A 187,441-nucleotide genomic window follows, 5' to 3' on the forward strand; every position below is an offset into this window, starting at 1 on the left:
TGAAAAAGGGCGTGCTCCATGGCAATGCCATCGAGCAACGCTGGTTACTCAAACCGGGAATGGCGGTCTGGATTCCGCCACAGACCTTGCACTCTGGTGAGGCTTACACACAGGTAGACCTCACGGTCTTGTACCTTGGCCCTGAACTGTGCGAACGCCTCTCTCCGAGCATCAAGCTGATCGATGCCTCCCTGCTGATCATCGCCCTGTGCGACCGATTGGCCGAGGAAAGCACTCGGCCGCTTTCCAAACAACGGCGCGGCAGCATGTTGCAATTGTTGTTCGAGGACATCGAAGAACTGGCGCCCAGCAATATGGTCCTGCCTTTACCGCGTGACGCACGGCTCAAGCGTGTCACCGAGCAACTGATTGCCAAGCCTGGGATGCGTAGGAACCTGACCGAATGGGGTCGCGAGGTAGGCGCCACCGAGCGGACTCTGGCGCGCCTGTTTCGCAAGGATACCGGTTTACGTTACACGGACTGGCACAACCGTCTGCTGCTCGTGGAGGCATACCGTGGCCTGGCGGTCGAGAACACCAACGAGACCCTGGCGCAGCACCTGGGATTTGCCTCGGGCGATTCGTTTGGTCACTGGTTTCGGCGCGTCACCGGTAGTAGCCCAGGCCAGGTGCGCAGTACCTTGCAGGCCGTGAGCACGGGCTCCGAGCAATGACTGCCGGCTGCTCAGCAGATCCATCCGGGGGTTGTAGGTCAGGCGACATGCACGTCACTGATCTTGCTGGTGATGCTGCAAAGCCATTTTGACCTGGATCTGTTAACCCTGAAAATCTTCTGATGCGCCACTTGGCATACTACCGAAAAATAACGCACGGCCGTCCACAGCATCATTGCCCTTGGCTAACACTTCCCTTTTGTCGGGTGTAGAAGACGTCCACCTCCAAGTCACCAGCGTCGCCACCACAGCCAAGCTGGTTGCGTTTGCGCGCAACGCGCCATGCATGCCTTACGCACCATAAAAAAAGGCCGCCCGAAGGCAGCCTTTAAAAACTAGAGAGGTTTTTGCTTACACGGCCGCAACGGGACGCATGTAAGAGATCGGTGCAGTACTGGCGTCTTCAAACGTCACGACTTCCCAAGCATCTTTCTGCTCAATCAATTTGCGCAGAAGCTGGTTGTTCAGTGCGTGGCCCGACTTGAAGCCTTTGAACTCACCAATCAGGCTATTGCCCAGCAGGTAGAGGTCACCAATTGCATCGAGGATCTTGTGCTTCACGAATTCGTCTTCGTAGCGAAGGCCGTCTTCGTTCAGTACACCATCCGCGTCGACCACGATGGCGTTTTCAACACTACCGCCGAGTGCGAGGTTGTGCTTGCGCAGGTACTCGATATCACTCATGAAACCAAAGGTCCGGGCGCGGCTGACTTCTTTTACGAACGAAGTGCTGGAAAAATCCACGCTGGCACTTTGAGTGCGGTCACGAAACACCGGGTGATCGAAATCGATCTCGAAGCTCACTTTGAAGCCTTCGAAAGGGACGAAAGTGGCGCGCTTGTCGCCATCTTCCACTGTCACTTCACGCAGGATCCGGATGAACTTCTTGGCTGCGTCCTGTTCTTCCAGGCCAGCCGATTGAATCAGGAATACGAAGGGTCCAGCGCTACCATCCATGATCGGGACTTCGGACGCGGAGAGCTCGACGTAGGCGTTATCGATGCCCAGGCCAGCCATGGCCGAGAGCAAATGCTCCACCGTGTCCACTTTGACGTCACCGTTGACCAGTGTCGTCGACATAGTGGTTTCACCAACGTTTTCCGCGCGAGCAGGAATCTGCACCACAGGGTCCAGGTCGGCACGACAAAACACGATGCCGGTGTCTACAGGTGCTGGCTTGAGGGTCAGGTATACCTTCTCCCCGGAGTGCAGGCCTACACCTGTGGCACGGATAATATTTTTCAGGGTGCGTTGTTTAATCATGGCTTGGGCCGCTTCAGCGCAAATTGCGAACTGGTATCAACAAAGGCTGGCGATAATAGCAGACCAGACCTTTGCTGAACACCAATCACCTTCATAGCCCTGATACATTCCATCAATCGGCCTGACGACGCAGGAATGCCGGGATGTCCAGGTAGTCCAGATCGTCTTGCGGATTCATCTTCGCGGCAGTCGCAGCACCGGCTTGAGCCTGGTTGCGCATGACGGTCGGACGGTCCAGGTCACGGTAGTTTACCGCTGGCTGTTCCTGGCGTGCAGGGGATTGTTGTTGTGGCTGCGAAGCCATGGAGGTGTGAACGGTGTTGTCGATGACCTTGACAGGCTTCTCGATTTTCGCGCCCAGACCGGTGGCAACCACGGTAACGTGCAGCTCGTCGCGCATGTCCGGATCGATAACGGTACCGACCTTGACCATGGCGTGTTCGGAAGCGAAGGCTTCGATGATGCTACCCACGTCGGAGTACTCACCCAGAGACAGGTCAGGACCGGCGGTGATATTCACCAGGATACCGCGTGCACCTTGCAGGTTCACGTCTTCGAGCAGCGGGTTACGGATAGCCGCTTCGGTCGCTTCACGCGCACGGTTAGGACCGCTGGCGCAGCCAGTGCCCATCATCGCCATGCCCATTTCGCTCATCACGGTACGGACGTCGGCGAAGTCGACGTTGATCATGCCCGGACGCTTGATGATGTCGGAGATACCGCGAACGGCACCGGCCAGTACATCGTCGGCCTTGGCGAAAGCCGACAAGAGGCTTGCGTCTTTACCGAGGATGGTCAGCAGCTTCTCGTTGGGAATGGTGATCAGCGAGTCGACGCTTTCAGACAGCAGGCGGATGCCTTCGTCTGCGATCTGCATGCGCTTGCGACCTTCGAACGGGAACGGACGAGTCACTACCGCAACGGTGAGGATCCCCATTTCCTTGGCCACTTCGGCAATGATCGGCGCAGCACCGGTACCGGTACCGCCGCCCATGCCGGTGGTGATGAACACCATGTTTGTGCCTTGCAGCACTTCGGCGATGCGCTCGCGGTCTTCCAGAGCGGCCTGACGACCGACCTCAGGGTTCGCGCCAGCACCCAGACCTTTGGTCACGCCGGTGCCCAATTGCAGGATGGTCCGCGCGCCGATGCTTTTCAGCGCTTGGGCATCAGTGTTGGCGCAGATGAACTCAACGCCTTCAATGTTGCTCTTGACCATGTGATTCACAGCGTTGCCGCCGCCACCGCCAACACCGATAACTTTAATAACCGGGCTTGCGGGGATGTTGTCTACGAGTTCGAACATTTTCCCTCTCCTTACATTCTCTAGTTTTTTTCGCCTACTGCGCCTACTGCGTACAACGGTGCTGCGGTGTCACGGTGTTACGGTGTTACGGTAAATCTTCAGAAATTGCCCTGGACCCAGCTTTTGATGCGATCGATCAACGGGCTCTTGGCCTCTTCGTTGTTGTAGCTATCGCGACTGCTGCTGATCCCCGAGAAGGAAATGCCATCGGACTGCTTTTGCAGGCCATACATCAGCAAACCAACGCCGGTGGAATAAATCGGGTTGCGCACTACGTCGTCCAGGCCTCTGACGCCATGCGGTACGCCCAGGCGTACCGGCATGTGGAAAATCTCTTCGGCCAGTTCGACCGCGCCTTCCATCTTCGAAGTACCGCCGGTCAGCACGATGCCGGCCGGGATCAGGTCTTCGTAGCCGCTACGACGCAGCTCGGCCTGGATCAGCGTGAACAGCTCGTCGTAACGCGGCTCGACCACTTCGGCCAGGGCCTGACGGGACAGCTCGCGCGGCGGACGATCACCGACACTTGGGACCTTGATGGTTTCACCGGCGCCGGCCAGTTTGGCCAGGGCGCAGGCGTAGCGGATCTTGATTTCTTCGGCGTACTGGGTCGGAGTGCGCAACGCCATGGCGATGTCGTTGGTCACCTGGTCACCGGCAATCGGGATCACCGCGGTGTGACGAATCGCGCCTTCGGTGAAGATCGCGATATCGGTGGTACCGCCACCGATGTCCACCAGGCACACGCCCAGCTCTTTCTCGTCATCGGTCAGTACCGAGTACGCCGACGCCAGTTGTTCGAGAATGATGTCGTCGATTTCCAGGCCGCAACGACGCACGCATTTCTCAATGTTCTGTGCAGCGTTCACCGCGCAGGTGACCACGTGGACCTTGGCTTCCAGACGTACGCCGGACATGCCCAAAGGCTCACGCACGCCTTCCTGGTTATCGATCACGTAATCCTGCGGCAGCGTGTGCAGTACGCGCTGATCCGCCGGAATGGCCACGGCCTGGGCCGCATCGAGCACGCGCTCAAGGTCGGCCGAGCTGACTTCGCGATCACGAATCGCCACGATGCCGTGGGAGTTCAGGCTGCGAATGTGATTGCCCGCCACACCGACGAACGCCGAGTGAATCCGGCAGCCAGCCATCAGTTGCGCTTCTTCGATCGCACGCTGAATGGACTGCACGGTGGATTCGATATTCACCACCACGCCCTTCTTCAGGCCGCGGGAGGGGTGAGTACCGATCCCGACGATTTCCAGTTGGCCATCGGCCGCGACCTCGCCTACCAGCGCCACCACCTTGGAGGTGCCGATATCCAGACCGACGATCATTTTGCCGCTTTGCACGTTTGCCATGGTCCTGCCTCTTCTCAATTCTTCGCGACAGCGCGTTGGGCCGTCGTGGGCGCTACAGGTTCCCGCCAGCCAACGGCCAGGCCGTTGGCATAACGCAGGTCGATGCGCGCAATGTTCGTAATCTGTTCTTTAAGCGTCTTGTCGTAGATGGCAATGAAACGGCGCATCTTTTCCACCAGGTGATCGCGTCCCAGCAACAACTCGATCCCAGGGCCCGCGCTACCCGCACCAGTGGTCAGAAACCAGCTGCCGCGTTCACGCAATTCCAGCCGGGCAATCGAGAAGCCCAATGGCCGTAACATCTGGCTCAACACCTGATACTGCTGCATCACTTGCTGCTGGGCCCGTTGTGGGCCGAACAGCTGTGGCAAATGTTCGTAGTTGGCCAATTCACGCGGCGTAAACGCCTGCCCCTGGTTGTTCAGCAACGCTTCGTCACCCCAACGGGCCACGGGCAGTTGCTCCTCCAGGCGAATCACCACCTGGTCAGGCCAGACGCGACGCACTTCGGCGTGGGCAATCCATGGCATCTGTTCCAGCTCGGTACGCATGCTCGCCAGGTCAATGGTGAAGAAGCTCGCCGCCACGTACGGGGCGATCCGCTGCTGCACTGCTTGCTGGCTGATGTAACTCAAATCGCCCTGCACGTTGATCTTGGTGATCGGCCGATCGGCGTACGGCAACAAGCGCTGTGCACCTTCGTAAGTACCGAACCCCAACGCGACCAACAGCACGGGCCAGAACAAGGCTTTGAGAAAACCAAAATTGGCTTTCGGCAGGCGCACCGACATCGGCTCTTTGGCCACCATTCGGCTGGCACCCCGCGGCACCGGCTTGCGGCCGGGTGCGGATGGCTGATGACGTAGCTGGGCGCCTTGCATGGTCTTAACCTCGCGGCTCTACGTGACTGCCAACACTGGCCGCCAGGATCGCCAGCACCAACTGCTGGAAATCCAGACCGGCGGCGCGTGCGGCCATCGGGACCAGACTGTGATCGGTCATGCCCGGTGCGGTATTGACTTCCAGGAACCAGAACTGCCCATCGGCGTCCTGCATCACGTCAGCCCTTCCCCAACCGGCGATACCCAGCGCCTCACAGGCTTTTGCCGTGAGGTCCATGAGTTCTTGTTCTTTAGTGCTATCGAGGCCACACGGGATCCGGTACTGGGTATCGGAAGCCAGGTACTTGGCGTCGTAGTCGTAGAAAGTGTGAGGCGTGCCCAGAGCGATCGGTGGCAACACCTGATCACGCAGGGTCGCAATGGTGAACTCCGGACCTTGAATCCATTGCTCGACCAACACTTGCGAATCGTAGGTACTGGCCGCTTTCCAGGCTTCGATCAATTCTGCTGCCGAAGTCACTTTGGCCATACCGATACTTGAACCTTCATGCGCCGGTTTGACGATCAAAGGGAAGCCCAGTTCCGTCGCCGCCAAAATACAGTCGGCTTCGCTGGTCAGTACCGCGTGACGTGGCGTCGGAATGCCGAGGCTGTGCCAGACCTGTTTGGTCCGCAGCTTGTCCATGGCCAGTGCAGAGGCAAGGATGCCGCTGCCGGTGTACGGAATACCCAGGCATTCGAGCAAACCCTGCATGCTGCCGTCTTCACCGCCACGACCGTGGAGAATGATGAAGGCGCGGTCGATTTTTTCGTTCAGCAGGCGTTGCAGGAAATCGTCGCCGACGTCGATGCCGAACGCATCCACGCCAGCGGACTGCAGCGCTTCAAGCACCGCGTTACCGGATTTCAGCGAAACCTCACGCTCGGCGCTTTTGCCACCGAACAGCACGGCCACGCGGCCGAAGTCTTTCGGAGCGATTGTCGAGAACAGGTTGGCGTAGGCTGCAGTCATTTCAACTTTCCTTCGTTAGGAGCGACAACCGCACCCGCGAACAACGGACTATTCAACAGTTTCGGTGCAAGACCACCGATATCACCGGCGCCCTGGCACAACAGGATGTCGCCGGCACGCAGCAGCGGCTTGACCACAGGCGCGAGGTCGACACCGCGCTCGATGTAGATCGGGTCGAGCTGACCGCGCTGGCGGATGCTGTTGCACAGTTTGCGGCTGTCAGCCCCCGGAATCGGCTCTTCGCCGGCCGGGTAGACTTCCATCAGCAGCAGCACGTTGGCGTCGGCCAGGACATTGACGAAATCGTCGTACAGGTCGCGGGTGCGGCTGTAGCGGTGCGGCTGGTAAACCATCACCAGGCGGCGCTCTGGCCAGCCACCGCGCACGGCTTTGATCACCGCTGCAACTTCGGTCGGGTGGTGACCGTAGTCGTCCACCAGCATCACGTTGCCGCCTTCGACCGGTAGTTCGCCGTAGACCTGGAAGCGTCGGCCAACACCCTGGAAGCCCGACAGCCCCTGAACGATGGCTTCATCGCTGACGCCCTCGTCGGTCGCAATGCAGATGGTCGCCAGCGAGTTCAGTACGTTGTGATTGCCCGGCATGTTCACCGAGACATCCAATGGTTCGCGATCAGGGCGCAGCACGGTGAAGAAGGTCTGCATGCCTTGCTGGCGAACATTGATGGCGCGTACGTCGGCATCTTCGCTGAAGCCGTAGGTCATGGTCGGACGTTTGACCAGCGGCAGGATTTCACGCACCACCGGGTCGTCCAGGCACATCACCGCCAAACCGTAGAACGGCAGGTTGTGGAGGAACTCGACGAAGGTTTTCTTCAGTTTGTTGAAGTCACCGTCGTAGGTCGCCATGTGGTCGGCGTCGATGTTGGTGACCACGGCCACCAGCGGCTGCAGGTGCAGGAAACTGGCGTCGCTTTCGTCGGCTTCGGCGATCAGGTAACGGCTGGTGCCCAGTTGGGCATTGGTGCCTGCTGCATTCAGGCGGCCACCGATCACGAAGGTCGGGTCCAGGCCACCGGCGGCGAACACCGAAGCGATCAGGCTGGTGGTGGTGGTTTTGCCGTGAGTACCGGCGACGGCGATGCCGTGGCGGTAGCGCATCAGCTCGGCGAGCATTTCTGCACGCGGCACCACGGGGATACGACGTTCAAGGGCCGTCGCGACTTCCGGGTTGGAAGGGTTCACGGCACTCGACACCACCAGTACATCGGCGGTCGCGGCATTTTCGGCGCGGTGGCCGATGAAAATCTGGGCGCCGAACGATTCGAGACGCTCGGTCACCGGCGACGCCTTCAGGTCGGAACCGGACACTTGATAGCCCAGGTTCAGCAACACTTCGGCAATGCCGCACATGCCCACACCGCCGATTCCGACGAAGTGGATGCGACGGATGCGGCGCATTTCCGGTTGCGGCATGGCTTTCTGATTTTCAACCATGAACCACCTCCAGGCAGATATCGACCACGTTGCGGGTTGCATCAGGTTTGGCCAGGCGACGAGCGGCGCCAGCCATGTCGTTGAGTCGTTGCGGTTGCATCAAGACCTCTGTCAGGCGTGCAGCGAGATCCGCTGCGCCAGTCGTTCTTTGCGGCATCAGGAAGGCAGCGCCTTCACGAGCCAAATATTCGGCATTGCGGGTCTGGTGATCGTCGATCGCGTGGGGCAAAGGCACCAGCATCGAGGGCAGACCGGCAGCAGCCAACTCACTGACAGTCAGCGCGCCAGCGCGACAGACCACCAGGTCGGCCCAGCCATAGGCTTGGGCCATGTCTTTGATGAAAGGCTGCACTTGCGCCTCGACACCGGCCGTGCGATAGCGCTCGGCAGTCACTTCATCGTGGTTTTTACCGGCCTGATGAAACACTTCCGGACGCAGTTCAACAGGCACCTGCGACAGGGCTTCAGGCAGCAATTTGTTCAACGGTTCTGCCCCAAGGCTTCCGCCCAGGATCAGCAAACGCGCTTTGCGTCCGGCCAGGGCTGGACGCGCTGTATCGAGGAACAACTCGGTGCGCACCGGGTTACCGGTAGTGCGCCGGCTGCCACTGGCAGCAAAGGTGTCCGGGAAAGCTTCGCAGACTCGCGCGGCCAACGGCACCAGCAACCGATTGGCGGTACCGGCGACGGCGTTCTGTTCATGAACGATCACGGGCACGCCAGCCAGTTTGGCGGCTACGCCACCAGGACCGGTGACATATCCGCCAAAGCCCAGGACGCAGACCGGCTTCAGCTGGCGAATGACGGCACGGGCCTGCCAGATCGCCTTGAGCAATACAAAAGGTGCCTTGAGCAGCGACAGCTTGCTCTTGCCACGCAGGCCGCTGACGTTGATCAGGTGCAACGGCAGGCCGGCATTCGGGACCAGTTCGTTTTCGATTCCGCGAGGCGTCCCGAGCCAGTGCACGGTATAGCCGCGCGCCTGAAATTCGCGAGCGCAGGCCAGCGCCGGGAACACGTGGCCACCGGTGCCGCCCGCCATGATCAGCACGTTAGCGCCCATGGGTCGGCTCCTCGGCGAAGTCACTCTCGCTGAATTCCATCTCTTCGCTGCCCAAGTGGGTTCGACTCTCCCATTCGATGCGCAACAACAAGCCAAGACAGGCGCAGCAGATCACCAACGAACTGCCGCCGTAACTGAGGAACGGCAAGGTCAGGCCCTTGGTCGGCAGCAGGCCGACGTTCACCCCGATGTTGATCAGGAACTGACCAATCCACAGGAACGACAAGCCGTAGGCGACATAGGCGGCAAAGAATTGCTTGGCCTTTTCTGCCCACAACCCGATGTACATGCCGCGTATGCACACAAAGACGAACAGCGCGACGGTGGCCAGGGAGCCGACCACGCCCAGTTCTTCGGCCAGAACCGAGAACACGAAGTCGGTGTGCGCTTCCGGCAGGTAGAACTGTTTCTGCACGCTGTTGCCCAGGCCAACGCCCAGCCACTCACCGCGACCGAAGGCGATCAGTGCCTGGGTCAACTGGTAGCCGGAACCGAACTGGTCGGCCCAAGGATCGGTGAAGGTGGTCAGACGCGCCATTCGATAAGGCTGCATCTTGATCAGCAGCACCACCGCCACCACCGCCAGTATCACCATCAAGGTGAAGCGGAACAGCCCGACGCCGCCCAAAAACAGCATCGCCGCCGCGGCCCCCATCATCACGACGGTGGCACCGAAGTCGGGCTCCATCAGCAGCAGGCCGGCCATTGGCAGCAGCACGATGAACGGCTTGAAGAAGCCCATCCAGCTTTCGCGCACTTCTTTCTGCCGACGCACCAGATAACCAGCGAGGTAGATCACCACAAAGACCTTGGCAATCTCGGAAGGCTGGACGTTGAAGAAGCTGAAACCGATCCAGCGCATCGAACCGTTCACCTCACGGCCGATCCCCGGGACGATTACCATCACCAGCAAACCGAATGCACCGATCAGCATCAGCCAGCCCAGGCGTTGCCAGGTGGCAATCGGGATCATCATGGTGACGATGCAGGCACCGAAGCCGAGCACGATGTAGACAAGGTGGCGAATCATGTAATACAGGGCGCTGCCCGACTGTACCGCCGCCACTTCGGTCGAGGCAGAGGCGATCATGACCAGCCCCAGGCCGATCAACGCCAGGCAACCGGCGAGCATCGGGAAGTCGAGGTCGATACCGCGCCCGGTGATGATCGGCGACGGGTACGGCTTGATGATATTTCTCAAGCTCATGCCAAGTCCTCCACGGCCCGGGCGAACAGGTGCCCACGCTCTTCGTAGTTCTTGAACATGTCGAAACTGGCGCACGCCGGCGATAGCAGCACCGCATCGCCTGGCTGGGCGATGGCGCGGCATTGCTCGACCGCTTCGATCAGCGAGTTGACGCGAATCAGTGGCACGGCATCGCCGATGGCCTGGCCAATCAACTCGGCGTCACGCCCCATCAACACCACGGCGCGGCAGTTGGCCGCGACCGGATCACGCAGATCCTTGAACTCGGCACCTTTGCCGTCGCCACCGGCGATCAGCACCAGCTTGCCTTGTATATCTGCGCCCAGGCCTTCGATAGCGGCCAAAGCGGCGCCAACGTTGGTGGCTTTGGAATCGTTGTAGTAGCTCACGCCATTCAGGTCGCGGACCCACTGGCAGCGATGCTCAAGCCCGGCGAAAGTCCGCAGGCTCGAGAGCATGGCATCGAACGGCAGGCCCACGGCGTGCCCCAGGGCCAAGGCCGCGAGGGCGTTGGACTGGTTATGCGCGCCACGAATTTTCAACTCGCGTGCCGGCATCAGGTTCTGGAATTCAAAGGCCAGATACTTCTCGCCATTTTCCTCGCGCAGACCAAAGGCCTTGAAATCCGGCTTGTTCAGACCGAAGGTCCAGCACGGCAGGCCCTCGCCCATCAACGGACGGCTCAGCGCATCCTGACGATTGACCACCACTTGCTTCGCGCCACGGAAGATCCGGTGCTTGGCCAGGTGATAGGCCGGCAGACCGCTGTAACGGTCCATATGGTCTTCGCTGATGTTCAGCACGGTGGCCACTTCGGCGCCCAGCTGATCGGTGGTCTCCAGCTGGAAGCTCGAGAGTTCCATCACGTACAGCTCGACGTCGTCGCTCAGCAGATCGAGTGCCGGAGTACCGAGGTTACCGCCCACCGCCACGCGCTTGCCGGCCGCTGCCGCCATTTCGCCGACCAGCGTGGTCACGGTGCTTTTTGCGTTGGAACCGGTAATGGCAACAATCGGCGCCTTCGCATTACGTGCGAACAATTCGATATCACCCGACAGCTTCACGCCACGGGCAGCCGCCGCCTGCAGGGCCGGAGTCGCCAAGGCCAGGCCCGGGCTCACGTAGAGCTCGTCGGCACGGCAGAGGAATTCGACATCCAGCTCGCCACAACGCACTTCCACCTGCGGGTAGTCACGACGCAGCGTGGCCAGCTCCGGTGGATTTTCCCGCGTATCGGCGACAGCGAACGACACTCCCCGGTTCGCCAGGAAGCGAACCAGGGACATGCCGCTCTTGCCGAGGCCGACAACGATGCGGAAGTGGTCAGAAGCGATCAGAGACACTTGTTCTACCTCAGCTTCAGGGTGGCAAGGCCGACCAGTACGAGAATCACGGTGATGATCCAGAAACGGACGATCACGCGTGGCTCGGGCCAGCCCTTGAGTTCAAAGTGGTGGTGAATCGGTGCCATGCGGAACACGCGGCGACCGGTCAGCTTGAAAGAGGCAACCTGAATGACCACCGACAGGGTTTCCATCACGAACACGCCGCCCATGATGAACAGGACGATTTCCTGGCGGACAATCACTGCGATGGTGCCCAACGCTGCGCCCAGCGCCAGTGCGCCGACGTCGCCCATGAAGACTTGAGCCGGGTAGGTGTTGAACCAGAGGAAACCCAGGCCGGCGCCGATCAGCGCACCGCAGAACACGATCAGCTCACCTGCGCCCGGTACATAAGGGATCAGCAGGTATTCGGCGAATTTCACGTTACCCGACAAGTAGCAGAAGATCCCCAGCGCGCCGCCGACCATCACGGTTGGCATGATCGCCAGGCCATCGAGGCCGTCAGTCAGGTTGACCGCGTTGCTGGAGCCAACGATCACGAAGTAGGTCAGGACCACGAAGCCAATGCCGAGCGCGATGCTGGCGTCTTTGAACATCGGCACGATCAAGGTCGTTTCAACCGCGCTGGGTGCAGTCATATAAAGGAAGATCGCCGCGCCCAGGCCGAACACCGACTGCCAGAAGTATTTCCAGCGGCTCGGCAAGCCACGAGAGTTCTTCTCGATGACTTTGCGGTAATCGTCGACCCAGCCCACGGCACCAAACAGCAGCGTGACCAGCAACACGACCCACACATAGCGGTTGTGCAGGTCGGCCCAAAGCAAGGTGCTGACGCCGATGGCGGTCAGAATCAGTGCGCCGCCCATGGTCGGAGTGCCCGACTTGGACAAGTGCGATTGCGGGCCGTCATTACGGACAGACTGGCCGATCTGGCGGTTCTGCAACGTGCGGATCATCCATGGACCCAGGCACAGCGACAACGACAACGCGGTCAGCACACCGAGAATCCCGCGCAGGGTCAGGTACTGAAAGACCGCGAAGCCTTTGTAGAACTGTTGCAGATACTCCGCTAACAACAGCAGCATTAATGGTTCTCCCCGCTCGAACCGCACAAAGCCGCAACGACGTTTTCCATCGCAGCGCTTCGCGAGCCCTTGATCAAAATAGTGGTGTTTGTATCGTGTTCGGCGCCCAGCGCCGCGATCAGATCAGCCTGATTGGCAAAGTGACGAGCCTGTTCACCGAAGGCTGCGACGGCATGCGCCATCATCGGGCCAACGGCATAAAGCGCGGAAACCTTGCCGCTGGCGTACGCGCCAACGTCACGGTGCCCCTGCTCCGCCCACTCGCCCAACTCGCCAATATCTCCGAGCACCAGAATGGTGCGGCCGGAAAAGCCGGCGAGTATATCAACGGCGGCGCACATTGAGGTGGGGTTCGCGTTGTAAGAGTCATCAATTACGCGCATGCCATTGGTCGCCAGTTGCGCCACGGCACGGCCCTTGACCGGTTGCACCGCATTCAACCCCGTGGCGATACCGAACAGCGACACACCCAGGGCATGCGCGGCAGCCGCGGCGGCCAAGGCATTGGCAACGTTGTGGGTGCCAAGCAGGTTCAGTTGAACCTGTTCGACGCCTTGCGGACTGTGCAGCGTGAAGGACGGGCAACCGCGGGCGTCTCGAGCCAGATCAGTAGCATGGAAATCGGCACGGCTGTCGTTCAGGGCAAAGCTCAGCACCTGACGACCCGCGGCACGCTTCTTCCAGATATCAAACGCCTTGTCGTCGAGGTTCAGAACGGCGACGCCATCGGCGTCCAGCCCTTCGAGAATCTCGCCCTTGGCTTCAACGATTTTTTCCGGGCCGCCGAATTCGCCGACGTGGGCGGTCCCGGCGTTGTTGATCACGGCTACATGCGGCTTGGTCATGCCGACGGTGTAGGCAATCTCGCCGATCCGCGAAGCACCTAGTTCGATAACGGCTGCGGTGTGTTCCGCAGTCAGTTCGAGCAAGGTCAGCGGAACGCCGAGGTCATTGTTCAGGTTGCCACGGGTCGCCAGTACCGGACCGCGCGTGCGCAGGATGCTCGCGAGCATTTCCTTGACCGTGGTCTTGCCGCTGGAGCCGGTAATCGCCGCGACCGGATTCGAATACGCCGCACGATTCAGCGCGCCGAGTTCGCCAAGGGCCTGACGAGTATCCGTGACCAGCAGCTGAGGCAACGTGGAGTTCGTCACTTCACGCTCGACCAGGGCCGCGACCGCGCCTTTGGCAGCCACGTCATTCAGGTAGTCATGTCCATCGAAACGCGGCCCGGTCAGGGCAACAAACAACTGGCCCGGCTTGATCGCCCGGCTGTCGATGCTGACGCCATCGAAGCTGCTGTCGGCAGTCAGCAGACGGCCGGCCAATGGCCCCGCCACTTCGCTCAATTTCAAGGCTTTAAGCATGAGCCACCTCCCACGCGGTCAAGGCACGGTCGGCCTCCACCAGATCGGAGAAGTCATGGCGCACGCCGTTGATTTCCTGATAGTCCTCGTGACCTTTACCGGCCAGCACAATCACGTCATCGGCGCTGGCGCTGGCGATCAACTGGGCAATCGCCTGGCCACGACCGGCGACGAATCGAACGTTATCCACCGCCGTGAAACCGGCGCGGATGTCGTCGAAAATCTGTGCAGGGTCTTCGCTGCGCGGGTTGTCATCGGTGACCAGCACGCCGTCAGCCAGACGCTCGACCACTTCGGCCATCAGCGGACGCTTGCCGCGGTCGCGGTCACCGCCGCAACCGAACAGGCAGAGCAATTTGCCCTTGGCGTGTGGACGCAGGGCCATCAGGACTTTTTCCAGCGCATCCGGGGTATGGGCGTAGTCGACCACCACCAGCGGCTGAGTACCGCCGCCCAGACGCTGCATGCGACCGGCCGGACCTTCGAGTTGTGGCAGTACGTGGAGGATTTCATCCAGCGCGTAATCCAGACCGAGCAAGGCACCGACAGCGGCCAGTACGTTGCTCAGGTTGAAACGGCCGAGCAAGGCACTGCGTAAATGGTGTTCGCCCTGCGGCGTTACCAGTGTGGCGCGCACGCCTTCATCGTCGAACTGCGCTTCACGGCAATAGAGGTAGGCGCTGGCGTCTTCGAGACTGTAAGTGATCAGTCGCGACTCACCCTTTTCAGCCGCGAGTTGCCGACCGAACGCGTCGTCCAGGTTGATCACCCGGCACTTCAGATCGTTCCAGGCAAACAGCTTGGCCTTGGCCTCGCCATAGGCTTGCATGGTCCCGTGATAATCCAGGTGATCGCGCGACAGGTTGGTCATCACCGCCACATCGAACGCCAATGCCGTCACGCGCCCTTGATCCAGGCCGTGGGAGGACACTTCCATGGCCACGGCTTTGGCGCCGGCCTTTTTCAGGTCGGCCAGGGTTGCCTGTACTGCAATCGGGTTCGGCGTGGTGTGCAGGCCGCTTTCCAGTGCGCCGTAGAAACCGGTGCCCAGAGTGCCAACAATGCCGCAGTGCTGCCCCAACAGGTCCAGCGCTTGCGCGACCAGTTGGGTCACGCTGGTCTTGCCGTTGGTGCCGGTCACGCCAACCAGGTTCAGGTTACGGCTCGGGTCGCCATAAAAACGCCCGGCAATATCCGACAATTGCGCGGCCAGGCCCTTGACCGGAATCAGCGGCACATCGGTAATCGGCAGAACAGTCGCACCTTCGACTTCGTAGGCGACTGCGGCGGCACCACGTTGCAAGGCATCGGCAATGTGCGCACGACCGTCGAATTTAGCGCCTGGGACGGCCAGGAACAGGTCGCCCGCTCGGACATTACGGCTGTCCAGGGTTAGTTCGCGAATCAATAGATCACGGTCAGCGTGGGCGAAAATCTTGTTCAGGCTAAGCGACATCAGCCACGCCCTCCATTGGCTTTAACAGGGGTAACCGGGGCCGCGTTGGCTTGCTGGGTGGGCGGCAGGTTGTCCGGTGTGATATTCATCAGACGCAGGGTCCCGGACATCACCTTGCTGAACACCGGAGCCGAAACCAGACCACCGAAGTAACCGGCCTTGCTCGGTTCATCAATGACCACGACGATCGCGTAGCGCGGGTCGCTCATGGGACCAAAACCTGCGAACAGCGAGCGGTAGGAGTTCTCGGCGTAGCCTTTGGTGCCCACCGATGTCTTACGTGCAGTACCGGACTTGCCAGCGACGTGATAGGCCGGCACTTGCGCACGGAATACGCCGCGCGGCGCCTCGATCACCTGCTGCAACATGCCCTGCATGGTTTTCGCCACGGCTTCAGGAATCACTTGAGTAGTTTGCGCGGCCTTGTCAGTCTTGATCAGGGTCAGCGGTGCGATACGGCCGTTGTTGGCCAGCGCCGAGAAGGCGTGGACCAGCTGAATGGCGGTCACCGAAATGCCGTAGCCGTACGACAGCGTGGCCGTCTCGGCCTTGCGCCATTCGCGATAGTTCGGCAGGTTGCCGACGCGCTCGCCTGGGAAACCCAGGCCGGTGTCCTGGCCGAGGCCGACTTTCTGCGCAAGACGGAAAATCGTTTCGCCGCCGATATCGAAGGCGACCTTACTCATGCCGACGTTACTGGAGTTGATCAGAATGCCGGTCAGGTCAAGCACCGGGCCTTCGGTCTTGGATACGTCCTTGATGGTGTATTTACCAATCTGCAAGCTGCCCGGGTACACCTCGACGGTGTCGCTCGGTTTCCAGCGGCCGGTTTCGATCGCGGCACTCATGGAGATCGCTTTCATGGTCGAACCCGGTTCGAACACATCGATCATCGCGCGGTTACGCATCATCGCCGGTTGCAGGTTGCGACGGTTGTTCGGGTTGTAGGTCGGCTGGTTGACCATGGCGAGAATCTCGCCGGTCTTGACGTCCATGATCACCAGGCTGCCAGCCTTGGCGCCGTTCTCGATGATCGCGTTGCGCAGCTCGCGGTTCGCCAGGTATTGCAGACGCAGGTCAATCGACAACGCCAAGGGCTTGCCGGCCTTGGCGTTTTTGGTCACTTGAACGTCTTTGATCAGTCTGCCGCGCCGGTCCTTGATGACCTGACGCTTGCCAGCGACACCAGCCAGCCATTCGTCGTACGCCAACTCCACGCCTTCACGCCCGTGGTCATCGATGTCGGTAAAGCCGACCATGTGCGCAGTGACTTCGCCGGCCGGGTAGAAACGCCGGAACTCTTCGATGCCGTAAACGCCCGGCACTTTCAGATCGAGCGCGACCTGGCCCTGCTCGGGGGTCAGCCCGCGCACCAGATAGATGAATTCTTTATTCGCCTGGGCTTCAAGTCGCTCGGCCAGGACTTTAGGGTCTTGGCCCAGCACCATCGCCAGTGCCGGCCACTTTTCCTTGGCCAGCTGCATTTCCTTGGGGTTGGCCCACAGGGTGGTGACCGGCGTGCTCACGGCCAACGGCTCGCCGTTACGGTCGGTGATCAAACCACGGTGAGCCGGGATCGGGATGTGTCGAACACTGCGCGCATCGCCCTGACCAATCAGGAAGTCACGGTCGATCACCTGCAGGTCGACAATGCGCCACGCGATTGCAACCACCATGACACCCAGCAAGCCAAGCACCACGCGAAACCGCCACGGAAAGAGTGCCCCTTCGAGTTTCATCATGGCGCCACCATCCGTACTTCAGCGGCGCCGGGAATGCGCATCTTCAGTTGTTCAGTGGCCAATACTTCGATACGGCTGTGAGCGGTCCAGGTGCTCTGCTCAAGAATCAACCGGCCCCACTCTGCCTGCGCCTTGTCGCGCACACTCAACTCGTTGTACAGCGAATTCAGCAGTTGACGGTTCCAGTGAGCGCTATAGGAAACTCCGATCGCGGAGACCAATACGGCAATAAATAGCAGCAGCATGAAAAAGCTTCCGCCTGGAAGTGGCTTGGCGAAGAGCTTGCTCACCGAAGTTTCTCCGCGACACGCATGACGGCGCTACGGGAACGAGGGTTGGCTTTGAGTTCGGCTTCGCCAGCGAACTGCGGTTTGCCATGAATCTTGATTTTCGGCACAAAGGCTTCGAAACGTACCGGCAGGTTGCGCGGCAGGTTGTCGGTTTCGCCCTTGACCAGTTTGCGCATGAACTGTTTGACGATGCGGTCTTCCAGCGAGTGGAAGCTGATCACCACCAGGCGACCACCGACTTCGAGAGCGTCAAGCGCGGCTTCGAGGCCGGTCTCAAGATCGCCCAACTCGTTGTTGACGTGAATTCGCAGGCCCTGGAACGCGCGGGTAGCCGGGTTCTTGCCCTTCTCCCAGGCAGGGTTGGCGACTTTCAGGACTTCAGCCAGATCGCCAGTGCGCTCGAAGGGCTTGATATCGCGGCGCTCGGCCACGGCACGGGCCATACGACCGGAGAAGCGCTCTTCGCCGTATTCCTTGAACACGCGGGCAATTTCTTCGACGGGTGCGGTGTTGACGAACTCTGCCGCACTGATCCCGCGAGACGGGTCCATGCGCATGTCCAGCGGGCCGTCATTGAGGAAGCTGAAGCCACGTTCCGGGTCGTCGAGCTGTGGCGAAGACACGCCCAGGTCGAGCAGAACGCCGCTGACCTTGCCGGCCAGACCGCGTTCGGCAACTTCCGAACCGAGCTCGGCAAAGCTGCGCTGCACAACGACAAAGCGGCCGTCTTCGGCCGCTAGCGTTTGCCCGGTGGCAATCGCCTGAGGATCTTTGTCGAACCCCAGCAACCTACCATCGGGTCCAAGCTGGCTGAGAATCAGGCGGCTATGCCCGCCGCGCCCGAACGTGCCATCCAGATAGCAGCCATCAGGGCGTACGGCGAGAGCCTCAACGGCTTCGTCAAGCAGTACGGTGATGTGGTTAAAGCCGCTATCAATAGTCACAGGATCAAATCACGCAGTTCATCAGGCATAGCGCCCGGTTGTTGAATAGCAGCCAGGTCAGCAGCAGAAACCGCATCCCAGGCATCCTCGTCCCACAATTGGAACTTGTTCAGTTGGCCTACCAGCATCGCGCGCTTATCCAATTTGGCGTATTCGCGCAGACGCGGTGGAACCAGAAAACGACCACTGCCATCGAGCTCGAGGTCGACGGCATTACCAATCAGCAAACGTTGCAAACGACGGTTCTCTTCGCGAAGCGAAGGCAGTGCGCGCAGTTTGGTTTCAATCAGCTCCCACTCATCGAGCGGGTAAACACATAAACAAGGATCAACGGCATCAATTGTGACAATTAACTGCCCGGAACTTCGCGAAACGAGCTCGTCACGATACCGGCTCGGCATGGCGAGACGGCCTTTTGCATCGAGACTGATAGCGTTAGCTCCGCGAAACACGTCAGCGTTTCTCCAAATTTTAGCGTTTTACGCTTAAAAAACCCACTTCATGCCACTTTCCGCCACTTGCGCACACTATAGGAATGCGCCCACCACACCGTCAAGGCACGGATTGAAGGAAAACCCTTACAGATCGGAGATTTAGCGCTGTAAAAGAAGGGGTTACGAGTATTTGGCGGATGATTTTGCTCAATAACTTGAAGCAGCACTGAAGGCTACGTTCAGAAGTTAAAGTGATTTGTTAAGAGTAAGATTTTTTCGGTATTACAAAAGCGCTTCTGCTATTGATTCAAGCAGGGAGGGTAATCGCCACTACATCAATGCCTCTGCTTGGGGCTCAGCAGATGGCCAACCAGTATTACCACGTCCTTCCGCCAAAGATTCAAGCCGAAGGAACAAAAAGGTGGAGAGTCGATCTATAAGCCGGGTTCTGTCTTGAACAGTCATTCGTCTACGATGGCCATCACTGGACATCTTTAGCAACCTACCCGGTCCCAGCGCGGGCCACGCCTTGGGACCCTATTTGGTCTTGCTCCAAGTGGGGTTTACCTAGCCACGAACTGTTGCCAGTCGTGCGGTGCGCTCTTACCGCACCTTTTCACCCTTACCGGCACCGAAGTGCTTAGGCGGTTATTTTCTGTGGCACTTTCCGTAGGCTCACGCCTCCCAGGCATTACCTGGCACTTCGCCCTATGGAGCCCGGACTTTCCTCCCCCCCCTAATTTTCATAGAGGGCAGCGACTGTCCAATCGACTCTCCGCCGCAAAGGTTAACGGCAGAGAGCCCGAAGAACAAGCGATAAAAGCCTTTTGCCGCTCTACAACCCGCGTTTTTACTCGCCTTTCTGTTTATCCAGGGCCACCTGGTAGAGAACGTTCTTGCGCTCACCGGTAATTTGCGCCGCCAACGCCGCAGCACGCTTGAGCGGCATTTCCTCGAGCAGCAGATTGAGAATACGCATCGCCTCGCTACTCACCGCCTCCTCACTCTCAGGCGCCGACCAACCGGACACCAACACCACGCACTCGCCGCGCTGCTGATTGCTATCGTTCTCGACAAATGCACGCAACTCGGCCAACGGCAGCCCCTTGAGGGTTTCGAAGGTTTTGGTCAGCTCGCGAGCGAGCAGCGCCGGACGCTCAGGACCGAATACCAGCTCCATGTCCTGCAAGCATTCGAGAATCCGGTGTGGCGCTTCGTAAAAGATCAGCGTACGCGGCTCTTCCTTTATGGACTCCAGGCGCGCACGTCGCCCCACCGCCTTGGCCGGCAAAAAGCCTTCGAAGATGAACCGGTCGGATGGCAACCCCGCCGCAGACAACGCCGCAATCAGCGCGCAGGCACCGGGAACCGGCACTACATTGATACCTGCCGCCCGCGCCTGACGCACCAGGTGATAACCCGGATCAGAGATCAGCGGCGTTCCCGCATCGGAGATCAGCGCGACATTGTCACCAGCCAGCAAACGCGTGATGAAGCGACTGCCTTCATCGCGCTCATTGTGCTCATGACACGCCGCCAGCGGCGTGGCGATCCCGAAATGTTGCAGCAACCGCAAGGAGTGACGAGTGTCTTCAGCCGCGATCAACGCCACGTCACGCAAGATTTTCAGCGCCCGCGCACTGATGTCATCCAGGTTGCCGATGGGCGTCGCCACCACATAAAGCGAGCCAGCAACGGAATTCAAAGCACCTGGAGCAGTCAAAGCGCACACCTCATGATCGGTAAAACCGGCATTGTAGCGCGTAGAAGTGCCTTGAATACGCGCAGCGATCATCTTGCTCCACGCCCTTTTGTTGATCGCCGTAACATTTACACGACCTAAATTGAAGGTTTCACGCCAGTAACATCGCGCCCCGGCCAGCGCTTGGGTACAATTCCACGCTAATTTGATCGAGTATCAGGAACATTACATGATCGCTTGCCTGCGGCTGTTCTCTGCCCTCTGCCTCGCTGCTCTGTTGGCGGCTTGCGCCAGCTCGCCCTCCTCCAGCCTTGGCGAACTTCCACGGACTGCGGATGCCAGTATCGAGCAATTGCTCGAACAGGCCGCCACCAGCAAAACGCCGGAGAAGGCCGCCTTGTTACGCCTGAGCGCGGCAGACCTGGCCTACCGCCAGGGTAATGCCGGCCAGTCGGCACAAATCCTTCAACAGGTCCCAATGGACCAGTTGAAACCCGGCCAACAGGTATACGCCAGCACCCTGGCCGCCGAACTGGCGATGACTCGCAACCAGCCCAAGGCAGCACTGACCGCCTTGAGCCATCCGAGCCAGCAACACCTGAGCGAGATGCCGGTCGAGCAGCAAGTACGCACTGGCACCGTCCATGCGCGCGCCCTTGAAGCCGACGGTCAGACCCTGGCCGCCGCCCGCGAACGCATTTTTATCGCCCCACTGCTCAAGGATGACGCGGCCAGCAAAAACCACGAGGCCATCTGGGCACTCATTGCGTCCTTGCCGACCGATCAACTGCAACCCATCACCACCGACGACCTCGGCGGCTGGATGAGCCTGGCCGTGGCGGTGAAAAACGCCGCTACGCTGGAACAGCAGCAGGCCGCCATCGACAACTGGCGCGCCCAGCACCCTAAACACCCTGCTGCACTTGTGCTGCCACTGCCTTTGACCAAACTCAAGGAACTGGCCAGCCAACCGATCAGCAAGATCGGCCTGCTGCTGCCGCAGGACGGTCCGCTGGCGTCGGTCGCCAAGGCACTGCGCGAAGGTTTCATGGCCGCTCACTACCAGGCTCAACAAGCCGGGCAGAAGCCGCCTGCCATCGAGTTCTATGACAGCTCGCACCTGACCTCGCTGGACGACTTCTATCGCAAGGCACAAGCCGACGGTGTGCAACTGGTCATCGGCCCGCTGGAAAAACCGCTGGTCAAACAACTCAGCGCTCGCCCGCAACTGCCGATCACCACGCTGGCGCTGAACTACAGCGAAGGCGAGCAAGGACCAGCCCAACTGTTCCAGTTCGGCCTGGCTGCCGAAGACGAAGCCCGCGAAGTTTCCCGCCGGGCACGCGCCGATGGCCTGCACCGCGCCGCCGCACTGGTGCCGAAAGGCGAATGGGGCGATCGCGTGCTCAAAGCCTTCCGCCAGGACTGGGAAGCCAACGGCGGTACCGTCGTGGGCATTGAACGCGTTGATCAGCCGGTAGCCCTGGCTCAGCAAATCGCCGACCTGTTCCAGCTGCGTCAGAGCGAAGGTCGCGCCAAGAGTCTGCAAAGCACCGTAGGCTCGCAGGTCGCTGCACAGCCTTCGCGCCGCCAGGACATCGAGTTCATTTTCCTCGCCTCGACACCACAGCAAGCCCAGCAGATCAAGCCAACGCTGAACTTCCAATACGCAGGTGACGTACCGGTTTACGCCACGTCCCACGTATTCAGCGCCAGCGGCGACCAGAACCAGTACAACGACATGAACGGCGTTCGCTTCTGCGAAACCCCATGGCTGCTGGACGCCAACGACCCGCTGCGCAGACAAGTGACCGCTCAATGGCCGCAAGCTGCGGGCAGCCTGGGCCGTCTTTACGCAATGGGCGTCGACGCCTATCGCCTGGCGCCGCGCCTGGGCCAACTCAAGGCACTGCCAGACAGCACCATCGAAGGTCAGTCGGGCACTCTGAGCATGACCTCGTCGCAACGCGTTCAGCGTCAACTGCCATGGGCACAGTTCATCAATGGCCAGGTTCAACGCCTGCCTGATACGCCGCGCTGATGCCCGACAGGTCACGCCAACAAAGTGGTCGAGATGCCGAAAGCCAGGCGCTCAAGCATCTCCAGCAACAAGGTCTGCGCCTCTTGGCGCAGAACTGGTTGTGTAAACGCGGCGAGCTTGATCTGGTCATGCTTGACGGCGATACAGTAGTATTCGTCGAAGTCCGCTACAGACAAAACACCCAATGGGGTGGCGCGCTCGGCAGCATCGATGCGCGCAAGCGTCAGAAATTGATACTCGCCGCGCAGTATTTTCTGCAGCGCGAGTCGCGCTGGGCCAACTCCCCCTGCCGTTTCGACGTGGTTGCCATAGACGGCAGCGCGGCTCATTTGAACTGGCTAAGGAACGCCTTTGACAGCTGACTGCTCAAAGGCAAGGCCGATCTTCACTCAACACTTTTGCTCTTTGCTTTGCGGGCCGCACATTGCTGTGCCACCAAGCCGCGCTACTTAAGGTCACACAGATGGACATGCAATCGCGAATTCGCCAGCTTTTTCAGGCCAGTATCGATACCAAGCAACAGGCGATGGACGTACTTGCACCGCACATCGAGCAAGCCAGCCAGGTGATGGTCAACGCCCTGCTCAACGAAGGCAAAATGCTCTCGTGCGGCAACGGCGGTTCAGCCGGTGACGCACAACACTTCTCCTCCGAACTGCTCAACCGCTTCGAGCGCGAACGCCCGAGCTTGCCGGCGATTGCACTGACGACCGACAGTTCGACGATCACCTCGATCGCCAACGACTACAGTTACAACGAAATCTTCTCCAAACAGATCCGCGCGCTCGGCCAACCCGGCGACGTGCTGCTGGCGATTTCCACCAGCGGCAACTCGGCAAACATTATTCAAGCGATCCAGGCAGCACATGATCGCGAAATGATTGTCGTAGCATTGACCGGACGCGATGGCGGCGGCATGGCATCGCTGTTATTGCCCGAAGACGTCGAAATACGCGTGCCGGCCAATGTCACTGCACGTATTCAGGAAGTCCACCTACTGGCGATCCACTGTCTTTGCGACTTGATCGACAGCCAACTGTTCGGGAGTGAAGAATGACCCTTAATCGCCTTGGCCTTCTGGCCTTGACTCTAAGCCTGGGCATCAGCGGTTGCAGCTCGGTACTCACCGCGACCCGCGAAACCCCCATTGAAGACGATCGCGGCACTCGCACCTTCGGCAGCAAGATCGACGATTCCCTGATCGAAACCAAGGTCGACGTGAACGTGGCCAAGGCCAGCCCGGGCCTGGCCCAGGGCTCGCGCATCATCGTCACCAGCTTCAACGGTGTGGTGCTGCTCGCCGGGCAAACACCAAGCCCCGACCTCAAGGAACTGGCCGGTCAAGCCGCCGCTGCGGTTCAGCGGGTAAAAACCGTGCACAACGAACTGCAAATAATGCAGCCTTCGTCGATACTGGCCCGCAATAACGATGCCTGGCTGACCACCAAGATCAAAACCCAGATGCTCGCCGACGCCAGCATCCCGGGCTCGCGCATCAAGGTCGTGACCGAGAACGGTATCGTCTACTTGCTGGGGCTGCTGACCAAACAGGAAGCCGAACAGGCCACCAACCTGGTGCAGGGCGTTTCTGGCGTACAGAAGATTGTGAAGCTGTTCGAGTACATCGACTGATACCTGCCGCGCCCCTGCCGGAGCACGGCTGCCGGCGATGGCGTCCTTGAGGCCGCCATCGCGAGCAAGCTTTGCTCCTACAGACCTACAGAAGAGCAGGCACAAAAAAGGCGACCGTTGCAGGTCGCCTTTTTTATTACTTCACTACCTTCAGGCTTGGCCTGCCGCTTGGACGCGGTGGCTCGCTGTCGGGTGGTGGAAGATCATCATCCGGCTCGATCTCTTCCTCGTCCTCCATAGGCGATTCCAGATCGAACACCATGCCCTGACCGTTCTCCCGGGCGTAAATGCCGAGGATCGCAGCGATAGGCACGTACAGCGTATGCGGCACGCCACCGAAGCGCCCTTCAAAGCTGACCGCATCATTATCCATGTGCAGATGGCGCACCGCCGCAGGCGATACGTTCAGGACAATTTGCCCGTCGCTGGCAAAGCCTTGCGGCACCTGCACCGACGGATACTCGGAATTGACCAGCAGGTGCGGGGTGCAATCGTTGTCCACAATCCACTCATAGAGCGCGCGGACCAAATAAGGTCGACTGGAGTTCATAGCGGCTCCTTAAGCCTCAGCGCATATCGCGTTCGACACCAGACAGACTCGCCTGGAAAGCCTCACGCGCAAACTGGCGCTCCATGTAATCAAGCAGCGGCTTGGCAGGCCGCGGCAGTTCAATACCCAGAATCGGTAAGCGCCAGAGTATTGGCAGTAGGCAACAATCCACCAGACTTTGTTCCTCACTCAAGAAAAACGGCTTGTCGGCGAACAGCGGCGAAACGCCAGTCAGGCTCTCACGCAATTCCTTGCGAGCCTGCACACGTGCCGGCTCCTTGGTCCGCGAATCCAGAATCAGATCCACCAGAACACACCAGTCACGTTGAATACGGTGAATCAGCAGACGACTGTTGGCACGCGCCACCGGATAAACCGGCAGCAACGGTGGATGCGGGTAACGCTCATCCAGATATTCCATCACCACGGTCGACTCCCACAACGCCAGGTCACGATCGACCAGGGTGGGCAAGCTGCCGTAAGGGTTCACTTCGATCAGTTTTGGCGGATGACGACCCGCCTCCACACTGATGATCTCGGCGCTGACACCCTTCTCTGCCAGTACGATACGCACTCGGTGGGAATAGTGGTCGGCGGGGTCGGAGTAACAGGCCAACCGATTGGTCACGCCCATGGCGGTCCTCCTCGCTTGTAGAAATTATCGGGAGCGGAAAAACGCGCGCGCCCAAAGGGCGCCTCCCGTAACGTCTGGATGACCAGACTCGTTACACGTTCAGAGACACCCTTGGGCGCGCGCGATTAACAGCAATTACTTAAAGCTTTATCAATGCACGTCTTTCCAGTATTCACGCTTGAGCAGGTAAGCGAATACGAAGAAGAACGCCAGGTACAGCAACACATAGGTACCGATGCGCTGATGCTGCAGCTTCACCGGGTTGGCCGAATAGGCCAGGAAGGTCACCAGATTCTTGACCTTCTCGTCGAACTGCTGCTCGTTCAGAGCACCGGTTTTTGGCACGATGGTCAGCTGATCGCACGCTTCATGAGTCAGCGGCGTGCCGGTCAGAGGATCATACTGCTTCTTGCCGCCTTCGACGATTTGAACTTGTTTGCAGCCTACCACCTGACGACCCTGCAGGCCGACCAGAACGTTAGGCATACCGACGTTCGGGAACACCTTGTTGTTCACACCCCAAGGACGAGTCGGGTCTTCATAGAACGACCGCAGGTAGCCGTAGAGCCAGTCAGTACCACGAACGCGAGCCACCAGCGTCAGGTCGGGCGGCGCAGCGCCGAACCAGGACTTGGCGTCTGCCGGCTGCATGCCGATGCTCATGTGGTCACCGATCTTGGCGCCCGTGAACACCAGGTTCTTCAGCATCAGATCGTGAGGAATCCCCAGATCGTCGGCAACGCGCTCATAGCGCTGGAACTTGGCACTGTGGCAACCCATGCAGTAGTTGGCGAACGTACGCGCGCCATCTTGCATTGCCGCTTTATCGGAGACGTCGATATCGACTTTTTCGAGCTCTGGACCGCCGTGCTCGGCCGCGAAGGACAAGACAGGCAACGCAGCAAGAATCAGTACAGCAAATAGCTTTTTCATCAGCCAGTCACCCTTTCCGGAACCGGTTTGGTCTTCTCGAGCCTGGTGTAGAACGGCATCAGAATGAAGTAGGCGAAGTACAGGAAGGTACAGACCTGCGACAGCAACGTGCGTTCCGGGGTAGGCGCCATGACGCCCAGCCAGCCAAGAATCACGAAGGAGATGCAGAACACCCAGAGCCAGATCCTGCTCAGCCAGCCCTTGTAGCGCATGGACTTGACCGGGCTACGGTCGAGCCAGGGCAGGACGAACAGCAAGGCAATCGAAGCACCCATGGCCACAACACCCAGGAGCTTGTCCGGAACCGCACGCAGAATCGCGTAGAACGGGGTGAAGTACCAGACCGGGGCAATGTGTTCCGGAGTCTTGAAGGCGTTCGCCACTTCGAAGTTCGGCTTCTCGAGGAAGTAACCGCCCATTTCCGGGAAGAAGAACACGATCGCGCAGAAGATGAACAGGAACACCACCACGCCGACGATATCTTTCACGGTGTAGTACGGGTGGAAGGCAATGCCGTCCAGCGGTACGCCGTTTTCGTCCTTGTGTTTCTTGATGTCCACGCCGTCCGGGTTGTTCGAGCCGACTTCGTGCAGCGCCAGAACGTGCAGCACCACCAGACCGAGAATCACGATCGGCAAGGCGACAACGTGCAGGGCGAAGAAGCGGTTCAGGGTGATGCCCGAAATCAGGTAGTCACCACGGATCCACTGGGTCAGGTCATTACCGATGACCGGGATCGCACCGAACAGCGAGATGATCACCTGGGCGCCCCAGTAGGACATCTGGCCCCACGGCAGCAGGTAGCCCATGAAGGCTTCAGCCATCAGCGCCAGGTAGATCAGCATGCCGAAGACCCACACCAGCTCACGCGGCTTCTGGTACGAACCGTAGAGCAGGCCACGGAACATATGCAGGTAAACCACGATGAAGAACGCCGAAGCGCCGGTGGAGTGCAGCAGACGCAGGATCGAGCCGTACTCGACGTCGCGCATGATGTATTCGACGGAGGCGAATGCCTCTTCCGCCGACGGGGTGTAGCTCATGGTCAGCCAGACACCGGTTACGATCTGGTTAACCAGAACCAACAGTGCCAGGGAGCCAAAGAAATAGAAGAAGTTGAAGTTCTTCGGGGCGTAGTACTTGCTGAGATGGTCTTCCCACATTTTAGTGGCAGGAAAGCGCGCATCAACCCAATCCATGAACTTGCTCATCACGCTTTCTCCGTATCGACGCCGATGACAATGATGTCGTTCGACTCATAGGAATGCGGGGGAACTGGCAGATTCAAAGGCGCGGGTTGCGACTTGAAGACGCGGCCAGCCAGATCGTAGTGGGAACCGTGGCAAGGGCAGAAATAACCACCTACCCATTTCGGGCCGAGATCGGCGGGCGCTACTTCTGGGCGGAAGGTCGGAGAGCAACCCAAGTGCGTGCAAATACCGATCAGCAGCAGAACTTCCGGCTTGATCGAGCGCGTCTTGGGGTCCACGTAAGTTGGCTGTACCGAATTCTTGGAGTCTGGATCAGAGAGGTCACCCTCGATCTTTGCAAGATTCCCCAAAATCTCCTGCGTACGGCGGACGATGAATACCGGCTGACCGCGCCATTCAGCAATCATCTGCTGACCTGGTTCGATTTTGCTGACATTCACTTTCACCGGTGCACCTGCGGCTTTCGCCTTGGCACTGGGAAACCATGACCCCACGAACGGGACCGCAGCCCCCACCGCTCCTGCAGCACCCACCACGGATGTGGCTGCTACCAAGAAGCGACGCCGGCCTGCATTCACGCCGTCATTGCTCATTCAGTCCTCTCCCATCAGCTTTGTGGCCTGTTAAATCAGGCATCTACTAAGTAAAAATCTGAACTTATAAAAATTTTGCAGAATGGTAATGAAAAGCCCCAGTTCTGACAAGGTAATTACCATCCAGGGTCAGCGCCAAGCCTTGTAGTATAGGGGCTCTACGGATGTGGCAAGTTGTCACATCATAAATCTTTAAGCAAAAAAAACGCCCAGCTCCGCGAGGAGACTGGGCGCTTTGAACGCGAAAGCGAATTAACGCTTCGAGTACTGCGGACGCTTACGCGCTTTACGCAGACCAACTTTCTTACGTTCAACTTCACGTGCGTCACGAGTAACGAAGCCGGCTTTGCGCAGAGCACCGCGCAGAGTTTCGTCGTACTGCATCAGAGCGCGAGTGATACCGTGGCGGATTGCGCCAGCTTGACCACTTACACCACCACCGATCACGGTGACGTAGATGTCGAACTTCTCGACAGTCTCAGTCAATTCCAGCGGCTGACGAACTACCATGCGGGCAGTTTCGCGACCGAAGAAATTATCCAGGGAACGGTTGTTGATGGAGATGTTACCAGTGCCCGGACGCAGGAAAACGCGTGCGGTTGCGGTCTTGCGACGGCCAGTGCCGTAATTTTGAGTCGCCGACATAATGAACTATTCCGTTAAAACTTCAGTTCTTGGGGCTGCTGAGCAGTATGAGGGTGAGCAGCGCCCGCATAGACTTTCAGCTTACGATACATGTCGCGACCCAGCGGGTTCTTAGGCAGCATGCCTTTGACCGCGGTCTCGATCACGCGCTCAGGGGCTTTAGCGATCAGCTTTTCGAAGTTGATCGACTTGATGCCGCCCGGGAAACCGGAGTGGGAGTAGTAGATTTTGTCGGTGGTTTTAGCACCGGTCACACGAATCTGCTCGGCATTGATAACGACGATGTAGTCGCCGGTGTCAACGTGAGGAGTGTACTCAGGCTTGTGCTTGCCACGCAGACGGCTCGCGATCTCGGTGGCCAGACGACCCAGGGTCTGACCAGCAGCGTCGACGACAAACCAGTCGCGCTTTACTGTTTCCGGTTTAGCAGTAAAAGTTTTCATTCTTTATAGCCTCAGGGGCCGCCCTGTAAATTTAGACGGCGGATCTTACTGAATAGTGCGTACTTTGACAAGTCAAAGGCAGCCGGGTACAGACGCTATCGGGGGCTCGGGTCGGCGCGTCCGTTCAACGGCAAGATTCTTCGGCAGGCGGCGCATCACTTCCACTGCAGAAAGAGGTGCGCAATTATGCAGATTGCGAAAAAAAATTCAACCTGCTTTTATGATTGTTTTCCGCCAAGGACTACCCGATGGACTATCGACAGCTGGGCCGTACCGATCTGAACGTGAGTGCAATCTGCCTCGGGACCATGACCTGGGGCGAGCAAAACAGCGAGGCAGAGGCTTTCGCACAGATTGAACGAGCCAAGAGCGCCGGGATCAATTTCATCGACACCGCCGAGATGTACCCGGTGCCGCCCAAAGCCGAAACCTACGCCACCACCGAACGCTTCATCGGCAATTACTTCAAGAGTCGTGGCGATCGCGCCGACTGGATTCTGGCGAGCAAGATCGCCGGCCCCGGCAACACCATCGACTACATTCGCGGCGGCCACCTCAAACACAACCGCGAACACATCGTCCAGGCCCTGGACGCCAGCCTCAAGCGCTTGCAGACCGACTATATCGACCTCTACCAACTGCACTGGCCGGAGCGCAGCACCAATTTCTTCGGTCAGCTGGGCTACACGCACAAGAGCGAAGTCAACCTGACCCCGTTGGAAGACACCCTCGAAGCACTCGACGAACAGGTCAAGGCCGGCAAGATCCGCCACATTGGCCTGTCCAACGAAACGCCGTGGGGCACCATGAAGTTCCTCGCGCTGGCCGAAGCCCGCGGCTGGTCGCGTGCGGTGTCGATCCAGAACCCCTACAACCTGCTCAACCGCAGCTTTGAAATCGGCCTGTCGGAAATCGCCATCCGCGAACAATGCGGGCTGCTCGCCTATTCGCCGCTGGCGTTTGGTTTTCTGTCCGGCAAGTACGAAGGCGGGGCGCGTCCGGCAAAAGCTCGCCTGAGCCTTTACAGCCGCTTCAGCCGCTACTTCAACCCGCAGTCGGAAGCCGCGTGCAGCCGTTACGTGGCACTGGCCCGTGAACACGGCCTGGACCCGGCACAAATGGCCCTGGCGTTCGTGACCCGGCAATCGTTCGTCACCAGCAACATCATTGGCGCGACCACGCTGGAACAACTGGACAGCAACATTGCCAGTTTCGACCTGAAACTATCGGATGAAGTGCTGGCGGGGATCGAGGCGATTCACAAGGATCACCCGAACCCGGCACCGTAACCTGCACTGATCGTTCCCACGCTCCGCGCCCGCTTCTGAATGTGACGCAGAGCGTCACGGGATGCATTCCCACGCAGAGCGTGGGAACGATCACGCGGCATTACAGCGACCGCGCGATGATCTCCTTCATGATTTCATTGGTCCCGGCATAAATCCGCTGCACCCGCGCATCCGCCCAGGCCCGGGCGATCGGGTATTCCCACATGAAGCCGTAACCGCCATGCAGCTGCACGCACTCGTCGAGCACCTTGCATTGCAGGTCGGTGCCCCAGTATTTGGCCATCGCCGCCGTCGGCACATCGAGCTTGCCTTGCAAGTGCAGCTCCAGACAGCGGTCGACGAAGACCCGACCAATCTGAATCTCCGTGGCCATCTCCGCCAGTTTGAAACGGGTGTTCTGAAAGTCCGCAATCGCCTTGCCGAACGCCTTGCGCTCGCGGGTGTAATCCAGGGTCCACTGCAACGCCGCCTCGGCTGAGGCCAAACCGCCGATGGCGACCGTCAGACGTTCCTGCGGCAATTCCTGCATCAGATAGGCGAACCCCATCCCGGCCTGCCCCAAGAGGTTTTCCTTGGGCACACGGACGTCCTGAAAAAACAGCTCCGAGGTGTCCTGCGCCTTCATCCCGACCTTTTCCAGGCGCTTGCCCTTTTCGAAGCCCGGGGTGTTCGCCTCCACCAGAAACAGACTGGTGCCCTTGGCCCCGGCCTTGGGATCAGTCTTGGCCACGACAATCACCAGGTCCGCGAGAAAGCCGTTGGTGATGAAGGTTTTCGAACCGTTGATCACGTACTCGTCGCCGTCCAGCAGCGCTGTGGTTTTCACCCCTTGCAGGTCGGATCCGGCGCCCGGCTCGGTCATGGCAATCGCAGTAACCATTTCACCCGAAACCAGTTTCGGCAGGTATTTGTGCTTCAGCACTTCACTGCCGTAATGCAGGATGTACGGCGCCACGATGTCCGAATGCAGAGAGAAACCGATACCGGTCAACCCCAGTCGACCAACCTCTTCGATCACCACCGCGCTGTAGAGGAAGTCCGCATCGAACCCACCGTACGCTTCCGGCAGATGGGAGCAGAGCATCCCCGCCTCCCCCGCCTTGTTCCACAGCGTGCGATCGATGTAGCCCTGTTTTTCCCACTGCGCATGAAACGGCACGGCTTCTTTTTCGAGGAAGGTTCGTACGCTGTCGCGAAACAGCTCGTGCTCGGAACTGAACAAGGTTCTGGGGATCATCGGGGCACCTGTGGTTATTGTGGGTCGCTATTGAATCCCTGAGCCTAAGCCTCCAGTTGATAACAGGACACTGGACACATCAGACAAAAAATAAGACGATCCAGCCGCTTGGTGACCACTTTCCCCTATAAGAATAAATTGAATATGTCTATCCAACTCTCCACGCCCCTGCGGCGCGTCAGCATCCTGGCAATCGATCGGGTTTTTGCTTCTACCCTCATGCAAGCCAAGGATTTCTTCCATCTGGCCAGCCTGCGTTACGGCAAACAACTGGGCCACGGCCTGACCCCGGCGTTCGAAACCCGCCTGGTCAGCCCCGACGGCAAACCGGTCAACAGCTTCAGCGATGTGATCATGCCGGTGGATGGCGGCCTGGAAAACGCCGACATCATCATCCTCCCGGCGTTCTGGGACGATTTCGATACGCTCTGCAAGCGTTATCCACAGGTGCTGCCGTGGCTGCGCGAGCAACACGCACGCGGCGCGGTGCTCTGCGGTGAAGCCACCGGAGTGTTCTGGCTCGCCGAGGCGGGCTTGCTCGATGGCAAGGAAGCGACCACTTACTGGCGTTTCTTCAACGCCTTCGAAGAGCGCTTCCCCAACGTTCAGCTCAATCAGGACAAGCACCTGACCGACGCCGACAACCTGTACTGCGCCGGCGGCACCACCTCGGCCTGCGACCTCTACATTTATTTGATCGAGCGCTTCTGCGGGGCCAACGTGGCCCAGGCCGTGGCCCGCGACATTCTGTATGAAGTGCAGCGCAGTTATTCGCCAGGGCGCATCGGCTTCGGCGGACAGAAGCTGCACCAGGATGTGATCATCCTGCAGATCCAGCACTGGCTCGAAGAGCATTTTGCCGACAAGTTTCGCTTCGAAGACGTCGCCCGCGAACATGGCATGAGCATCCGCAACTTCATGCGGCGCTTCCAGACCGCCACTGGCGACAAGCCGCTGCACTACCTGCAACGGTTGCGCATCGAAACCGCCAAGGGCTTGCTGTCCGCCAGCCGTAAAAGCATCAAGACCATCAGCTATGAAGTCGGCTACGACGACGCGAGCTTCTTCGCCCGGCTGTTCCGCCAGCACACCGAGTTGTCGCCGAACCAGTATCGGCAGCAGTTTCAGCAAGCGGCGTAATCACACAGCCGATCGTTCCCATGCTCTGCGTGGGACGATCGTGCGCAAGGCGAACCCGACTTTTCAATACCGCCCGAACTGCTGCCGGTACTCCAGCGGAGTCAACGCTGTCAGTTCCTTGAACATGCGCCGCAGGTTGGAGTCGCTGCTGAAACCCAATTCAGCACTGATCGTGTTGACCGCTGCGGACGTGAGGATCAGGCGCTCGCTGACCTGATTCAGCTTGATGCAGCGAGCATAGGTCGCAACGGCGACACCGGTTTCGCTGCTCACCTTACGCGACAGGGTGCGTTCGGACATGCCGAGCTGCTCCGCCAACCGCTGCACGGTTATCTGTTCGGCCGGCAACTGCTCAACCAGTGCATGCAACTGGCGTAACAGCTTGCTCGACTGCTCAATCAAACTCATGGCCGCAAAGGCGCTATGCGCCTGGGCCGGGCGCGCAAGCACCATCAGCTTGGTGAGATCGCGAAACACTTCCGCGCTGACATACCGCTCGATCAAGGCCTGAGCGATGGGCAAGTAACCGTTCACACCCGACGCGGTAGCCGTCCGTTCGTTAATGATGCTGTGACGTTCGCTTTGCCACTTCACGGCTTTATGCCGCTGCACCATAACGTCTGCCAGCCACCACGTCACCGTTGCTGGCTGACCGTCCAGCCTCCCGCTTGCAGCCAACAAACAGACACCCGTGCAATAACTCCACAACTGCTGTTTCTTCGAGCGTGCCGACAAAGCCGCGACCAAAGAGGCATTGGCGGCCAACGTATCACCAACCTGCTGTGCCGACTCGGCCCAAAAACCGGGGATCAATAGCGCGTCAATGTCAGCCTCCGCCAACGCGCTGCCCACCTGTAATGACAAGCCTTGAGCGCATTCAACCGTACCGGCCTGCATTGCAACGAAGCGTGTTTCAAAGAACACCCGCGAAGCACGACGATTGGCGGCGTGCAGCAAATCGGCAAATGCCAACAAGCCCGCTGGCATGCAACGAGGGAAAAGCAGCAAGCCGATTCGAAGAGGTGGCGTCATGGCTGAAATCGAATCAATTATGTCCGGGCCTGCCATTCTGTGATGCAACGCGACTGGACACAATGGCGCTTCTTCCCAGAGGAATCGCCATGAAGATTCATCAGCTACGCAACGCGACAATTATTGTCGAGCTCGGCCCTCATCGCATCTTGGTCGACCCGATGCTGGCGCGAAAACACGCACTTCCACCCTTGCGCATTTTCAGCGCACGAGACCGCAACCCTCTGGTCGAGCTACCCGACTCGGCCATGGCCGCACTGGAGTCCGTCACTCATTGCCTGATCACCCATTGCCAGAAAGGACACTTCGACCATCTGGATCGCGCCGCGAAAAAGTGGCTGCGCGAGACTCAAACTCCGGTCATCTGCACACCGCACGACGCCGCCCATCTGGCCGAGCATGAGTTGAATGTGCAGCCCTTACCGGCCGATCACGAGCAACCGAGCGCGTTCCTCGGCGGCCAGATCCGCACGATTCGCTGCACCCATGGACGGGGACTGGTAGGCAAGATGATGGAGCATGGCGTGGGCTATTTGATTGAAATGCCTGGCGAGCCCAGCCTCTACCTGACGGGCGATACGCTGCTCACGCCTGCCGTTCAGGCATTCGTTGCACGGCATCGGCCAGACGTTTCGGTGGTACCGGCAGGCGGTGCGCGATTCGATTTGGGTGGGGACATCATCATGGGGATTGATGAGGTGCTGGCATTCACTCGGCAGTCTTCAGGCACAGTGGTCGCCAATCACCTTGAAGCGCTCAGCCACTGCCCCGTGACGCGCCAGTCACTGGCCAGCGCCGCCCGACAGGCCGGCATCGAGTCGCGCCTGCTGATCCCGAACGACGGGGACCTGCTGGAATTCCCGGCCCCGGCGGTGCAATGAAGGCGCGGTTGACCCAAGGAAAGGGTCAACCATGCCTTATGTGGACCGTTACGGCTTGTGCGCCCGCGCCAGGAACTCGTGGGACTGCATTTCCAGCAGACGGCTGAGGAGCGGCGCCTGCTTCAGAAGCTTTATGTAACTAACAATTCAAACTCGACATTGCGATCTAAACGCAACACCTCGCTTCGCGAGCCTTTATCCTACGAGTAAATCGGAAACCAGAGTGATGGATAACTCAGATTTACACTTGTTAGCCGACTGTTCAAGACTTCAACATACATCCCTGCAAACAAAATATGCACACATCAGGGAAGATCAACAATGACCATCGGCTCTAGTTACAACTACCCCTCACATATTGCTAAAGATATTACTCGAACAAAGCGCTCATCGAACAACAAGTGGAGCGCTCGCTTTCCGAACCCGCCAGACTTATGTTTTGACTATCGAGCATTGGTAGAACAAAAAAACGGCATCGCAAACGCGCCCAACCCACATCATAAAATATGCATCATTGGTGCAGGTGTGACTGGGCTCACTGCCGCCAGGGAGCTTTATCGTTGCGGCTTTACCAATATAACGCTTATAGAACAATCCAAACGCATAGGCGGCAGACACCTTACAATCCCCGGAAGCCGAAACTCCGTAAAAAGTCATACTCCCTTTGAAATGGGGGCGATGCGCATGCCTTTCTTCAACACAGCAGACGAACCGCCTAAAGAAGGTAAGTCTCTGATGGCTTACTACGCCAAGGAGTTTGACTTGGCTATTTCAGACTTCCCAAATCCCGGAAGCCAGTGGGTAACGTCGACTGGCATCTATCTTCGAGAAGGAAGCATGGGAGGCAGCGCTACTCCACAGATGTTGATATGGACAAATGAAGACGGCATGACACCACCTCCTGGCGAGGAGCTTCAACGGGTTTACGCCAAGTGGAAAGCATTTGCTGACCGCATGACCCGCCACGTAGCAGAGGTTTATGCCAGCCAACGGTGGGAAGCCATGTGGGCTGGTATCGTCAAGAAATACGAGGGCATTTCTTTTCGTGACCTGGTCAGCATGCCAATAGTAGACGCTTGGCATGAAAGCTCGCCAGGAGACTTCGGCGGGATGGGAATGTCCCCGGACGAGTCCGCCATTTTCTATTCGATAGGCATCGGTGACGGTAGCTGGGGCGCCTTCTACGATGTCTGCTCGCTTTATCCCCTGCGTACGGCAATTTTTGGATTCAGCAGCCAACTGCAACTGATTCATGGCCGAGTGGACGCGACCGGTGAACCGATAGCCTCACCACACCTGCACAGCGAAGCCGTTTTTGACTCCAAGGGGCTGGTTTTCGACAGACCTCGCTATATCGGGCTCGCCTCTTTGGATGAATGCCTGTTATTCATGAAAACAGACGAAACCGGAAAATCCTTCTACGAACACTGCCTTGAGCGCAGTAATGGTTTCCTCACGGACTCGTCCGTCACAAAACTGAAAAAACTGGACAATCAAAAAATACGCGTCTACTACAACTGGAAATCGAGCCACCCCGGGCAAACTCAGGAATTATTCGACGACTTTGATTCAATCATCATGACCCTTCCCTCATGGCTGATCGAAACTCGAATCAAGCTCGAGGACTTCAATCAAGAAATGCTTCCATTCGAAACGATCAATGCCTATAAAACCGCTCACTGGGAAACCAGTTGCAAAGTCTATGCACCATTAAAAAAATCATTCTTATCAAAAAACACCAAAATCCCACAAGCCATAGTCACAGACAGTTTCATTCACGACATTTATACCTATCGCTATAACGACAACTATAATTATGACTGCATCCTTCTGAGTTACACATGGGAGGATGACGCAACCAAACTCGCGTCCTTCACTGACAAAGAGCTGGTTACGAAATGCGCAAAAGAGCTTGATCGAATCCTTATGAACTCCGCCAATATCCAGGAAAAAATTTCTCCCTATATTGGCATTGATCAAGCAGTCGTCCAACGCTGGATGACCGATAAAAATGCTTTGGGGTGTGCAAAGTTGTACAGGCCCGGAACCTACTACGACGCAGTGGGCTTGATGAAGTACAACAGAGATTTTTCACATATTTCTGGCCTCTATTTTTCTGGCGAGTCTTTTTCAGTCGATGCCGGCTGGACAGAGCCTTGCTTTCGAGGTGCCGTCGATGCAGTCATTCATATCTGCAATAAAACCGAAGCTACATTCAATGGCGGATTTACCATGAGTGACTATCCAGAATACAAACTCAGGACCTGACCTAGACTTTCCCCGCTAAAAGAGTCGATGCACGCTGTGTATTGGCTCAACCTTGTTCATCTTGGGAAAAGGACTACACGCTTAACGGAAGCCGCTGACTTTCGCTCACTCACCGGTTCAACTCTTATAAACGCACAACTACACAGGTTGAAAAACAATAATAAGAGGTCAGCGTAAATGAGTGAATCAACGAGTCCTGTTCGTGTCGCAGTCGTGCAATTCGACCCACAAGTCGGCATAGAGAATCGTGAAGGGAATTTGCATCACAGCCTGGAACTGGCGCTACAAGCGGTCAATGGAGGGGCAAATCTCATCGTTATGCCCGAGCTTACAAATACCGGCTATTTCTTCAGCAATCGGCAGGATGCTTTCGACCATTCCGAGGCGGTTCCCGGCGGACCGAGTACGCAGAGCTGGGTAGATTTCGCCTGCAAACACAAGGTTTACCTCGTGGCCGGCCTGACCGAACGCGACGGCATGCGGCTCTTCAACACCGGCATTCTTGTCGGACCTGACGGTTTTATCGGGAAATATCGGAAAGCCCATTTGTGGAACCTGGAAAAACTCTGGTTCACTCCAGGCGACCTGGGCTTCCCGGTTTTTGATACACCAATAGGCCGTATCGGATTGTTGATCTGCTGGGATATCTGGTTCCCGGAAGTGCCGCGCATCCTGAGTCAGCAAGGCGCGGACATCATTTGCAGTTTGAACAACTGGGTCTGGACGCCTCCGCCGCTGTTCGATGACGCCGGCAAATGCATGGCTTCGTATCTGACGATGACGGCAGCTCACGTCAACAACGTGTTTATTGCCGCCGCCAGCCGGATCGGCGAAGAACGAGGCGCCCGATACCTGGGCTGCTCACTGATTGCCGGCACCAATGGCTGGCCGATTGGCGCAGTAGCTTCAGCGGACAAGCAGGAAATCCTGTTTGCCGACATCGACCTGACCAGCTCCCGTAGCGCACCCATCTGGAACAACTTGAACGATCTGCATCGCGATCGTCGAGCCGATCTCTACGATCAAATGCTTGGTTACACCCAACACCCTTGTCTCCCGCGCTGATAAGGGGGTCATCACTCATGGACACCACAACCGAAAAACATCGGTTAAATCGGCTTGTCGGCAGATCGCCGTTTGATACTGCGATCATCCTCCTCATGATCGGCACGACACTGCTGATTTTCTGGCTTTCACTCACCAACCGCTCTTCCTGGTCAGCCCATTGGCCAGACTACAGTCACATGGTGACGAGCCTCCCCGAGCCGAGTGCCTGGTTGCGCTGGGTACTGGGAGACATCAGCGAGGTTGCATTCTACAAACACGAGTTCGCCTCTATTGGACTCTTGGCGGGAGCCTATCTGGCTTACTGGGCCAATCGAACGGGGAAATCCTGGCAAGGCTTTGCAATCTCCTATGGCAGCGGGCTATGGCCGTGGCTGATCACCAGTTCGCTGCTTGGACTGCTGTTGAGTAACCTGCTGTGGGGCTGGACGGTCACGGCTACCCATTGGCAACCGACGTTCGCAGCCTTTGTTTCACTGCCAGCGGCGATGGTGCTGATGTTTGGCGGTGGCTGGAAAGTGACGATCAACGGAGCCATCATGGGTGCCATTCTTGTCACCCCGATGTGTTTACTAATCGTTAACTACGTCTGCAATCCACTGGGCCTGCCAGCCGTGATCGGCAATGTCACGGGCATGGCCGCCGCCAGCGTCTTTGCCTTTCTACTCTGTCGTTACGTGCCGAGCCTGGTGAAGTCCGAGCAATCCGCCCCATCTGAGGAGTCATCCGATTCTGCGGCCACACCTGCCCGATCAAAGACGCCCGACTACGGAATCTTCTGGAGCCTGCGCCGGGTGTTGGCAGACTTTTCGGAAGCGCCCTTCTTTGGCAATGAACTGGCCAGCCTCGGATTGTTACTGGGTGCATTGCTGGCATACACCTTGAACCCCATGAGTCCGGTATACGGCTCAGGTTTGCTGCCACAACTGATCGGAGCGCAGGCTTTAACCTCAGCTTTAGGCGTGGTGATCTGGCGTCGACAATGGATATTGCGCGGCTGGTATCCCACCTACATTCCGCTGGTGTCCGTAGTGCCGGCGGCGGTTCTGACCTATGGCGGCAGTTGGCAGGTAATAGGATCAAGTGCGCTGCTAGGGGCACTCATCGCGCCACCTTTGGCGTGTGTGATTGCCAAGAGGTTACCGGCTGATATGCACCCCTACATAGGGAATGTCCTGTCCATGGCCATCAGCACCTTGCTGATCGTTCCGCTAATCGGGTTCCTCATAACCCAATAAATTTCATGCCGCACTTCTCCCATTCAGCTGTACCGAAGTCCTGTCGCTCAAGACCGGGTACAGCCACCTTTTTAATCACACCCAATCGAACGAGGTATGACATGAACCTCCCCAAACTGGCTATTGCGGCGCTCGGCGGTACCGTGAGCATGCAAGCCAGGCATGCTGGTGAAGGTGTTATCCCGACCGTCAACGGTGAAACCCTGCTGGCCTCAGTACCGGAACTGAAGGAACTGGCCCGGGTGACCGTTGAAACACTCGGCCTATTCCCAAGTGCCTCACTGGATTTCGAGTTCTTGCTGAGCGTCCTTTCCTGGGCGAGATACCAGATTGAGCAAGGCGCTATTGGCGTTGTCATCACTCAGGGCACGGACACCCTCGAAGAAACCGCAACATTTTTCGACTACTTATGGGACCACGACGAACCACTGGTTCTGACCGGCGCCATGCGTTCGGCAGCCCAGGCAGGGGCCGATGGTCCGGCGAATCTGCTGGATGCTTGCCGAGTCGCACGGGCTGAAAACAGCCGTCAGCGAGGCGTTCTAGTGGTAATGAACGGCCAGGTTCACCAAGCGAGCGTCGTCCGCAAAACCGATTCATTGGCGTTGCAGGCGTTTTCCTCCCCAGTCACGGGTCCCGCAGGGATGCTCCTGGAGGGAGCCGTCCGCTATCTACGCCAGCCGTCCCGCCGGAAGCCTTTACCCTTGCCACAACAGACAACACAGACGATTGCCATGCTGGAAGCATCTCTGTCTGCCGACACCTTGATGTTGGAAAACATCCTTGAACTGGGTTACGACGGGCTGGTGATTGCCGGTTTCGGCGCAGGACACGTCTCAGAGCGCTGGGCTGACGCCGTCGAAGCAATCGCAAAAGAAATCCCGGTCATCATTGCGACCCGGACCGGATCAGGCCCCACCGCTCAATCCTCCTACGGCTTCATCGGCAGCGAGATGGATCTGATCCGTAGAGGCGCAGCGATGGCTGGATTTCTTTGTCCGCGCAAAGCCAGAATCCTGCTTTGGCTGCTCGTTGGCTGCCAGCGACTAGATGAGCTGACCCGCTATCTCAACGACGACATCCGGTTTCAAAACTGACGCATAAAAAAGGGCCTGCTATGCAGGCCCTTTTTTATTTTCCGAAACGTCCTACGGCTTGTGCGCCCGCGCCAGGAACTCGTGGGACTGCATTTCCAGCAGACGGCTGAGGGTGCGCTGGAACTCGAAGTTCAGGCGACCGCCGGTGTAGAGGTCTTTGAGCTCGACTTCAGCGGAAATGATCAGCTTGACGTTACGGTCGTAGAATTCGTCGACCATGTTGATAAAACGTCGGGCGATGTCGTCGGTGGTGACGCTCATCTGCTCTACGCCGCTGAGCAACACGGCGTGGAAGATCTTGCCGAGTTCGATGTAGTCGTTCTGGCTACGCGGGCCGTCGCACAGTTCGCGGAAGTCGAACCAGGCCACGTCGTCGCACGTACGCACGGCACGGATCTCACGGTTCTCGATGATCAGCACATCGTTCTCGATGGCCTGAGTGCATTCCGGCGTGAGTGCGCGGAAACTTTTGCGCAGGCTCTCATGGGACGCTTCGTCGAGCGGGGAGTGAAACAGCTCGGCTTGCTCAAGGTGACGCAGACGGTAGTCGACGCCGCTATCGACGTTGACGATGTCGGTGTTCTGCTTGATCAGCGCGATGGCTGGCAGGAAGCGCGCACGTTGCAGACCGTCCTTGTACAGACCGTCCGGTACGATGTTCGAAGTCGCGACCAGGGTCACGCCGTTCTTGAACAGCTCTTCCATCAAAGTGCCGAGGATCATCGCGTCGGTGATGTCGGACACGAAGAACTCATCGAAACAGATCACCCGCGCTTCGTCGGAGAAACGCTTGGCGATGATGGTCAGCGGGTTTTTCTCGCCGCCGAGAGTCTTCATCTCTTCGTGCACGCGCTTCATGAAGCGGTGGAAGTGAGTGCGGACCTTTTCCTTGAACGGCAGCGCTTCAAAGAAGGTGTCGACCAGGTAAGTCTTGCCGCGACCTACGCCGCCCCAGAAGTACAGGCCCTTGACCGGCGCCTGGTCTTTCTTGCCAAACAGTTTGCCGAGCAGGCCGGGTTTGTTCTGCGAGGCCGCGACCAGATCGTCGTACAGGCGCTGCAAATGACGCACGGCAGTTTCCTGGGCGGCGTCATGGAAGAATTCCGGGCGTTTCAGATCAGCTTGATATCGTTCTAGGGGCGTCATAATTCGTTAGCAAGGCAACAAAAACGGGCCGACACTGTAGCGACGACCCTTGAGAATGGCAATCAGCCCTTGGTCGGGCCGAGCCGTTGATTATTCCTGAACAGGCGTCAACGCAACCCGCAAGGCGTCGATGGCGACATCCCGCGCAGTGCTGTCAGCAAACGCCGGGCTGTCGGCAACGCACTCGCCTTCGAGCCAGACGCTGAAGCTCAGGTCTTCACTGCGAACGTCCAGCGCCTGGCCGGATTGCAGTTGCTTGGTCACCTGGCCTGCGGTTTTGCCGTCAGCGAAGTTGCGCGACAACAGCAGTTGCTCGCCATCGGCCGCCAGCAGGCGGAAGCGGAAGCTGCCGTCGTCTTCACGGAAGCTGACAAAACGTGCGGCTTTCGCGGCTTTCTTCTTGGTGGTGGCCGCTACTTGCGTCTGCTTGACGAAAGAACGCAGGCCGACCGCTTCACGCAGCTCGTTGAGGAACGGCGTGGCCACGGCGCGAGCCTTGGCGGCACCGTGCTGCAGAATGTCTTCGAGGTCTGCCGGGCGATCGATCAGTTGGTAGTAACGCTCGCGGGACTCGCCCAGCTCGTTGTCGAGCAATTGGAACAGACGATTCTTTGCCTCGCCCCAACCCAGGCCCTGCAACAGTTCGCTGCGGAACTCGTCGGCCTGCGCCGGAGTGGCGAAAGCCTGGAACAGCGTGAACAGGTGCGAGTTGTCCGGATCCTTGGCTTCGCCCGGCGCACGGGAGTCGGTGACGATCCGCGAAATCGCGTCCTTCATCTCTTTGGCGCTGGAGAACAACGGAATGGTGTTGTCGTAGCTTTTCGACATCTTCCGGCCATCGAGGCCCGGCAGCGTGGCGACGCTTTCTTCAATCAGCGCCTCCGGCATGGTGAAGAATTCCTTGCCCTGGCCAAACAGGTGGTTGAAGCGCTGGCCGATGTCGCGGGCCATTTCCACGTGCTGGATCTGATCGCGACCGACCGGAACCTTGTGCGCGTTGAACATCAGAATGTCCGCCGCCATCAGCACCGGGTAGCTGTACAAGCCCATGGTGATGCCGGCATCCGGGTCTTCACCGGCTTCGACGTTCTTGTCCACCGAGGCCTTGTAGGCGTGCGCACGGTTGAGCAGGCCCTTGGCGGCGACGCAGGTCAGCAGCCAGGTCAGCTCAGGGATTTCCGGGATGTCGGACTGGCGATAAAACGTTACCCGATCCACATCCAGGCCACCGGCCAGCCAGGTCGCGGCGATTTCCAGACGCGAGCGCTGGATGCGCAGCGGGTCATCGCACTTGATCAGGGCGTGGTAGTCCGCCAGGAAGTAGAACGAATCGGCATTGCTGTCGCGGCTGGCGAGGATCGCCGGACGGATCGCGCCGGCGTAATTGCCCAGGTGCGGGGTGCCGGTGGTGGTGATGCCGGTGAGGATACGCGTACGAGTAGTCATGGGTAATCGCTTATCAGACTGCAATCAATTCGAAAGGCGCGGCAGGATCAGATCCTTGAGATCGGTCAGCTTGCCGTGAAAAAAGTGTCCGCATTCTGCCACTTTCAGCAGCTCATGGGGGCGATCGAGGGCGTCAGACCAATCGTAAACCAGTTGCGGATCGATGACTTCGTCGGATTCTGGCTGGATCAGCGTCAGTTCGCCGTGCTGCGGCAGCTGATCCTGATCGCCCAGACGCATCACCGCCGGCGCGACCATGAACACGTGCTTGAGCTGCTCGCCCTTGGCTTCCAGGCGTCCGCCGAGGCTCGCCGCAACGAAACCACCGAACGAGAAACCGAACAGGGTCATCGGCAAACCAGGGTGTTTGGCGCGAAACCATTCGGCCACGGCTTGAGCGTCATCGACTTCGCCGGTGCCCATGTCATGCGTGCCGGCGCTCGCACCGACGCCACGGTAATTAAATCTTAATGTGATCAAACCGGCGTCGCGGGCAGTGCGCTGCAAGGTCGAAACGACTTTATTGAGCATGGTGCCGCCCTGCACCGGATTGGGGTGACAGATCAGCGCCAGGCCACGTGGCTCGGGGGAGTCCAGGTACAAGGCTTCCAGTTGGCCCACCGGGCCATCAATCAATACAGGGGTTTCACGCATAAGCAAGGAAGGAACTCCGTGACCTCTCGAAGGGTCGACTCGTCTAGCTAAAAGTCTGTGCCTGGCATGATTGCGATCTCGTCGCGGTATACAGCGCAGGTCCGAGCCGTTAACGTAAAGCAAAGCCGTTTATAGAGGAAGGACTCGTGGAACACTCGCTCTTAGTTTGGTTGTTGCCGACTCTTGCCCTGGTTGCCGGTGTCGCCATTGGTTTCCTGATCGCCCGCCTTCTGCCGAATGCCGCGCCTAGCAGCACGCAACGTCAGCTGGATGACATTCAGGAACGTTTTGACAACTATCAGAATGAAGTGGTCACCCACTTCAACAGCACCGCAACGCTGGTCAAGAAGCTCACTCAGAGCTATCAGGAAGTGCAAGACCACCTCGCCGAGGGTGCCAACCGCCTGGCCCTGGACGAACAGACTCGCCAACGCCTGCTGGCCGCCCTGCACTCCGAGGCCGCCGTGCAAGCGCCACGGGAACGTCTGACGCCGCCACGCAATCAGGAGCCGCCACGCGATTACGCGCCGAAAATGCCGAACTCCCCTGGCATGCTCGACGAGCATTACGGCTTGAAGAAATAACCCGGTTTCACGCGACATAAAAAAAGCCCTCGGACAGGTGATGTCCGAGGGCTTTTTTGTTGCTGTGTTTCCCGGTAATCCGTGAAGAACCAAAAAAAAAGCCCACCCGATCTGCTGAGAATCGGGCGGGCTTTTTACACCTGGGGTTCAGTCAGGTTTTTTGTTACTGGTACTGCTGACCTTGCTGCTGGGCAGGTTGGCCATACTGCTGACCCGGAATCGCCTTGAGGTTAACCTCTACACGACGGTTCTGCGCCCGACCATTGACATCGCCATTGCTGGCAATCGGGTTATCCGGACCGGCACCACGTGCCGACAGGTTGGCACCGCTGACACCTTGCGACGTCAGGTAAGTTGCCACGCTTTGAGCACGACGCTGGGACAGGTCCATGTTGTGCTGGCGGCTGCCGGTGCTGTCAGTGTAGCCGACGATTTCAATCTGGTTCTGATTGAACTCTTTAAGCGAACCGGCCAGGTTGTTCAGCGGCTGGTAGAAGCTTGGAGCGATGTTTGCCGAGTCGGTACCGAACGTAATGTTGCCCGGCATGATCAGCTTGATCTGATCGCCTTGACGCTGCACTTCAACCCCGGTGTTGGCCATGCTGGCGCGCAGTTTCTTTTCCTGCTGGTCAGCGTAGTAACCGTAACCGGCGGCGGAAGCACCGACAACAGCGGCGCCAATCAGCGCGCCCTTGCCACGGTTGTTGTGGTCGATGGCTGCACCGGCCAAAGCACCGGCCAGCGCACCCAAGCCGCCGTACTTGGCGGTTTTGCTCATGCCCGTGGAGCCGCTGTCGGCCTGCCCCTGATTGTCATACGGGTTCTGGTTGGCACAGCCAGCCAGCATGGCCACGGCAGTAGCGACAATAATCAAACGACTCGAGGTGAACATGGAGAGCTCCTACTTTTACATTCTGTGGTGCAACGGACGTTGGCAATAGACCCCTGCGGGCGTTGGAACACGACCTAAGGCAAAAATTCCATCAGGCCATTACGCAGCCCGGAAAATCAGGCCCGCACAAAAGGATTTTCACGCATTTCATCGCCCAGACGAGTATCGGGACCGTGTCCGGTGATGACTGTCGCCTCTTCATCAAGGGTGTACAAACGCTGCTTGATCGAACGCACGATGGTCGCCTGATCACCGCCCCACAAGTCCGTACGCCCTACCCCGCGACGAAACAGCGTGTCGCCGGTAATCAGCAGCTTAGCCTCAGAAAACCAAAAGCTCATGGAACCCGGTGTATGACCCGGCGTGTGCAATGCCACGCCACAACCGCAGGCAAGCTCTTCATCATCGGCCAACCAACGATCCGGCGATGGCACCGGCGTGTATGGCACCCTGAACATCTGGCACTGCATCTCCAGATTGTCCCAAAGGAACTGATCCTCTTTATGCAGGTGCAACGTCGCGCCGGTTTTCTCTTTCAACTGGCCCGACGCAAGGAAGTGATCCAGATGCGCGTGTGTATGAATGATGCTCACCACCTTCAACCCCAACGCCTCGAGCCGCGCCAGAATCAACTCATGATTGCCACCCGGATCGACAACGATGGCCTTCTTGGTGATCGGATCACCGATGATCGTGCAGTTGCACTGCAACGGCCCAACGGGAAAGGTCTCGCGGATCAGAGCGGGTTTGACAGCGTCCATGGGCGTTCCTGAAAGGTTAATGGCACATTTTTGGCACAGTGCGAAAAGCGATGGCGAGGTTTAGAAAGAAAGGCCCCCACCAATGGCACGCCCAAATCAGACGTAAAGGTTGACCCCAACAGACACACACATTCAATACCCAGCTCGAAGCAAAACCCCGGGCGACCATGATAGAGCGGGAAATGGATGCCGGCGCGTTCGTCAGCCGCAGCGAAGCTGAAGCGACCCTGCTTGTGCATAGACTTCCTCTATCAGTCTGCGCGCAATCCCCTTAAGGTCTGAGTTTTAAGAGGGGGTAGCTCGGACGCTTGCCGAGCATTCCGAGTCAAGCAGTATTAATGTCAGCGTTTCACTCCAAAGCAGTGCGAGAGTTCAGGAAAGCAGCCATTGCGGACATCCGATGCGTACTGCCCCACTGCATCGCGGATAACAGCATGGGCATCGACATAACGTTTAGCGAAACGCGGTACGAACTCACCACCAAGACCCAGGATATCTTCGATCACCAGCACCTGGCCATCGCACGCGGGCGAGGCCCCGATTCCGATCGTCGGCACGCGCAGTACCTCGGTCAACTCTCGGGCCAGCGGCTCTGCCACCCCCTCCAGCACGATGCAAAAGGCCCCTGCTGATTCCATCGCCATGGCTGCCTCACAGATAGAGTCTGCCGATTGCTCATCCATACCTTGGGCTTTGAACCCACCCATGGTGTTGACGAACTGGGGCATCAACCCGATATGCGCCATCACTGGAATGCCCCGCTCCACCAGAAACTGCACGGTGGGCGCCATGGCCGCATTACCTTCCACTTTTACCGCTGCGACATTCGCTTCCTTCATCAACCGCGCTGCACTGCGGAAAGCCTGAGCCGGCGACTCCTGATAGGAGGCGAACGGCAGATCAGCCACCACACACGCGCGACGTGTAGCACGCACTACCGCGCGACTGTGTTGGATCGTCTGATCCAAAGTGAAATCCAGTGTGTTGGGCTGCCCGTAGGCAACCATCGCGGTCGAATCCCCCATCAGGATAACGTCGACAAATTCGTCAACGATTTCAGCGAGCGATCGATTGTGCGCGGTCAACGACACGATCTTGCGGTTGCCCTTGCAAGCCCTGATGTCGGGTACGGTTAGACGGCGGGTTTCACTGATTGCGGTACTCATGAAGTTAGCTCCTCGCGAAAATAGCGTTGAAGGAAGGACCTCTTAAATCGACGCGGACGCCAATTCGGCTCTGGGCGATACGCCCGTCATCTGGTCAAAGAATTCGACTATCAGATCAAGTGTGTGGGCGGTCTGATCAAGATGCGGCGAGTGTCCGCAATCGATCAGGCAATGCTGGGTGACCACTGCGGGTATCTTGCGTTGAATCGCGCTCAGCTGCGCCAGCGTTCCGTACTCGTCCCGATCTCCCTGCAACAACAAGACAGGGCAACGGATATCGGCCAGGCACTGCTCAATATTCCAGTCAAGAAAATGATCGGACCTCCAGACACTGCTCCACCCCTCGAAGACTGCTTTGGGATCGGGATGAAACAGAGCGAGTTGTCGTTCCAGGTTCCCGGCCAGGAACGAATTTCGCGCGGCGTCGATGCCACTCAAGGTGATGGATTCGACGAAAACATGTGGAGCAAACAGCACCAGCCCCGCAACAGGGAATTTGCTCGCATGGAGCAGCGCGATAGACGCGCCATCGCTATGCCCCACCAGCACTGGATTGCGAAGCTGCAGTTTTTCCAGCAGTTCAGGCAATACCTGCTGCGCCTCCACGTGCATATAGTCAGAACGACGTGGCAAATCCGCTCGAGACGAGTGACCGTAACCATAGCGGCTATAAGTGAGCACTCGGCGTCCGGTCATTGCTGCCAGTCGATAAGGGAAACGTCGCCACATCGCAATGCAACCGAGTCCCTCATGCAGCAGTACAAGCGGAGGAAGATCTGACTCACCGTCGATCAGCAAATAATCAATTTCTCCGCCATTCAGCGAGATCGTCGCCATCATTCACCCCCTACTGCGATAGGCAAACCGGGTGCGGGGCCAAGCCCCAAAACCGCACGGCTGCTGAAAATCACCAATATCGTCACCAGTGCGCCGAACAGGCCAATGGTTGAAGACATATCCCATACGGACAAAAGCAAACCCACCCCGACCACGGGCACAATCAACCCCAAATAGGCCGCGACGAAAAAGCCTGAACTGACCTCCGCAATACGATCGGCAGGAGACAACATCGTCACCAGTCCCAGACCTGCGCGCAGCACCATGCCCGCCCCCATCCCTCCCAAGACCGCTCCCCCCAGGAACAAGAACAAGGATGCAAAATGAAAGGCCAGCCAGACACAGGCCAAAGCCAAGGGCAGCAGCCAGACACCAACGGGAACGACTCGACGGGGCGACAATCGCAACACCAGCAACTGGCCGATTGCAGCACTGCAGAAAGTCAAAAAGACAATGCCTCCGCTCAACAGAAGGCCACTGTGATGCAATCCAACTGCGAGGAAACGACCAGCCAGTGCGGCGAACAAGCCAAGAAAGCTAAAGCCGCACAACACCGACATTGCCACGGCCATAAAGGCTTGCCGCATCTCACTCGGTATCCTCAATCGCTGCAATCGCAACGGTGGGCGAGTACCTCCGTGGATCACTGTTTCGGGTAGCCATGGCAACAGCAAACCCGGCAACAGCATGAACAGCAGCGCGATATAACTGGCATGGAGCGGCTGCGCGGCACTCTCTGCCACCCAGCCAGACAGTAACGCCCCAAGCCCCAGACCGCTCATGTTGCTCAAGCTGGAGATCAGCGCCGCGAGTGACCGATTACTCAGCAACTCGCTCAGATAGGCAGTCGTGGCCCCCACCATCAACCCTACTGCCATCCCGGACAATATTCGCCCAACGAACAAACCGGCTAACGTGGGCCAGAGTAAAAAACTCAACAGACTGGCAAATGTCAGCCCGAGCCCGAGCCCCAGCACTGCTCGTCTGCCCAACAAATCAGACAATCGACCAAACACCATCAATTTGAACAGGATGGCGAGTGCGTAGGACGCGAATACCAACGTCACCACAAATGGAGACAAGCCTAATTGCGTGGCATAGAGCGGATACAACGGCGTCGGCAACGTGCCCACCATCATTACCACCAACAACAGATAAGTGCTGAGCCACGCGGCGCGTCTGAATTGGGTTGGGACTCGCATGAGTCACTACCAGTTAATCTGTCGTGCATCGAACAGATTAACCCCCAGTTGGGCCTTGCCTAAGTACTCCAGACAGTCCATTGGCTTGGCCGGCATAACACTGCAAAAGAACGATTCGCGCAGGAATCGTTCCAGCGGTCGGCTACGATTCAATGTGCTCGCACCACAAATCTTGACCGCCGCCATTGCCATCTTCGGCGCAAGCTCACCGATGAAGTACTTGGCAGCATGCACAGCGGCATTCGCCTCTATCGTTCCGCGCCGTTGCACGATGAGTGTGCCGGCCTCATTCAGCAACGCTCGACCCGCTTGCAACTCAGCCGATAGCCGGCCTACTTCCTGATGGATCGCGCTGGATTCGAGTTGGGAAGGCGTGGAACGCACGGCCTCGGTGATGTGTTGCAGCAACGCGGTAGCAATCCCAAGATAAACACCGGTATAACCGGAAATCATCCAATGAGGCTCACGTACCAGCTTGAATAAAGACATCCCTTCGACTGCCAGAAACAAACGCTGGCGGGTCAAAAGTACATTTTCAAAAGTCATGCTGGCGGTCTGGGTACCATTCATGGCAAACCCGTCCCAAACTTGGCCGTAACGCACACCTTCGTCATTGCGACCGACCACGAAGTGGCTGATTTCGCTGTCGCTGTCGTTACCCTCAGGTTTTGCCGTTACTACGATATAGTCTGCAGCGCCTGCCAACGACACGAAAGACTTGTTGCCATTGAGCAGGAAACCGCCTTCATGCGGGCGGTAATGTGTCTGGATACCTCGCAACCGCGCACCACTACCCAGCTCTGACGTCGCAGATGCAAACATCTTGTTGTGCGATATCACCTCACCAAATACCCAGGAGCGAAAGGCATCCGCAGCCGCTGACAGCGATTTCCCCGCCGACTCACATAACGAGCCAAGCGCCACATTGTGCATATTGAATCCCAGCGCAGTTGCCGCGTCATACTGGGCAAGTCGCGCCAGAACCTGGCTATATTCCAGATAATTCAGACCCGCCCCCCCAGCCTCCCGAGGGATCAGCAAGCCCAACAGACCAGACTCCTTGATCAGTTGATAGCTCTCGCTACTATCCGATTGTTGGTTATCTACCAACGGAGCCAAGTCGACCAGCCGTGTACCGATGCGATCCACCAACGTGAGAATTTCATCGATTTGATGTGGCAAAGCCATATGCGTTGACCTTATGTATATGATTCAAAAACTCTAGCGAGCGCTCAGTTCTCGACTGGCAAACCAGCCTGGCGCGCCACGCTGATACGTAGCAGATCGTTCGCCCCCGCATAGGTCATTGACGCCAATGGGCTGATGAGATCGATCGCCCGACCGGAATCGGCGATGTAAGAACGCACACCACCTAACTGGGCTGCCAACTGCGACAGCCGCGTAAAGTCTTCAGAAACCGAAATCTTTACCATCGCGGCTTCACCGCTCAATTGACGAATCGTCACCCCGGCATCGATGCGCCGCGCAATGCCGTAGAGCAGTTTTCGCGAACGGTAAAGGTACATGCTCATGTCGGCCACATGCCCCGCCACCAGGTGACTGGAGCTCATGGATCTACCGAAGTGAATTCGCTCCCGGCTCCACTCCACCGTCTGATCCAGCATCCTGTGCATGGGGCCTAGTGCATACCCCATCAGCAGCGCTCGTTCCCAGGTCGTGGTCGCGGTCATTACAGAGAAACCCGCCCCCTCGCCTCCCAACAGGCTGTGCTCTTCCAACCGCACACCGTCAAAGGTCAACACCCCCATCGGTACGCCGGGCAACGCGGTCTTGTCCAGCGGCTCACTGCGCACTACGCCCGCATCCGACAGGTCAACCAGTGCGACTGATAAATCGAATGGTGATCGGCCCTTGCCGGTACGAACGAACACCAAAGCGTGATCGGCTACCGGGGCGGCGGTAATGAAGCGCTTCTCGCCCGTCAACCGATAACTACCGTCCGCCTGACGTTCAGCCACGGTTTCCATCGACTTCGGATCACTACCGCCCTGCACTTCAGTCAGCGCGTGACACAACAGCGTCTCTCCGGTTTCCAGGCCTGCCAGTTGTTTGCGCTGTTCGGCATTCAGCCAGGGCTGCATAGGCAATTGCATACCGAACAACTGTGAAGCCAGCGCATAGCAAAGGGCAGGACTCAGACCGCTCATGCCCAATCCTTCCACCATCGCGAGCTTGTTTGTCACGGTGCTATTGGAGGTGCGCAGCAGCCCTGTCGCCGCTGCCAGCAACCATTGCTCGCGGAACGTTTTGCCTTCCAGCTCAGGCAACAAAGCCTGACCCTGGATGCAACTCTCCTGCACCGCTTGTTCAACTAACTTGTCTTCTTCTGCGAACAGCATCACTCGCCCTCTCTGTTATCGGCACAGACTCAAGCGAGCTCGACCAGGGCGGCCTCAATGACGGCCCATAGTGCGGCCGGCGTGCGAAATGAAGCCGCGACAACTTTGTTTTCGGGGAACGCTATTTCGAACTTTTTCTCAACGTCGGCGACAATGGATATGATCGTGAGAGAGTCCAGCCAGCCTTCCTCCAATAGCGCCGTATCCGGTACCACATTAAGGTCTGCACCTTGATATTGAGTCAGCAGATTCGAATGAATCAGCGCGCACAGCGTTTCAATGTTCTTCATGACTTATCTCTTCCATGTTTAAACTCAACAGGCTCAAAGCATGTCGATCTATTTTGCCGTTGGCAGTCGTTGGCAGCCTTCGCGCCATATGAACTCCATCCGGTTGCATCCTCTTCGGTAATGTTCCGCTCAAGCCGCGAACAATCTCATCCCGCCCTGTACTTGCACTCACCACGTGTACCCAGATCTCACAGTCAGGCGCTGTGCCATGGCGAGCTACAACGGCGGCAGTTTCAACACCCGGCAAGGCCAATACCGCACTTTCTATGTCCAGAAGATCAATGCGGTGGCCGCGACGCTTCACCTGATGGTCTCGTCGACCTTGCAGATGAAAGCGACCATCCGCCGCCTGATACCCGATATCCCCCGTGCCATAGGCCAACCTTTCCACTCCATCGCGGAAGTACACTGCACGGCGGGCATCGCGACAGATGCCATCAACCAGATAACCAGCGAATACCGTCGGCCCTGCAACGAAAATCTCACCCTCCGACGCTGCGCGACCGTCGTCACCGATGATGTCGACTTCCACTCCATCAATCGCCCAACCGATCGACGGCAAAACCGTCTCGATACTCGGCAGGCTCACCTGTTCTGCGGTGCACACATTGGTTTCCGTAGGCCCATACAGGTTGTAGAACGGCAAGTCGGGGAATGCAGTCAGATAGCGCTTAAGCAGTTGTGGCGGGAACGGTTCACCCGCGTACAACGCGGCGCGTAGTGCAGACGGCCTCGCTTGCTCAATCCCGCCCTGCTGTAGCAGCATCTGGTACAAGGTGGGTACTGCGTAGAACACTGAGATACACTGCTCACCCAGCCAGCGCGTCACATCGCGAGGAAAAGTCTTGAGGTAGTCTGGCAACAGGCAAAGACAGGCTCCGGCCAGTGCGGTCGAGAACAGATCGAAGGTCGTCAGATCGAAGGTGAGTGCCGCTTGTGATCCAACACGGTCTTCACAGTCCAGAGCAATTGCGCGTGCCGCCCAGGCAGCAAAATGCAGGACGTTGGCATGCGATAGGCATACACCCTTGGGCACGCCGGTACTGCCTGATGTAAACAAAACATAGCCACCCTCGCACCCGGCATGTCGACGTGGTTGTCCTCGCAAGGGGAACAGCCATAGATCGCCCACTGCGCGAGCGTCGCCAGACTGACCATGAATGGAAACCACCCTGGAGGCTGCTGCCTGGCTTGCAGGGGTAGCCAATAAAAAATCCAGGTCGGCGTTGGCCAACATCCGTGCACCCCGTTCCGCGGGGTCCTTGACATCCATCGGAGCGACTAATGCCCCCAGCCTTAATGCGGCATAAATAGCCACAACAGCGGCTGCGCTCTTCGCAATATAGATGCCTACTCGATCACCGGCCTGCACGCCTTCCGCACGCATCAACTCGCATAACTTATTAACCGTTTCGTTCAGTTGTTGATAGCTGAATGACGCATCTTCCGCTTGTAGCGCGGGCCTCTGTGGATAGCGCTGTGCAGATTCAACCAGCGTCTGATCAAGCCGAATACAATCACTGAACAAGGTTGGCCTCTACTACTGATTTGATGTTCCCCGTCTTGGCATCCGGACGTTTTTGGCGGGGCGATAGTAGAAGCATTTCTCCAACCGGAGTGAGTGAACAATTTTTATAAACTCTATGCGGAAATGGAATACAAGATGGACCTGAAGAACTTGCGCTATTTCGTGGAAGTGACTGAGCATGGAAGCTTCTCGAGGGCATCCCACACTATTCACGTCACCCAATCGGCACTTAGCAAAGCCGTTCAATTACTCGAAGAAGAACTGGGTACGACGCTATTGGTTCGCAGCCGTCCAGGCGTGCCGTCACGCTTGACCCCGTCGGGTGAAGTGGTATTCCGCCATGCCAAAGGATTACTGAACCGCAGCAAGCAAATGCTGACCGACGTAAACCTGCTCAATAGCCTCGTCACCGGCGTCCTTCGGCTGGGGTTACCCCCTTTAGGCAGTACCGATCATATAGCGGTCGTGTTGACCGAGTTTCGGCGACGCTTTCCCCAAGTGGAACTCCAATTGTGTGAACAAGGAGGCCAAGCCCTGGAAGAGGCCGTTCGCAAGGGCGAGATAGAGCTGGCTATCAGTCTGCGACCAGAGGGCGACGACCTGGCTTGGCTGCCGATTTGTGAGGAGCCACTCGTTGTCGTCCTGCCGCCTCGCCACCCACTCGCCAGCCGCCATCGACTGACTCTGCCAGATTTGGCGCATCACCCATGGGTACAGCTGCAGGGCGCCTCTATCCTCAATCACCGCATCAAGCTCTGTTGCCCTGCTCTGGACGTCAGTCGCCTACAGGCAGCCAAGAGCGACAACCTGGCCTTTTGCCTGTCATTAGTGGCCGCGAATGCAGGCCTGATGGTATTACCCAGGCTATTGGCTCAACACCATATCCCACCCGGTGTGGAAATCGTCCCGCTCGAATGCGCCGAACTGCAGTGGCAACTCGTCGTAATCTGGCGCAAAAACGCACAGCTGTCGGTAGCGGCACAGCAATGGCTTGAACTGTTGGCAACCGACGCTGGCCAATAACCTGGCAAATCCTCGACGTCGCTCCCGGCGCCAAAAAACAAAGGTCTGAACAGAAATGCCCCACCGCTTTTGCTGAACAGGTGTTGGCCGATGCACGGCGGGGTGTATATAGTCGCCCCCATTGCAACCCGCCGGCCCATTCCAAGGAAGAGAATGATGAGTGACCTGCACACCCTTACGGCCGCCGAACTGCTGGCCCGATTCGCCAGCCGGCAACTCACTCCCATCGACTATTACGACCAGCTCCTGACCCACATCGACCGCTGGGAGCCGCAGATCAATGCGCTCTACGCCTTCGACCCGCAACAAGTGCGTCAGCAGGCCCAGGCCTCCACCGAACGCTGGAACAAAGGCCAACCCAACGGCGCCCTCGACGGTGTGCCGGTGACCCTCAAGGAACTGATCGCCACCGAGGGCCAGCCCATCCCGCTGGGTAGCGCCGCCACCCGCCTGACGCCGGCGCTGAAGGATGCACCGCCCGCCGCGCGCTTGCGTGAAGCCGGGGCAATCATCCTGGCCAAGACCACCGTTCCGGATTTCGGCATGCTCTCTTCGGGCCTTTCCAGCTTCCACGGCATCACCCGCAACCCCTGGAACACAGCCAACAACCCGGGTGGATCGAGTGCCGGGGCCGCCGCTGCTGCAGCTGCCGGTTACGGGCCTCTGCACGTCGGCACTGACATCGGCGGATCGGTGCGGCTGCCTGCGGGCTGGTGCGGGCTGGTCGGCTTCAAGCCGACACTGGGGCGCATCCCCATCGACCCGTATTACACCGGCCGCACGGCCGGCCCCATGACCCGCACGGTCGATGATTGCGTGTTGTTGATGCAACACCTGGCCCGCCCCGATTCGCGCGACGCTACCAGCCTGCCACCGCTCACCACGCAATGGAGCAATCAGCCGCTGTCGGTAAAGGGCCTGCGTGTCGGCCTGATGCTCGAACCCGGCACCGGCCTCGCACCTGAAGATTTCGTCTGTAACGCCGTGGAGCAAGCAGCGCGGCTGTTCGAAGCCCACGGTGCCAAGGTCACAGTGATTGCACCGATCATGGACCGCGCCCAGCTCGACGGCCTCGACCAGTTCTGGCGCGCTCGCCAATGGGCTGAGCTGTCGGCCTTGAGCAGCGAGCAATTCGACAAAGTCTTGCCGTATATCCGCGACTGGGCCGCCCCAGGCGCCGATATCACCGGCGTGGAAGCCGTACGGGGCTTCAACCAGACCTTCGAAATGCGCCGCCGCGCCGCGCAGTTGTTCGACACATTCGACCTGGTGCTCTCTCCCACCAACCAGATCAACGCCTTTGCGGCCGACTGGCCGTCACCGAGCAATGACCCGCAGCAACCGTTCGAACACATCGTGTTCACGGTGCCCTGGAACATGGGCGAACAACCGGCGCTGTCGATCAATTGCGGTTTCGCCGACGACGGCATGCCCATCGGGCTGCAGATGATCGCCCCGCGCTTTGCCGATCAGTGGCTGCTGCAAATCGCCAAAACCTACGAAAACTGGCGTGGCGCAATCCACTGCTGGCCGAATCCTGCCTGAATTCGGCCCCTCAAGAACGCCCCTCCCACCTTGTTGTTCCAGGCCTTCCCGGCCGGAGCGCTATCGACCTGAAAGGCAACGGAATGCCCGTACAACCATTGACTCGCCCCGATCCTGCACGCGATACACCCACGCCGGGCGCCGGCAAAAAAAGCATCTTCGCTGTCGTCCTGGGTAACGCCGTGGAGTTTTTCGACTTCGGTGTATACGCAACGTTTGCGGTGATGATCGGCCACACGTTTTTCCCGTCCGACAGTGCCTTCGTCAGCCTGATGCTATCGGTCATCGCGTTCGGCACCGGCTTTATCGTCCGGCCCCTGGGTGCGGTGCTGATCGGCGCCTACGCCGACCGCGTCGGGCGCAAACCGGCGATGCTTTTGACCCTGGTGATGATGGCTGTGGGCACCGGCAGCATCGCGATATTGCCCGGCTACGAGACCATCGGCATCGCCGCGCCGATCCTGCTGGTGGTCACCCGCATGATCCAGGGCCTGGCCTGGGGCGGTGAAGCCGGCCCCGCCACTACCTACATCCTTGAAGCGGCGCCCCCCCACAAACGCGGCACCTACGCCTGCTGGCAAGTGGTTGCCCAAGGCGTCGCCGCGATGGTAGCCGGGCTGGTGGGGTTCACCCTGACAAAAGTCCTGTCCCCGGAAGACCTCAATAGTTGGGGCTGGCGTGTACCGTTCGTGTTCGGTCTGCTGGTGTTGCCGATCGGTATCTACATCCGTCGCAATCTTGCTGAAACCTTCCACGGCCACACCGAACAAACCCGCACCGGCGATCTGGTACGGGAAATAGTCGGCAAACACCGGCGCGCTCTGGTGTTGGGGCTGCTGATTCTTTCCGGCAGCACCATCACCCAGTATTTCCTGAACTACATGACCACCTTCGCCCTCACCGAATTGAAGCTGCCCACCAGCATTGCCATGCTCTCGACCCTGGTGGCCGGCGCCGCCATGGCTGTGTGCGCGGTGGCCGGGGGCATGCTCTGCGACCGCTTTGGGCGTCGGGTGATCCTGATGACGCCCCGAGTGGTGTTGCTGTTGATCCTGTTCCCGGCCCTGCAACTGATGACCGAGCACCCCAGCTCGGCGACCTTCCTGCTGACCCTGGCGGTACTCTCGGGCCTGCATGGCATGAGCGGCGCAGCGTTGATCGTGCTGCTGGTGGAGAGCTTCCCGAAATCGGTGCGCGCCACCGGTTTCTCCATCGTCTACGCCTTCGGTGTCGCAGCGTTTGGTGGTACGGCGCAGATCATCATTACCTGGCTGATCGGCACCACCGGTGACCCGATGTCGCCCGTCTGGTACCTGCTGATCGCTAACCTTGTGTGCCTGACCGCCGCCTGGTTCGCCAAGGAAACGCGTCCGTCGCTGCCCGAACGCCCCGCCCGCGAAACCCTGCTTGCAGAAGCCCAGGTCCGCTGATAAATGCGCCCCGGGGCCTTCCCGGGACGGTTGCCTTACATCTGATTTGTATGGGATTTACCATGTATCCACGTCTTTTGCTGGCCGTCACTTTGGCATCCGGCACCCAGGCTTTCGCTCAGCCATTCCCCCAAGAGCAGGCCCAGGTTAACGCGCCAGGTTTTCTGGAAGGCAGCACCCTGGACCTGAACCTGCGTCACTACTATTCCAACCAGCACACCAAACGCACCACTCACCTGAGCATCAAGAAACCCGGCGGCATCGAGCCCACCCGTATTCGCGAAACCTGGGTGCAGGCGAGCATGCTCAAGTACAGCTCCGGCTATACCCAGGGCCTGATCGGCGTCGGCATGGATGCAGGGATCTTCAGTGCCGTAAACCTGGAGCGCGGCCACGGAAAGGTGGCCAACGGCGGCGACCGGGTGCTGGTAGACGGCGATGGCGATGCGATTCCCACCTGGAGTCGCCTAGGTATAGGTGATGTGCGTGTTCGCCTGTCCAACACCGAGCTCAAGGCCGGCCGGCTAATGACCGACAATCCGATCCTGCGCTACAAGGACAACCGCGCCCTGCCCTCCAGCTTCCAGGGCGTGGGCCTGCTCAGCAACGAACTCGACTGGCTGTCGATACAGGGCGGCAGCTTCGAACGGGCGATTCCGCGCACCGGCACCGGCGCCGAAAAGCTGACCACCACCTTCGGCAACCGCGCCTACAGTGGCGCGCGCATCAGCTACCTGGGGGCCACGGTCAAACCGGGTTATGGACTGGAAGCCAGCGTCTACGCCTCGCGTTTCGAAGACATGTGGGACCAGACCTACGTCGGCGTTACGCACCGCATGGGCGACCAGGATAATCTGGCCCTCAAGACTGCCTTCAACTACTACCACACCAGTGATTCAGGCAAGAAGAACCTCGGCTACATCGACAACAACGCCGCCAGCCTGGCCTTCACCACCACTCACCAGGCCCATAGCCTGACGCTTGCCTGGCAGCAAATATTCGGCAACGAGTACTTTGACTATGTGTGGGAATCCACTGGCAACTACATGGCCAACTCGTTATACGCGGACTACAACGGCCCCAACGAAAAGTCCTGGCAACTGCGCTACGACCTGGACTTCACGACCTACGGAGTCCCTGGTCTCACCGCCAGCCTGTGGCACGCCAAAGGCTGGGACATCGACGGTACCCACTACGACGGCGACCGCTACGGCCGCAATACCGGCTACAACGTGCGCGGCCTGGACGACGCAAAACACAACGAAAACGGTTTGATGCTGGGCTATATCATCCAGTCCGGAAAACTCAAAAACTCGGTGCTGCGCGCCATCGTCTACAACCACCTCGCCAGCGGCGGGCAGATTGACGGCAGTTACGACGAGTTCCGCATCGTCGCCAACGTGCCGATCAACCTATTCTGAGGCGCAGTTCAGCGATATGTTCTGACCACCGACTGCGGCCCCCACAACAACATCTCGCCCATCAAAATGCCAACTGCAAGGTCTCCTTCCCCTCCAGACTCAACAAAAACTGCTTCGCCCCCAACCCACCCGCAAACCCGGTCAAACTCCCTGAAGCCCCAATCACCCGATGGCACGGCGCAACAATCGAAATCGGATTTTTCCCATTCTTTGTGTTTCCCCCGGCCATAAGAAAAGTGATCTACACAACGAACGCCATCGAGAGTATCAACGCTCAGTTGCGCAAGATCATCAAGACCCGAGGTCACTTCCCAACTGACGATGCTGCGACGAAGTTGATCTGGCTGGGCTTACGCAACATCACCGCGAACTGGGGCAAGCCGGCCCATGACTGGAAGAGTGCGATGAATCAATTTGCGATCCTGTACGGAGATCGATTTATCAGGCCGACCTGGTAAAACTAAGGCCTGCCTGACGGCAGGCCGCTACCAGCCCGCACACAAAAAATCTGACACTCTCCCCACCAATGGCCAATAAATCGTCCCCTTTTTCCACCTTTTTCCATAAAAGCGATTTCAGGCTCGGCACACTCCCCCGCAGCTGCCGAGCCTGCGAGGCTGCGTTCGGCCGCGCAGCGGTCGTAAAATCAAACACCACGTTTTTTCAGGTCAACCGTGGAGGCAGAACTCACGACCGCTTCGCAGCCGAACGCAGGCTTCGCCAGCTGCTACAAATCGTGTAACGGCTTAACTAACCGGTATCCGGACAACGCGCTGCTACGGCGCCTCCGGCTGATCAAAATTATCCAACGCCCGATTCACCAACAACTCCCCCAACGAAATCATCTGCTGAATCGCCAACGCCACATGCCGACGTGTGCCCTCCAGCTCAAACGCCAAATCACTGGCCATCACATTCAGCGACGCCAACGTTTCCGAGGCATGCGCCAACAGCGTCTCGTTATCCAGATCAGGAATCACCGTAAAAATATTGGAAGGACGCTTATCGGACAGCGGCGCCTCAACAAACGGCGGCTTGAGGTAATGATCCAGCGCCCGCGCGGCGGCGGCGTGGAGTTTTTTGGAATCGGTGGAGGCGTAAGGGGAAGTGCCTGGGGTTTCTACGGAATCGGGAGTGACCTTGTGCATGGTGAAGCTCCTAAACAAAGTTTTTGGGGGCTGTATCACCTATACCTGTTCAGGTCGCTAAACCCGGCCGCTGAATTGGCAGCGACACCTGGAGGTTATCCACATGCCTTCCCACCTGGCAACCTTGAAAAACTGTCGGAAGATTCTCCCAAAGTAGAATTTTTGTAGCCGCCTCCTAGGACTGAATCGGGTGTATTGGGGAACAGCAGAAAATAGTTCTGCTCCCAATAGCTTTGAGCGATGGCAATTGGCCTCGACAAAAAGTACGATTACAAACGACCAAATAACCTTGAGCAGCATTACCGCAGGCTCAGAGAGCTAAAGAGTTGCAACCGCAATTTTTCCGCGTTCGACCGATCCGTCAGAGGGAAATGCTGCAGAATGCTCATGATTCGATATGCGCTTTTGGCAACCATGATCTTAGTTGCTGGCTGCACTACAAATAGACTTCATTTTGCTTCGTACAGCACAGAGCAAGGATTATCCGAAATCCGGAACGCCACCACAGATGTTGAAGTTACTGGCGTATCGGGGATAGAACGCTGTAGCGACTGTACTGAACAGAGCAAAATCGTTTGGCACGCCGCTAATTACAATGGCTCGCTGTATGAAGGCTACGCCATGGTCCCAGTGAGGGACTTGGAAAATTTCATCATGTCTGCGCTTGAGTCGCGTCCCGATGGCAAAACCAAGGCAAAAATCGGAATCAAACAAATCTTCCTAAAAACCTGGAACAAGCCCGAGTACTCGGCATGTCAGGTTGAAATGTCGGTTGATATCAACGGTGCGATATATATCGGAACAGGCGTCGTCAAGATTGACAGGCCAGGGCAATCATTATTGGGGCGGAATCTCGCTCAGCTTGACCCTGATGCGCTGGACACCCTGCGTCTCGCGCTGAAGTCGGCCTATCTGAATGCGTTAAATCAGAAGAGCTAGTCGCTAGCGGAAATGTGAAAAGACAGAGAGGGATAGATTTATTAAGCGGCCAGATCACCTTAGCAATAAATAAATTCGTCCGCCTTTTTTAAATATCATCTGATTAGAGTTGGGTCATGGTTTCTATCGCTGTTCAGGAAGAAGTTCGAGGCCGCCTTCGCCGTGCCGAGAACGAGCACGACGTGAAGGTGCTTTTAGCCGTTGAATCAGGCAGTCGCGCCTGGGGATTTGCCTCTCCGAATAGCGACTACGACGCACGCTTCATCTACGTCAATAAACCTGAGTGGTATTTGTCTGTCGGCCTTGAGGAACAACGCGACGTCATCGAGTATCCGATCGTTGACGACATGGACATCAATGGCTGGGATCTGCGCAAGGCGTTGAGGCTATTCTGGAAGTCCAATCCAGGTTTTGTGGAGTGGCTGCAGTCCACCATCGTTTACGAACACTCAGGATCCTTTCACGAGCGGGCCAAGGAGTTGCTGCCGCTGGTGTACTCGGTCGAAAGTGGCATCTACCATTATCGCAGCATGGCCAAAACCAACTACAGGGGGTATTTGCAGACCCCTCAAGTACCGCTGAAAAAGTATTTTTACGTACTGCGCCCCTTGTTATCGGTGCGGTGGCTGGAACAGTTTCATAAGCCCGCCCCCATCGAGTTTGACAAGCTGCGCGGAGTCATCGAAGACGAGCCCGGACTCCAGCAGGCCATCGATGACTTGCTTGCAATAAAACGCACGTCTCCCGAGATGGGGCTATCGCCCCAGATCATGCCCATCCAGCAATTCATTGAGCGTGAACTGCATCGACTCGAGGCCATCAAGCCGAACCGTAGCGAACGCAAAGAGGTTGAGCCATTACTTTCCGAACTGTTTCGCTCTGTACTGAAAGAAACGTGGGGATGACGCAAAAATACAGGGACCGACCACGAACATGAGATTGAGTAAAATGTGGTCTGTCCCATTGATAGAACTGGTTATGCGACTTCTGTTCTCCATAATCACTCACTGGCCATATTTAGAGTGCTCGTTATGCCAGCTTCCTCTGATCAAAAAACCGCTGTCGTTTTATGCGCAGCTTCAAATAGTGACTTGGAGGATCTGGTAGCCATTCGGATTGAGGCTATGCGCGAAAGCCTTGAGCGGCTCGGGCGATTTGATCCTAATCGTGCGCGTGAACGATTTCTTAGTGGGTTCGACGTTAACAGCACACGCCGCATAGTGGTATCAGGTGATCTGGTCGGTTTTGTCGTCATAAAAAACCATCTGAGCGAGCTGCTACTTGACCACTTGTATGTCATACCCGGCGCTCAAGGATTAGGAATAGGCTCTGAAGTTCTCACTCGGATTTTCAGAGAGGCTGATGAAATCGGGCTTCCTATTAAGGTTGGCGCACTCAAGGAAAGCGCTTCAAATCGTTTCTACACTCGACATGGCTTCGTATTTGTCGAGAGCGGCGAGTTTGATAATTACTATGTCCGCGCCAACAGTAATGCCGTTAGCCCGTAATACGCAAAAAATAGGGGACAGGGGATAGGGGATAGGGGACAGATTTATTTTTTTGGCCAAAGGTTAGCCCAATGCCCCCCCACCAATGGCAAATAAATCCGTCCCCTTTTTCCCTTATGGACAGCGGCGCCTCAACAAACGGCGGCTTGAGGTAATGATCCAGCGCCCGCTCGGCGGCGGCGTGGAGTTTTTTGGAATCGGTGGAGGCGTAAGGGGAAGTGCCTGGGGTTTCTACGGAATCGGGAGTGACCTTGTGCATGGTGAAGCTCCTAAACAAAGTTTTTGGGGGCTGTATCACCTATACCTGTTCAGGTCGCTAAACCCGGTCGCTGAATTGGCAGCGACACCCGGAGGTTATCCACATGTCTTCCCACCCGGCAACCTTGAAAAGCTGTCGGAAAATTCTTCCGAAATCGAATTTTCTGTAGTCACCTCCTAGAACAGAACCAGATATTCCGGGAAAGCAGAAAGTAGATCGACTTCTAAGGGCCGGTTAGATTTTTTGGAATATAAAAAACATTACTTACTCAAAATTGGCACAGCAACCTGTTATTTCTGACAGTATCTATTCTACCTCTACCTCCCCAGTATGTTTATACGTCACCGACCCACCTCGTGACATTTAGTTGCAATAACTCCCGTTCAGTCTGGGGAGTACTATTCAAGACTTGGCAAACCATATAAGCATATCTAGGTACCTACTATGAATTACAGTGAAGCGATTTCTTTTTCGGCTGACGATTCCTCATCAACGAATGATGAGCGGCGCATCGTAGGTCGCGACGATGGTGCCGCAACATATATGCCGTCCGGCGAGCAACTGAGCAGTCGGGAGGTAATATTTCTTAGGACTACAAACTCTCCGTTTGAAGGTCATAAAGCGGAATTTACTTCACCTCACTTCTGGCTCCCTGACTTGAATGATCCAACCACTCTCATCAGTATGGATTTTAATCTTGCCGGATGGGGAAACACCGGCAACGTGGAACGCAGAACATTCAGATTAAATCTTGAATGGACACTATCGCCGAATGATGAAAAGTCATGGGTCATCTATGAACTCATGGGAGTAATAATAGATAGCGCTGTATCGATCACTAACTACTTGCATGTTCGAAAACGCGAGCCTGCGCGCTACTGGCGTGTTAAAGCTCTGTTTCCAGATGAAAGCTATGCAAATTGTGGTAGTCGGATTAGCTGGGCTGTCTACAACCTCCCAACCGGTTCGAAAGTGCATCACAACTGAATGGACAAACCTTCTTAATACGGGAACAGACCACGATTATGGATTCTAGCAAAACGTGGTCTATCCCCGCCCCCTTTAAACTCAGTTGCTAGCGTCACTCGTCGCACATCAACTCTATACTGCTTATCCATTCATCCGTGGCGTTGTGCCTTGCGTAATAAGCAAGCCTTTCTGTTTCGCTTAAACTTGTGAAAAACGGGAAGAAGTAGTTGTCATTGTAGTAACCCTGAGCGCCTTGCATATTTCCACCCCACCATAATGAGTTATACCCCTCAAAGGCTACCCAGGGTGGAGGTACGGCAAGCGTCTCACGATGAATAGCCTTCAGAAAATCAGTGCTGTTCGTAACCAACCGTATAGTGACGGAGTTGAATTCTCTAGTGGATACAGAAAAAATCAAGCTCTCACTTTTTTGAGCTTTCTCATACCGTTTAACAGGGAGACCGTCGAACACTTCCTCGTTTTTAAACTTGAAGTTGGATTCCACGAGCACCCAAAACGCATGAACGTCGCATCCATCGATCAAGAGCGAAGCGTAATAAGCTGGAACACCCACATCCTCCAAAGACACCGCCCTCAGCTGGCCAGACTGAGTGTGGATCGTGTGCAACAAAGGCTCAGTAAAAACCGACTTGAGCTCTGCTATGGAATACCCGACAACTTGTTCCTTGGGGTCTCGCCTTACAAAGGTCTTGATACGACTGAAAAAATTCATAACCCTCCTCATTCCTTGAGATATTCAGTTAGCCACGTCGCCCCGCGATAATCGGCCGCAGCCCCACAACACGTCAAAACACCAACTGCAACGTCTCCTTCCCCTCCAACGTAAGCAAAAACTGCTTCACCCCCAACCCACCCGCAAACCCGGTCAAACTCCCCGAAGCCCCAATCACCCGATGGCACGGCGCAACAATCGAAATCGGATTTTTCCCGTTAGCCGCCCCCACCGCCCGAACCGCTTTCGGGTTACCAATCTGCACCGCAATCTGGCTATAACTGCGCGTCTCCCCAAACGGTATCGTCAGCAGCGCCTGCCAAACCTTCTGCTGAAAATCGGTGCCAGCAAAATCAAGCTCCAGCTCAAAGCAATCCCGCTCACCCGCAAAGTACTGATTGAGCTGGTGCTCAGCTTCCAGCAACACCGGGCTGTGGATATCTTCGTGCAACGGGCCAAGGCGAACGCGGTCGGGTTTGTCGTTCTCCCAGAGGATTGCGCAGAGCTTGCTGCCTTTGGCGACCAGGGTGAGGGTGCCGACGGGGGATTTCATCAGTTTGAATACGTACGACATGGTTGACTCCTTGATCCGACAGTAGCTTCAGACGTCGCCGGACGCTGAAGGCGATCGTTCATCTGTGTCAGAGGACGTATTCAGAGTAATTGTGGGTTCAAACGCAAGAACTACGTTTCTTGCGATTGAATTTCACGGGCTGATACCACCGGCATTTGGCGCTATTGATCTTCAGCGTCCTCAGTCTCTTCAACAAAGTAGCAATCACGGCGTTTGCCGTTGGGGTCGATGATGAAAACGCCCTGCCCTCTGCCGCACTCAAACGAGTGGGGGGTTGAATAGGCTCTTCTCTTGTCGATCCAGGCATTCAGTTGGGAGATGTAGATGGCCATGCCAATGGCGATGCTCAGCACCAGCAGCAAGCATAAAACAAACTGTGCGGTGTAGTGGTCGCTTTCCTTTTCCGAGCCTGCGGGTTGCATGTCGAGGTCCTGTTGTTGAAACACGCCGCCACAATAGGGACCAGCGGGTTAACGTCAGGTGAACATTGTCGCGAAGAATCGCAACTCCGCTATCCTCTGACCCACCAGTAAAAAACCGTGGGTCTGTGCGTGCATATTCATCTGTTGTTGGTCGAAGACAACATCGACCTGGCGAACACTGTCATCGAATACCTGGAAATCACCGGGATCGTCTGCGACCACGCCAGTGATGGGCAAATGGGTTTGAACCTGGCACTTGCTCAGCACTATGACGTGATCTTGCTGGACATCATGCTGCCGCGCCTGGACGGTCAACAGCTGTGTAAAAAGCTGCGCGAACAGGGCAATCAGACGCCGATCCTGATGCTCACCTCGCTGGATGCCCTGGCCGACAAACTCGCCAGTTTCTCGGTCGGGGCCGACGACTATCTGGTCAAGCCGTTCGAACTGCCGGAACTGGTTGCGCGGATCCGCGCCCTGAGCCTGCGCCGCAGTGGCCAGGCCAGCCGGCTGCAAGTTGCGGACCTGATCATGGACCTTTCAACGCGCAAGGTCAGTCGCAACGGTCAGGAGCTGCACCTGTCACCGACCGGCTGGACGTTGCTCGAATGCCTGATGCGCGCCAGCCCCGTGCCGGTCAACCGCGAACGCCTGGAAGCAGCGATCTGGGGCGACGAACTGCCGGACAGCAACACGCTCAAGGTGCACATGCACCGTCTGCGCAAGGCGGTCGACAAAGACTTCGATGTGGCGTTGATCCAGACGTTGCCCGGTATCGGCGTTCAGTTGGGGGCGACATGCGCAAAGGCCTGAGCCTGAAGTGGGTGATCAGTGGCAGTCTGCTGTTGATCATTGCCGTGGTGCTGATCATCTATAACCAGCTGCTGCCGGTGTACACCATGCGCGGGTTCCTGTTTACCGCCAGCGCGATGATGGAAGAGGAAGCGCAATACTTTGCCCGGCATTACCAGCAGGACCCGACGACCCCGCCACCCGATAACTACTTCGTCAAGAGTGCTATCGGCAAGGAGGCCTTGCCGAAGAACATCCGCGACCTGCTCGACACCACGCCGACATTGGTCTTCGGCGCCGTGCAGTTCTTCAGTGACATGGAATCCGACGACGAGGATGACGGTACGGCCATCCTGATCCACCCGTTGTACGACGGTAAAACGCTGTATATGTACGGCACCGACCACGACCATGAAGCAGGTGGCGTGGTTGAGACGCCGTTGTCCGATGCCTACCTGGAACACGAGTTGGCGATGATCAGCATGATCGGTCTGGCAGTGTTTATTCCCGCGCTGGTCATCATCGCCCTGCTGGTGTGGTGGGTGGTCCGGCCGCTCGGCCGGCTGACGCAGTGGTCGACCCGCCTGGAATGCGTCGGCGCGGCGCCGAATGGCCGGCCGCATTTCATCTTTCGCGAGTTCAACGTGCTGGCCGATTCACTGGCCCACAGCGTGCAACAGGTTAAAGCCGCGAGCCTGCGTGAAGAGCGTCTGCTGCGCTACACCAGCCATGAACTGCGTACACCGCTGGCGGTGCTCAAGGCCAATGTCGAATTGCTCGCCGTGCAGTCCGGCGGCGAACTGCCCCCGCCCTTGCAGCGGATCGAGCGCTCGGTGCTGAACATGCAGCGGATTGCCGAGACGTTGTTGTGGATGAGCCGCGAGAGCCCGGAAGCGCTTCGCGAAGAACCGCTCGACATGCGCCAGTTGCTCAATGAACTGATCAAGGAACATCGCTACCTGATCGGCAAACGCGATATCGAATTGATCCTGCGCATCAGCGACGAGCCTTGCCGTCTGCCCCTGACCGCGTGCCGCATCGTGGTGGGTAACTTCCTGCGCAACGCCTTGCAATATGCCGACGATGGCAGCGTCGAAATCACCTTCGAACAGCTGCAACTGCGCATCGTCAACCGGATACGCGACACCCCGCTGCATCAGGAATCTACCGATTTCGGTTACGGCCTCGGGCTCGAACTGATGCACCAGCTCTGCGCAAAACTGGGCTGGCACATCGAGGTCGCGCCCGAAAAGAACCGCTTCACGGTTACCCTGAACTTCTCAGCTCAGGCACCGGAGCCGCTCCCGGAGACAACGGACGCCTGAGTCCTTGTCAACACGCCTCCTCCAACTCGTCATGCAGCAAGCCAAAGATTTCGCGCTTCATCTCGATGAATTTGATGGCGGAATGCGTGGCGATTTGTGGCGAGGGAGCTTGCTCCCGCTGGGGCGCAGAGCGCCCCCCAAACGTGTTGCCAGGCAAACCCCGTCAGCAGGTTTTGCGCCTGCTTCGCAGGCGAGCGGGAGCAAGCTCCCTCGCCACGGGTTTTGTGTCTGATGCAGCACTGCGATTAATGCGCCTCCTCCAACTCGTCATGCAGCAACCCGAAGATCTCTCGCTTCATCTCGATGAACGAGCGCTCCATGACCATGTCCAGCGTGCGTGGACGCTCGATCGGCACGTCGAGAATCTGTTTGATCCGCCCAGGTCTCGCGCCCATCACATAGACCCGGTCGCCGAGCAGAATCGCTTCGTCGATGTCGTGGGTGACGAACAGCACGGTCTTCTTGCTGTTGCCCCAGACCCGTAGCAGCAGTTGCTGCATTTGCAGACGGGTCTGGCTGTCGATGGCGCCGAAGGGTTCGTCCATCAGCAGGATTTGCGGGTCGTTGGCCAAAGCCCGGGCGATGGCCACGCGCTGCATCATGCCGCCGGAGAGTTGCTTGGCGTAGTTGTCGGCGAAGCCGGTCAGGCCGACTTCGTTGACGTAGTAGTCGACAATTTCCTTGCGCTGGGCCGCCGGCATGCCGCGACGCTTGAGGCCAAACTCGACGTTTTGCCGCACGGTCAGCCAGGGGAACAGCGTGTAGCTCTGGAAGACCATGCCGCGATCCGCGCCCGGGCCTTCGACGTGCCGGCCGCCGACGTAGATCTCGCCTTCGGTGGGTTCGGCCAGGCCTGCCGTCAGGTACAGCAGGCTGGATTTTCCGCAGCCCGAGGGCCCGACCAGCACCGCGAATTGCTGGTCCGGCACTTCGAACGAAACCTTTTCCAGCGCCGTAAAAATCCCGCCATCAGGCTTCTGGTAACGCAGGCTGACCTTGTCCACTTGCAGCCGTGGCGCGGCGTGCACCGGCGCTGCAGTGGGTGTGGTGAAACGATGATTGGCGGCGGTTACTGAGCCCATGCGGCGATCCTCAGTCGAAGAAAACGGAACAGTTGATCGGTGATCAGGCCCAACAGGCCGATGATCGCGATCGCCAGAAAGATCACATCCACCTGAAAGCCGCGCATGGCTTTGAGGCTCAGGTAGCCGAGACCACTGGAAGCGGCCACCAGTTCGGCGACCACCAGGTACGTCCAGGCCCAGCCCATGGTGACGCGCAAGGTGTCGAGCACACCCGGCAACGAGGCCGGAGCGATCACATGCAGCACCGCATCGCGGCGATTGGAACCGAGGGTGTACGAGGCGTTGATCAGGTCCTTGGAGATGCCTTTGGAGACATCGGCGATCATCACCAGTTGCTGGAAGAACACGCCGAAAATGATCACCGAGACCCGCTGCTCCAGACCGATGCCGATCCACAGGATGAACAGCGGCACAAAGGAGGTCACCGGCAGGTAGCGGATGAAGTTGACCATCGGTTCGAGGAACGCCTGGACGATGCGGAAACTGCCCATCAGCAACCCCAACGGCACCGCCACCAGCGACGAGACGATGAAGCCGACCATCACCACTTCCAGGCTTGCCCAAACGTGGACCCCAAGTGTGCCGTCGCGCGCCAGGCGCACGGCGGCATCGAGTACCGCGCCGGGTGTCGGCAGGAACATGCCCGGCACCACGCCGCCGTACGACAACCCGGCCCAGAGGCCGACCAGCAGCACCCAGGCCAGGCCGCTGGCGCTCCAGATCACCTTGACCGGCAAGCCGGTCTTGGGCGTGATGCAGCGGCTCAACCATGAATTTCGCTTGAACATGGCCACCTCCTACAGCGGGCTGACGAAGCGGTTGTCGACCAGTTCGTCGTGGCTGACGTTGTAGGGTTTGCCTTGCAGTTCGCTGGCGGTTTCATTGGCGATTTTGATCAGCGCTGCGCTGTCACCCGGTTTGCCCGGCGAGCCAAGGAGTTTTTCGCTCATGGCCTGATCGTAGAAGCGCACGCCTTTGGCGGCCGCGGCCAGTTCCTTCGGATCGGCGAGGTATCCGCCGACGCCTTTGGCCATGATTGCGTAAGCTTCGTCCGGATGCTCCTGGGTGTACTTCACCGCTTTATACAAACCGGCGACCAGGGCTTTTACGTCTTCCGGTTGTTTCTCGATGACGTTGCAGTTGAGCGCGACCACGTCGACGATCACGCCAGGGGTGGTGCTGCTGTCGATCAGCACTTTGCCTTGCTTCTTGTCGCGGACCATCGACAGATGGGGTTCCCAGGTCACGGCGGCCGGTACGCGACCGGCGATGAACGCGGTGGCGGCATCGTCGGCAGTCATGTTCTGCACGGTGATGTCGCTCATTTTCATGCCATTCTTTTTCAGCAGGTAGGAGAGCCAGAACTGCGAGGTCGAGCCCTCGTTCACCGCCACGGCTTTGCCTTTGAGCTCTTGCAGGCTCATGACGTCCTTGCCCACCAACACACCGTCGCCACCATGGCTGTCATCCAGAGCCGCTACCGCTTTGAAGCAGAATTGCGGGCGATACTTGAGCACTTCATCGATGGTCGAGGCCGAGCCGGACAACTGGCCCGAAGCCTGGGCGGCCATGTACATCGAGGCTTCTTCTACCACCGGCAGTTCGACGCTCAGGCCGTTCTCCTTGAAGTAGCCCAGGTCCTGGGCGAGGTAGAGGGTGCCGTAACCGACCCACGTGGTGTGGCCGATGGACAGGGTGCCGGCCTGGGCGCTGGTGGCGACCCCGGCAGCGATGGCGGTGATCGCGAGTGGTTGAGCGAAACGGGTTAGCAAGGACTTGATCATGGAGCACTCCCACAGCTGTTGATTTAGTTTTGTCCTGGGCAGTACGGCCAGCGGCCTTGGAACAGGTGCTACCTGCGGTCTCGGAATGGACCTTGAGGTGGTCAGCGTTCGGCTGACTGGCGAGGTTGATGTTGGCCCAAGGAAGACCATAGGAAAACGAGGAAATATGTCGCTGCGAATGAAGAAAAACCTCGGTAGCGCGCACTGCAAATGGGCGCCATGGGCGGGGGTGCCCGGGGTGGGTGCAAAAGGTGAGAAGTGTACTGAACGGGCAATAGCTATCGCGGGCAAGCCTTGCTCCTACAGGTTGTGTGTCGAACCACGCAGGTGTGATCGACTACAAATCCGTAGGAGCAAGGCTTGCCCGCGACAAGATCCGCAGGACCTTCCAGCAATCTCAGAGCCGGCCGTATTCCTGCGCCGTACGATCCACCGCGCGCAAGGTTTTGCCGACCAGTTCATCCACTTCTTCACGCGTGGCAATCAGCGCCGGAGCCATGATCATCCGGCCGAGTGTGGAGCGAATGATCACTCCTTCTTCGAAGCCAATCGTGCGGCAGCGCCAGGCGATGTCGTTCTCGTTGGCGAAGCGTTTGCGGCTGGCTTTGTCCTCGGCCAATTGCAAGGCCGCGACCATGCCCACGCCCTGGATATCACCGACCAACGGGTGATTGCCGAACACTTCGCGCAAGCATTTCTGCAGGTACGGGCCGATGTCGTCCTTGACCCGCGTGACCACGCCTTCATCGCGCAAGGCCTTGAGGTTGGCGATGGCCACCGCCGCCGCCACCGGGTGCCCGGAATAGGTCAGGCCGTGGGCGAATACCCCGCCCTGTTCCACCAACACCTGGGCCATTTTTTTCGACAGAACCAGCCCGCCCATGGGGATATAACCCGAGGTCAGGCCCTTGGCGATGGACAAGGTGTCAGGCTCGAAACCGAAGTGCTCGTGGGCGAACCATTCACCGGTGCGACCGAAGCCGCCGATCACTTCATCGGCGCACAGCAGCACGTCGTACTTGCGGCAGATCCGCTGAATTTCCGGCCAGTAGCTCTCTGGCGGAAAGATCATCCCGCCAGCGCCCTGGAACGGCTCGGCGATGAACCCGGCGACCTTGTCGGCGCCCAGTTCAAGAATCTTCTCTTCGAGTTGCTGCGCCGCCCGCAGACCAAATTCGGCGGGCGTGAGGTTGCCTTCGTGGGCGAAAAAATACGGTTCGTCGATGTGCGCGATGTCCGGAATCATCCCGCCCATTTCGTGCATGAACTTCATCCCGCCCAGCGCCGTCGCGGCCAGGGTCGAGCCGTGGTAACCGTTCCAGCGGCCGATCATGACTTTCTTCTCGGGCTTGCCGAGGATCGTCCAGTAGCGCCGTACCGTGCGGATCAGCACCTCGTTGGCCTCAGAGCCGGAGTTGGTGTAGATCGCGTGGCTGTAATGCCCCGGCAGCAGGCTGAACAACAGCTCGGAGAGCTCGATCACCTGCGGGTGGGTGGTGTGGAAAAACATGTTGTAGTACGGCAACTGCTCCAGTTGCTGGCTCGCCGCAGCCGCCAGATCCTTACGCCCGTAACCGAGGTTGGTGCACCACAGCCCGGACATGCCATCCAGATAACGCCGACCGTCGTTGTCCCACAGGTGCAGGCGGTCGCCACGGACCATCACCCGTGGACCTTCGTCGTTGAGGGCTTTCTGATCGACGAACGCGTGGATGTGATGCGCAGCATCGGCGGCCTGATAGTCGCGGGTTTCACGTGGGGTGGTCATCGCCAGTTCTCCTTTTTATTGTCAGCGCAGTTGAAACCAGGTGGTCTTCAACTGGGTGTATTTATCGAATGAGTGCAGCGACAGGTCACGGCCAAAACCGGACTGCTTGCCGCCGCCAAAAGGCACCGTTACGTCGAGCGCATCGACGCTGTTGACCGACACCGTCCCGGCGCGCAATTGTCGCGCCACGCGGTGGGCGCGGTTGAGGTCGTCGGTCCACAGTGACGCGGCTAGACCATAGACGCTGTCGTTGGCCAGTTGCAGTGCGCTGGCTTCGTCATCGAACGCCGTGACGGCCAACACCGGGCCGAACACTTCATCGCGAAACAGCGGCATGTCCGCCGTCACGCCGGTAAAAATCGTCGGCTGAATGAAGTTGTCCGAGCCGTTGATAATCGACTGCTGGCCACCGCACACACGCTTCGCTCCCTGACGTTCAGCCTGCTGGATGAATTTCATGATTCGCGCCGTTTGCCGGCTATCGACAATCGCCCCGGCAGTGCTCGACGAGTCCAGCGGATCACCCGGCTGCCAGCGTTCGACCTGGACCATGAGGCGCTCGACAAACTCGTCATGGATCGAGCGCTCCACCAGCAGCCGCGAGTTGGCCGAGCAGACTTCGCCCTGATTGAAGAAGATCCCGAACGCAGCTTTCTGCGCCGCCAGATCGAGGTCCTGACAGTCGGCGAACACCAGATTGGCGCTCTTGCCGCCGCACTCCAGCCATACCTGTTTGAGGTTCGACTGCGCCGAGTACTGCATGAAATATTTGCCGACTTCGGTGGAGCCGGTGAACACCAGGCAATCGATGTCCGGGTGCAGCCCCAAGGCCTTGCCGGCTTGTTCACCGAGGCCCGGCAGCACGTTCAGCACGCCTGGCGGCACACCCGCTTCCAGCGCCAGCTCGCCCAGACGCAAGGCGGAGAACGGTGATTGCTCGGCCGGTTTGAGGATCACCGAATTGCCGGCGGCCAGCGCCGGTGCAAGTTTCCACGCGGCCATGTCCAGCGGAAAATTCCACGGCACCACGGCGGCCACCACGCCAAGGGCTTCGCGGGTGATGGTTGCCAGCACGTTCTGCGCACTCGGGGCGATCTGGTCGTAGAGTTTGTCGAGGCTTTCGGCGTACCAGCGAAACACCCCGGCGGCGCCCGGCACATCGATGGTGTAGGCATCCATCACCGGTTTGCCCATGTTCAGCGAATCGAGCAGCGCCAGTTCTTCGCGGTTGGCCATGATCAGCTCGGCCAACCGTAGCAGTACCTGTTTACGCTCGCCGGGCGAACGCGCCGACCAGACGCCCGACTCAAACGCCTGTCGTGCGCTGATCACTGCTGCATCGACGTCTTCACTACCGCACGCTGCCACTTCAGCCAATACGGCGCCGGTGGCCGGGTTGATCGCGGCGAAGGTTTGCCCGGACTGTGCCGGCCGTTGTTTGCCCTCAATCAACGCCTGCGTAGGAAACTGCAGCGCGGCGGCCTGGCCTTGCCAATATTCAAGCTCGGACACGTTCGGATGCTCCTTGGACTTTTTAGTGTGCGATCGATGGTGGCTCAGGCGGCGGCAGGGGAAAAATAGTAAATATGTGGTCGCAGGCCATGAAAAAACTGGGCAGCCAAGCTCCCCACGTGCGCGCCATGTGGTTATTGTTCAAACACAACAAGACCGTCGCCCCAGTGGATAAGGGCGGTGCGCAAATTGCTTGGGTTCAACGGTCGAGACTGGCGTCGAATCCATTCACCCCGAGGTTTGCTGTGGCTGCCTACAATCTGCGTCAATTGAAGTACTTCATTACCACCGTCGAATGCGGCAGCGTCGCCGAGGCGTCGCGAAAGCTGTACATCGCCCAGCCGTCGATTTCCACGGCGATCAAGGGTCTGGAAAACAGCTTTGGCGTGCAGTTGCTGATTCGTCACCACGCCCAGGGCGTTTCCCTGACACCCAGTGGCGCACGTTTCTACCGCAAGGCTCAGGAACTGCTGCGCATGGCCAAGGAGTTCGAACAGAACGCCCTGGCCGACAACGACGTGGTGTCCGGGCAGATCGATATCGGCTGCTTCGAAACCGTCGCGCCGTTGTACCTGCCGCAATTGATTGCCGGGTTCTCGGCGCTGTATCCGGGGGTGGAAATCCGCATCCGTGACGGCGAGCAGCAAGAGCTGGTACAGAACCTGACCTCGGGCGCTTTCGATCTGGCGATCCTTTACGAGCACGACCTGGACGCCACCATCGAAACCGAACCGCTGATGCCGGCGCAACGGCCTTACGCGCTGCTGCCGGCCGATCATCGTTTTGCCCAGCAAGCGCAAGTGTCCCTGCGTGACCTGTGCCTGGAACCGATGATTCTGCTCGACGTGCAGCCAAGCCGAACCTACTTCGTCAGTTTGTTTGAAGAACTCGGACTGACGCCCAGAATTGCTTTCAGCTCGCCGTCGATCGAGATGGTGCGCGGGATGGTTGGCCAGGGTTTCGGCTTTTCGATTCTGGTCACCCGACCGCATTCGGAATGCACCTACGACGGGCAGAAAGTGGTCTGCGTCGACATTGTCGAAGACGTCACCGGTTCGGGGTTGGTGGCGGCCTGGCTCAAACGCGGGCAACTGACCAAACCGGCGCAGTTGTTTGCCGATTATTGTCGCGAGCAGCTGACCGCCAAGGCCCGCCCCTGATCGCTGGACGTTACGCCAACAAGCCCAGCTCCTTGGCCCGAGCCACGGCCTGGGTACGGCGTTCGACACCGAGTTTGCCGTTGATGTGGCTGGCGTGGGTTTTGACGGTGTGCAGCGAGATGAACAGCTGATCGCTGATTTCCTGGTTCGAGCAGCCTTGGGCGATCAATTGCAGGACTGCCTGTTCGCGGGCGCTGAGTGCTTCACCGGGGTGCTGCAACTCAACCGTCTCGCGGGCAGTGGCTTGGGGTAAGCGCTCGATCAGGCTCTCACGCAGTGCACCGGTCGGACACTGCGCCAGTTGCTCACGCAACCAGTCCGGGTGATCGCGCAATAACTCACCAAAAGGTTGCAGGACACCACCGGCCGCCGCCTCGAAGGCCAGCCCCAACGCCTGACGCGCTTCAGGTTCACGGCCATTGTTCAGCAACAGCGCGACCTTCTGATTCAACGCCATCACGCTGAGCATCTGCCTTCCGGTCTTCTGCCCATGTTCCAGCAATGCGTTCAAACGCCCTTCCGCCAGCATCGGCTGCCCTTGGATGGACTCCAGCAGCGCCTGTTGCAGTTCGATGTGCAGCGGCATTTGTGGATGAAACTCTGGCGGTGCCGCAGCTTGCTCGCCATTGTAGGTTTGACCCAATCGCGCCAACCAGGCTTCGGCCAGATCGGTGCGGCCCTGAGCCAGCCACAGCTCGCATTTCACCAGCGTGATCATCGCCAGGTAGTAAATCGGCGGCACGTCCCAGATGTGCATCAGCCGTTCAGCCTCGGCCAGTTCGGCAAACGCCCGGGCGAACTCGCCATTGCAGCCTTCCAGCTTGGCGATCACGCAATGACCGATCAGCACGCTGATATCGCGACAGGCCCGCGCTTCGTTCAACCCTGTCCGCAAACGCGCCAGCCCGGCTTCGGGCTGCAGGCGCAGGGTCAGCAGAAAACCTTCGTACAAGGTCAGACGTGCGCGAATCGCATACAGCCGCTGCGGCGATAAACCCTGCAAACGTTGCTGGCCCTGATGCACTTCATCCAGCGAACGGAGAATTTCCCCGCGCGCTTGCAGCACCCGTGCGCGGTCGTAATGGGCCAGCGCTTCGAACAGCGGATTGCCGACCCGTTGCGCCAGCTCCAGCGACTCGCGGTTCAAGCCCCGGGCGCGCCACAGGTCCGCGTCGGCGATCGCCAGGTTGGACAAGGTCGACAGGCACATCAAGCGCTGCCCGTAACGTTTGTGCGGCAGGCTCTCCAGCGCTTCGGTGCAATACAGCAGCGTCAGTTCACGCTGGCCGCGGCCACGCGCGATGATCCCGCTGAGCGCGAGCCACTGCGCCAGCATGGATTTCTGCGCGGTGGCCGACGGTGCCGGCAGGAAGCGACTCAAGTGGCTGGCCAATTCTTCAGCCGCATCGAGCTGGCAGGCCAGCCCCAGCGCCCAGCTGTACAGCACGATCAGTCGCGGGGTGCTGATCAGCAGGCTGTCGGGCAAGTCCATTTTCCAGCGCAGCAGCATGCCGACGTTCTGTTCGGCCAGCAGCTGTTCTTCGGAAAGGTTCTGCACCAGGTTCGCCGCTACATCCAGGTGCCCGGCACGTAATGCCTGCTCCACCGCTTCATCGAGCAGACCCTGGGCGTTGAACCAGCGGCAGGCGCGCAAGTGCAGGCTGGCGGTGGGCACCATCGCATTGGCGGTCGGCCGACTGCGCAACAGGTCGGAAAACAGATGGTGATAACGGTACCAATGGCCGTGTTCGTCGAGCGGCACCAGGAACACTTGATGGGACAGCAGAAAGCGCAGGATCTCGGCGCTGTCATGGGCTTCGCGCACGGCGTCGCAGAGTTCGCTGCAGAAGCGCTCTTGCGGTGCGGTGTCGTATAGAAATGCCTGCACTTCGGCGGGCAGGCAGTCGATGACTTCTTCAAGCAGGTAGTCGCGTATCAAGCCTTCGCCACCGTGCAGCGGCTGCGGCAACGCGCCGCCATTGCGCGCTTCAGAGGCAGCCAGCAACCAGAAACGCAGCCCTGCGACCCAGCCTTCGCTGCGCTGGATCAGATTCTCCAGCGCCTCGCCGCGCAATGAGCTGCTGTGTCGATCCAGCAGGGTCAGGGATTCGTCGTGGGTCAGGCGCAGGTCCTGTTCGCTCAGCTCAAGCAACTGCCGCGATAGGCGCAAACGCGCCAGGTGCCAGTCGGGACGCTGGCGACTGGTCACCAGCACCAGCAGGCCATCGGGTAAGTGATTGAGGAAAAATTGCAGGCAGCGATCGAGCACCGGGCCCTGGGCCAGATGGTAGTCATCCAGAACCAGCAGCAGCGGCGCGCTCGGTGACAGGTGAATGGCCAGTTCATCGAGCAGCCCGTCCAGCCATTCTTCGAAGGCGAATGGTTGATGGCGTTGACGCATTTTCAGCAAGCCAAGGGCCTGGCTGCCCAGCTGTGGAAAATAGTTTTGCAGGCCTTCAAGCAGCCGTTCGAGGAAGCGCCCGGGATCATTGTCGCGCGGGCTCAACCCCAGCCAGAGACTTTGCCAATGCGCCGGCAGGCTCTGACAGAACTCCACCGCCAATGAGCTTTTACCGAACCCCGCCGGCGCGCTGACCAGCAGCAATCGCCCTTGCAACCCGGCACTCAGCCGCTCGCACAGACGAGGCCGCAGCACATAGCCGTCGGGCAAGGGGGGGCGGTAAAAACGCCCTTCCAGCACAGGCATTGCCGCACCGGATGGCCTTTGGATTCGGAACAGGTCAGTCATAGCCAACTCTTGTTTAAGTGCTGTTGTCGGCATTGCAGATGTCCGCAGACTAGCGGTAAACCGGAGCGGATTGAAGGTTCCTGCTACAAATGGCTACAAAAAGACTACGAACAAAAGTTACCGGGCTGGTTATGCAGCGATCTTTTTTCGAGACAAAAAAAAACGCCCCGAACCAGTCGGGGCGTTTTTCGAGGATGCGGCCTCGGTGTTACGACACGTTAGCGAACACCGTCCTGAGCCAGTGCAGCCGGGGTGAAATCACTGGTGCTCGCGGTAAAACCGAAGTCATACGCACGTTTCTCTTCGTTCTTCATGCCCAGCGCCAGATAGCGCCCGGACTGCAGGTCGTAGAGGGTTTCCAGGGCATACCACGGCACTTGCTGGTCGTAGTAGTTCTCGGCATGCGCCTCAGCCACACGCCAGAGTTGACCACGACCGTCGTAGTGATCGATGACCGCGGCTTGCCAGGTGTCTTCGTCGATGTAGAAGTCACGCTTGGCATAAATGTGGCGCTGACCTTCCTTCAGGGTCGCAACCACATGCCAGACGCGACGCAGTTCGTAACGCGCCAGGTCCTGGTTGATATGACCGGCCTTGATGATTTCGTCGTACTTGAGCGCCGGCGAGTCTAGCTTGTAGCTGTCGGAGGCGATGTACATCTCTTTCTTGCCTTCGAGCTTCCAGTCGTAACGATCCGGGGCACCGTTGTACATGTCCAGGTTATCGGAAGTACGCAGGCCATCGGCAGCCGTACCCGGCCCGTCATAAGACACTTGCGGGGCACGCCGCACACGACGCTGACCGGCGTTGTAGACCCACGCCGAACGCGGCTCCTTCACCTGGTCGAGGGTTTCGTGAACCAGCAGCACGCCACCGGCCAGACGCGCCGGTGCAGTCACTTTCTGCTTGAAGTAGAACAGGATGTTGCCCGGGTTTTTCGGGTCGTAATCCTTCATCTTGTCGCGGAACACGAACTGGTCCTGGAAGTACACCAGGCTGTAGGAACCGTTCGGTTGCGGCGTGGCCTGGGTCACCAGACGGGTCACGCTGCCACCGCGATAGCGGGTGATGTGGTTCCAGATGACCTCGACGCCGCTTTTCGGAATCGGGAACGGCACGGCAGTTTCGAAGTTTTCCAGACCGTTGCCGCCGGACACCAGGTTGGTGTTGGTGGCGTTCTTCTTGATGGCGACGAACACCTGATCCGGCACGGTCGCGCCACGATGCGACGGGTAAACCGGCATTTTGAAGGTGTCCGGGTAACGCTTGAACATTGCGTATTGGCCCGGCGCCAGTTTGTCTTTGTACTTGTCGACGTTTTGCGCGGTGATGGTGAACAGCGGTTGCTCACTGGCATACGGGTTGGACAGGAAGCCTTTGCTGTCGACGCTGCCGGCGTTTTTCTCCATGGGTTTCCAGGCCGGGATCGAGCCATCGGCATTGCCTGCCATTTCCGCGCCCATTGGCGTCAGGCTCTTGCCCAACTTGTCCGCTTCAGCGGCCGGAACTGCTGCCATGACCGCGGTTGCCAACAGCGAAAGCCCGAGGACACCCGCTTGCAACAGACTTTTGGTTACTTTCATATTCTTGTTCGTCCTGAAGATGCAGTGCTTAGAAGTTCACGCCGACGCTGAGCGCAACGAAGTCGCGATCATCCACGGTGCTGTACTTGCCGCCAAAGAAGTTGGTGTAGGCGAGGCTCGCGGTGTAGGTGTTCTGGTACTCGGCATCGAGACCCAGGCTGACCGCTTTGCGACCTTCCTCGAAGTTGCCGCCAGGGCCTGGCGAGTAACCGCTGACGTCATGCGACCAGGCGACGTTGGGCTTGAGGTTCACACCGGCGAAGACGTCCGGGTATTCCCAGATGGCGCGGGCGCGGTAGCCCCAGGAGTTGGCGGTGGTGAAACCGTCGTTGTTGCAGTTGGAGCTACGGTTGTTGGTCGCAGCACCTGGCCCGGCACCGTTGATGGTGGAGGTGTTAAGAATCTGCGAGCAGGTGTCCAGACCGCCCGTGGCGGGCAGTTCGCCTGGGCCGAAGACCGGATCGCGGCCATAACGGACATCGGACGTGCTTTCGAGGCCACCGACGTGAGTCAGTCCGACTTCACCCACCACAGTCAGACGCTGGGCGCCCATGACCTGATCGAAGAAGTGCGTGAAAGTGGTCTGGATCTGGGTGATTTCCTTGCGGCGATAGCCGTGCAGGTCTTCCCCTGGAACACCCTGGAGCAACGAAGCGTTGGTCAGCGCGCCACCCAGCGGACGAACACCGGCGAAGAGGATATCGGTGGAGTTCAACTGCACCGGCGCATTCGGCCGGTAGCTGATCTCACCGCTCCACGCCGTACCGGTAGGCAGGGTGGTGGAGAAGCTCAGGCCATAGAGGCGGATGTCTTCCGGGTACTCGACGAAGTACTGCGAATTACCCGCGACCAGCAGCGGCCCGAGGGCCTGGAACGGACCGGGCAATGCCTTGACGCCGTTGTAGACCGACTGCGGAGCACCAGTGGCACTGAAGATCGGCGCACGGCTGTGGTAGTTCATGAAGTAGGCACCGAACTCGGTGTCCAGCGGATCGAACATGTACTTGAACGCCGCCCCCCACTGGCCGCTGTTACTCGCCTCGCGGTCTTGCCCGCGACGCACCAGCACGCCCTCTTCGTTGACGTTGACACCGTTCGCGGCCAATGGCCCCAAGGCGACGGCGGGGATGGTCGAACGCTTGTTCAGGACGCGCAGGTTGTCGGTGCAACCGTTGGCAATGATGTCTGGCTGCGAGAAGAAGGTACCGCAGTTGTCGACAACGGTCTGGTCCCAGCCGATCTGGTAGAACGCTTGAGCCGACAGATTCTCGGTCAGGCTTTGCGAGATGTAGAACATGTTGACCGGGATCAGGCCTTCCTTGATCTCGGCACCGGGACGACGGAATGCAGACACGTCGATCGGGTTGATCGAGTTGATGCCGCCGCCGATGAAGGTACTTTCACCCCAGTTGACCACCTGTTTGCCCAAGCGCACGGAACCCGGCTCATCGGCAATGGAGTAGTTGTGGTAGACGAAGGCGTCGAGGATTTCCCCACCCGACGACTTGGCGCCTTCCTTGCGTCCCTCATTACTGACGTTCTTGAATTCCAGGTCCTGGTTTTGCAGCGCGAAGTCGTACCAGTATTTACCGCGCACGAAGACGCCGGTATCGCCGTATTTCAGCTCAAGGTCATGGATGCCCTTGAAGATTTTCGAAAAGGCTTGCCCGCTCTTGAAGTTCAAGTGCCCGTCATCGGAGGTCTGGGACAGGCCCTTGCCACCGTTGTTGACACCGATCAGGTTCTTGTTCGGTTGTTGGGTAGACACGCTCATGCCCAGGGAGAGGGACGAGTCGAACTGACCTTCGATTTCACCGACGTTGAAACTGACGCCGAATGCGGGTCCGGCGAGCGTAGAGGCGAGACTGACTGCCAGAGGCAGTTTCGCCCGGCGCCAGAACTGGTTTATTGATGTCATCGACGCTACTCCATGTGCTTTATTGTTATGGCATTGAGCACTTCTAAAAACGCTCTGAATAACGGGGAGCCCATGTCGTCCCGAAGTCATCCAAAGTTGCATCGCCCCGTTTTGTGCGTTTGCCCCGTTCTTAAAAATCCTTGAGCGGACTATAGCCAGCAGGTAGTACTGCTTGATCCCTCTAAAGTGTGATTTGCAGCCCCCACCACTCTGGAACAGTCCTGTTGCCAATCCGACAGATGTCGGCCTGGCAAGGATGGCTGAAAATTCTGAATAAACAAGCCAAGCGCTTGCTTGGTGGGCTTGCCGGGCCCTTTCGGGCCCGACAAAGGACGCTTACAGCGTCGAAAGGAAGGTGCTGTTGCTGGCCTGCCATTGTGCGATGTCGACGCGGATACGCTTCTTGTCGAGCTTGCCGACACTGGTCTTGGGAATTTCAGTAACAAGGGCGATCTGGCTCGGGATGGCCCACTTGCTCAGGTGCCCCAGTTCGACGAAAGGCTTGAGGTGCTCCTTGAGTTCCCTGGCGCCTATTGCATGGCCTTCACGGAGCACCAGCAAGGCAAACGGGCGCTCGCCCCATTGCGGGTCAGGGATACCGACCACTGCTACTTCCCGTACCCCCGGATGGCGGCTGATCAGGTCTTCGAGGTCGAGGGAGGAAATCCACTCGCCACCGGTCTTGATCACATCCTTGATCCGGTCACGGATGTCGATCACCCCCATGCTGTCCAGGGTCGCCACGTCGCCCGTGTGCAGCCAGCCCCCGGCCCAGAGCTCTTTGCCCTTCTCGGGTTCGTTGAAATAACCTTCGGTGAGCCACGGCGCACGCAGCACCAGTTCGCCCTGGGACTCGCCGTCGGCCGGCAGGAAGTTGCCATCAGCGTCGATGATCGCCGCTTCCACCAAGGGACCCGGCACGCCAGCCTTGATGCGATACGTGGTGCGTTCGTCTTCGGTGCCGGCCATCAGCTCATCGTTAAGGTGAGCGCAGGACACCAGCGGACCGGTTTCCGACATGCCATAGGCGGCGGTCAACTGAATGCCCTTGGCCTTGGCCGCTTCGTACAGCGCGCGGTTCAGGGCGCTGCCGCCGATGACGATTTTCCAGCCGCCGAAATCCGTGCCTTGCGCGGACTTGGCGTTGAGGACCATTTGCAGGATGGTCGGCACGCAATGGGAGAAGCTGACCTTTTCCTTGCGCCACAACTCCACCAGGTATTCCGGGTCGTAGCGGCCGGGGTAAACCTGCTTGAGCCCCAGCATGGTCGCCACGTACGGCAAGCCCCAGGCATGCACGTGGAACATCGGGGTGATCGGCATGTACACGTCGTTGGTGCCCAGCAGGCGCACGCTGTCGATGCTGCCCATGATCGTCGATACGCCCATGGTGTGCAGCACCAGTTGCCGATGGGTGAAATACACGCCCTTGGGATTGCCGGTGGTGCCGGTGGTGTAGAAGGTGGTCGCCACCGAGTTTTCGTCGAAATCTTCGAAGGTGTACTGGGTGCTCGCGGCAGCCAGCAGTTGCTCGTACTCGCCGACCAGGTTGGGCAAGTCGGCGGTTTTTTCCGGCAGATCGGTGAGCAGCAGGGTTTTCTCGACCGTGGTCAGGTGCCCGGCAAGCGCCTGGTACAGCCCGACGAACTCACTGTTGACCAGCACGAAGCGGTCCTCGGCGTGGTTCATGGTGTAGAGAATCTGTTCGGGCGACAGGCGCACGTTGATGGTGTGGATCACCGCACCGATCATCGGGATGGCAAACATGCATTCGAGGTAGCGATGGCTGTCCCAGTCCATCACGGCCACGGTATCCCCGGCCTTGACCCCGGCCGCCGTGAGCACGTTGGCCAGCCGCGCGACACGCTCGATGAGGGTCGGGTAGCTGTAGCGCAACTGGTCGCGGTAGACAATCTCGCGGGTTTTCTCGTAACGGCTGCCGGACATCAGCAGCCGCTTGATCAACAGCGGGTATTGATAAGCGCCTTCGGCTGGCGGAATAACGCGCGTCTCCAACATAAGCATCCCTTTATCTGACTACACGGTCGTGACTGAAAAGATAAGCACTTTAGTCAGCCGGAGCGCCAGCTAAATCAGCCAAAGGGATGATTTGCAGAGCCGTACAAATGCTAGCTTTGCGCCAGCATTTGTTTCCGAGAGTGGATCAATGCATCTCGGTCAGGGCCAGCTTCACGCCGATGGCGATCAGCACCACGCCCATCGTGCGGTCGAACCAGTGGCCCATGCGGGCAAAACCGGCCCGTACGCGCTGTTGGCTGAACAGCATTGCCACCAGGCAGAACCAGATCGCGGTGGCTGCCGCCAGGTAAACGCCGTAACCGGCCTGAATCGCCAGCGGTGTGTGCGGGTTGATCACCACGGTGAACAGCGACAGGAAAAACAGCGTGGCTTTGGGGTTCAGGCCGTTGGTCACGAAACCTGAGGTAAATGCGCCGCGTGCGGTGCGCTCGCCGGCTTCCTTGTGCAGGTTTTCAGTGGCAGGTTTCGCCGGCTGCGCGCGCAGCGCCTTGAAGCCGATGTACAGCAGGTAGGCGGCCGCCAGCCATTTCAGCGCGTTGAACAGCATGATCGACTGCGAGACGATCAGGCCGATACCGAGCAACGAGTAGCCCACGTGCAGGAAAATCGCCGAGCCGACACCCAGCGCCGTCCAGGTCCCGGCGCGACGACCGTGGGTCACGGCCTCACGCACCACCACGGCAAAGTCCGGACCAGGGCTTGCCACGGCAAGCAGGTGAATCAGGGCAACGGTCAAAAACTCTGTCCAGTACATGGGGGGGCTCCTTTAGGCCAGGCCGATCAATCGAAGATTTCTTGGTCAAACATCATACCGGTGGCGAGGGAGCTTGCTCCCGCTGGGTTGCGAAGCAGCCCTGAACCCTGCAACCGCGTTTCGTCAGGTGTACCGCGTTGGCGGCTTTGCGACTGCTGCGCACTCGAGCGGGAGCAAGCTCCCTCGCCACAGTTTTGGTGTCTGTTTTAGCTCAGGGCATAACAACTTGTTTCATCTGGTAGGCTCGGCAGAGTACGCCTTCAGACTCCTGCGCAAAAGGTACAGTTAATGACGAACAATCGCCGCGCCGTATTCCTCGACCACAGTTCACTGGACCTCGGCGACCTCGACCTCAGTGGGTTGCAGCAGTGCTTCGACGACTTGCAACTGCGCTCGCTGACCACGCCCGACAACATCGTCGAACGGCTGCAAGGCGCCAGCGTGGCAATCAGCAATAAAGTCCCGCTGAACGCCGAAACCCTCAAGGCCTGCCCCGAACTGCAGCTGATCCTGATCGCCGCCACCGGCACCAACAATGTCGACCTGGCCGCCGCCCGCGCCCAAGGGATTACCGTGAGCAACTGCCAGGGTTATGGCACGCCGTCGGTGGCGCAGCACACGATCATGTTGCTGCTGAACCTCGCCACCCGCCTGAGCGATTACCAGAAAGCCGTCGCTGAAGGTCGCTGGCAGCAGGCCAAACAATTCTGCCTGCTGGATTTCCCGATCGTCGAACTCGAAGGCAAAACCCTCGGCCTGCTCGGCCATGGTGAATTGGGTGGCGCCGTCGCGCGGCTGGCCGAAGCCTTTGGCATGCGCGTGTTGCTCGGCCAATTGCCTGGGCGTCCGGCCCGCGCCGACCGCTTGCCGCTGGATGAGCTGCTGCCGCAAATCGACGCGCTGACCCTGCACTGCCCGCTCAACGAACATACCCGTAACTTCATTGGTGCCCGCGAACTGGCGCTGCTCAAACCCGGCGCCTTTGTGGTCAATACCGCACGCGGTGGACTGATCGACGAACAGGCCTTGGCCGATGCGTTGCGCAACGGGCATCTGGGCGGCGCGGCGACCGACGTCCTGAGTGTCGAGCCACCCACCGCCGGCAATCCGCTGTTGGCCGCCGACATCCCGCGCTTGATCGTCACCCCGCACAACGCCTGGGGCAGCCGCGAGGCGCGGCAGCGGATCGTCGGTCAACTGACCGAAAACGCCCAAGGCTTCTTCAGCGGTACAGCGCGGCGGGTCGTCAGTTGATAAACTGCCGCACTTTTTTTCAAGGAGCAGAGTATGGATCCGCGCAGTGAAGTACTGCTTCGTCAGGCTGAGTTGTTTCAAGGCGAGTTGCTGCTGGCCGGTTTGCCCGCCGATGACTTGCTGGGCAAATTGCCCAACGCTCACGGCTGGTGCTGGCACGCAGGTGATCAAGCGGCGCTGGACGCACGCTTTGCCGAGCGCAGCCACTTTGGCGTGAATGCTCCGAGCCGCGAATTTGAAACGGCGGTGGTGTTCCTGCCCAAATCCAAGGACCTGACCGATTACATCCTCAATGCCCTCGCCTCGCGCCTGGCCGGTCGCGAGCTGTACCTGGTGGGTGAAAAACGCAGCGGCATCGAAGGCGCGGCCAAACAGCTGAGCCCCTTCGGCAAACCGCGCAAGCTCGACAGCGCCCGCCACTGCCAGCTCTGGCAGGTCACCGTGGCCAATGCGCCCGAGGCCAAATCGCTGGAAAGCCTGGCGCAGGAATACGAACTGCCGCTGGCTGAAGGCCCACTGAAAGTGATCAGCCTGCCGGGCGTGTTCAGTCACGGTCGACTGGATCGCGGCAGCGCGCTGCTGCTCGAACATCTGGACAAACTGCCAAGCGGTCACTTGCTGGATTTCGGTTGCGGTGCTGGCGTGTTGGGCGCGGCGGTGAAACGGCGTTATCCACACAACACCGTCACCCTGCTCGACGTTGATGCGTTCGCCGCTGCCAGCAGTCGCCTGACATTGGCGGCCAACGGCCTGGAGGCCGAGGTGCTGACCGGCGATGGCATCGACGCTGCACCGATGGGTTTGAGCGCGATTCTGAGCAATCCGCCGTTTCATGTCGGGGTTCACACCGATTATCACGCCACGGAGAATCTGCTGCGAAAAGCAGCCAAACACCTGAAAAACGGTGGCGAACTGCGCCTGGTAGCCAACAGCTTCCTGAAGTATCAGCCGCTGATCGAGGAGCATCTCGGTGTGTGTGCGATCAAGGCCGAAGGGCAAGGTTTCCGGATCTATCGGGCCAAGCGCGGCTAGAAATTAGCGCTTGCCGAATGGCTTTTGCCTAGGCAGAATCCGCTCCGTCCTAGGGGAGTAGTCTCCCACGAGCGCCATGCTCGTCCGGCATACGTCAACATACTTGGTCCTCAGACCATGGCGTATGCGACCCAAGCGTCCACTCAGATGGATCGCAGGGTTTGACAAGACCTATGACACGCACACCTTACCCGGGGCGGGAAGGCTGTACGTGTCATAGCCGTGTCGACCCGCCCCTTAGGAAAACCCTGATGCTGGATTCTCTTCTCGTTCCCACCGCCGTCGTTGCCTTGGCTGAAATCGGCGACAAGACGCAACTGCTCGCACTCATTCTCGCCGCACGCTTTCGCAAACCCTGGCCGATCATCGCCGGTATCGTCGCTGCAACCCTGGCCAACCACGCGGCGGCGGGTGCTGTCGGTGCCTGGTTCGGGAGTTTCTTCTCGGATGCGACGCTGCACTGGATCCTCGCCGCAAGCTTTACCGCGACCGCGCTGTGGACCCTGGTGCCGGACAAGATGGATGAGGACGAAGCCAGCACTGCGCGCAAATTCGGGCCGTTCCTGACCACGCTGATTGCGTTCTTCCTCGCCGAGATCGGTGACAAGACCCAGATCGCCACCGTGATGCTCGCCGCTCAGTACCCTGAGTTGTGGCTGGTGGTCATTGGCACTACGCTCGGCATGCTGATTGCCAACGTGCCGGTGGTGCTGGCGGGTAATTTTGCCGCAGACAAACTGCCCCTGACCCTGATCCGCCGCCTGGCAGCATCGGCGTTCTTCATCCTGGCCATCGTCGCGGTGTACAAGGCGATGCAAAGCAGCGGGTGGGTGTAACACTTTCGACTGACATGTCACTGCCTGGTAGATAACTGTGGCGAGGGGGCTTGCCCCCGTTGGGGTGCGAAGCAGCCCTCACCCCTGCAACCGAGATCCGCCAGATACACCGCACTCGCTGGCTTTGCGACTGCTGCGCACTGGAGCGCCAGCCCGGTCGAACGGGGGCAAGCCCCCTCGCCACAAGAGCTGCACGACTTCAGCTCTTGTGGCTCACTTCAGGATTCAGGATTTTTTGGCCTTCAGATAAAGCGGCATGACTTTCGGAATCGCTGCCTGGAGCGACGCAACCCGGCTGCTGGACGCCGGGTGAGTGCTCATGAATTCTGGCGGCGAACCTTCGGAAGCCTTGCTCATCTTGTCCCACAGGGTGATCGCCGCGTTCGGGTTGTAGCCGGCGCGGGCGGCCAGTTCCAGGCCGATCAGGTCAGCTTCGTTTTCATTGGCGCGGCTGTTGGGCAAGGTCATGCCGTAGTTGGCCACGGTGTCGGCCAGGGCCAGCGTGTCCTGCCCCAACCCGAGCAAGGCACCGGCGCCCTGCTTGGCCATTTCGATGCCATAGGCCTTGGACATCGCTTCACGACCATGCTCACGCAAGGCGTGGGCGATTTCATGGCCCATGACTGCGGCGATTTCATCGTCAGTGAGTTTCAGGCTGTCGATCAACCCGGTATAGAAAATGATCTTGCCGCCAGGACCGCAGTTGGCGTTGAGCTCGTCACTCTTGATCAGATTGACTTCCCACGTCCACTGCGCCGAATCAGGACGGAAGACCGGTGCCTGCGCGATCAGCCGATTGGCAATCGCCTGGACCCGCTTGGCCTCGCTGCTGTTCTTGTCCAGCACACCCTTGTTGCTCGCCTCACCCACAGTCTTTTGGTAGGACTGGGCATACATCTGGTTGACCTCATCGGTCGACAGCATGCTGAACATGTACTGCTTGCGCTCCACGCCCACCGCGCCGCCGTTGGTGGTGTTGACCGACTGGCAACCACTGAGCAGCAGACTTGCACCCAGTGCACACAAAACCAATGCCTTACTCATGAACAGCCTCCCTGGAAATATGGCGCGTATCCTAGGCGGTGCTTTGTATCAGCGCTAGATACAACAGACATGTAGCACGTCATTTACCGATACATTCCCCCTCACTGTCGCAATAAATTCATAAAACACTGTCCCCGAGAACACCCGGGCCTGACACCTGTCTCTATGCGACCCGCACAGATCAAAAACAGTCATCGGCAAAAAAACCACTCATGGACCGCCTCACGTGCGCCGATACAACCCGGCAGACGTCATATTGCGTGCGGAGTCTTTATGAAATTCAAGTCGATCCAGTTTTCTGTCGCCGCGCTTGCCGGCGCCATTGTGCTCAGCGTGGTGGCTGCGCTGGTGCTGTATGCACTGTTTTCCGGCGCGCGAACCCAGGAGATGGTCCAGCAGCGGACCCAGGCGCAATTCGAGCAAGTCATCGAACAACGCCTGCGTGGGCTGGCGCAAACCCAGGTCAGCCAGATCCAGCGCGAACTCGAAGCGCCCCTGCTGATCGCCGGCGGTCTGGTTCGGGTCAACGCCTTGATCGGCTCCCAGGATGCCGACGGCAAACCGGCGCTCACCCTCAGCCGTGAGCAGTTGATCAACCTGATCAAGGAAAACGTCGCGAAAAATCCGAAGATTCTCGGCACGTACATCGGCTGGGAACCAAACGCACTGGATCACAATGACGCGGCCTACATCGGCAGTAAAACCGTCGGCATCGACGCCACCACCGGGCGCTTCCTGCCGTGGTGGTTTCGCAACGACAATGGCACGCTGGGCGTCGACAAGCTGGCGGATGTCAACGACCGTACCGTGTTGTCCACGGGTGTGCGCTCCAGTGAGTACTACCTGTGCTCCCAGGAAAGCAAAAAATCCTGTGTGATCGATCCGGCGCCTTACAAGGTCGGCGACAAGATCGTCATGCTCGCCTCCTTTATTGAACCGATCATGCTCAACGGCACCTTTCAGGGCATCGTCGGCGCTGACTTGTCGGTGAACTTCATTCAGGAAATGCTCCTGGCTGCGAACCAGAAGCTTTATAACGGTGCCGGCGAAATGGCCCTGATTGGCGGCAACCAGCGTCTGGTCGCCTACACCAAGGACCCGAGCAAGTTCGGCGAAAAGGTCAGCGACATCCTCGACGCCACTCAGGTTGCCAACCTCGGCAAGCTCAATCGCGGCGAAGTGACCTATAACGTCGACAAGGCCAACGGCAAGATCGAGCTGTACCTGCCGTTCGGCATCGGCCAGACCGATGCACGCTGGACCCTGCTGCTGCAATTACCGTTGAACGCGGTCATGGCCGACCTGCAACAGCTGCAAGGCGACCTGAACACCCAACGCAAGGCCGACACCTTTGGCATGGCCATGGTCGGTCTGGTGATTGCCGGCCTGGGCTTGCTGGTGATCTGGCTGGTGGGCCACGGTATCGCCCGACCGCTGAAGCAGATGGTCGCGATGCTCGATGACATCGCCCAGGGCGAAGGTGACCTGACGCGCCGCCTGAGCAGCGACCGCGCCGACGAACTCGGCTCGATCGCCAAGGGCTTCAATACCTTCCTCGCCAAGTTGCAGGCGATGATCACCCAAGTGGTGACCTCGGTGCAGAGCGTCAGCGATTCGTCCGAACACACCGCCGACATCGCCATTCGCACCAACCTCGGCGTACACAAGCAAATGGCCGAAATCGATCAGGTGGCCACCGCGGTGCAGGAAATGACCGCCACCGCCCAGGACGTGGCGCGCAATGCGACCCAGGCTGCCCAAGCCGCCAGCCACGCGGATCAGGCCGCCGCCCAAGGCATGCAGATCGTGCGCGACACCTCGACCTCGATTGGCGTGCTCGCGGTGGAAATCGGTAAAGCGGTCGGCGTGGTGCAAACCCTGGCCAAGGACAGCGAGAACATCAACGCGATCCTGATCGCCATTCGCGGGATTGCCGAACAGACTAACTTGTTGGCGTTGAACGCGGCCATCGAAGCCGCCCGCGCCGGTGAGCAAGGCCGGGGTTTTGCGGTGGTGGCCGATGAAGTGCGCAACCTGGCGCAGAAAACCCAGCAGGCAACTGAAGAAATCCAGTCGATGATTCAGCAGTTGCAGCAAGGCACGCGCGACGTGGTGCGGGTGATGGAAGACAGCCAGAACAAGACCGACGAAAGCGTGCAGCACGCGGCCAAGGCAGCGCAGGCGCTGGAGACCATCACTCAGGCGGTGTCGGTAATCAACGACATGAACACCCAGATCGCCAGCGCCGCCGAAGAGCAAAGCGCGGTTGCCGATGACATCAACCGCAACGTGATCAATATCGGTCAGGTGGCCAACGAAGTCGCGGGCGGCGCGGATGAATCGAGCGCGGCCAGCGCCGACCTGACCAAACTGGCCGAGCAGCAGCGGCGGTTGATCAATCAGTTCAAGGTCTAGAAATCGCCGGAAGGTCCTGCGGACCTTATCGCGGGCAAGCCTTGCTCCTACAGAGGTGACCGGACCGCATAAAACGGCATGCCGCAGCACCGTAGGAGCAAGGCTTGCCCGCGATGGCGTCAGCACAGGCGCCACCCATCAGCCCGGCGTCAGGCATTCCGGCGCATTGAGTTTCGGATCATTCACCAGGTTCGCCAGCACCCGTTCGCGCAAGGCGGCCGGTTCGCTGGCAAGCAGCGCCTGCAAGGTGTGCAACGGGGTTTCGGGGTTGAGCCAGGCCTCTTGACCAGCGGCATCGAGAATCAACGGACGACGCTGACTCGAGGCGGCCTGAGTCACCACCGCCGTGCTCAGCCACACCTGTTCCTGCACCGGATACGCTTCCCAGATCGCCGCAAAAAACAGCGCCGAACCTTCGCCTGGCGTCAGCCAGTACGGGCGTTTACGGGTAGTGCCACGCCATTCGTAAAAGCCGTTGGCCGGCAACAGGCAACGGCGCAGACGGAAAGCCTCACGAAACATCGGTTGCTCGGCGACGGTCTCTGCCCGCGCATGGGCCGGAGTCTTCGACAGGTCGGTCAGCCACGGCGGCGTCAGCCCCCAACGCGCGCGGGCCAGCGTGCGCTGCCCCGCCTCGGCGCGCAGGATCAGCACCGAATCATTGGGCGAAATATTCCACTGCGCCTGCTGATCGGCCGGGAAGCCGGGCAAGGCCGCGAACGCGGGGTTCCAACGAAACAGGGCAAAACGTCCACACATGGGGCAACACGACTCTGAACAAAAACGGACGTCAGCCTAACAGACCAGGACGTCGGGGAAGCTATCCGGTTCGTCGCCGGGCATTGGCAGTGCGGCATTGTACGCAGCGATCAACTCGCGCGCGTATTGCGCCTGATCGTTATCCACCGCCAGTCCAAGCAGCCCGAACACCGGCAACTCGCCCGCGCCGCCCAGCAGATCACGCCCCACCAGATGCGCCTCGACCCCTTCGCTGGCCAGCATGCCCTGCAACAACTCACCTTCCATCAGGTTTTCCGGTTCGTAAATGCGCTGCATAGCCGCCACCCTTCACTCGTTTTCGCTGTGAACTTCGAGCATCCATTCATGACCATCGGTCTGCAGAGTAAATGTGATAGGCCGACAACACACGGGGCAATCCTCGATATACGTCTGATCCCCTCCCGACAAATCCAGAACTGCCTCTGACTCTTCACCACAATAAGGACATTCGTAGCGCTCGGTTTCCAGCATCGCGGTCTCCCAAGTGACTTGTGCGTATAATCGCCGGTCTATTTGCAGGGCCATTTTTGTTTGAGCGTATTTTTCAGACTGTACTCCTGCCGTAATCGATCCAATCCATTACTTACCCTAGCCGTTTCTAACAAGAGAGCATGATGGGCGAATTCGATACCATCCGACCTTACGACGACAGCGAAGTCCCAGCGGTGCTGGCACGGTTGCTGGGCGACAAGGCGTTTCTAGATATCCTCACCCACTTCCGCTTCCCGCGTTTTGCCGGTGCTTTTGGCTGGATGCTCAAACCACTTATAGCTTATCGGCTGCGCCGTGAGTTTGCCGGCGTCCGTTCGGTTGCAACCTTGCAGGACAAGGTCGAGTTTTATGTCGACCACACTATCGAGCGGGCCACCGACGGCGTGACCTATACCGGCGTCGAGCAATTCAAGTCCGGCCGCGCCTATCTGTTCCTGGCCAACCACCGTGACATCGTGATGGACCCGGCCTTCGTCAACTACGCGATCTACCACGCCGGCCTGCCGACGCCGCGCATCGCGATTGGCGACAACCTGCTGCAAAAGCCCTTCGTCAGCGATCTGATGCGCCTGAACAAGAGCTTTATCGTGCACCGCTCCATCAGCGGTCGGCGCGAGAAGATGGCGGCGTATCAGTTGCTCTCGGCCTATATCAATCACTCGATCCTCAACGACTGCCAGTCGATCTGGATCGCCCAGGCCGAAGGCCGCGCCAAGGACGGTGACGACCGTACCGAGTCGGCGATCCTCAAGATGTTCCACATGAGCCGCAAGGACGAGCCGTTTGGCGAGGTCATCCAGTCGCTGAACCTGACACCGGTGTCGATCAGCTACGAGTACGACCCGTGCGATCAGGCCAAGGCCCGCGAGCTGTACATCCGCGCTACCACCGGTAGCTACACCAAGGTGCCCGGCGAGGACGATGCAAGCATCGCCAAAGGCATCACCGGCTACAAAGGCCGGGTCCACGTGAACTTCGCGGCACCGATCAGCGAGCTGTTCGAAGACACCAAGCAACTGGCAATCGAGATGGACCGGCAGATCCTCGGCGGTTACCGGTTGTTCCCGGTGCACTACCTGGCGTACGCCCAATGGAGCAACGCCGACCCGCAACTGCAGGTGCCGAGCGCAGCCACACTGTTCCCGGCCGAGGAACTGGCCAAGGCCCAGCAAGAATGGCAAAGCCGCCTCGATGCCTGCCCCGAGGAACATCGGCCGTTCCTGGTGCTGCAATACGCAACACCGGTGCGCAATCAGTACCGGGTCAAAGCGGGTTTGCCGCTGTAAGGTTTCGGCTGAATACAAAAACGGCGCCTCGGGGCGCCGTTTTCATGTGCGATGAAAACCTCAAAAATGCCGGCTGATCCACGACAGCAGTAGCGCCAAGGCCAGGCAGGCAAAGCCGAAACGGTAGCAAAACCGGTTCAGGCGCAGTGTCGCGCTTTCCGGAAACAGCAGCGGTTCATCGATCGCCTGTACCGCGCTTTGTGCCTCCAGGTTCTTCAGCGCCAGCCGCTCGCGGCGACGGGTCACGTGCAACAGCCAGGCACCGGGCAAGGCGATCAACAACGCAAAAAGATTCATCAGGCTCCCGGGATGAGCGCTGACAGCAGACCAGCTCATATGCAGCGACATCATGCCCCTTACGTAAAAAACAGCACTTGTGGCCTGAAAACAGCGGCAAGTGGCCAGACGCTTTTTACGCCCCGCACTTTGCACTCCAGTGACCAGTAATTTACTGATTAATGCGCACTGTCACCTGAACGTCACCTTAACAAGCCAGTCTGTCGCCCCTCGAAACCGACACGGAGCCTGTCATGCTGCACGCAGAAATCCAGGATCGCCTCTACCTCATCACCCAAAGCGACGAACAACAAAACCTCGTCGGCAGCCTCGCCTTCAACGTCCAGGACCGCCACTGGCTCGTCTACTGCGCCCTGGGCGGCCACCCACACGCCGACCTGCCGGAAACCGACCTGTTGACCGGCGTGAGCATGCTGGATTTTTATGTAGAAGCGGCCTAGTAGCCGCGCCCCTCCCCCCACCACTCAGGCCGGCCGGCAGGCCGCCGTGCTTTGCTGTTGATCTTGATCCACCCGCCCCTATCGGGAGGCCGAGCGCAGGTGTTCATCAGGGGGTGGGCGCGCAGCGCCGTACGGCGCAGCCGGACACATCGAGAGGAGGTCGTCGCGCAGCAGACCGTAGGCGATGCCCCCTGATGGACACCGTAGCGAGGGAACGCCGAGCCTAAGCGAGGTGCCGTACGCTTGGGGCGAAGACCTTTGCTTCCTTTGGGGCGTCTGCCAAAGGGAGTCGCTGTAAGAGCGAAACCGTAAGTGGCCGTTACCGCAGGAATGGATATGTACACCTGCAAGAGATTGGTCGGCTGTCAGGCCGCCATCGCGGGCAAGCCCGGCTCCCACAATGGATTGGTGTACATCTCCCACAATGGATTGATGTACATCTGCAAGAGATTGGTCGGCTGTCAGGCCGCCATCGCGGGCAAGCCCGGCTCCTACAGAAAGCCTCCCCCCAAAAAACCGGCAGGCACAAAAAACCCCGGAGCCATCACTGACACCGGGGTTTTGAGGATAACCAGCCGTTATTGGGCGAGCATCTGACCCACCGTCGGATCCTTGAACAACCGGGTCAACGCATCACTCAACACATCACTCACCAGCTTGGTGTTGGTTTCCTGATTCGGCGCCATACCAAAACGCTGATTCAGCGACGCCGCATAACGGCCACTGTAACGATGGTTGGCATTCTGCACATCAGAGCGGAAAGCCGCGCCAATCGTCGCCTCAGTCACATACATGCCTTCTTTGGGCGACTGATACGTCAGCTCCGCCAGCGTCACCGTCAACTGCGGCACGTTGTAGGCATTAGGCGTTGGCGTGAAACCCAGCAAACGCACAGCCGCTTCGGCCTGGGCCTGCAGCTTCGGCAGGATTTGCGCACCTTGCACCGTGATTGCGCTGGTTTCAGGGTACAGGCCACCACGAGTGCCCAAGGTTGGCGACGGACGGCCATCAACCACCCTCACCACCACCGGCTGACCATGTCCGACCGGCGCCAACTGAGTCGTCAGTTTCGGCTCCGGGGCTAGTTGTTGCGGGCTGTTGGCGCAGCCAACCAGGGTCAAGCTGGTCACAGTGATCAAACCGAACAACAGGCGTTGCAACATGCGCTACTCTCCAGATACAAATACAGACAGACCCGCAGTATAGCGGGGGGCAGCACCTTCGAACCAGCAACCCTGAACACTTGCTGAAGAGATACGCAATGTCACGTGTATCGGGTGCTCCGTAACGCCAGTGTCATGCCACACTGCTAACTTCAAGGCCGTCTCACCTCGAGGGCATTGCCATGCAATTTCTTTGGTCGCTGTTTGCTTCACGCCGCAAATATCGCTACTTCGCCCAGCTCGACAGCAATCAATGCTGCCTGGCGTTCAAGCACTGTCGCGTGCCGCCAGAGGGCGATGGTTGGGTGGAAATCGAAGAGATTCGTCTCAACTGGCTGCACCAGCCGCTGCCGGCCAGCGCCCGTCTGAGCCCGCGCAATGCTCATGCACGGTTGCATGCCGTTTAGCCCACCTGACCGAATGGCTAATAAAAGTCATTAAACACGACCATTTCCCTGCGTTTCTTCGCTACAATCTCCCCCCGATTATAAGGACGTCTCCTGATCGGGCCTCGCAGCATCGTCAATGCGCTTGTATTGACAACCCCCGCACCGCCCACAGAGAGCCGCCCACACAGATCGAGTGAAGCTGGCGAGCTTGCTGTTTATCCTGCAAACCACCACTTTTCGCGAATCTGCCAGAGCTGTCGTTACGCTCGGTCACTGAGCTGTTTGCCCGTTTTGCCTGCCCTGTATCCCATGGCGGCAATCCATGCGGACACGGTGCCAGGCTGGGACAGCCCTTTTTTGAGGTTCACGTCTTCAAAAGAGCGTGAAAAAAACGGGTTTTCACAACTTCACAAGAGTGTGGCGAGCAAATGAATAGTTTTGCGTCTGAATATGCACCATTAGCGTCTACAACAGCCCAACGACACAGGACCGAGTACTCCTCAAGAACTGGAGCCTGAAGCCTGTCCACTACGGATTTGGTTGCACAAACGGACGTATCGACCATAAGTCGAATTGCCTCCCGCGCGCTGAAGTGAGTTCATAGGAACCCTGAGCCCGGTAGGTAGCGTCTGTCGAAGTTGCAAAAAATTGCGAAGATTCGGACATGGCGATCCTGGCCATGGGTGACCCGGGGCTCTACAGAGCATGCCCCGTCACGCCTGGCAGCTATGCCGACAATTTGGTGCTGCAGATTTTGGAGACGCGTTAAATGGCGCATAACGAAGCAGTCGACGTAGTACTGGTTGGGGCCGGCATCATGAGTGCCACCCTTGCTGTATTGCTCAAAGAGCTCGACCCCGCGATCAAGCTGGAAGTCGTCGAGCTGATGGATTCCGGTGCCGCGGAGAGTTCCAACCCGTGGAACAACGCCGGTACCGGGCACGCCGGGCTGTGTGAGCTGAACTACACGCCACAGGCCGCTGACGGCAGCGTCGACATCAAGAAAGCCGTGCACATCAACACCCAGTTCGAGGTGTCGAAGCAGTTCTGGTCCTACCTGACCCGAAAAGGCACCTTCGGCTCGTCGAAATCCTTCATCAGCCCGGTCCCGCACCTGAGCTTCGTGCAAGGTGACGCAGGCGTTTCCTTCCTCAAGGAACGTTTCAAGGTGCTGAGCAAGCACCACGCCTTCTCCGAGATGGAGTACACCGAAGACAAGGCAAAAATGGCCGAATGGATGCCATTGATGATGCCTGGTCGTCCGGCCGACGAAGTCATCGCCGCAACCCGCGTGATCAACGGCACCGACGTCAACTTCGGCGCCCTGACCAATCAACTGCTCAAGCACCTGACCAGCGCACCCGATGCCCAGGTCAAGTACTGCAAGCGCGTGACCGGTCTCAAGCGCAACGGCAACGGCTGGACCGTCAGCATCAAGGACGTCAACAGCGGCAACACCCGCGAAGTCGATGCCAAGTTCGTGTTCCTCGGTGCTGGCGGCGCGGCCTTGCCGTTGTTGCAGGCTTCGGGGATCGAAGAAAGCAAAGGTTTCGGCGGTTTCCCGATCAGCGGCCAATGGCTGCGTTGCGACAACCCGGAAGTGGTCAAGCACCACCAGGCCAAGGTCTACAGCCAGGCAGCAGTGGGTTCGCCACCGATGTCGGTGCCGCACCTGGATACTCGTGTCGTCGATGGCCAGAAGTCCCTGCTGTTCGGACCTTACGCCGGCTTCACCACCAAGTTCCTCAAGCACGGTTCGTTCATGGACCTGCCAATGTCGGTTCGCCTCGGCAACATCGGCCCGATGCTGGCCGTGGCGAAAAACAACATGGACCTGACCAAGTACCTGGTCAGCGAAGTGATGCAATCGATGGAACAACGCCTGGAATCGCTGCGCCGCTTCTACCCTCAGGCCAAGGCCGAAGACTGGCGTCTGGAAGTCGCTGGCCAGCGCGTGCAAATCATCAAGAAAGACCCGAAAAAAGGCGGCATCCTGCAGTTCGGTACCGAACTGGTTGCGGCCAAGGACGGATCGCTTGCCGCGCTGCTCGGTGCCTCGCCTGGCGCCTCGGTCACGGTGTCGATCATGCTTGAGCTGATCGAAAAATGCTTCCCGAACAAAGCCAAGGGTGAGTGGGCAGCCAAGCTGGCCGAAATCTTCCCGGCCCGGGAAAAAGTCCTGGAAACCGATGCTGCGCTGTATCGCAAGATCAATGCGCAGAACAACATCGCGCTGGAACTGGTTGAAGAAAGCAGCGAGACCCCAAGCTTCGCTTGAGGCCCCCGCATAAAAAAACGCCCCGTTCTCGTTGAGAGCGGGGCGTTTTTTTATGGCTTTTGAAAGATCTTAGCCGCGAGCTTTCTGGATCAACTCGATGTAGTCGGCGGCATTACGCTGATCCTGGATCAGGGCAACGAAGTCCTTGCCGTGCTCGTCCTTGCCATCCAGGTCGTAACCGGCCTCGATGAAGAACGCCAGGAAACGCTCGAAATCGTCGATACGCAGGCCACGGTAGGCCTTGATCAGTTTGTGCAGGGACGGTGATGTCGCGTCGACCGGTTCAAAATCGAGGAACAATTTGATCTGCGCATCGCCGATCTCGTCACCAATCACCTGTTTCTTATCTTTACGCATTGCCGACTCCAGCTCGCAGACATCTCACGGGGCGGGCAGTTTACCCCCGCCCCGCCCCAAGCCTCAACGACCAGCACTCAATGCGTGCGCCCGGACAATGCGCCTGACGGAAAAGCGCTTGGTGCGCTGACGCGCTCGTATACAATATTCGCCATCACGCCTGCCGGGATTCATTCACGTGCCTCTACCCAGCTTCAATGCCCCCAATCTGGGGATTGTGCCTTCAGCGTCGGAAGTCATCGTCAAGCATCTGCGCGAGGCCATCATCGGCGGTCACTTTGCCGAAGACGAACCGATCCGTCAGGACGACATCGCCCGCTTGTTCAATGTCAGCAAGATCCCCGTGCGCGAGGCGCTCAAACGCCTTGAGGCGGAAGGCCTGGTGCAGTTTCAGCGCAACAAGGGCGCGGTGGTGACGAAGATTTCCGAGCCCGAGCTGGCGCAGATCTTTGAAGTCCGGGTGCTGCTGGAGGTCCAGGCGATTCGCCTGGCCGTGCCGAACATGACCGAAGCCACGTTCGCCCGCGCCGAAAGCATCTGTGCCGAGTTCCTCGACGAAAATAACATCGGGCGCTGGGCCGAGTTGAACTGGGCGCTGCACGCCTGCCTCTACGAGCCGGCGCAGCGGCCGTTCCTGCTCAACCTGATTCGCTCGATTCACGACAAGGTCGAACGCTACCTGCGCATGCAGATGAGTTTTTCCGAAGGCAAGGACCGTGCGGACCACGAGCACCGCGACATTATCGCCGCGTGCCGGGCCGGTGACGCCGACAAAGCCGCCGAACTGATCGAGCAGCACATCATTGGTGTGTGCCGCACGCTCTATGAACACCTGCCCAATGCCCCCGCGCGGATCTGATCGGGTGTGCCGATTTCGTCATCGGTAACGGTTAAAACCCTCAAGCCATCCCGCGCCTCAAACGCCAGTCTTGCACAGACATTTCCTGTGCAAGGTGGCGCCCTTCATGAAACGTATCCACGTCCTCGATTCTCACACTGGCGGTGAACCGACACGCCTGGTGATCGCCGGTTTCCCGGAACTGGGCAGCGGCTCCATGGCCGAACGCAAGCGCCGCCTCGCCGAAGAGCACGACCACTGGCGCACCGCCACGGTACTTGAACCGCGCGGCAGCGATGTGCTGGTTGGCGCCCTGCTCTGCGAGCCGCAAGATCCCGAAGCCTGTGCCGGGGTGATTTTCTTCAATAACAGCGGTTACCTCGGCATGTGCGGTCACGGCACGATTGGCCTGGTGGCCTCGCTGGCGTATCTCGAACGCATCGAGCCTGGTGTGCACCGGATCGAAACCCCGGTCGGCACGGTCGAGGCGACGTTGCACGCGGATCGCTCGGTCAGCGTGCGCAACGTCCCGGCCTATCGCTATCGCAAGGCCGTGCAACTGACACTGCCGGGTTACGGCATCGTCAGCGGCGACATCGCCTGGGGCGGCAACTGGTTTTTCCTGATCGCCGACCACGGCCAACGCATCGCCAGCGACAATCTTGAAGCCCTGACCGCCTACACCTGGGCGGTCCGCGAAGCACTGGAGAACCAAGGCATTCGCGGCGAGGACGGCGGCGAAATCGATCACATCGAGCTGTTTGCCGACGACCCGGTGGCCGACAGCCGCAACTTTGTCCTCTGCCCCGGCAAAGCCTACGACCGCTCGCCTTGCGGCACTGGCACCAGCGCCAAGCTGGCGTGCCTGGCAGCCGACGGCAAATTGCAGCCCGGTGAAGTCTGGCGCCAGGCCAGTGTGATCGGCAGCCAGTTCGAAGCCAGCTACGAGCGGCTCGACGAGCAACACATCATTCCGACGATTCGCGGTCGCGCCCACATGAGTGGCGAGAGCCACTTGTTGCTGGAGGAAGACGACCCGTTCGTGTGGGGCATCGGTTCATGAATGCCGACGTCATTGTCATCGGCGCCGGTATTGTTGGCAGTGCCTGTGCCTTTGAGCTGGCGCAACGCGGGCTCGACGTGCTGGTGCTCGACAGCCAGCGCGGCGGCGCCACGGCAGTCGGCATGGGTCACCTGGTGGCGATGGATGACAACCCGGCCGAACTGGCGCTGAGCCAATACTCCATTGAACTCTGGCGGCAGTGGGTGCCGCGTCTGGACCCCGATTGCGCCTACCGCAATTGCGGCACGCTGTGGCTGGCCGCCAATGACGAGGAAATGGCCGGCGCCGAGCACAAACGCCAGACGCTCAAGGCCCGCGGCATCGCCTGCGAAATGCTCGACCCGCGTGCACTCTACGAAGCCGAGCCAATGCTCCGTCCCGGCCTGAGTGGCGCGTTGAAGGTCAGCGGTGACGGCATTCTCTATGCGCCAAACGCCGCGCACTGGCTGCTCAAGCAAAGCGCTGGGCGGATCACTCGGCGCACGGTCGAGGTCACGCAGGTCGACGGCAATCAGTTGCGCTTGAGCAGCGGCGAGCGGCTGCGTGCCGAAGCGGTGGTGCTGGCCAACGGCATTCACGCTACCGAGCTGTGCCCCGACCTGCCGATTCGCCCGAAGAAAGGCCATCTGCTGATCACCGACCGTTACCCCGGCAAGATCCATCACCAACTGGTCGAACTGGGCTATGTCACCAGTGCTCACGCCAGCGAAGGCACCTCGGTGGCCTTCAATGCCCAGCCACGTCCGACCGGGCAACTCTTTCTCGGCTCATCGCGTCAGTTCGACACCACCGACTTGAGCGTCGAACCGGCCGTGTTGGCGCGCATGCTGCGCCGGGCGATCGACTATTTGCCGGAACTGGCCGGGATGAACGCTATCCGCAGCTGGACCGGCCTGCGCGCCGCCACGCCCGATGGCTTGCCGCTGCTCGGCGAACACCCACAGCAAGCAGGTTTGTGGCTGGCGGCCGGGCATGAAGGATTGGGCGTGACCACCGCCCCCGGCAGCGCACAGCTGTTGGCCGCGCAGCTGTGTAATTCCACCCCGGCCATCGACCCGACGCCTTACCTGCCGGGGCGTTTCCTGTCCACTGCACAAGGGTTACGCGCATGATTGAAGTGAGTCTCGACGGCCGCAGCGTAACGGTCGATGCCGGCACGACGGTTGCGGCGCTGCTCTATCTGGCAGGCGACGGCTGCAGCCGAACCTCGGTCAGCGGTCAGCGCCGGGCACCTTTTTGCGGGATGGGGGTTTGCCAGGAGTGCCGGGTGAACATCGACGGGCAGCGCCGCCTCGCCTGCCAAACCACCTGCCGCACAGGCATGCGCGTGGAGACCCGGCCATGAATGTCGAGCTGCTGATTATCGGCGCAGGACCGGCAGGCATGGCGGCCGCGTTGGCCGCCGCACCGAGCGGCGCACGCATCGCCATCATCGATGACAACCCGGCGCCCGGCGGGCAAATTTGGCGTGATGGGGTTAACGCACACTTGCCGGCCAGTGCCCAGGCTCATCGCCAGAAACTCGCAGCGGCAAGTAACGTGCAGGTGTTCAATTCGACACGCGTGGTCGCCTTGGCCGGCCCGAAAAAACTGTTGCTGGAAGACCCAGAACACGGCTGGATCATCGAGTACGAACAACTGACTCTGTGCACCGGTGCCCGTGAACTGTTGCTGCCGTTTCCTGGCTGGACCTTGCCCGGCGTTACCGGCGCAGGCGGGTTGCAAGCGCTGATCAAGGGCGGCATGCCGGTGGCTGGCGAGCGGCTGGTGATTGCCGGCAGTGGTCCGCTGCTGCTGGCCAGCGCCGCCACCGCGAAAAAGGCGGGCGCTCAGGTTTTGCAGATTGCCGAACAAGCACCACTGAGTGCGGTCGCCGGATTCGCCTTGCAACTGCGCAAATGGCCGGCCAAAGGCCTGCAAGCGGTTCAACTGTTTGATCGTCACTACCGCTGCGACAGTCATGTCCTCGAAGCCTATGGCGACAGTCACCTGCAAGGCGTTCGCCTGAACCGTCAGGGGCGGATCGTCGACATCCCCTGCGAGCGACTGGCCTGCGGCTTCGGCCTGATCCCCAATACCCAATTGGCCCAAGCGCTGGGCTGCGAATTAAAGGACGACGCAATTGCCGTCGACACCAGCCAGCTCAGTAGCCTGAACGGGCACTATGCGGCGGGCGAATGCACAGGTTTCGGAGGCAGTGAACTGGCGCTGGTCGAAGGTGCCATCGCTGGGCTGATGGCCGTTGGCGAAGTGCAGCAGGCCCGCGCGCTCTGGCCACAACGGCAACACTGGCAAGCGTTCGCCGATCAGTTACGGCGCAGCTTTGCCCTGCGCGATGAACTCAAACAGCTGGCAACGCCCGACACGCTGATCTGCCGTTGTGAAGACGTGGCACTGTCGGCGCTCAAGACTTGCACCGGCTGGAACCAGGCCAAACTGCACACCCGTTGCGGCATGGGCGCCTGCCAGGGGCGAGTCTGTGGCGCGGCGACCCGTTACCTGTTCGACTGGCCACAACCGGCGCCACGCCCGCCGTTTTCCCCAACGCGCATCGATACGCTGTTGCAGCTTGCCGAGCTTCCCAATGGCGCGTCCGTCACCGTAGAGTAAGGCCCTCATCCCTGCGGGCCGCCACCAGATGACGTTCCCCTTGCCACTGCCCTGCCCCCGCGACCTGCCCGAGCTATTGGGCAGTTTGCAACTGATTACTCCGCTGCTCGATGCCATGCCCGGCGTGGTGTTCTTCATCAAGGACACCGCCGCCCGCTACGTGCTGATCAATCAGACCCTGGCCCAGCGCTGCGGCGCCAAAGAGCCCAACGCGCTTCTCGGCAAGACAGCTGAGCAGGTGTTTCCCTCGCACTTCGGCCCGCATTACACCGAGCAGGACCGGCGAGTACTGAGTGACGGCAGCCCGTTGAGCGATCAGCTGGAGTTGCACCTTTATCCCGGACGCGAACCTGGCTGGTGCCTGACCCACAAACTGGCACTGCGCGATACACAGGGGCGCATTATCGGCATGGCGGGGATTTCCTACGATCTGCTCGCCCCCCAGTCCAGTCATCCGGCTTACGAAAAACTCGCGGCGGTCGACGGGCATATCCGCGAGCACTACGCACAACACATTGCGCTCGGTGAGCTCACAGCCCTCAGCGGGTTTTCCGTGGCGCAACTGGAGCGCCTGTGCAAACGGATCTTCCAACTGACACCCCGGCAGATGATTCACAAGGCACGCTTGGGTGCAGCCACGCAACTGCTGTCGGGCGAACTGCCGATCACCGAGATCGCCCTGCGCTGCGGCTACACCGACCACAGCGCCTTCAGCCGCCAGTTCAAGGCGCTCACCGGCGTGTCCCCTTCGCAGTACCGCGACAACCATCGCTGACTGTTACCCGTTACTGCGCACCCCGCCAAACCCTGCTCCCTTTTGTGACACGACACCCGTCGTCGAGGCGTCCGTCTTTGCCGCGTATGTCCCTGGCCGGAATCTGCGTCGCTGGCGGCTGGCGTCTGTTTCGGGCCTTGCAGGCCGTCGAAGGTTTAACCCGATGTGGCTCGCGGTTTTTTGGCACATCCAGTGCATATCAAATATCGTATACGAAATTCTAAATACACATTTGATAAGAATTGCCCAACGCTCGACACCATCCGACAACGAGGCCCCTTATGAAAAATCCTGCACCCGCCGTCTTCATTACCGCCCTGCTGAGCAGCGCGTTCATCGCCCAGGCCCAGGCCGACAAACTCGACGACATCATCGAGTCCGGCAGCTTGCGTTGTGCGGTCACCCTGGACTTCCCGCCGATGGGTTTTCGCGATGAGAAGAACACCCCGGCCGGCTTCGATGTCGACTACTGCAATGACCTGGCAAAAACCCTCGGGGTCAAAGCCGAGATTGTCGAGACGCCGTTCCCTGACCGAATCCCGGCACTGGTTTCCGGCCGCGCTGACGTGATCGTCGCCTCCACCTCCGACACCCTGGAGCGGGCAAAGACCGTGGGCATGACCATTCCCTACTTCGCCTTCCAGATGGTGGTGCTGACCCGCAGCGACGCCGGGATCAAATCCTACGATGACCTCAAGGGCCACTCGGTGGGCGGACCGGCCGGCACGTTTGAAGCCATCGCACTGGAAAACGACGTGAAGAAATGGGCCAACGCCAAGGGCGCTTTCCATGCCTACCAGTCGCTGGCCGACGCGGTGCTTGCGCTGAGCCAGGGGCAGATCGACGCGACGACCGTGACCTCGACGGTCGCCTCGTCACTGATCAAGTCCGGCAAGTACAAAAACCTCAGCGTCGCCGGCACCGCACCGTATGACATCGACTACGTGTCGCTGGGCGCCAAGCGCAATGAGTTCGGCCTGATCAACTACCTGAACCTGTTCGTCAATCACCAGGTGCGCTCCGGGCGGTATCAGGAGTTGTTCGCGCAATGGGTCGGCGGCACCGCGCCACAGCTGACGGCCAGCGGCGTGTATCGCTAAGGACTGCATAGCCGAGGGGATGGGCTGGCCCTGAATGTCAGTCAAGTGCAGAACCTGTGGCGAGGGAGCTTGCTCCCGCTGGGGCGCGGAGCGGCCCTGAAAATGGGACTGCTACGCAGTCCAGCGGGAGCAAGCTCCCTCGCCACAGGTTCTGCGTTTAGCTGATAGATATTCAGGATAAACCCGGCCCCCAAACCAGTTGAAAACCAAGGAACTCCTTTGATGTTCGACTACACCTTCCATTGGCGCGCCGCCTTCCAGGCGTTGCCGGAAATGCTCGACGGCGCGCGGATCACTCTGGAAATCGCGGTGCTGTCGATGTTGGCCGGCACGCTGATCGCCATGTTCCTGGCCCTCGGCCAACTGTCCGACAAGCGCCTGTTGCGGGCGATGGCCGCCAGTTGGGTGTCGATTGCACGTAACACCCCAGCCCTGTTTCAGGTGTACATCCTGTACTTCGGCCTCGGCGCCTTTGGCATTCACATGGGCTCATGGCTGGCATTGCTGATCGGCATCACCTTCAACAACGCCGGCTACCTGGCGGAGACCTTTCGCGGCGGCCTCAACGCCGTGCCGGAAACCCAACTGCGCGCAGCCCGCTCACTGGGCATGAGCGCACCGAAGGCTTATCGGCTGGTGGTCCTGCCGCAATTGCTGCGCGTGGTGTTTTACCCGCTGACCAATCAAATGGTCTGGGCCTTGCTGATGACGTCACTGGGCGTGGTGGTCGGCCTGACCAGCGACCTGACCGGCGTGACCCAGGCGCTGAACGTGAAGACCTTTCGCACCTTCGAGTTCTTCGCCATCGCCGCCGTCCTCTACTTCGTCCTGGCCAAGCTGGTGGTGTTGATCGCCCGCCTGCTGGCCTGGCGTTTGTTTCGGTACTAGGAGGTCTGCATGTACACCTCAAGTTTTACCTCGGGCGACTTCCTCTACCTGCTGCAAGGTGCCGGCACCACGCTGTTGCTGACGTTCTGGGCGATGTTGATCGGCACGTTGCTGGGGGTCGCCTGTGGCCTGGTTCGGGCCTTGCTGCCGCGTGTGAGTCTGCCGCTGGCCTGGGTGCTGGACGTGTTTCGCAGCGTGCCGTTGCTGATCCAGTTTGTGCTGCTCAACTCGTTCAAGTCGATCGTCGGCCTGAACTGGAGCGCGTTCACCGTGGCCTGCGTGATCCTCGGCGCCTACTCCACCGCCTACTGCGCAGAAATCGTTCGCGGCGGCGTGCTCTCGGTGCCGTTGAGCACACGGCGAGCCGCCCGTTCGCTGGGCCTCAGTCACCGCCAGGACTTGCTGCACATTGTCCTGCCGATGGCCACGCGGGTGGCGTTTCCGGGCTGGATCAACCTGACACTGGCGGTCATGAAAGACACCTCGCTGGTGCTCTGGATCGGCATCGTCGAACTGCTGCGTGCTTCGCAAACCATCGTCACCCGGCTCCAGGAACCGTTGTTCGTCCTGGCCCTGGCCGGCCTTATCTACTACGTCATGAGCCTGGTGATCGCTCGTCTGGGTGCGCGGCTCGAACAGAGGTGGCAGGAAAATGATTGAGATCGAGAACGTGCGTAAATCCTTCGGCAACCTGGAAGTAGTCAAGGGTGTCGACCTGACCGTGAAAAAAGGCGAGGTGCTGTCGATCATCGGCGGCTCGGGCTCGGGCAAATCGACCTTGCTGATGTGCATCAACGGCCTGGAAGCCATTCAGGGCGGGCAGATCCGCGTCGACGGCACGCCGGTGCATGCCAGCGGCACCGACCTGAACAAGTTGCGGCAGAAAATCGGCATCGTCTTCCAGCAATGGAACGCCTTCCCGCACCTCACGGTGATGGAGAACGTGATGCTCGCCCCGCGCAAGGTGCTCGGCAAAAGCCGTCAGGAGGCTGAAGAAATCGCCGTGCGCCAACTGACCCACGTGGGCCTCGGCGACAAGCTCAAGGTGTTTCCGAGCAAGCTTTCCGGCGGTCAGCAACAGCGCATGGCGATTGCCCGGGCGCTGGCCATGTCGCCGGACTACATGCTGTTCGATGAAGCCACTTCAGCCCTCGACCCGCAACTGGTCGGTGAAGTGCTGGACACCATGCGCCTGCTCGCCGAGGAAGGCATGACCATGGTCCTGGTGACCCACGAAATCCGTTTCGCCCGGGATGTGTCGGACCGGGTGGCGTTCTTTCGCGACGGCAAGATCCACGAAATCGGTTCACCGGACCAGGTGATCGGTCAACCGCAACGTGCAGAAACCGCCGACTTCCTGAAGTCGGTGTTGTAACCCACAGTCAGGCCTCAGGAGACAGTCATGCGTTCGAGCAAGATCATTCATGTGGTGAGTTGCCACGCCGAAGGTGAAGTCGGTGACGTTATCGTCGGCGGCGTCGCACCACCGCCCGGCGCGACCCTGTGGGAGCAGTCGCGCTGGATTGCCGAGGACCAGACCCTGCGCAACTTCGTGCTGAACGAGCCGCGCGGCGGAGTCTTTCGTCACGTCAATCTGCTGGTGCCGTCCAAGAACCCGCTCGCCGACATGGCGTGGATCATCATGGAACCGGCTGATACGCCGCCGATGTCCGGTTCCAACTCGCTGTGCGTAGCCACGGTACTGCTCGACAGCGGCATTTTACCGATGACCGAACCGCTGACCCGGCTGGTGCTCGAAGCCCCCGGCGGCTTGATCGAAGTGACTGCCCAGTGTCGCAACGGCAAGGCCGAGCGGGTCGAGGTGCGGAATGTGGTGTCGTTTGCCGACAAGCTCGATGCCTGGATCGAAGTCGAAGGCCTCGGCTCACTGCAGGTCGATACTGCCTATGGCGGCGACAGCTTTGTAATCGTCGATGCCCAGCGCCTGGGCTTCTCGTTGACCGCCGATGAAGCGGCGGACCTGGTCGCCAGCGGTCTGAAGATCACTCAAGCGGCCAATGAACAATTGGGGTTCGTGCACCCGCTGAACCCGGACTGGGAGCATATTTCGTTCTGCCAGATCGCCGCACCGCTCGACCGCACCAACGGCGTGGCCAGTGCCGCCAATGCGGTGGTGATCCGCCCCGGCAAGATCGATCGCTCGCCCTGCGGCACCGGTTGCTCGGCGCGCATGGCGGTGCTGCACGCCAAAGGCCAACTGGCAGTGGGTGAAGTGTTCATCGGGCGTTCGATCATCGGTTCCGAGTTTCGTTGCCGGATCGACAGCACCAGCGAAATCGCCGGCCGTCCGGCCATTATCCCCTGCCTGTCCGGGCGCGCCTGGATCACCGGCACCCACCAGCATCTGCTCGACCCAAGCGATCCTTGGCCGGGCGGTTATCGACTGTCCGACACCTGGCCCGTCGACCTGACTATTTGAAACACCGTACCTGGCAAAACCCTTTGAACCCCACGGCACTTTCAGTGCTCAATTTAAACGTATACGAAATACTAAATAGTCATCATCGGAGGCAACATGAGCAAGCACGTTAACTGGAGCGGCGTTTTCCCTGCGGTCACTACCCAGTTCAACCCGGACTTTTCCATCGACTATGAAGGCACGCACAAGGTCATCAGCGGGCTGGTGCGTGACGGCGTGTCGGGGCTGGTGATCTGCGGCACCGTCGGCGAGAACACCTCGCTGAGCACCGAAGAAAAAATCAGCCTGGTGGAAGTCGCCAGGGACGCCGCCGCAGGTCGGGTGCCGGTGATCTCCGGTGTTGCCGAATTCACCAGCGCCAACGCCAGCAAGGTCGCCAAGGAAATCCAGCGCGTGGGCGCCGACGGCATCATGTTGATGCCGGCGCTGGTCTACTCCTCGAAGCCCTTCGAGACCGCCGCGCACTTTCGCAGCGTCGCCGCCAGCATCGACCTGCCGGTGATGGTCTACAACAACCCGCCGATCTACAAAAACGATGTCACCCCGGACATCCTGATCTCCCTGGCCGACTGCGACAACGTCGTCTGTTTCAAGGATTCCTCGGGCGATACCCGGCGCTTCATCGATGTGCGCAATGAAGTCGGCGACCGCTTTGTGCTGTTCGCCGGGCTCGATGACGTGGTGCTCGAAAGCATCGCCGTCGGTGCGGTGGGCTGGGTGTCCGGGATGTCCAACGCCTTCCCGAAAGAAGGCGAGACGCTGTTCCGCCTGGCCCGCGATGGCCGCTTCAAAGAGGCCATGCCGATCTACGAATGGTTCATGCCACTGCTGCACCTCGATGCCCGCCCGGACCTGGTGCAATGCATCAAGCTCTGTGAGGAACTGATGGGCCGCGGCACGGCGCTGACCCGTCCACCTCGCCTGGGTCTGCTTGACCACGAGCGCAGCGAGGTCGAGGCGCTGGTCAAGGCCGCGCTCGCCAACCGCCCGAGCTTGCCGGACGTCGGCCTGTAACCGCCCCTCCCCACTGCCGCGCTCGGCATCGAGCGCGGCCATGCCGAGCATTTTTTATGTCAGCCATTATCGGCCACAACTTTATCGGCTTCGGCCGCAGCGCCGCAGGTGATCAGGTTCTGCACAGCGTCGACGCCCACAGCGGTGAACTGCTGCCTTATGGCTTTAGCCAGGCCAGCACCGAGGAAGTCGACGACGCCGCCCACTTCGCTGCCAGGGCCTACCCGATTTATCGCAACCTGCCGGCCACGGTCCGCGCTGGTTTTCTCGAAACCATCGCCGAAGAAATTGACGCTCTGGGCGATGACTTCATCGCCATCGTCTGTCGCGAGACGGCTCTGCCCGCTGCGCGGACTCAGGGCGAACGGGCGCGAACCAGCGGCCAGTTGCGGCTGTTCGCCCGGGTGCTGCGTCAAGGCGACTTCCTCGGTGCGCGTATCGACCGCGCCCTGCCTGAGCGCCAACCTTTGCCACGGCCTGATGTGCGCCAGTGGCGCATCGGCCTGGGCCCGGTGGCGGTGTTCGGTGCGAGTAACTTTCCACTGGCGTTTTCCACCGCCGGTGGCGATACCGCCGCCGCCCTGGCCGCGGGTTGCCCGGTGGTGTTCAAGGCCCACAGCGGGCATATGGCAACCGCCGAGCTGGTGGCGGCAGCGATCATTCGCGCGGCACAGCGCAGTGGCATGCCTGAAGGCGTGTTCAACATGATTTATGGCGCGGGCGTCGGTGAGGCGCTGGTCAAACACCCGGCGATCCAGGCGGTGGGGTTCACCGGCTCGCTCAACGGTGGCCGGGGGCTGTGCGACATGGCCGCTGCAAGGCCGCAACCGATACCGGTGTTCGCCGAGATGTCGAGCATCAACCCGGTGCTGCTGCTACCCGCCGCCCTCGCGGCCCGCAGCGCAAGCATCGCCAGCGAATTGAGCGCTTCGATCGTGCTGGGGGGCGGCCAGTTCTGTACCAATCCGGGGTTGATCATCGGCCTGCACTCGACGGCGTTCAGCGCCTGCATCGAACAACTCACCGCGCAGATCAACGAAAAACCGCCACAAACCCTGCTCAACAGCGGTACCCGGCGTAGTTATGAAGGCGGCGTGCAGCGCTTGCTCAAGCATCCACGGGTGACGCGCTTGAGCGGCGCCTGCACGTCAGGCAATCAGGTGCAGCCGCAGTTGTTCAAGGCTGACGTCAGCCTGCTGCTTGAAGGGGATGAGGTGCTACAGGAGGAAGTGTTCGGTCCGGCCAGCATCGTGCTGGAGGTGGCCGACGAGCAAGAACTCAGGTTGGCGCTGTGTGCCTTGCACGGGCAACTGACCGCCACGCTGATCGCCGAACCGCAAGACCTTGCGCTGTGCGCGCAGCTGATACCGATCCTCGAACAGAAAGCCGGACGCCTGCTGCTCAACGGTTATCCGACCGGTGTCGAGGTGTGCGATGCAATGGTCCACGGCGGACCGTATCCGGCGACGTCGGATGCTCGCGGCACTTCGGTCGGCAGCCTGGCAATCGAGCGGTTCCTGCGACCGGTGTGCTATCAGAACTGTCCGGACAGGTTACTGCCGGACGCCCTGAAGAACGCCAACCCACTGGGAATTTTACGTCTGGTCGATGGGGTGAATACCCGCGAAGGGTTGGGTGACGAATAGACCTGATCTGCCTCGATACCAGTCACTCACAAGGCCTCTGAAGTGGACACAAATCCTGTGGCGAGGGAGCTTGCTCCCGCTGGATCGCGAAGCGGTCCCAAATAGGTGACTGCGTTTTATCAGGTAGAACGCATCAGCCAGTTTTACGACTGCTACGCCCGAACGCAGGCCGGCGGGAGCAAGCTCCCTCGCCACAGGTCGGCGCTTTTCGTCAGTCGAACTGCGCGCGCAGCCAGGCCTGATACTCGGTAACGCCAGGCTCGCCTTCGCGGGGAGCCCAATGCGCGTGTTCACCCTCGCCCACCGGACGATACGGGCCGGCCTTGCATTCGAACATCACGCTGTCTGCTTCGAGTACGACCAGACCGTGATAAACACCGGCCGGCAGGTCGATCCCCAGCGTATCGCCGCCGCACTCCAGGATTCGCTTGGCAATCACCTGGCCCGCGTCGTCGAAAAGCAGCACACCCAGACGGCCCTTGAGGACCAACAGGGTTTCAGCCTTGTCATCGCTCAAATGCCGATGTGGCGGAACGTACGTCGATGGCTGCAAGCCCACCGCCATACGGTGGCACGGCTCCTCCATCTGATGGAAGTTGTGATGCTGTCGGCCACGAGGATTGGCCGCAGCTTTCTCGGCCAGCTCGGTAAACAGTGCTTGATCGAGAAAGCTCGGCGCGGCCATGACTTACATTCCTTTGACGGCGTAGATCCCGGCGGCGTTGCGCCAGTAGCCTTTGTAGTCCATGCCGTAACCGAAGATGTAGCGGTCGATGCACGGCAGACCGACGAAATCGGCTTTCAGGTCCGGGCGAGCCTTGCGGTCGTGGTCTTTATCGATCAGTACGGCGGTGTGCACGGCGCGGGCGCCAGCATGTTTGCAGAAGTCGATGATCGCGCCCAGGGTGTGACCTTCGTCGAGGATGTCGTCGATGATCAGCACGTCACGGTCGATGAACGAGACTTCTGGCTTGGCCTTCCAGAACAGGTCGCCACCGCTGGTTTCGTTGCGATAGCGGGTAGCGTGCAGATAGGACGCTTCCAGCGGGAAATTCAGATGGGTCAGCAGTTTGCCGGAGAAAATCAGGCCGCCGTTCATCACGCAGAAGACCACCGGGTTGCTATCAGCCAGCTGATCGTTGATTTGCGCACCCACGCGGGCGATGGCCGCCTCGACTTCAGCTTCGGTGTACAGGCAGTCAGCCTCTCGCATGATTTGACGGATATGCTCGAGATCAGCGGACATGGTGCTCTCCAAGGGGTGGCGGATTCGGAAAAGCGAGCAAAGGTACGCATCCAGCCGGGTCAGATCAAGCGTTTCTGGACTAACGTACTGTATGTCTATAGGACAACACCCTCGGATAGATTAATCTAGGCCGGTTTTTTTGCCCGCCGCCGGAGCCTTTCCCCATGCCCATCCGTGAGATCCGCCATCCGCTGATCCGACACAAACTTGGCCTTATGCGCCGCGCCGACATTAGCACGAAGAATTTCCGCGAGCTCGCTCAGGAAGTCGGTGCCCTGCTGACCTACGAGGCGACCAAAGACCTGCCCCTTGAAACCTACGATATCGAAGGCTGGTGCGGCACCGTTTCGGTCGAGAAGATCGCCGGCAAGAAAATTACCGTGGTGCCGATCCTGCGCGCCGGCATCGGCATGCTTGAAGGCGTGCTCAGCCTGATCCCGGGCGCCAAAGTCAGCGCCGTGGGCGTGGCCCGCAATGAGGAAACCCTCGAAGCGCACACCTATCTGGAAAAACTGGTTCCGGAAATCGACGAACGCCTGGCAATGATCATCGACCCGATGCTCGCCACCGGAGGTTCGATGGTCGCCACCATCGACCTGCTGAAAAAGGCCGGTTGCAAGGACATCCGCGCGATGGTCCTGGTAGCCGCTCCTGAAGGCATCGCCGCGGTAGAGAAGGCTCACCCGGACGTGACCATCTACACCGCGTCCATTGATCAAAAACTGAACGAACACGGCTACATCATCCCGGGTCTGGGCGATGCCGGCGACAAGATCTTCGGCACCAAGCAGAAGGACGCGTGAGCATGCGGGATGAGTTCAACGACCCGCTCTGGCGCACAGTGCTGTCTGGTGCGCAGATGCTGTTCGTGGCGTTTGGCGCGTTGGTGTTGATGCCGCTGATTACCGGCCTCGACCCGAATGTCGCGCTGTTCACGGCGGGCCTCGGGACTCTGCTGTTCCAGGTGGTCACCGGGCGGCAAGTGCCGGTGTTCCTGGCGTCGAGCTTTGCCTTCATCACCCCGATCATTCTTGCCAAGGGCCAGTTCGGCCTCGCGGCGACCATGGGCGGGGTGATGGCGGCCGGTTTCGTTTATACCTTTCTCGGCGTGGCCGTGAAGATCAAGGGCACCGGTTTCATCGACCGTTTGTTGCCACCAGTGGTGATTGGCCCGGTGATCATCTCGATCGGCCTGGCAATGGCGCCGATTGCTGCGAACATGGCGATGGGCAAGGCCGGTGACGGTTCCGAACTGATTCACTACCAGACCGCCATGATGATCTCCATGCCGGCGCTGCTGACGACGCTGATCGTGGCGGTGTTCGGCAGAGGCATCTTCCGCCTGGTGCCGATCATCTCCGGCGTACTGGTCGGGTTTGCCATGGCGTTCTTCTTCGGCGTCGTCGACACCGCGAAGATTGCTGCCGCGCCGTGGTTTGCGTTGCCGCACTTCACCGCTCCGGAATTCAACTGGCAGGCGATTCTGTTTATCGTCCCGGTGGCGCTGGCCCCGGCCATCGAGCATATCGGCGGCGTGATCGCAGTCGGCAGCGTGACCGGACGTGATTACCTGAAGAAACCCGGCCTGCACCGCACGCTGTTTGGCGATGGCATCGCAACCACTGCCGCCGGCCTACTCGGCGGGCCACCTAACACCACGTACGCCGAAGTGACTGGCGCGGTGATGCTGACCAAGAACTACAACCCGAAAATCATGACCTGGGCGGCGATCTTTGCCATCAGCCTGGCGTTTATCGGCAAGTTCGGCGCACTGCTGCAAAGCATCCCGGTGCCCGTCATGGGCGGGATTCTTTGCCTGTTGTTCGGGTCGATTGCTGCGGTGGGCATGAATACCATGATCCGCCACAAGATCGATTTGGCTGAAGCGCGCAACCTGGTGATTGTCTCGGTCACGCTGGTGTTCGGGATTGGCGGCATGCTGGTCGGCACCGGTACCGGCGCGCAGGACTTCGGCCTCAAGGGCATCGCGCTATGCGCTGTCGTGGCGATCGCGCTGAACCTGATTCTGCCGGGCAATGACAGCTGGAAGCACAAGAAAGCGGATGAGCCGTTGCTTTAACGGCTTATACAGCCCCCTGTGGCGAGGGAGCTTGCTCCCGCTGGGTCGCGAAGCGACCCTAAAACCTGCAACCGCATATCTTCAGACATATCGCGTTTGCCGAATTTACGACTGCTTCGCAGCCGAGCGGGAGCAAGCTCCCTCGCCACATTACCGTTCGCCTACAACGCCAGCGGCGCTCTTTCACACAAGATGTTCAACGCCTGCGCCCACTGCGGGTCATCATTGAGACACGGCACCAGCACCAACTCCTCGCCGCCCGCCTCGCGGAACTGCTCGAGCCCACGGTCACCGATCTCTTCCAGGGTTTCGATGCAGTCGGCCACAAACGCCGGGCACATCACCAGAATCTTCTTCACACCTTGCTTGGCCAACGCGTCAAGACGCGCTTCGGTGTAGGGTTCGATCCATTTGGCGCGACCCAGCCGTGACTGGAACGACACCGACCATTTGCCGTCCGGCAAGCCCAAGCGCTCGGCAAATGCTGCCGCGGTACGCAGGCACTGACCGCGATAACAGGTTGCAACCACTTCCGGCGGCGCGCCGGCACAGCAATCACCGTCGCCCTCAAAGCTATGGCCCGGGTTGAGCTTCTTCAGGTGCCGCTCCGGCAAACCATGGAAGCTCAGCAGCAGATGATCGTAATCCTGCTCCAGGTACGGCCTGGCACTGGCCACCAGCGCATCGAGGTATTCCGGTTGATCGTAGAACGGCTGGAGAATCGAGAACTGCACATTCAGTTTTTTCTCGCGCACCACCCGCTTGGCCTCTTCAATCACCGTGGTCACGGTGCTGTCGGCGAACTGCGGATAAAGCGGTGCGAGGGTGACTTTTTTGATCCCTTGAGCAGCCATGCGGGTCAACACCGACTCAATCGACGGCTCGCCGTAACGCATGGCCAACTCGACCGGCCCTTGGGTCCACTGCGCGGTCATCGCTTGCTGCAAACGGCGACTGAGCACCACCAGCGGCGAACCTTCGTCCCACCAGATCGAGGCATAGGCGTGAGCCGATTGCTCAGGGCGCTTGATCAGAATCAGCGAGACCAGCAAACGTCGCACCGGCCATGGCAGGTCAATGACGTAAGGGTCCATCAGAAATTGATTGAGGTAGCTGCGCACGTCCGCCACCTGTGTGGAAGCGGGCGAACCCAAATTGACCAGGAGCAACGCGTGATCGGTCATGCAACGTCCTATTTCAAAGGCGGCTGGACACGTCGTCCAGGGCCGCACGCAAATCAGTGAAGCGGAATGTGAAACCCGCCGCCAGCAGGCGCGCCGGCGTCGCCCGCTGACCACCCAGCAGCAACAGTGACAACTCGCCAAGACCGACCTTCAGCACAAATGACGGCATCGGCATGAACGCCGGCCGGTGCAAAACGCCGGCGAGGGTCTTGGCGAACTCGCGATTGCGCACCGGTTTTGGCGCGCACGCATTATAAGGACCGCTGGCGTCTTTCTGATGCAAAAGAAAATCAATCAGGGCGATTTGATCGTCGATGTGAATCCAGGGCATCCACTGCCGACCATTACCGATCGGCCCGCCCAGCCCCAATTTGAACGGCAATAACAGCCGCGACAAAAAGCCGCCCTCCGCCGACAGCACCAACCCGGTACGCACCAGCACTACCCGAATCCCCAGCGTCTCGGCGCGCTGTGCGGTCTCCTCCCAGGCAATGCACAACTGGCTGGCGAAGTCTTCGCTGACCGGCGGCGATTTCTCGGTCAGCTCACGCTCACCGCCATCGCCGTACCAGCCGACTGCGGAGCCCGAAATCAACAACTGCGGTTTCTGCTCGAGGCTTTCAAGCCAGGCCAACAGGGTTTCGGTAAGCCTGATTCGACTGTTCCAGAGCAGCGCCTTGCGTCGATGAGTCCACAAGCGATCAGCAATCGGTGCACCCGCGAGATTGATCACCGCATCCACCGGACGTTGGCCAATGTCTTCCAGACGCCTGACGCCACGTACCTGCGTGCCGCACAATTTGGCGACTTGTTCGGGCCTGCGACTCCACACCGTCAGGCTATGGCCCTGGCTCAACCAGTGTCGGCAGAGTTGACGTCCTATCAAACCAGTACCGCCGGTCAGCAATATGTGCATGACATCTTCCTCGCGTGGCGTTTTACCCTGATCACTAGTCTATTTTTATAAGCAGGGATGTTTCGGATCTGGCAGGTTCTGTGTTTAACAATAGGCCAACCTGCCAGAACGAGAACGCTGAAAGTTATACCAGAAAACAATGTTGTATAGGTTTAACCTGCAGCGTAGCCTGTACAGAAAGGTAAACGAGGCCTCTATGACTGTACCCATCGCAATCATCGGCACCGGCATCGCCGGACTCTCGGCAGCCCAAGCCTTGCAAGAGGCCGGGTACGTCGTTCAATTGTTCGATAAAAGCCGTGGCAGCGGCGGTCGCATGTCGAGCAAACGCAGCGACGCCGGCGCACTGGACATGGGCGCACAATATTTCACCGCCCGTGATCGCCGCTTTGTCATTGAAGTCCAGCGCTGGCAAGCCAATGGCTGGGTCGCCGAATGGACGCCGCAGCTCTACCACTATCAGGGTGGCCAGCTCAGCCCATCACCGGATGAACAGACCCGCTGGGTCGGCACCCCACGCATGAGCGCCATCACCCGCGCGCTGATCGGCGATACGGAAGCGCATTTCGCTTGCCGGATTACCGAGGTCTATCGTGGCGAAGAACATTGGCATTTGCAGGATGCCGAAGGCTTCACCCACGGCCCCTTCAGCCATGTCGTCATCGCTACGCCTGCGCCGCAAGCCACTGCCCTGCTGGCCTCCGCGCCGAAACTCGCCGGGGTCGCCGCCGGGGTAAAAATGGACCCGACCTGGGCCATTGCGCTGGCCTTCGACACGCCGCTGGATACGCCGATGGAAGGCTGCTTTGTACAGGACAGCCCACTCGACTGGCTGGCGCGTAACCGTAGCAAACCGGGGCGCGACACTACCCTCGACACCTGGGTATTGCACGCCAACAGCAACTGGAGCCGACAACATATCGACCTGTCTAAAGAGGCAGTGATCGAGCAACTGCACGGCGCCTTCGCCGAGTTGCTGCACGATTCCATGCCTGCGCCGGTCTTCAGCCTTGCCCATCGCTGGCTCTACGCCCGTCCGTCCAGCAGCCATGAATGGGGCGTATTGGCCGATGCCGACCTGGGCTTGTACGTGTGTGGCGACTGGTGCCTGTCAGGGCGGGTCGAAGGCGCCTGGATGAGCGGCCAGGAAGCAGCTCGCCGCCTGCACGCACACTTGCAGTGAAACGCGTCAACCCGCGCAGACATTGCACGATGAATCCCACAGGAAGAGGGAGCCGGTAAAACTTGTACAAACAATTTGACTTGTACACCCTTGGATCTATGATCAAACCGTGTTGTACAGCGCGAACAGCCTGTACAGGTATAGATCCGAGGTGCCTCCATGCCCAGCGACTCAGCAAGCAAACCGAAAATCGCTGTCAGTGCCTGCCTGATGGGCGCCGAGGTACGTTACAACGGCGGGCATAAAGCCTCTCCGCTGTGCAGTCGAACCCTCACGGATTATTTCGAGTTCATTGCAGTGTGCCCGGAGGTCGCCATCGGCCTGGGGGTTCCCCGCGAACCGATTCGACTGGTCGGCAATCCGCAGCAACCTCGCGCCGTCGGTACGGTTCACCACGAACTGGATGTCACTCAGGCGCTGACGAACTACGGCCAGCAAATGGCCGGCGCGCTGGGCGATATTTGCGGCTATATCTTCATGCAAAAATCACCGTCCTGTGGCCTGGAGCGAGTCAAGGTTTACCACGCCAACGGCAGCCCGCACGACGGCGGTGCACGCGGCATCTACGCTCAAGCGTTTTGTGCCCGACACCCGGACCTGCCGGTGGAAGAAGACGGTCGACTGAACGATCCCGTACTACGCGAGAATTTCCTGACCCGGGTATTTGCCTACTCAGCCTGGCAGGAGCTCCTGCAAAACGGCTTGAGTCGCAATGGCCTGACCGACTTTCACGCACGCTACAAATACCTGTTGATGGCCCATAACCCACTGCAATACCAAGCCTTGGGCAAGCTCCTGGGTGATATGGGCCAGACCGATCCCGATGAACTCGGCCCGCGCTATTTCAGCGAGCTGATGGCGGCACTGAAAAAATGTGCCACCCGCGGCACCCACACCAATGTGCTGCAACACCTCAGCGGCTATCTCAAACAGGTCATCAGCGCCGAAGACAAACAGGAAGTGCAGCATGTGATCGGTCAGTACCGCCACGGCATCGTGCCCTTGGTGGTACCGCTGACATTGCTCAAGCATCACTTGCGCCATCATCCCGATCCGTACGTTATGCAGCAGGCGTACCTGCAACCGCACCCGGAAAATCTCAGCTTGCGAAATGCGATTTAAATGAAAACCGAACCTGACATTCATCCCCATGACGACAGCCCAGCCACCGGCGATCAACAGCCCCCGGAGAACGATTGGCTGCCGATTCGCGAAGTTGCACGAATCACCGGCGTCAACGCCGTTACCCTGCGCGCCTGGGAACGTCGCTATGGCCTGATCGTGCCGCTGCGTACGTCCAAGGGACACCGACTGTTCTCGGTCGAACATGTGCAGCGGATCCATGACATTCTCACCTGGCTCAATCGCGGCGTGGCCGTCAGCCAGATCAAACAGCTGCTGGATACGCCAGCAGCATTGCGTGAACCGGTCACAAATGACTGGCACGTCCTGCGCCTCAAGCTGATGCAGGCGATCGGACAACTCGCTGAGCGCCAGCTCGATGAGACGCTCAATCAGGCCATGTCGTTGTATCCACCGCGCACCTTGTGCGAGCAACTGCTGATGCCGCTGCTGGCCGAACTCGAGCAGCGCTGGCAAGGTCAGTTTGGCGCGCAGATGGAGCGGGCGTTCTTTTATTCCTGGTTGCGCAGCAAGTTCGGTGCGAGGGTCTACCACAACAACCGTCAGTTGCGCGGCGCGCCGTTGCTGCTGATCAATCACTCCGACTTACCCCTGGAGCCGCATCTGTGGCTCATCGCCTGGCTGATCAGCAGCGCCGATTGCCCCGTGGAAGTGTTCGACTGGCCGTTGCCAGCCGGCGAATTGGCACTGGCGGTCGAGCATCTGCAAGCGCGTGGCGTGCTGCTGTATTCCAGTAAAACAATCGATCTCAAACATTTATTGAAACTTCTGACCAATGTCGACGGCCCAAAACTCATGGCCGGCCCTGCGGTGTGCATCCACCACGCCGAGTTGTCCGCCAAAACCTCTGAAATAGCCGATTTATTTCTGGCCGAAGATCCGTTGTCGGCCCATCAGGCACTGGTTCAGCGTGGGCTCATTTAAATGCTTGTAGGCAAAACTTCCCTGCAATTGATCTGGCTGCGCAGCGACTTGCGTCTGCATGACAACACTGCCCTCTCGGCCGCCGCAGCTCGTGGTCCATGCGTGGCGGTGTATTTGTTGAGCCCGCAGCAATGGCATGCCCACGATGATGCACCGTGCAAAGTGGATTTCTGGCTGCGTAACCTGCTCGAGTTGAGCCACGCCCTCGGCGAGCTGAACATTCCCTTGCTGATCCGTACTGCCGCACGCTGGGATGATGCGCCGCAGGTGCTTGGCCAGTTATGCACAGAGCTGAACGTCGAGGCGGTTCACGTCAACGAGGAATACGGCGTGAATGAAAGTCGCCGTGATGCAGCCGTCAGCAAGACTCTCGACGCTGCGGGCATTGGCTTTTACAGCTACCTCGATCAATTGCTGCTCAAGCCCGGCAGCGTGCTGACCAAAACCGGTACGTACTTCCAGGTCTTCAGCCAATTCCGCAAAGCTTGCTACACCCGCCTGCAGGTTGCATTACCGCGCCTGATTGCCGCCCCCGGGGTTCAGATGCCAACGGCCATCAACCGTGACCCGATTCCATTGCAGGTCGAGGGCTTCGACACACCAAGCGAACATCTGCGCGTGCTCTGGCCCGCCGGTGAAGGTGAAGCTCATCGGCGTCTGGAGCACTTCGCCCAAGGGCAGATTGATGACTACAAGGACCAACGCGACTTCCCGGCTAAACCCGGTACCAGCCAGTTGTCCGCGTACCTCGCAGCCGGGGTGATTTCGCCACGCCAGTGCCTGCACGCCGCCGTGCAAAGCAATCAAGGCGAGTTCGAAAGCGGCAGCGTCGGCGTCATCACCTGGATCAACGAACTGCTCTGGCGCGAGTTTTACAAACACATTCTGGTGGGCTATCCACGGGTCTCCCGGCACCGCGCCTTTCGCCCGGAAACCGAAGCCCTTGCCTGGCGCGACGCTCCGGATGAGCTGGCGGCCTGGAAAGAGGCGCGCACCGGGCTGCCGATCATCGATGCTGCCATGCGCCAACTGCTGGAAACCGGCTGGATGCACAACCGTCTGCGGATGCTGGTGGCGATGTTCCTGACAAAAAACCTGCTGATCGACTGGCGCGAAGGTGAGCGTTTTTTCATGCGCCATTTGATTGATGGCGATCTGGCCGCGAACAACGGCGGCTGGCAGTGGAGCGCTTCCACCGGCACCGATTCGGCGCCCTGGTTCCGGATTTTCAACCCGCTGAGCCAGTCGGAAAAATTCGACGCTGAAGGTCTGTTCATCAAGCACTGGCTGCCGGAACTGGCGGGGCTGAACAACAAATCTATCCACAATCCGGCGGCCATGGGCGGACTGTTTGGCGTGGCCGACTATCCACTGCCAATCGTCAATCTGGGTCAGTCACGCGAGCGCGCACTGGCGGCATTCAAACATTTGCCTTCGCGTCTGGATCTCGGAGCGAGACATGACTGAAAAGGAGAGTGGATTGAGTCATACAACGCCACGACGGTATTGGCTGACGGGAGCCGGCAACGGCATTGGTGCTGCACTGGCCGAGGAACTGTTGAAGTCCGGCATGCACCTGGCGGTCAGTGCTCGCACGATTGCACCATTGAAAGTCCTGGCCCAGCGCTATCCGGGGCAAGTGCTGGTGGTGGCGGGCAATCTGACCAGCAGTCAGACCGTGCGCGAGATTGGCGAACGGATCCAACAGGAGTGGGGCTCGCTGGACACCGTGATTATCAATGCCGGCACCTGTGAATATGTTGACACACAGCAGTTCGACACCTCGATCATCGAACATGTGGTGCGCACCAACCTGCTCGCCAGCAGCTATTGCATCGACGCCGCCCTGCCGCTGCTGCGCGCTGGTATCGCCCCCCATCTGGTGGGTATCGCCAGCTCAGTGACTGATCTGGCCCTGCCTCGGACCGAAGCTTATGGCGCCTCGAAAGCCGGGCTGCGGTATCTGTTTGAGTCCCTGCGCATCGACCCCGCCTCGGAAGGTGTTGAAATCACCCTGGTTAGCCCCGGTTCCGTCGCCCCCCTGCTGAGCGGGAACAACGACTATCCAATGCCACAAATCTGGTCGGCCGACAACGCCGCACGCCACGTCGTCGAAACCCTCAAGCAGCGCCCGCAGGAAATCCCCCTCCTGGCCCTGTCGATGGTTGCACTCTGGCCTTTGTCGAAAATGTCCAACCGCGCAAAATTAGTGATCGGCAAACGCATGGTCAGGCGCGCGCCGCCAAGCATCGATACGCCGCAAACGGATCATGACCAACACCTGTCGACAACCCCATCCGGTTGAGCGTCCGTCAGGCCTTTCACACAGTTACGGCGCGCTGCCTTACACTGCGCACCTATGAACACGATCCCCATCAAGACCATCGCCGAACCGGCGGTCACCTGCTCGACCTGCGCAGCCTGCTGTTGCCAGCTCGAAGTCATGCTGATCACCGACACTGGCGTGCCCGAGCGTTTTATCGACACCGACGATTGGGGCGGGGAAGTCATGCTGCGCCTGGATGACGGCTGGTGCGCCGCGCTGGATCGCGACAGCATGATGTGCACCATTTACGAAAAGCGCCCGCTGATCTGCCGGGAGTTCGAGATGGGCGCACCGGAGTGCATCGACGAGCGCCAGGGGATTGCGACGGTGTATCGCTGATCCTGATTTGCACAGCCCCCTCACCACAATTACCCACCATGCGTCGGCACATTACAGCGGCATCGTGTAATGCAACGCGTAGCTTTCTATACCGTCATTGGTGACGTTGATATGGGCGTTGGAGTAATGCGTCGCGCGAATCCCGATTTCATGCCCGCCAGCAAACCGCAGGCCGAACCCCAATCGATCCTCAAATTGAAAAGCCTCGCCCAACCGGCGATCGTCCACTTCGTCGTGAGCGAATACCGCAACGCCGATGCCGGCCTCCAGATAAGGTTTGACGGTTTGCCCGGAAAACTCATAAACGAACACCGGAGAGAACGACAGGCTGTGATTGCTTACAGTCTTGTCACCATTCCAATAGGTGTACGCACCGCTCCAGTAGCCCGTCACGCGCCCGACATCAGTCTGCCACCAGCTTTTGTCCCAATCCCATTGCAGGCCCAGGCGATAAGTCTGGGTCGAACCGCTGGTCTGGCCAACCGCAAACTCGACGCCAGCGGCTTGTGCGGTAAAACTGTGCCCCAACAACGCGACCGCGATCGCGGCTAAACAGAACAGTCGCTTCATGAGAAACATCCTTTTCTGAACGATTATGTTTGGTTTTTATGGCTCGCCAGTCGTGCTATGAAAATCCACGCTTCAACAGAAATTCATCCACGTGAAGCGCTCCCCAATCGATTTTCTACAGACTGAAGCTTTGCACAACACCGGCGTTATGCCAGAGCAGCGGCAGGATATTTCTCAAGTGCTCGGGGCTGGCACTGGTCCAGAACTGCGCGTCGCGAGGTGGCCCTACTGCGAGCAACTCACGCTCGGCCAGCAGGCGCTGGGTTTGCCGGGCAACCGCCGCGCCAGTATCGATCAGGCTGATATCGGCGGGGAGCATTTGCTTGAGCAATGGCTTGAGGAAAGGATAGTGCGTGCAACCGAGAATAATCGTGTCACACCCGCCCGCCAGCAGAGGTTCGAGATAACCGGCCAGTAACTGGCACAGCTCCTGGCTGTGCAGGTCACCGGCTTCGATCAGTTCCACCAACCCTGGGCACGGCTGAGTGATGACCCGTACATCGGTAGCAAAACGGTCGAGCAAGGCCGCGAACTTGGCGCTCTGCAACGTCCCGGTAGTGGCGAGCACACCGACCACGCCACTGCGAGTGGCCGCGGCAGCTGGCTTGACCGCAGGCTCCATGCCGATGATGGGCCAGTCCGGGTAGTCGCGACGCAAATCCGCGACACCGGCCACGGTTGCCGTGTTGCAGGCCACGACCAAGGCCTTGGCACCTTGCCGGACAAAAAACTCCGCGACTACGCTGCAACGCTGGCGAATGAACTCGGGAGATTTCTCGCCATAGGGAATGTTCCCGCAATCGCCGACATACAACAGCGATTCATTGGGCAACAATTGCTGGATCTCGGCCAGCACCGACAACCCGCCGACCCCGGAATCGAACACGCCGATGGGCGCTTCACGCATGCCTGCCCCCGCAAACACTGCAGCCTGGATCACGCTTGACCCGCAACTCGCGGAACCGCGCCCCCAAGGCATCGATTAATAATAACCGTCCCACCAACGGCTCACCGAACCCGACCAACAGTTTCAGCGCCTCAAGCGCTTGCAGGCTACCCACCAACCCCACCAACGGACCGAGCACGCCGGCCTCGCTGCAGGTCAGTTCGGCTTCGCTGCCGTGCCCGTACAAGCAGTGGTAACACGGGCTTTCGGCGCGACGTGGGTCGAACACCGACAACTGCCCTTCCAGGCGAATCGCCGCACCGCTGACCAAGGGTTTTCGCGCCGCTACACACGCCGCGTTCACCGCTTCGCGGGTGGAAAAATTGTCGGAGCAATCGAGCACCACATCGACCGCCGACACCGCAGCGGCCAACGAGTCTTCGTCCAGCGCGGTGCGATGAGCGATCAGTTGAATCTCGGGGTTTAACGCTGTCAGACGCCGGATCGCCGAGTCGACCTTGCTCAGCCCGACGCTGTCGGTATCGTGAATGATCTGCCGTTGCAGGTTGGTCAGGTCGACCGTATCGAAGTCCGCCAGATGCAACTCACCGACGCCGGCAGCCGCCAGGTACAGCGCGACCGGCGCACCAAGCCCGCCGAGGCCGACGATCAAGACGCGGCTTTGCTTGAGTCGCAATTGGCCGTCGATGTCGACGTGTTGCAACAGAATCTGCCGGCTATACCGCAACAGCTCCTGATCATTCAGCACGGTAGACGCCCCAGACTGATACGTTCATGGTCACCGAGGTCCTTGCGGCTGTGGACCTCTTCAAAACCTTGGGTCAGCAGCAAATCGCGCACGGCATCGGCCTGATCATAACCGTGCTCGAGCATCAACCAGCCGCCCGCCTCCAGGTGGCCAGGCGCCTGGGCGATGATCAAACGCAAGTCATCGAGCCCGTCGGTGCCGGCCACCAACGCACTGGCCGGCTCGAAACGCACGTCACCGACCACCAGGTGCGGGTCGGCGCAGGCGATATAAGGCGGGTTGCTGATGATCAGCGTGTAACGATGATCTTTCAGCGCACTGAACCAGTGACTGCTGAGCACCGTGACGTTGTTCAAGTGCAGACGCTGGCGATTGCGCTCGGCCAGGGCCACGGCCTCGAGGATCCGGTCCACTGCAGTGACTTGCCAGGCTGGACGCTCGCTGGCCAACGCCAGGGCAATCGCGCCGCTGCCGGTGCCCAGATCGAGAACCTTGGCCGGTGTCGCGGGCAACAGTTCCAGGGCAGTTTCAACCAGCAACTCGGTGTCCGGACGCGGGATCAGCGTATGCGGCGCCACTTCCAGGTCCAGCTTCCAGAAGCCCTGCTGGCCGAGAATATAGGCCACCGGCTCGCCGGCGCGGCGACGTTGCAGGTACTCGGCAAAGATCAGCGCGGCTTCGCTGGGAACGATGCGCTCCGGCCAGGTGTGCAGAAAACTGCGGGACTTGCCCAGGGCCGCGGCCAGCAGCAATTCAGCATCCAGGCGCGCGGTCGGCGAGTCAGGCAGGTCGGCTGCACGTAACAAACTGGCAATGATGGTCATTTATTCACCTATCGCTGCCAGTTGATCTGCCTGGAATTCGGCCAATAACGGCTCGATCACGGCATCGACGCCACCCGCGAGGATTTCGTCGAGGGAATACAGCGTCAGGTTGACCCGATGGTCGGTGACCCGCCCCTGGGCGAAATTGTAGGTACGGATTCGCTCGGAGCGGTCGCCCGAGCCCACCAGCAATTTGCGCTCGCTGGCGATGGCATTCGCCGCAGCGCTGGTTTGCTGGTCATTCAATTTAGCCGAGAGCCAGGACATCGCCCGCGCCCGGTTCTTGTGCTGGGACCGTTCTTCCTGGCACTCGACCACGATGCCCGACGGCAAATGGGTAATCCGGATCGCCGAGTCGGTCTTGTTCACGTGCTGACCGCCTGCGCCGGAGGAGCGATAGGTATCGACGCGCAAATCTGCCGGGTTGATCTCGATCGCTTCCTGTTCGTCCGGCTCAGGCAATACCGCCACGGTACACGCCGAGGTGTGGATACGGCCCTGGGATTCGGTGGCCGGAACCCGTTGCACGCGGTGCGCGCCGGATTCGAACTTCAGCTTGCCGTAGACATTGTCGCCTTCGACCCGCGCGATAACTTCCTTGAAGCCGCCGTGTTCGCCGATGTTCTCCGACAGAATCTCGACCCGCCAGCCACGCCGTTCGGCGTAACGCGAATACATGCGGAACAGATCGCCGGAGAAGATCGCCGCTTCGTCGCCGCCAGTACCGGCACGAATTTCCAGGAACACGTTGCGCCCGTCGTTCGGGTCCTTGGGCAACAGCATGCGTTGCAGGCTGGCTTCAAGTTCGATCAGTTGCTCTTTGGCTTCGCGGACTTCTTCGACGGCCATTTCGCGCATGTCCGGATCGCTGTCCTTAAGCAGCGCCTGGGCACCTTCGAGATCGCCCTGGACCTTGAGCAGCTGTTTATAGGTGGCGACAATCGGCTCAACTTCCGCGTATTCCTTGGAATAGGTGCGGAATTTGTTCTGATCGGAAATGACTTCGCCATCGCCAAGCAAGGCGGTCAGTTCCTCGAAACGGTCCTGGAGGATGTCCAGCTTATTGAGCAGTGACGCTTTCATTGCGGTTTTTTATCCGAAGAGCTATCCGAGTTGCCCTCACCGAGGGCAAAGAGTTCCTGGGCCATGGCCAGCGCATCGAGGCGGCCTTCGGCGGTAAGCTTTTTCAACTGCACGCTGGGGGCATGCAACAGTTTGTTGGTCAGGCCACGAGCCAGTTGCACCAGCACGTCTTCAGCGCTGCTGCCGTTGGCAAGCAGACGCTGGGCCTTTTGCAATTCTTCATCACGCAGGCGTTCGCTCTGTTGACGATAGGCCTTGAGCACATCCACCGCTGCCAGTTCACGCAGACGAACCATGAAGTCATCGGCGCCGATGGAAACCATCTCTTCCGCCGCCTGGGCAGCACCCTGACGGCTCTTGAGGTTTTCAGCGACCACTTCGTGGAGATCGTCGACGCTATAGAGGTAAACGTCGTCCAACTCGCCGACTTCCGGTTCGATATCCCGTGGTACAGCGATATCAACCATGAAGATCGGTTTATGTTTGCGCAGTTTCAAGGCACTTTCTACCGCGCCTTTGCCAAGAATCGGCAACTGGCTGGCGGTTGAGCTGATGACGATATCACTGCGCACCAGTTCTGCCGGGATGTCCGAGAGTAGCACCGCGTGGGCGCCAAACTGCTCAGCCAGGATGCTGGCGCGCTCCAGGGTCCGGTTGGCGACCACAATCCGCTTCACGCCCAGCTCATGCAAGTGGCGGGCGACCAGGGTAATGGTCTCGCCAGCGCCGATCAGCAATGCCTGGCTGCGCTGCAAATCGCTGAAAATCTGTTTCGCCAGGCTGACCGCGGCAAACGCCACGGACACCGGGTTTTCACCGATGGCGGTATCGGTTCGCACCTGTTTCGCCGCATTGAACGTGGCCTGGAACAAACGCCCAAGCAGCGGACCAATGGTTCCAGCCTCGCGGGCCACGGCATAGGCCGATTTCATCTGGCCGAGAATCTGTGGCTCGCCCAACACCAGCGAGTCGAGCCCGGAAGCGACACGCATCATGTGACGAACTGCCGCATCATCTTCGTGCACATAAGCGCTGGCACGCAGCTCTTCGAGGCTCAAATGGTGATAATCGGCCAACCAGCGCAACACGGTATCGGCAGAAAGCTGATCCTGTTCTATATAGAGTTCACTGCGATTGCAGGTGGAGAGGATCGCAGCTTCGCGGCTGTCGGTGAGTCGGCAGAGCTGCTGCAAGGCCTCAACCAGCTGTTCCGGGGTAAAAGCCACGCGCTCGCGGACGTCTACGGAAGCAGTCTTGTGGTTAATACCGAGTGCAAGGAAGGCCATTCAAGATCGCTGATGATGTCGAGAAGCCGACAATTGTCCTACTTCGCCTGACTCAGAACAACCATTGCCGACTATTGTCCTGATACCTTGCCTCTATACAGGGGCTCGAGCACCTGAACAGGGATTGAGTTCAACGGCAAATTGACAGGCCGGTTATGTTTGGTCGAAGGCTTGTGTCATGATGATCCGACCGCAGGTTAGTCGTCCTCTTCCCCTATGAATAGATCTTCCGCGTTGCTCCTCGCTTTTGTCTTCCTCAGCGGCTGCCAGGCCTTGGCACCCGTTTCGCCGAGCGGTACGCCGCCGGTCGAAGGCAGCACGAAGGCCCCTGAAAAGCCCAAGGTTTACAGCTCGTTCAGCGAAGACACGATCTTCAGCCTGCTGAGCGCGGAACTGGCTGGCCAACGCAATCGTTTCGACATTGCCCTGGACAACTACGTGACCCAGGCCGTCAACACCCAGGACCCGGGCATCTCCGAGCGAGCCTTTCGCATCGCCGAATACCTTGGCGCCGATCAGGCAGCGCTTGATAGCTCGCTGATCTGGGCGAAAAACGCGCCGAACGACCTCGAAGCACAGCGCGCCGCCGCCGTGCAGCTGGCCCGCGCCGGGCGTTATGACGACTCCATGGCCTATATGGAGAAGGTTCTGCTGGGCAAGGGCGATACTCACTTCGACTTCCTCGCCCTGTCTGCAGCCGATACCGATCAGGACACCCGCAACGGCCTGATGAAGAGTTTTGACCGTTTGCTGCTGCGCCACCCGAAGAACAGCCAGCTGATTTTCGGCAAGGCCCTGTTGCTGCAACAGGACGGTGACACCAAGGGTGCACTGGCACTGCTTGAGAAAAACCCTCCGCAAGACGGTGAAATCGCCCCGATTCTGTTGCGCGCGCGCCTGCTGCAAAGCCTTAACCGTGGCAAAGAAGCGCTGCCGCTGCTGGAAAAAAGCATCCGCAAATACCCGGACGACAAACGCTTGCGCCTGACGTATGCCCGCATGCTGGTCGAACAGGACCGCATGGACGACGCCAAAGAGCAGTTCTCAAGCCTGGTCCAGCAGTATCCAGAAGACGACGAGTTGCGCTATTCCCTGGCACTGGTTTGCCTGGAAGCCAAGGCCTGGAAGGAGGCCAAGGGTTACCTGGAAGACCTGATCGCCCGAGAAAGCCATGTCGACTCGGCCCACCTGAACCTGGGTCGCATCGCCGAAGAACGCAACGACCCGCAAGGCGCCCTGATCGAGTACGCACTGGTCGGCCCGGGCAACGACTATTTACCGGCGCAACTGCGTCAGTCCGACATCCTGATGAACAACGGACGCACCGCCGAAGCCCAAAGCCGTTTGGCCAGGGCACGCGACGAACAACCGGATTACGCGATCCAGCTGTATCTGATCGAAGCCGAAACCCTGTCTGCCAACAAGCAGGACGATCGCGCCTGGGCCGCTCTCGATAAAGGCTTGAAGCAGTATCCGGACGATCTGAATCTGCTTTATACCCGGGCCATGCTCGCGGAAAAACGCAATGACCTGGCGCAGATGGAAAAAGACCTGCGACTGATCATCAAGCGTGATCCGGATAACGCCATGGCGCTGAATGCCCTCGGTTACACCCTGTCCGACCGCACCACGCGTTACGACGAAGCCAAGACCTTGATCGAGCACGCGCACCAGCTGAACCCGGAAGACCCGGCTGTTCTCGACAGCCTCGGCTGGGTGAATTACCGCCTGGGCAACCTCGATGTAGCCGAACGCTACTTGCGCCAGGCCCTGGAGCGTTTCCCCGATCAGGAAGTCGCGGCGCACCTGGGTGAAGTCCTGTGGGCCAACGGCAAGCAACGCGAAGCCAAACAAATCTGGGGCAAATTCCTCAAGGAACAACCCGACAGCCCAACCCTGCGCAGCACCATCAAGCGCCTGACCGGTTCCGAGACTCTTTAAAATCATGTTTTTGCGCCACATCATCGTTTTCAGCTTCATCGCCCTGCTCGCCGGTTGCGCGGGCTTTGGCGCCCGTGAATCCGTCGAGGGCCACGGCAATCCCGCGCAATGGCGCGTGCACAAACAGCAATTGACCAGCCTCGACGGCTGGCAAATCAACGGCAAGGTCGGTATCCGGGCCCCGAAAGACTCGGGCAGCGGCACCGTGTTCTGGCTGCAACGACAGGACTATTACGATATTCGTCTGTCCGGCCCGCTCGGTCGCGGTGCTGCCCGCCTGACCGGTCGTCCTGGCCAGGTGTCGCTGGAAGTGGCCAACCAGGGTCGCTTTGAGGCGCCAACGCCTGAAGCCCTGCTTGAAGAACAGCTGGGCTGGAAACTGCCGGTTTCGCATTTGGTCTGGTGGGTTCGTGGATTGCCTGCACCTGACAGCAAAAGCCGCCTGAACCTGGATGCCGACAGTCGCCTGGCCACGCTTGAACAGGATGGCTGGCAAGTCGAGTACCTCAGCTACATCCAGCAAAACGGTTATTGGCTGCCTGAGCGGATCAAACTGCACGGCACCGACCTTGATGTCACGCTGGTGATCAAGGACTGGCAACCTCGCAAATTGGGGCAATGACATGCCTGCCACTCGCCTGACCCTGCCCTCGCCGGCAAAACTGAATTTGATGCTGCATATCCTGGGCCGCCGTGAAGACGGCTACCACGAGTTACAGACGCTGTTTCAATTTCTCGATTACGGCGACGAAATCACCTTCGCCGTACGCGATGACGGTGTCATTCGCCTGCACACCGAGTTCGAAGGCGTCCCTCACGACAGCAACCTGATCGTCAAAGCCGCGAAAAAACTTCAGGAACAATCCGGTTGTTCGCTGGGCATTGATATCTGGATCGAAAAAATCCTGCCCATGGGCGGTGGAATCGGTGGCGGCAGTTCGAATGCGGCCACCACGCTGCTGGGCCTCAATCATCTCTGGCAACTGGGCTGGGACGAGGATCAACTGGCCACGCTGGGCCTGACGCTCGGCGCAGACGTCCCGGTTTTCGTCCGTGGGCACGCGGCTTTTGCTGAAGGCGTGGGAGAAAAGCTCACCCCTGTAGACCCGGAAGAACCGTGGTATCTCGTGCTGGTGCCGCAAGTATCTGTAAGTACAGCAGAAATTTTTTCAGATCCGCTGTTGACACGTAACTCTTCTCCCATTAAAGTGCGCCCCGTTCCCAAGGGAAACAGTCGAAATGACTGCTTACCGGTGGTAACAAGGCGTTATCCAGAGGTACGTAACGCTTTGAATTTGTTAGGTAAATTTACCGAAGCAAAACTCACCGGAACTGGAAGTTGTGTGTTTGGGGGCTTCCCAAGCAAAGCTGAAGCTGATAAAGTCTCGGCCCTTCTTACAGAGACCCTTACAGGGTTTGTAGCAAAAGGAAGCAACGTTTCGATGTTGCATCGCAAGCTGCAAAGTCTGCTCTAAAAGAACCGGGTACTGGGTACTCGTTGCAACAGATACAGGGGCGTCGCCAAGCGGTAAGGCAGCAGGTTTTGATCCTGCCATGCGTTGGTTCGAATCCAGCCGCCCCTGCCATTTTCCTATACTCATCCAGGTTACCCTCAGCCTTCAGGTACTGCGCGTGTCCAAGATGATGGTCTTTACGGGGAACGCTAACCCCGATCTGGCTCGGCGTGTCGTACGTCAGCTGCATATCCCTCTCGGTGACATTTCTGTCGGTAAGTTCTCCGACGGCGAAATCACTGCCGAGATCAATGAAAACGTCCGCGGTAAAGACGTCTTCATTATTCAGCCGACTTGCGCTCCGACCAACGATAACCTGATGGAACTCGTCGTGATGGCTGATGCCTTCCGTCGTTCCTCAGCCACTCGAATCACTGCGGTGATCCCCTACTTTGGTTATGCCCGTCAGGATCGCCGTCCGCGTTCCGCACGTGTGGCTATCAGCGCGAAAGTCGTCGCTGACATGCTTACCGTAGTCGGCATCGATCGTGTTCTCACGGTTGATTTGCATGCTGACCAGATCCAGGGCTTCTTCGATATTCCGGTAGATAACATCTACGGCTCCCCGGTACTGGTGGATGACATCGAAGATCAACGCTTCGAAAACCTGATGATCGTGTCCCCGGACATTGGCGGCGTCGTGCGTGCACGTGCTGTTGCCAAATCCCTGGGCGTGGATCTCGGGATCATCGACAAGCGCCGTGAGAAAGCCAATCACTCTGAAGTGATGCATATCATCGGTGATGTCGAAGGGCGTACCTGTATTCTGGTTGACGACATGGTCGATACCGCCGGCACTCTGTGCCACGCGGCTAAAGCCTTGAAAGAGCATGGCGCTGCCAAAGTCTTTGCCTACTGCACACACCCTGTGCTGTCGGGTCGGGCCATCGAAAACATTGAAAATTCCGTGCTGGACGAGCTGGTAGTGACTAACACCATCCCGCTGTCCGCTGCAGCACAAGCCTGTGCACGTATCCGCCAACTGGATATCGCACCGGTAGTTGCCGAAGCAGTTCGCCGCATCAGCAACGAAGAATCGATCAGCGCGATGTTCCGCTAAGGGCCCTGCCCTTCGGATACATCTCGATGACGAAAAGCGCCCCGCCCCGGCATAACCTGTCGGGGCGGGGCTTTTTTGCCCATATCGCCTTTAGCGCTGGTCGCAAACGCTGGGGCGAATGTGGTTATTTTGGAGATACAACATGAACGATTTTACTCTGAATGCTGAAGTGCGTTCCGACCTGGGGAAAGGTGCGAGCCGCCGCCTGCGTCGTCTCGCAAGCCTGGTTCCAGCTGTAGTTTACGGTGGCGAAAAAGCCCCTGAATCCATCAGCATGCTGGCCAAAGAAGTTGCCAAACTGCTCGAAAACGAAGCGGCTTACAGCCACATCATCGAGCTGAATGTTGGCGGCACCAAGCAAAACGTAATCATCAAGGCTCTGCAGCGTCACCCGGCCAAAGGCCACGTGATGCACGCTGACTTCGTACGCGTTGTTGCTGGTCAGAAACTGTCCGCTCACGTTCCTGTGCACTTCGTCAACGAAGCTGCTGCAGTGAAAAAAGGCGGCGAAATTTCGCACGTTGTTGCTGAAGTTGAAGTTTCCTGCCTGCCAAAAGACCTGCCTGAATTCATCGAAGTCGACCTGGCTAACGCCGAAATCGGTTCGATCATTCACCTGTCCGACCTCAAGGCCCCTAAAGGCGTTGAATTTGTTGCTCTGGCTCACGGTAACGACCTGGCTGTTGCCAACGTTCACGCTCCACGTGTTGCTCCAGAAGCTGCAGAAGGCGCTGCAGAGTAATTCACTCTGTACGCTGGAGTGACCCAGTAACATCGCGGACTGGAACGTAGCGAGAAAGCGGGCGGGAACGCGAAGTTTACATAATGGTAAATGAGCATTTTTCGTCCACTTTCGCCGCACACCCCCATTGCAGCGATGTTATCCACCACTCCAAAGAAGGGCCCCTGATGTGACTGCCATAAAACTGATCGTTGGCCTGGGAAATCCAGGCGCCGAATACGAACAGACCCGGCATAACGCAGGGGCCTTTTTTGTTGAGCGCATCGCGCAAGCACAAGGCGTCAACCTTGTAGCCGATCGCAAATATTTCGGCCTGACCGGGCGCTTCTCGTATCAGGGTCAGGATGTTCGTCTGTTGATTCCCACCACCTACATGAACCGTAGCGGACAGGCCGTGGCGGCTCTTGCCGGTTTTTTCCGGATCAAACCGGAAGAAATACTGGTGGCGCATGACGAACTCGACTTGCCACCCGGCGTTGCCAAGCTCAAGCAGGGCGGCGGGCATGGCGGTCACAACGGGTTGCGCGACATCATCGCGCAACTGGGCAATCAAAATACCTTTTACCGCTTGCGGCTCGGCATTGGCCACCCAGGCGTTGCCAGTATGGTTTCAAACTTTGTCCTGGGTCGTGCGCCACGCGCCGAACAGGAAAAACTCGATGCCAGCATCGACTTTGCCCTCGGCGTGCTGCCGGATATCCTCGCCGGAGAATGGAACCGCGCGATGAAAAACCTGCACAGCCAGAAGGCCTGACTCTAACTCCTAGGGGAAACACCATGGGATTCAATTGCGGCATCGTCGGCCTGCCTAACGTCGGCAAGTCCACCCTATTCAACGCCCTGACCAAATCCGGTATCGCGGCCGAGAACTTCCCCTTCTGCACCATCGAACCGAATACCGGTATCGTGCCGATGCCGGATAAGCGTCTGGAGGCCCTGGCGGCCATCGTCAATCCAAAGCGCATCCTGCCGACCACCATGGAATTCGTCGACATCGCCGGCCTGGTTGCCGGCGCCTCGAAAGGTGAAGGTCTGGGCAACAAGTTTCTGGCCAACATCCGCGAAACCGATGCCATCGCTCACGTGGTCCGCTGCTTCGAAGACGAGAACGTGATTCACGTTTCCAACAGCGTCGACCCGAAACGCGACATCGAGATCATCGACCTCGAACTGATCTTCGCCGACCTCGATAGCTGCGAGAAGCAACTGCAGAAAGTCACCCGCAACGCCAAGGGCGGTGACAAGGACGCCGTGGTTCAGAAAGGCCTGCTGGAGCAGTTGATCGCTCACTTCACCATCGGCAAGCCTGCGCGCAGCCTGATGAAGAACATGAGCACCGATGAGAAAGCGGTGATCCGTGGCTTCCACCTGCTGACCACCAAACCGGTCATGTACATCGCCAACGTTGCCGAAGACGGCTTCGAAAACAACCCGCTACTCGACGTGGTCAAGGCCATCGCCGAAGAAGAAGGCGCAATGGTTGTGCCGGTCTGCAACAAGATCGAAGCGGAAATCGCCGAACTTGAAGACGGCGAAGAAAAAGACATGTTCCTCGAAGCCCTGGGTCTCGAAGAACCTGGCCTGAACCGCGTAATCCGCGCTGGCTACGAAATGCTGCACCTGCAGACCTATTTCACCGCCGGCGTTGAAGAAGTCCGCGCCTGGACCGTCCGCGTCGGTGCCACCGCACCACAAGCCGCTGGCGTGATCCACACCGACTTCGAGAAAGGCTTCATTCGCGCCGAAGTCATCGCCTACAACGACTTCATCCAGTACAAAGGCGAAGCCGGTGCCAAAGAAGCCGGTAAATGGCGTCTGGAAGGCAAGGATTACATCGTCAAAGACGGCGATGTGATGCACTTCCGCTTCAACGTCTAAGTTGTAGTTGGCATTGTAGGTGATTGCTTAGGGTTGCATTGCAGCTCAGAAATCTCCAGAAAGCCCCCATTACTGGGGGCTTTCGCGTTTCTATGGCATGCATGAGATTGCAGCAGCATGCACAAAAAAACGACTACACCGGTGTATACGGTTCTTGGACAGCCCTCGACTAGGTGTATACGACGGCAATTTTCCGAAAAGGGACAGTGCCTGGATGCTTACGGACGCTCACTGCCGGGCTGCCAAGCCCAAAGCCAAGCTGTACCGCATCAACGATGCTAGAGGCCTTTATCTAGAGGTGAAACCGAACGGCGTGCGCGCTTGGCGTTACCGATTCAAACTGAGTGGACAGGCCTCCTGGTTCGCTCTAGGCGACTACCCTAGTATCTCGCTGGCAAATGCTCGCGAGAAATGCGACGGGGCTCGCAGGCTAGTCAGACAGGGAATTAGCCCAGTACAGAATCGGCAATTGGAGAAAATTACGCGAGAGCTTGATGCCTCGAATACGTTCGAATCTGTCGCCTCGGAATGGCTCGCATTGAAAGACTGGGAGCCTGTGACGAAAACACGTCGCCTGGGGATGCTCAAAAGAGTTGTGTTTCCATCAATTGGAAAACTCCCCGTGCGGACTATCAAGCCAGCGCACGTTTTAGACATTCTTAACAGGACGGTTAGGCGTGGCGCACCATCCATTGCGGCGGAAGCTAAACGCACGATGTCGGCAGTATTCGAATTAGCTGTCGCAACCCTGAGAGCCGACAGTGACCCTGTTTGACCAGTAAGAAAGGCTTTGCCACCGAACAAGACACAACACAAAGCGGCACTATCCCCTGTCCAGGTTGGCAACCTGCTCAACGCTTTCGAATCACATGGAGGTCACTTTCAAACCGTCATGGCTTTCAACTCATGTGGTTGACGCTGACCCGTGCCAACGAAAGCGTGCAAGCTCAATGGCAGGAGTTCGACCTCCCAAATGCCTTATGGAAGATCCCGAAGGAGCGGATGAAAGCCAGAAGGGAGCACACGCTTCCCTTACCTCGCCAAGCAATTTCAATCCTGAAGGCGATGCACCCGATTACCGGGCATGGTACATACGTTTTTCCTAATCGGGACGATCGCCAGCGGCCGATGGCCGACGCATCCTTTCGTCAGGCGCTGAAAAAGCTTGGATGGGCGACAATCTATAGTCCACACGGTACGCGGACCACCGGAAGCACTAGGCTCAATGAAATGGGTTACAGGGCGGACGCAATTGAAGCCAAACTCGCCCATGCAGAGCCGAACGCTGTGCGCCGTGCATATAATCACGCAACGTATATGGATGAGCGGATCAAGATGATGCAGCACTGGGCCGATCAGCTGGATCGGTGGAAAACGGAGGCTTCACATACTTAGAGTTGATAGCGAGATGGATTGCGCAGCTTTTAGACTCGCACTGATTGGGCGTATCTTAGAGCACGTTGAGACTCAGATACTTTCTGATGATCAGCGCACCGCGCTGTTTGAAGCCTTAGAGAAACCGGGGGAAACTTTCTTTGAGCTTCAGTCCGCAGACATCCAACCAAGATTGCGATCTTTGAGAAAAGCCGCTTCGGATGCTAGGCGCCTTACTCAATCCCTAAAGCTGGTCGACGAGCTAGATGTCGAACACTTTGATCATGGCTCTGATGAGAGCATCAAGATTTCTAGTCAGATTAAATCGCACGATGCCACGGCTGATCGCCTAGAAATAGTCATTAATGAAATTTTAGAAAAATCGAAAAGCCCCCCTACCCTCGTTCACTGATTTAACTGCTAACACTACCCTGGCAATGAAATGCGTAATGCTAAATTTGTTTTCCACGAACAAATCAAAATTAGATTGAAGCACCACAATCACAATGTTCGAATACGGTAAAGATTTTTCTAAGCAGGTCGCCCATAACGACGCTGTTGGTAGGCAACTTTTTGAGCTGGCGTCGCCGCTTATTGAACCCCTCCATAGAGCGATGGCCCTCACCGTAGAATCAATTGACTTCGAGCCGGACGAAGCACTAGTTAAAGAACAGGAAGAAGAGTTTCGTTTAATGCAACTACTACCTGACTTTAAATCGCTAGAGCAGAAACCATGGCAATATCACTAGTACACAAAATCCATATAGCGTTAACGATGGATTCGGATCACGAGATATTCGCCTTACCTATCTTGGCACATGCCAATTTTACATGAAGGGGCATTACTGCTCAGGATTACGCTTCAATTGGGTAAGGCACCGCGAGCATAATGCCCCCCAGTAACGCAGCTCGAACGACACCATGAACAAAGCCCAACGTTGGATAGTGAAATGCCAAGATCCTGCGGATGGAAGCGGCGACGTTATCGTTGACTTACCACCGGACCTAGTCGCCGACCTAGCGTGCTGTTCTCGAAATTATTTTCCTCTGATGTTGGCTACACTTCCCCTGTCATCCAGCGCTCGGGGGAACGCCAATGAACGCTCAGGAAATTATTCTCAGCCCAGAATAGCAGGTCGAACTGAGCCGCCGAGTTCGTTCGGCCACGATCAGTCAGCGCGACGGTCGTCGTGCCCGAGTGATCCTGCTGGCAGCCCAAGGCTGCTCGCGAGTGGAGATCGCGCGCCTGACGGGACTATCACTGCCCACGGTCACCAGTTGGTGCCAGAGTTTCCGAACCCTGCGATTGGACGGTTTGCTCGACAAACCGGGACGCGGTCGCAAAAGCTCATTGCCCGAAGAGGCCGTACGCCGTGTTCTGGAGAGCGTCACTCGGCCACCGTTCGGAGAGCCGAGGTGGAGTTGTCGCATCATGGCGTGCTGATCTTATGGATCCAGCCAGGTGTCGCGAATGCCTTTGTGGCGTCGGTACAGGTACAGGCTCACGCGTGCAATCAACATCAGAGTGATCACGATGATCGCCGGCCACCATGAGTCGCCAAAGTATATCTCCAGAATGTTGTAGAGCAACGCGAAGGGCAGAAAAATGACTGCGTAGAGCAAAATTTCCTTGATGGTCTGAACCATGGTTATTAGCACTCGTCTTCTTCATATTTGGACACACACTTGACAATGGCTTTGCTGACCTGGAAACCCGCCTGAACTTTCACGGCTGTTTTGATCGTGTCGGCATGAGCCGCCTTGCGCACGGCCAGTTTTGCGGCTCGATTGGCCGTGTTGGCGGCCTGGCCTGACAACGCTCGGTAGGCTTTGGCCGACTTATAGACCGTTTTAGCCGAGCTGAGCATGCCTGGAGCCAATGCCCCGGCCGCAGCCGCGACACCCACATGCTTGAGATTAATATCAATGCATCTCCACTTGATATCCGTCAGTTCCCTGTCGTTATCCCAGTTATCCTTCATCTGCCCCAGAACCTGTTTGCCGGCCTGCATGCCTACTTCGATGGTGGCTCCCAGAGCTGCCCTGGCCAGAAAACCGCCGATGATCAACAGCGGCACGATCAACCCACTCGGGTCATAGGCCACCGAAGGCGCATTCAGCGCATAGGCATAGGCATTCGGCCCGCCCCGAAAACCGATCGGATCCTGGCTGGCATAACGGCCCGCTTCGGGCAGGTAGTAGCGGTGGCGGTTGTAGTACAGGCCGCTTTCCCGGTCGTGGTATTGCCCCTGGAAACGGATGGGCTGGTCGGCCGGGCCGGTTTCCTGTTTCACGGCACGCCAATCGTCATTATGTGCCTGCCAGATCGTTCGACCCTGTTCGTTGTCCAGACGCAGTGGCGTGCCGATGTGGTCGGTATGGAAGAAGCCGATGGCCGGCGCGCCCAGCACCGGATGGCATTGCTCGGGCAGTGGCTGGTCAGCGGCAGCCATCTCGCGGCGAATCATCAGCAGGTCCGCACTGTCAGGCTTGCGGTTCTGTTCGATGCGCAGCAGCGGGATGAAACTGTCGGGCTCATGCACGGTGGTGCGCAGCAGGTCGTCGAATACCTCGGCGCATTGCCGCTCGCCGTCCCAGCCAAAGCGGATCACCTGTTGCCCATCGTCTTGCCGGACCACCTTGGCGATACGCCTGGACAGACCATCATAGCGATAGCGGGCCTGGGTGATCACGCCATCGGCCCGCTGGCGGGTGGCACTCACCAGGCGGTTGGCGCCGTCGTATTCCAGGTGCAGGTGTTCTCCATCAGGAGCGTGGCGCGCCACCAGGTTGCCCCGGGCATCGAAGCGGTACTCATGACCTTCCAGGCGCTCGACACGATTGCCGCTCCACGCTCCTGGCGGCTGTGCTGCCTGGAGCGAGTCGAATTGCGAGCCTACATAGCCCGAGCGGTACAGTTCGTTGTGGGCGTACTGCCGTTGCTGGTCACCGGCCTGCTGCTGCCCGCTGTCGAGCCGGTTGCCGGCCGGGTCGTAGCGGTAGATGTTCGGCACTTCGCTGCCGTGCTGGCTGGCGTCCAGCCGGCCGCCACGGTCGTAGCGATAACGCAGGCCGGGCCTGAGGTTGTCATCGACCTGTACAAGCTGGCCCAGGGGATCATAGCGATACTCGCGTTGCCAGTCCTCGGCAGTGGCCAGGGTGATCCGACTGCGAGTCAGGCGCCCCATGGCATCGTGTTCGCGCCCCTGTTCCAGCAAGGCGTGCGGCTTGCCCTTCAGACGTGCCTCGCGCCGCTGTTCACGGTGCAGGGCGTCACGTTCAAAGGCCATCTCGGCATGGGCCGCCAGCACGCCATGCAGATGCCCCGAACCGTACGTCAGCCAGGTAATCGGCGGCGCATCGCCATAGCGGCTGCTTTCGCGCACGCCCAGGGCGTCATGCTGATGGGTGACGCTGTAGACCCAGCCGTCGGCATGGATCTGGCTTTCCAGGCTCAGGTTGCCCGCCGGGTCATAGGCCAGGCGCACTTCGCAATCCGGTCCTTTGACCATGGCCAGACGGCCGTCCGGCAGCCAGCCGTAGTGTTCGCTGAATGCGTCTGCCGTAGCAGTCGCCGGCAGGTGACGGCGAATCAGCTGGCTATCGCGGTTGTACTCATAGTGCGTCTCGCGGCCTTCGGCATCGATACGGGTGACCAGCTCACCGGCCAGGTTGTAGCGGTAGTGCTGGCGGCGGCCATCGAAGCCGTTCTCTTCGACCAGGCGGTCCAGTGTGTCGAAAGCGAAGGTGGCCTGGGCGCCGTTCTGGTTGGTGATCCTGCACAGTCGACCGGCGGCGTCGTAGCGGTAATCCAGTGCATCACCGGTGCTGTCGGTGGCCCTGACCAGGCGTCCGACCCGATCCCATTCCAGTTGCGTGCAGTGCCCATGTGTATCGGCAATATGGGTTTGTCTGCCCTGAGCGTCGTAATGGTAGGCCAGGCGGGTGCCGTCGGCCAGGGTCACTTCGATGACCTGTCCCAGCCGATTGTAGACGTAGCAGGTGGAGCGGCCTGCCGGATCGGTCTCGGCAAGTAGGCGCCCTTCGCTGTCGTATTCGTAGGAATGGGTCTGTCCGGAGCAGTCGGTGATACGGGAAGGCAGCCCCAGGCGGTTCCATTGCACCTGTTTCACCCCGCCCTTGCTGTCGCTGATCCGGGTGGCTCGGTTGGGCAAGGTGGAGTCATCGTAGTGGTAGCGAATCGTCCCGGTTGGCCCGCTCACACAAGTCAGGCTGGTGGTCTCGTTACGTTCGAAGATCCATCGCCGCCCCATGGCATCGATCAGTTCCTTGAGCAGGCCGGTTTCTTCGTCGAGGGTCTGGCGATAGTGCTTCTTGCCTGGCGATCGCTCGGCCAGCACCCGGCCCTGTCCATCGAGCTGCCGGCGTGACTCGCGGCCCAGCGGATCGCGCACGGCCACCTGGCGGCCGAACATGTCGTGCTCGAATGACGTGCGGCTGCCGTCGGGCCGGATCAGCGCTGTCCAGCGCCGTTCGCCATCCTGGCCAGAGAACTCATAACGTTCTGTGCGCCCGAGGCTGTCGACCACATCGGTGGCATCGCTGTAATAACGAAACTCCCGGACCAGGCCATCGGTTTCGATCTGCCTCAGCACCCGCCCGTCTGGCCGGTGCCCGTCCCATTCATAGCGCACCTCCAGGCCGCCCGGTTCGCTATGCGCAACCATGATGTGATTGTTCCAGGCGAACACCCGGACAACGACGCCCAGCCGGTCGCGTACGGCGATCAGGTCGCCGCTTTCATTGAATTGGTAGCGCACCAGCCAGTCGTTGCCACTGGACTGCGGATCGAAGTGCTCGGGCACAGGACCGTCCGGGTTGGCCAGGACCACACCGCAGAGGCGCACGCCATCATCGCCCGGTTGTGCCTGGCACACCTGCTGGTAGACCAGCGCATAACTTCGTCCGGCGCTGTCGCGAATACTGGTCAGGAATCCGCGTGGGCTCCAGTTGAACAGGGTCGGGTAGCCGCTGCGGCCAAAGGTCGATTGCAGGCGCCAGAGATCGTTGGCCTGGCGCGCGAAGCTCAGGTAGCTGTTGCCGTCGAGCACGACGACCACGTGTGGATTGCGTTGCAGGGCCGGTGCCACCCTGGCCCAGCGCCCGGTCCAGGCCACATGCTCCTGTCGCTCGTCTGGGGTGTCGCCCCGGCGCAGCCAGAGCTGCTCGCTGCCTGAATACCAGGTCGCGCCAGGCGCCAGTGGTGGAAAGGTGATGCGCCGGCCCTGGGCATCGATCAGCACGCAGCCGTCGGCGTTCAGCTCCAGCAACAGGCTTTCGCCCGGTAGCCACCAGCCCTGGCCAAGTCGGCTGATCCTCGGGTTGCTCGACAGGTAGCCACGGCCGAAGCTGAAGGTATCCGGCGCCGCCAGGGCGAAGTCGACCTCTTCGGGAAGCAGCTTGCAGCCCAGTATGGGGTTGACTGGCTGGCCGACGAAGGGCACGCAGGCCGAGGCTCGATCAGCCAGGCCCGAGGCCATGCTGCCGACATGCACGTTCGGGGAGCCTGTGGCAATCACATTGCCGGATACCTTTTCACCCACATGGGAAACGGGAAGGCCAGAGCCGCTCATAAAACTGTTCCTGATAGCTGTCGTTCAGCAGTTGATGTCGACATTGGGCGAAAGAATCTCGATTTCCGAAGCCGTTATGCGGAGGGTGCTCTGGCCGCACGATAGGCGAATCTCCTGGTCGGCCGTCAGCTCGATGACCTTGCTGCCCAGCTTGATGCTGTTGCCGTCCAGGCTGATACTCGAACCCTCCTCTGCGCCGCCAACGCCAATGTGGTAGGCCTCGCCCACCGAAACGGATTTCTTCTTCAGCACCTGGGTGGTCTGGCTGAGGCCGACGACGGTATTCATCATCATGCCGACGTTCAGGCTGTAGCCAAATCCGACGTTTTCCATCCGGCCCATGCCAACGTTCTGCAAGGACGCCATCAGGATGGTTTCCGACTTGTTCATGCCAATCTTCACTGTCTCGTTGCGGTCGACGGTCTTGTCGCGGTTGGCATGCACAGTGATGCTTTCGTTGTTGTCCACTGTCTCGTTGCGGTCATGCTTCACATGAACCGTCTCGTCATGGTCGATGGTCTTGCGCCGGTCATGCCCGACCCAGTGGCTTTCGTCATTCTCGACGGCAATGTCCTGGTTGCGCTCGGCATGGATGTACAGCTGCTCGGCGCCTTTCTTGTCTTCCATGCGGATTTCGTTGAAGTTGGCTGGCGTGCCGCCTTTGCTCGAACGGCTTTTCATGCCGCTCTGGGTCGCGTTGGCGGGCAGGTCGTAGGGCACCGTCTGTTCGGCGTTGTAGACCCGGCCGGTGATGATTGGCCGGTCGGGGTCGCCTTCGAGGAAGCTGACGATGACTTCCTGGCCGATTCGCGGGATCTGCATCGAGCCCCAATTCTTGCCGGCCCAGGCCTGCGACACACGAATCCAGCAGGAGCTGTTTTCGTTGGACTGGTCGTGGCGGTCCCAGTGGAAGTGCACCTTGACCCGGCCGAACTGGTCGGTCCAGATTTCCTCGCCGGCCGGTCCCACCACCACGGCAGTCTGCGGTCCCTTGACGGTGGGTCGCGCGGTATTGGCCAGCGGGCGGTAGCTCTGTTGCGCGTCGATGCAACTGAGGCTGCTTTCGAACTGCGTACCGGGCGAGGCGCCGCCGGTTTCCAGGCCTTCCTGGGCGATGTAGTAACGCGCGCCGACGATCAGGTATTCGCGATTCTGGTCCTGGCGACCGAAGCCGGTGAGGCTGAACAGATGCCCCGAGCCCAGGCCCCGGGCGTTGCCGTTGAGCTTGACCCGTTCATGCAGGCTCTGGATGGCTTCGATGCGGGTGCGCGCGTAGTGCTCGCCGTCCTGGCTCTGCACGTAGGTGCCGGGGTAGTCATACAGCGGATAGTCGCCGGCGGTGTGCGGGCGCGGCATGGCCGAGCGCACGTCGATCCGCGCGCTGGGGCGCTGGAAGTCGTAGTCGTTGAGCTCCAGGGAACCGGGTTGGACTTCCTGGGCCAGGTGCCAGCCGTTGAGGTGATCGCGCTCGCGATGCTGGCCGTCCGGCGGGTAATACGGCAGCGACTCGTAGCCCGGGGCGCTGTGGTGGGCACCGTAGGCGTCGGCCAGGACCAGCACGTGGCGATCCTTTTCGTGGCGGAAGTAGTAGTAGATACCTTCCTGTTCCATCAGCCGGCTGACGAATTCGAAGCTGCTTTCGCGGTATTGAACGCAGTATTCCCACTCGCGATAGGGCTGGCTGAGGGCGTCTTCGAAGTCGGAGAAACCCAGGTCGCGGAACACCTGCTTGATGATCTGCGGGACGCTCAGGTGCTGGAAGATCCGGCAGTCGGAAGTGCGGGTCAGCAGCCAGAGCCAGGGGCGCAGGGTCACCGAATAGCTGGCGAACTGGCCCTGGCTGACGTTCTGGCTGCAGCGCGCGACGATGCCGTGGAAGTACCGCAGGCCGCCCTGGACCTGTAGCGACAGGCTCATGGGCTTGCCCAGCAACTGGTTGAGGTCCAGGTTGCCGTCGTTGGAGGTCAGGTGCAATTCGTAGTCGAACAGCCGGCCCAGTTCCTCACCACCGCCGAAGTCCTTGAGCAACAGGACATCCGGCCCGAGGGGGCTGTTGATCTGGGCCAGGCGGGTGGCTTGTGTGAATAGCATCGGTTATCTCGTTGAACGATAGGTGAAGCGCCGTAGCCCTTGTAGGAGCGAGCTTGCTGGCGATGGCGGTGTATCTGATACACCGCGAGGCATTGATCGCCAGAAAGCCGGCTCCTACAGGGGTTATGGCGTGATCAGGTGGCGTCACTGAATTGGTAATGCAATTCGTTATTCCGCTCGCCGATCCGCACTCCCGCCAGCACCTTGCCTTCGAGCTTTGGCGTGGGACGATAGCTTGGCGATTGAGGTCGAATGGTGTAGCGGGCGATCCTGCGCCTCACCTAGGTGGGCAGCCCAGAGCAGGGCAGATATGAAAGGTCATCAAAACTGGTGGTCCATCATCAGGTCGAGAGTGGGGCGAATTATGAATGATCTGATGTTTTCAGGAAACAGGGCTTTCACCGCCGCATCTATGATGCTCTTGATGCCTTTACCTTTAGCATCCACGGCGCTTGCGACCCCGGCGTTGAGATCCAAACGGCCAGCGGCATCGATACTTCCGTTACCACTAGTGTGCTGTTCTCGAAATAGTTTCCCATCAGGCACACTCGCCTCTCGTGCGTCAGAGCACACTTACTCGCGAACAGCGGGGATGAGAGCTAGGCTGCTAACTTCACGGTAGCTGCATCGTATTGTGACTCTTCAACCGCCAAGCTGAAGAGCGCCATACACCCCCTGCTGTAGTCACCAGAAGCCCGCTCGCCAAAGCGGGCTTCTGCATTCAGGCGTTCTGCCGAGCGGCGGATTCGGCTACCGTGGGCCGTTTGGCTGCTTTGGATTCGAGCCAATGATCAATATCATGCTCGAACCACCCTACTATTCCGCCGCTTAATCGCACCGAAGGTGGGAATGAAGGGTCGTTAGCTCAAGACGCCAAAGTGTTGAAGGGTTGATGCCCCCTAGCTTTTTGCAAACGGCTTTCCGGCGAATGATCTGCATGACTACCTCTGCGCTTTATCAGTTGCATGCAGTGTCAGCAGCGGTCATTCCCAAGTCACGGAGTCTCATTTTATTATTTTCACCTCTCGAAAATCCGTGATTCGCTCTCTCGATAAAGGACGCGATACTAACCGGGCTTCTAGAGCTGCGAAGAGGGTAGCAAAAGCCAAAGTGTATACGAGGGTGACTATATTCCGCGGGATGGCGCACAGCCCCCCTTGCAGAACGGGACCTGCAGGTCAGACTTACGTTTTAACGTCTAGCGTTGTTGAAATCGAAAAAGCCGCGTTGATTCGCGGCTTTTTTGTGGGCGTTATATCGACCTGCTATGCGCGACTAGAACAGATAGCCCATGTAGATCGCGGCGCCTCCACCGGCCTGCACACCAGCGTTCATGCCGGCCATGACCACCGCCCCCTTGGCCGACTGCAGCAACTGCCGGTTGACCGTGGAGGAGGCAATGAGCGAGGTCGCCGGGTTGGAGCTCAGAACCGCCGCCAACGCCAGCAGCTTGGGATCAAGCCCGAACAACAGGGCCGTGGCCGAACCACCGACCACCAGCCCCGCCCCCACTTCGGTATACAGGCAAGGCCCGGTGATGTCGTCACTGGTCAGGTCACGACTGACCAGGGCGTCGCTGACAAACACCTTGCCAGTGCTGGGAAAAGCCTCCGCCGCACCGGCTGCCCCTACGCTCTTACCCTTGAGCTGGATATTGATCTTGCCGAAACGCGGCAGGCGAGCGCCAAATCCGACCCCCAACCCGACGCCGCCGTAGCGGTAGCTGACGTTCTCGCCCTGGGGCGAACGCAGGATGATCGAACCGCCACTGCCCGCCACCAGGGCTACGGTCAGACCGCCACCGCTGGCGGTCTGATACTGCCAGCGACTCTCATTGAGCGGGATCGGGATGTTGTAGCTCATCGTTCAAAGTCCTTTATGTGAATGAACTGCGCCGCGACCGCACTGGCGGATAACCCTTAACAGGCCGGCAAGGGTGAACAGCAGACCAATACAACCCAGTACCCCGGGAGTGGCCCACAGTGCGGCAGGGGTATCGACCACGGCGCTACTGGCCGGCTGCTCGGGCAGGTAATACACCCGCACCGGCTGATCCTGCCGATAGCCAAAAATAAAGCCGCCCTGGGGGTAGGAAATCTTTTCACCACTGCTGGTGGTGAAGGCGATTTCGGGATGCGAACCACCGGCATTCAAGTGGCTGACGATGCCATCGGCGGTCTGTGCGTGGGCGAGGAATTCGCGTCGTTCAAGCGTGAGATTGACGGCAATGCCCAACAAGCCGATACCAATCAGGGCAAAGAGCAGCCCCTGAAGCATCTTCCCGAGGCGTGACGGGGTGAGGTTAGCCATGGCTTGTCTCGGTATTCGTCCATGAAAGAAGGCAGTCAGGATAACAAGAAACCACCGGGAAGTGCTTTGTACGACGCAGCAGATAATGCCTGTTCGAGCATTGCGACGTCCTGACCGAAGCAAGGAAAGTATCGACACTCTCGGCCAACCAGGAGCAGACCGAAAGCTGGATCAATGCCGGCCATCCTTTTTAGGGTCGAGCTTGCGAGCAAGTGGGATCGGCCAGTTGCTTGGCGGGACCACTTTCGGCTGTGGATTCAACCGGTCGCGAGGACAACAATCGCCCCTTAGCTGCCGGTCGCGATGGTTCTGAATCAGGTTCGCAAGTCACCCGCCCTGATGAATTCGATGAACGCTTTCAAGGCTGGTGGCACATGGTGCCGGCTGGAGTAATAAAGAAAGAATCGGCTTGGCGGTGCTTTCCATTCCTGGAGTATTTCTCTGAGATGCCCGTTCCGGATATCGTCGCGCGCCAGTTCCTCGTAGACATAGGCAATACCAGCGCCATCTTTCGCCGCTTGGATCATCAGCGCATCGTCTTCCAGAATGAGCGGGCCTGTGACGGACAACCGTATCGGTTGACCGTCTGCTTGATATTCCCAGGCGTAAAGTTTGCCACTGGGAAAACGTCTGGCAATGCACGCATGGTCGAGCAAGTCGCGGGGTGCGTGTGCGATCCCCTTCGCGGCCAGATAGGCATCCGCAGCAACGGTCACGAACGATTGAGGTGCGCCGACAGGGACTGCGATCATGTCGCCGGCCAGGCTTTCACCAAAGCGGACTCCAGCGTCAAAGCCGTCGTTCACGATATCGGTCAATCCATCATCGGTGATCAGGTCCAACTGAATGCGTGGATACCTGGCTACGAAGGGCGCGAGCACTTGCGCAAACACAATGCGAGCCGCCGGACGCGCCACGTTGAGTCGAAGTTTGCCAGTGGGCACTTCCTGCATCGAGGTCAATTGCGCCAACGTATCGGCAACCTGCTGCAGGGTCGGGAGCAGCGTCGCCAATAGCTGCTGTCCGGCTTCGGTCGGGGTTACGCTACGAGTGGTTCGGTTGAGCAGTCGGACGCCCAGGCGCGCCTCCAACGCGCGCATCGCGTGACTCAACGCGGAAGCCGAAACGCCACGCTCGTCGGCGGCCTTGCGAAAGCTGCGATGGCGAGCAACGGCGGCAAAGGCATCGAGTTCAGATAGATCGGGGGGCTGACTCATGAATGTCGTTCAGTAGTTCAAATGCGATTACTCATCTTATCGTCGTGAGATCTCTCTCGGATACTTCTCACATCATTTGTGCAGAGGTCGCTATGCAACGGAATCGTCTTGGTTCATCGGATTTTCTTATTTCACCTATTGGCCTGGGGACATGGGCAATCGCCGGCACCGGTTGGGAGTACAGTTGGGGAGCGCAGGATGACAAGGACAGCCTGAGCGCACTTGAGTATGCCGTCGAACGCGGCGTGAACTGGATTGATACCGCTGCGGTTTATGGCTTGGGCCATGCGGAGCAATTAGTGGGGCAATTGCTGCGTCGGGTGCCGGCCTCGCGGCGTCCTTTGGTGTTCACCAAAGGCAGCTTGGTCTGGGACCCGGTCACGAAGGCGATTTCGCACTCACTGGCCCCCCAATCCTTGCTCGCCGAGATCGACGCAAGCTTGCGCCGGCTTCAAGTCGAGACTATCGATCTTTATCAGATCCACTGGCCTGCTTTTCCTGCCGACGCAAGCAGTGAAGGTATTGAAATGGCGCTTTCGGCTTTGGCTACCGCGCGCGATCAAGGAAAAATTCGCGCTATCGGTGTATCAAATTTCAATGTCGCTCAACTCAAGCGGGCACAGGCGGTGACAGAGATCGTTTCGCTCCAGCCGCCGTACTCCGCCTTGATGCGAGACATCGAGAAGGACGTCCTGCCATTCTGTGAGCGGGCCGGGATGGGTGTCCTTGCCTATTCCACGCTTCAATCGGGGCTACTTTCCGGCAGCATGACACGCGAACGCATCTTGCAACTGCCCGAAGACGACTGGCGTAAGGCCCGAAGTGCTGACTTCCAGGAGCCCCGTTTGAGTGCGAACCTGGCATTGGTTGATGTTATGGCACGCATTGGAGAAAGGCACGGGGTGAGCGCTGCTGCGGTTGCCATCGCCTGGGTACTTCGCAAACCGGTAGTCACGGGCGCTATTGTCGGTGCCCGCCGTCCCTCACAAGTAGACGGGCTGATTGCAGCCTCGGAGTTGCGCCTTGACACGGCGGAAATCGACGAAATTCGGCCGTTTCTGCCGTCGGGCATGGGAACAAATGTCCCTGGCGCCGCCTGACACCATGCTGAACTATTACGGAGTCCCGTTTCTTCCATGCAGGAGGTAGCCAGGTCGACGACTCAACCGTTCGTAATAGGCACTTACAGCAGGAAAGTCTGGATGATCGAGCGGTGTTTCAAACCACCGGTTAACCGACAGGCCTATCGGTATGTCTGCGAGAGAAAACCCGTCTTCACTGACGTAGGCTCCTGTTGATTCGAGTTGTCGATTCAGGATCTCCATGTGCCTTGACCACAGGCTGCAAGCGGCTGCCAAGGCTCTGCTGTCCTGATGGTCAGGCGAATGCCTGACCAACGACATGAAGGCATACGTCCACGATTTGTTGAGGTCCGACGCTTGCCAGTCTATCCATTGGTCCACCCGCGCTCTTGCTCTCGGTTGGACCGGGTAAAAATGACCTCCGTTATAGCGAGACGCCAAATACCGAATGATCGAGTTTGACTCCCAGAGCACGAAGTCGTCGTCCAGGATCACCGGCACCGTTGCGTTGGGGTTCAGCGAAATGAATTTGGGCGAGCGCGTCGACTTGAAGCCAGACCCCCAATCCTCTCGCTCAAAGGGGATTTCGATCTCGGCGCATGCCCAAAGTACCTTTCGTACATTGATCGACGATGCCTTACCCAATATGCGCAACATTTCATGTCCTTATCGTTCAGGGTGGTTGGTCAGGGGCTTTCGATAACCCACTCGGATCTTTTTCTAGTGCGCCCGGCGCGATGCACAGGGGCCGCTCTCAAATCCGGGTGACGCAGGTTTACCGCGCCGCGCCAACCGCAAACAGACCGGTTCAGCGCCGCCCTTCTACGGCCAGCCCGCGCGGACCGTCTCCATCAGCCAGCGTTGCACGATCTGCCACACGGGCCTGCTGGCGAGAAATGTCGCGATGGGGCCAGCCATGACGGCAATCAGCGCGTTGACGCTCACGCTAATGACGATCTGCGTAAAACCGAGCACGATGGATTGCGCCAGCATGCTGCCGTGGTCGGCGTGTTGGACTTGACCGCTTGCCAGGCAAGGTAGAGCAGATAGCGCGCGCAGCCGAGTCGCAGCGCGTCATACGCATAGGGAACCGCCAGACCAAGACTGCGATAGTAGGGTGGTCAAAGGGGGGAACGTTAGATACAGATTGACTGACAAAACGTCATACAGCGGTCGCAGCACCGGGTATCCGCTCCCTGGGAATACGTTTGACTTCAACGTGAGCAATGGCTTGCCCCAATAGCGCATCCAAACACTCTGACGCGGTCAGCCGCGTGCATTATGGATGAGGGCTTTCGGTCAGGAACTGCCTGTTGTGACAGGCCGGAATCGACCGATTCTGTTGAAAAACTCGGCCATGGTTTGCGCATCAAAAAGTGCGCATCCGGGATTGAAATCTTTACTTTTGGCAGAGGCTTCCAGAGTCGGATTTTACGTAGCCGCGTGCAAAAAAGGCGTTTTCACCAGTCAATGATCGGGCAGTTTGGGCAGATCGACTTTTTCAACAGAATCGGCGTTCTTGTTTCTGTGTTTCCCGGGATTCCGTGAAGAACCAAAATTTAGTCGGCGCCTACAACCACGCCCAACAACACCCTGTCGCGGCAGCGGGGGGCTTGGGCCTTGTCGCGCTACAGTTCTGCCGCGAAGGTCTTGGCTTTCTTCGGCGTGACACCGTACCGTTGCTTGTAGACCTTGATGAAGTGGGAGGTATTTTCATATCCCACCTCCGCAGCCGCGTCGGTGACGGAATAATTTTTAGCCGTCAACAGCTGATGCGCGATGTCGACTTTTTTTTCGATGATCCAGCGGTTCGGGGTGGTGTTGTAGCTGCGCCTGAAGTCGCGGATAAAGGTCGACACGCTGCGTCCCGTCAGCAGGGCATAGTCTTCAATCTTCAGCTTGTGCGAATAGTACTGCTCCATGAAGTCGGTGATGAGGCGGCGTTTGCGGCTGCCGCCGCAGGACAGCTCGCGCAGGAAACGGAAGGACTTGTCCTGGATGGCGATCAGGTGCAGTAGTTCGAGCAGTTTCAATTCCAGCAGCGCGTCGGAGCCCTCCGCGCCCTTGTAGACATAATTCAGCGAATCGATATAGCGCTGAATCTGTTCATTGGCGTGCAGGGTATAAGTGCCGTGCACGTTTTTCTGCAGGCCGTCCGTGTGCGAATTGCCTGTGCCGACCGCGCGCGACAGGTATTTGGCGATCAGCTTGTCGTCGAAAAACAGCAGCACCGCCTCGAAGATATCGCTGCCAGTGACGTAGTCCGATACCGTGTAAACGCCTTTGGAGAGGAAAATCAAATGATTCTCGTCAACGACATTGGCCATGGCGTCATAGTCGCGAATAATCTGCTTGCCCTGCTTGATGTAGACGATCAACGGCGTGGCGATATAGATCGCCTTGTTTTCCAGGTTCGTTTCAAGCGTTTTATGGAGGATGGACGAGCTACCGTCAGCGAGGATAGGCTTTACATTGCGCATCGAATAAAGCGCCGCCGGTACTACTTCGAGTGTCATTGCTATGGCTTCTCAACAAATTGTTACGGCATCAAACTTCGCTGAAGTAGCCGCTGACCGGCGCACTGCTCAGATGCTCGACGATGACGCTCCACTGACCGCTCGAGATCATCAGGTCGACGTGGGTGCCGTGCATTTCACGCGAATCCCAGGCTTCCACCAGCGTGAACGCGAGTGGATCTTCCAGGTGGTTGAGGATCTTGACCGTTTGGCAACCGTCCACCTTCGGCAGATTGATCTTCACGTCGTTCATGATGTCCTTGAACGATTGCAGTTTTTCTTCTTTTACATTAAAGCTGATGACGAGATTGACGGACATATTACTTCTCCAGTTGGATTTGACTACAAAAAACATCATCGATTGCAGGAACCATAGATTGACGAGGTGACCAAACAAAATGCGCAGAATACGAAAAGAATGTTCAGGCTTTCATTTGCTGTTCCGTTCCCGGATCTAACATGGCCAGGCCGACCAGCGAAACCACTAAGTTCTTGATCCATTGTTTGACCTGGACTGCCTCAATAAAATCTTTTCCTTTCACATGATGCTCAGCGCTAGCCCAAAACCCTCTTTCGTTAGAGACTATTATGTAAATTCCTTTTTGGTGTAGATTCGATATGGCGCAAAGAATTCGCTATGGAAGCAACGACTATATATATAGTTAAAAAATGAAAATGATTAAAAATGATTAAAAATGCACGATTCCAGTCACTTTTGCGTTTTTCTTGCGCGACAGCCGATGGCATGCGCCGCCTGCGGGAACGGAGAGTCAGGCGTGGTCCAAAAACGGCCTATCTTGGGTAACTCGGGCGAGCGGAATACTTCCACCGAAGCAATGGAATTTTAATGATTTGGGAGTCGGGGTGTTGGCGCCGACGCCAGAATGCCCCTTGGTGCCGGAATCCGTTGACCTTGGGAAGGTCTGAAGTAGTCAGCGATTTTTAATGCCCTCCTTGGTTGAGGTCCAGGTAGCTTTAGATTCGAGCCAAAGATCGAGATCATGCTCAAACCAGCCCACTACCCCACCGCTTAATTGCACCGAAGCCGGGAAGGAAGGGGCGTTACGTTTAAGACGCCAGAGCGTTGAAGGGTTGATGCCTCCCAGCTTTTTGCAAACGGCTTTCCGCGGATGATCTGCATAACTACCTCTCCGCTTATCGGTGTGCATGCAGTGTCAGCAGTGTATATTCTCAGTTCACGAATTCTCACTTTTTTATTTTCAGCACGAGAAAATCCGTGATTCACTCTCTGGATGACTTATCTACAGGAAGCGGGACAAACCGCGCATCAACACCTGGAAATAGAGTAGCCAACATTAAAGTGTATACGGGGGTGACTATATTTCTGCTTCCAGCGCAAACATCCCTTCAGTCACGGCCCCAGCAGCCTCGAATTCCGGTTTAACGTCTAACAGCGACCGTGGTTTTACACGGATCTCGATAGACTCAAAATCCCCGTCATCACTCGATGATACGGGGATTTTGCTTTTTGGGATCGCCCCCTCAACATGGCAGACTGTTGAAACAACACGCCTCAGGCACACCACGCCAGGTCGGCAGCGTTGTCATGAGGTCGGCAGCGTTGTCATGAGGTGGGCACACAGGGATGACAGTAAGTGAGCATGGATACAAACAAGGGCACTTCCTTCGCCTATCAGGCGGTGTACCGCTATCTTGTCGAGATGATCGAGATCGCCCATTCGGAACCTGAGCAGAAATTGCCATCCTTGCGGCAACTGGCCCAGCGCCTGAACGTGTCGGTGTCGACGACCAAGTATGCCTATTCGCTTCTCGAGGACGAGGGGCGGATCTATGCCAAACCCAAGTTCGGTTATTTCACCAAGGCGATGCCGGCACCATTATTGAGTGAAGACTCGCCCAACTTGCTCGACAACGTGTTCTCCAACGCACGCCAGCCAAGGATGCTGGCCCTTAGCAGCGATGCGCCAGCGATGCTGTTGTCGCTGGAAAACCCGCTACTGATGATGGAGCGCGAACTGGCCCGGCAGTACCCACGCTCCCATGCACCGCTCTATCAGCCGTTCGGCGAGCCCGAGCTGCGCGGCGCTCTGGCCGATCGCTACACCAGTTCCACTCACCGCTACTGGCAGGCCGAGCATGTGTATATCGGCTCGGACCTGCGCAGTGTGCTGGAGTTGTCCCTCAGTGCGCTGAATCTGGGTGGCACTGTGGCGCTGGTGGAATCACCTTGCTCATGGGCAATCCTGCGCCAGTTACAGGCGGCGAAGATCCGCGTGATCGAAGTACCCCTCGGCGAGGATGGACGTTTCAACCTGCCCGCGCTCAGTGAGCTGCTCAGGCGTGAGCCCGTCCGGCTGGCGGTGCTGTCGTCGACCGTGAACATTCCCCAAGGCAAGCTGATGCCAGCGCAGGATAAACAGCAGATCTGTCGCTGGCTGGCGGAGCGGGATGTCTGGCTGTTCGAAAACGACAGCTACGGTGAATTCTGTTTTTCACCCAAGCCCGCCCGCTATCGCGATTTTGCCGATCCGGAAAAACTGCTGGTATTCTCGACCTTCGACAAGATCATCGGCTCGGAAGCGCCCTACGGTTATGTCCTGTGTCGTCGGCACGGGCCGCAGTTGCATCGGCTATTCCTGGAACGGGCATTTCGCCTGTCGCCGATCCGTCAGAAAGCGATCGCCAAACTCTTCAGTTCCAGGCGCATCGATCAGCATCTGATGGTGCTGCGAGCCATGTTGCTGGACCGTATGAAACGCATGAAGGCCCTGCTGGAGGAACACGCCGATGGCCAGTTGCGGGTGGTCGCCCCCCAAGGCGGCGCGACCTTCTGGCTCGAGGCCAGACACTCAGCGGACATGCGGCGGGTGTTCGAGCGCTTGCTGGCCCAGCGCATCGTCATCGCCCCAGGGGAAATCTTCAGCCAACAGGGGTTCTGGCGGCATCACTTGCGCCTGAGCTACACCCTCGACTGGAGCAAGGACATTCCCCAGGCCCTGAAGAAACTGGCCCAGGCTATCGGCGAAGAGCACTAGCCATACCTAGAGCCCATAGCAATGCCGCGCTTCAGGGAAGCGGCCATGACGCACCTCTTCGGCAAAACGCTCGCAAGCGTCGCGAATCACCGCGCCGACATCGGCGTACTGTTTGACGAAGCGCGGCACTTGCTCACCGCCCAAGCCCAGCACGTCTTCAGTCACCAGCACCTGGCCGTCGCAAGCCGGTGAAGCTCCGATGCCGATGGTGGGCATTTTCGAATCCAGGGTGATCTGCCGAGCCACACCTTCGGCCACACCTTCGAGCAGCAGGCTGAAAGCTCCGGCTTCGAGGTTGGCCCGGGCATCCTCGGCAATCACCGCAGCGGTTTCGGCGGACAGACCCTGAGCCTTGAAACCACCCATGACATTGACGAACTGCGGCATCAGCCCGACGTGAGCCATGACCGGAATACCACGTGCCACCAGGAATTCGACGGTACCCGACAGGGCCTTGTTGGCTTCCAGCTTGACAGCATCGCAACCGGTGCGCGCCAGGACCTGGGCACAATTGCGAAAGGCCTGTTCGTTGGATTCCTGATAGCTGCCGAAAGGCATGTCGGCGATGACACAGGACAGACGTGTACTGTCGACCACGGCCCGGATGTGGCCGATGATTTCTTCAAGCTGCATGCTCAGTGTCGAGGCCCGGCCATAGCCGACCATTGCAGTGGAGTCACCGACCAGAATGAAATCGACGATAGGGTCGATCAGCTTGGCAATAGAACTGGAATACGCCGTCAGGGATACGATTTTCTGTTGGCCCTTCATCGCGACCAGTTGTGGAACCGACAATCGTTTAGTACGGGTATGGATGCTCACAAGTGTCTTCCTGTGGTGATTGAACCCCCCGCGGGATGGGCGTAGGAGGTGCCCGATTATTGGTTAAATGCAAGGAAACTCAATGTACAGATTTGCGCTAAAAAGCAACCCAGGTGCATTGCCTGATTGCCCCTCCTGGCAACTAGATGGACATTGCCGGCTATAGACCTGGTCGCATTTTTCAAATGGCACGACCTATTTAAGGGACTGGGTTCGGATGTTGTTTCAGTCGCGAGTTTTCATGAATACCTGTTTAGAGCCCCTTGATAACGCCCCCTATTTATCCACGATCCCGTCGCTTTTCCCGGTGACGTGGCGAATCTGAACGCAAAAAAAAGCGCCGACGGGATCGTCAGCGCCTTGGCCTCACGAGGGTTCTGCTCAGGCTTTTCGGGTCCTTGGCAAAAAGATCGCCAGCACCCCGAACAGCGGCAAGAACGAACACAGCCTGTACACGTATTCAATGCTGTGAATGTCCGCCAGATGCCCCAGCAGCGCCGCACCAATCCCGCCGAAACCGAACATCAGGCCGAAGAACACCCCGGCGATCATGCCGACATTACCCGGCACCAGTTCTTGCGCGTAGACCACGATGGCCGAGAATGCCGAGGCCAGGATGAAGCCAATCACTACGCTCAAGATGCTGGTCCAGAACAGGTCGACGTGAGGCAGGATCAAGGTGAATGGTGCAACACCGAGAATCGAAAACCAGATCACCGCCTTACGGCCGACTTTGTCGCCAATCGGCCCACCAAAGAAGGTCCCCGCCGCGACCGCTCCGAGAAACAGAAACAGGTGCAACTGCGAACTGGCCACCGACAGGTCGAACTTCTCGATCAGGTAGAACGTGAAATAACTGGTGAAGCTGGCCATGTAGAAATACTTGGAAAACACCAACAGCCCCAACACCACCAACGCGCTCACCACCCTGCCTTTCGACAGCCCGTGAGTTGCTGCCTGGCCCTGCTTGAGCTTGAACAGGCTCAAGTGATTGGCGTACCAGCGGCTGATGCCATAGAGCACCACCAACGCAAACACGGCGAACAATCCGAACCAGGCGACATTGCCCTGACCGAACGGAATGATGATCGCCGCCGCCAGCAACGGCCCAAATGCGGAGCCGGCGTTGCCACCGACCTGGAAGGTCGATTGCGCCAACCCGAAACGCCCACCCGAGGCCAACCGCGCCACGCGAGAAGCTTCCGGGTGAAAGGTCGAGGAGCCGATTCCGATCAACCCCGCTGCCAACAGAATCAACGGAAAACTGCCGACCTGGGACATCATCAAAATGCCGACCAGGGTGCAGATCGCTCCTGCCGGCAGCAGATACGGCTTGGGATGGCGATCGGTGTAGTAACCGACCCATGGCTGCAACAGCGATGCCGTGAGCTGAAAGGTCAGGGTAATCAGGCCAACCTGGGTGAAGGTCAGCCCGTAATTGGCCTTGAGCATCGGGTAGATCGACGGCAGCACCGACTGAATCAGGTCGTTGATCAAATGCGCCAGCGCCACCGCGCCGATGATTCGCATGACCAACGGGCTGCTTTGCGAAGTCGCGAGTGCCGGCGATGCGACAGTTTGAGCGTTACTGGTAGCCATGAGAGTTTCCATACAGCGTAAAGGAGAGCACTTGCAGGTGCGACAATGTGCCATCTTTCGGTGCAGCAACGCCATCCCCTTAGCCTGCTAACGATCTCTGGATTGTCGGCCGTCAGATGCTAGCGCAGTGCCATGGTCTGAATCTTGCCTTGCTTATCCGCTTCAACGCGGCCCCTTACAAAGGGGATCGAGAATGGGAAGTTTCACCACAGCGCTGGTCCCACATGACCCGCCGAGGTGAACTTTCGAGGCCTTTTATGAGGGCACAGGGTGCGGCCATAACGCCGCGACCGCACGCCATTGGTGCGTGGTGCCCAGAGGAGTAGTCGGGCATGCAGGCTTTTCTGGCACCGGGGATTGGACTGCTTGGGCGTTTCGGTTTCGCCCGCAAGTTTCAGTTGTTGTTTCTGCTGTTTATCCTGCCGCTGGCGGGCAGCTTGTGGATGATTGGCCAGGATTACCGCGACAAGCTCAGCCTGATCGCCGGCGAGCGTGCCGGTGTCCGCCAGCTGATCGCCCTCGACGCGCTGGACAACCTGCTCGCCGCCCAACGCGACCGCGCCGCGCGCTGGCGCGCCACCGAAACCAATCGCCAGCCAACACCGGCCACTGTCGCCGCGATGGCCGCGTTCGATGCCGTACAGCCTGCTCTGAATCAAGCCGTGAACGATCTTGGCCATGCGCTGACAACCGAAGGGGCCGAAGCCGACACCCTCAGTCGCTATCAAACCCTGCAAACCGCGCTCAATGGTCTGGACTCGAAAAGCCTGAGCAGCGTCGGTTGGTGGCCGGATGGCTATGAACGTTTCACTGCGGCCCTCAGCGCATTGCAAGCACTGCGCGAACAGATCGCCATGGATAACCGCCTGACCCTGGCTCCCTGGCTGGAAACCTACCTGCTGACGCAGATCTCGACCCAGCACGCGCCAGACCTGATCGAACGGGTCGGTCGCCTTGCCAGCATCGGCCAGGCATCGGTGGTGTCCGGACAATTCTCATTGCAAAGCCGTCTGCAACTGCGCGATCTGCGCGGCCGCATTGGCGACGCTCGCGAGCAACTGATCAAGACTGGCAGCTTGCTCGAAGCACGACTACCCAGTGCATTGCAAGCCTGGGCCGGGCAATACCACGACAGCCTCAAGCATCTGGACACCGGACTGAAAGGCCTGGATGACGGCATGTTCGGCGCCAGCATCACGCTCAAACCAGAAGACTTCGAACGCAACCTCGACGCCCTCCTCTCTGACCTCGCCTCGCTGCGCCAGCAAACGCTGGTGTCACTGGATCAGCGTCTGGACTACTACCACGGCTCGGCCATTCGCCAGTTCATCCTGGTGGCGAGCGTCCTCGGTTGCCTGCTGCTGGCCGCGCTGTATTTGTTCATCTGCCTGCAAGCTTCGATCCGCCGTAGCGCCAGCGGCATTACGCTGCTCGCCGAAGCCCTGCGTGATGGCAACCTGAGCCTGCAAGTGCCGGTGCACGGTCGCGATGAGCTGGCAGCGATCAGCACCGCGCTCAACGTTGCGGTGGTGCAACTGCGCACCAGCCTGCTGGGGGTCGATCACGAAACCCTGCAATTGGGCAACGCGGTGCGAGCCCTCAATACTCACGCCAGCGAGGCACTGGGCGAAGTCGAAGCCCAACAGTTGCAGATCAGCCAGATCGCTGCTGCGGCCACGCAACTGGCCGCCACTTCGCAAGGGGTCGCCCAGAGTTGCGAACACGCCTCAGGCAGCGCTCAGCAGACCCAGCGCATTGCCGCCGAGAGCAGCCGCGACAGCCAACGCACCACAGCGAGCATTCAGCAGCTCAATCAACGCCTGAACGATACTGCCGCCGCCCTTGGCCGGGTCAGCGAACAAGGGCAGCAGATTCAACTGGTGGTGGACACCATTCGCGGTGTGGCCGAGCAGACCAACCTGCTGGCGCTCAATGCCGCCATCGAAGCCGCCCGCGCAGGCGAACAAGGCCGGGGCTTTGCGGTGGTCGCCGATGAAGTGCGCAGTCTGTCGCAGCGCACTCAATCCTCCACCGCACAGATCGCCGGCACCGTCGACAGCCTGCGCAGCACTGTCAACGAAGCCGTGACCCTGATGGAAGCCGCCTGCGGCCAGGCCCAAACCGACGCACAAGCGGTTACCGGTCTTGGCGAACGGCTGGGGGAAATCGCCAGCGCGGTGCAAAGCGTCACCGATACCCTGGCGCAGATCGCGACGGCGGTAGAAGAGCAAGCCAGCACGGCCGATGAGGTCAGTGGCAACATCCAGCAAGTCGATCAGGCCGCCGTGCGCCTGCTTGAAGGCGCACGAGCGGTGAACCTCGCGGCGGACACCTTGAGTTCAGGCAGCAAGGCATTAAGCGAGAATACCGGGCGGTTTCAGCTGGGTTAAAGCTGAAAACTCATCCGTTTTTATGGGGCGGGTTGATAAGCGGTTGAAAGCGTAGAGAAATATTTTAGATTTACGCTTGACACTTCATCGTTACGAGCCAATAATGCGCGCCACTTGGCTACATAGCTCAGTTGGTTAGAGCATAGCATTCATAATGCTGGGGTCCGGGGTTCAAGTCCCTGTGTAGCCACCAAGTACTAAAAACGGCTTACCGAAAGGTAGGCCGTTTTTTTATGCCTGAAGAAAAGTACCCGGCCCACCGACGGCTCACATCGCTCTGTGAGCCGCAGGATTCATCAAGCGCCGAAGCGCTCGACTATAGCGTGGGCAATGCCGACAACGCCTTTTCCCATATCTGCCGGGTGCGAACCCAGACCATTTCCTGCCAGTCACTGTCAGCGGGATAGAACTGCTCAACAAGTTTCAGCTTGATCGCCCGCCCCACTGCATCACCCGGATTGCCGTGCAGGTGCAACCAGTGATCGTCACGCAGATGAGCATGCACCGCCTCTCCCGGGTAGGTGCCGCACTCGATGACAAACGGCATCAGGCGCACCTGCGGCAGCGCATCAAGTAGCGCCTGCGAGGTGTAGCCAGTGGCCGATGCGGCAATCCCGGTTTCGCTGTGGGTCTGCGCACCGGTTTGAATGGTGTAGAGCCACGGACCGTAAATGGCCTGCGCCTGCTCCAGTGCCGGATAAGCCGCTTGCGTAACGGTCAGCAGCATCGGATGGCCGTACTCTCCCGCACCGGAGTGCAGGTCGAAACACATGGCGACCTCGGCCTGGGAGAGATGCGCCGCAATGATCTGATGCAAGGTCCGGTTCGACCAGCTCGGCGCCAGCCCACCGTAAAACAGACCGTCGGGATGACTGTGCTGGCCGCCCTCGACAATCGACATCACTGTCGGCCAGCCATGCTCGCTTAACTGCGTGGCAAGCAAGGCATCGGCGCGTTCACGCTCCGGGCCGTGTAACTGGTTGAAGGCATAAATCGGGTGAAGCGCTGCGTAGGCCTGATTGTCGGGCAACGGCCGATCAAAGTTCAGGTGATTGCGGTTCAGATCGATGTTGTCTTCGTTGACGCGACGCAGCCACGCCGTGCCCCAGGGATTGATCAAGTGGATCATCACCACTGCGACATCGGCGGGTAGTGGGCGTTTGCCGAACTCGTTCAGCCAATTGATCTGGCACTCAGAACCGTAGAAGCCCTCAACCCCGTGGGTGCCGCTCAGCATCACCAGCAAACGCTTTGCACCGGGGTCGCCGAGCACCGCCACGTCAGTGCTCAACGACTCGCCAAACGGCCCTTTGAGTGGATGCGGGTATTCGGTCAACCGGGCTCCGGCTGCGGTCGCTGCCGCCAGGAATTGTTCGCGCTGCGAACGGTAACTTGGCTGCGTTGGGAACTCGGTCTGCATGTCGGCCTCTTGTTGTTATTGATGTGTTTTTAGCGAAGATCTAGCGCCTCCGACCCTACAGAAAAACCCAGCATCGAAGAAGAGAAAAGCTGCCCATCCGTCGACCAATACGCACAAGACCAGCGTTGCAGCTGGCTCAAGGCGCAGATACAGTCCATTGATCCTTTATCCAACGGACGGAGTGCCCCACGTGTTCCCAACCTTCCATTTGAGTCGCTACCGCCTGACTGCCCTGTCGCTGCTCGCCGCCGCGCTGACCCTCGCTGCCTGCAGCGCCCCGCCCGCTTCGTCGGCCATCAGCGCCTTGCCCGTGGCCCCGGAAATCGCCTCGGGGTTTCGCACCGACCTGCACACCCAATACGCTGCCAAACACATGGCCGCAGCCGCCAACCCACTGGCAGCCGCAGCAGGACGGGAGATGCTGCGTCAGGGTGGTTCGGCAATCGACGCCGCCATCGCCATGCAAGCGGTGCTGACACTGGTTGAGCCGCAATCCTCGGGGATCGGTGGCGGCGCGTTGATCGTGCTCTGGGATGGCAAGGCCGTGCGCACCTACGACGGCCGCGAAACCGCACCCGCTGGCGCGACTGAAAAGCTCTTCCTGCAAGCCGACGGTAAACCCATGCCCTTCCCCGATGCGCAGATTGGTGGTCGTTCGGTCGGAACACCGGGGGTGTTGCGTGCATTGGAGTTGGCCCATCAAAAGCACGGTCGTTTGCCATGGGCGAAGCTGTTCGAGCCGGCCATTGCCCTGGCGGAAAAGGGCTTTGCGATCTCGCCGCGCCTGCATACGATGATCGCTTCCGATCCGTTCCTGCCGCGCTCCCCTGACATGGCTGCGTACTTCCTGAATGCCGATGGCAGCCCGAAAGCCGTTGGTACGTTGCTGAAAAACCCGGCACTGGCCAAGGTCCTCAAACGTGTTGCCACAGAAGGCCCGAGCGCGTTGTATGAAGGTCCAATTGCTCAGGAGATCGTCGCCAAGGTTCAAGGCAATGCCAACCCCGGCAGCCTGTCGTTGAACGACCTCAACGGCTACAGCGCCAAAGAGCGTGCCCCGCTGTGCACCGACTACAAGCGCTGGCAAGTGTGCGGCATGCCGCCGCCATCATCGGGCGGGATCGCCGTGGCGCAGATCCTCGGCACCTTGCAGGCACTCGAAAGCAACGACAGTCGCTTCACTCTGGCGCGACTGAAACCACTCAAGACCGATAAACCGGCGGGGCTCGAACCCGCGCCTGAAGCCGTGCACCTGATCGCCGAAGCCGAGCGTCTGGCGTACGCCGACCGCGCGCAGTACGTCGCCGACTCGGACTTCGTGCCGGTCCCGGTCGCCGGTCTGGTCTCCCCTGCCTACCTGACCAACCGTGCAAACTTGATCAGCGAACGCAGCATGGGCAGCGCCAAACCCGGCACGCCACCGGGCATCCAGGTGGCCTACGCCCCAGACCGCTCACCACTGCGAATCTCTACCTCGCAAGTGGTGGCCGTCGACGATCAGGGCGGTGCCGTGTCGATGACCACCACCGTTGAAGCCGCCTTCGGCTCGCACCTGATGGTGCAGGGTTTCATGCTCAATAATCAGATGACCGACTTCTCGTTCATCCCCGAAGAAAACGGCCAACCCGTGGCCAACCGTGTCGAGCCCGGCAAGCGCCCGCGCTCATCCATGGCGCCGACGCTGATCTTTGATCGTCAAAGCGGTGAGCTGGTCGCGACACTCGGTTCGCCCGGCGGCTCGCAAATCATCGAGTACGTTGCCAAGTCGGTGGTCGGCCTGCTCGACTGGAACCTCGACCCGCAAGCCGCCATCAGCCTGCCCAACTTCGGCAGCCGCAATGGCTCGACCGAACTGGAACAAGGCCAGTTCAGCCCGGCGCTTATTCAGGCCCTCAAGGACAAAGGGCATTCGATCAATCAAATCGACATGACCAGCGGCACCCAGGCCATCGTTCGCGTACGCGACGCTCAGGGCAAAGCGGCCTGGGCCGGTGGCGCCGATCCACGGCGTGAAGGTGAAGCGCTGGGGGACTGATCGACTCTGGAAATGACCAAGGGCTTACCGCGAGGCAAGCCCTTTTTTATTGTCTGGCGCCAGCACACTGGATCGGTCGATCCCGCCAATCGCCCCATACCTTGTCCAGCCCCTCGGCATGGGACACACCTGGCAAGACCACCACTTCCAGGCAGTCAGCCTGCCCTAGCGCCCGACGATAACTGTCGACCAGGGCCGGCGGTACGATGGAGTCGTCAGCGCCGACCAGGTGCCGTTGCCGAACATGAGCCAGGCGCGCTCGGTTATCCAAGGGTTCCAGCGAGCCGGTGAGCGGACTGAGGTTCAATCGCTCGGCCCACAACCTGGGGCTGAGATTACCGGCCAGGGTTTGCACCTGGGCAATATCGTCGCGGCGAGCCGCTAGCAACAAAGCCAACGCGGCACCGCCGGAATAACCGATCAGCTCAAAGTCCTGGTTGCCGTAGCGACTTTTGATCTGGTTCAACGCCTGATCGAGACTGTCCAGCACCTCGGGAGAAAAGCGCCGCGCGGTCCACAGTGCCGGCACACACCCTGGCGTACTGACGAACTGACAAGGACGCGCGAGGTAAAGACTCGGGGTCGGATCACTGAACGCCATCCCGGCAATCAGCAACTGCTGTGGACTGGGGTCGAGGCTCGGCTGGGAAGCCGTCGCCCAGGCGTGGCCGTCACCTTCCAGGTAAAGACGGATCCGACGGCTATCGGGACGTTTCAACGGAGTACTCAGTATCAGCGGAAAAGCTTGAGTAACGATTATTTCCACATGCTGAGCATGCTCTGACGCCAGCGCTTCCAGAGACTGTCTGGGCGACTGGCAACCACTCAGCAAAGCGCCGAGCAACAACGCAATCTTCAAGACACCTGGTTTGCGCTTCATCTGCTCCCTCCGACACGTTCGACCAGGACAGACACCCACGCCTGCTGCCACCCAGTGCGCGATTGTAGTCGTAAATGACGGTCAATTCGTGCCGTTACCCGATAGCGAAGTGCAGGTATGTGAACGGCCACATCCAGCAATGATATTTGCGCCTGACCTATCCAAGGGCTTGAACAGCGGTCGCTATGCTTGAGTACCAGGGCATTGAGTGACATGGACAGCAAACTCGATCCGCCGTACATCGCTATTCACCTACAGCAACTTGCAGCAGTCCCAGCATGGGACTAGGATCGTGCCATGAGAATTATCGCTATCAGTCACATGAAAGGATTCTGGGAGAAATACCCTGACTCAGAGCAGTCATTCCTGGCCTGGATTGACGAAACAAAGGACGCCAACTGGGCAAGCCCTGCGGATATCAAGGCCAATTTTGGCAGCGCCAGTATCCTCAAGAGCCGCAGGGTGGTGTTTAACATCAAGGGTAACGCCTATCGGCTTGTCGTCGCCGTGGCCTATCGCTTCGGGGCCGTATACATAAAGTTTGTCGGCACTCACCAGCAATACGACGCTATCGATGCCGATACCGTTGAAATGGAGTAACCCATGAACATTCGTCCGATTCATACCGAACAGGACTACCGTGCAGCCCTCAAGGAAGTATCTGCACTATTCGACAACGAACCAGAACCGGGCACGTCTGAAGGTGACTACTTCGACATCATGATTACCCTCATTCAGGCCTACGAAGCGAAGCAGTTCCCGGTTGACCTTCCCAACCCGATAGATGCGATCAAATTTCGCATGGAACAATCGGGCTTATCTGCTGCTGACCTGGCACCCGCCATTGGCCGGACAAACAGAGTGTATGAAGTACTCAACGGCAAACGGGCGTTGACACTGCCCATGATCTGGAAACTCCATGAGCTGTTCGGGATTCCGGCAGAGAGCCTGATCAAGCCCGTCAGAGATATTTAAGCATTGCGCGTTTCGTTCGAAAAAAGCGAAACACGCAAGCTTGAGCTTTCCTCCAGGCGCCACTGATATCAAGCCGGCACACCCAGAATGATGTGCGAGGCCTTGATCACCGCCGTGGCGCTAACATTCAAGCAGCGCCTGGCCTGCAGACTCACGCACTCACATACACCCATGCCTCGATCCCGGACGCCAGCACTACGCTGACCCGCTTGTAATCCGAGACTTCATAGCTGTCAGCAGCCGCCAACTCCGCTGGCGTGATCCGGAACACCATACCGGGGATCGGCGCACTGTCAGCACTGCCGGGACGCAGGATCGGATGGTGAGTCTTGCCACTGGTCGCCAACACTTCGGGGTCGGTAATTTCGACCCAGGACTGCTCGTAACCGAGCATCTGATCCGCACTACCGGACAACTCGCGCCCGAAGTTGGTGAGCTGCACGGCCTTGTCCTGCAGCGTTCCGTAGGAAAACAGGTAAACCTGCGTATTGCTTGAATCAGTCATCAGCGAACCTCGTCTCTAAAAGTAGCGTTTCGGATGTCTTGCTCGTTCACCGGGCGAAAACCGACAGCCATTCTGGGGACGCCTTATCCCCGTAACACTTCAACGATTCGCCACCAGATGGGCGCCGAACAGCACGTAACAACTGCCGGCAAGGCGCTCCAGCCATTGCCGTGAACGACCATAAGCGCCCGCTACCCGGTAGCTGGCAAACAGCAGCGCTACGGCGCAATACCAGCTGAAGGACAGCGTAGCCATAGTGATCACCGCCAGTGTCAGCAACATCGGCGGTGGCGAAGCCGGCATTGAAGTGGCGAAGATGGTGGCGACGAACAGCGCTGATTTCGGGTTGGTCATGTTGCCCAGAAATCCCTGGCGATAGGCCGAAAACAGCGCGCGGTATGGCTCGCTCGACCCCGCACTTGCACCGAGGCTCAGTGCCGGTTTGCGCTTGAACTGCTTCAACCCCAGATAGATCAGGTAGCAACCACCGGCGATCTTGAATGCCAGATACAGCGTCGGTGCGGCGGTAAACAGCGACTTTATTCCCAGGCCGCCGGCCAGCCCCCACAGCACAGTGCCTGTCGCGACACCCAACGCAGCCACCACTCCGTGGCGCCGCGAGCAACTGGCGGCCAGTTGCGCGGTGGTAAAAAAGTTTGGCCCCGGAGTAACCACCGCGACGGTCCACAGCAACGCCAGCGATAACAAGGGGGCAGCATAGGTCAGGTGTTGGAGTTCCATCTGTGAATCACCTCTATGTGAGCGGTGGAAAAACCGCAGAACAACGCCCACGGGTTTTACTCGACCTTAGGCACAGCAATCAACCGTTATCCGGCTGACAGCCAACCCGCAGCTGAGCTACCGTGTTCGTCACCGAACACCCGGACACGAAGACTCCCCATGGGCAAGCAGAAAATTCTCACCGACTGGTTCCAGCGCGCCCCCGATTCGGGCGGGCTGGAGCGTATCGAGGCATTTTTCTCGGGTCATGGTTACGACCTTCATCGTCACGACACCTATGCCATAGGTCGCACGCTGTCGGGGGTGCAAAGCTTTCAGTACCGTGGCGGCTGGCGACATAGCTTGCCGGGCGGGACCATGGTGTTGCATCCCGACGAAGTCCACGATGGCGAGGCCGGTACCGAGGACGGCTTCAAATACCGGATGCTTTACGTCGAGCCGGCACTGATCCAGCAGATGCTCGGCGGCCAGCCTTTGCCCTTTATCAAGACCGGTATTTCCACTGATCCACGCTTGTTCGCGGCGACCGAGGTCCTGTTGCAGAGTATCGATCGCCCCCTCGATCCGTTGGAGCAGCAAGATGCGCTGTTTGATCTGGCGCAGGCCATGAGCGCGGTATCGGGGGTGCCCACCCATCGTCAGAGCTTCGATTACCTCGCGGCAGAACGCGCTCGCGAGTTCATGCACAGCGCCCTCGACCAAACGCTGACCCTGGATCAACTGGCCGAACACAGCGGGCGTGATCGCTGGAGTCTGTCGCGGGACTTTCGCCTGCTGTTCGGCACCAGCCCCTATCGTTACCTGACCATGCGCCGCCTGGATCTGCTGCGCTCATTGCTGATGCAGGGTGAGTCGCTAACCAACGCCGCGCTGATCGCGGGCTTCAGCGATCAAAGCCACATGACCCGGCAGTTTGGCAAAACCTACGGCCTGTCACCCGCCCGCTGGATGAAAATGCACCGCCGCTGAGCCGCGCACAATCGTGCAAGAAGTGCACTGCTGCGCAGGCTACCGTGGGCTCACAATCACCAACGGGAGCCACGTCATGCAGCCATATCAAAGCCTGAATTTTGCCAACAAACTTGCGCAGATCAACGAGCACTGGTCGCCGCGGGTCATCGCCGAAATGAACGACTACCAGTTCAAGGTGGTGAAACTGCTGGGAGATTTCATCTGGCACGATCATCAGGACACTGACGAAACGTTTATCGTCCTCGAAGGCCAACTGCGCATCGATTTTCGCGATGGTCAGGTGCTGGTGTCCCAAGGCGAAATGTACGTGGTGCCCAAGGGCGTCGAGCACAAGCCGTTTGCCGAACAAGAGGTCAAACTGCTGCTGATCGAACCCAAGGGTGTGCTCAATACCGGGAGCGAAGGTGGCGAGCGTACGGCGCTGAATGATCTTTGGATCTGACGAGGCTCACTCGAGCCGCGCTTAAGTCGACAGCTGATTGGCGAACTGCCCGACCGCGTTGACCACCTTTTGCGCGCCATCCTGGATCTCGACGATCACCGTGCCCGCCTCGGCGGCCAGCGCCAAACCTTGTTCGGCCTGGAGCTTGCCATCTGTCATCAACACCACGGCATCGCGCGCCATGTCCTGGTTCTGACGCACTACACCAACAATTTCGTCGGTGGCTTTGCTGGTGCGCGAAGCCAATTGCCGGACCTCGTCCGCCACCACTGCAAAACCTCGGCCCTGCTCACCGGCACGGGCCGCTTCGATGGCGGCGTTGAGCGCCAGCAGGTTGGTCTGTTCGGCAATGCCGCTGATGGTTTTGACGATGGTGCCGATCACCAGCGACTGTTCGTTCAGCGCCTCGATGCCTTCACCAGCCTGCTGCATGTGCTTGGCCAGCTCACGCATCACGTCCACCGCCTGAGTCACCACGGCGGTACCGCGTTGTGCACAGTTGTCGGTCTGCAACGAGGTGCTGTAAGCGATGTTCGCCGCTTCGGCAACCGCTTGTTCCTGATTGACCTGATCAGTGATCACGGTGGCGAACTTGACCACTTTGTAGAGCTTTTCATTCGCGTCGTGCACCGGGTTGTAGGACGCTTCGAGCCAGACCACTCGACCATGGCTGTCGACGCGTTTGAAGCGGTCGGCCACGAACTCGCCAGCGTTCAAGCGTCGCCAGAAGTCCTGATACGCGGAGCTGTTGTACTCCTCGGGCTCACAGAACATGCGGTGATGTTTGCCTTTGATCTGCGCCAGGCTATAACCCATACCGTTCAAGAACCGCTCGTTGGCCGTCAGCACATTACCGTTGAGGTCGAACTCGATGACGGCTGTCGAACGAACCAGCGCCCCGATCAGGTTCTCGTGTTCACGTGACGCCTCGATGGTTCGGGTCAGGTCACTGGAGTAAATCGAAAAGTGTCTTATCCGGCCATCCGAGCTACGAATCGGCTGGGCAATAGAGCGCAACCACGCTTCCTCGCCATTGCCTCTGAGCAAGCGCACAGCGCCCGCGAAGTGCTCACCACGGGTCAGGGCATTCTTGAAGCGCAGGTGAAATTCATCGGTCTTGACGTGGGCCGGAACGATCTCTTCGATGTGCCGACCAATCAGGTCATTGCCCTTGTAGAGCATTTCCTGGGCGAAATTCTGGTTAATCGATTGCACCCGTCCATCAGGGTCCAGGGTGAGCACAAGCATCTCGCTTTCCAGGCTTTCCTTCACTTGTTGAAGGCTGGAGAGTTCCTCGCGAAGAGCCGACAGCTCCTGCTTCAAGCGTTTATTGAACATTGCGATGCACCGATGGGCAGGGTTGAGAGCGTCCTTCAGACTTACCATCGGCCTTACCCGGCTTTTCTGAAGAGCTTTGCCGGGTTGTCCTACAAAAATAGTTGGCAGCTGGCCACCATACGCCCGTAATGCCTCAAAAACGGCGTTTTGAAGGGCGATTCAACACGCTATAGTCTGCGCTGCACCACCGCCACCTACAGGAGAATCGACGCATGGATCAGTCACGCAAAGCACTATTCGATGGCATCGCCCAACAGCTGGGGCACCGCTTCGACGGTGAAATGCGCATTGGCGGCAACTACGTGCCTGCGGTGCAAAACGGTGATGAGGTGTACGTCAGCGGGCAGATTCCACGCATTGAAAATACGGTGATGGTGGTGGGCCGGATCGGTGCCGAAGTGTCGTTGGATCAAGGCCGGTATGCCGCGCAGATCTGCACGATGCGCGCATTGGCGATCCTCATGCAGTTACTCGGCGACCTCGAACGTATCAAGAAGATCTTGCGCATTAACGTCTACGTGCAAAGCGCCGCCGACTTCACGCAACAAAGTGAAGTCGCCGACGGTGCGTCGGAGGTGCTTTACCGGATTTTTGCCGAAGCCGGTGTTCACACACGGACCTCGGTAGGCGTGTACCAGTTGCCGAAAAACGCCTCGGTCGAAGTCGACATGATCGTCGCGCTTGAGCCTGAACCAGCACCGTTTGAGGAAGATTAACCCTACGATTGAAGTGCCTCAGGGACTGCAGGCCACGCCAGCCGCATGATCGACCCGCGGCAGGCGTGAGCCGAAGTACAGCGCTGCGCCAATCCCGACCGCCCCCATCACCGCGCAGAACATCACACAGATCCATGGGCTCCACGGCATCAGGCCAATCAGCAGCAACGGCGTGATACTGGCCCAAATGGCGTAGGCAATGTTGTAGGTAAAGGAAATACCCGAGACACGAATCCGCGCCGGGAACAGGTTGACCATCACCGACGGCACCGCACCGACCACCCCGCAGCCCAGACCGGCAATGGCATAGGCCAGGCCAATCCAGTGTGCTCCGCCAATCAGGCTGGCATAGAGCACGCCAATCCCCAACGGTAGCAGCAGGCTATAGAGCATCACTGTGCGCCAGGCACCGATACGGTCGACGATCAACCCGGCGATCACGCAGCCGACGTTCAGAAACACGATGCCCAGACTGCTCAGGGCGAAAGTATGACTGGCGGTCATGCCAAAGGTTTTCTGCATCATGGTCGGGGTGATAACGACGAAGGTCACCACCGCCGAGGTCAGCACGCAGGTGAGGATCACCGCCGGCAGCATTGCCAACCGATGCTCACGCAACACTGTGCGCAGCGGCAGCTCGACATGCCGTTCGCGACTCGCCTGCATGGCCATGAACACCGGGGTTTCATTCAGCCAACGACGCAACCAGACCCCAATCACCCCGAACACGCCACCTAACAGAAACGGGTAACGCCAGGCGTAATCGAGGATCTCCGTCGGGGTGTAGACCCGCGCCAGCAAGGTCGCCGTCAATGCACCGATCAAGTAACCAAAGGTCAGCCCGGCCTGCAGGAAGCCCAAGGCATAACCCCGGTGCGCGGCCGGTGCGTGCTCGGCCACGAACACCCAGGCGCTTGGCACTTCACCGCCCACCGCCGCGCCTTGTAGCACTCGCAGGAGCAACAACAGCAACGGTGCGAAATAGCCGATCTGGGCGTAGGTCGGCATGATCCCGATCAGCAGGCACGGCAACGCCATCATCAGGATGCTCAGACTGAAGACCTTCTTGCGTCCCAGCCGGTCAGCAAAGTGCGCCATCAGAATCCCGCCCAGCGGCCGCGCCAGGTAACCGGTGACAAAAATCCCGAAACTTTGCAGCAAACGCAGCCACTCGGGCATTTCCGGAGGAAAGAACAGTTGGCTGAGGGTCAGGGCGAAAAATACGAAGATGATGAAGTCGTAGATTTCCAGCGCCCCGCCGAGCGCCGCCAGGCCCAGGGTCTTGTAGTCAGACCGGGAGAACGGTGCCGGTCGTGCATCAAGGATGGCAGTCATAAAAAATGCTCTGAAATGGGCAAAAAACACACGGCGCCCATGGTCTACGCAAAAACGCGTTCGAACAACCCGTTAGACCATAGTCCCAAGTGTGCAAAACAGCACCGCAAAAACATCTTGATTGATTTACTGTTTATGTCTGAGCGCAAGGGCCTGCGCGGCCCGGCTCGCACCACAATAAACATAAAAATAGAGGTACTCCCGTGGCCGCCGCAATCGAAGATAGCCGCTCCGCCCGCTTTGCCCTGCACTGCTCGAACTTTGCCGAACGCTGGTTTCCCGACTCCTGGGTGTTTGCCGCGCTCGCGGTCATTATCGTTGCCGTGGCCACCATGATCATGGGCGCAAAGCCCACCGATGCCGCGATGGCCTTCGGTGACGGCTTCTGGAGCCTGATCCCGTTCACCATGCAAATGGCCTTCGTGGTGATCGGCGGCTATGTGGTCGCCAGCTCGCCACCGGCGGTGAAACTGATCGACCGCCTGGCGCGCATCCCGAAAAACGGTCGCTCGGCCGTGGCCTGGGTCGCCCTGATTTCCATGGTCGCGTCATTGCTCAACTGGGGACTGTCGCTGGTGTTTGGCGGTTTGCTGGTGCGTGCACTGGCGCGCCGTACCGATCTGCGTATGGATTACCGTGCCGCCGGTGCCGCCGCTTACCTGGGGCTCGGCGCAGTCTGGGCGCTGGGGCTGTCTTCGTCGGCAGCGCAGTTGCAGGCCAACCCGGCCAGTTTGCCGCCGTCGATCCTGTCGATCACCGGGATGATTCCATTCACCCAAACGATTTTCCTCTGGCAGTCCGGTGTGCTCTTGCTGGCGCTGATCGTGGTCTCGTTGATCATCGCCTATGCCACCGCCCCCGGCCCGAACTCCGCCCGTGACGCCAAGGCCTGCGGCATCGACCCGAGCTTCAGCCTACCGGCACCACAGCCACGCACTCGCCCTGGTGAATGGCTGGAGTACAGTCCGATATTGACCATTTTGCTGGTACTGCTGGCGGCCGGATGGTTGTTTCACGAGTTTTCGACCAAACCGGCGATCAGCGCGATCTCGGGCCTGAACACCTACAACTTCCTGTTCCTGATGCTTGGCGCCCTGCTGCACTGGCGCCCGCGCAGCTTCCTGGATGCGGTGGCCCGTGCGGTGCCGACCACCACGGGTGTGATGATCCAGTTCCCGCTGTACGGTTCCATCGCCGCGCTGATGACCGTGGTCAAAGGCACCGACGGCCAGACCCTGGCGCACCATATCTCGACCTTCTTCGTCAGCATTGCTTCCCACGACACCTATGCCCTGCTGATGGGCGTGTACTCGGCGATCCTCGGTTTCTTCATTCCGTCCGGCGGCGGTAAATGGATTATCGAAGCGCCGTACGTGATGCAAGTCGCCAACGACCTCAAATACCACCTGGGCTGGGCCGTACAGATCTACAACGCCGCCGAAGCCCTGCCCAACCTGATCAACCCGTTCTACATGCTGCCGCTGCTCGGCGTGCTCGGCTTGAAGGCGCGGGACCTGATCGGGTTCTCGTTCGTGCAACTGCTGGTGCACACGCCTCTGGTGCTGTTTCTGTTGTGGGCGCTGGGGACGACGCTTGCGTATGTGGCGCCGGTGATGCCGTAACTGAACATAGCCGCGCCTGCCACAAACGGGCAGGTGCGGTTGTCACGCAGATCCATCAGGCAAACACTTCAACAGCTCCGGTAACGCTGCCTGAACCGTGTCCCACACAACCTCAAGGTTGATATCAAAGTAGCCGTGGGCGATTCGGTTGCGCATGCCTCGCATGCTGCGCCATGGCACTTGGGGGTGTGTTGCGGTGAATTCGGGGTAACCATCCATGATTTTGGTGGCGGCCTCACCAATAATAATGAGGCTCATGATGACGGCTTGCTGAGTGCGTTTGTCGTCGAAGAACTCCTCTTTAATCAGGCCCTCGACAAAGATCAGTGCATCGCCAGCGGCCTGACGCATATGGTCGAGTTAGTCATCGAGGCGATTCTCGTTCATACGGGGAGCGCCTGAGCCAACACCTGCTCACGAAACTTTGCCGGTAGATCTCCAGGCGTCAGCAGATCAACGGAAACTCCGAGTAAATTCTCCAGTTCGACCTGCAAGCCACCAAGATCAAACAGCGTTGCCCCCGGTAGCGCATCCACCAATAAATCCAGATCACTGCCGTCCTCGTCAGTGCCACGTAGCACCGAGCCGAAAACACGTGGGTTGGTGGTATGAAAGCGCCCAACTACTTCACGCACGGCGGCACGTTTGAGGTCCAGAGCGGCTGACGGTTTCATGCAGTACCCTCTCGATTCACAGCAATATGGCGCCAGTCTAGCAGCGCTGGCAAAGACTTAACGCTAACATTACTGGTCGCGAAATATTCGCTGACATGCGGCCGCGAACGCCTGAAGCACTCAAGCAGTTGCGGAGCTCCCCTCCAAATACTTTTGCCCCAATCTACGAGTAAACCACCCGGTAGCATTTTCGTCATATTCGGTTGCTACCGTCCGCACGAAATAACTTGTAACCAATTAATGCCTTAAAGATCCAGGAATCAGGATGAACGACGACAAAGAAGGAAACGGCCCACCACCTTCCACCGATAGCCCCACCGACACCAGCCGTCGGCGCTTTCTGGGGGGCGTTGCAGTCCTCGGCGTCGGCGCAACGCTGAGTGCGTGCGGCAACACTGGCGACACGCCGGGCAAGCCGGAAGAGCGGCCGCTGTCGCCTGCCGAGCTGGACAAGGCGTTGCGCGATCAGGTGAAAAACGTGGTGGTGATCTTCGCCGAGAACCGCAGTTTCAATAACCTGTTCAGTGACTTCCCTGGCCTTGAAAAACCGTTGTCAGCACTCAAGCCTGAGGACTATCAACAACGCGACCGGGATGGCAGTCTGCTGGAAACCTTGCCGCCGGCCTGGGGTGGCGTGTTGCAGATCGGCCCGCAAACCCTTGATGGCGTGACGTATTCGAACGAAACCCAATTCCAGGAACACTTGCCCAATGCCCCCTACGCCCTCAAGGGCCCGAATGGCGAAGACTTGCCGTTTGGCCTGGTGACGCGGGATCTGTGGCATGTGTTCTATCAGAACCAGATGCAGATCAACGGCGGCAAGAACGACCGTTTTGTCGCCTGGGCCGACTCGGGCGGCTTGACCATGGGACATTACGCCCAAAGCCGTTATTCCCTGCGTCTATGGGATGTGGCTCGGGAGTTTGTGCTGTGCGACAACTTCTTCCAGGGTGCTTTCGGTGGCTCGTTTCTCAACCATCAGTACCTGATCAGTGCCGCCGTGCCGTTTTACCCGGATGCCGTCAACTCGGTGGCCAAGGCGCAAATCGCTTCACTGCAAAGCGATGACCCGCTCGACACGCGCCTCAAGCCACTGGAGAAATCCCCGGCCAGCGCCATGAGCGGTCCACCGCAGTTCGGCCCCAGCGCCCTGACCCCGGATGGTTATGCGGTCAACACCATGGCCCCGCCTTATTGGCCGACCTGGATCCGCGATCCGGAACGCCCGGAATACGCCAAAGCCGATCTACCCAGTGTGCTGGTGCCGCAAACCCACGAACACATCGGCGACAAGCTGTCGAAGAAGAACATCGACTGGGCCTGGTACGCCGGCGCCTGGCAGGCGACGCTGGACCAGTTCAAGGACTCGGGGGGCATTCCGAAGATCCCCAACTTCCAGTATCACCATCAGCCGTTCAACTACTTCAAGCAGTTGGGTCCGGAGAACCCGGCAGAACGCAGTAAACACCTGCGCGATGGCGGTCTGGGTGACGAGTCGAGCACCAACCTTTTTTTTGCCGATGCCGAAGCCGGGAAGTTGCCGGCGGTGAGTTTCTACAAACCCCAGGGCAACCTGAACATGCACGCCGGTTATGCAGACGTGGCGTCCGGCGACCGGCATATCGTCCGTGCCCTGAAGGTGCTGCGCGAAAGCCCGCAGTGGAAAAACATGGTGGTCGTAGTCACGGTCGACGAAAACGGCGGCTGGTGGGACCACGTCGCGCCACCGCAAGGTGATCGCTGGGGTCCGGGCACACGAGTGCCAGCGTTGGTGGTGTCGCCATTCGCCCGTAAAGGTACGGTGGATCACACGGTGTACGACACCGCGTCGATCCTGCGGCTGATCACCCGGGTGTTCCAGCTTGAGACGCTCGACGGGATCAAGCAGCGCGATACCGCAATGATTGCCCGAGGCCAGAAGCCGATGGGCGATTTGAGCAATGCGTTGCATTTTCCCGGCTGATTGATTTTCAGTCTTGCGATCTTTTCGCGTGGGTACTAGACCTATCAACGCAAGTGGTTTCAGTATGTAACCGCCCTCGCTTCCGGGGACCCACGCTGAAAAGGATCTGAGCATGTTCAAACTCGCAGGATTGAGCCTCACCCTCGCCGCCCTTACCTTGGGCGCTACCGCCCACGCCGATACCGACCTGAAACTGGGCAGTACCGAACGGGTAACGCAGCTGTTCGCCTACCCCAACAACTGCAACGTGATTTGCTATCGCGACTGGACGCTGGAGCAAACGGTCGAACACTACCTGACCCAAAGCGTTCAGCGGGACGGCTACACCACGGCAAAAGTCCAGGTGAAAACCGATAACAATCAACTCTATGCAAACATCAGCGGCGTGCCAAAGGACTACGCAAAACCGTTGACTGCATTGCTCGATGCCGGGGATCTGGCCCACGCCGGCGCCAACAAACTGAACGCCGACGGCAAGTGGGCATACAACTGGTACCTGTTCCTGCCCTTGGGCATGGCGCTGGAAAACCGCAAAAGCGTCGAGCTGCTGCACTTTCCACCGGACTATTCGCTGACCCAGGCCCAGGATTACCTGGAATCGAAGACCACCGACCGCTGGGCGACGCTGCTGACCGCCAACGGTATCGCTGCCGAACAAACACCGGCCTACCAGACCATTATCGATATCGCGCCGATTGCCGCTCCCGCCACCGCCGGCAATGACCTTATGGGCGTCTACGGCTATTTCAAGGACTACCAGACCACCCTGGTCAAGCAATTCAGCCAGACCGCCAACGGCGTGACCTTACCTATGGTGGCGTTCGGTGCACCGGTGCGTAACTGGGTCAAGGAGCAGTATGGACAGACCGTGGCCGTGTTGGGTCTGGCACAAATCATCCCGACCCCGGGCGTGAAGGTGCCGGTGCTGGGTTCTAACCACCCAAGTTACATTTGGTATGCGGCCGACCCGGCGAATTATGACGACGATCAGGCCAAGGCCGATGCCGTGGGTTTGAAGGTGATGGGGCAAGACTTGAGTGCGGCTTGCTGGCAAGCGGGTATGGGCAGCAAACCCGGCAGTGACCCGAGTGCACAACTCAACACCTGCACGCAAACCTGGCAAGTGGCCCAGAAAGAGAAAACCTGCGAGCTGTTCTACACCTCGATCCGCAATCTGACGCCCGAGCAAGCCGCAACCAAGTGTTCGGCCCCGGACATCAAACCCCAACTGGACCAGTTGAAGGTGCCTGCACCCGCACTGGCTGCATCACACCTGTAATCCTGCGGACACGCTTGCTGCGTAAGTATTCGCTGACGCAGCAGGCAGCCTCTATCGCCTGTCAGATCTGACAGTAGACCCTCTGTTTCATTTGCGAGACTCTTTAGGCGTACCCATGTGCTGCAGGGCTGGCAGGATCGCCAGCTTCCTGTGGTCGCAGCGCCCAATGAACAAGGATCGTTATGAAGCCTCAGGCCAGGGATAAGGCAGCTACGCTGTCAAGCAGTTGCATCTACCCGAACAAAGAACTCAGTGCCCGCCAGGGCTACCCCTCCAGAGCTCACTTCACAGTTATCCAGACTGACGATGGGCGCGGCGCGGCAATCACGGCACAGCGCGATTACCTGCGCATCAGTCGTATCTGTCGGGTATCGGGACTGCTGATGCATATCCGCCGTTTGCATACCCTGCAACTGGCGCCGGGTATCCACGTCTACGACCCGTTTTTTTCCGGACTACTGCTGCACTCCTGCGACCCTAACGTCTTTCTCGACATGAGCGAACTGTGTTTATGGGCTCTGAAGGACATCGCACCTGGCACAGTGCTGTGCATGGACTACGCCAGCACTGAAGAGAAGCTGACACGTCAGTTTGCCTGTCAGTGCGGCTCGCCCGATTGCCGTGGCTGGATCACCGGCTACGATGATCCGCCAAACGCCGAAGGCCAGAAGTTCTTGCAACACTGGCATCGACATAGCCCCTGATAAACGGAGGCTCAGCGCCGTTTACAAGGCACCGACCGGACGCAAACGGTATTGCGGCGGCAGTTGCTCGAAACCGCTGATGGTCGCGTTCAGGCTCTTCCAGCGACCGTCCTTGATCCCGTAGATGCAACCATGGACCGACAGGCTCTGCCCACGGTGCCAGGCATTTTGCACAATACTGGTATGACCGACATTGGCCACTTGCTGGATCACGTTGAGTTCGCAGAGACGGTCGACCCGCTCTTCTTCAGTCGGCAATTGGCCAAGCTCTTCGCGGTGTTCGTAATAAAGATCGCGAATCGAGCGCAGCCAGCCGTCGATCAGGCCCAACTGGCGGTCCTGCATCGAGGCGCGCACGCCGCCGCAACCGTAATGGCCGGTGACCAGGATGTGTTTGACCTTCAGCACATCCACCGCGTACTGAATCACTGACAGGCAGTTAAGGTCGGTGTGCAGCACCACGTTGGCAACGTTACGGTGTACGAACAAGTCACCAGGCAACATGCCGACGATTTCGTTGGCCGGTACGCGCGCGTCGGAGCAACCGATCCACAGGTATTCCGGCGTCTGTTGGCGGGCCAGCTTGGCGAAGAAGTCAGGATCTTCCTGCTTGATCGCATCGGCCCAACGCGCGTTGTTATCAATCAGATCTTGTAATTCGTTCATGCTCTGAAGCCTCAAGAATGATGCACTGCTTTGACAGACAACCGCCCGTCGGGGTCACGCGGATGTTGCAGTAGCCGAACAGAAATGCCTTGGAATCTTTAAGGGTAACGCCTGTCCACCCTATAAGGCCCCACATTATGAGGAATTTCCATGACTGATTCACGACGTCCTTACGGCGCGGTCCAACCCGAGCCTATCGACGACAACGAAGACCGCATGGGTTCGATGCGCGAGCTGGATTTCGATGAAGAAGAACCCGGCGAGACTATCGGTGGCCTGACCCGCGAGCACGAGCGTGAGCAACAAATGCCCAGCGAACGCGTACGTGAAAAAGGCACGGGCGGGACCGCGGCTGACGACGACCCCATTGACGACGACATGAGCCCGGAAAACCTGATTCGCGAAGATGGCGCCCGTGACGCTCATGAAGCCGGAGAAGACTTCAGCGCCGATTGGGACTTGAGCATTGTCGATGAGGACGAAATCGGCGGCGGCAACGGGCTGGATGAGGCGGAACTGGCAGAGCGCGATCCGGTTGATGGCAATCGGTAATCCTGTGGCGAGGGAGCTTGCTCCCGTTGGGTCGAGAATCGGCCCTGAAATCAGCAACCGCGATTTATCAGAAAGAGCGCGTTAGCCGATTTTACGACTGCTTAGCCCGAGTGCGGACCGGCCGGCGGGAGCAAGCTCCCTCGCCACATTGGATGTGCGTCAGTCGACCAACGTGCAGGCCATCACCACCGCATCTTCACGCCCACCGACCGCCGGGTAGTAATCACGACGGCGACCGACTTCATTGAAACCATAACGCTCATACAGACGGAATGCCGCCTGATTGCTGTCGCGCACTTCCAGGAAACATTCCCGGGCTTTGGCTTCATACGCACGGGACATCAAGTGCTCAAGCAGCCTCAAACCCAGCCCGCGTCCCTGATTTTCCGGTTTGACCGTGATGTTCAGCAGATGCGCCTCATCGAGGATGATCTGCACCACACCGTGGCCAACCTGTTGCTGACCTTCGAACATCAGCCAGATCTGGTATTTGCCCAGACCATCAAGAAAAATCCCACGGGTCCAGGGATGGCTGAACGCCGCGTATTCGATTCTCAGTACAGCGTCCAGATCCGCTTCGGTCATCGGGCGGAACGATACAGCGTCACTCATTCGATTCTTTCCAACGCGCCATCAGCCGACGCATGGCTTGCCAGACATCAGCCTTACGCTGTGGCTCTTCCATTAATAATTCCAGGCCGGGCAGCGCCCAGACCGACCCCAGGCCTTCAACCTGAAGTTCGCGGTTGTAGGCTTCAGCATTTGCCTCACCGGCAAAACGCACCGCCGGCAGGCCGATCAACCACAGGCACACACAAGGCGCGTCTTCCAGACGAGCCGAAAGGAACCCTTGAACGAAATCGCGGGCAGCTTCCGGGCCCTGATCCATCGTTCCGCGTACCAGCAGCGGCCAGCGGACCGGTTCGCCGACAATTTGCGGGCTGTCCGGCAGACCGGCGGCGCGCAGCATGTCCTTGAGCAACAAGTAGGCCGGATCGCGAGTCTGGAACGCACCGCCTGTGGGTAACTCCACCAGCAGCAGGCAACGGCCGGCCCGCAGCAATTGCAGGGCAAAACGCGGCGGCGGCACCTGCGGCGCCTTGGCCACGACCGGTGCGTCTTCGGCGTCCTCGACCGGCTTGCTCGCTGGGCGCGCAACAGAAGGCGTCGGGCGCGGCACTTCGACCTTGACCCGTTCGGCCGGCTTGGCCACAGGCTCTACGGCCGCTTTCGCGACCTGCGTCGGCGCAATCGGCGTCTCGACCAACGGCTCCGGCGCTTCCAGCAGCTCGGGCCGCGACGGTGCGGCAAAGGGCAATTCGGTGCGCGGCAGCCAGTTGACCACCTGCATGGCGGTCAAATAGGCGCGGCGACGGGACTCGATAAGCAAAGGTCGGCCACTTGTGGATAACGGATAGTGCAGGGATTCTACCGCCCTTCGCTCAAGATCGCCCGCAGTTGATCGATAGAAAAGCGACTGTCCGTCCCGTCGATGCCTCGAGAGTGATTCCCATCGCACGTGATGCAGTACAATCGCTGCTTTTAATCGCCAACCAGCCGGCCATTCCAATGATCGAACCCAAGCGCGTCTTGCGCGCCCTCGCCGAACACTGGGCACTTCTGGAGCCTTTGTGCGAGCACTTCGACCAAGGCACCCTGAGCCTCAACGAACTGCGCTCACAGCTGGCCGCCCAGCAACTGGACAGCACGCCACAGGACATCACCAGCCTGCTGGACGTGTGGATCCGCCTCGACATTCTGGTTCCGGTGGCCAAAAGCCCGAACCGTTTTGAGCTCAACGCGCAGATTCACGACTTCCTCGCCTACCTGCGCCGTGAGCACCGTCTGGGCCTGTGCCTGGAAATCGAAGCCTACCTGCGCCATCTGGAGCGGCTGGCCGGTTACATTCAGGACGCTTTCGACATCCGCGACGGCAATGATCTGGCACGCCAGCTGCGTTTGCTCGACATGCGCGTGCGCGATGTCCTGAAAAAACTCGCCAACGACGAACAAGCCCTGGTGGCCGTTGCCGAGCGGGCCAAGACCAGCGACCGGCAGATTCCGCTGCGTCAGCGTTATGCCGAAGTGCTGGCGACATGGGACGAATACGTCGAGCCGATGATTCAGTTGGTCAACGCCGACGGCGCCTTCGAGCAAGGCGTGCGCAAGGTTGAAAACGTGCTGCTGCGCATGCTCAGCGAACAACAGCGCCTCGGCCACCTGGTCGACGACGACATGCTGCTGCGCACCCACGCGCGCATCCTCGAAATGCAGACCAGCGCCCAACTGACCTTGCGTCATGCTCGCGAGCTGTTGCTGCCGCTGCGTGAAGAGGCCCGTCGGCACAACGCCGTAACCCGTGGCGCGGCGCTGGCGCTGTCGATGATCCGCCGCAAGGGCATCGACGCAGTGCCACAAGCGGCGATGCCGATGTTCACCCGCCCGCAAAGTACCTTCCTCGGCAGCGCCAGTCAGGTCGAAGCCTACGTTTATGCACTGGCGCGTTTCGAGCCAAAACCGGCACGTTTCCCCAAGGCCCACAAAACCCAAAAAGGCGAAGCCCCGCGGTCACCGCGCACCGTTCGGGAAATGCTCGAACGCTGCGAAGACGCGCTGCCGATGCCGGATTTGATGACCTGGCTGCTGGAACAGGAACCGGACGGCGCGACCGACGAGTTGCTGTACTGGTTCTCCCGTCTGTCGCGGGAAAAACGCTTCAAGCGCGAGCGCCTGGAACGCCGCGATTACCACACTCACGAGCACCAGGTCAGCCTGCGCTCCTTCGCCCTGCTCTCGGCCCGCGATGACGCGCCCGAGAATTCTGCGAGCACATCTAATGCATCTTGATCTATCCGAACTGTCTCAGCTGGCGCCGATCTTTCGCGAGCTGTTCAAGGGCTACCACGTCAGCCGTCGCGATCCTGAACTCTACGCGCAGCTGTCGAACTTTCAGGACCAGTACCGCACGCTGTTCAAGGCCCTGGGGTTTGAACTGGTCTGCGACACCCGTGGTTTCTACTACTTTGTGCCGGACCTCGCCGCTGCAGCGGTGAACAAGACCGCCCAGCGCCTGGCACTGTTCACCTTCATCCTCGTCGAGCATCTGGCTGACCAGGGCCGCGATCCGATTGCCGTGCTGGATGGCGGCAGCCTCGGTCGCGATGAACTGCCGTCGTTGCTGGAAAAATACCGCGACCTGTTCATTCAGGCCGAAGTGCAGACCGTCGAAGAACTCGAAGAAAAGATCATGCGCCGCATGACCCAGCTCGGGTTCGCCAGCGAAGAGAACGGCATCTACCGTTTCCTGCCGCCGATGCACCGTTTCCTCGACGTTTGCCTGTCGGTCCAGCAAGACCGCGACCTGGCCGCCAGCTTGCACAGCGTGCTGCCATTGCCGGTGCCAGTGCTGATCGATGACGACAGCGACGAAAAACTGCTGAAAACCGATGATCCGCTGGATCTCAGAGAATTTGAGGTAGAGAGCGCCGAAGACAGCGAAGAAGATGCGCTGGCCCGTGCCATTGCCGAAGAACAGGAGCTCGACGCATGAGCAAGGAACGCTACGGCATCCGCCGCTTTGCCCTTTTGAACACCGCCGGCTACAGCCTCGGTCTGTTCCCGCTGGAAGAGCCGCTGTCGGTCTACGGCGCGAACAACCTCGGTAAATCCGCCTCGATCAACGCCTTGCAGTTCCCGATCCTGGCGCGCATGTCGGACATGAGCTTCGGCAAGTACAGCCTGGAACAATCGCGGCGTTTCTATTTCGCCACCGACACCAGTTACATCCTGGTCGAAGTCGCCCTGCCCCACGGCCCCCACGTGATTGGTGTGGTCGGACGTGGCCCGGGCGGTGGTTTCGGTCACCAGTTTTTCGCCTACGCCGGCAAACTGGACCTGGCCCATTACCAGAAAAACGATACCTGCCTGCGCCAGAAAGAGCTGTTCACCAACCTTGAGCGCGAAGGCCTGAAAGCCTACGAACTCAAACCGGATGAACTGCGCCGCTTGCTGGTCGGTGGCCACACGTCGGTCCCGTTGGACCTGACGCTGATTCCACTGCGCTCCACCAGCGAGCAGAGCCTGAAAACCTTCCGCGCACTGTTCATCAACCTGCTGCACATGCGCGAAATCACTGCGGCCAAGCTCAAGCAACTGTTCCTCGATGCCTTTGAACACAGCCTGCGTTCCGGCAGTGTCGATTACATTGCCGCCTGCGAAGAAGCCTTCCGCGACGTGCGCCGCATGGAGCAGGATTACAACTCGCTGGTCACCGCCGGTCCGTTGGTCGAAGCGCTTGCTGCCGGCGTGACCCAGCGCAACATCCTGCGCGGCAAGTTGCACCGCATTTCGCCGTTGCTCGACTCGTTGCTCGGCACTTGGTCGGACTACGCCAGCGCGCGCAAGGAAGAGCTGACGATTCAGGCCGAACACTACCGCAACGAACAGGACGCACTGCAAAACGATCAGCGCGGCGGTACTCAGGAACTGATGCGCCTGGAGCGCGAAATCACCGGCATCCAGCGCTGGTTGGGCGAGTTGTCGGTGCTCAAGCACCGCTTCGCCCTGGTCGACGACGTCAAGGTGCTTGAGCAACAACTGCTCGCCGCCAAGGACGCGCACGATGAGCTGGCCGGTGCGCTGGCGCAGTCCCGCCAATTCAGTGCCGAAGACCTCGAAGAGCGTCTGCGGGATCTGGAAAAACGCCTGAAGTCGGTCAAGCAGCAACTCGATCACGCCGACAACAATAGCTACGCCCGCTTGCGCGAAGAGTTCTCGCAACAGGACGTCGAACGCCTGATGCGTCTGTTCAACAGTGCGCTGTTCAGCTTGCCCTTGGGCGAACATGGCATTGCCCTGGACGAAGACGGTCAGTGGGTCAAATCCATGGAGCTGATCCTTGATGGCTTCAAGGGCGAGCGCTTCGAAGTGCCGGGCCTGTCCATCGACCTGTCGCACATCGAACCACCGGCCCTGCAAGCCTTGGCCGACCGCGCTGCGCTGCGTGACCAGAAAGACCGTCTGGACAAAGAACTCAAGCAACTGAAAACCCAAGCGGCCGTCGTGGCGGACCGCGCGGCCAGCAAGACCCAGACCGAAGCGCTGTACCAGCAAGTGCTGGATGCGCAAAAAGCCCTGGAAGACTTCCGCCGCTCGCAAACCCTGAGCGCCGAGGAAGGCGACAAGCTGGAGCAACTGGCTCAAATGGAAGCTGCGCAGGACGAGTTGAAGCGTTCCAGCGATGCCTTCACCGAACGCGTCCAGCAACTGTCGGCCAAGCTGCAACTGGTCGGCCGGCAGATCGGCGACATGGAAGCCAAACAACGCACTCTCGACGACGCCCTGCGCCGCCGTCAGCTGTTGCCGGCAGACCTGCCGTTCGGTACGCCGTTCATGGACCCGATCGACGATTCCATGGACAACCTGCTGCCGCTGCTCAATGACTATCAGGACAGCTGGCAAGGCCTGCTGCGTGTCGACGGGCAGATCGAAGCGCTTTATGCGCAGGTTCGCCTCAAGGGCGTGGCCAAGTTCGACAGCGAAGACGATGTCGAGCGTCGCCTGCAATTGCTGATCAACGCTTACGCGCACCGCACCGACGAAGCCCTGACCCTCGGCAAGGCCCGCCGTGCGGCGGTCACCGACATCGCCCGGACCCTGCGCAACATTCGCAGCGACTACGACAGCCTTGAACACCAACTGGCGCTGTTCAACCGCGAGATCAACAAACGTCAGGTCTCCAACCTGCAAAGCTTCCGCATCGTGCTGGCGCCGAACAAGGAAGCCCTCAAGCACATCGACCAGATCATCCACAGCGCAGGTCAGTATGAGGAAGGCGAAACCCTGTCGGTGTTCGACCTGAGTCAAAGCGCCGATCAGGACAACAAGAACGAAGAAGCCAAGGAATACCTGGCGCGGTTGGTGGCTGCGAACCACAACCAGTTGGGCCTGAAGGACCTGTTCGAACTGGCATTCGAAATCACCAAGGTCAACGGCCAGCCGGTGATTCACACCGACATCGATGGCGCGGCGTCCAACGGCACCACCATGACCATCAAGGCGCTGACCAACATGTACTTGTTGCTGCACTTGATGGATCGCGACCAGGCCGGGCGTGTACGTTTGCCGTACTACCTCGACGAGGCCGCGGACATCGACGAGAAAAACCAGGCCGCCTTGCTGGAAACCAGCTTGCAGCTGGGCTTCGTACCGATCCTCGCCAGTGTGAAGCCGCAGGTCTGCGCCAGTGTTGCCATCGACCTGGAAGGTGGCAGCGGGCCGCATGGTATCTACATCGACGAGGCGGACTGGAAGTACATTCGCCGGCATGACGAGGTGAAGGCGACGGTCAACGTTGAGTCGACTGAACCGGAACTGGACGAGGTCTGATCCTTTTACCGGCGTCGTAACGAAAAAGGCCGCGATCCAATGGATCGCGGCCTTTTTTATGGTTGCCGTTGCGAGTTATTTACCGAGGGAAATCTTCGGCGCCCAGGTCAGCCATTCATCTTCGAACTTGTCGAAAAGCGGGAAGGTCTGCTCGGGCCGTGCCGGACTGCCCATGCGATCTCCTTCCGGAGTAGCGAACGCAATGCCGCCCTGAATCAGCGTCTCCAGCGACTCGGTCCGCACCGTTGCGCCTTTGAACAGGCCGAAGTCCAGGCCAAAGCCGCTGGTGTTCCAGAAACGTGTGCCGCTGCGTACCAACGGCGCGTACTTCGGCTCGATCAGGATGTGGACCAACACGCGATCCGCCGTTTGACCCAGTTCATAGCCGGTGACTTTGCCGACGGTGATTTCACGATAAGTCACCGGCACGCCGGTTTTCAGTGAACCACGGCGAGCGGCGCTCAACACCAGACTCAGACCGGCCTCTTCCTTGACAGACTCTGGAGGATTGGCCAGTGCCACGAAATTTTTCTGTGGACCAAGGTTTTTCGCGGCGGGCTGAACCTCGATGTATTGCCCGGAGACCAGGGTTTCCAGGTTGGACGTTTTGATCAGGCCCAACTCCGGCTTGACCACCCAGAACTGGCTGCCGACTCGAGCAATACGCTCCGGCACTTCGGTGATGCGTGCGGTAAGCAGCACCGACTGCAGATCATCACTGAGGTCGACGTTTTCTACCTTGCCGACATCCAGTCCTTTGAAGCGAATCGGCGTGCCGGTACGCAAACCGTCGGCACGATCGACTTTGATCGTGACTACAGCGCCTTTCTGGCTCGCCTCGTCACGGTTGGCGAACAAACGGAAACGCGGAATCCGCTTCTGCAACGGCGCCGTAGCTTTCGGTGTTTCGAACGCAATACCGCCGGCCATCAGGCTTTGCAGAGATTCACTTTTGACCTGAATCCCGCCGGTGAGGCCACCGGTCAGGGTAATTCCGCTGGCGTTCCAGAATCGCGTCGAGGCGTTGACCAGTCCTTCGTACTCCTTCTCGATGTGTACACCAATGACCAACTGCTTTTGGGTACGAGAGAACTGATAGCTCTGCACCGACCCGACCTTGACCTGCTTGTAGAGAATCGGGCTGCCGACTTCCAGCGAACCGAGGTTTTCGGTGAACAGCACCAGGTGCAGACCTGGAGACCGCAGATCCAGCGGCGGCGGCTTCGGCCGGGCTTCAAATTCACGTTGCGGCGCGCCGCCCTTGTCGCCTGGGCGCACGGCAATGTAGTTACCTTTGACCAACGCCTCCAACCCGGTGATCCCGGCCAGCGAGATTGAAGGTTTGACCACCCAGAACTGGGTCCCGGTCACCAGATAATCCTCGGCCAGTGGATCAAGGGTCAGCTCGGCCGTGGCACTGGACAAGTCCGGGTCGATCTTGAGCGCTTTCAGGTTACCGACCTGGATGCCTTTGTACATCACGGGTGTGCGGCCGGCCTGCAGGCCTTCGAAGTCGCTGAGTTTCACTTTGACACGAATACCGGCCTGAGCGGCGTCGAAGTCTTCATAGAGACGAAACGGCAAGCTTGGATCGGTGGGCGGGCTGTCTTTGCGGTTGTCCGGCGTGGCGAAGGCGATACCGCCCGCAACGATACTGGCCAGCGACTCGCTGCGCACTTTCACCCCTGACAGGTTGGCGTCAATGCTGATCCCGCTGGCATTCCAGAAACGCGTATGTTTGCGCACCAGGTTGGCGTAGGTAGGCTCGATAAAGACTTTGATCTCGACGGTGCTCTGGTCTTCGGACAGCAGGTAGCTTTTCACCTGGCCAACCTGGATCTGCTTATAGAACACCGGACTGCCACGGTTCAGGGAACCCAGACGATCAGCCTTGATGGTCAAGTGCAAGCCTGGCTTGGAGTCAGACAGCGGTGGCTCTTTGGTCAAGGCGGTGAACTTGCGGCTTGGCTCACCCTCACCCGGGCTGATCGCCACGTAATTACCTGAAACCAACGTTTCCAGGCCAGTAATCCCGGCCAGGGTGACGCTCGGCTTAACCAGCCAGAAGCGCGTGCTGGTCTTCAGGTACTGTTCGACGTCCTTGTTCATTTCGATGGTAGCGATAACCCCGCGGGTTTTTCCCTCGTCATCCAGCGCCAGGCTTTTTACCTTGCCGACCGGCATGCCTTTGTAGACAACTTCGGTCTTGTTGACCTGAATGCCTTCGCCACTTTCGAAGCGAACCTGAACCTCGATGCCGGTCTCATTGTAAGCACGCCAGCCCAGCCATCCGCCAATCATCAAGGCGATCAGGGGCAGAACCCAAATGGCCGACCAGTTCGAGGCCGGTCGAGTTTTAGCTTTAGGCAAATCAGTCATGGTCGTCGTCCGACTCCGTGTTATCCCAAATCAGTCGGGGATCGAAAGTTACTGCAGCAAGCATTGTTAAAATCACCACACTGGCGAAGGCCACCGCACCGAGATTCGCCTCGATACTGGCAAGTCGACCAAAGTTCACCACCGCCACCAGAATGGCGATCACGAAAATATCCAGCATTGACCATCGACCAATGAACTCGATAAACCGATACATCACGATGCGTTGCCGTGCGGATAAAGGCTGACGCCGCTGTACCGAAAACAACAGCAATGCGATGCCCACCAATTTGAAGGTCGGTACCAGAATACTGGCGACAAACACCACGGCAGCAATCGGAAACATCCCGTGCTGAACCAGGGTGATCACGCCGGACATGATGGTATCGCCTTCACCCTGTCCTAATGTACTGACGGTCATGATCGGCAACACATTAGCGGGTATATAGAGAATCGCCGCAGTAATCAGCAACGCCCAAGTGCGCATCAAACTATTGGGGCGACGCGCATGGACCAGTGCTCCACAGCGAGTACATGTTTGCTCGTCGGTGTCCGGTTCCTGCTTGTTAAGCTCATGGCATTCGATACAAATCAGAATGCCTGCATCAATTGCCCGCATGAGCATCCTCTCCTGACAGCGCTTGCCAGATCTGATGAGGCGACATCACTACCTCAAGTAATACCTGTACCAATAGCAAACTGATAAAGCACGCCAGACCCACGCCAACCGTTATCGACGCAAGGTCTGCCAGTTTGACGATGGCCACCAGCACGCCCATCAAATAGACCTCGAGCATTCCCCAGTCGCGTAGATGGTGATAAATGCGATAGAGCAGCAAGCCGTAGCTGCGCCCTATATCAAAACGAACGCTCAGCAGTACCAACAACTGACAGAGCAACTTGAGCAACGGGATTCCCATGCTGCACAGAAACACCACTACCGCTACGCCTTGCATCCCGGTATCGAATAGGCCAACGACGCCACTCCAGACAGTGTCGTGCGACGACTGCCCGAGTAGATGGAGTTGCATGATGGGTAAAAAATTCGCCGGAACATACAACAGCAGCGCGGCGATCACTAAGGCGAGGCTACGTTCCACGACATTGTGCCGGTGGGCATAGAGCTCATAACCACAGCGTGGACATAGGGCTTTCTCGCCATGAGCGAGTTGCGGCTTGCGCATCAGCAAATCGCACTCATGACACGCCACCAAGTCGTCCAGCGGTAAATCTGACAGCCCTGGGGCGTCAACCGAATCTGGCATAAAGGGCTCGGGCTCTGAAAATGACCGGCCTATTCTAGTGTTCTGGCCGAGAAATAACTGTGCAAATTTGTCCGGATTCCGGAATCAACTTTCTCGCAGGCAAAACAAAACCCCAACTGCTTTCGCAATTGGGGTTTCGGAATTTAATCTTGACGATGACCTACTCTCACATGGGGAAACCCCACACTACCATCGGCGATGCATCGTTTCACTGCTGAGTTCGGGATGGGATCAGGTGGTTCCAATGCTCTATGGTCGTCAAGAAATTCGGGTACTGAGTCGTGACCTGTTGGTCTCGCTTCAGCAAATTGGGTATGTGATAGATCTCGGTGTTTGTGAGCAGCTCGAACTTTCGGTTCGTTTCGTCTTCACACACCGCAATCTGGCTCTTCTCTCGAAGTATGCAGATTGCTTGGGTGTTATATGGTCAAGCCTCACGGGCAATTAGTATTGGTTAGCTCAAC

General features: G+C 58.9%; 177 protein-coding genes, 2 tRNA genes, 1 rRNA gene, 1 other RNA gene, 7 pseudogenes and 1 riboswitch (1 of these 189 running past the window's edge). Of the genes and pseudogenes, 85 read left to right on the forward strand and 103 right to left on the reverse strand.

Translation table 11 applies throughout. The features are described from left to right. On the forward strand, positions 1-674 hold the 3' portion of the coding sequence (locus AC1RJ3_RS12220; protein WP_493079239.1) for an AraC family transcriptional regulator. Its footprint begins 97 nt before the window's first position; the window shows 674 of its 771 coding nt (coding positions 98-771); the start codon falls outside the window, past its left edge; the stop codon is at positions 672-674. 351 nt (positions 675-1,025) lie between these two features. On the opposite strand, the gene lpxC is transcribed toward AC1RJ3_RS12220, so the two are convergent. The 18 genes from lpxC to rsmI all read right to left on the reverse strand — a co-directional run bounded on the left by lpxC (position 1,026) and on the right by rsmI (position 20,572). Next, positions 1,026-1,937, reverse strand: coding sequence for a UDP-3-O-acyl-N-acetylglucosamine deacetylase (gene lpxC / locus AC1RJ3_RS12225; RefSeq protein ID WP_054595720.1), 912 nt, complete (start codon positions 1,935-1,937; stop codon positions 1,026-1,028). 112 nt (positions 1,938-2,049) lie between these two features. After that, the gene (gene ftsZ / locus AC1RJ3_RS12230) at positions 2,050-3,243 is read right to left on the reverse strand and encodes a cell division protein FtsZ (protein WP_054595719.1); all 1,194 of its coding nucleotides are present in this window, start codon (positions 3,241-3,243) and stop codon (positions 2,050-2,052) included. 98 nt (positions 3,244-3,341) lie between these two features. Beyond that, complete coding sequence (gene ftsA, locus AC1RJ3_RS12235) at positions 3,342-4,604, reverse strand: cell division protein FtsA (RefSeq protein ID WP_347928957.1); 1,263 nt, start codon at positions 4,602-4,604, stop codon at positions 3,342-3,344. 14 nt (positions 4,605-4,618) lie between these two features. After that, positions 4,619-5,485: a cell division protein FtsQ/DivIB gene (locus tag AC1RJ3_RS12240; RefSeq protein WP_054595718.1), complete on the reverse strand. Its 867-nt coding sequence runs from the start codon at positions 5,483-5,485 to the stop codon at positions 4,619-4,621. A 4-nt stretch (positions 5,486-5,489) separates the two neighbouring features. After that, entirely contained in the window at positions 5,490-6,458 is a 969-nt protein-coding gene (locus tag AC1RJ3_RS12245; protein WP_103319136.1) for a D-alanine--D-alanine ligase, read from the reverse strand. Further along, positions 6,455-7,915 (reverse strand): UDP-N-acetylmuramate--L-alanine ligase, encoded by a 1,461-nt coding sequence (murC, locus tag AC1RJ3_RS12250; RefSeq protein ID WP_054595716.1) that lies wholly within the window; start codon positions 7,913-7,915, stop codon positions 6,455-6,457. The genes AC1RJ3_RS12245 and murC overlap by 4 nt, the downstream gene beginning before the upstream one ends. Beyond that, positions 7,908-8,978 carry an undecaprenyldiphospho-muramoylpentapeptide beta-N-acetylglucosaminyltransferase gene (murG, locus tag AC1RJ3_RS12255; protein WP_054595715.1) on the reverse strand — a complete coding sequence of 357 codons (1,071 nt, stop codon included), beginning with the start codon at positions 8,976-8,978 and terminating at the stop codon, positions 7,908-7,910. The genes murC and murG overlap by 8 nt, the downstream gene beginning before the upstream one ends. Then, entirely contained in the window at positions 8,968-10,185 is a 1,218-nt protein-coding gene (ftsW, locus tag AC1RJ3_RS12260) for a putative lipid II flippase FtsW (protein WP_054595714.1), read from the reverse strand. The genes murG and ftsW overlap by 11 nt, the downstream gene beginning before the upstream one ends. Further along, complete coding sequence (murD, locus tag AC1RJ3_RS12265; RefSeq protein WP_493079153.1) at positions 10,182-11,528, reverse strand: UDP-N-acetylmuramoyl-L-alanine--D-glutamate ligase; 1,347 nt, start codon at positions 11,526-11,528, stop codon at positions 10,182-10,184. The genes ftsW and murD overlap by 4 nt, the downstream gene beginning before the upstream one ends. 5 nt (positions 11,529-11,533) lie before the next feature. After that, positions 11,534-12,616 carry a phospho-N-acetylmuramoyl-pentapeptide-transferase gene (gene mraY, locus AC1RJ3_RS12270; RefSeq protein ID WP_054595712.1) on the reverse strand — a complete coding sequence of 361 codons (1,083 nt, stop codon included), beginning with the start codon at positions 12,614-12,616 and terminating at the stop codon, positions 11,534-11,536. After that, a complete protein-coding gene (locus AC1RJ3_RS12275; RefSeq protein WP_493079155.1) occupies positions 12,616-13,983 on the reverse strand; it encodes a UDP-N-acetylmuramoyl-tripeptide--D-alanyl-D-alanine ligase in 1,368 nt (455 codons plus the stop codon). The genes mraY and AC1RJ3_RS12275 overlap by 1 nt, the downstream gene beginning before the upstream one ends. Continuing rightward, positions 13,976-15,439 carry a UDP-N-acetylmuramoyl-L-alanyl-D-glutamate--2,6-diaminopimelate ligase gene (locus AC1RJ3_RS12280; protein WP_054595710.1) on the reverse strand — a complete coding sequence of 488 codons (1,464 nt, stop codon included), beginning with the start codon at positions 15,437-15,439 and terminating at the stop codon, positions 13,976-13,978. Before AC1RJ3_RS12280 ends, AC1RJ3_RS12275 begins: the two co-directional genes overlap by 8 nt. After that, positions 15,439-17,178, reverse strand: a complete 1,740-nt coding sequence (locus tag AC1RJ3_RS12285) for a peptidoglycan D,D-transpeptidase FtsI family protein (protein WP_216741349.1) — start codon at positions 17,176-17,178, stop codon at positions 15,439-15,441. The genes AC1RJ3_RS12280 and AC1RJ3_RS12285 overlap by 1 nt, the downstream gene beginning before the upstream one ends. After that, positions 17,178-17,471 carry a cell division protein FtsL gene (gene ftsL, locus AC1RJ3_RS12290; RefSeq protein WP_054595708.1) on the reverse strand — a complete coding sequence of 98 codons (294 nt, stop codon included), beginning with the start codon at positions 17,469-17,471 and terminating at the stop codon, positions 17,178-17,180. The genes AC1RJ3_RS12285 and ftsL overlap by 1 nt, the downstream gene beginning before the upstream one ends. Continuing rightward, complete coding sequence (gene rsmH, locus AC1RJ3_RS12295) at positions 17,468-18,415, reverse strand: 16S rRNA (cytosine(1402)-N(4))-methyltransferase RsmH (RefSeq protein ID WP_371919146.1); 948 nt, start codon at positions 18,413-18,415, stop codon at positions 17,468-17,470. Before rsmH ends, ftsL begins: the two co-directional genes overlap by 4 nt. Beyond that, positions 18,412-18,867, reverse strand: coding sequence for a division/cell wall cluster transcriptional repressor MraZ (gene mraZ / locus AC1RJ3_RS12300; RefSeq protein ID WP_019693566.1), 456 nt, complete (start codon positions 18,865-18,867; stop codon positions 18,412-18,414). Before mraZ ends, rsmH begins: the two co-directional genes overlap by 4 nt. A 403-nt stretch (positions 18,868-19,270) precedes the next feature. Continuing rightward, positions 19,271-19,624: RNase P RNA component class A (rnpB, locus tag AC1RJ3_RS12305), an RNA gene on the reverse strand. Positions 19,625-19,699: 75 nt separating this feature from the next. Beyond that, entirely contained in the window at positions 19,700-20,572 is an 873-nt protein-coding gene (gene rsmI, locus AC1RJ3_RS12310) for a 16S rRNA (cytidine(1402)-2'-O)-methyltransferase (protein WP_054598243.1), read from the reverse strand. Positions 20,573-20,780: 208 nt separating this feature from the next. Between rsmI and AC1RJ3_RS12315 the strand changes: the two genes are divergently transcribed. From AC1RJ3_RS12315 to AC1RJ3_RS12330, 4 genes are all read left to right on the forward strand, one after another. Then, positions 20,781-22,592 carry a penicillin-binding protein activator gene (locus AC1RJ3_RS12315; RefSeq protein WP_489111878.1) on the forward strand — a complete coding sequence of 604 codons (1,812 nt, stop codon included), beginning with the start codon at positions 20,781-20,783 and terminating at the stop codon, positions 22,590-22,592. Next, positions 22,592-22,954, forward strand: coding sequence for a YraN family protein (locus AC1RJ3_RS12320; protein ID WP_019693569.1), 363 nt, complete (start codon positions 22,592-22,594; stop codon positions 22,952-22,954). The genes AC1RJ3_RS12315 and AC1RJ3_RS12320 overlap by 1 nt, the downstream gene beginning before the upstream one ends. Positions 22,955-23,055: 101 nt before the next feature. Then, the gene (locus AC1RJ3_RS12325; protein WP_007904374.1) at positions 23,056-23,649 is read left to right on the forward strand and encodes a phosphoheptose isomerase; all 594 of its coding nucleotides are present in this window, start codon (positions 23,056-23,058) and stop codon (positions 23,647-23,649) included. After that, the gene (locus AC1RJ3_RS12330; RefSeq protein WP_103319122.1) at positions 23,646-24,224 is read left to right on the forward strand and encodes a BON domain-containing protein; all 579 of its coding nucleotides are present in this window, start codon (positions 23,646-23,648) and stop codon (positions 24,222-24,224) included. Before AC1RJ3_RS12325 ends, AC1RJ3_RS12330 begins: the two co-directional genes overlap by 4 nt. A 136-nt stretch (positions 24,225-24,360) precedes the next feature. Here AC1RJ3_RS12330 and AC1RJ3_RS12335 read toward each other — a convergent pair whose 3' ends face one another. From AC1RJ3_RS12335 to rplM, 7 genes are all read right to left on the reverse strand, one after another. Further along, entirely contained in the window at positions 24,361-24,774 is a 414-nt protein-coding gene (locus tag AC1RJ3_RS12335; protein WP_054595704.1) for a ClpXP protease specificity-enhancing factor, read from the reverse strand. A 16-nt stretch (positions 24,775-24,790) separates the two neighbouring features. Then, positions 24,791-25,408: a glutathione S-transferase N-terminal domain-containing protein gene (locus AC1RJ3_RS12340; RefSeq protein WP_103319119.1), complete on the reverse strand. Its 618-nt coding sequence runs from the start codon at positions 25,406-25,408 to the stop codon at positions 24,791-24,793. Positions 25,409-25,558: 150 nt separating this feature from the next. Continuing rightward, on the reverse strand, positions 25,559-26,341 hold the full coding sequence (locus tag AC1RJ3_RS12345; protein ID WP_054595703.1) for a cytochrome c1: 783 nt from the start codon (positions 26,339-26,341) through the stop codon (positions 25,559-25,561). Further along, positions 26,341-27,552: a cytochrome b gene (locus AC1RJ3_RS12350; protein WP_054595702.1), complete on the reverse strand. Its 1,212-nt coding sequence runs from the start codon at positions 27,550-27,552 to the stop codon at positions 26,341-26,343. Before AC1RJ3_RS12350 ends, AC1RJ3_RS12345 begins: the two co-directional genes overlap by 1 nt. Then, positions 27,552-28,145 carry a ubiquinol-cytochrome c reductase iron-sulfur subunit gene (gene petA, locus AC1RJ3_RS12355; RefSeq protein ID WP_019693575.1) on the reverse strand — a complete coding sequence of 198 codons (594 nt, stop codon included), beginning with the start codon at positions 28,143-28,145 and terminating at the stop codon, positions 27,552-27,554. The genes AC1RJ3_RS12350 and petA overlap by 1 nt, the downstream gene beginning before the upstream one ends. A 252-nt stretch (positions 28,146-28,397) precedes the next feature. Next, positions 28,398-28,790 carry a 30S ribosomal protein S9 gene (rpsI, locus tag AC1RJ3_RS12360; protein ID WP_002555064.1) on the reverse strand — a complete coding sequence of 131 codons (393 nt, stop codon included), beginning with the start codon at positions 28,788-28,790 and terminating at the stop codon, positions 28,398-28,400. 14 nt (positions 28,791-28,804) lie between these two features. Next, complete coding sequence (gene rplM, locus AC1RJ3_RS12365; protein ID WP_019693576.1) at positions 28,805-29,233, reverse strand: 50S ribosomal protein L13; 429 nt, start codon at positions 29,231-29,233, stop codon at positions 28,805-28,807. Positions 29,234-29,481: 248 nt separating this feature from the next. On the opposite strand from rplM, the gene AC1RJ3_RS12370 reads away from it, so the two are divergent. Further along, positions 29,482-30,522: an NADP(H)-dependent aldo-keto reductase gene (locus AC1RJ3_RS12370; protein ID WP_493079161.1), complete on the forward strand. Its 1,041-nt coding sequence runs from the start codon at positions 29,482-29,484 to the stop codon at positions 30,520-30,522. A gap of 100 nt (positions 30,523-30,622) precedes the next feature. Here the strand turns inward: AC1RJ3_RS12370 and AC1RJ3_RS12375 are convergent, their stop codons facing one another. Further along, positions 30,623-31,759: an acyl-CoA dehydrogenase family protein gene (locus AC1RJ3_RS12375; protein ID WP_103319115.1), complete on the reverse strand. Its 1,137-nt coding sequence runs from the start codon at positions 31,757-31,759 to the stop codon at positions 30,623-30,625. 243 nt (positions 31,760-32,002) lie between these two features. Here AC1RJ3_RS12375 and AC1RJ3_RS12380 point away from each other — a divergent pair, with 243 nt between their 5' ends. Beyond that, on the forward strand, positions 32,003-32,899 hold the full coding sequence (locus AC1RJ3_RS12380; protein ID WP_173859988.1) for a GlxA family transcriptional regulator: 897 nt from the start codon (positions 32,003-32,005) through the stop codon (positions 32,897-32,899). A 63-nt stretch (positions 32,900-32,962) separates the two neighbouring features. Here the strand turns inward: AC1RJ3_RS12380 and AC1RJ3_RS12385 are convergent, their stop codons facing one another. Beyond that, entirely contained in the window at positions 32,963-33,931 is a 969-nt protein-coding gene (locus AC1RJ3_RS12385) for a GlxA family transcriptional regulator (RefSeq protein ID WP_493079163.1), read from the reverse strand. Between the two features lie 89 nt (positions 33,932-34,020). Here AC1RJ3_RS12385 and AC1RJ3_RS12390 point away from each other — a divergent pair, with 89 nt between their 5' ends. The 5 genes from AC1RJ3_RS12390 to AC1RJ3_RS12410 all read left to right on the forward strand — a co-directional run bounded on the left by AC1RJ3_RS12390 (position 34,021) and on the right by AC1RJ3_RS12410 (position 40,480). Beyond that, positions 34,021-34,812, forward strand: coding sequence for an MBL fold metallo-hydrolase (locus tag AC1RJ3_RS12390; RefSeq protein WP_493079165.1), 792 nt, complete (start codon positions 34,021-34,023; stop codon positions 34,810-34,812). Positions 34,813-35,133: 321 nt separating this feature from the next. Further along, positions 35,134-37,080 (forward strand): flavin monoamine oxidase family protein, encoded by a 1,947-nt coding sequence (locus AC1RJ3_RS12395; RefSeq protein ID WP_054595696.1) that lies wholly within the window; start codon positions 35,134-35,136, stop codon positions 37,078-37,080. 177 nt (positions 37,081-37,257) lie between these two features. After that, a complete protein-coding gene (locus AC1RJ3_RS12400; RefSeq protein ID WP_054595695.1) occupies positions 37,258-38,145 on the forward strand; it encodes a nitrilase family protein in 888 nt (295 codons plus the stop codon). Between the two features lie 17 nt (positions 38,146-38,162). After that, a complete protein-coding gene (locus AC1RJ3_RS12405) occupies positions 38,163-39,383 on the forward strand; it encodes a hypothetical protein (RefSeq protein WP_493079168.1) in 1,221 nt (406 codons plus the stop codon). A gap of 101 nt (positions 39,384-39,484) precedes the next feature. After that, positions 39,485-40,480 carry an asparaginase gene (locus tag AC1RJ3_RS12410; protein WP_493079170.1) on the forward strand — a complete coding sequence of 332 codons (996 nt, stop codon included), beginning with the start codon at positions 39,485-39,487 and terminating at the stop codon, positions 40,478-40,480. A gap of 51 nt (positions 40,481-40,531) precedes the next feature. Here AC1RJ3_RS12410 and zapE read toward each other — a convergent pair whose 3' ends face one another. From zapE to AC1RJ3_RS12425, 3 genes are all read right to left on the reverse strand, one after another. Further along, positions 40,532-41,626, reverse strand: a complete 1,095-nt coding sequence (zapE, locus tag AC1RJ3_RS12415; RefSeq protein WP_054595692.1) for a cell division protein ZapE — start codon at positions 41,624-41,626, stop codon at positions 40,532-40,534. 90 nt (positions 41,627-41,716) lie between these two features. Continuing rightward, positions 41,717-43,072, reverse strand: coding sequence for a tryptophan--tRNA ligase (locus AC1RJ3_RS12420; protein WP_054595691.1), 1,356 nt, complete (start codon positions 43,070-43,072; stop codon positions 41,717-41,719). Positions 43,073-43,096: 24 nt separating this feature from the next. Then, positions 43,097-43,726 carry an alpha/beta hydrolase gene (locus tag AC1RJ3_RS12425; protein ID WP_054595690.1) on the reverse strand — a complete coding sequence of 210 codons (630 nt, stop codon included), beginning with the start codon at positions 43,724-43,726 and terminating at the stop codon, positions 43,097-43,099. Positions 43,727-43,872: 146 nt separating this feature from the next. On the opposite strand from AC1RJ3_RS12425, the gene AC1RJ3_RS12430 reads away from it, so the two are divergent. After that, on the forward strand, positions 43,873-44,310 hold the full coding sequence (locus AC1RJ3_RS12430; protein WP_054595689.1) for a Z-ring associated ZapG family protein: 438 nt from the start codon (positions 43,873-43,875) through the stop codon (positions 44,308-44,310). A 163-nt stretch (positions 44,311-44,473) separates the two neighbouring features. Here the strand turns inward: AC1RJ3_RS12430 and AC1RJ3_RS12435 are convergent, their stop codons facing one another. From AC1RJ3_RS12435 to AC1RJ3_RS12475, 9 genes are all read right to left on the reverse strand, one after another. Continuing rightward, entirely contained in the window at positions 44,474-45,202 is a 729-nt protein-coding gene (locus tag AC1RJ3_RS12435) for a YiaD family glycine zipper/OmpA-like lipoprotein (RefSeq protein WP_054595688.1), read from the reverse strand. 116 nt (positions 45,203-45,318) lie between these two features. After that, the gene (locus AC1RJ3_RS12440) at positions 45,319-45,963 is read right to left on the reverse strand and encodes an MBL fold metallo-hydrolase (RefSeq protein WP_493079173.1); all 645 of its coding nucleotides are present in this window, start codon (positions 45,961-45,963) and stop codon (positions 45,319-45,321) included. 341 nt (positions 45,964-46,304) lie between these two features. Continuing rightward, positions 46,305-47,129, reverse strand: a complete 825-nt coding sequence (gene panB, locus AC1RJ3_RS12445) for a 3-methyl-2-oxobutanoate hydroxymethyltransferase (protein ID WP_054595686.1) — start codon at positions 47,127-47,129, stop codon at positions 46,305-46,307. A gap of 42 nt (positions 47,130-47,171) precedes the next feature. Continuing rightward, entirely contained in the window at positions 47,172-47,969 is a 798-nt protein-coding gene (locus tag AC1RJ3_RS12450; protein ID WP_102667285.1) for an alpha/beta fold hydrolase, read from the reverse strand. Continuing rightward, entirely contained in the window at positions 47,966-49,168 is a 1,203-nt protein-coding gene (locus AC1RJ3_RS12455; protein ID WP_493079176.1) for an MFS transporter, read from the reverse strand. The genes AC1RJ3_RS12450 and AC1RJ3_RS12455 overlap by 4 nt, the downstream gene beginning before the upstream one ends. 6 nt (positions 49,169-49,174) lie before the next feature. Next, positions 49,175-50,356, reverse strand: a complete 1,182-nt coding sequence (locus AC1RJ3_RS12460) for an acyl-CoA dehydrogenase family protein (protein ID WP_493079178.1) — start codon at positions 50,354-50,356, stop codon at positions 49,175-49,177. A gap of 44 nt (positions 50,357-50,400) precedes the next feature. Next, positions 50,401-51,528, reverse strand: a complete 1,128-nt coding sequence (locus AC1RJ3_RS12465) for an acyl-CoA dehydrogenase family protein (RefSeq protein ID WP_493079180.1) — start codon at positions 51,526-51,528, stop codon at positions 50,401-50,403. A 29-nt stretch (positions 51,529-51,557) separates the two neighbouring features. Further along, the gene (locus AC1RJ3_RS12470; protein WP_347928943.1) at positions 51,558-51,818 is read right to left on the reverse strand and encodes an acyl carrier protein; all 261 of its coding nucleotides are present in this window, start codon (positions 51,816-51,818) and stop codon (positions 51,558-51,560) included. Further along, a complete protein-coding gene (locus tag AC1RJ3_RS12475; protein WP_493079182.1) occupies positions 51,805-53,346 on the reverse strand; it encodes an AMP-binding protein in 1,542 nt (513 codons plus the stop codon). Before AC1RJ3_RS12475 ends, AC1RJ3_RS12470 begins: the two co-directional genes overlap by 14 nt. 135 nt (positions 53,347-53,481) lie before the next feature. On the opposite strand from AC1RJ3_RS12475, the gene AC1RJ3_RS12480 reads away from it, so the two are divergent. The 4 genes from AC1RJ3_RS12480 (at position 53,482) to AC1RJ3_RS12495 (ending at position 58,765) form a co-directional block, all read left to right on the forward strand. Next, entirely contained in the window at positions 53,482-54,369 is an 888-nt protein-coding gene (locus AC1RJ3_RS12480; RefSeq protein WP_054595681.1) for a LysR family transcriptional regulator, read from the forward strand. 156 nt (positions 54,370-54,525) lie between these two features. Next, the gene (locus tag AC1RJ3_RS12485) at positions 54,526-55,914 is read left to right on the forward strand and encodes an amidase (protein WP_493079184.1); all 1,389 of its coding nucleotides are present in this window, start codon (positions 54,526-54,528) and stop codon (positions 55,912-55,914) included. An 83-nt stretch (positions 55,915-55,997) separates the two neighbouring features. Next, positions 55,998-57,344: a citrate-proton symporter gene (locus AC1RJ3_RS12490; RefSeq protein ID WP_347928940.1), complete on the forward strand. Its 1,347-nt coding sequence runs from the start codon at positions 55,998-56,000 to the stop codon at positions 57,342-57,344. Between the two features lie 62 nt (positions 57,345-57,406). Continuing rightward, positions 57,407-58,765, forward strand: a complete 1,359-nt coding sequence (locus AC1RJ3_RS12495) for an OprD family outer membrane porin (RefSeq protein WP_493079186.1) — start codon at positions 57,407-57,409, stop codon at positions 58,763-58,765. Positions 58,766-58,826: 61 nt separating this feature from the next. Here the strand turns inward: AC1RJ3_RS12495 and AC1RJ3_RS12500 are convergent. Next, positions 58,827-58,973: pseudogene (locus tag AC1RJ3_RS12500) on the reverse strand (methylated-DNA--[protein]-cysteine S-methyltransferase); the annotation flags it as partial. On the opposite strand from AC1RJ3_RS12500, the pseudogene AC1RJ3_RS12505 reads away from it, so the two are divergent. Further along, positions 58,969-59,223, forward strand: a pseudogene (locus AC1RJ3_RS12505) (transposase); the annotation flags it as partial. The pseudogenes AC1RJ3_RS12500 and AC1RJ3_RS12505 overlap by 5 nt on opposite strands. A 318-nt stretch (positions 59,224-59,541) precedes the next feature. On the opposite strand, the gene AC1RJ3_RS12510 reads toward AC1RJ3_RS12505, so the two are convergent. After that, positions 59,542-59,913 (reverse strand): DUF6124 family protein, encoded by a 372-nt coding sequence (locus tag AC1RJ3_RS12510; protein ID WP_347928938.1) that lies wholly within the window; start codon positions 59,911-59,913, stop codon positions 59,542-59,544. A gap of 381 nt (positions 59,914-60,294) precedes the next feature. Between AC1RJ3_RS12510 and AC1RJ3_RS12515 the strand changes: the two genes are divergently transcribed. From AC1RJ3_RS12515 to AC1RJ3_RS12525, 3 genes are all read left to right on the forward strand, one after another. Further along, entirely contained in the window at positions 60,295-60,852 is a 558-nt protein-coding gene (locus tag AC1RJ3_RS12515) for a hypothetical protein (RefSeq protein ID WP_347928937.1), read from the forward strand. Between the two features lie 116 nt (positions 60,853-60,968). Further along, positions 60,969-61,757 carry a nucleotidyltransferase domain-containing protein gene (locus tag AC1RJ3_RS12520; RefSeq protein WP_493079189.1) on the forward strand — a complete coding sequence of 263 codons (789 nt, stop codon included), beginning with the start codon at positions 60,969-60,971 and terminating at the stop codon, positions 61,755-61,757. 126 nt (positions 61,758-61,883) lie between these two features. Beyond that, on the forward strand, positions 61,884-62,360 hold the full coding sequence (locus AC1RJ3_RS12525; RefSeq protein ID WP_493079191.1) for a GNAT family N-acetyltransferase: 477 nt from the start codon (positions 61,884-61,886) through the stop codon (positions 62,358-62,360). Between the two features lie 139 nt (positions 62,361-62,499). Here AC1RJ3_RS12525 and AC1RJ3_RS12530 read toward each other — a convergent pair. Continuing rightward, positions 62,500-62,619: pseudogene (locus AC1RJ3_RS12530) on the reverse strand (DUF6124 family protein); the annotation flags it as partial. Between the two features lie 444 nt (positions 62,620-63,063). On the opposite strand from AC1RJ3_RS12530, the gene AC1RJ3_RS12535 reads away from it, so the two are divergent. Beyond that, a complete protein-coding gene (locus AC1RJ3_RS12535) occupies positions 63,064-63,606 on the forward strand; it encodes a hypothetical protein (RefSeq protein ID WP_493079193.1) in 543 nt (180 codons plus the stop codon). A 94-nt stretch (positions 63,607-63,700) separates the two neighbouring features. On the opposite strand, the gene AC1RJ3_RS12540 is transcribed toward AC1RJ3_RS12535, so the two are convergent. The 3 genes from AC1RJ3_RS12540 to AC1RJ3_RS12550 all read right to left on the reverse strand — a co-directional run bounded on the left by AC1RJ3_RS12540 (position 63,701) and on the right by AC1RJ3_RS12550 (position 65,317). After that, positions 63,701-64,321, reverse strand: coding sequence for a hypothetical protein (locus AC1RJ3_RS12540; RefSeq protein WP_493079195.1), 621 nt, complete (start codon positions 64,319-64,321; stop codon positions 63,701-63,703). Positions 64,322-64,394: 73 nt separating this feature from the next. After that, positions 64,395-64,895 carry a methylated-DNA--[protein]-cysteine S-methyltransferase gene (locus AC1RJ3_RS12545; RefSeq protein WP_493079197.1) on the reverse strand — a complete coding sequence of 167 codons (501 nt, stop codon included), beginning with the start codon at positions 64,893-64,895 and terminating at the stop codon, positions 64,395-64,397. Between the two features lie 161 nt (positions 64,896-65,056). Further along, positions 65,057-65,317, reverse strand: coding sequence for a hypothetical protein (locus tag AC1RJ3_RS12550; protein ID WP_054595675.1), 261 nt, complete (start codon positions 65,315-65,317; stop codon positions 65,057-65,059). A 129-nt stretch (positions 65,318-65,446) separates the two neighbouring features. On the opposite strand from AC1RJ3_RS12550, the gene AC1RJ3_RS12555 reads away from it, so the two are divergent. After that, positions 65,447-66,130, forward strand: a complete 684-nt coding sequence (locus tag AC1RJ3_RS12555) for a response regulator transcription factor (RefSeq protein WP_347928932.1) — start codon at positions 65,447-65,449, stop codon at positions 66,128-66,130. Beyond that, on the forward strand, positions 66,115-67,434 hold the full coding sequence (locus AC1RJ3_RS12560) for a sensor histidine kinase (RefSeq protein WP_493079199.1): 1,320 nt from the start codon (positions 66,115-66,117) through the stop codon (positions 67,432-67,434). Before AC1RJ3_RS12555 ends, AC1RJ3_RS12560 begins: the two co-directional genes overlap by 16 nt. Before the next feature lie 245 nt (positions 67,435-67,679). Here the strand turns inward: AC1RJ3_RS12560 and AC1RJ3_RS12565 are convergent, their stop codons facing one another. The 5 genes from AC1RJ3_RS12565 to AC1RJ3_RS12585 form a co-directional block, all read right to left on the reverse strand. Continuing rightward, positions 67,680-68,516 (reverse strand): ABC transporter ATP-binding protein, encoded by an 837-nt coding sequence (locus AC1RJ3_RS12565; RefSeq protein WP_493079201.1) that lies wholly within the window; start codon positions 68,514-68,516, stop codon positions 67,680-67,682. Then, positions 68,504-69,307 carry an ABC transporter permease gene (locus AC1RJ3_RS12570; protein WP_054595672.1) on the reverse strand — a complete coding sequence of 268 codons (804 nt, stop codon included), beginning with the start codon at positions 69,305-69,307 and terminating at the stop codon, positions 68,504-68,506. The genes AC1RJ3_RS12565 and AC1RJ3_RS12570 overlap by 13 nt, the downstream gene beginning before the upstream one ends. Positions 69,308-69,316: 9 nt before the next feature. Continuing rightward, a complete protein-coding gene (locus tag AC1RJ3_RS12575; RefSeq protein WP_103320502.1) occupies positions 69,317-70,303 on the reverse strand; it encodes an ABC transporter substrate-binding protein in 987 nt (328 codons plus the stop codon). Positions 70,304-70,700: 397 nt separating this feature from the next. Beyond that, positions 70,701-72,071 (reverse strand): aspartate aminotransferase family protein, encoded by a 1,371-nt coding sequence (locus AC1RJ3_RS12580; RefSeq protein ID WP_493079203.1) that lies wholly within the window; start codon positions 72,069-72,071, stop codon positions 70,701-70,703. Between the two features lie 21 nt (positions 72,072-72,092). Continuing rightward, positions 72,093-73,583 (reverse strand): aldehyde dehydrogenase, encoded by a 1,491-nt coding sequence (locus AC1RJ3_RS12585; protein ID WP_493079205.1) that lies wholly within the window; start codon positions 73,581-73,583, stop codon positions 72,093-72,095. Between the two features lie 245 nt (positions 73,584-73,828). On the opposite strand from AC1RJ3_RS12585, the gene AC1RJ3_RS12590 reads away from it, so the two are divergent. Beyond that, complete coding sequence (locus AC1RJ3_RS12590; RefSeq protein ID WP_054598237.1) at positions 73,829-74,743, forward strand: LysR family transcriptional regulator; 915 nt, start codon at positions 73,829-73,831, stop codon at positions 74,741-74,743. Between the two features lie 10 nt (positions 74,744-74,753). Here the strand turns inward: AC1RJ3_RS12590 and AC1RJ3_RS12595 are convergent, their stop codons facing one another. The 5 genes from AC1RJ3_RS12595 to AC1RJ3_RS12615 form a co-directional block, all read right to left on the reverse strand. Next, positions 74,754-77,492 (reverse strand): winged helix-turn-helix domain-containing protein, encoded by a 2,739-nt coding sequence (locus AC1RJ3_RS12595; protein ID WP_493079208.1) that lies wholly within the window; start codon positions 77,490-77,492, stop codon positions 74,754-74,756. Positions 77,493-77,710: 218 nt separating this feature from the next. After that, entirely contained in the window at positions 77,711-79,075 is a 1,365-nt protein-coding gene (locus tag AC1RJ3_RS12600; RefSeq protein WP_054595667.1) for a DUF1329 domain-containing protein, read from the reverse strand. Positions 79,076-79,103: 28 nt separating this feature from the next. Beyond that, on the reverse strand, positions 79,104-80,993 hold the full coding sequence (locus AC1RJ3_RS12605; protein WP_054595666.1) for a DUF1302 domain-containing protein: 1,890 nt from the start codon (positions 80,991-80,993) through the stop codon (positions 79,104-79,106). 336 nt (positions 80,994-81,329) lie between these two features. Then, positions 81,330-83,012 (reverse strand): fatty acid--CoA ligase, encoded by a 1,683-nt coding sequence (locus tag AC1RJ3_RS12610; RefSeq protein WP_054595665.1) that lies wholly within the window; start codon positions 83,010-83,012, stop codon positions 81,330-81,332. Positions 83,013-83,157: 145 nt separating this feature from the next. Next, on the reverse strand, positions 83,158-83,787 hold the full coding sequence (locus AC1RJ3_RS12615; protein ID WP_054595664.1) for a LysE family translocator: 630 nt from the start codon (positions 83,785-83,787) through the stop codon (positions 83,158-83,160). Positions 83,788-84,075: 288 nt separating this feature from the next. Here AC1RJ3_RS12615 and AC1RJ3_RS12620 point away from each other — a divergent pair, with 288 nt between their 5' ends. From AC1RJ3_RS12620 to AC1RJ3_RS12630, 3 genes are all read left to right on the forward strand, one after another. After that, positions 84,076-85,041, forward strand: coding sequence for a 2-hydroxyacid dehydrogenase (locus tag AC1RJ3_RS12620; RefSeq protein ID WP_054595663.1), 966 nt, complete (start codon positions 84,076-84,078; stop codon positions 85,039-85,041). A gap of 33 nt (positions 85,042-85,074) precedes the next feature. Continuing rightward, positions 85,075-86,073 (forward strand): methyltransferase, encoded by a 999-nt coding sequence (locus AC1RJ3_RS12625; protein WP_054595662.1) that lies wholly within the window; start codon positions 85,075-85,077, stop codon positions 86,071-86,073. Positions 86,074-86,112: 39 nt separating this feature from the next. Next, positions 86,113-86,236, forward strand: a riboswitch (yybP-ykoY riboswitch). A gap of 88 nt (positions 86,237-86,324) precedes the next feature. Further along, complete coding sequence (locus AC1RJ3_RS12630; protein WP_054595661.1) at positions 86,325-86,909, forward strand: TMEM165/GDT1 family protein; 585 nt, start codon at positions 86,325-86,327, stop codon at positions 86,907-86,909. Between the two features lie 225 nt (positions 86,910-87,134). Here the strand turns inward: AC1RJ3_RS12630 and AC1RJ3_RS12635 are convergent, their stop codons facing one another. Further along, complete coding sequence (locus tag AC1RJ3_RS12635; protein ID WP_054595660.1) at positions 87,135-87,953, reverse strand: M48 family metallopeptidase; 819 nt, start codon at positions 87,951-87,953, stop codon at positions 87,135-87,137. Positions 87,954-88,226: 273 nt separating this feature from the next. On the opposite strand from AC1RJ3_RS12635, the gene AC1RJ3_RS12640 reads away from it, so the two are divergent. Beyond that, positions 88,227-90,368, forward strand: coding sequence for a methyl-accepting chemotaxis protein (locus AC1RJ3_RS12640; RefSeq protein WP_493079211.1), 2,142 nt, complete (start codon positions 88,227-88,229; stop codon positions 90,366-90,368). Positions 90,369-90,506: 138 nt separating this feature from the next. Here the strand turns inward: AC1RJ3_RS12640 and AC1RJ3_RS12645 are convergent, their stop codons facing one another. Genes AC1RJ3_RS12645 through AC1RJ3_RS12655 form a run of 3 tightly spaced genes read right to left on the reverse strand, consistent with a single transcriptional unit; the run spans position 90,507 to position 91,619 of the window. Next, the gene (locus AC1RJ3_RS12645; protein ID WP_493079212.1) at positions 90,507-91,127 is read right to left on the reverse strand and encodes an SOS response-associated peptidase; all 621 of its coding nucleotides are present in this window, start codon (positions 91,125-91,127) and stop codon (positions 90,507-90,509) included. Positions 91,128-91,163: 36 nt separating this feature from the next. Further along, positions 91,164-91,424, reverse strand: coding sequence for a putative signal transducing protein (locus AC1RJ3_RS12650; protein WP_054595657.1), 261 nt, complete (start codon positions 91,422-91,424; stop codon positions 91,164-91,166). A 12-nt stretch (positions 91,425-91,436) separates the two neighbouring features. Beyond that, positions 91,437-91,619 carry a CPXCG motif-containing cysteine-rich protein gene (locus tag AC1RJ3_RS12655; protein WP_081013733.1) on the reverse strand — a complete coding sequence of 61 codons (183 nt, stop codon included), beginning with the start codon at positions 91,617-91,619 and terminating at the stop codon, positions 91,437-91,439. 140 nt (positions 91,620-91,759) lie between these two features. Here AC1RJ3_RS12655 and AC1RJ3_RS12660 point away from each other — a divergent pair, with 140 nt between their 5' ends. Next, a complete protein-coding gene (locus AC1RJ3_RS12660; protein WP_103320205.1) occupies positions 91,760-92,926 on the forward strand; it encodes a 1-acyl-sn-glycerol-3-phosphate acyltransferase in 1,167 nt (388 codons plus the stop codon). Between the two features lie 60 nt (positions 92,927-92,986). Here AC1RJ3_RS12660 and AC1RJ3_RS12665 read toward each other — a convergent pair whose 3' ends face one another. Continuing rightward, positions 92,987-93,274, reverse strand: a complete 288-nt coding sequence (locus AC1RJ3_RS12665; protein ID WP_493079213.1) for a hypothetical protein — start codon at positions 93,272-93,274, stop codon at positions 92,987-92,989. A gap of 182 nt (positions 93,275-93,456) precedes the next feature. Here AC1RJ3_RS12665 and AC1RJ3_RS12670 point away from each other — a divergent pair, with 182 nt between their 5' ends. Next, positions 93,457-93,663, forward strand: coding sequence for a hypothetical protein (locus AC1RJ3_RS12670; RefSeq protein ID WP_054595654.1), 207 nt, complete (start codon positions 93,457-93,459; stop codon positions 93,661-93,663). A 336-nt stretch (positions 93,664-93,999) separates the two neighbouring features. Next, entirely contained in the window at positions 94,000-94,260 is a 261-nt protein-coding gene (locus tag AC1RJ3_RS12675) for a hypothetical protein (protein ID WP_493079214.1), read from the forward strand. On the opposite strand, the gene AC1RJ3_RS12680 is transcribed toward AC1RJ3_RS12675, so the two are convergent. After that, a complete protein-coding gene (locus AC1RJ3_RS12680; RefSeq protein ID WP_054595653.1) occupies positions 94,242-94,826 on the reverse strand; it encodes a YajG family lipoprotein in 585 nt (194 codons plus the stop codon). The genes AC1RJ3_RS12675 and AC1RJ3_RS12680 overlap by 19 nt on opposite strands. A gap of 182 nt (positions 94,827-95,008) precedes the next feature. Between AC1RJ3_RS12680 and AC1RJ3_RS12685 the strand changes: the two genes are divergently transcribed. Both AC1RJ3_RS12685 and mqo read left to right on the forward strand, forming a co-directional pair. Then, positions 95,009-95,233, forward strand: a complete 225-nt coding sequence (locus AC1RJ3_RS12685) for a hypothetical protein (protein WP_347928922.1) — start codon at positions 95,009-95,011, stop codon at positions 95,231-95,233. 751 nt (positions 95,234-95,984) lie between these two features. Next, positions 95,985-97,493 carry a malate dehydrogenase (quinone) gene (gene mqo, locus AC1RJ3_RS12690; RefSeq protein WP_347928921.1) on the forward strand — a complete coding sequence of 503 codons (1,509 nt, stop codon included), beginning with the start codon at positions 95,985-95,987 and terminating at the stop codon, positions 97,491-97,493. Between the two features lie 69 nt (positions 97,494-97,562). Here mqo and AC1RJ3_RS12695 read toward each other — a convergent pair whose 3' ends face one another. Beyond that, on the reverse strand, positions 97,563-97,850 hold the full coding sequence (locus AC1RJ3_RS12695; RefSeq protein WP_103318468.1) for a PA4642 family protein: 288 nt from the start codon (positions 97,848-97,850) through the stop codon (positions 97,563-97,565). A gap of 178 nt (positions 97,851-98,028) precedes the next feature. Here AC1RJ3_RS12695 and AC1RJ3_RS12700 point away from each other — a divergent pair, with 178 nt between their 5' ends. The 13 genes from AC1RJ3_RS12700 to AC1RJ3_RS12760 all read left to right on the forward strand — a co-directional run bounded on the left by AC1RJ3_RS12700 (position 98,029) and on the right by AC1RJ3_RS12760 (position 110,224). Continuing rightward, a complete protein-coding gene (locus tag AC1RJ3_RS12700) occupies positions 98,029-98,709 on the forward strand; it encodes a GntR family transcriptional regulator (RefSeq protein WP_216741273.1) in 681 nt (226 codons plus the stop codon). 106 nt (positions 98,710-98,815) lie between these two features. Continuing rightward, positions 98,816-99,751, forward strand: coding sequence for a 4-hydroxyproline epimerase (locus tag AC1RJ3_RS12705; RefSeq protein ID WP_493079215.1), 936 nt, complete (start codon positions 98,816-98,818; stop codon positions 99,749-99,751). Continuing rightward, positions 99,748-100,863, forward strand: a complete 1,116-nt coding sequence (locus AC1RJ3_RS12710) for an NAD(P)/FAD-dependent oxidoreductase (RefSeq protein ID WP_493079216.1) — start codon at positions 99,748-99,750, stop codon at positions 100,861-100,863. The genes AC1RJ3_RS12705 and AC1RJ3_RS12710 overlap by 4 nt, the downstream gene beginning before the upstream one ends. After that, the gene (locus AC1RJ3_RS12715; RefSeq protein ID WP_054595646.1) at positions 100,860-101,096 is read left to right on the forward strand and encodes a (2Fe-2S)-binding protein; all 237 of its coding nucleotides are present in this window, start codon (positions 100,860-100,862) and stop codon (positions 101,094-101,096) included. The genes AC1RJ3_RS12710 and AC1RJ3_RS12715 overlap by 4 nt, the downstream gene beginning before the upstream one ends. Continuing rightward, positions 101,093-102,361 (forward strand): FAD-dependent oxidoreductase, encoded by a 1,269-nt coding sequence (locus AC1RJ3_RS12720; RefSeq protein ID WP_493079217.1) that lies wholly within the window; start codon positions 101,093-101,095, stop codon positions 102,359-102,361. The genes AC1RJ3_RS12715 and AC1RJ3_RS12720 overlap by 4 nt, the downstream gene beginning before the upstream one ends. Positions 102,362-102,389: 28 nt before the next feature. Further along, complete coding sequence (locus tag AC1RJ3_RS12725; RefSeq protein WP_489112148.1) at positions 102,390-103,136, forward strand: AraC family transcriptional regulator; 747 nt, start codon at positions 102,390-102,392, stop codon at positions 103,134-103,136. 281 nt (positions 103,137-103,417) lie between these two features. Continuing rightward, the gene (locus tag AC1RJ3_RS12730; protein WP_103318457.1) at positions 103,418-104,236 is read left to right on the forward strand and encodes an ABC transporter substrate-binding protein; all 819 of its coding nucleotides are present in this window, start codon (positions 103,418-103,420) and stop codon (positions 104,234-104,236) included. Positions 104,237-104,458: 222 nt separating this feature from the next. Next, positions 104,459-105,124 carry an amino acid ABC transporter permease gene (locus tag AC1RJ3_RS12735; protein ID WP_054595642.1) on the forward strand — a complete coding sequence of 222 codons (666 nt, stop codon included), beginning with the start codon at positions 104,459-104,461 and terminating at the stop codon, positions 105,122-105,124. A gap of 9 nt (positions 105,125-105,133) precedes the next feature. Further along, positions 105,134-105,784 (forward strand): amino acid ABC transporter permease, encoded by a 651-nt coding sequence (locus tag AC1RJ3_RS12740; RefSeq protein WP_054595641.1) that lies wholly within the window; start codon positions 105,134-105,136, stop codon positions 105,782-105,784. Beyond that, the gene (locus AC1RJ3_RS12745) at positions 105,777-106,499 is read left to right on the forward strand and encodes an amino acid ABC transporter ATP-binding protein (RefSeq protein WP_347928915.1); all 723 of its coding nucleotides are present in this window, start codon (positions 105,777-105,779) and stop codon (positions 106,497-106,499) included. The genes AC1RJ3_RS12740 and AC1RJ3_RS12745 overlap by 8 nt, the downstream gene beginning before the upstream one ends. Positions 106,500-106,526: 27 nt before the next feature. After that, positions 106,527-107,564, forward strand: coding sequence for a trans-3-hydroxy-L-proline dehydratase (locus tag AC1RJ3_RS12750; protein WP_347928914.1), 1,038 nt, complete (start codon positions 106,527-106,529; stop codon positions 107,562-107,564). Between the two features lie 96 nt (positions 107,565-107,660). Beyond that, on the forward strand, positions 107,661-108,578 hold the full coding sequence (locus AC1RJ3_RS12755; protein WP_216741282.1) for a dihydrodipicolinate synthase family protein: 918 nt from the start codon (positions 107,661-107,663) through the stop codon (positions 108,576-108,578). A gap of 56 nt (positions 108,579-108,634) precedes the next feature. After that, the gene (locus AC1RJ3_RS12760; protein WP_493079218.1) at positions 108,635-110,224 is read left to right on the forward strand and encodes an aldehyde dehydrogenase (NADP(+)); all 1,590 of its coding nucleotides are present in this window, start codon (positions 108,635-108,637) and stop codon (positions 110,222-110,224) included. Positions 110,225-110,435: 211 nt separating this feature from the next. On the opposite strand, the gene AC1RJ3_RS12765 is transcribed toward AC1RJ3_RS12760, so the two are convergent. Beyond that, the gene (locus AC1RJ3_RS12765; RefSeq protein WP_493079219.1) at positions 110,436-110,909 is read right to left on the reverse strand and encodes a WbuC family cupin fold metalloprotein; all 474 of its coding nucleotides are present in this window, start codon (positions 110,907-110,909) and stop codon (positions 110,436-110,438) included. Between the two features lie 3 nt (positions 110,910-110,912). Beyond that, positions 110,913-111,470 carry a hypoxanthine-guanine phosphoribosyltransferase gene (locus AC1RJ3_RS12770; protein ID WP_054595635.1) on the reverse strand — a complete coding sequence of 186 codons (558 nt, stop codon included), beginning with the start codon at positions 111,468-111,470 and terminating at the stop codon, positions 110,913-110,915. A 164-nt stretch (positions 111,471-111,634) separates the two neighbouring features. Between AC1RJ3_RS12770 and upp the strand changes: the two genes are divergently transcribed. Together upp and AC1RJ3_RS12780 are read left to right on the forward strand one after the other, a co-directional pair. Then, the gene (upp, locus tag AC1RJ3_RS12775; RefSeq protein ID WP_019693615.1) at positions 111,635-112,273 is read left to right on the forward strand and encodes a uracil phosphoribosyltransferase; all 639 of its coding nucleotides are present in this window, start codon (positions 111,635-111,637) and stop codon (positions 112,271-112,273) included. Positions 112,274-112,275: 2 nt separating this feature from the next. Next, entirely contained in the window at positions 112,276-113,550 is a 1,275-nt protein-coding gene (locus AC1RJ3_RS12780; RefSeq protein WP_493079220.1) for a uracil-xanthine permease family protein, read from the forward strand. Positions 113,551-113,711: 161 nt separating this feature from the next. Here AC1RJ3_RS12780 and hemH read toward each other — a convergent pair whose 3' ends face one another. Both hemH and AC1RJ3_RS12790 read right to left on the reverse strand, forming a co-directional pair. Next, positions 113,712-114,734, reverse strand: coding sequence for a ferrochelatase (gene hemH / locus AC1RJ3_RS12785; RefSeq protein WP_054595633.1), 1,023 nt, complete (start codon positions 114,732-114,734; stop codon positions 113,712-113,714). Positions 114,735-114,747: 13 nt separating this feature from the next. Then, on the reverse strand, positions 114,748-115,650 hold the full coding sequence (locus tag AC1RJ3_RS12790) for a TIGR01777 family oxidoreductase (protein WP_493079221.1): 903 nt from the start codon (positions 115,648-115,650) through the stop codon (positions 114,748-114,750). Between the two features lie 196 nt (positions 115,651-115,846). Here AC1RJ3_RS12790 and AC1RJ3_RS12795 point away from each other — a divergent pair, with 196 nt between their 5' ends. The 6 genes from AC1RJ3_RS12795 to AC1RJ3_RS12820 all read left to right on the forward strand — a co-directional run bounded on the left by AC1RJ3_RS12795 (position 115,847) and on the right by AC1RJ3_RS12820 (position 121,565). Continuing rightward, positions 115,847-116,833 (forward strand): NAD(P)/FAD-dependent oxidoreductase, encoded by a 987-nt coding sequence (locus AC1RJ3_RS12795; protein ID WP_054595631.1) that lies wholly within the window; start codon positions 115,847-115,849, stop codon positions 116,831-116,833. A 159-nt stretch (positions 116,834-116,992) separates the two neighbouring features. Further along, the gene (locus tag AC1RJ3_RS12800; protein WP_103318440.1) at positions 116,993-117,955 is read left to right on the forward strand and encodes a YbgA family protein; all 963 of its coding nucleotides are present in this window, start codon (positions 116,993-116,995) and stop codon (positions 117,953-117,955) included. After that, positions 117,956-118,900, forward strand: coding sequence for a MerR family transcriptional regulator (locus AC1RJ3_RS12805; RefSeq protein ID WP_054595629.1), 945 nt, complete (start codon positions 117,956-117,958; stop codon positions 118,898-118,900). 21 nt (positions 118,901-118,921) lie between these two features. Next, positions 118,922-120,367, forward strand: a complete 1,446-nt coding sequence (gene phrB / locus AC1RJ3_RS12810; RefSeq protein WP_493079240.1) for a deoxyribodipyrimidine photo-lyase — start codon at positions 118,922-118,924, stop codon at positions 120,365-120,367. Positions 120,368-120,380: 13 nt separating this feature from the next. After that, positions 120,381-121,205, forward strand: a complete 825-nt coding sequence (locus AC1RJ3_RS12815; RefSeq protein WP_493079241.1) for an SDR family NAD(P)-dependent oxidoreductase — start codon at positions 120,381-120,383, stop codon at positions 121,203-121,205. A gap of 54 nt (positions 121,206-121,259) precedes the next feature. Further along, complete coding sequence (locus tag AC1RJ3_RS12820; RefSeq protein WP_054595627.1) at positions 121,260-121,565, forward strand: YkgJ family cysteine cluster protein; 306 nt, start codon at positions 121,260-121,262, stop codon at positions 121,563-121,565. A 51-nt stretch (positions 121,566-121,616) separates the two neighbouring features. On the opposite strand, the gene AC1RJ3_RS12825 is transcribed toward AC1RJ3_RS12820, so the two are convergent. The 6 genes from AC1RJ3_RS12825 to hemA all read right to left on the reverse strand — a co-directional run bounded on the left by AC1RJ3_RS12825 (position 121,617) and on the right by hemA (position 126,983). After that, on the reverse strand, positions 121,617-122,135 hold the full coding sequence (locus AC1RJ3_RS12825; RefSeq protein ID WP_493079222.1) for an acyloxyacyl hydrolase: 519 nt from the start codon (positions 122,133-122,135) through the stop codon (positions 121,617-121,619). 115 nt (positions 122,136-122,250) lie between these two features. Then, entirely contained in the window at positions 122,251-123,042 is a 792-nt protein-coding gene (gene murI / locus AC1RJ3_RS12830; protein ID WP_347928908.1) for a glutamate racemase, read from the reverse strand. Continuing rightward, on the reverse strand, positions 123,035-123,790 hold the full coding sequence (locus AC1RJ3_RS12835) for a molybdopterin-synthase adenylyltransferase MoeB (RefSeq protein ID WP_493079223.1): 756 nt from the start codon (positions 123,788-123,790) through the stop codon (positions 123,035-123,037). The genes murI and AC1RJ3_RS12835 overlap by 8 nt, the downstream gene beginning before the upstream one ends. Next, positions 123,784-124,614: a peptide chain release factor N(5)-glutamine methyltransferase gene (gene prmC / locus AC1RJ3_RS12840; RefSeq protein WP_493079224.1), complete on the reverse strand. Its 831-nt coding sequence runs from the start codon at positions 124,612-124,614 to the stop codon at positions 123,784-123,786. Before prmC ends, AC1RJ3_RS12835 begins: the two co-directional genes overlap by 7 nt. Next, entirely contained in the window at positions 124,615-125,697 is a 1,083-nt protein-coding gene (gene prfA / locus AC1RJ3_RS12845; protein WP_054595622.1) for a peptide chain release factor 1, read from the reverse strand. It abuts the gene before it with no gap. Continuing rightward, positions 125,694-126,983, reverse strand: a complete 1,290-nt coding sequence (gene hemA / locus AC1RJ3_RS12850; protein ID WP_054595621.1) for a glutamyl-tRNA reductase — start codon at positions 126,981-126,983, stop codon at positions 125,694-125,696. Before hemA ends, prfA begins: the two co-directional genes overlap by 4 nt. 216 nt (positions 126,984-127,199) lie before the next feature. Between hemA and AC1RJ3_RS12855 the strand changes: the two genes are divergently transcribed. The 12 genes and pseudogenes from AC1RJ3_RS12855 to AC1RJ3_RS12910 form a co-directional block, all read left to right on the forward strand. Continuing rightward, positions 127,200-128,924, forward strand: a complete 1,725-nt coding sequence (locus AC1RJ3_RS12855; RefSeq protein WP_216741294.1) for a tetratricopeptide repeat protein — start codon at positions 127,200-127,202, stop codon at positions 128,922-128,924. 4 nt (positions 128,925-128,928) lie between these two features. Further along, positions 128,929-129,546: a lipoprotein insertase outer membrane protein LolB gene (gene lolB / locus AC1RJ3_RS12860; protein WP_493079225.1), complete on the forward strand. Its 618-nt coding sequence runs from the start codon at positions 128,929-128,931 to the stop codon at positions 129,544-129,546. Between the two features lies 1 nt (position 129,547). Then, the gene (gene ispE, locus AC1RJ3_RS12865; RefSeq protein ID WP_216741296.1) at positions 129,548-130,399 is read left to right on the forward strand and encodes a 4-(cytidine 5'-diphospho)-2-C-methyl-D-erythritol kinase; all 852 of its coding nucleotides are present in this window, start codon (positions 129,548-129,550) and stop codon (positions 130,397-130,399) included. 36 nt (positions 130,400-130,435) lie between these two features. Beyond that, positions 130,436-130,510: transfer RNA gene (locus AC1RJ3_RS12870), tRNA-Gln, on the forward strand. A gap of 46 nt (positions 130,511-130,556) precedes the next feature. Continuing rightward, complete coding sequence (locus tag AC1RJ3_RS12875) at positions 130,557-131,498, forward strand: ribose-phosphate pyrophosphokinase (RefSeq protein WP_003171603.1); 942 nt, start codon at positions 130,557-130,559, stop codon at positions 131,496-131,498. Between the two features lie 142 nt (positions 131,499-131,640). Continuing rightward, a complete protein-coding gene (locus AC1RJ3_RS12880; protein ID WP_054595617.1) occupies positions 131,641-132,240 on the forward strand; it encodes a 50S ribosomal protein L25/general stress protein Ctc in 600 nt (199 codons plus the stop codon). 169 nt (positions 132,241-132,409) lie between these two features. Further along, positions 132,410-132,994 carry an aminoacyl-tRNA hydrolase gene (gene pth, locus AC1RJ3_RS12885; RefSeq protein WP_054595616.1) on the forward strand — a complete coding sequence of 195 codons (585 nt, stop codon included), beginning with the start codon at positions 132,410-132,412 and terminating at the stop codon, positions 132,992-132,994. 23 nt (positions 132,995-133,017) lie between these two features. Beyond that, on the forward strand, positions 133,018-134,118 hold the full coding sequence (ychF, locus tag AC1RJ3_RS12890) for a redox-regulated ATPase YchF (protein ID WP_347928904.1): 1,101 nt from the start codon (positions 133,018-133,020) through the stop codon (positions 134,116-134,118). Positions 134,119-134,332: 214 nt separating this feature from the next. After that, positions 134,333-135,513, forward strand: a pseudogene (locus AC1RJ3_RS12895) (tyrosine-type recombinase/integrase). Positions 135,514-135,526: 13 nt separating this feature from the next. Further along, positions 135,527-135,904: a hypothetical protein gene (locus tag AC1RJ3_RS12900; RefSeq protein WP_493079226.1), complete on the forward strand. Its 378-nt coding sequence runs from the start codon at positions 135,527-135,529 to the stop codon at positions 135,902-135,904. Positions 135,905-135,998: 94 nt separating this feature from the next. Then, positions 135,999-136,241 carry a hypothetical protein gene (locus AC1RJ3_RS12905; RefSeq protein WP_347928902.1) on the forward strand — a complete coding sequence of 81 codons (243 nt, stop codon included), beginning with the start codon at positions 135,999-136,001 and terminating at the stop codon, positions 136,239-136,241. A gap of 392 nt (positions 136,242-136,633) precedes the next feature. Continuing rightward, positions 136,634-136,930, forward strand: a pseudogene (locus AC1RJ3_RS12910) (helix-turn-helix domain-containing protein); the annotation flags it as partial. 8 nt (positions 136,931-136,938) lie between these two features. Here AC1RJ3_RS12910 and AC1RJ3_RS12915 read toward each other — a convergent pair. The 8 genes from AC1RJ3_RS12915 to AC1RJ3_RS12950 form a co-directional block, all read right to left on the reverse strand. Then, on the reverse strand, positions 136,939-137,139 hold the full coding sequence (locus tag AC1RJ3_RS12915; protein WP_258696797.1) for a hypothetical protein: 201 nt from the start codon (positions 137,137-137,139) through the stop codon (positions 136,939-136,941). Positions 137,140-137,144: 5 nt separating this feature from the next. Then, the gene (locus AC1RJ3_RS12920; protein WP_493079227.1) at positions 137,145-141,086 is read right to left on the reverse strand and encodes an RHS repeat-associated core domain-containing protein; all 3,942 of its coding nucleotides are present in this window, start codon (positions 141,084-141,086) and stop codon (positions 137,145-137,147) included. Between the two features lie 24 nt (positions 141,087-141,110). Continuing rightward, complete coding sequence (locus tag AC1RJ3_RS12925; protein ID WP_347928900.1) at positions 141,111-143,177, reverse strand: type VI secretion system Vgr family protein; 2,067 nt, start codon at positions 143,175-143,177, stop codon at positions 141,111-141,113. Positions 143,178-143,498: 321 nt separating this feature from the next. Then, positions 143,499-143,723 (reverse strand): hypothetical protein, encoded by a 225-nt coding sequence (locus AC1RJ3_RS12930; protein WP_347928899.1) that lies wholly within the window; start codon positions 143,721-143,723, stop codon positions 143,499-143,501. 175 nt (positions 143,724-143,898) lie between these two features. Next, positions 143,899-144,015, reverse strand: coding sequence for a hypothetical protein (locus AC1RJ3_RS12935; RefSeq protein WP_347928898.1), 117 nt, complete (start codon positions 144,013-144,015; stop codon positions 143,899-143,901). 437 nt (positions 144,016-144,452) lie between these two features. Next, positions 144,453-145,040 (reverse strand): hypothetical protein, encoded by a 588-nt coding sequence (locus AC1RJ3_RS12940; protein ID WP_253416760.1) that lies wholly within the window; start codon positions 145,038-145,040, stop codon positions 144,453-144,455. 3 nt (positions 145,041-145,043) lie between these two features. Continuing rightward, positions 145,044-145,487: a DUF3592 domain-containing protein gene (locus tag AC1RJ3_RS12945; RefSeq protein ID WP_477747023.1), complete on the reverse strand. Its 444-nt coding sequence runs from the start codon at positions 145,485-145,487 to the stop codon at positions 145,044-145,046. A 314-nt stretch (positions 145,488-145,801) separates the two neighbouring features. Continuing rightward, positions 145,802-146,704: a LysR family transcriptional regulator gene (locus AC1RJ3_RS12950; protein ID WP_347928896.1), complete on the reverse strand. Its 903-nt coding sequence runs from the start codon at positions 146,702-146,704 to the stop codon at positions 145,802-145,804. Positions 146,705-146,796: 92 nt separating this feature from the next. On the opposite strand from AC1RJ3_RS12950, the gene AC1RJ3_RS12955 reads away from it, so the two are divergent. After that, the gene (locus AC1RJ3_RS12955; RefSeq protein ID WP_103318476.1) at positions 146,797-147,804 is read left to right on the forward strand and encodes an aldo/keto reductase; all 1,008 of its coding nucleotides are present in this window, start codon (positions 146,797-146,799) and stop codon (positions 147,802-147,804) included. 15 nt (positions 147,805-147,819) lie between these two features. Here the strand turns inward: AC1RJ3_RS12955 and AC1RJ3_RS12960 are convergent, their stop codons facing one another. The 5 genes and pseudogenes from AC1RJ3_RS12960 to AC1RJ3_RS12980 form a co-directional block, all read right to left on the reverse strand. Next, a complete protein-coding gene (locus AC1RJ3_RS12960) occupies positions 147,820-148,443 on the reverse strand; it encodes a glutathione S-transferase family protein (RefSeq protein ID WP_054595610.1) in 624 nt (207 codons plus the stop codon). A 165-nt stretch (positions 148,444-148,608) separates the two neighbouring features. After that, positions 148,609-148,892 (reverse strand): annotated as a pseudogene (locus tag AC1RJ3_RS12965) (LysE family translocator); the annotation flags it as partial. A 522-nt stretch (positions 148,893-149,414) separates the two neighbouring features. Continuing rightward, positions 149,415-150,302, reverse strand: a complete 888-nt coding sequence (locus tag AC1RJ3_RS12970; RefSeq protein WP_054595609.1) for a helix-turn-helix domain-containing protein — start codon at positions 150,300-150,302, stop codon at positions 149,415-149,417. A gap of 31 nt (positions 150,303-150,333) precedes the next feature. Beyond that, on the reverse strand, positions 150,334-150,621 hold the full coding sequence (locus tag AC1RJ3_RS12975) for a putative quinol monooxygenase (RefSeq protein ID WP_054595608.1): 288 nt from the start codon (positions 150,619-150,621) through the stop codon (positions 150,334-150,336). Between the two features lie 613 nt (positions 150,622-151,234). Further along, complete coding sequence (locus AC1RJ3_RS12980; protein WP_493079228.1) at positions 151,235-151,471, reverse strand: helix-turn-helix transcriptional regulator; 237 nt, start codon at positions 151,469-151,471, stop codon at positions 151,235-151,237. Positions 151,472-151,924: 453 nt separating this feature from the next. On the opposite strand from AC1RJ3_RS12980, the gene AC1RJ3_RS12985 reads away from it, so the two are divergent. Then, the gene (locus AC1RJ3_RS12985) at positions 151,925-153,319 is read left to right on the forward strand and encodes an aminotransferase-like domain-containing protein (protein WP_493079242.1); all 1,395 of its coding nucleotides are present in this window, start codon (positions 151,925-151,927) and stop codon (positions 153,317-153,319) included. A 6-nt stretch (positions 153,320-153,325) separates the two neighbouring features. Here AC1RJ3_RS12985 and panB (AC1RJ3_RS12990) read toward each other — a convergent pair whose 3' ends face one another. Together panB (AC1RJ3_RS12990) and AC1RJ3_RS12995 are read right to left on the reverse strand one after the other, a co-directional pair. Beyond that, positions 153,326-154,141: a 3-methyl-2-oxobutanoate hydroxymethyltransferase gene (panB, locus tag AC1RJ3_RS12990; protein ID WP_493079229.1), complete on the reverse strand. Its 816-nt coding sequence runs from the start codon at positions 154,139-154,141 to the stop codon at positions 153,326-153,328. 381 nt (positions 154,142-154,522) lie between these two features. Next, a complete protein-coding gene (locus tag AC1RJ3_RS12995) occupies positions 154,523-155,740 on the reverse strand; it encodes an MFS transporter (protein WP_054595605.1) in 1,218 nt (405 codons plus the stop codon). A 332-nt stretch (positions 155,741-156,072) separates the two neighbouring features. Here AC1RJ3_RS12995 and AC1RJ3_RS13000 point away from each other — a divergent pair, with 332 nt between their 5' ends. Next, positions 156,073-158,130, forward strand: coding sequence for a methyl-accepting chemotaxis protein (locus AC1RJ3_RS13000; protein ID WP_054595604.1), 2,058 nt, complete (start codon positions 156,073-156,075; stop codon positions 158,128-158,130). 116 nt (positions 158,131-158,246) lie between these two features. Beyond that, a tRNA-Met gene (locus tag AC1RJ3_RS13005) sits at positions 158,247-158,323 on the forward strand. 123 nt (positions 158,324-158,446) lie between these two features. Here the strand turns inward: AC1RJ3_RS13005 and AC1RJ3_RS13010 are convergent. Next, the gene (locus tag AC1RJ3_RS13010) at positions 158,447-159,550 is read right to left on the reverse strand and encodes a DUF2817 domain-containing protein (protein ID WP_493079230.1); all 1,104 of its coding nucleotides are present in this window, start codon (positions 159,548-159,550) and stop codon (positions 158,447-158,449) included. Positions 159,551-159,740: 190 nt separating this feature from the next. Between AC1RJ3_RS13010 and ggt the strand changes: the two genes are divergently transcribed. Further along, positions 159,741-161,585, forward strand: a complete 1,845-nt coding sequence (gene ggt / locus AC1RJ3_RS13015; RefSeq protein ID WP_493079231.1) for a gamma-glutamyltransferase — start codon at positions 159,741-159,743, stop codon at positions 161,583-161,585. A 46-nt stretch (positions 161,586-161,631) separates the two neighbouring features. Here the strand turns inward: ggt and AC1RJ3_RS13020 are convergent, their stop codons facing one another. Beyond that, a complete protein-coding gene (locus tag AC1RJ3_RS13020) occupies positions 161,632-162,465 on the reverse strand; it encodes an alpha/beta hydrolase (RefSeq protein ID WP_493079232.1) in 834 nt (277 codons plus the stop codon). A gap of 297 nt (positions 162,466-162,762) precedes the next feature. Here AC1RJ3_RS13020 and AC1RJ3_RS13025 point away from each other — a divergent pair, with 297 nt between their 5' ends. Beyond that, positions 162,763-163,065: a type II toxin-antitoxin system HigB family toxin gene (locus AC1RJ3_RS13025; RefSeq protein ID WP_054595600.1), complete on the forward strand. Its 303-nt coding sequence runs from the start codon at positions 162,763-162,765 to the stop codon at positions 163,063-163,065. Positions 163,066-163,068: 3 nt separating this feature from the next. Next, positions 163,069-163,440 (forward strand): helix-turn-helix domain-containing protein, encoded by a 372-nt coding sequence (locus tag AC1RJ3_RS13030; RefSeq protein WP_103318411.1) that lies wholly within the window; start codon positions 163,069-163,071, stop codon positions 163,438-163,440. A 151-nt stretch (positions 163,441-163,591) separates the two neighbouring features. Here the strand turns inward: AC1RJ3_RS13030 and AC1RJ3_RS13035 are convergent, their stop codons facing one another. Together AC1RJ3_RS13035 and AC1RJ3_RS13040 are read right to left on the reverse strand one after the other, a co-directional pair. Continuing rightward, the gene (locus AC1RJ3_RS13035; RefSeq protein ID WP_103318410.1) at positions 163,592-163,945 is read right to left on the reverse strand and encodes a gamma-glutamylcyclotransferase family protein; all 354 of its coding nucleotides are present in this window, start codon (positions 163,943-163,945) and stop codon (positions 163,592-163,594) included. 99 nt (positions 163,946-164,044) lie between these two features. Continuing rightward, positions 164,045-164,686, reverse strand: coding sequence for a LysE family transporter (locus tag AC1RJ3_RS13040; RefSeq protein WP_493079233.1), 642 nt, complete (start codon positions 164,684-164,686; stop codon positions 164,045-164,047). Between the two features lie 159 nt (positions 164,687-164,845). Between AC1RJ3_RS13040 and AC1RJ3_RS13045 the strand changes: the two genes are divergently transcribed. Together AC1RJ3_RS13045 and AC1RJ3_RS13050 are read left to right on the forward strand one after the other, a co-directional pair. Beyond that, entirely contained in the window at positions 164,846-165,655 is an 810-nt protein-coding gene (locus AC1RJ3_RS13045; protein ID WP_054595596.1) for an AraC family transcriptional regulator, read from the forward strand. A 76-nt stretch (positions 165,656-165,731) separates the two neighbouring features. Continuing rightward, positions 165,732-166,100, forward strand: coding sequence for a cupin domain-containing protein (locus AC1RJ3_RS13050; protein ID WP_054595595.1), 369 nt, complete (start codon positions 165,732-165,734; stop codon positions 166,098-166,100). Positions 166,101-166,121: 21 nt separating this feature from the next. On the opposite strand, the gene AC1RJ3_RS13055 is transcribed toward AC1RJ3_RS13050, so the two are convergent. Together AC1RJ3_RS13055 and AC1RJ3_RS13060 are read right to left on the reverse strand one after the other, a co-directional pair. After that, positions 166,122-166,553: a methyl-accepting chemotaxis protein gene (locus tag AC1RJ3_RS13055; protein WP_237142992.1), complete on the reverse strand. Its 432-nt coding sequence runs from the start codon at positions 166,551-166,553 to the stop codon at positions 166,122-166,124. A gap of 108 nt (positions 166,554-166,661) precedes the next feature. Further along, positions 166,662-167,486: pseudogene (locus tag AC1RJ3_RS13060) on the reverse strand (PAS domain-containing protein); the annotation flags it as partial. A 164-nt stretch (positions 167,487-167,650) separates the two neighbouring features. Here AC1RJ3_RS13060 and AC1RJ3_RS13065 point away from each other — a divergent pair. Further along, on the forward strand, positions 167,651-168,154 hold the full coding sequence (locus AC1RJ3_RS13065) for a RidA family protein (protein WP_347928886.1): 504 nt from the start codon (positions 167,651-167,653) through the stop codon (positions 168,152-168,154). Between the two features lie 18 nt (positions 168,155-168,172). Here AC1RJ3_RS13065 and AC1RJ3_RS13070 read toward each other — a convergent pair whose 3' ends face one another. Continuing rightward, positions 168,173-169,489 carry an MFS transporter gene (locus AC1RJ3_RS13070; protein WP_103318400.1) on the reverse strand — a complete coding sequence of 439 codons (1,317 nt, stop codon included), beginning with the start codon at positions 169,487-169,489 and terminating at the stop codon, positions 168,173-168,175. A 203-nt stretch (positions 169,490-169,692) separates the two neighbouring features. On the opposite strand from AC1RJ3_RS13070, the gene AC1RJ3_RS13075 reads away from it, so the two are divergent. Further along, entirely contained in the window at positions 169,693-171,111 is a 1,419-nt protein-coding gene (locus AC1RJ3_RS13075) for a short-chain fatty acid transporter (RefSeq protein ID WP_103318398.1), read from the forward strand. 42 nt (positions 171,112-171,153) lie between these two features. Here the strand turns inward: AC1RJ3_RS13075 and AC1RJ3_RS13080 are convergent, their stop codons facing one another. Both AC1RJ3_RS13080 and AC1RJ3_RS13085 read right to left on the reverse strand, forming a co-directional pair. Further along, positions 171,154-171,462 (reverse strand): HepT-like ribonuclease domain-containing protein, encoded by a 309-nt coding sequence (locus AC1RJ3_RS13080; protein WP_103318396.1) that lies wholly within the window; start codon positions 171,460-171,462, stop codon positions 171,154-171,156. Positions 171,463-171,494: 32 nt separating this feature from the next. Next, positions 171,495-171,785 (reverse strand): nucleotidyltransferase family protein, encoded by a 291-nt coding sequence (locus AC1RJ3_RS13085; protein WP_493079234.1) that lies wholly within the window; start codon positions 171,783-171,785, stop codon positions 171,495-171,497. Between the two features lie 265 nt (positions 171,786-172,050). Between AC1RJ3_RS13085 and AC1RJ3_RS13090 the strand changes: the two genes are divergently transcribed. From AC1RJ3_RS13090 to AC1RJ3_RS13100, 3 genes are all read left to right on the forward strand, one after another. Further along, on the forward strand, positions 172,051-173,748 hold the full coding sequence (locus AC1RJ3_RS13090) for an acid phosphatase (RefSeq protein WP_493079235.1): 1,698 nt from the start codon (positions 172,051-172,053) through the stop codon (positions 173,746-173,748). Between the two features lie 112 nt (positions 173,749-173,860). Then, positions 173,861-175,027 (forward strand): hypothetical protein, encoded by a 1,167-nt coding sequence (locus tag AC1RJ3_RS13095; protein WP_347928883.1) that lies wholly within the window; start codon positions 173,861-173,863, stop codon positions 175,025-175,027. A 182-nt stretch (positions 175,028-175,209) separates the two neighbouring features. Then, positions 175,210-175,731, forward strand: coding sequence for an SET domain-containing protein (locus AC1RJ3_RS13100; RefSeq protein WP_054595588.1), 522 nt, complete (start codon positions 175,210-175,212; stop codon positions 175,729-175,731). A gap of 21 nt (positions 175,732-175,752) precedes the next feature. Here AC1RJ3_RS13100 and can read toward each other — a convergent pair whose 3' ends face one another. Then, positions 175,753-176,397 (reverse strand): carbonate dehydratase, encoded by a 645-nt coding sequence (can, locus tag AC1RJ3_RS13105; RefSeq protein WP_054595587.1) that lies wholly within the window; start codon positions 176,395-176,397, stop codon positions 175,753-175,755. Between the two features lie 150 nt (positions 176,398-176,547). On the opposite strand from can, the gene AC1RJ3_RS13110 reads away from it, so the two are divergent. Then, a complete protein-coding gene (locus AC1RJ3_RS13110) occupies positions 176,548-176,949 on the forward strand; it encodes a serine kinase/phosphatase (RefSeq protein WP_103318387.1) in 402 nt (133 codons plus the stop codon). A 159-nt stretch (positions 176,950-177,108) separates the two neighbouring features. Here AC1RJ3_RS13110 and rimI read toward each other — a convergent pair whose 3' ends face one another. Continuing rightward, complete coding sequence (rimI, locus tag AC1RJ3_RS13115; RefSeq protein ID WP_019693701.1) at positions 177,109-177,561, reverse strand: ribosomal protein S18-alanine N-acetyltransferase; 453 nt, start codon at positions 177,559-177,561, stop codon at positions 177,109-177,111. Further along, positions 177,554-178,300, reverse strand: coding sequence for a P-loop NTPase family protein (locus AC1RJ3_RS13120; protein WP_489112170.1), 747 nt, complete (start codon positions 178,298-178,300; stop codon positions 177,554-177,556). The genes rimI and AC1RJ3_RS13120 overlap by 8 nt, the downstream gene beginning before the upstream one ends. 218 nt (positions 178,301-178,518) lie before the next feature. On the opposite strand from AC1RJ3_RS13120, the gene mksB reads away from it, so the two are divergent. The 3 genes from mksB to mksF are packed head-to-tail and all read left to right on the forward strand — an operon-like array spanning position 178,519 to position 183,336. Beyond that, positions 178,519-179,796, forward strand: coding sequence for an Mks condensin complex protein MksB (mksB, locus tag AC1RJ3_RS13125; RefSeq protein ID WP_493079236.1), 1,278 nt, complete (start codon positions 178,519-178,521; stop codon positions 179,794-179,796). Next, positions 179,786-180,499 carry an Mks condensin complex protein MksE gene (gene mksE, locus AC1RJ3_RS13130; protein ID WP_054595583.1) on the forward strand — a complete coding sequence of 238 codons (714 nt, stop codon included), beginning with the start codon at positions 179,786-179,788 and terminating at the stop codon, positions 180,497-180,499. The genes mksB and mksE overlap by 11 nt, the downstream gene beginning before the upstream one ends. After that, the gene (gene mksF, locus AC1RJ3_RS13135) at positions 180,496-183,336 is read left to right on the forward strand and encodes an Mks condensin complex protein MksF (RefSeq protein ID WP_347928881.1); all 2,841 of its coding nucleotides are present in this window, start codon (positions 180,496-180,498) and stop codon (positions 183,334-183,336) included. Before mksE ends, mksF begins: the two co-directional genes overlap by 4 nt. A 75-nt stretch (positions 183,337-183,411) precedes the next feature. Here mksF and AC1RJ3_RS13140 read toward each other — a convergent pair whose 3' ends face one another. From AC1RJ3_RS13140 to rrf, 4 genes are all read right to left on the reverse strand, one after another. Beyond that, a complete protein-coding gene (locus AC1RJ3_RS13140) occupies positions 183,412-185,715 on the reverse strand; it encodes a PqiB family protein (protein WP_493079237.1) in 2,304 nt (767 codons plus the stop codon). Next, the gene (locus AC1RJ3_RS13145; protein WP_019693707.1) at positions 185,708-186,331 is read right to left on the reverse strand and encodes a paraquat-inducible protein A; all 624 of its coding nucleotides are present in this window, start codon (positions 186,329-186,331) and stop codon (positions 185,708-185,710) included. Before AC1RJ3_RS13145 ends, AC1RJ3_RS13140 begins: the two co-directional genes overlap by 8 nt. After that, positions 186,318-186,977: a paraquat-inducible protein A gene (locus AC1RJ3_RS13150; protein WP_054595580.1), complete on the reverse strand. Its 660-nt coding sequence runs from the start codon at positions 186,975-186,977 to the stop codon at positions 186,318-186,320. Before AC1RJ3_RS13150 ends, AC1RJ3_RS13145 begins: the two co-directional genes overlap by 14 nt. 147 nt (positions 186,978-187,124) lie before the next feature. After that, positions 187,125-187,240 (reverse strand): 5S ribosomal RNA (gene rrf / locus AC1RJ3_RS13155). Positions 187,241-187,441 lie beyond the last annotated feature (201 nt).

It is taken from the genome of Pseudomonas sp. GW822-FHT04C11 (genome assembly GCF_058800905.1).

What these genes read in the sequence shown, in the direction of transcription:
- AC1RJ3_RS12600 (WP_054595667.1), bottom strand. Translation starts at nt 79,075, where the DNA reads ATGAAAGTAACCAAAAGTCTGTTGCAAGCGGGTGTCCTCGGGCTTTCG.
- petA (WP_019693575.1), bottom strand. Translation starts at nt 28,145, where the DNA reads ATGAGCAATGACGGCGTGAATGCAGGCCGGCGTCGCTTCTTGGTAGCA.
- prfA (WP_054595622.1), bottom strand. Translation starts at nt 125,697, where the DNA reads ATGAAAGCGTCACTGCTCAATAAGCTGGACATCCTCCAGGACCGTTTC.
- AC1RJ3_RS12925 (WP_347928900.1), bottom strand. Translation starts at nt 143,177, where the DNA reads ATGCTATTCACACAAGCCACCCGCCTGGCCCAGATCAACAGCCCCCTC.
- AC1RJ3_RS12675 (WP_493079214.1), top strand. Translation starts at nt 94,000, where the DNA reads ATGTACACCTGCAAGAGATTGGTCGGCTGTCAGGCCGCCATCGCGGGC.
- AC1RJ3_RS12420 (WP_054595691.1), bottom strand. Translation starts at nt 43,072, where the DNA reads ATGACTACTCGTACGCGTATCCTCACCGGCATCACCACCACCGGCACC.
- AC1RJ3_RS12880 (WP_054595617.1), top strand. Translation starts at nt 131,641, where the DNA reads ATGAACGATTTTACTCTGAATGCTGAAGTGCGTTCCGACCTGGGGAAA.
- AC1RJ3_RS13070 (WP_103318400.1), bottom strand. Translation starts at nt 169,489, where the DNA reads ATGACTGCCATCCTTGATGCACGACCGGCACCGTTCTCCCGGTCTGAC.
- panB (WP_054595686.1), bottom strand. Translation starts at nt 47,129, where the DNA reads ATGAGTACCGCAATCAGTGAAACCCGCCGTCTAACCGTACCCGACATC.
- AC1RJ3_RS12315 (WP_489111878.1), top strand. Translation starts at nt 20,781, where the DNA reads ATGATCGCTTGCCTGCGGCTGTTCTCTGCCCTCTGCCTCGCTGCTCTG.
- AC1RJ3_RS12450 (WP_102667285.1), bottom strand. Translation starts at nt 47,969, where the DNA reads ATGATGGCGACGATCTCGCTGAATGGCGGAGAAATTGATTATTTGCTG.
- AC1RJ3_RS13040 (WP_493079233.1), bottom strand. Translation starts at nt 164,686, where the DNA reads ATGGAACTCCAACACCTGACCTATGCTGCCCCCTTGTTATCGCTGGCG.
- mqo (WP_347928921.1), top strand. Translation starts at nt 95,985, where the DNA reads ATGGCGCATAACGAAGCAGTCGACGTAGTACTGGTTGGGGCCGGCATC.
- AC1RJ3_RS12800 (WP_103318440.1), top strand. Translation starts at nt 116,993, where the DNA reads ATGCCCAGCGACTCAGCAAGCAAACCGAAAATCGCTGTCAGTGCCTGC.
- mksF (WP_347928881.1), top strand. Translation starts at nt 180,496, where the DNA reads ATGAGCAAGGAACGCTACGGCATCCGCCGCTTTGCCCTTTTGAACACC.
- AC1RJ3_RS12390 (WP_493079165.1), top strand. Translation starts at nt 34,021, where the DNA reads ATGAAGATTCATCAGCTACGCAACGCGACAATTATTGTCGAGCTCGGC.
- AC1RJ3_RS12635 (WP_054595660.1), bottom strand. Translation starts at nt 87,953, where the DNA reads ATGAGTAAGGCATTGGTTTTGTGTGCACTGGGTGCAAGTCTGCTGCTC.
- AC1RJ3_RS13080 (WP_103318396.1), bottom strand. Translation starts at nt 171,462, where the DNA reads ATGCGTCAGGCCGCTGGCGATGCACTGATCTTTGTCGAGGGCCTGATT.
- AC1RJ3_RS12240 (WP_054595718.1), bottom strand. Translation starts at nt 5,485, where the DNA reads ATGCAAGGCGCCCAGCTACGTCATCAGCCATCCGCACCCGGCCGCAAG.
- AC1RJ3_RS12330 (WP_103319122.1), top strand. Translation starts at nt 23,646, where the DNA reads ATGACCCTTAATCGCCTTGGCCTTCTGGCCTTGACTCTAAGCCTGGGC.
- AC1RJ3_RS13025 (WP_054595600.1), top strand. Translation starts at nt 162,763, where the DNA reads ATGAGAATTATCGCTATCAGTCACATGAAAGGATTCTGGGAGAAATAC.
- AC1RJ3_RS13000 (WP_054595604.1), top strand. Translation starts at nt 156,073, where the DNA reads ATGCAGGCTTTTCTGGCACCGGGGATTGGACTGCTTGGGCGTTTCGGT.
- AC1RJ3_RS12495 (WP_493079186.1), top strand. Translation starts at nt 57,407, where the DNA reads ATGTATCCACGTCTTTTGCTGGCCGTCACTTTGGCATCCGGCACCCAG.
- AC1RJ3_RS12820 (WP_054595627.1), top strand. Translation starts at nt 121,260, where the DNA reads ATGAACACGATCCCCATCAAGACCATCGCCGAACCGGCGGTCACCTGC.
- AC1RJ3_RS12720 (WP_493079217.1), top strand. Translation starts at nt 101,093, where the DNA reads ATGAATGTCGAGCTGCTGATTATCGGCGCAGGACCGGCAGGCATGGCG.
- lolB (WP_493079225.1), top strand. Translation starts at nt 128,929, where the DNA reads ATGTTTTTGCGCCACATCATCGTTTTCAGCTTCATCGCCCTGCTCGCC.
- AC1RJ3_RS12750 (WP_347928914.1), top strand. Translation starts at nt 106,527, where the DNA reads ATGCGTTCGAGCAAGATCATTCATGTGGTGAGTTGCCACGCCGAAGGT.
- AC1RJ3_RS12460 (WP_493079178.1), bottom strand. Translation starts at nt 50,356, where the DNA reads ATGGCTTTGCCACATCAAATCGATGAAATTCTCACGTTGGTGGATCGC.
- AC1RJ3_RS12825 (WP_493079222.1), bottom strand. Translation starts at nt 122,135, where the DNA reads ATGAAGCGACTGTTCTGTTTAGCCGCGATCGCGGTCGCGTTGTTGGGG.
- AC1RJ3_RS12405 (WP_493079168.1), top strand. Translation starts at nt 38,163, where the DNA reads ATGGACACCACAACCGAAAAACATCGGTTAAATCGGCTTGTCGGCAGA.
- AC1RJ3_RS12490 (WP_347928940.1), top strand. Translation starts at nt 55,998, where the DNA reads ATGCCCGTACAACCATTGACTCGCCCCGATCCTGCACGCGATACACCC.
- AC1RJ3_RS12705 (WP_493079215.1), top strand. Translation starts at nt 98,816, where the DNA reads ATGAAACGTATCCACGTCCTCGATTCTCACACTGGCGGTGAACCGACA.
- AC1RJ3_RS12575 (WP_103320502.1), bottom strand. Translation starts at nt 70,303, where the DNA reads ATGATCAAGTCCTTGCTAACCCGTTTCGCTCAACCACTCGCGATCACC.
- AC1RJ3_RS12855 (WP_216741294.1), top strand. Translation starts at nt 127,200, where the DNA reads ATGAATAGATCTTCCGCGTTGCTCCTCGCTTTTGTCTTCCTCAGCGGC.
- AC1RJ3_RS13010 (WP_493079230.1), bottom strand. Translation starts at nt 159,550, where the DNA reads ATGCAGACCGAGTTCCCAACGCAGCCAAGTTACCGTTCGCAGCGCGAA.
- AC1RJ3_RS12455 (WP_493079176.1), bottom strand. Translation starts at nt 49,168, where the DNA reads ATGCGAGTCCCAACCCAATTCAGACGCGCCGCGTGGCTCAGCACTTAT.
- AC1RJ3_RS12400 (WP_054595695.1), top strand. Translation starts at nt 37,258, where the DNA reads ATGAGTGAATCAACGAGTCCTGTTCGTGTCGCAGTCGTGCAATTCGAC.
- prmC (WP_493079224.1), bottom strand. Translation starts at nt 124,614, where the DNA reads ATGACCATCATTGCCAGTTTGTTACGTGCAGCCGACCTGCCTGACTCG.
- AC1RJ3_RS12685 (WP_347928922.1), top strand. Translation starts at nt 95,009, where the DNA reads ATGCAATTTCTTTGGTCGCTGTTTGCTTCACGCCGCAAATATCGCTAC.
- AC1RJ3_RS12765 (WP_493079219.1), bottom strand. Translation starts at nt 110,909, where the DNA reads ATGGCCGCGCCGAGCTTTCTCGATCAAGCACTGTTTACCGAGCTGGCC.
- AC1RJ3_RS12985 (WP_493079242.1), top strand. Translation starts at nt 151,925, where the DNA reads ATGGATACAAACAAGGGCACTTCCTTCGCCTATCAGGCGGTGTACCGC.
- AC1RJ3_RS12795 (WP_054595631.1), top strand. Translation starts at nt 115,847, where the DNA reads ATGACTGTACCCATCGCAATCATCGGCACCGGCATCGCCGGACTCTCG.
- AC1RJ3_RS12435 (WP_054595688.1), bottom strand. Translation starts at nt 45,202, where the DNA reads ATGTTCACCTCGAGTCGTTTGATTATTGTCGCTACTGCCGTGGCCATG.
- upp (WP_019693615.1), top strand. Translation starts at nt 111,635, where the DNA reads ATGCCCATCCGTGAGATCCGCCATCCGCTGATCCGACACAAACTTGGC.
- AC1RJ3_RS12725 (WP_489112148.1), top strand. Translation starts at nt 102,390, where the DNA reads ATGACGTTCCCCTTGCCACTGCCCTGCCCCCGCGACCTGCCCGAGCTA.
- mksB (WP_493079236.1), top strand. Translation starts at nt 178,519, where the DNA reads ATGATCGAACCCAAGCGCGTCTTGCGCGCCCTCGCCGAACACTGGGCA.
- mraY (WP_054595712.1), bottom strand. Translation starts at nt 12,616, where the DNA reads ATGCTGCTGTTGTTAGCGGAGTATCTGCAACAGTTCTACAAAGGCTTC.
- AC1RJ3_RS12545 (WP_493079197.1), bottom strand. Translation starts at nt 64,895, where the DNA reads ATGTCGTACGTATTCAAACTGATGAAATCCCCCGTCGGCACCCTCACC.
- AC1RJ3_RS12615 (WP_054595664.1), bottom strand. Translation starts at nt 83,787, where the DNA reads ATGTACTGGACAGAGTTTTTGACCGTTGCCCTGATTCACCTGCTTGCC.
- AC1RJ3_RS13065 (WP_347928886.1), top strand. Translation starts at nt 167,651, where the DNA reads ATGGATCAGTCACGCAAAGCACTATTCGATGGCATCGCCCAACAGCTG.
- AC1RJ3_RS12325 (WP_007904374.1), top strand. Translation starts at nt 23,056, where the DNA reads ATGGACATGCAATCGCGAATTCGCCAGCTTTTTCAGGCCAGTATCGAT.
- AC1RJ3_RS12285 (WP_216741349.1), bottom strand. Translation starts at nt 17,178, where the DNA reads ATGAAACTCGAAGGGGCACTCTTTCCGTGGCGGTTTCGCGTGGTGCTT.
- AC1RJ3_RS12345 (WP_054595703.1), bottom strand. Translation starts at nt 26,341, where the DNA reads ATGAAAAAGCTATTTGCTGTACTGATTCTTGCTGCGTTGCCTGTCTTG.
- can (WP_054595587.1), bottom strand. Translation starts at nt 176,397, where the DNA reads ATGAACGAATTACAAGATCTGATTGATAACAACGCGCGTTGGGCCGAT.
- AC1RJ3_RS12740 (WP_054595641.1), top strand. Translation starts at nt 105,134, where the DNA reads ATGTACACCTCAAGTTTTACCTCGGGCGACTTCCTCTACCTGCTGCAA.
- AC1RJ3_RS12385 (WP_493079163.1), bottom strand. Translation starts at nt 33,931, where the DNA reads ATGACGCCACCTCTTCGAATCGGCTTGCTGCTTTTCCCTCGTTGCATG.
- ychF (WP_347928904.1), top strand. Translation starts at nt 133,018, where the DNA reads ATGGGATTCAATTGCGGCATCGTCGGCCTGCCTAACGTCGGCAAGTCC.
- AC1RJ3_RS12425 (WP_054595690.1), bottom strand. Translation starts at nt 43,726, where the DNA reads ATGCGTGAAACCCCTGTATTGATTGATGGCCCGGTGGGCCAACTGGAA.
- AC1RJ3_RS12515 (WP_347928937.1), top strand. Translation starts at nt 60,295, where the DNA reads ATGCTCATGATTCGATATGCGCTTTTGGCAACCATGATCTTAGTTGCT.
- AC1RJ3_RS12370 (WP_493079161.1), top strand. Translation starts at nt 29,482, where the DNA reads ATGGACTATCGACAGCTGGGCCGTACCGATCTGAACGTGAGTGCAATC.
- AC1RJ3_RS12375 (WP_103319115.1), bottom strand. Translation starts at nt 31,759, where the DNA reads ATGATCCCCAGAACCTTGTTCAGTTCCGAGCACGAGCTGTTTCGCGAC.
- AC1RJ3_RS13045 (WP_054595596.1), top strand. Translation starts at nt 164,846, where the DNA reads ATGGGCAAGCAGAAAATTCTCACCGACTGGTTCCAGCGCGCCCCCGAT.
- AC1RJ3_RS12710 (WP_493079216.1), top strand. Translation starts at nt 99,748, where the DNA reads ATGAATGCCGACGTCATTGTCATCGGCGCCGGTATTGTTGGCAGTGCC.
- AC1RJ3_RS13020 (WP_493079232.1), bottom strand. Translation starts at nt 162,465, where the DNA reads ATGAAGCGCAAACCAGGTGTCTTGAAGATTGCGTTGTTGCTCGGCGCT.
- AC1RJ3_RS12605 (WP_054595666.1), bottom strand. Translation starts at nt 80,993, where the DNA reads ATGACATCAATAAACCAGTTCTGGCGCCGGGCGAAACTGCCTCTGGCA.
- lpxC (WP_054595720.1), bottom strand. Translation starts at nt 1,937, where the DNA reads ATGATTAAACAACGCACCCTGAAAAATATTATCCGTGCCACAGGTGTA.
- AC1RJ3_RS12970 (WP_054595609.1), bottom strand. Translation starts at nt 150,302, where the DNA reads ATGACACTCGAAGTAGTACCGGCGGCGCTTTATTCGATGCGCAATGTA.
- AC1RJ3_RS12780 (WP_493079220.1), top strand. Translation starts at nt 112,276, where the DNA reads ATGCGGGATGAGTTCAACGACCCGCTCTGGCGCACAGTGCTGTCTGGT.
- AC1RJ3_RS13120 (WP_489112170.1), bottom strand. Translation starts at nt 178,300, where the DNA reads ATGCAGGTGGTCAACTGGCTGCCGCGCACCGAATTGCCCTTTGCCGCA.
- AC1RJ3_RS12340 (WP_103319119.1), bottom strand. Translation starts at nt 25,408, where the DNA reads ATGGGCGTGACCAATCGGTTGGCCTGTTACTCCGACCCCGCCGACCAC.
- AC1RJ3_RS12535 (WP_493079193.1), top strand. Translation starts at nt 63,064, where the DNA reads ATGAATTACAGTGAAGCGATTTCTTTTTCGGCTGACGATTCCTCATCA.
- AC1RJ3_RS12915 (WP_258696797.1), bottom strand. Translation starts at nt 137,139, where the DNA reads ATGGTTCAGACCATCAAGGAAATTTTGCTCTACGCAGTCATTTTTCTG.
- AC1RJ3_RS12485 (WP_493079184.1), top strand. Translation starts at nt 54,526, where the DNA reads ATGAGTGACCTGCACACCCTTACGGCCGCCGAACTGCTGGCCCGATTC.
- AC1RJ3_RS12395 (WP_054595696.1), top strand. Translation starts at nt 35,134, where the DNA reads ATGACCATCGGCTCTAGTTACAACTACCCCTCACATATTGCTAAAGAT.
- AC1RJ3_RS12320 (WP_019693569.1), top strand. Translation starts at nt 22,592, where the DNA reads ATGCCCGACAGGTCACGCCAACAAAGTGGTCGAGATGCCGAAAGCCAG.
- AC1RJ3_RS12610 (WP_054595665.1), bottom strand. Translation starts at nt 83,012, where the DNA reads ATGTTGGAGACGCGCGTTATTCCGCCAGCCGAAGGCGCTTATCAATAC.
- AC1RJ3_RS12620 (WP_054595663.1), top strand. Translation starts at nt 84,076, where the DNA reads ATGACGAACAATCGCCGCGCCGTATTCCTCGACCACAGTTCACTGGAC.
- AC1RJ3_RS12955 (WP_103318476.1), top strand. Translation starts at nt 146,797, where the DNA reads ATGCAACGGAATCGTCTTGGTTCATCGGATTTTCTTATTTCACCTATT.
- AC1RJ3_RS12905 (WP_347928902.1), top strand. Translation starts at nt 135,999, where the DNA reads ATGTTCGAATACGGTAAAGATTTTTCTAAGCAGGTCGCCCATAACGAC.
- AC1RJ3_RS13150 (WP_054595580.1), bottom strand. Translation starts at nt 186,977, where the DNA reads ATGCCAGATTCGGTTGACGCCCCAGGGCTGTCAGATTTACCGCTGGAC.
- AC1RJ3_RS13145 (WP_019693707.1), bottom strand. Translation starts at nt 186,331, where the DNA reads ATGCGGGCAATTGATGCAGGCATTCTGATTTGTATCGAATGCCATGAG.
- AC1RJ3_RS12760 (WP_493079218.1), top strand. Translation starts at nt 108,635, where the DNA reads ATGTCAGCCATTATCGGCCACAACTTTATCGGCTTCGGCCGCAGCGCC.
- ispE (WP_216741296.1), top strand. Translation starts at nt 129,548, where the DNA reads ATGCCTGCCACTCGCCTGACCCTGCCCTCGCCGGCAAAACTGAATTTG.
- AC1RJ3_RS12465 (WP_493079180.1), bottom strand. Translation starts at nt 51,528, where the DNA reads ATGCTGTTCGCAGAAGAAGACAAGTTAGTTGAACAAGCGGTGCAGGAG.
- AC1RJ3_RS13085 (WP_493079234.1), bottom strand. Translation starts at nt 171,785, where the DNA reads ATGAAACCGTCAGCCGCTCTGGACCTCAAACGTGCCGCCGTGCGTGAA.
- AC1RJ3_RS12655 (WP_081013733.1), bottom strand. Translation starts at nt 91,619, where the DNA reads ATGCTGGAAACCGAGCGCTACGAATGTCCTTATTGTGGTGAAGAGTCA.
- murG (WP_054595715.1), bottom strand. Translation starts at nt 8,978, where the DNA reads ATGGGCGCTAACGTGCTGATCATGGCGGGCGGCACCGGTGGCCACGTG.
- murI (WP_347928908.1), bottom strand. Translation starts at nt 123,042, where the DNA reads ATGCGTGAAGCGCCCATCGGCGTGTTCGATTCCGGGGTCGGCGGGTTG.
- AC1RJ3_RS12805 (WP_054595629.1), top strand. Translation starts at nt 117,956, where the DNA reads ATGAAAACCGAACCTGACATTCATCCCCATGACGACAGCCCAGCCACC.
- AC1RJ3_RS12660 (WP_103320205.1), top strand. Translation starts at nt 91,760, where the DNA reads ATGATGGGCGAATTCGATACCATCCGACCTTACGACGACAGCGAAGTC.
- AC1RJ3_RS12735 (WP_054595642.1), top strand. Translation starts at nt 104,459, where the DNA reads ATGTTCGACTACACCTTCCATTGGCGCGCCGCCTTCCAGGCGTTGCCG.
- AC1RJ3_RS13050 (WP_054595595.1), top strand. Translation starts at nt 165,732, where the DNA reads ATGCAGCCATATCAAAGCCTGAATTTTGCCAACAAACTTGCGCAGATC.
- rpsI (WP_002555064.1), bottom strand. Translation starts at nt 28,790, where the DNA reads ATGTCGGCGACTCAAAATTACGGCACTGGCCGTCGCAAGACCGCAACC.
- AC1RJ3_RS12480 (WP_054595681.1), top strand. Translation starts at nt 53,482, where the DNA reads ATGGACCTGAAGAACTTGCGCTATTTCGTGGAAGTGACTGAGCATGGA.
- AC1RJ3_RS12570 (WP_054595672.1), bottom strand. Translation starts at nt 69,307, where the DNA reads ATGTTCAAGCGAAATTCATGGTTGAGCCGCTGCATCACGCCCAAGACC.
- ftsA (WP_347928957.1), bottom strand. Translation starts at nt 4,604, where the DNA reads ATGGCAAACGTGCAAAGCGGCAAAATGATCGTCGGTCTGGATATCGGC.
- AC1RJ3_RS12900 (WP_493079226.1), top strand. Translation starts at nt 135,527, where the DNA reads ATGGATTGCGCAGCTTTTAGACTCGCACTGATTGGGCGTATCTTAGAG.
- AC1RJ3_RS12680 (WP_054595653.1), bottom strand. Translation starts at nt 94,826, where the DNA reads ATGTTGCAACGCCTGTTGTTCGGTTTGATCACTGTGACCAGCTTGACC.
- AC1RJ3_RS12595 (WP_493079208.1), bottom strand. Translation starts at nt 77,492, where the DNA reads ATGACTGACCTGTTCCGAATCCAAAGGCCATCCGGTGCGGCAATGCCT.
- hemA (WP_054595621.1), bottom strand. Translation starts at nt 126,983, where the DNA reads ATGGCCTTCCTTGCACTCGGTATTAACCACAAGACTGCTTCCGTAGAC.
- AC1RJ3_RS12975 (WP_054595608.1), bottom strand. Translation starts at nt 150,621, where the DNA reads ATGTCCGTCAATCTCGTCATCAGCTTTAATGTAAAAGAAGAAAAACTG.
- ftsW (WP_054595714.1), bottom strand. Translation starts at nt 10,185, where the DNA reads ATGAGCTTGAGAAATATCATCAAGCCGTACCCGTCGCCGATCATCACC.
- AC1RJ3_RS12625 (WP_054595662.1), top strand. Translation starts at nt 85,075, where the DNA reads ATGGATCCGCGCAGTGAAGTACTGCTTCGTCAGGCTGAGTTGTTTCAA.
- AC1RJ3_RS12945 (WP_477747023.1), bottom strand. Translation starts at nt 145,487, where the DNA reads ATGGCTAACCTCACCCCGTCACGCCTCGGGAAGATGCTTCAGGGGCTG.
- AC1RJ3_RS12245 (WP_103319136.1), bottom strand. Translation starts at nt 6,458, where the DNA reads ATGACTGCAGCCTACGCCAACCTGTTCTCGACAATCGCTCCGAAAGAC.
- AC1RJ3_RS12565 (WP_493079201.1), bottom strand. Translation starts at nt 68,516, where the DNA reads ATGGGCTCAGTAACCGCCGCCAATCATCGTTTCACCACACCCACTGCA.
- AC1RJ3_RS12580 (WP_493079203.1), bottom strand. Translation starts at nt 72,071, where the DNA reads ATGACCACCCCACGTGAAACCCGCGACTATCAGGCCGCCGATGCTGCG.
- rimI (WP_019693701.1), bottom strand. Translation starts at nt 177,561, where the DNA reads ATGAGTGACGCTGTATCGTTCCGCCCGATGACCGAAGCGGATCTGGAC.
- AC1RJ3_RS12560 (WP_493079199.1), top strand. Translation starts at nt 66,115, where the DNA reads ATGCGCAAAGGCCTGAGCCTGAAGTGGGTGATCAGTGGCAGTCTGCTG.
- AC1RJ3_RS12335 (WP_054595704.1), bottom strand. Translation starts at nt 24,774, where the DNA reads ATGAACTCCAGTCGACCTTATTTGGTCCGCGCGCTCTATGAGTGGATT.
- AC1RJ3_RS13095 (WP_347928883.1), top strand. Translation starts at nt 173,861, where the DNA reads ATGTTCAAACTCGCAGGATTGAGCCTCACCCTCGCCGCCCTTACCTTG.
- AC1RJ3_RS12410 (WP_493079170.1), top strand. Translation starts at nt 39,485, where the DNA reads ATGAACCTCCCCAAACTGGCTATTGCGGCGCTCGGCGGTACCGTGAGC.
- AC1RJ3_RS12350 (WP_054595702.1), bottom strand. Translation starts at nt 27,552, where the DNA reads ATGAGCAAGTTCATGGATTGGGTTGATGCGCGCTTTCCTGCCACTAAA.
- AC1RJ3_RS13055 (WP_237142992.1), bottom strand. Translation starts at nt 166,553, where the DNA reads ATGCGTGAGCTGGCCAAGCACATGCAGCAGGCTGGTGAAGGCATCGAG.
- AC1RJ3_RS12510 (WP_347928938.1), bottom strand. Translation starts at nt 59,913, where the DNA reads ATGCACAAGGTCACTCCCGATTCCGTAGAAACCCCAGGCACTTCCCCT.
- AC1RJ3_RS12730 (WP_103318457.1), top strand. Translation starts at nt 103,418, where the DNA reads ATGAAAAATCCTGCACCCGCCGTCTTCATTACCGCCCTGCTGAGCAGC.
- AC1RJ3_RS12980 (WP_493079228.1), bottom strand. Translation starts at nt 151,471, where the DNA reads ATGCACACCGATAAGCGGAGAGGTAGTTATGCAGATCATCCGCGGAAA.
- AC1RJ3_RS12645 (WP_493079212.1), bottom strand. Translation starts at nt 91,127, where the DNA reads ATGTGTGGACGTTTTGCCCTGTTTCGTTGGAACCCCGCGTTCGCGGCC.
- mksE (WP_054595583.1), top strand. Translation starts at nt 179,786, where the DNA reads ATGCATCTTGATCTATCCGAACTGTCTCAGCTGGCGCCGATCTTTCGC.
- AC1RJ3_RS12440 (WP_493079173.1), bottom strand. Translation starts at nt 45,963, where the DNA reads ATGGACGCTGTCAAACCCGCTCTGATCCGCGAGACCTTTCCCGTTGGG.
- AC1RJ3_RS12670 (WP_054595654.1), top strand. Translation starts at nt 93,457, where the DNA reads ATGCTGCACGCAGAAATCCAGGATCGCCTCTACCTCATCACCCAAAGC.
- rplM (WP_019693576.1), bottom strand. Translation starts at nt 29,233, where the DNA reads ATGAAAACTTTTACTGCTAAACCGGAAACAGTAAAGCGCGACTGGTTT.
- AC1RJ3_RS13110 (WP_103318387.1), top strand. Translation starts at nt 176,548, where the DNA reads ATGACTGATTCACGACGTCCTTACGGCGCGGTCCAACCCGAGCCTATC.
- AC1RJ3_RS12630 (WP_054595661.1), top strand. Translation starts at nt 86,325, where the DNA reads ATGCTGGATTCTCTTCTCGTTCCCACCGCCGTCGTTGCCTTGGCTGAA.
- AC1RJ3_RS12790 (WP_493079221.1), bottom strand. Translation starts at nt 115,650, where the DNA reads ATGCACATATTGCTGACCGGCGGTACTGGTTTGATAGGACGTCAACTC.
- AC1RJ3_RS12275 (WP_493079155.1), bottom strand. Translation starts at nt 13,983, where the DNA reads ATGCTTAAAGCCTTGAAATTGAGCGAAGTGGCGGGGCCATTGGCCGGC.
- AC1RJ3_RS12960 (WP_054595610.1), bottom strand. Translation starts at nt 148,443, where the DNA reads ATGTTGCGCATATTGGGTAAGGCATCGTCGATCAATGTACGAAAGGTA.
- AC1RJ3_RS12940 (WP_253416760.1), bottom strand. Translation starts at nt 145,040, where the DNA reads ATGAGCTACAACATCCCGATCCCGCTCAATGAGAGTCGCTGGCAGTAT.
- hemH (WP_054595633.1), bottom strand. Translation starts at nt 114,734, where the DNA reads ATGACCGATCACGCGTTGCTCCTGGTCAATTTGGGTTCGCCCGCTTCC.
- AC1RJ3_RS12650 (WP_054595657.1), bottom strand. Translation starts at nt 91,424, where the DNA reads ATGCAGCGCATTTACGAACCGGAAAACCTGATGGAAGGTGAGTTGTTG.
- ftsZ (WP_054595719.1), bottom strand. Translation starts at nt 3,243, where the DNA reads ATGTTCGAACTCGTAGACAACATCCCCGCAAGCCCGGTTATTAAAGTT.
- AC1RJ3_RS13140 (WP_493079237.1), bottom strand. Translation starts at nt 185,715, where the DNA reads ATGACTGATTTGCCTAAAGCTAAAACTCGACCGGCCTCGAACTGGTCG.
- AC1RJ3_RS13090 (WP_493079235.1), top strand. Translation starts at nt 172,051, where the DNA reads ATGAACGACGACAAAGAAGGAAACGGCCCACCACCTTCCACCGATAGC.
- AC1RJ3_RS12995 (WP_054595605.1), bottom strand. Translation starts at nt 155,740, where the DNA reads ATGGCTACCAGTAACGCTCAAACTGTCGCATCGCCGGCACTCGCGACT.
- AC1RJ3_RS12715 (WP_054595646.1), top strand. Translation starts at nt 100,860, where the DNA reads ATGATTGAAGTGAGTCTCGACGGCCGCAGCGTAACGGTCGATGCCGGC.
- AC1RJ3_RS12640 (WP_493079211.1), top strand. Translation starts at nt 88,227, where the DNA reads ATGAAATTCAAGTCGATCCAGTTTTCTGTCGCCGCGCTTGCCGGCGCC.
- murC (WP_054595716.1), bottom strand. Translation starts at nt 7,915, where the DNA reads ATGGTTGAAAATCAGAAAGCCATGCCGCAACCGGAAATGCGCCGCATC.
- AC1RJ3_RS12950 (WP_347928896.1), bottom strand. Translation starts at nt 146,704, where the DNA reads ATGAGTCAGCCCCCCGATCTATCTGAACTCGATGCCTTTGCCGCCGTT.
- AC1RJ3_RS12550 (WP_054595675.1), bottom strand. Translation starts at nt 65,317, where the DNA reads ATGCAACCCGCAGGCTCGGAAAAGGAAAGCGACCACTACACCGCACAG.
- zapE (WP_054595692.1), bottom strand. Translation starts at nt 41,626, where the DNA reads ATGACGCCCCTAGAACGATATCAAGCTGATCTGAAACGCCCGGAATTC.
- AC1RJ3_RS13100 (WP_054595588.1), top strand. Translation starts at nt 175,210, where the DNA reads ATGAAGCCTCAGGCCAGGGATAAGGCAGCTACGCTGTCAAGCAGTTGC.
- AC1RJ3_RS13030 (WP_103318411.1), top strand. Translation starts at nt 163,069, where the DNA reads ATGAACATTCGTCCGATTCATACCGAACAGGACTACCGTGCAGCCCTC.
- AC1RJ3_RS12280 (WP_054595710.1), bottom strand. Translation starts at nt 15,439, where the DNA reads ATGTCGCTTAGCCTGAACAAGATTTTCGCCCACGCTGACCGTGATCTA.
- AC1RJ3_RS12470 (WP_347928943.1), bottom strand. Translation starts at nt 51,818, where the DNA reads ATGAAGAACATTGAAACGCTGTGCGCGCTGATTCATTCGAATCTGCTG.
- AC1RJ3_RS12695 (WP_103318468.1), bottom strand. Translation starts at nt 97,850, where the DNA reads ATGCGTAAAGATAAGAAACAGGTGATTGGTGACGAGATCGGCGATGCG.
- AC1RJ3_RS13035 (WP_103318410.1), bottom strand. Translation starts at nt 163,945, where the DNA reads ATGACTGATTCAAGCAATACGCAGGTTTACCTGTTTTCCTACGGAACG.
- AC1RJ3_RS12755 (WP_216741282.1), top strand. Translation starts at nt 107,661, where the DNA reads ATGAGCAAGCACGTTAACTGGAGCGGCGTTTTCCCTGCGGTCACTACC.
- AC1RJ3_RS12745 (WP_347928915.1), top strand. Translation starts at nt 105,777, where the DNA reads ATGATTGAGATCGAGAACGTGCGTAAATCCTTCGGCAACCTGGAAGTA.
- AC1RJ3_RS12920 (WP_493079227.1), bottom strand. Translation starts at nt 141,086, where the DNA reads ATGAGCGGCTCTGGCCTTCCCGTTTCCCATGTGGGTGAAAAGGTATCC.
- AC1RJ3_RS12525 (WP_493079191.1), top strand. Translation starts at nt 61,884, where the DNA reads ATGCCAGCTTCCTCTGATCAAAAAACCGCTGTCGTTTTATGCGCAGCT.
- AC1RJ3_RS12540 (WP_493079195.1), bottom strand. Translation starts at nt 64,321, where the DNA reads ATGAATTTTTTCAGTCGTATCAAGACCTTTGTAAGGCGAGACCCCAAG.
- AC1RJ3_RS12770 (WP_054595635.1), bottom strand. Translation starts at nt 111,470, where the DNA reads ATGTCCGCTGATCTCGAGCATATCCGTCAAATCATGCGAGAGGCTGAC.
- AC1RJ3_RS12520 (WP_493079189.1), top strand. Translation starts at nt 60,969, where the DNA reads ATGGTTTCTATCGCTGTTCAGGAAGAAGTTCGAGGCCGCCTTCGCCGT.
- AC1RJ3_RS12665 (WP_493079213.1), bottom strand. Translation starts at nt 93,274, where the DNA reads ATGTCGCTGCATATGAGCTGGTCTGCTGTCAGCGCTCATCCCGGGAGC.